At 66.9% G+C, this 230,686-nt stretch carries 195 protein-coding genes, 1 tRNA gene, 1 rRNA gene, 5 pseudogenes and 2 riboswitches (1 of these 204 cut by a window edge); of the genes and pseudogenes, 82 read left to right on the top strand and 120 right to left on the bottom strand.

What is annotated here, in order from left to right:
* The 3 genes from AC5Y4C_RS11470 to AC5Y4C_RS11460 form a co-directional block, all read left to right on the top strand.
* On the top strand, nt 1-497 hold the 3' portion of the coding sequence (locus tag AC5Y4C_RS11470) for a sterol desaturase family protein (RefSeq protein ID WP_499908300.1). The gene continues 163 nt to the left of window position 1, outside the view; 497 of the gene's 660 nt are visible here — the last part of the coding sequence; its start codon lies beyond the left edge, outside the window; it ends in the stop codon at nt 495-497.
* A gap of 136 nt (nt 498-633) precedes the next feature.
* Entirely contained in the window at nt 634-1,455 is an 822-nt protein-coding gene (locus AC5Y4C_RS11465; RefSeq protein WP_499962785.1) for an alpha/beta hydrolase, read from the top strand.
* 86 nt (nt 1,456-1,541) lie between these two features.
* Nucleotides 1,542-3,701: an acyltransferase family protein gene (locus AC5Y4C_RS11460; protein ID WP_499962992.1), complete on the top strand. Its 2,160-nt coding sequence runs from the start codon at nt 1,542-1,544 to the stop codon at nt 3,699-3,701.
* Here AC5Y4C_RS11460 and AC5Y4C_RS11455 read toward each other — a convergent pair.
* Together AC5Y4C_RS11455 and AC5Y4C_RS11450 are read right to left on the bottom strand one after the other, a co-directional pair.
* A complete protein-coding gene (locus AC5Y4C_RS11455; protein WP_499962787.1) occupies nt 3,698-4,567 on the bottom strand; it encodes an alpha/beta fold hydrolase in 870 nt (289 codons plus the stop codon). The genes AC5Y4C_RS11460 and AC5Y4C_RS11455 overlap by 4 nt on opposite strands.
* Before the next feature lie 10 nt (nt 4,568-4,577).
* Nucleotides 4,578-5,108 carry a lipoprotein LppJ family protein gene (locus AC5Y4C_RS11450; protein WP_499962789.1) on the bottom strand — a complete coding sequence of 177 codons (531 nt, stop codon included), beginning with the start codon at nt 5,106-5,108 and terminating at the stop codon, nt 4,578-4,580.
* 52 nt (nt 5,109-5,160) lie between these two features.
* On the opposite strand from AC5Y4C_RS11450, the gene AC5Y4C_RS11445 reads away from it, so the two are divergent.
* Nucleotides 5,161-5,616 carry an SRPBCC family protein gene (locus tag AC5Y4C_RS11445; RefSeq protein ID WP_499908311.1) on the top strand — a complete coding sequence of 152 codons (456 nt, stop codon included), beginning with the start codon at nt 5,161-5,163 and terminating at the stop codon, nt 5,614-5,616.
* Between the two features lie 154 nt (nt 5,617-5,770).
* Here the strand turns inward: AC5Y4C_RS11445 and AC5Y4C_RS11440 are convergent, their stop codons facing one another.
* From AC5Y4C_RS11440 to AC5Y4C_RS11425, 4 genes are all read right to left on the bottom strand, one after another.
* Nucleotides 5,771-6,007 carry a hypothetical protein gene (locus tag AC5Y4C_RS11440; protein ID WP_499908313.1) on the bottom strand — a complete coding sequence of 79 codons (237 nt, stop codon included), beginning with the start codon at nt 6,005-6,007 and terminating at the stop codon, nt 5,771-5,773.
* A 91-nt stretch (nt 6,008-6,098) separates the two neighbouring features.
* Nucleotides 6,099-6,974, bottom strand: a complete 876-nt coding sequence (locus AC5Y4C_RS11435) for a cyclopropane mycolic acid synthase family methyltransferase (RefSeq protein WP_499908315.1) — start codon at nt 6,972-6,974, stop codon at nt 6,099-6,101.
* A gap of 119 nt (nt 6,975-7,093) precedes the next feature.
* Entirely contained in the window at nt 7,094-7,558 is a 465-nt protein-coding gene (locus AC5Y4C_RS11430; RefSeq protein ID WP_499962791.1) for a hypothetical protein, read from the bottom strand.
* Nucleotides 7,559-7,639: 81 nt separating this feature from the next.
* Complete coding sequence (locus tag AC5Y4C_RS11425) at nt 7,640-8,593, bottom strand: esterase family protein (protein ID WP_499962793.1); 954 nt, start codon at nt 8,591-8,593, stop codon at nt 7,640-7,642.
* A 114-nt stretch (nt 8,594-8,707) separates the two neighbouring features.
* On the opposite strand from AC5Y4C_RS11425, the gene AC5Y4C_RS11420 reads away from it, so the two are divergent.
* Nucleotides 8,708-9,274, top strand: coding sequence for a chorismate mutase (locus AC5Y4C_RS11420; RefSeq protein WP_499962795.1), 567 nt, complete (start codon nt 8,708-8,710; stop codon nt 9,272-9,274).
* Here AC5Y4C_RS11420 and AC5Y4C_RS11415 read toward each other — a convergent pair.
* The 3 genes from AC5Y4C_RS11415 to AC5Y4C_RS11405 all read right to left on the bottom strand — a co-directional run bounded on the left by AC5Y4C_RS11415 (nt 9,271) and on the right by AC5Y4C_RS11405 (nt 10,896).
* Nucleotides 9,271-10,206, bottom strand: a complete 936-nt coding sequence (locus tag AC5Y4C_RS11415) for a lysophospholipid acyltransferase family protein (protein ID WP_499908323.1) — start codon at nt 10,204-10,206, stop codon at nt 9,271-9,273. The genes AC5Y4C_RS11420 and AC5Y4C_RS11415 overlap by 4 nt on opposite strands.
* A gap of 74 nt (nt 10,207-10,280) precedes the next feature.
* Nucleotides 10,281-10,661, bottom strand: coding sequence for a cupredoxin domain-containing protein (locus AC5Y4C_RS11410; protein WP_499962797.1), 381 nt, complete (start codon nt 10,659-10,661; stop codon nt 10,281-10,283).
* Nucleotides 10,662-10,707: 46 nt separating this feature from the next.
* Nucleotides 10,708-10,896 carry a hypothetical protein gene (locus AC5Y4C_RS11405; RefSeq protein WP_499962799.1) on the bottom strand — a complete coding sequence of 63 codons (189 nt, stop codon included), beginning with the start codon at nt 10,894-10,896 and terminating at the stop codon, nt 10,708-10,710.
* A gap of 122 nt (nt 10,897-11,018) precedes the next feature.
* On the opposite strand from AC5Y4C_RS11405, the gene AC5Y4C_RS11400 reads away from it, so the two are divergent.
* On the top strand, nt 11,019-11,198 hold the full coding sequence (locus AC5Y4C_RS11400; protein WP_499962800.1) for a DUF2795 domain-containing protein: 180 nt from the start codon (nt 11,019-11,021) through the stop codon (nt 11,196-11,198).
* A 15-nt stretch (nt 11,199-11,213) separates the two neighbouring features.
* On the opposite strand, the gene AC5Y4C_RS11395 is transcribed toward AC5Y4C_RS11400, so the two are convergent.
* The gene (locus tag AC5Y4C_RS11395) at nt 11,214-11,663 is read right to left on the bottom strand and encodes a hypothetical protein (protein ID WP_499962801.1); all 450 of its coding nucleotides are present in this window, start codon (nt 11,661-11,663) and stop codon (nt 11,214-11,216) included.
* Between the two features lie 73 nt (nt 11,664-11,736).
* Nucleotides 11,737-12,411: an HAD family hydrolase gene (locus tag AC5Y4C_RS11390; RefSeq protein WP_499908333.1), complete on the bottom strand. Its 675-nt coding sequence runs from the start codon at nt 12,409-12,411 to the stop codon at nt 11,737-11,739.
* 89 nt (nt 12,412-12,500) lie between these two features.
* Here AC5Y4C_RS11390 and AC5Y4C_RS11385 point away from each other — a divergent pair, with 89 nt between their 5' ends.
* Nucleotides 12,501-13,799, top strand: a complete 1,299-nt coding sequence (locus AC5Y4C_RS11385) for a glycosyltransferase (protein ID WP_499908335.1) — start codon at nt 12,501-12,503, stop codon at nt 13,797-13,799.
* A 16-nt stretch (nt 13,800-13,815) separates the two neighbouring features.
* Here the strand turns inward: AC5Y4C_RS11385 and AC5Y4C_RS11380 are convergent, their stop codons facing one another.
* Complete coding sequence (locus AC5Y4C_RS11380; RefSeq protein WP_499962803.1) at nt 13,816-15,198, bottom strand: alpha/beta hydrolase; 1,383 nt, start codon at nt 15,196-15,198, stop codon at nt 13,816-13,818.
* 157 nt (nt 15,199-15,355) lie between these two features.
* Between AC5Y4C_RS11380 and AC5Y4C_RS11375 the strand changes: the two genes are divergently transcribed.
* On the top strand, nt 15,356-16,681 hold the full coding sequence (locus AC5Y4C_RS11375; RefSeq protein ID WP_499962804.1) for a TIGR01777 family oxidoreductase: 1,326 nt from the start codon (nt 15,356-15,358) through the stop codon (nt 16,679-16,681).
* Here the strand turns inward: AC5Y4C_RS11375 and AC5Y4C_RS11370 are convergent.
* Both AC5Y4C_RS11370 and AC5Y4C_RS11365 read right to left on the bottom strand, forming a co-directional pair.
* Complete coding sequence (locus AC5Y4C_RS11370; protein ID WP_499962806.1) at nt 16,650-17,789, bottom strand: amidohydrolase family protein; 1,140 nt, start codon at nt 17,787-17,789, stop codon at nt 16,650-16,652. The genes AC5Y4C_RS11375 and AC5Y4C_RS11370 overlap by 32 nt on opposite strands.
* Complete coding sequence (locus AC5Y4C_RS11365) at nt 17,786-19,138, bottom strand: type I glutamate--ammonia ligase (protein WP_499962808.1); 1,353 nt, start codon at nt 19,136-19,138, stop codon at nt 17,786-17,788. Before AC5Y4C_RS11365 ends, AC5Y4C_RS11370 begins: the two co-directional genes overlap by 4 nt.
* 89 nt (nt 19,139-19,227) lie before the next feature.
* On the opposite strand from AC5Y4C_RS11365, the gene AC5Y4C_RS11360 reads away from it, so the two are divergent.
* Both AC5Y4C_RS11360 and AC5Y4C_RS11355 read left to right on the top strand, forming a co-directional pair.
* Nucleotides 19,228-19,722, top strand: a complete 495-nt coding sequence (locus AC5Y4C_RS11360; protein ID WP_499908346.1) for a flavin reductase family protein — start codon at nt 19,228-19,230, stop codon at nt 19,720-19,722.
* Between the two features lie 64 nt (nt 19,723-19,786).
* Nucleotides 19,787-20,881, top strand: coding sequence for an Rv2629 family ribosome hibernation factor (locus AC5Y4C_RS11355; protein WP_499962810.1), 1,095 nt, complete (start codon nt 19,787-19,789; stop codon nt 20,879-20,881).
* Between the two features lie 5 nt (nt 20,882-20,886).
* On the opposite strand, the gene AC5Y4C_RS11350 is transcribed toward AC5Y4C_RS11355, so the two are convergent.
* From AC5Y4C_RS11350 to AC5Y4C_RS11330, 5 genes are all read right to left on the bottom strand, one after another.
* A complete protein-coding gene (locus AC5Y4C_RS11350) occupies nt 20,887-21,780 on the bottom strand; it encodes a crotonase/enoyl-CoA hydratase family protein (RefSeq protein WP_499962811.1) in 894 nt (297 codons plus the stop codon).
* 10 nt (nt 21,781-21,790) lie between these two features.
* Nucleotides 21,791-22,273, bottom strand: a complete 483-nt coding sequence (locus AC5Y4C_RS11345) for a carboxymuconolactone decarboxylase family protein (RefSeq protein ID WP_499962813.1) — start codon at nt 22,271-22,273, stop codon at nt 21,791-21,793.
* A gap of 58 nt (nt 22,274-22,331) precedes the next feature.
* Nucleotides 22,332-22,814, bottom strand: a complete 483-nt coding sequence (locus AC5Y4C_RS11340) for a hypothetical protein (protein ID WP_499908354.1) — start codon at nt 22,812-22,814, stop codon at nt 22,332-22,334.
* Nucleotides 22,815-22,889: 75 nt separating this feature from the next.
* Complete coding sequence (locus tag AC5Y4C_RS11335; protein ID WP_499962815.1) at nt 22,890-24,002, bottom strand: fatty acid desaturase family protein; 1,113 nt, start codon at nt 24,000-24,002, stop codon at nt 22,890-22,892.
* Between the two features lie 14 nt (nt 24,003-24,016).
* The gene (locus tag AC5Y4C_RS11330; RefSeq protein WP_499962817.1) at nt 24,017-25,069 is read right to left on the bottom strand and encodes a ferredoxin reductase; all 1,053 of its coding nucleotides are present in this window, start codon (nt 25,067-25,069) and stop codon (nt 24,017-24,019) included.
* 70 nt (nt 25,070-25,139) lie between these two features.
* Between AC5Y4C_RS11330 and AC5Y4C_RS11325 the strand changes: the two genes are divergently transcribed.
* A complete protein-coding gene (locus tag AC5Y4C_RS11325; protein WP_499962819.1) occupies nt 25,140-25,820 on the top strand; it encodes a TetR family transcriptional regulator in 681 nt (226 codons plus the stop codon).
* A gap of 286 nt (nt 25,821-26,106) precedes the next feature.
* Here AC5Y4C_RS11325 and bfr read toward each other — a convergent pair whose 3' ends face one another.
* Nucleotides 26,107-26,589 (bottom strand): bacterioferritin, encoded by a 483-nt coding sequence (bfr, locus tag AC5Y4C_RS11320; protein ID WP_499908363.1) that lies wholly within the window; start codon nt 26,587-26,589, stop codon nt 26,107-26,109.
* Between the two features lie 135 nt (nt 26,590-26,724).
* On the opposite strand from bfr, the gene AC5Y4C_RS11315 reads away from it, so the two are divergent.
* Entirely contained in the window at nt 26,725-26,943 is a 219-nt protein-coding gene (locus AC5Y4C_RS11315) for a (2Fe-2S)-binding protein (RefSeq protein ID WP_499908365.1), read from the top strand.
* Between the two features lie 36 nt (nt 26,944-26,979).
* Here the strand turns inward: AC5Y4C_RS11315 and AC5Y4C_RS11310 are convergent, their stop codons facing one another.
* Nucleotides 26,980-27,609, bottom strand: coding sequence for a PaaI family thioesterase (locus tag AC5Y4C_RS11310; RefSeq protein ID WP_499962821.1), 630 nt, complete (start codon nt 27,607-27,609; stop codon nt 26,980-26,982).
* A gap of 61 nt (nt 27,610-27,670) precedes the next feature.
* On the opposite strand from AC5Y4C_RS11310, the gene AC5Y4C_RS11305 reads away from it, so the two are divergent.
* Nucleotides 27,671-28,948 (top strand): alpha-amylase family protein, encoded by a 1,278-nt coding sequence (locus tag AC5Y4C_RS11305; protein WP_499962823.1) that lies wholly within the window; start codon nt 27,671-27,673, stop codon nt 28,946-28,948.
* Here the strand turns inward: AC5Y4C_RS11305 and AC5Y4C_RS11300 are convergent.
* Together AC5Y4C_RS11300 and AC5Y4C_RS11295 are read right to left on the bottom strand one after the other, a co-directional pair.
* A complete protein-coding gene (locus AC5Y4C_RS11300; RefSeq protein ID WP_499962825.1) occupies nt 28,925-29,362 on the bottom strand; it encodes a DUF1810 domain-containing protein in 438 nt (145 codons plus the stop codon). The two genes, AC5Y4C_RS11305 and AC5Y4C_RS11300, sit on opposite strands and share 24 nt — an antisense overlap.
* 2 nt (nt 29,363-29,364) lie before the next feature.
* Nucleotides 29,365-30,945, bottom strand: a complete 1,581-nt coding sequence (locus tag AC5Y4C_RS11295) for an acetolactate synthase large subunit (protein ID WP_499962826.1) — start codon at nt 30,943-30,945, stop codon at nt 29,365-29,367.
* Between the two features lie 48 nt (nt 30,946-30,993).
* Here AC5Y4C_RS11295 and AC5Y4C_RS11290 point away from each other — a divergent pair.
* Nucleotides 30,994-32,235: pseudogene (locus AC5Y4C_RS11290) on the top strand (alpha-hydroxy acid oxidase).
* On the opposite strand, the gene AC5Y4C_RS11285 reads toward AC5Y4C_RS11290, so the two are convergent.
* On the bottom strand, nt 32,214-32,411 hold the full coding sequence (locus AC5Y4C_RS11285) for a hypothetical protein (protein WP_499908377.1): 198 nt from the start codon (nt 32,409-32,411) through the stop codon (nt 32,214-32,216). The pseudogene AC5Y4C_RS11290 and the gene AC5Y4C_RS11285 overlap by 22 nt on opposite strands.
* Before the next feature lie 236 nt (nt 32,412-32,647).
* Between AC5Y4C_RS11285 and AC5Y4C_RS11280 the strand changes: the two genes are divergently transcribed.
* The 8 genes from AC5Y4C_RS11280 (at nt 32,648) to AC5Y4C_RS11245 (ending at nt 40,902) form a co-directional block, all read left to right on the top strand.
* On the top strand, nt 32,648-34,189 hold the full coding sequence (locus AC5Y4C_RS11280; RefSeq protein ID WP_499962828.1) for an arylsulfatase: 1,542 nt from the start codon (nt 32,648-32,650) through the stop codon (nt 34,187-34,189).
* Entirely contained in the window at nt 34,189-35,064 is an 876-nt protein-coding gene (locus AC5Y4C_RS11275) for an HAD family hydrolase (RefSeq protein WP_499962830.1), read from the top strand. The genes AC5Y4C_RS11280 and AC5Y4C_RS11275 overlap by 1 nt, the downstream gene beginning before the upstream one ends.
* A gap of 135 nt (nt 35,065-35,199) precedes the next feature.
* Nucleotides 35,200-37,518: an endopeptidase La gene (gene lon, locus AC5Y4C_RS11270; RefSeq protein WP_499962832.1), complete on the top strand. Its 2,319-nt coding sequence runs from the start codon at nt 35,200-35,202 to the stop codon at nt 37,516-37,518.
* 90 nt (nt 37,519-37,608) lie between these two features.
* Nucleotides 37,609-37,989 carry a nitroreductase family deazaflavin-dependent oxidoreductase gene (locus AC5Y4C_RS11265; RefSeq protein ID WP_499962994.1) on the top strand — a complete coding sequence of 127 codons (381 nt, stop codon included), beginning with the start codon at nt 37,609-37,611 and terminating at the stop codon, nt 37,987-37,989.
* Nucleotides 37,990-37,991: 2 nt separating this feature from the next.
* Entirely contained in the window at nt 37,992-38,324 is a 333-nt protein-coding gene (locus AC5Y4C_RS11260; protein ID WP_499962834.1) for a TfoX/Sxy family protein, read from the top strand.
* Entirely contained in the window at nt 38,321-39,046 is a 726-nt protein-coding gene (locus AC5Y4C_RS11255) for a DUF72 domain-containing protein (RefSeq protein WP_499908387.1), read from the top strand. The genes AC5Y4C_RS11260 and AC5Y4C_RS11255 overlap by 4 nt, the downstream gene beginning before the upstream one ends.
* A gap of 43 nt (nt 39,047-39,089) precedes the next feature.
* The gene (locus tag AC5Y4C_RS11250; RefSeq protein ID WP_499962836.1) at nt 39,090-40,325 is read left to right on the top strand and encodes an NAD(P)/FAD-dependent oxidoreductase; all 1,236 of its coding nucleotides are present in this window, start codon (nt 39,090-39,092) and stop codon (nt 40,323-40,325) included.
* Between the two features lie 25 nt (nt 40,326-40,350).
* Nucleotides 40,351-40,902, top strand: coding sequence for a hypothetical protein (locus AC5Y4C_RS11245; RefSeq protein WP_499962838.1), 552 nt, complete (start codon nt 40,351-40,353; stop codon nt 40,900-40,902).
* Here the strand turns inward: AC5Y4C_RS11245 and AC5Y4C_RS11240 are convergent, their stop codons facing one another.
* Together AC5Y4C_RS11240 and AC5Y4C_RS11235 are read right to left on the bottom strand one after the other, a co-directional pair.
* The gene (locus AC5Y4C_RS11240; RefSeq protein ID WP_499908393.1) at nt 40,903-42,378 is read right to left on the bottom strand and encodes an acetyl-CoA acetyltransferase; all 1,476 of its coding nucleotides are present in this window, start codon (nt 42,376-42,378) and stop codon (nt 40,903-40,905) included. It abuts the gene before it with no gap.
* The gene (locus AC5Y4C_RS11235; RefSeq protein WP_499962840.1) at nt 42,378-44,708 is read right to left on the bottom strand and encodes a CaiB/BaiF CoA-transferase family protein; all 2,331 of its coding nucleotides are present in this window, start codon (nt 44,706-44,708) and stop codon (nt 42,378-42,380) included. Before AC5Y4C_RS11235 ends, AC5Y4C_RS11240 begins: the two co-directional genes overlap by 1 nt.
* An 80-nt stretch (nt 44,709-44,788) precedes the next feature.
* Between AC5Y4C_RS11235 and AC5Y4C_RS11230 the strand changes: the two genes are divergently transcribed.
* Nucleotides 44,789-47,152: a phosphoketolase family protein gene (locus AC5Y4C_RS11230; RefSeq protein WP_499962842.1), complete on the top strand. Its 2,364-nt coding sequence runs from the start codon at nt 44,789-44,791 to the stop codon at nt 47,150-47,152.
* A gap of 64 nt (nt 47,153-47,216) precedes the next feature.
* On the top strand, nt 47,217-47,975 hold the full coding sequence (locus AC5Y4C_RS11225; protein WP_499908400.1) for a CPBP family intramembrane glutamic endopeptidase: 759 nt from the start codon (nt 47,217-47,219) through the stop codon (nt 47,973-47,975).
* Between the two features lie 12 nt (nt 47,976-47,987).
* Here AC5Y4C_RS11225 and AC5Y4C_RS11220 read toward each other — a convergent pair whose 3' ends face one another.
* The 6 genes from AC5Y4C_RS11220 to AC5Y4C_RS11195 all read right to left on the bottom strand — a co-directional run bounded on the left by AC5Y4C_RS11220 (nt 47,988) and on the right by AC5Y4C_RS11195 (nt 57,076).
* Nucleotides 47,988-48,764 (bottom strand): GAF and ANTAR domain-containing protein, encoded by a 777-nt coding sequence (locus tag AC5Y4C_RS11220; protein WP_499962844.1) that lies wholly within the window; start codon nt 48,762-48,764, stop codon nt 47,988-47,990.
* 73 nt (nt 48,765-48,837) lie between these two features.
* Nucleotides 48,838-49,857, bottom strand: a complete 1,020-nt coding sequence (locus AC5Y4C_RS11215; RefSeq protein ID WP_499908404.1) for a zinc-binding alcohol dehydrogenase family protein — start codon at nt 49,855-49,857, stop codon at nt 48,838-48,840.
* Between the two features lie 35 nt (nt 49,858-49,892).
* The gene (locus AC5Y4C_RS11210; RefSeq protein WP_499962846.1) at nt 49,893-53,942 is read right to left on the bottom strand and encodes a bifunctional nitrate reductase/sulfite reductase flavoprotein subunit alpha; all 4,050 of its coding nucleotides are present in this window, start codon (nt 53,940-53,942) and stop codon (nt 49,893-49,895) included.
* A 139-nt stretch (nt 53,943-54,081) separates the two neighbouring features.
* The gene (locus tag AC5Y4C_RS11205; protein WP_499962848.1) at nt 54,082-55,146 is read right to left on the bottom strand and encodes an APA family fibronectin-binding glycoprotein; all 1,065 of its coding nucleotides are present in this window, start codon (nt 55,144-55,146) and stop codon (nt 54,082-54,084) included.
* Nucleotides 55,147-55,208: 62 nt separating this feature from the next.
* Nucleotides 55,209-56,282 (bottom strand): sulfate/molybdate ABC transporter ATP-binding protein, encoded by a 1,074-nt coding sequence (locus AC5Y4C_RS11200; protein WP_499962850.1) that lies wholly within the window; start codon nt 56,280-56,282, stop codon nt 55,209-55,211.
* Nucleotides 56,279-57,076 (bottom strand): ABC transporter permease, encoded by a 798-nt coding sequence (locus AC5Y4C_RS11195; RefSeq protein ID WP_499908412.1) that lies wholly within the window; start codon nt 57,074-57,076, stop codon nt 56,279-56,281. Before AC5Y4C_RS11195 ends, AC5Y4C_RS11200 begins: the two co-directional genes overlap by 4 nt.
* A 104-nt stretch (nt 57,077-57,180) precedes the next feature.
* On the opposite strand from AC5Y4C_RS11195, the gene AC5Y4C_RS11190 reads away from it, so the two are divergent.
* The 3 genes from AC5Y4C_RS11190 (at nt 57,181) to AC5Y4C_RS11180 (ending at nt 60,287) form a co-directional block, all read left to right on the top strand.
* Nucleotides 57,181-57,855, top strand: coding sequence for an SDR family oxidoreductase (locus tag AC5Y4C_RS11190; protein ID WP_499962852.1), 675 nt, complete (start codon nt 57,181-57,183; stop codon nt 57,853-57,855).
* Nucleotides 57,856-57,883: 28 nt separating this feature from the next.
* Nucleotides 57,884-58,798, top strand: a complete 915-nt coding sequence (locus tag AC5Y4C_RS11185) for an LLM class F420-dependent oxidoreductase (RefSeq protein ID WP_499962854.1) — start codon at nt 57,884-57,886, stop codon at nt 58,796-58,798.
* Nucleotides 58,799-58,910: 112 nt separating this feature from the next.
* Nucleotides 58,911-60,287, top strand: coding sequence for an NAD(P)/FAD-dependent oxidoreductase (locus AC5Y4C_RS11180; RefSeq protein ID WP_499908418.1), 1,377 nt, complete (start codon nt 58,911-58,913; stop codon nt 60,285-60,287).
* Here the strand turns inward: AC5Y4C_RS11180 and AC5Y4C_RS11175 are convergent.
* Nucleotides 60,284-60,694: a PaaI family thioesterase gene (locus AC5Y4C_RS11175; protein WP_499962856.1), complete on the bottom strand. Its 411-nt coding sequence runs from the start codon at nt 60,692-60,694 to the stop codon at nt 60,284-60,286. The genes AC5Y4C_RS11180 and AC5Y4C_RS11175 overlap by 4 nt on opposite strands.
* Nucleotides 60,695-60,815: 121 nt before the next feature.
* Nucleotides 60,816-61,535 (bottom strand): iron reductase, encoded by a 720-nt coding sequence (locus AC5Y4C_RS11170; RefSeq protein ID WP_499962858.1) that lies wholly within the window; start codon nt 61,533-61,535, stop codon nt 60,816-60,818.
* Nucleotides 61,536-61,694: 159 nt separating this feature from the next.
* On the opposite strand from AC5Y4C_RS11170, the gene AC5Y4C_RS11165 reads away from it, so the two are divergent.
* From AC5Y4C_RS11165 to eccE, 15 genes are all read left to right on the top strand, one after another.
* Nucleotides 61,695-62,105 carry a BlaI/MecI/CopY family transcriptional regulator gene (locus AC5Y4C_RS11165; protein ID WP_499908424.1) on the top strand — a complete coding sequence of 137 codons (411 nt, stop codon included), beginning with the start codon at nt 61,695-61,697 and terminating at the stop codon, nt 62,103-62,105.
* A 14-nt stretch (nt 62,106-62,119) separates the two neighbouring features.
* Nucleotides 62,120-63,040 carry a M48 family metalloprotease gene (locus tag AC5Y4C_RS11160; RefSeq protein ID WP_499962860.1) on the top strand — a complete coding sequence of 307 codons (921 nt, stop codon included), beginning with the start codon at nt 62,120-62,122 and terminating at the stop codon, nt 63,038-63,040.
* Nucleotides 63,041-63,082: 42 nt separating this feature from the next.
* Nucleotides 63,083-64,531: an NADP-dependent phosphogluconate dehydrogenase gene (gene gnd, locus AC5Y4C_RS11155; RefSeq protein WP_499908429.1), complete on the top strand. Its 1,449-nt coding sequence runs from the start codon at nt 63,083-63,085 to the stop codon at nt 64,529-64,531.
* A gap of 96 nt (nt 64,532-64,627) precedes the next feature.
* The gene (locus AC5Y4C_RS11150) at nt 64,628-66,064 is read left to right on the top strand and encodes a GuaB1 family IMP dehydrogenase-related protein (protein WP_499908431.1); all 1,437 of its coding nucleotides are present in this window, start codon (nt 64,628-64,630) and stop codon (nt 66,062-66,064) included.
* 139 nt (nt 66,065-66,203) lie between these two features.
* On the top strand, nt 66,204-68,027 hold the full coding sequence (gene eccA / locus AC5Y4C_RS11145) for a type VII secretion AAA-ATPase EccA (RefSeq protein ID WP_500008392.1): 1,824 nt from the start codon (nt 66,204-66,206) through the stop codon (nt 68,025-68,027).
* A complete protein-coding gene (gene eccB / locus AC5Y4C_RS11140) occupies nt 68,024-69,523 on the top strand; it encodes a type VII secretion protein EccB (RefSeq protein ID WP_499949210.1) in 1,500 nt (499 codons plus the stop codon). The genes eccA and eccB overlap by 4 nt, the downstream gene beginning before the upstream one ends.
* On the top strand, nt 69,520-73,500 hold the full coding sequence (gene eccCa, locus AC5Y4C_RS11135; protein ID WP_499962863.1) for a type VII secretion protein EccCa: 3,981 nt from the start codon (nt 69,520-69,522) through the stop codon (nt 73,498-73,500). Before eccB ends, eccCa begins: the two co-directional genes overlap by 4 nt.
* Nucleotides 73,497-73,811 carry a PE family protein gene (locus AC5Y4C_RS11130; RefSeq protein ID WP_499962865.1) on the top strand — a complete coding sequence of 105 codons (315 nt, stop codon included), beginning with the start codon at nt 73,497-73,499 and terminating at the stop codon, nt 73,809-73,811. The genes eccCa and AC5Y4C_RS11130 overlap by 4 nt, the downstream gene beginning before the upstream one ends.
* Entirely contained in the window at nt 73,808-75,376 is a 1,569-nt protein-coding gene (locus tag AC5Y4C_RS11125; protein ID WP_499962867.1) for a PPE domain-containing protein, read from the top strand. The genes AC5Y4C_RS11130 and AC5Y4C_RS11125 overlap by 4 nt, the downstream gene beginning before the upstream one ends.
* Entirely contained in the window at nt 75,373-75,666 is a 294-nt protein-coding gene (locus AC5Y4C_RS11120) for a type VII secretion protein EsxS (RefSeq protein WP_499949200.1), read from the top strand. Before AC5Y4C_RS11125 ends, AC5Y4C_RS11120 begins: the two co-directional genes overlap by 4 nt.
* Nucleotides 75,667-75,696: 30 nt before the next feature.
* Nucleotides 75,697-75,987, top strand: a complete 291-nt coding sequence (locus AC5Y4C_RS11115) for a WXG100 family type VII secretion target (RefSeq protein WP_499949198.1) — start codon at nt 75,697-75,699, stop codon at nt 75,985-75,987.
* Nucleotides 75,988-76,836, top strand: a complete 849-nt coding sequence (locus AC5Y4C_RS11110; protein ID WP_499962869.1) for an ESX secretion-associated protein EspG — start codon at nt 75,988-75,990, stop codon at nt 76,834-76,836.
* Nucleotides 76,837-76,845: 9 nt separating this feature from the next.
* The gene (gene eccD, locus AC5Y4C_RS11105; RefSeq protein ID WP_499949191.1) at nt 76,846-78,246 is read left to right on the top strand and encodes a type VII secretion integral membrane protein EccD; all 1,401 of its coding nucleotides are present in this window, start codon (nt 76,846-76,848) and stop codon (nt 78,244-78,246) included.
* Entirely contained in the window at nt 78,243-79,607 is a 1,365-nt protein-coding gene (gene mycP, locus AC5Y4C_RS11100; protein ID WP_499962871.1) for a type VII secretion-associated serine protease mycosin, read from the top strand. Before eccD ends, mycP begins: the two co-directional genes overlap by 4 nt.
* Complete coding sequence (eccE, locus tag AC5Y4C_RS11095) at nt 79,604-80,581, top strand: type VII secretion protein EccE (RefSeq protein WP_499949185.1); 978 nt, start codon at nt 79,604-79,606, stop codon at nt 80,579-80,581. The genes mycP and eccE overlap by 4 nt, the downstream gene beginning before the upstream one ends.
* A 15-nt stretch (nt 80,582-80,596) precedes the next feature.
* Here eccE and AC5Y4C_RS11090 read toward each other — a convergent pair whose 3' ends face one another.
* The 5 genes from AC5Y4C_RS11090 to AC5Y4C_RS11070 form a co-directional block, all read right to left on the bottom strand.
* Complete coding sequence (locus AC5Y4C_RS11090) at nt 80,597-82,342, bottom strand: ABC transporter ATP-binding protein (RefSeq protein ID WP_499962873.1); 1,746 nt, start codon at nt 82,340-82,342, stop codon at nt 80,597-80,599.
* Nucleotides 82,339-84,945 carry an ABC transporter ATP-binding protein/permease gene (locus tag AC5Y4C_RS11085; protein ID WP_499962875.1) on the bottom strand — a complete coding sequence of 869 codons (2,607 nt, stop codon included), beginning with the start codon at nt 84,943-84,945 and terminating at the stop codon, nt 82,339-82,341. Before AC5Y4C_RS11085 ends, AC5Y4C_RS11090 begins: the two co-directional genes overlap by 4 nt.
* Before the next feature lie 61 nt (nt 84,946-85,006).
* A complete protein-coding gene (locus AC5Y4C_RS11080; protein ID WP_499962877.1) occupies nt 85,007-88,489 on the bottom strand; it encodes a non-ribosomal peptide synthetase in 3,483 nt (1,160 codons plus the stop codon).
* Nucleotides 88,490-88,500: 11 nt separating this feature from the next.
* Nucleotides 88,501-93,024, bottom strand: a complete 4,524-nt coding sequence (locus AC5Y4C_RS11075) for an amino acid adenylation domain-containing protein (protein WP_499962996.1) — start codon at nt 93,022-93,024, stop codon at nt 88,501-88,503.
* Nucleotides 93,021-97,997 (bottom strand): amino acid adenylation domain-containing protein, encoded by a 4,977-nt coding sequence (locus AC5Y4C_RS11070; protein WP_499962879.1) that lies wholly within the window; start codon nt 97,995-97,997, stop codon nt 93,021-93,023. Before AC5Y4C_RS11070 ends, AC5Y4C_RS11075 begins: the two co-directional genes overlap by 4 nt.
* Nucleotides 97,998-98,092: 95 nt before the next feature.
* On the opposite strand from AC5Y4C_RS11070, the gene AC5Y4C_RS11065 reads away from it, so the two are divergent.
* The 4 genes from AC5Y4C_RS11065 to nbtC all read left to right on the top strand — a co-directional run bounded on the left by AC5Y4C_RS11065 (nt 98,093) and on the right by nbtC (nt 103,884).
* On the top strand, nt 98,093-98,689 hold the full coding sequence (locus AC5Y4C_RS11065) for a GNAT family N-acetyltransferase (RefSeq protein ID WP_499908468.1): 597 nt from the start codon (nt 98,093-98,095) through the stop codon (nt 98,687-98,689).
* Between the two features lie 98 nt (nt 98,690-98,787).
* Nucleotides 98,788-99,543, top strand: a complete 756-nt coding sequence (locus tag AC5Y4C_RS11060) for a thioesterase II family protein (RefSeq protein ID WP_499962880.1) — start codon at nt 98,788-98,790, stop codon at nt 99,541-99,543.
* Nucleotides 99,540-100,862 carry a beta-ketoacyl [acyl carrier protein] synthase domain-containing protein gene (locus tag AC5Y4C_RS11055; RefSeq protein WP_499962882.1) on the top strand — a complete coding sequence of 441 codons (1,323 nt, stop codon included), beginning with the start codon at nt 99,540-99,542 and terminating at the stop codon, nt 100,860-100,862. Before AC5Y4C_RS11060 ends, AC5Y4C_RS11055 begins: the two co-directional genes overlap by 4 nt.
* 7 nt (nt 100,863-100,869) lie before the next feature.
* Nucleotides 100,870-103,884 (top strand): nocobactin polyketide synthase NbtC, encoded by a 3,015-nt coding sequence (gene nbtC, locus AC5Y4C_RS11050; protein ID WP_499963000.1) that lies wholly within the window; start codon nt 100,870-100,872, stop codon nt 103,882-103,884.
* On the opposite strand, the gene mbtG is transcribed toward nbtC, so the two are convergent.
* Entirely contained in the window at nt 103,872-105,173 is a 1,302-nt protein-coding gene (gene mbtG / locus AC5Y4C_RS11045; protein WP_499962884.1) for an NADPH-dependent L-lysine N(6)-monooxygenase MbtG, read from the bottom strand. The genes nbtC and mbtG overlap by 13 nt on opposite strands.
* A complete protein-coding gene (locus AC5Y4C_RS11040) occupies nt 105,170-108,034 on the bottom strand; it encodes a non-ribosomal peptide synthetase (RefSeq protein WP_499962885.1) in 2,865 nt (954 codons plus the stop codon). Before AC5Y4C_RS11040 ends, mbtG begins: the two co-directional genes overlap by 4 nt.
* Before the next feature lie 152 nt (nt 108,035-108,186).
* Here AC5Y4C_RS11040 and AC5Y4C_RS11035 point away from each other — a divergent pair, with 152 nt between their 5' ends.
* Nucleotides 108,187-109,791 carry a (2,3-dihydroxybenzoyl)adenylate synthase gene (locus tag AC5Y4C_RS11035; RefSeq protein ID WP_499963002.1) on the top strand — a complete coding sequence of 535 codons (1,605 nt, stop codon included), beginning with the start codon at nt 108,187-108,189 and terminating at the stop codon, nt 109,789-109,791.
* Here the strand turns inward: AC5Y4C_RS11035 and AC5Y4C_RS11030 are convergent.
* Nucleotides 109,788-111,191 (bottom strand): salicylate synthase, encoded by a 1,404-nt coding sequence (locus AC5Y4C_RS11030; RefSeq protein ID WP_499962887.1) that lies wholly within the window; start codon nt 111,189-111,191, stop codon nt 109,788-109,790. The genes AC5Y4C_RS11035 and AC5Y4C_RS11030 overlap by 4 nt on opposite strands.
* Before the next feature lie 183 nt (nt 111,192-111,374).
* On the opposite strand from AC5Y4C_RS11030, the gene AC5Y4C_RS11025 reads away from it, so the two are divergent.
* The 5 genes from AC5Y4C_RS11025 to AC5Y4C_RS11005 are packed head-to-tail and all read left to right on the top strand — an operon-like array spanning nt 111,375 to nt 118,826.
* Nucleotides 111,375-112,736 (top strand): hemolysin family protein, encoded by a 1,362-nt coding sequence (locus AC5Y4C_RS11025; RefSeq protein WP_499962889.1) that lies wholly within the window; start codon nt 111,375-111,377, stop codon nt 112,734-112,736.
* Nucleotides 112,736-113,788, top strand: a complete 1,053-nt coding sequence (locus AC5Y4C_RS11020) for a hemolysin family protein (RefSeq protein ID WP_499908484.1) — start codon at nt 112,736-112,738, stop codon at nt 113,786-113,788. The genes AC5Y4C_RS11025 and AC5Y4C_RS11020 overlap by 1 nt, the downstream gene beginning before the upstream one ends.
* On the top strand, nt 113,766-114,701 hold the full coding sequence (locus AC5Y4C_RS11015) for a 3-methyladenine DNA glycosylase (protein ID WP_499962890.1): 936 nt from the start codon (nt 113,766-113,768) through the stop codon (nt 114,699-114,701). The genes AC5Y4C_RS11020 and AC5Y4C_RS11015 overlap by 23 nt, the downstream gene beginning before the upstream one ends.
* A complete protein-coding gene (locus AC5Y4C_RS11010) occupies nt 114,698-116,893 on the top strand; it encodes a malate synthase G (RefSeq protein ID WP_499908488.1) in 2,196 nt (731 codons plus the stop codon). Before AC5Y4C_RS11015 ends, AC5Y4C_RS11010 begins: the two co-directional genes overlap by 4 nt.
* Nucleotides 116,894-116,897: 4 nt before the next feature.
* The gene (locus AC5Y4C_RS11005) at nt 116,898-118,826 is read left to right on the top strand and encodes a substrate-binding domain-containing protein (protein ID WP_499962892.1); all 1,929 of its coding nucleotides are present in this window, start codon (nt 116,898-116,900) and stop codon (nt 118,824-118,826) included.
* A gap of 2 nt (nt 118,827-118,828) precedes the next feature.
* On the opposite strand, the gene ctaD is transcribed toward AC5Y4C_RS11005, so the two are convergent.
* Complete coding sequence (gene ctaD / locus AC5Y4C_RS11000; protein WP_499908493.1) at nt 118,829-120,580, bottom strand: aa3-type cytochrome oxidase subunit I; 1,752 nt, start codon at nt 120,578-120,580, stop codon at nt 118,829-118,831.
* A gap of 165 nt (nt 120,581-120,745) precedes the next feature.
* Between ctaD and AC5Y4C_RS10995 the strand changes: the two genes are divergently transcribed.
* Nucleotides 120,746-121,465, top strand: coding sequence for a polysaccharide deacetylase family protein (locus tag AC5Y4C_RS10995; RefSeq protein WP_499949159.1), 720 nt, complete (start codon nt 120,746-120,748; stop codon nt 121,463-121,465).
* A gap of 3 nt (nt 121,466-121,468) precedes the next feature.
* On the opposite strand, the gene AC5Y4C_RS10990 is transcribed toward AC5Y4C_RS10995, so the two are convergent.
* From AC5Y4C_RS10990 to AC5Y4C_RS10930, 13 genes are all read right to left on the bottom strand, one after another.
* Complete coding sequence (locus AC5Y4C_RS10990; protein ID WP_499962894.1) at nt 121,469-122,338, bottom strand: alpha/beta fold hydrolase; 870 nt, start codon at nt 122,336-122,338, stop codon at nt 121,469-121,471.
* Nucleotides 122,339-122,421: 83 nt separating this feature from the next.
* Entirely contained in the window at nt 122,422-125,253 is a 2,832-nt protein-coding gene (gcvP, locus tag AC5Y4C_RS10985; protein WP_499962896.1) for an aminomethyl-transferring glycine dehydrogenase, read from the bottom strand.
* 30 nt (nt 125,254-125,283) lie between these two features.
* A riboswitch (glycine riboswitch) is annotated at nt 125,284-125,393 on the bottom strand.
* Nucleotides 125,394-125,491: riboswitch (glycine riboswitch) on the bottom strand. It abuts the riboswitch before it with no gap.
* Between the two features lie 96 nt (nt 125,492-125,587).
* Complete coding sequence (locus AC5Y4C_RS10980) at nt 125,588-126,190, bottom strand: MerR family transcriptional regulator (protein ID WP_499908501.1); 603 nt, start codon at nt 126,188-126,190, stop codon at nt 125,588-125,590.
* A 208-nt stretch (nt 126,191-126,398) separates the two neighbouring features.
* Nucleotides 126,399-126,893, bottom strand: coding sequence for a bifunctional nuclease family protein (locus tag AC5Y4C_RS10975; RefSeq protein WP_499908503.1), 495 nt, complete (start codon nt 126,891-126,893; stop codon nt 126,399-126,401).
* A gap of 60 nt (nt 126,894-126,953) precedes the next feature.
* A complete protein-coding gene (gene ftsR, locus AC5Y4C_RS10970; protein ID WP_499908505.1) occupies nt 126,954-127,700 on the bottom strand; it encodes a transcriptional regulator FtsR in 747 nt (248 codons plus the stop codon).
* Between the two features lie 4 nt (nt 127,701-127,704).
* Nucleotides 127,705-128,187: a glycogen accumulation regulator GarA gene (gene garA / locus AC5Y4C_RS10965; RefSeq protein ID WP_499908507.1), complete on the bottom strand. Its 483-nt coding sequence runs from the start codon at nt 128,185-128,187 to the stop codon at nt 127,705-127,707.
* A 187-nt stretch (nt 128,188-128,374) separates the two neighbouring features.
* A complete protein-coding gene (gcvH, locus tag AC5Y4C_RS10960; protein ID WP_499908509.1) occupies nt 128,375-128,770 on the bottom strand; it encodes a glycine cleavage system protein GcvH in 396 nt (131 codons plus the stop codon).
* A gap of 43 nt (nt 128,771-128,813) precedes the next feature.
* On the bottom strand, nt 128,814-129,584 hold the full coding sequence (locus tag AC5Y4C_RS10955) for a DUF881 domain-containing protein (RefSeq protein WP_499908511.1): 771 nt from the start codon (nt 129,582-129,584) through the stop codon (nt 128,814-128,816).
* 3 nt (nt 129,585-129,587) lie between these two features.
* Nucleotides 129,588-129,920, bottom strand: a complete 333-nt coding sequence (locus AC5Y4C_RS10950; RefSeq protein WP_499908513.1) for a small basic family protein — start codon at nt 129,918-129,920, stop codon at nt 129,588-129,590.
* Between the two features lie 45 nt (nt 129,921-129,965).
* On the bottom strand, nt 129,966-130,871 hold the full coding sequence (locus AC5Y4C_RS10945) for a DUF881 domain-containing protein (protein WP_499908515.1): 906 nt from the start codon (nt 130,869-130,871) through the stop codon (nt 129,966-129,968).
* Nucleotides 130,864-131,544, bottom strand: a complete 681-nt coding sequence (locus AC5Y4C_RS10940) for a CDP-alcohol phosphatidyltransferase family protein (RefSeq protein ID WP_499908517.1) — start codon at nt 131,542-131,544, stop codon at nt 130,864-130,866. The genes AC5Y4C_RS10945 and AC5Y4C_RS10940 overlap by 8 nt, the downstream gene beginning before the upstream one ends.
* Nucleotides 131,545-131,554: 10 nt before the next feature.
* Entirely contained in the window at nt 131,555-133,879 is a 2,325-nt protein-coding gene (secA2, locus tag AC5Y4C_RS10935; protein ID WP_499908519.1) for an accessory Sec system translocase SecA2, read from the bottom strand.
* A 99-nt stretch (nt 133,880-133,978) separates the two neighbouring features.
* On the bottom strand, nt 133,979-135,616 hold the full coding sequence (locus AC5Y4C_RS10930; protein ID WP_499908522.1) for an acetolactate synthase: 1,638 nt from the start codon (nt 135,614-135,616) through the stop codon (nt 133,979-133,981).
* A 120-nt stretch (nt 135,617-135,736) separates the two neighbouring features.
* On the opposite strand from AC5Y4C_RS10930, the gene AC5Y4C_RS10925 reads away from it, so the two are divergent.
* Entirely contained in the window at nt 135,737-137,650 is a 1,914-nt protein-coding gene (locus tag AC5Y4C_RS10925) for an ABC transporter ATP-binding protein/permease (protein WP_499963004.1), read from the top strand.
* 27 nt (nt 137,651-137,677) lie between these two features.
* Here AC5Y4C_RS10925 and AC5Y4C_RS10920 read toward each other — a convergent pair whose 3' ends face one another.
* The 8 genes from AC5Y4C_RS10920 to AC5Y4C_RS10885 all read right to left on the bottom strand — a co-directional run bounded on the left by AC5Y4C_RS10920 (nt 137,678) and on the right by AC5Y4C_RS10885 (nt 146,149).
* Nucleotides 137,678-139,168: an FAD-binding protein gene (locus AC5Y4C_RS10920; RefSeq protein WP_499908524.1), complete on the bottom strand. Its 1,491-nt coding sequence runs from the start codon at nt 139,166-139,168 to the stop codon at nt 137,678-137,680.
* Nucleotides 139,165-139,665 (bottom strand): VOC family protein, encoded by a 501-nt coding sequence (locus AC5Y4C_RS10915; protein ID WP_499908527.1) that lies wholly within the window; start codon nt 139,663-139,665, stop codon nt 139,165-139,167. The genes AC5Y4C_RS10920 and AC5Y4C_RS10915 overlap by 4 nt, the downstream gene beginning before the upstream one ends.
* A gap of 52 nt (nt 139,666-139,717) precedes the next feature.
* Entirely contained in the window at nt 139,718-140,407 is a 690-nt protein-coding gene (locus AC5Y4C_RS10910; RefSeq protein WP_499949369.1) for an Rv1815 family serine proteinase, read from the bottom strand.
* Between the two features lie 192 nt (nt 140,408-140,599).
* On the bottom strand, nt 140,600-141,745 hold the full coding sequence (locus AC5Y4C_RS10905) for a cation:proton antiporter (RefSeq protein WP_499908530.1): 1,146 nt from the start codon (nt 141,743-141,745) through the stop codon (nt 140,600-140,602).
* 3 nt (nt 141,746-141,748) lie between these two features.
* The gene (locus AC5Y4C_RS10900; RefSeq protein ID WP_499949130.1) at nt 141,749-142,300 is read right to left on the bottom strand and encodes a cation:proton antiporter regulatory subunit; all 552 of its coding nucleotides are present in this window, start codon (nt 142,298-142,300) and stop codon (nt 141,749-141,751) included.
* Nucleotides 142,301-142,340: 40 nt separating this feature from the next.
* Nucleotides 142,341-143,237: a sterol desaturase family protein gene (locus AC5Y4C_RS10895; protein ID WP_499963006.1), complete on the bottom strand. Its 897-nt coding sequence runs from the start codon at nt 143,235-143,237 to the stop codon at nt 142,341-142,343.
* An 85-nt stretch (nt 143,238-143,322) separates the two neighbouring features.
* The gene (locus AC5Y4C_RS10890; protein WP_499962898.1) at nt 143,323-144,861 is read right to left on the bottom strand and encodes a carboxylesterase/lipase family protein; all 1,539 of its coding nucleotides are present in this window, start codon (nt 144,859-144,861) and stop codon (nt 143,323-143,325) included.
* A gap of 61 nt (nt 144,862-144,922) precedes the next feature.
* Complete coding sequence (locus AC5Y4C_RS10885) at nt 144,923-146,149, bottom strand: MFS transporter (protein WP_499962900.1); 1,227 nt, start codon at nt 146,147-146,149, stop codon at nt 144,923-144,925.
* A gap of 42 nt (nt 146,150-146,191) precedes the next feature.
* On the opposite strand from AC5Y4C_RS10885, the gene malQ reads away from it, so the two are divergent.
* The 4 genes from malQ to AC5Y4C_RS10865 are packed head-to-tail and all read left to right on the top strand — an operon-like array spanning nt 146,192 to nt 150,982.
* The gene (malQ, locus tag AC5Y4C_RS10880) at nt 146,192-148,330 is read left to right on the top strand and encodes a 4-alpha-glucanotransferase (RefSeq protein WP_499962902.1); all 2,139 of its coding nucleotides are present in this window, start codon (nt 146,192-146,194) and stop codon (nt 148,328-148,330) included.
* Nucleotides 148,327-149,208 carry an LLM class F420-dependent oxidoreductase gene (locus AC5Y4C_RS10875; protein WP_499962904.1) on the top strand — a complete coding sequence of 294 codons (882 nt, stop codon included), beginning with the start codon at nt 148,327-148,329 and terminating at the stop codon, nt 149,206-149,208. The genes malQ and AC5Y4C_RS10875 overlap by 4 nt, the downstream gene beginning before the upstream one ends.
* The gene (locus tag AC5Y4C_RS10870) at nt 149,178-149,660 is read left to right on the top strand and encodes a nuclear transport factor 2 family protein (protein WP_499962906.1); all 483 of its coding nucleotides are present in this window, start codon (nt 149,178-149,180) and stop codon (nt 149,658-149,660) included. Before AC5Y4C_RS10875 ends, AC5Y4C_RS10870 begins: the two co-directional genes overlap by 31 nt.
* Nucleotides 149,661-149,662: 2 nt before the next feature.
* Nucleotides 149,663-150,982, top strand: a complete 1,320-nt coding sequence (locus AC5Y4C_RS10865; protein WP_499963008.1) for an MFS transporter — start codon at nt 149,663-149,665, stop codon at nt 150,980-150,982.
* Here AC5Y4C_RS10865 and AC5Y4C_RS10860 read toward each other — a convergent pair.
* The 3 genes from AC5Y4C_RS10860 to AC5Y4C_RS10850 all read right to left on the bottom strand — a co-directional run bounded on the left by AC5Y4C_RS10860 (nt 150,979) and on the right by AC5Y4C_RS10850 (nt 152,776).
* Nucleotides 150,979-151,398: a ChaB family protein gene (locus AC5Y4C_RS10860; RefSeq protein ID WP_499908544.1), complete on the bottom strand. Its 420-nt coding sequence runs from the start codon at nt 151,396-151,398 to the stop codon at nt 150,979-150,981. The two genes, AC5Y4C_RS10865 and AC5Y4C_RS10860, sit on opposite strands and share 4 nt — an antisense overlap.
* Nucleotides 151,399-151,478: 80 nt before the next feature.
* A complete protein-coding gene (locus tag AC5Y4C_RS10855) occupies nt 151,479-151,913 on the bottom strand; it encodes an SRPBCC family protein (RefSeq protein ID WP_499949118.1) in 435 nt (144 codons plus the stop codon).
* A gap of 17 nt (nt 151,914-151,930) precedes the next feature.
* The gene (locus AC5Y4C_RS10850) at nt 151,931-152,776 is read right to left on the bottom strand and encodes a lysophospholipid acyltransferase family protein (RefSeq protein ID WP_499908548.1); all 846 of its coding nucleotides are present in this window, start codon (nt 152,774-152,776) and stop codon (nt 151,931-151,933) included.
* Nucleotides 152,777-152,842: 66 nt separating this feature from the next.
* Here AC5Y4C_RS10850 and AC5Y4C_RS10845 point away from each other — a divergent pair, with 66 nt between their 5' ends.
* Both AC5Y4C_RS10845 and AC5Y4C_RS10840 read left to right on the top strand, forming a co-directional pair.
* On the top strand, nt 152,843-153,742 hold the full coding sequence (locus AC5Y4C_RS10845) for a metal-dependent hydrolase (RefSeq protein WP_499908550.1): 900 nt from the start codon (nt 152,843-152,845) through the stop codon (nt 153,740-153,742).
* Nucleotides 153,742-154,851, top strand: coding sequence for a PDR/VanB family oxidoreductase (locus tag AC5Y4C_RS10840; RefSeq protein ID WP_499962908.1), 1,110 nt, complete (start codon nt 153,742-153,744; stop codon nt 154,849-154,851). Before AC5Y4C_RS10845 ends, AC5Y4C_RS10840 begins: the two co-directional genes overlap by 1 nt.
* Here the strand turns inward: AC5Y4C_RS10840 and AC5Y4C_RS10835 are convergent.
* The 3 genes from AC5Y4C_RS10835 to AC5Y4C_RS10825 form a co-directional block, all read right to left on the bottom strand.
* Nucleotides 154,835-155,557: a nuclear transport factor 2 family protein gene (locus AC5Y4C_RS10835; protein WP_499962910.1), complete on the bottom strand. Its 723-nt coding sequence runs from the start codon at nt 155,555-155,557 to the stop codon at nt 154,835-154,837. The genes AC5Y4C_RS10840 and AC5Y4C_RS10835 overlap by 17 nt on opposite strands.
* A gap of 5 nt (nt 155,558-155,562) precedes the next feature.
* A complete protein-coding gene (locus AC5Y4C_RS10830; protein ID WP_499949112.1) occupies nt 155,563-156,873 on the bottom strand; it encodes an NAD(P)/FAD-dependent oxidoreductase in 1,311 nt (436 codons plus the stop codon).
* A 79-nt stretch (nt 156,874-156,952) separates the two neighbouring features.
* Complete coding sequence (locus AC5Y4C_RS10825) at nt 156,953-158,479, bottom strand: phytoene desaturase family protein (protein ID WP_499962912.1); 1,527 nt, start codon at nt 158,477-158,479, stop codon at nt 156,953-156,955.
* A 99-nt stretch (nt 158,480-158,578) separates the two neighbouring features.
* Here AC5Y4C_RS10825 and AC5Y4C_RS10820 point away from each other — a divergent pair, with 99 nt between their 5' ends.
* The 4 genes from AC5Y4C_RS10820 to AC5Y4C_RS10805 all read left to right on the top strand — a co-directional run bounded on the left by AC5Y4C_RS10820 (nt 158,579) and on the right by AC5Y4C_RS10805 (nt 161,845).
* A complete protein-coding gene (locus AC5Y4C_RS10820; protein ID WP_499908558.1) occupies nt 158,579-158,839 on the top strand; it encodes a hypothetical protein in 261 nt (86 codons plus the stop codon).
* A gap of 144 nt (nt 158,840-158,983) precedes the next feature.
* On the top strand, nt 158,984-159,469 hold the full coding sequence (locus AC5Y4C_RS10815; RefSeq protein ID WP_499949104.1) for a TspO/MBR family protein: 486 nt from the start codon (nt 158,984-158,986) through the stop codon (nt 159,467-159,469).
* Between the two features lie 79 nt (nt 159,470-159,548).
* Nucleotides 159,549-161,381 carry an AMP-dependent synthetase/ligase gene (locus tag AC5Y4C_RS10810; RefSeq protein ID WP_499962914.1) on the top strand — a complete coding sequence of 611 codons (1,833 nt, stop codon included), beginning with the start codon at nt 159,549-159,551 and terminating at the stop codon, nt 161,379-161,381.
* 83 nt (nt 161,382-161,464) lie between these two features.
* Nucleotides 161,465-161,845 carry a hypothetical protein gene (locus AC5Y4C_RS10805; RefSeq protein ID WP_499908564.1) on the top strand — a complete coding sequence of 127 codons (381 nt, stop codon included), beginning with the start codon at nt 161,465-161,467 and terminating at the stop codon, nt 161,843-161,845.
* A gap of 51 nt (nt 161,846-161,896) precedes the next feature.
* On the opposite strand, the gene AC5Y4C_RS10800 is transcribed toward AC5Y4C_RS10805, so the two are convergent.
* Complete coding sequence (locus AC5Y4C_RS10800; protein ID WP_499908566.1) at nt 161,897-162,400, bottom strand: hypothetical protein; 504 nt, start codon at nt 162,398-162,400, stop codon at nt 161,897-161,899.
* A 150-nt stretch (nt 162,401-162,550) separates the two neighbouring features.
* Here AC5Y4C_RS10800 and AC5Y4C_RS10795 point away from each other — a divergent pair, with 150 nt between their 5' ends.
* Both AC5Y4C_RS10795 and AC5Y4C_RS10790 read left to right on the top strand, forming a co-directional pair.
* Nucleotides 162,551-163,897 carry an MFS transporter gene (locus AC5Y4C_RS10795; protein ID WP_499962916.1) on the top strand — a complete coding sequence of 449 codons (1,347 nt, stop codon included), beginning with the start codon at nt 162,551-162,553 and terminating at the stop codon, nt 163,895-163,897.
* 66 nt (nt 163,898-163,963) lie between these two features.
* On the top strand, nt 163,964-164,899 hold the full coding sequence (locus tag AC5Y4C_RS10790) for an alpha/beta fold hydrolase (protein ID WP_499949102.1): 936 nt from the start codon (nt 163,964-163,966) through the stop codon (nt 164,897-164,899).
* Nucleotides 164,900-165,246: 347 nt separating this feature from the next.
* Here AC5Y4C_RS10790 and AC5Y4C_RS10785 read toward each other — a convergent pair whose 3' ends face one another.
* The gene (locus AC5Y4C_RS10785) at nt 165,247-165,732 is read right to left on the bottom strand and encodes a hypothetical protein (protein WP_499963010.1); all 486 of its coding nucleotides are present in this window, start codon (nt 165,730-165,732) and stop codon (nt 165,247-165,249) included.
* A gap of 177 nt (nt 165,733-165,909) precedes the next feature.
* Here AC5Y4C_RS10785 and AC5Y4C_RS10780 point away from each other — a divergent pair, with 177 nt between their 5' ends.
* Complete coding sequence (locus tag AC5Y4C_RS10780; protein WP_499908572.1) at nt 165,910-166,332, top strand: nuclear transport factor 2 family protein; 423 nt, start codon at nt 165,910-165,912, stop codon at nt 166,330-166,332.
* A gap of 23 nt (nt 166,333-166,355) precedes the next feature.
* On the opposite strand, the pseudogene AC5Y4C_RS10775 reads toward AC5Y4C_RS10780, so the two are convergent.
* The 6 genes and pseudogenes from AC5Y4C_RS10775 to AC5Y4C_RS10750 form a co-directional block, all read right to left on the bottom strand.
* Nucleotides 166,356-167,849 (bottom strand): annotated as a pseudogene (locus AC5Y4C_RS10775) (flavin-containing monooxygenase); the annotation flags it as partial.
* Entirely contained in the window at nt 167,831-168,556 is a 726-nt protein-coding gene (locus AC5Y4C_RS10770; protein WP_499962919.1) for an SDR family NAD(P)-dependent oxidoreductase, read from the bottom strand. The gene AC5Y4C_RS10770 and the pseudogene AC5Y4C_RS10775, both read right to left, overlap by 19 nt.
* The gene (locus tag AC5Y4C_RS10765) at nt 168,553-169,299 is read right to left on the bottom strand and encodes an HpcH/HpaI aldolase family protein (RefSeq protein ID WP_499962921.1); all 747 of its coding nucleotides are present in this window, start codon (nt 169,297-169,299) and stop codon (nt 168,553-168,555) included. Before AC5Y4C_RS10765 ends, AC5Y4C_RS10770 begins: the two co-directional genes overlap by 4 nt.
* Nucleotides 169,296-170,264: a zinc-binding dehydrogenase gene (locus tag AC5Y4C_RS10760; protein WP_499962923.1), complete on the bottom strand. Its 969-nt coding sequence runs from the start codon at nt 170,262-170,264 to the stop codon at nt 169,296-169,298. Before AC5Y4C_RS10760 ends, AC5Y4C_RS10765 begins: the two co-directional genes overlap by 4 nt.
* Nucleotides 170,265-170,266: 2 nt before the next feature.
* Nucleotides 170,267-171,478, bottom strand: a complete 1,212-nt coding sequence (locus tag AC5Y4C_RS10755) for a cytochrome P450 (protein ID WP_499962924.1) — start codon at nt 171,476-171,478, stop codon at nt 170,267-170,269.
* 11 nt (nt 171,479-171,489) lie between these two features.
* Entirely contained in the window at nt 171,490-172,194 is a 705-nt protein-coding gene (locus tag AC5Y4C_RS10750) for an NIPSNAP family protein (RefSeq protein WP_499962926.1), read from the bottom strand.
* A 96-nt stretch (nt 172,195-172,290) separates the two neighbouring features.
* On the opposite strand from AC5Y4C_RS10750, the gene AC5Y4C_RS10745 reads away from it, so the two are divergent.
* Nucleotides 172,291-173,109, top strand: coding sequence for an SMP-30/gluconolactonase/LRE family protein (locus tag AC5Y4C_RS10745; protein ID WP_499962928.1), 819 nt, complete (start codon nt 172,291-172,293; stop codon nt 173,107-173,109).
* Nucleotides 173,106-173,921 carry a thioesterase family protein gene (locus AC5Y4C_RS10740; protein ID WP_499962930.1) on the top strand — a complete coding sequence of 272 codons (816 nt, stop codon included), beginning with the start codon at nt 173,106-173,108 and terminating at the stop codon, nt 173,919-173,921. Before AC5Y4C_RS10745 ends, AC5Y4C_RS10740 begins: the two co-directional genes overlap by 4 nt.
* A gap of 9 nt (nt 173,922-173,930) precedes the next feature.
* On the opposite strand, the gene AC5Y4C_RS10735 is transcribed toward AC5Y4C_RS10740, so the two are convergent.
* Nucleotides 173,931-175,187, bottom strand: a complete 1,257-nt coding sequence (locus AC5Y4C_RS10735; RefSeq protein WP_499962932.1) for a cytochrome P450 — start codon at nt 175,185-175,187, stop codon at nt 173,931-173,933.
* Between the two features lie 84 nt (nt 175,188-175,271).
* Between AC5Y4C_RS10735 and AC5Y4C_RS10730 the strand changes: the two genes are divergently transcribed.
* On the top strand, nt 175,272-175,805 hold the full coding sequence (locus tag AC5Y4C_RS10730) for a TetR/AcrR family transcriptional regulator (RefSeq protein WP_499908590.1): 534 nt from the start codon (nt 175,272-175,274) through the stop codon (nt 175,803-175,805).
* On the opposite strand, the gene AC5Y4C_RS10725 is transcribed toward AC5Y4C_RS10730, so the two are convergent.
* Complete coding sequence (locus AC5Y4C_RS10725; RefSeq protein ID WP_499949079.1) at nt 175,802-176,971, bottom strand: CaiB/BaiF CoA transferase family protein; 1,170 nt, start codon at nt 176,969-176,971, stop codon at nt 175,802-175,804. The genes AC5Y4C_RS10730 and AC5Y4C_RS10725 overlap by 4 nt on opposite strands.
* 76 nt (nt 176,972-177,047) lie before the next feature.
* Between AC5Y4C_RS10725 and AC5Y4C_RS10720 the strand changes: the two genes are divergently transcribed.
* Nucleotides 177,048-177,614 carry a TetR/AcrR family transcriptional regulator gene (locus AC5Y4C_RS10720; RefSeq protein ID WP_499908594.1) on the top strand — a complete coding sequence of 189 codons (567 nt, stop codon included), beginning with the start codon at nt 177,048-177,050 and terminating at the stop codon, nt 177,612-177,614.
* Here the strand turns inward: AC5Y4C_RS10720 and AC5Y4C_RS10715 are convergent.
* A complete protein-coding gene (locus tag AC5Y4C_RS10715) occupies nt 177,589-178,731 on the bottom strand; it encodes an aminoglycoside phosphotransferase family protein (RefSeq protein WP_499963012.1) in 1,143 nt (380 codons plus the stop codon). The genes AC5Y4C_RS10720 and AC5Y4C_RS10715 overlap by 26 nt on opposite strands.
* A 203-nt stretch (nt 178,732-178,934) precedes the next feature.
* Between AC5Y4C_RS10715 and AC5Y4C_RS10710 the strand changes: the two genes are divergently transcribed.
* On the top strand, nt 178,935-179,624 hold the full coding sequence (locus tag AC5Y4C_RS10710; RefSeq protein WP_499962934.1) for a DUF427 domain-containing protein: 690 nt from the start codon (nt 178,935-178,937) through the stop codon (nt 179,622-179,624).
* 4 nt (nt 179,625-179,628) lie between these two features.
* Here AC5Y4C_RS10710 and AC5Y4C_RS10705 read toward each other — a convergent pair.
* A pseudogene (locus AC5Y4C_RS10705) lies at nt 179,629-180,072 on the bottom strand (acyl-CoA dehydrogenase family protein); the annotation flags it as partial.
* Between the two features lie 57 nt (nt 180,073-180,129).
* A pseudogene (locus AC5Y4C_RS10700) lies at nt 180,130-181,875 on the bottom strand (acyl-CoA dehydrogenase family protein); the annotation flags it as partial.
* Between AC5Y4C_RS10700 and AC5Y4C_RS10695 the strand changes: the two are divergent.
* Nucleotides 181,874-182,782 (top strand): enoyl-CoA hydratase, encoded by a 909-nt coding sequence (locus tag AC5Y4C_RS10695; protein ID WP_499962936.1) that lies wholly within the window; start codon nt 181,874-181,876, stop codon nt 182,780-182,782. The pseudogene AC5Y4C_RS10700 and the gene AC5Y4C_RS10695 sit on opposite strands and share 2 nt — an antisense overlap.
* Before the next feature lie 13 nt (nt 182,783-182,795).
* Here the strand turns inward: AC5Y4C_RS10695 and AC5Y4C_RS10690 are convergent, their stop codons facing one another.
* From AC5Y4C_RS10690 to AC5Y4C_RS10635, 12 genes and pseudogenes are all read right to left on the bottom strand, one after another.
* Nucleotides 182,796-183,980, bottom strand: coding sequence for an acyl-CoA dehydrogenase family protein (locus tag AC5Y4C_RS10690; RefSeq protein WP_499962938.1), 1,185 nt, complete (start codon nt 183,978-183,980; stop codon nt 182,796-182,798).
* 104 nt (nt 183,981-184,084) lie between these two features.
* Nucleotides 184,085-184,267, bottom strand: a complete 183-nt coding sequence (locus tag AC5Y4C_RS10685) for a hypothetical protein (RefSeq protein ID WP_499962939.1) — start codon at nt 184,265-184,267, stop codon at nt 184,085-184,087.
* 71 nt (nt 184,268-184,338) lie between these two features.
* The gene (locus tag AC5Y4C_RS10680; protein WP_499949070.1) at nt 184,339-184,761 is read right to left on the bottom strand and encodes a lipoprotein LpqH; all 423 of its coding nucleotides are present in this window, start codon (nt 184,759-184,761) and stop codon (nt 184,339-184,341) included.
* 18 nt (nt 184,762-184,779) lie between these two features.
* Complete coding sequence (locus AC5Y4C_RS10675) at nt 184,780-186,309, bottom strand: adenylate/guanylate cyclase domain-containing protein (RefSeq protein WP_499908607.1); 1,530 nt, start codon at nt 186,307-186,309, stop codon at nt 184,780-184,782.
* Between the two features lie 42 nt (nt 186,310-186,351).
* Nucleotides 186,352-187,613 (bottom strand): annotated as a pseudogene (locus tag AC5Y4C_RS10670) (cytochrome P450).
* A 45-nt stretch (nt 187,614-187,658) separates the two neighbouring features.
* Complete coding sequence (locus AC5Y4C_RS10665) at nt 187,659-188,876, bottom strand: cytochrome P450 (protein WP_499962941.1); 1,218 nt, start codon at nt 188,874-188,876, stop codon at nt 187,659-187,661.
* Nucleotides 188,877-188,886: 10 nt separating this feature from the next.
* Nucleotides 188,887-190,335, bottom strand: a complete 1,449-nt coding sequence (locus tag AC5Y4C_RS10660) for an aldehyde dehydrogenase family protein (RefSeq protein ID WP_499963014.1) — start codon at nt 190,333-190,335, stop codon at nt 188,887-188,889.
* Nucleotides 190,336-190,355: 20 nt separating this feature from the next.
* Nucleotides 190,356-191,246, bottom strand: coding sequence for an SDR family oxidoreductase (locus tag AC5Y4C_RS10655; protein WP_499962943.1), 891 nt, complete (start codon nt 191,244-191,246; stop codon nt 190,356-190,358).
* Entirely contained in the window at nt 191,243-192,367 is a 1,125-nt protein-coding gene (locus AC5Y4C_RS10650) for a spirocyclase AveC family protein (RefSeq protein WP_499962945.1), read from the bottom strand. The genes AC5Y4C_RS10655 and AC5Y4C_RS10650 overlap by 4 nt, the downstream gene beginning before the upstream one ends.
* 4 nt (nt 192,368-192,371) lie before the next feature.
* Nucleotides 192,372-193,484, bottom strand: a complete 1,113-nt coding sequence (locus AC5Y4C_RS10645; protein ID WP_499962947.1) for an ABC transporter substrate-binding protein — start codon at nt 193,482-193,484, stop codon at nt 192,372-192,374.
* A gap of 189 nt (nt 193,485-193,673) precedes the next feature.
* Complete coding sequence (locus AC5Y4C_RS10640; protein ID WP_499962949.1) at nt 193,674-194,474, bottom strand: CbbQ/NirQ/NorQ/GpvN family protein; 801 nt, start codon at nt 194,472-194,474, stop codon at nt 193,674-193,676.
* On the bottom strand, nt 194,467-196,137 hold the full coding sequence (locus AC5Y4C_RS10635) for a nitric oxide reductase activation protein NorD (RefSeq protein ID WP_499963016.1): 1,671 nt from the start codon (nt 196,135-196,137) through the stop codon (nt 194,467-194,469). The genes AC5Y4C_RS10640 and AC5Y4C_RS10635 overlap by 8 nt, the downstream gene beginning before the upstream one ends.
* 127 nt (nt 196,138-196,264) lie before the next feature.
* On the opposite strand from AC5Y4C_RS10635, the gene AC5Y4C_RS10630 reads away from it, so the two are divergent.
* The 3 genes from AC5Y4C_RS10630 (at nt 196,265) to AC5Y4C_RS10620 (ending at nt 199,634) form a co-directional block, all read left to right on the top strand.
* Complete coding sequence (locus tag AC5Y4C_RS10630; RefSeq protein ID WP_499962951.1) at nt 196,265-197,194, top strand: SDR family NAD(P)-dependent oxidoreductase; 930 nt, start codon at nt 196,265-196,267, stop codon at nt 197,192-197,194.
* 147 nt (nt 197,195-197,341) lie between these two features.
* A complete protein-coding gene (locus AC5Y4C_RS10625) occupies nt 197,342-198,613 on the top strand; it encodes a TetR/AcrR family transcriptional regulator (protein WP_499962953.1) in 1,272 nt (423 codons plus the stop codon).
* Nucleotides 198,614-198,791: 178 nt separating this feature from the next.
* The gene (locus AC5Y4C_RS10620; RefSeq protein ID WP_499908623.1) at nt 198,792-199,634 is read left to right on the top strand and encodes an SDR family oxidoreductase; all 843 of its coding nucleotides are present in this window, start codon (nt 198,792-198,794) and stop codon (nt 199,632-199,634) included.
* Between the two features lie 15 nt (nt 199,635-199,649).
* Here AC5Y4C_RS10620 and AC5Y4C_RS10615 read toward each other — a convergent pair whose 3' ends face one another.
* Nucleotides 199,650-200,723: an NAD(P)H-dependent amine dehydrogenase family protein gene (locus AC5Y4C_RS10615; protein ID WP_499962955.1), complete on the bottom strand. Its 1,074-nt coding sequence runs from the start codon at nt 200,721-200,723 to the stop codon at nt 199,650-199,652.
* Between the two features lie 12 nt (nt 200,724-200,735).
* Nucleotides 200,736-201,722 (bottom strand): LLM class flavin-dependent oxidoreductase, encoded by a 987-nt coding sequence (locus AC5Y4C_RS10610; RefSeq protein WP_499962957.1) that lies wholly within the window; start codon nt 201,720-201,722, stop codon nt 200,736-200,738.
* A 117-nt stretch (nt 201,723-201,839) separates the two neighbouring features.
* Here AC5Y4C_RS10610 and AC5Y4C_RS10605 point away from each other — a divergent pair, with 117 nt between their 5' ends.
* Both AC5Y4C_RS10605 and AC5Y4C_RS10600 read left to right on the top strand, forming a co-directional pair.
* Nucleotides 201,840-202,943, top strand: coding sequence for an NAD(P)H-dependent amine dehydrogenase family protein (locus tag AC5Y4C_RS10605; RefSeq protein ID WP_499962959.1), 1,104 nt, complete (start codon nt 201,840-201,842; stop codon nt 202,941-202,943).
* A gap of 94 nt (nt 202,944-203,037) precedes the next feature.
* Nucleotides 203,038-203,400 carry a hypothetical protein gene (locus tag AC5Y4C_RS10600; RefSeq protein WP_499962961.1) on the top strand — a complete coding sequence of 121 codons (363 nt, stop codon included), beginning with the start codon at nt 203,038-203,040 and terminating at the stop codon, nt 203,398-203,400.
* A gap of 4 nt (nt 203,401-203,404) precedes the next feature.
* Here AC5Y4C_RS10600 and asnB read toward each other — a convergent pair whose 3' ends face one another.
* The gene (asnB, locus tag AC5Y4C_RS10595; protein WP_500008372.1) at nt 203,405-205,234 is read right to left on the bottom strand and encodes an asparagine synthase (glutamine-hydrolyzing); all 1,830 of its coding nucleotides are present in this window, start codon (nt 205,232-205,234) and stop codon (nt 203,405-203,407) included.
* 227 nt (nt 205,235-205,461) lie between these two features.
* On the opposite strand from asnB, the gene aceA reads away from it, so the two are divergent.
* Nucleotides 205,462-207,762 (top strand): isocitrate lyase ICL2, encoded by a 2,301-nt coding sequence (aceA, locus tag AC5Y4C_RS10590; RefSeq protein WP_499908635.1) that lies wholly within the window; start codon nt 205,462-205,464, stop codon nt 207,760-207,762.
* 33 nt (nt 207,763-207,795) lie between these two features.
* Here aceA and ripD read toward each other — a convergent pair whose 3' ends face one another.
* Nucleotides 207,796-208,287: an NlpC/P60 family peptidoglycan-binding protein RipD gene (ripD, locus tag AC5Y4C_RS10585; protein WP_499908637.1), complete on the bottom strand. Its 492-nt coding sequence runs from the start codon at nt 208,285-208,287 to the stop codon at nt 207,796-207,798.
* A gap of 234 nt (nt 208,288-208,521) precedes the next feature.
* Between ripD and AC5Y4C_RS10580 the strand changes: the two genes are divergently transcribed.
* Nucleotides 208,522-208,944 carry a DUF5313 domain-containing protein gene (locus AC5Y4C_RS10580; RefSeq protein WP_499908639.1) on the top strand — a complete coding sequence of 141 codons (423 nt, stop codon included), beginning with the start codon at nt 208,522-208,524 and terminating at the stop codon, nt 208,942-208,944.
* 56 nt (nt 208,945-209,000) lie between these two features.
* Here the strand turns inward: AC5Y4C_RS10580 and AC5Y4C_RS10575 are convergent, their stop codons facing one another.
* The gene (locus AC5Y4C_RS10575; protein WP_499962965.1) at nt 209,001-210,977 is read right to left on the bottom strand and encodes a cadherin-like domain-containing protein; all 1,977 of its coding nucleotides are present in this window, start codon (nt 210,975-210,977) and stop codon (nt 209,001-209,003) included.
* A 97-nt stretch (nt 210,978-211,074) separates the two neighbouring features.
* On the opposite strand from AC5Y4C_RS10575, the gene AC5Y4C_RS10570 reads away from it, so the two are divergent.
* On the top strand, nt 211,075-211,446 hold the full coding sequence (locus AC5Y4C_RS10570) for a hypothetical protein (protein ID WP_499962967.1): 372 nt from the start codon (nt 211,075-211,077) through the stop codon (nt 211,444-211,446).
* 477 nt (nt 211,447-211,923) lie between these two features.
* On the opposite strand, the gene AC5Y4C_RS10565 is transcribed toward AC5Y4C_RS10570, so the two are convergent.
* The 8 genes from AC5Y4C_RS10565 to AC5Y4C_RS10530 form a co-directional block, all read right to left on the bottom strand.
* Nucleotides 211,924-211,997: transfer RNA gene (locus AC5Y4C_RS10565), tRNA-Pro, on the bottom strand.
* 49 nt (nt 211,998-212,046) lie between these two features.
* A complete protein-coding gene (locus AC5Y4C_RS10560) occupies nt 212,047-212,814 on the bottom strand; it encodes a sulfite exporter TauE/SafE family protein (RefSeq protein WP_499962969.1) in 768 nt (255 codons plus the stop codon).
* A gap of 18 nt (nt 212,815-212,832) precedes the next feature.
* Complete coding sequence (der, locus tag AC5Y4C_RS10555) at nt 212,833-214,233, bottom strand: ribosome biogenesis GTPase Der (protein ID WP_499908647.1); 1,401 nt, start codon at nt 214,231-214,233, stop codon at nt 212,833-212,835.
* Nucleotides 214,230-214,916, bottom strand: coding sequence for a (d)CMP kinase (gene cmk, locus AC5Y4C_RS10550; RefSeq protein WP_499962970.1), 687 nt, complete (start codon nt 214,914-214,916; stop codon nt 214,230-214,232). The genes der and cmk overlap by 4 nt, the downstream gene beginning before the upstream one ends.
* Nucleotides 214,913-215,668, bottom strand: coding sequence for a pseudouridine synthase (locus tag AC5Y4C_RS10545; RefSeq protein WP_500008414.1), 756 nt, complete (start codon nt 215,666-215,668; stop codon nt 214,913-214,915). The genes cmk and AC5Y4C_RS10545 overlap by 4 nt, the downstream gene beginning before the upstream one ends.
* Nucleotides 215,658-216,344, bottom strand: a complete 687-nt coding sequence (scpB, locus tag AC5Y4C_RS10540) for an SMC-Scp complex subunit ScpB (protein ID WP_499962974.1) — start codon at nt 216,342-216,344, stop codon at nt 215,658-215,660. The genes AC5Y4C_RS10545 and scpB overlap by 11 nt, the downstream gene beginning before the upstream one ends.
* Nucleotides 216,337-217,164 carry a segregation/condensation protein A gene (locus tag AC5Y4C_RS10535; protein ID WP_499908655.1) on the bottom strand — a complete coding sequence of 276 codons (828 nt, stop codon included), beginning with the start codon at nt 217,162-217,164 and terminating at the stop codon, nt 216,337-216,339. The genes scpB and AC5Y4C_RS10535 overlap by 8 nt, the downstream gene beginning before the upstream one ends.
* A complete protein-coding gene (locus AC5Y4C_RS10530) occupies nt 217,161-218,024 on the bottom strand; it encodes a ParA family protein (protein ID WP_499908657.1) in 864 nt (287 codons plus the stop codon). Before AC5Y4C_RS10530 ends, AC5Y4C_RS10535 begins: the two co-directional genes overlap by 4 nt.
* Before the next feature lie 127 nt (nt 218,025-218,151).
* Between AC5Y4C_RS10530 and AC5Y4C_RS10525 the strand changes: the two genes are divergently transcribed.
* Nucleotides 218,152-218,901: an O-methyltransferase gene (locus AC5Y4C_RS10525; protein WP_499962976.1), complete on the top strand. Its 750-nt coding sequence runs from the start codon at nt 218,152-218,154 to the stop codon at nt 218,899-218,901.
* 4 nt (nt 218,902-218,905) lie between these two features.
* Here AC5Y4C_RS10525 and xerD read toward each other — a convergent pair whose 3' ends face one another.
* The 12 genes from xerD to rrf all read right to left on the bottom strand — a co-directional run bounded on the left by xerD (nt 218,906) and on the right by rrf (nt 230,640).
* Nucleotides 218,906-219,853 carry a site-specific tyrosine recombinase XerD gene (gene xerD, locus AC5Y4C_RS10520; RefSeq protein WP_499962978.1) on the bottom strand — a complete coding sequence of 316 codons (948 nt, stop codon included), beginning with the start codon at nt 219,851-219,853 and terminating at the stop codon, nt 218,906-218,908.
* Nucleotides 219,850-220,473, bottom strand: a complete 624-nt coding sequence (locus tag AC5Y4C_RS10515; RefSeq protein WP_499908663.1) for an NUDIX domain-containing protein — start codon at nt 220,471-220,473, stop codon at nt 219,850-219,852. Before AC5Y4C_RS10515 ends, xerD begins: the two co-directional genes overlap by 4 nt.
* Nucleotides 220,474-220,497: 24 nt before the next feature.
* On the bottom strand, nt 220,498-222,258 hold the full coding sequence (gene pyrG, locus AC5Y4C_RS10510; RefSeq protein WP_499908665.1) for a CTP synthase: 1,761 nt from the start codon (nt 222,256-222,258) through the stop codon (nt 220,498-220,500).
* A gap of 140 nt (nt 222,259-222,398) precedes the next feature.
* Nucleotides 222,399-223,337: a copper transporter gene (locus tag AC5Y4C_RS10505; RefSeq protein WP_499908667.1), complete on the bottom strand. Its 939-nt coding sequence runs from the start codon at nt 223,335-223,337 to the stop codon at nt 222,399-222,401.
* 10 nt (nt 223,338-223,347) lie between these two features.
* Complete coding sequence (gene steA / locus AC5Y4C_RS10500; protein ID WP_499962980.1) at nt 223,348-224,532, bottom strand: putative cytokinetic ring protein SteA; 1,185 nt, start codon at nt 224,530-224,532, stop codon at nt 223,348-223,350.
* Between the two features lie 155 nt (nt 224,533-224,687).
* A complete protein-coding gene (gene recN, locus AC5Y4C_RS10495; protein WP_499962982.1) occupies nt 224,688-226,445 on the bottom strand; it encodes a DNA repair protein RecN in 1,758 nt (585 codons plus the stop codon).
* A gap of 64 nt (nt 226,446-226,509) precedes the next feature.
* Nucleotides 226,510-227,448 carry an NAD kinase gene (locus tag AC5Y4C_RS10490; protein ID WP_499908673.1) on the bottom strand — a complete coding sequence of 313 codons (939 nt, stop codon included), beginning with the start codon at nt 227,446-227,448 and terminating at the stop codon, nt 226,510-226,512.
* Entirely contained in the window at nt 227,445-228,254 is an 810-nt protein-coding gene (locus tag AC5Y4C_RS10485) for a TlyA family RNA methyltransferase (protein ID WP_499913915.1), read from the bottom strand. Before AC5Y4C_RS10485 ends, AC5Y4C_RS10490 begins: the two co-directional genes overlap by 4 nt.
* 6 nt (nt 228,255-228,260) lie before the next feature.
* On the bottom strand, nt 228,261-228,437 hold the full coding sequence (locus tag AC5Y4C_RS10480) for a hypothetical protein (RefSeq protein WP_499908677.1): 177 nt from the start codon (nt 228,435-228,437) through the stop codon (nt 228,261-228,263).
* Entirely contained in the window at nt 228,434-229,471 is a 1,038-nt protein-coding gene (locus tag AC5Y4C_RS10475) for an HAD-IIA family hydrolase (protein WP_499962984.1), read from the bottom strand. Before AC5Y4C_RS10475 ends, AC5Y4C_RS10480 begins: the two co-directional genes overlap by 4 nt.
* 3 nt (nt 229,472-229,474) lie before the next feature.
* Nucleotides 229,475-230,335, bottom strand: a complete 861-nt coding sequence (locus AC5Y4C_RS10470) for a tetratricopeptide repeat protein (protein ID WP_499962986.1) — start codon at nt 230,333-230,335, stop codon at nt 229,475-229,477.
* A 191-nt stretch (nt 230,336-230,526) separates the two neighbouring features.
* A 5S ribosomal RNA gene (gene rrf, locus AC5Y4C_RS10465) occupies nt 230,527-230,640 on the bottom strand.
* Nucleotides 230,641-230,686: the final 46 nt, after the last annotated feature.

Here is a 230,686-nt window from a genome sequence, read left to right as displayed (position 1 = left end):
TTGCCGTCTTCCCCTTCTTCGAGTGGATCGTTCACGTGGGCATCCTGCATTGGCGGCCGCGACGCGTCGGCGCAGTCACTGTGGACCCGTTGCTGGCGCGCAAGCACCGCGAACACCACGTCGATCCCCGCGATGTGCCGCTGGTTTTCATTCCGTGGCAGTCGCTGCTGTGGGTGCTGCCGTTGGCAATCGCGATTGCGGTGCTGGCGTTCCCGCGCTTGGCATTGGGGTTGAGCTACCTTGTCTTCCTCACCGTGCTCGGGCTGGCCTACGAGTGGACGCATTTTCTGATCCACAGTGACTACAAGCCCAAAACCGGTGTGTACCGGGCTATCTGGCGTCACCACCGGTTGCACCACTTCAAGAACGAGCACTACTGGTTCACCGTCACCAGCGCGGGCACGGCCGACCGCGTGCTACGCACGTCTCCGGACCCGGCCACCGTGGCCACATCGCCCACGGCGAAGAACCTGCACGCCCACCGCTTACCCGCCTGATCTCTGCGCCCGCGCGCCGTGCCGCGCGATTGTGCGGTCCCAAACGGAGCGCTCTGGGCACCGGTGACCGTACTGTGATCGGTTCGGTGTCAGCACGTTTCATGATGCATCGCTTCACGCTGCCATGATTGCCCGCATGGCGCCGGTGACACGTCGAGCGGCCTTGCATGCCGCGGGACTGGCCGCAGGAACCTACGCGCTGGCAAACCTGTTGGGACCGGCCGTTTCTCGAGGCGAACCCGCGCCGGCGACAGCGACGGCACCCACCTTTCTCACCGGCTCCTTCCTTTCGGCGGCCCGGGGTAGCGTCGAGACGAAGTGGGTGATCGCGCGCCCACCCGGTCAAACCCGACCGCTTCGGCCGGTCATTGCGCTGCACGGCCGCGACGGCGACGCGGCCAGCGTGATGGACTTGGGCGTGGCCGACGGGCTCGCGCGAGTGGTGAGTGCCGGCCTGCCGCCGTTCGCGGTGGTGAGCGTCGACGGCGGCAACACGTACTGGCACAGGCGTGCCACCGGTGCCGACTCCGGCGCGATGGTGCTCACCGAGCTGCTGCCGATGCTGGCCACCCAAGGCCTCGACACGTCACGGGTCGGGTTTCTCGGCTGGTCGATGGGCGGCTATGGCGCGCTGCTGCTGGGCGCCCGGCTCGGCCCTGCCCGGACCGCGGGAATCTGCGCGGTGAGTCCTGCGCTGTGGACGTCCTATATGTCCACCGACGACGGGGCATTCGACAGCTACAGCGACTGGCAACGCAACACCGTCTTCGGTCAGCCTGCGCTGGCGTCGATTCCGATCCGGGTGGACTGTGGTGTGTCAGACCGGTTCTATGCCGCCGCCCGCCAGTTCGTCGCGCAGCTGCGCCGCCCGGTCGCGGGCAGCTTCTCCCCCGGTGGCCACGACGAGTCGTTCTGGCGGGGACAACTCACCGACGAATTGGCCTGGCTGGCGTCCTAGTCATTGCATTGCCTAGTCATTGCCTAGGCGACGTGCCGTTCACCTGCTGGGTGCATGCAGCCGCGCGTGGCAAGATCGGCGCTCGAGTGAACACCGTTGCGCCCACCGCTGCCCCCCGACGCGGCACCACACCCCGCGCCGGCAGACGCCGTGAGTTCCGCGCCGACATCGAAGGTCTGCGGGCGGTCGCGGTGCTGACCGTGGTGCTCTTCCACGCCGGATTTCCCGCATTCCCAGGCGGCTTCGTCGGAGTCGACGTGTTCTTCGTGATCTCGGGATTTCTGATCACCGGGCTGCTGTGGCGAGAGGTCAGGCAGCGCGGCGGCATCCGGCTGGTCAGGTTCTACGGCGCCCGGGCGCGACGACTGCTGCCGGCGGCCGCGGCGGTGCTCGTCGTAACTGGCGTCGCGGCGTGTCTGCTGTTGCCGCCGCTGCAGGCGCGCAGCGTGCTCGGCGACGTCATCGCATCGGCGCTCTACACCGGCAACTACCGGTTCGCGATCGAAGGCACCGACTACCTGAGCGCCGATGCCGCGCCGTCGCCGGTGCAGCACTACTGGTCGCTGGGCGTCGAGGAGCAGTTCTACCTCGTCTGGCCGGCGTTGATCATCGGTACCGCCTGGGTGCTCCTGCGCGCGCGCCGCCGAGCCGATGCCGGCAGCTCGGTGCTGCCGTACATTTCGGTCCTCGCGGGGTTGGCCGCCGCGTCGTTTGTCGTCTCGCTGGCGTGGACGTACACGCTGCCGTCGTGGGCGTTCTTCTCGTTACCGTCGCGTGCCTGGGAGCTGGCGGTCGGCGGCTTGGTGGCGCTGACCGCCAGCCGGTGGCGCGCGTTGAGCGACCGCGCCGCCGCGGCCGCAGGCTGGGGCGGTCTGGTGCTGATCCTCGTCACTTGTGTGGATTTGCACCGTGCGACGCCGTACCCCGGCACCGCCGCGCTGCTCCCGGTGCTGGGCACCGCACTGGTGATCGGTGCCGGCTGTGCGACAGCAGACAGCGGGGTGGGCCGAGCGCTGTCGCGGCCGCCGATGCGGATGATCGGCCGAGCGTCGTATTCGTGGTACCTGTGGCACTGGCCCGTGCTGCTGCTCGCGCCTGCGCTGCTCGGCCACCCGCTGGGTCTGGCCGGCCGCCTGGTCGCCGCCGCAGTGTCGTTCGTGCTGGCGGTGCTGACGTTGGGACTCGTCGAGAACCCGATCCGCTTCGCGGCAGCGGTTCGGCGGTCAGAGGCGCGTAGTCTGCTGCTCGGCGCAGCCGTCACCGCAGTGGCCGCGACCGCCGCCACGATGCTGCTGGCGGTGCGCCCGGCTCCCGTCGGCCACGGGGCGGCCGCGGCCGCGGTGACGTACGACCAACCCGCGCCGACGCAGCCCGCCGGTCACGACGACCCGCTCGCCCAGCTGACCGCACACGTCGCGGCCGCCGTGCAAGCCTCCACTGCGGTGCGCGCCGTACCCGCGAACCTCAAACCAGCGCTGGCCGATGCCGCCGGCGACAAACCCACGGTCTTCCTCAACGGCTGCGTGCGGTCGTGGCGGGAGGTGGGCCAGCCCGAGTGCGCATCCGGGGACACCGCATCGCCCACCACGGTGGCACTGGTCGGTGATTCCCACGCTGCCATGTGGAGCCCCGCACTGGAAACCATTGCACAGCAACGCCATTGGCGGCTGGAGACGCTGGGCAAGGTCACCTGCCCGCTGCTGCAGTTGCCCATCACCAGCCCGTATCTCGGCCGGCGCTACACCGAATGCGAGCAATGGCGAACTGACGTAATGAGCCGGCTGCAGGTCGAGCACCCGCGGCTCGTCGTCGTCGGCATGTCCCGCCGCTACGGCGCAGACTTCGGCTTCACTTCCTACGATCCCCAGTGGGTGGACAGCCTGAGCCGCTTGGTGAGCCGGTTGCGGGCGACCGGGGCCATGGTGGTGGTACTCGGCCCGATTCCCGATCCGCGCAGCACCGTGCCGACGTGCGTATCGGCTCACCTCGACGACGCGCAGGCGTGTGCGCCGCGACGCTCTGACGCGGTGCGGGACGCCGGCATCGCGGCCGAGGCGGCGGCGACGACCGCGGCGGGCGGACAGTACAACGACCTCACCGCGGTGTTCTGCACCGCCGAGCGCTGCCCGGTGATCGTCGGCGACAACCTGGTCTATCGCGACGACAACCACGTCACCATCGAGTACGCCCAAACGCTGGCGCCGGTCATCGGCGCGATCGTGGAGAGTGCCATGACAGTCCGCTAATGCGGAACGAAATCCCTTATGGCGGAGACGATTTCGTCGGCGGCGTCTTCTTGCATGTAATGGCCGGCGCCCTCGAGCAGCACGGTGCGATGCGTGGGGAACAACGCTTGCCATTGGGCCCGCTCCGGCGCGCGAAACGCCACATCCTTGGTGGGCCACAACACCAGTGCGGGCTTCTCGGACAATCGTGGCAGACCAGCGGCCACCTCCGCCAAAAAGCTCTTGCTGCCCAGTATTTCGCGCGGGAACACCGAAAGGGGCCGTCGTGACTCTGCGGTGGGAAACGGCCCGCGGTAAGCGCCCATCTCGACATCGGTGAGTCGACGGCGGCGCACCCCTGCAGGCAGGATCCGCTCCACGAAGAAGTTGCGGTGCTCGATCAAGTACCGGCCCACAGGGCTGCCGAGCGTACGCGAAAACGCCTGTGTGCCCAGATCGGTCTTCGGCCACGCCCAGGTATTGCCGATGACGAACCGGGTGAATCGGTCCGGTTGCCGAGTGGCCACGGCGAAGCCGATCGGTCCGCCCCAGTCCTGCACCATCAGGGTCACGTCGGTGAGATCCAGCTGCTGCACGGCACGCTGCACCACACCGGCATGCTCGACCGGGGTGAACCGGTAGCCCGCCGCTGCAGTCGAAAGCCCGAAACCCGGGTAATCGATTGCCACGCAGCGGTATTGACTTCGCAGGCCGATGATGATCTCGCGGTACAGAAACGACCACGTCGGATTGCCGTGCAGCAAAAGCAATGTGGGCCCGTTGCCCTCGTCCACGTAGTGCACCGTCGAGCCGTCGACGTCGAGGTAGCGATCCTGGAATGGGTACAGCCGGGTGGGTACCCAGGCCGGGCGCTCAGGCGTGATCATCGCGCACACGTTAACGGAGTTGGTCGGTGATCTCGACCCAGCCGGTGGCGTCGCGCCGGTGGTCGGTCACGTTGCGGCATTCGCCGTAGATCCGCATGACACCGACGCTGTTGCGGTCGGGGTCGCGGTACAAAACCGCGGTGACGTCGTTCTTGAAGAGCGTGGTGCCGTACAGATATTGGTTCGGCGGCAAGCCCTTCTGCCAGCCGCGCGCAGTCATTGCGTCGGCCACCTGGTCGAAGAAGCTGCTCGAGGGTAGGTCGAAGGTCAGATAGATCGCGCCCTGGTAGGGCGGGTCAGTCTGGTTCTCGCATGACATCAGCAGGTAGCCGCCGGTCGGGTTGCGCAGCCTTGCGGTGCCGACGATCTCCTTCGCAGCGGCGAGCACTTGGGCTTTGGTCTGCTCGTCGGTGAGCGCATCGACGGGATGGTCGGTCGTGCGGTCATGCATGCGGAGCACGAAAAGACCCGCCCCCACGATCCCCAATGCTGCGAGCACGGCAACGAGCAGCAGCAGGCCTCGGCTTCTCGTGCCGGTCACGATGTCGCGCACCTCGGGCCTGCCACACCACCCATTCTGGTTGAATCGCGGCATGGACGGCTCAGTGACGGTGCACATGTCCGCACCCGCGATGAAAATCTGGGAGCTCGTGGCCGACGTACGCAACATCGGCCAGTTCTCGCCGGAGACGTTCGAGGCCGAATGGCTCGACGGCGCCACCGGCCCGGCTGTGGGAGCCCGATTCCGCGGACATGTCCGCCGCAACGAGATCGGCCCCGTGTACTGGACGACGTGCCGGGTCACCGACTGCGAACCTGGCCGGGTGTTCGCATTCGACGTGTTGATCGGCGACAAGCCTGCCAACCACTGGCGCTATGAGATGGCACCCAGCGGCGACGGCACCGACGTGACCGAGTCGTTTCGGCTGCAGCCCTCGCCGCTGCTTCGGATCTACACCGCGAGCATCGGCCGGCTTCGCAGACGGCGCAATCTTCGCGACATGCGCAAGACGCTCGAGCGGATAAAGACCGTGGTGGAGGCGCGCTGAGCGCTAACGCTCAGCGCCAAAGCCGTTGAAATTGAGAGGGATTCGGGAACTGTCGGCGACGCGGGCTAGCGCACGGACGTGGCCATGATCGGCGACTCCGTTTGGCGGGTCTGCCAAATGGCTATGCGTGCGCCGAAGGGAGACCCGACATGACTCATTGCGCGCTTATCCGGCCCGCCGCTGTCGCCGCGGCCGCGACTGCCGTCCTTCTTCCGCTGCTAACCGCTTGTGGCGGAAGCAGTTCGGACAACAAGACCACAACCAGCACCACCACAAGCAGCACCACGACGTCGCCGACGAGCACCACCGTGTTGACGCCTACGCCGTGCTGTGCGCCCACGAACTCCACAGTGACCGTGTCGCCGGCACCGGGCGACACGACCGTGACCATCGTGCCGCCGGTTCCCGAGATTCCCTCGCCGCCGGCGATCCCGCCGCCACCGGCTATCCCGCAGATACCAGCGATCCCGGGTCGCTGATGCTCAGCGCTTCTCGCAGGTGAACTGACAGACGTCGGTGTAGCCCTCGCGGAACAGATCCGCGCAGCCGGTCAGGTACTTCATGTACCGGTCGTACACCTCTTGCGACTGGATCGCGATCGCCTGCTCCTTGTTGGCCTCCAGGTTGGCCGCCCAGGTGTCCAGCGTGCGTGCGTAGTGCAACCGCAGCGGCTGTACGCGCGAGACGTTGAAGCCGGCTTGGGTCGCGTGGCGTTTGACCGTCGCCGGCTGCGGCAAATCGCCGCCCGGGAAGATCTCGTCCATGATGAATTTGAAGAACCGCAGATGCCGCATGGTGACCGGCAGATTGCGGGCCGCAAACTCCTCGTCGTCGGGTTTCACGATGGTGTGCAGCAGCATCACCCCGTCGGCGGGTAGCGCCTCGTAGGCCATCTTGAAGAAGGCGTCGTAGCGGTCGCGGCCGAAGTGCTCGAAGGCGCCGATGGACACGATGCGGTCGACGGGCTCGTCGAACTGCTCCCAGCCCTGCAGCAGAACACGCTTGGACCGGGGGCTCGGCGAATTGTCGAACAACTTCTGCACGTGCGCCTGCTGGTTCTTCGACAGCGTCAGCCCGACGACGTTGACGTCGTACTTCTCGAGTGCGCGCATCATGGTGCCGCCCCAGCCGCAGCCGACGTCCAGGAGCGTCATGCCGGGCTGCAGACCCAGCTTGCCCAGCGCCAGGTCGATCTTGGCGATCTGCGCCTCTTGCAGCGTCATGTCGTCGCGCTCGAAATACGCGCAGCTGTAGGTCTGCGTGGGATCCAGGAACAGGCGATAGAAGTCGTCGGACAGGTCGTAGTGGTGCTGGACGTCCTCGAAGTGGGGCGTCAGGTCAGCTGGCGTTTCTGGCAATGTCGATCCTGTTCAGCGGCTGCTAGCCGACTCCCATGTCGGAGCCGACCCGGGAGATGTTGCGGATGGTCGTCACCGATGGTACGAGATCGGCGACCGAACGAGTTTGCGGAGGGCGGTCAGCCGTCCTGTGCCTTCTTCTCTTCTTCGGGCACCTGGGAACCGTCGCCGCCGCCCTCGTCGTCGTCGCGCTTCTGGTCGTCGTCGTGTTGGGCCTGGGCGCGCTCGTTGCGTTCGCGGTCGCGCTCAGCTGCTTCGCTGCGCTCGTCGCTGATCTCGCCGTGCACCGGGTTGCCCTCATCGTCGATCCAGTCGTTGACTGCCGTTCCCGTAACGGTCGCGTCGGATCCGGGCAGCACGGTCGTCGGGCGCTCCTCCGTATAGGACTTCGCCATCTCTTTGGCGTGTTCCTTGTGCTTGTCGGTGGGTTCCGGCTTCTCGGCGATCTGACCGGACTCGTAGCGTTCGACATCCTCGCCGTCGCCGGTGGCCTCCTGCTCGCCGCCCTGTTCGCGGTCGGTGTCTTGCTCGCGGTCGGCGTCTTGCTCGCGGTCGGTCTGCTGGGAGCTGCCTTGTTCGCTCATGATGAACTCCAATTTCGACATCGCGTCACACGGTGTTCTGCACGGACTGCCCCGAACCGGTACAGACCAAACCACCGTGTGTCAAGCGGTCGGGTTGGCGCCCAACACCCGCTGCATGTCGGGCTTCATCGCCTGCAGCTGACCACCCCAGTAGCCCCAGCTGTGCGTGCCGTTGGGCGGGAAGTTGAACACACCGTTACTGCCCCCGGCCGCGAGGTAGCGCTGCTGGAACTCCTTGTTGGTGCGGATCGTCAGTCCCTCCAAGAACTGCGCGGGGATCTGTGCGTTGCCAAGACCGGCGTCCAGGTCAGTCGGGTTGCCGTTGCCGCTGTACACCCAGATCCGCGTGTTGTTGGCGACGAGCCGGCCGATCTGGTTCATCGGGTCGTTGCGCTGCCAGGCCGCGCCACCGTAGGGACCCCACATGTCGAGCGCGTTGAAGCCACCGGCGTCGGCCATTGCGACGCCCACCAGCACCGGCCACAGACCGGCCGACAAGTTGAGGAAACCCGACAGGGAGCCGGCGTAGATGAACTGGTTCGGGTGGAACGCGGCGAGGATCAGCGCCGAGCTGCCCGACATCGACAGCCCCACCACGGCGTTGCCGCTGCTGCTGATCCCCCGGTTCGCCGCCAGCCAGGCCGGCAGCTCTGAGGTCAGAAACGTCTCCCACTTGTAGGTGTAGGTCTGGCCGTTGCCCACCGCCGGCCGGTACCAGTCGGTGTAGAAGCTCGACATTCCACCGACGGGCATGACGACCGACAGCCCCGAGCCGTTGAACCACGAGAACGCCCCGGTCTCGATGTCCCAACCGTTGCGGTCGTCGCGGGCGCGCAAGCCGTCGAGCAGGTAGACGGCCTTCGGGCCGCCGCCCTGGAACTGCACCGGAATGTCGCGTCCCATCGCGGCGGACGGCACCATCACGGTCTCAGGTGCGTCGGCTCTGGCGGTCGCTGGTTTGCCCGCGACACCGATCATCGCGATCGCGAACACCGACGCGAGGAAGGCCGCCGCCAACCGGCGCGGCCAGGGCATTGCTCGAAATGTGTGCATGATTCCCACCCCTGCAGTTGTCTTACCGAGTTATCGGCTGTCGCGAGTCCGCGGTTACACACCGCGCCAATTTGTTGCTGCTGTTAAAACTGTTCAGTGCTGCAATTACGTCTGGGACTGATCGGCGTTGTCGTCACCGCATGCGCGGTGCTGCCGGCGTCCGCTGCTGATGCGGCCAGGCTCAGCCCGTTGAGTCCGTTGGTGGAGGCCGCCGCGGCCCGGCTGCAGACCGCCGATGCGGTGGCTGCGGCGAAATGGCTGACGAAAGGAAGCGTCGAAGACTCCGCTCGGGCGGAACAGGTGCTGGCTGCGGTGGCAGCCGACGCGGCTGCGGCCGGCATCGACGCCGACTACGTGCAGCGCCTCTTCGCCGACCAGATCGCCGCCACAGAAGGCGTCGAGTACGGACGGTTCTCCCAGTGGAAGCTCGATCCCAGCGCAGCGCCAGCCTCTGCCCCCGACCTTTCGGCGACGCGATCGGCGATCGACTCGCTCAACCACACGATTGTCGGCGAGATCGCCGCACAGTGGCTGCTGCTGCAGTCGCCGGACTGCGGCGCCGCCCGCGAGCAAGCCGTCGGCGAGGTCGCCGACGCGCATCACCTCGACGCGCTGTATCGGCAGGCGCTCGGGTTCGCCACTCGCTCCTACTGCGGGGCTTAGCCGAACAGCGGCAGCGCGCGCTTGCGGGCCAGCGCGTTCATGCCGGCCTGAATGGTGTCCTGCACCTCCTGGTACTTGCGCTGCACGTACTCGTCGTCCTCTGCCAGCGACGGGTCGTGATCCACTTCGACCGGCGGCATCAGGCGTGTCCGGATCTTGGCCGGCAAGGGGAACTGCGGCAGTGCGGCCGGCGCGATACCCCACGGCAACGACACCGCGAGCGGAAAAACTTTGAGCCGCAAGATCTTGTCCAGCCGCAACGTGCGCGACAACTGGTCGCCGCGAATCAATACCGGCATGGCGTCGGCACCACCGACGGTCGCGATCGGCACAATCGGCACGCCGGCGCGGATCGCCATCTTGACGAATCCGGTGCGGCCGGCGAGGTTGGCCCGGTCCCGCTCGCGCCAGGGCCGCAGCGAGTCCACTTCTCCCCCGGGCCACAACGCGACGTCGCGTCCTTCGGCCAATGCCGTGGCGATCGAGTCGGGCGCGGCCGGCAGCACTCCCATCGCTCGGAAGTAGCGGCCGATGACCGGAATCGCCATCAGCGCGTCGTGCGCTGTGCCGTGCAGAAGCCGGTCCTGGCCGAACCGGCGCCACCACTGCACGCCGACGGTCCACGCGTCCCAGACAAACGGCGCGCCCGAGTGGATGCCGATGAGAAGCACCGGTGGCTCCGGCAGGTTCTCCCAGCCGTCCATCTCCATCCGGAACCAATAGTCCACGAGGGAATTCCACAGGTACTTCTGGCGCTGCATCGTGGCTTCATCGGGCCCGCTGAGCTCCCATTCGCCGGCACGCTGGGCCACCCAGCCGCTGACCCCGCCCTCCTGCTTCGCACGCCGGCGATCCATCTGCTCGCGTGCCTGGTCGGCGAACTGCTGGGCTTGTTCTCGAACATCCGGTGATCGGTGGTCGGTACTGGTCATGCGGGGCGCATACCCGCTGTGGCGGCGGGGTACGCCCCCCGGACATGAGCACCTGAGCCGTATGACCGGTGTGGCTACTGCACTGTGAGCACGCCGTGCATGCCCGGGTGGTAGGTGCAGTGGAACGGATAACTGCCCGGCTGTGCCGGTGCCGTGAACGTCGCCGTCGCTTCTCCACCGACTTCCACGTCGAACGCGTTGGCGGTGTCGGCGGTGACGGTGTGTTCTGCGGCGTCCTTGTTGACCACAGTCACCTGCGCGCCCGCCGGCACCGTCAAATCGGTGTACCGCATCCCTTCGATGGTGATCGCCGCCGCCGCGGCCGGCGACGATGCAGGCGCAGGCGTGGTGGTCGGTTCAGGGGCACTGTCCTGGGTGACGTTCGAGTGCCCGCAGGCGGCGACGGCGATCGCCGTCGCGCATGACAAAGCAGCCAGTCCGATTCGTGTCGTCATACAAGAGACACGACACCGCAGGCGAAAGGTTCACCGCGTCGTCGGATCAGGCGGGCGTGCCGTCGGTGTTGTCGAAGAACCGCCACCCGTCGTCGACCTTGACCTCCATGCGCCAGCCCAGTTCGTCGTTGTGCGAAGCCTTGTCCACGAACCAGGCGTGCGCGTCGTCGGCGCTCGCGATGTCGCGGGTCTCGACGACCTCGCCCTTGGGATCCAGCACTCGATACGTTGCCATAGTCGCGTCATTCCCAGGATCAGCGCATCCGAATCACATTGGCAGCCCGTGAAACGAATGCGTAATCAGAGCGCGGGGTAATCGTCGGCGAACCCACAAGAGCCTCAACGAGGAGGACCGGCATGGCCAACCCGATCGACGTGCAGAAGCATTTGGCCGGCGTGAACTATCCGGCGCGCCTCGACGACGTGATCGCCGCTGCCAAGCGCAACGGCGCAGACAAGGGTCTGCTCGACGAGCTGAACCGCTTGCCCGACAAGGAATTCAGCGGCCCCGACCAGGTTCAGAAGGCGTTGTTCTGACCGTCGGGCCACCGATCAGGTGGCCGTGCCTTGCCCTTGCTCGGCGGTCCGCTGGCCCTCGGTCCGCTGGCCCTCGGTCCGCTGGCCCTGCGCCCGCTGCTCATGGGTGGCCTGTTCTCCGCGGGCCGCGGGGTCGAGGCGGTCGGCGTGCTCGGCGCGCTTGTTCAGGTCGTCGCGCGCTGACGCGACGTCGCTCTGATGCGCGGCGGCTCGCTCTTGCAGCCGGGCTGCCTCGGCGGCCTTGGCCTCGGCTTCGGCCTGCGCGGCGCGCGCCTTGGCGGCGGTCTCTTCGGCCAGCGCTTCGCGGCGTTGCACTTTTGCGGTCTGCTCGCGGACCTCACCGCGGATGCGCTCCGCCTCCACGCGGCGCCGCTTCATGCGGTTCTGCCGCGCGATCAGCACCGCGGCGACGATCAGCACAATCGCCACGACGACAGCAATGATTATCCAGCCCACGGCATTCATGACCGCTCCTTAATTGACGTAGACGTCGGTAGGCAAGAGCGTGCCCGGGGCGCTGGGTGTTGAAACCCTGCGGTCAGCCCAGCTTGGCGATGCGGGTGTCGGCGATGTGCTCGACGAGTTCGCGGGCGTCTTCGAACACCACCTCTGCGCCGCCGGCGGTCAGCTCGTCGCGAGAGACACCGCCGCTGAGCACACCGATGCTGGGCACCCCGGCGCGCCGGCATGCTTCGACGTCCCACACCGAGTCGCCGAGGAACACCGCCTGCTCGGCGGTGACGCCGGCGCGCTCGAGCGCGACCTCGATGATGTCGGGCTTGGGCTTGGCGGTGTCGACGTCGGCCGACGACGTCATCTCAGACACCAGGTGGTCGCGGTCGAGCACCTTGCGCAGGATCGCCAGCTCGTCGTCGGGCGCCGACGTCGCCAGCACCACCTGCAGACCCATCGCCGCGACCCGCTCGAGGATCTCCTGCCCGCCCGGCAACACCCGCAGCAGCGGAGTCAGCTCTTTGTAATAGCGCGAATGCAGCTCTTTGAGCCGCTGCTTCACCTCGTCGTCGACGTCTCCGGCCAGCGTGCCGATCAAGGTCGAGCCGTCCATCCCGATCGAGCGGTGGATTCGCCACGCATCGGCTGCGATACCGACGTCGTGGAACGCACGCGTCCACGCGTGCACGTGAAGGTAATTGGAGTCGACGAGCGTGCCGTCGATGTCGAACAGCACAGCGGGCGCACGGGAAGCGGTCACCCGGCGCGGGTACCCACGGCTCACCGTTGTGTACCTTCTGGGCCCTGCGAGTTACCTAACCGCTCTTATAGGCTGACGGGTGAGCGCCGATGGCCAGATACTTGTTGGCTGCCAGCCCGATTCCCGGGCATGTCAGCCCCCTCCTGCAGATCGGCGCCGATTTGCGCCGCCGCGGTCACCGGGTCAGCATGCTCACCGCAGCGCACTACCGCGAGGCCATCGAGGCGCACGGCATGCGTGCCGTCGCCCTGCCCGCTCGCGCCCATCCCCGCCGGCACCACCGACGTACCTCTTCGCTTCCCGTCCCCCGCATCGTGGACCGCTGGAACTGCGGGCGTACGGAAATGCGCGCGATCTTCATCGACCCGCTGATCGCGCAGTACCGGGCGCTGCAGCGAGCACTCGACGACGAACGCGTCGACGCGGTGCTGTGCGACGTGGCCTTCACCGGCGCATTGCCACTGCTGGTGGACCGGCGAGCGCGTCCGCCGGTGTTGGTCGGCGGGGTCGGGCCGTTGACACTTTCCAGTGTCGACACCCCACCGTTCGGCATCGGCTGGCACCCCCGGCCGAAGACGAACTACCGGGCGATGACCTGGGTCGTACAGCACATCCTGTTCGCCGACATCCAGGCGCACCTCGACGCGGCGCTGCGCACCATCGGACTGAGTGGCTCGCCGGTGTTTCTGACCGACTGGCCCTTGCTGGCTGAGCGCGTTCTGCAATTCACCGTGCCGCGCACGGAGTATCCGCGCAGCGATCTGCCGTCGTCGGTGACGTTCACCGGCCCGGTGATCACGCCCGCCACCCGCCGACACCGCCCATGGGACCCGCCGTGGTCCAAGCTGGCGCGCAGTGGCCGCAACGTCGTCCACGTCACTCAAGGCACCTGGGACAACAGCGATTTGAGCGAACTGATACATCCCACTCTCGACGCGTTCGCCGATCGCGACGACCTCGTCGTGGTTGCGACCACAGGACGCCCAGGGTCCTCGACGGTTCGCCGACCCATCCCTCGCAACGCCTACCTCACCGACTTCGCGCCGTACCATCAGCTGCTTCCGCACGTCGATGCGATGATCACCAACGGTGGGTACGGCGGTGTGCATCATGCGCTGGTGCACGGGATCCCGTTGATCGTCGCGGGCGCCACCGCCGACAAACCCGAAGTGGCGGCGCGGGTGGCCTATACCGGGGCAGGGATCGACCTGGGCACTGCACGCCCCGAACCCGCCGCAATCGCCCACGCCGTGCATCGGCTGCTCAGCCGCGACTCGTATCGACTTGCCGCACAAGAACTCTCCCGCGAACTGCGGGCCTACAACGCCTTCGATGCGATCGCCGACGCCCTGGCGGCCGCAGTGCGCGACTGCAGCCGTGCGGTGTAGCGGGATACCCTGCCCGCTATCGGGGCGACGTTCCGCAACGCACGGAAGTGACGTTCCGGGCATCATCGCGCGGTCGGGCGGCCAGCCACGGTAACGCCGCGGCGAATGCGCGCGCGGCGAAAGGCCAGTCATGCTTGCCCGGCAATCGGGCCACCGCACACGAGATGCCGTTCGCGGCGCCTGTTGCACAGAGCGAATCAGCGGCCATTCCTGGACTCATTGCGGCGGCGCCCGCGTCGGAACCGTGTGCGACGGTGGGTCCTTCGTTGTCGGGAACGGCGAAGATTCCGGCCACCCCCCGGTACGGCCCGTGCCGGGTGATGACGGTGGTCGGATCGAAGGAGGCCCACGCGTCAGCGTCGCCGCCGAACAGCCGCTCGATGGTTTGTGCCCGGTTGCCCGCGTTGGGGGCGAGATCGCCTGCGACGTCGAGGAAAGCGGTGAAGAGATCGGGATGCATCACGGTCAGGTCCACCGCGCAGGTGCCTCCGGCGGAGAACCCGACGATGCCCCAGGCACCGGGGTCACTGCTCACGCCGAACGTCTGGATCACATGTGGCACAACGTCTTTGGTGACATGGTCGGCGGCCCTGCCGCGCGGGCCGTTGACGCATTCGGTGTCCACGGTGAACGCACCGCCGGTGTCGACGAACGCCGCCACCGGCGCAACGCCGTCGTGTGCCGCCGCGAACCTGTCGAGGGTGCTGACCGCATCTCCCGCGCGTAGCCAATCGGCCGGAGTGTGGAACTGACCGCCGACGAACACGAGCACCGGCAACTGTTGCGGATTGCCGTCGAACCAGGCCGGCGGCAGATACACCCACTCGTCGCGGTGTCGGAAGCCAGAGCCGGCAGTTCCCGTGTCGACCCTGACGACGGCGCCCGTGCGGGGCGCGGCGGCGCGCGCCCGCATCGCACGCACGGTCGTCAGGTCGGTCTGGTGCGGCAGCGGCCCACCAGTCAGCTGATTCCACGCGACGTCGACCGTCGGGAAGTAGCCGATCCAGCCGTTGACGGTCACTCCGGCACTCAGCAGGCAGAACGACACGGCGAACACCAGGACATTGCGGCGCCACCAGTCGGCGCCCGACCAGCCGAATATCGCGACGGCCATTGCCATGCCGGTCAGTGACACCCACAGCCACAGCGACCAGGGCGGCATCTCACTGGCGAGGCCCGCTGTGGCGAACCACCAGCGCGCCGCCGCCCCGGCCAGCACACCGAGCGCCACCGCCGCCGGCACACCGCGGCTGCGCCGTCGCCCCCATCCGATCGCGTGCCACAGTGCGACGACCGTTACGGCCTGCACGGCCAGGGGTATCGCTCCGCCCGTCAGCGACGCGCTTGCCGTGGCTGCCGCGAGCCCGGCGCTCTCCGACACCGCTTGCTCGCCGCTCATCGCTGCACCTTTCCGCTGGACGGGACTACCCGCACTCTGGGCGACGAAACGAGGCGACGGCGCCGACAACCCGTTGGCGGCCGGACCGATTCCGTCACCGTCCGCAGCCGCTGCGGTGTCGAATAAGAATTACAGGTTTGCCACGGAAGGGCCATCGATGAGCATCGAGCACACGAGCGTGATCGCTCACCCGCTACCGGAGGTGTTTTCGTGGCACGCCCGGCCCGGAGCAATGCCGCGGCTGATGCCGCCGTGGCAACCGTTGACTCCGCTGTCTGAGGCGGAATCACTGGCCGACGGGCGGGCGGTGCTCGGTCTTCCCGGTGGTTTGCGCTGGGTCGCTGTCCACGACCCGAAAAGCTATGTGCCGCAACGACAATTCGTCGACGCGCTGGCCATCGGCGGGTGGCGGCACACCCACCAGTTCAGCGAAACAAGCGCGGGCCACACGCTCATGCGCGACCGGGTCGACACGCCGGTCCCGGCGTGGGTGTTGCGTCCGATGTTCGTCTACCGGCACCGCCAACTTGCCGACGACCTCACCGCTCACCGCACCGCAGCCGAGCACGGCTTCACCGCACGAACCATCGCCCTCACTGGTGCCTCCGGCCTCGTCGGCTCTGCGCTGTCGGCGTTTTTGACCAGCGGCGGCCATCGCGTCATCCGGCTCGTACGACGCCCGGCCGCCGGCCGCGATGAGCGCTACTGGGACCCGGGCGATCCGGCGCCGGATCTGCTCGACGGTGTGGATGCCGTGGTCCACCTCGCGGGCGCATCGATCGCCGGTCGGTTCACCGCTGAACATCGGCGCGCGATCCGAGAGAGCCGCGTCGAGCCCACCCGGCTGCTCGCCGAAGCCGCCCAAAGAGCCGACAACGGACCGTCGGTGTTCGTCAGCGCCTCGGCCATCGGGTTCTACGGTTTCGACCGCGGCGACGAGGTGCTCACCGAACACAGCGAGCGCGGCGAGGGCTTCTTGGCCGACGTCGTGGCGGACTGGGAGGCCGCAGCCGCAGCGGCAGCACCGGCCGGCCTGCGGGTGGTGACGGTGCGCACCGGCATCGTCCAAGCCGCCCGCGGCGGAACCCTGCGGCTGCTACGGCCGGTCTTCGCCAGCGGCCTCGGTGGCCGGCTGGGCGCCGGCACGCAGTGGGTATCGTGGATCGGCATCGACGATCTGGTCGACGTCTACCACCGGGCCCTGTGGGATGGCCGGCTAGCCGGACCCGTCAATGCCGTTGCGCCACAGCCCGTTCGGAATTCCGAATACACCCGGACGCTGGGCGGCGTGATGCACCGCCCCACTCTGCTGCCGATCCCGGCGTTCGGGCCGCGATTGCTACTGGGCGCAGATGGCGCCCGCGAGCTGGCTGCAGCCAGCCAGCGCGTCGCTGCGCGCCGCCTCCTCGAGGTCGGGCACCGGTTCCGCCATCCGCGACTCGCCGATGCGCTCAGCCAGCAATTGGGCCGCCTGCGCGATTGAGCTGCAAGCCGTAGACACGGGCGGCGTTGCGGAAGCCGATCAGCTCGGCCACCCGGATCGCGTCGGCTTGACTCCACTGCCCGGCGTCGACGAAGCCCTGCAGCACATCGCGAATCGCGTTGCGCCACAGGGCTGCTCCGAGATAGTGCAGCTCGGCCGGTCCGAACCCGTCCGACGAGTACAGGATCTTACGGAACGGCGCAAGTTCGAGCAGCCGGCCGACCACTCCGCGGCAACGGGCCCCGAGGTGGTTGATCGACAGGCCGCCGTCGACGTAGACGTTGTTGAACGCCTGCGCCAGATAGCCCGCTTCCCGCTCGTACGGATAGCAATGCAACAGCATGATCGGGGTATCGCCACTGGCGCGGAGGAAGTCCAGCAGCAGCAGCGGATTCGTCTTGTGAAGGTCGCAATCGCGGTCGCCCAGACCGGCGTGAAGCTGCAACGGCTTTCGCAGCCGCAGCGCGCGGTGCAGCCCGAACCGCAGGAGCACGCGGTCGGTGAGCCGGCCGCCGCTGTCTCGCCACCGCGCGGCCGCGTCGGTGACCTCGGCGGCGGACGGCTCCGACAGGTCCCCGTCGAAACCGCCGCGATACGCCAAGATCGACTTGGTCGCGATCGCGCCGGCCGCCCGCCGATGCAGCTGCTCGTCGAACGCGTCGGCGTACCCGCCACCGGCAGCCCGAGCTTCCTCGGCGACCGTTTCGAGCCGCACCACTTCGTGAGCACGGCCGCCGGACAGCGCGGCCAGGTCGTCGAGGCCCGTCACGTCACCCGAAAGTCCGGTATCGACAAGCCAATCCGACACTCCCGCGCGGGGCAGGAAAACCCGGGCCAGGTCCGCTTCGCTGAGCTCGCTGCGGCGCTGCCAGTACTCTTCCGCAGCCACATGCGCGCTCAAGCCCAGCAGCGGCGCGCAGTGCGCGCGGACGGCGAACCCCAGCTGGGTGTCGAAGCCGGAATCGAACTCGGCGATCGGTTCGGTGTTGGCTTCGTTCAACGCGTTCTCGAAACGGGCCCGGTCACCGCTGCGAGTCCAGCAGCCGTGCACGTGGTGGTCGACCAGCGTCAGCCGGGCGACGTTTTCGGCGAGAGCCGAGGCGGTCACAGACTCCACGCCATGCGGAACGTGTCGGCCAGTTCGGCCGGTTTCAACGTGCCGTACGTGTCGTGCTCGTAGCGGCGCACCGCGACGGTGACGTCGACGGCAGCGTCACCGAGGATGGCGCGTATCCGCCGCGACCCGTCAAGCGCGTCGAGCACCGTGGCTTGATCCGTCGGCAGCGCGAATACGCCTGCGTGGCGGCGTTGTTCGTCGGGCAACGACGCGGGGTCCACCGCGACTTGCGGTGGCAGCGGCGTGCGGTTCTCGATCCCGTCGAGGGCCAAGCCCAGGATCGCGGCAGATGCGAAATACGGATTGGCCGAAGCGTCGACGACCTTGACCTCGACATTGGCGCCGTGCGGGTTGGCCGGGCCGCCGAGAAGAAACCGCACCGCCGCTTCACGGTTCTCGGTCCCCCAGCAGACGTTGGCGCCCGCCCAGGAGCCCGGCTGCATTCGCAATCCGGAGACGACGGAGCCGCTCAGCACGCCCTGCGCTTCGGGCAGGCCGGCGAGAATTCCTCCGATCGCGTGCTCGCCGTCCGGCGTCACTCCCTCCACGCCCGACCCGCCGGAGAACACCGGTTCGCCGTCCTTTGTCAGCGAAAAGTGTTGATGTGCACCGGATCCCACGCTGCCGGCGAATGGTACCGGCGAATAGGTGACGCGTGTGCCGTAGCGGCGCGCCACCCGGCCCACAATCAGCCGCATCAGCACCAGCTGATCGGCAGCGGCGACCGGCGCCAACGGTGACAAGGAAATCTCGAACTGGTTGGCGCCGTACTCGGGGTGGAACTGCTCGACGCCGATTCCGGCAGAGGCGGCCGCTGTGGTGACGTCGCGCACGAAGTGCTCGTGTTCGAGCACACCGGCGAGGCCGTATTGCGCCCATAGCGCCGAAGGCAACCGGCTGCCGTCAGGACCGACGAGCAGGAACTCGATCTCGTGGCCGAACGACGCCTCGAAGCCGGCGCGGCGAGCGCGCTCCTCGACGCGGCGCAGGGTGCCGCGGCTGCACGCCGGTATCGGGTCACCGTGCTGGTCGAAGAAGCAGCCCGGCGCCCAGGCCAGCCCGTCTCCCAACGTGCGAAGCGCGCCGAGGTCCAGCCGGATGCGCTCGTCGCCGACCACGCCGATGTCTTTGGTGAAGGCGATGCCAGTCTGGTCGATCGTGAAGACGTGCCACACCGGGCTGGCACCCAAGCCGGGATCGGCGAATGCCGACAACCGGCGCGGTGGCACCATTTTCGCGTGCGTGAGGCCGGCAGGGTTCACCACGGTGCCGATCACGGTTTCGATGCCGCCGGCGTCGAGCTGAGCGAGGGATGGTGCGGCCGGCGCTTGGTCTGTCATCTCAGACATTGTGCCGGGCGCACACCCGCGACGAGGTGTTACCGCATCACACCAATTCGGCCCAGGAATTACGTACGCTGCGAAGTGCGATGACGACAGACCACTGCGCGTTCGACGCCCTCGTCGGCCTCCTCGACTACCCCATGTTCGTGGTCACCACGCGTTCCGGTGACCAGCGAGCCGGTTGCCTCGTCGGGTTCACGAGCCAGGTCAGCATCGATCCGTCGAGATTCTTGGCCGGGCTGTCGAAGAAGAACTACACGTTTCGGGTCGCCAGCCGAGCCACCCACCTGGCGGTTCACCTGCTGCCTCACCAACGCCGTGATGTAGCTCGGCTTTTCGGCAGCGAAACCGGCGATCGCGTGGACAAGTTCTCCCGCTGCGCGTGGCAGCCGGGACCCGAGGGGCTGCCGATTCTCACCGACGCGGTCGGCTGGTTCGCCGGACGCATCTTGAACCGGTTCGACGTCGGCGACCACGTCGGATTTCTGCTGGACCCGATCGCCGGACATGCGCCCGAACGGCTGGGCGACCTCGTCACCTTCGCCGACGTACGCGACCTCGAACCAGGCCACGAGGCGTGACGCGGGTTTGCCGGACACGAGCGGGGGCACTCCTTACCGGTAACCGGCTGACACAGGAGGGCTCATGCACGCCGAACGCTTCCGACACCTGCTGAATGCGGAGGGACCGTTCGCTTCCGTCTACTTCGACGATTCCCACGACACACAGGACGCCGAGGCGCAGCTGGAGCTGAAATGGCGCGGGCTGCGCGAACAGCTCGAGCAGCAGGGCGGCGCAGCGTTGGCCGATGTGATCGAGCCGGCGGTACTCGGGGCGCGGCCGCCGGTGGGCCGCAGCGGCCGAGGCATCGTCGCGGCCGGTGACACCGTCCTTCTCAACGAGCACTTGATCCGCCCGCCCGCCGCGACCGTCGCTCGGGTATCGCCGTTGCCGTATTTGGTGCCGTTGATCGAGCACGCCGCCGAACAGCACACCTATCTCCTGGTGGCCGTGGACCACGCGGGCGCGGACATCACCGTGCACCGAAACGACCACGACCGCAGCGAAACAGTCGACGGCGGCGGGTATCCGGTGCATCACGCGCAGAGCGCTGAAACGCCGGGCCGCGGCGACCCCCAGCGCGCCGCCGAAAATGCGCAAGCCAAGAACATCCGCGCGGTCAGCGAGCGGCTGGCATCGCTGGTGGACGTCACCAAGGCCGAGGTCGTGTTCGTGCTCGGGGAAGTGCAGTCGCGGTCGGATCTGATCGCCGATCTGCCGGAGCGCGTCGCCGACAAGGTGGTCGAGCTCAAAGTCGGCGCCCGGCACAGCGGAATCGACGACGACGAGGTGCGTCACGCGATCGACTCGGAATTCCTGCTGCGCCGCGCCGCGGTGATCGACGATGCGGCGCAACGATTTCAGGCCGGCCTGTCACACGATCTGGCTGTGGAAGGTCTGGACGGCGTGTGTGCGGCGTTGCGCGACGGCGCCGTGGAGACGCTGATCATCGGCGACCTCGGCGACGTGACCGTGGTGATCGGCGACGCGGTGACCAGTGTCGCCCCCAACGAGAACGTGCTGTCTGAACTGGGCGAGGCGCCGCGGGTGGTGCGCGCCGACGAGGCCCTGCCGCTGGCGGCGGTGGCGATCGACGCGAACCTGGTACGCACGGACGAGCGGATCTCGCCAGCCGACGGCGTCGCGGCGGTGCTGCGGTACGCCCGCAGCCACCACTAGCCCATCTACGGGTGGATGACGTGGTTCGGGTCGGGTTTGCGTGACGGCAGCGCTTGGCTGTAATCGCCGAACCGGCCGTCGCGTTCGGCCACCGCTGACGAAACACCTTGCGTCGCAGCCTGTTCGATGAACGCATGTGCCTCGGGGATGTTTCGCATGATGCCATCGAGAATGGCGCCCAATGTCTGCGTGGACGCCAGCCCCATGTTGTCGTAGGCCTGGTTGACCATCAGTTTCTGGGCGGCGAGTTGGCCCATTGGCAACGAGGCCAGCTCTGAGGCCTGCGCTGCGACCACCGCTTCCAGTTCGGCGAACGGCACCGCCTGGTTGATCAGCCCTACGTCCGCTGCTTCGCGGCCTGACAGCGGCCGGCCGGTCAGCGCATGATATTTCGCGCGGGTCAGCCCGAGGCGGTAGATCCACATCCCGGACAGGTATGCGCCCCAGACCCGCGAGTACGGGGTGCCGATCTGTGCGTCCTCGCTGGCGATCACCACATCAGCGCAGAGGGCGTAGTCGCTGCCGCCGCCGATGCACCAGCCGTGCACCTGGGCGATCACCGGTTTGGGTGAGCGCCAGATGCTCATGAACTTCTGGTGCGGCGACGTCGCAGCGGCCGTGGTGTGGATCATGTCCTTGCCGGGATCCCAGCGCCCGTCGGTGCTGAAAACCTCTGCGCCGTAACGGAATCCGCCGCCGAAGTCGTAGCCCGCACAGAATGCGCGGCCTGCGCCGCGCAGCACGATCACCTTCACCGCCTGGTCGCGTACGGCGGTGTCGACGGCGTCTTCGACTTCGTCGGGCATCGGCGCGACGATGGTGTTCAGCGCCTCGGGCCGGTTCAGCGTGATCCGCGCGATCGGGCCGTCGGTGTCGTAGAGGATGGTTTGGTAACTCATCCAGGTCAGCTCACACCGTGAGCTTGCAGGCCTGGCCGATGTCGAGCGTGCGCAGCACCCGGCCCATGCCCAGCCACAGGGCACACGACAACGCCAGGTCGGCGAGGATCTCGTCGGAGAAGTGCTGCCGACAGCGCTCCCAGAAGTTCTCGTCGTCACGAAGGCCGGTGTGATCCGCCGCGAATCGCGCAGCGAACTCGGCTGCCAGCCGTTCCTGCTCGCTGTAGCCGGCCCAGGTGCGCCACTGGGGCACGTGCGCGTAGAACTCCTCGTCGACACCGGCGGCGGGACCGTCGCCGAAGCGGGTGTTCTCGCACACCGCGCACTCGTTGTCCAGTGCGATGACCATGCGCGCGATCTCGCGGAGCCGCAGCGGCAGCCGGCTGCGGTGGTAGACGGCGTCGCTGAAATTCGCCAGTGCGCCGCCCAATTCGGGTGACGCGGCGAACCAGCCGACGAGGTCGTCGTCGGCGAAATTTCCGATCCGGCTCATGGCACGCGATGCTACGCCGTGTCACCCCGTCCTGTAACACGTTCTAGTTCGACGGCGATCAGCGCTTGTCTTCGGCGCGTCCGGTGCCGCCGACGTGGGCCGGCCCGGTCATGTCCTGGCCGCGGTCAGTTTCCGGCGCCTGCGATGCCGGCTGCTCGCTGGCCGGCGAGCCGGTGGCGCCGCCGGGTGTGGATCCGGGCGCCGGCGCCTTGTAGTCCGCGTCGGCCTGCGGTCCGCTCGCTCCGCCCGTTCTGGCGTCGGCTGCCTGGTCGGCGGTGGTGCCGGTCGCGGTGCTGGTCTGCCGCCCTTCGTACGGCGGCACGGCCGGTTTCACATCCTGCGGTGGCAGCTCACCTGTGGCGTCCTTCGGCGCCGCTTTGCCGCCGCCGCCGTGAGTCGGCACTGTCTCATCGCCCTGATAGCTGTCCGACGGCCGGTCTGTCGGACCACCAGACGGCTGGTCTGATCCGGTGTCCCGCGAGCCGGGAGCGCCGCGTTCCTCTTGTGGTTCTTCACCGAGGTGTTCGCTAGGGCTGCTCATGATCTCTCCTCTATCACCGCCGCGCCGTTGCGACGGTGCCAGCGGGCTACCCCACGCCCAGCAGGTGGAAACCGGCTACGCGGCCGCCGCCGCCGGCGCTTCTTGCCGCCGCTTGAAGGCGATGAGCGGGGGCTTGGGCGGCAGCGCCAACCGCACGATCTTGCGGACGACGGTGCCGAACTGACGGTGCAGCGGCCCGGTGTGGTACGGGATCCCATAGCGCTCGCAGATCTCGCGCACCTCGACGGAGATCTCGGCGTGGCGGTGCGCCGGGATGTCGGGGAACAGATGGTGCTCGATCTGGAATGACAGGTTTCCGGTCAAGATGTGAAAGAGCTTGCCGCCACTCAAGTTCGCCGAACCCAGGAGCTGCCGGAAGTACCACTGTCCCCGCGTCTCCTCCGCCGTTTCCTCGACCGAGAACTCGGCGACGTCGTCGGGGAAATGACCGCAGAAGATGATCATGAAGGCCCAGATGTTGCGGGCCAGGTTGGCGGTCAGATTGCCCGCCGCCACGACGGGCGCGAAGGGACCGGCCAGCAGCGGAAATGCGACGTAGTCCTTGAGCAGCTGCCGGCGCGTCTTGCGCCACATTCCGGCGGCGACGTCACGCTTGTCCGACCAGCGCAGCTCACCGGACCGGATGCGTTCGGCTTCCAGTTCATGTGCGGCGACGCCATATTGGAACAGCACCATCAGCAGCAACGCGTACAGCGGATTGCCCAAGTAATACGGGTGCCAGCGTTGCTTGTCGCTCATCCGCAGGATCCCGTAACCGATGTCGCGGTCCATGCCCACGATGTTGGTGAACGTGTGGTGCATGTAGTTGTGCGAGTGCCGCCACTGGTCAGCCGGGCAGGCGGTGTCCCACTCGAACCGGCGGCTCGAGAGGGCCGGATCGCCCATCCAGTCGTACTGTCCGTGCATGACGTTGTGGCCGATCTCCATGTTGTCCAAGATCTTCGACAGCGCGAGCATGGTGGTGCCGGCCAGCCACGCCGGCGGCAGCACGCCGGCGGTCAGCAGCGCGCGGCCGCCGACCTCGAGTGCCCGCTGGGTCTTGACGACGCGACGGATATAGGTCGCGTCCCGCTCGCCGAGGTCGGCCACCACGCGCTGGCGCAGCGCGTCGAGTTCGCGGCCGAAGGCTTCTGTCTGCTCCGGGGTGAGGGTCACATGTGTGGTCATCGTGAATCTTTCTTCTACAAGGCAAGTTCGACGTCACCGACGGGCACTGACACGCAGATCTGCACGTCCTGCTCGTCGGTGGTCGAGACCGCGCCGGTGATCAGGTTGCGGACGGCGCCGCGGGTCTTGCGGCGTGTGCAGGTGTGGCAGATGCCCATGCGGCATCCGCTGGCGGGTGTCAACCCCGCGTCCTCGGCCTGCTCGAGAAGTGAACGCCCATCGCTTTGCCTGTCGATCCCGCTGTCGCTGAACAGGATTCGGCCTTCCACCCGCTCCGTCGGCACGTCGAAGACCGGGGGCACGAAGCTCTCGGCCCGGACGTTCTCGCAGTGGTCGCGGACGGCGTCGGCCAGCGACGGCGGCCCGCAGACGTACACGGCCTGCGGCGACGGCATTGCGGCGGCGAGGTGGGTGGCGTCGAAGTGGCCGCGCAGGTCGCCGTCGCCGGAGCGGGTGAAGCCATGCAGTACCCGCACGCCCGGCATGGCGTCGAGCTCGTCGCGGTAGCAGGCCTCCCGCGCCGAGCGGGCGTAGTGCACCACCGCGACGTGCCCGTCGTACTTCTCGGCCCTCAGCGTCCGAAGCATCGACATCACCGGCGTGATGCCGCTGCCCCCGGCCACGAACAGGATCCGGCGCGGCCGCGGGTTCGGCAGCACGAAGTCACCGCCCACGCCGTCGAGGCCCACCACCATGCCGGCCTGCGCATGGTGATGAAGGAACGTCGAGACCAGTCCGCTCTCATGGAGTCCGACGGTGATCTCGATCAGATCCGTGTGCTGGGCGCTGGCCGGCGAGTAGCACCGCGTGTGGCGGCGCCCGTCGATCTCGACGGTGAGGTTGACGTGCTGGCCCGCGGTGAACCCGGGGAAGGCGGCGTTGGGCGCCAGGGTGAGCGTCACGCTGCGCGGGGTCCGGTGTTCGACGGCGACCACCTTCGCCCGGGCGTCGGCCAGTGACCATGTGGGCGCCACCAGCTCGGTGTAGCGATCCACGCCGTGGGGGCCGGTGAGGAGGTCGACCAGGCCGGAACCCAGCACCCGCCTGGCGAGTGTTTGAGTGAACATATGTATACCGTTGCGGGGCGAGCGGGCCAATGTCAACGGAAAAGTGCTGGTTGTGGTAGGCTTCACATCAGTGAACAGTCGTACGCCCAGCTCACGGTCGCGGCGCTCGCGCGCTTCCGACACGCAGGAGAAGGTCTCTCGCGGCGAACGAAAAGAAGCCACCCGGCGCGCGATCGTCGCAGCCGCGCTCAAACTCCTCGACGATCGCAGCTTCAGCGCGTTGAGTTTGCGCGAGGTGACGCGGGAGGCGGGTATCGTGCCGGCCGCGTTCTATCGGCATTTCGAGTCGATGGAAGCGCTCGGGCTGGTGCTCATCGACGAGTCGTTTCGGGTGTTACGTGACATGCTGCGCTCGGCGCGGGCCGGCAAACTCGACCCGAATCGAGTGATCGAGTCGTCCGTCGAGATCGTCGTCGGAAGTGTCGCGGCTCAGCGCGAGCACTGGCGGTTCATCGGCCGGGAGCGCAACAGCGGGGTTTCGGTGCTGCGGTATGCGATTCGCACCGAGATCCGGCTCATCACGTCCGAACTGGCCACCGACCTCGCTCGCTTCCCTGCTCTCAATGGCTGGAGCACAGAGGATCTCAACATCCTTGCCAGTCTGTTCGTGAACTCGATGATCGTGATCGCCGAGGCCATCGAGGATGCACCGGACGCTGCCGCCCAGGAGGAAATCAAGCATGCCGCGATCAAGCAACTGCGCATGATCGTCGTGGGCGTGGCAGGGTGGCGCAGCAGCGAAGGGCCATGACAACGCCGATGACGAGCGCGGCGCTGGCTGAATAGCACGACCGTTCACCGGCATTCAGAGGCAGTGAGAACGGTACGACGAATCTGCCCCCATGCTGACCGACGGCCACACGAGCGCGTGCAAGGCAATCCGCGGCCACCAGGTTTGGCTTGCCGAAGCGACGGGGACTCGGCAGAGAGCGGCGGGCTGGGGCTGGTTGCGCCTGCGCTCGCTGTTAGGCGATGAAGGGGTCGCAACCCAACGTTAAGAAGCTAGCGGCTGGCCCCCATCGCCGACCGCCTCGAACTCAATTGCTGGGCGGTCGCGATACGCACTGCGCGGCATAGAGTTGCTCGCCGAGCTTGTCCATCAGCTCCAGCTGCGTCTCCAGCCAGTCGATGTGCTTCTCTTCGTCTGCCAATATCCGCTCGAACAGCGTCGCTGTGGTCGAGTCCTGCTTCTCGCGGCACAGAATGATCCCCGGGCCGAGGCGCGCCTTCACTTCGTACTCGATCGCCAGGTCGCTTTCGAACTGCTCGCGCAACGACTGCCCCACGCGCAGTGAGAACAGCCGCTGGTAGTTCGGCAGGCCATCCAGCAGCAGGATGCGGTCGGTCACCCACTCGGCGTGGTGCATCTCCTCGAACGACTCTTCGCGCGTGCGCTTCGCAAGCTCGGTGAATCCCCAGTTCTCCTGCATCTTGGAGTGCAGGAAGTACTGATTGATCGCCGTTAGCTCACTGGTCAATTGTTCGTTGAGCAGCTTGAGGACTTCGGGGTCACCTTGCATGGCTCATGAATCTAGTCCATGCCAAAAGGCCACGCCGTCATTCGGGGTGGCAGCGAGACGTGTCACTTGACAGTAGGTAAGCCTAACCTGTTGGCTAGGGAAATGCGTTCGAAGCGGGGGCGGTGACGAGTCGCCATGTACGTCTGCTTGTGTACCGGAGCGACCAGCCACGAGGTCGCCGACGCGGTCTCGCGGGGAGCGTCGACCTGCAACGAGGTCGCCAAGGCGTGTGGTGCAGGATCGGACTGTGGCCGCTGCCGGCGCACGGTGCGGGCGATCATCGCCTCCGCGGCGCCCGGCAATTGCGGCGCCTGCGAGCGCAGCGGAGCCGTCCGGTTGCTCGAAAGGGTTTGAGCGCCAAGGTCATTCGACGTCAGGATCCCGTTGGGCTCAGCGAGCCCACTTGGGGACGATGAACACACCTTCGGCCTGGACCGTGACCCCCTCGTCGTCGGCGAGATGGCCGACCGCGAACGTCTTGACACCCTCCACCCGGTCGATCGTGGCCTCGGCGTGCAGCGCGCCGAGCCGGGTCGCCCGCAGGTATCGCAGCGTGATCGTGCCCGTCAGCGCGGGCCGGGGCGGGTTGCTCGCCGCTTCGCCGAGAACATGGTCGAGCACCAGAGCGCAGACCCCGCCGTGGACATGTCCGGGCGGTCCTTCGTAGGGCGCACCCAGGTGAAAGTCCGTCCATACCTTGTCGCTGTCGCTGTCGGGGTCGCGGTGCAGCACCAGCGGCGGCGCGATCGGGTTGCGCACGCCGATCGCCGGATTGCCCCACGCCATCCCGTTTCCCTCGCCGGTGTAGCGCACCCCGAACGGACCGGGCAGCTGCTTTGTCCGCAACCTGGCCGTTGCGGCGTCGATCTGGGCTGTCACCTCGGCCACCGTCTCGGCATCCACCTCTGTCCGGATCGTGGCGTCGATCAGTTCACGCACCGACTGCGTCAGCGGCTCGTAGACCTGCCGCAGCCGCGCGATCTCCTCGGCGGTGAGGTCGTGGTGCGTGAACTCCAACATGGTCGCTGATGCTGCCACAGTGCTCGGGCGCGAACGGAAGTAGGACGTAGACTGCCCACCCGTGGCGCTCGCCTGGGTAGAACACGCGATCTGGTGGCAGCTCTATCCGCTCGGTTTCGTCGGCGCCTTTCCCGCCGACCCTCCGCCCGGCCCGGACGAGCACCGGTTGCGGCGCATCGCTGGATGGTTTGACCACACCGTCGAGCTCGGCGCCTCCGGTGTCGCGCTCGGGCCGATCTTCGCCTCGCGCACACACGGATACGACACCGTCGACCACTACCGTATCGATCCGCGCCTGGGTGACGACGCGGACTTCGACTTTCTGGTCGGCGAGGCGCACCGCAGGGGGCTGCGCGTTCTGCTCGACGGAGTGTTCAACCACGTCAGTGGCGACTTCGGCCGTCCGGATTGGTTTCGCCTGGCCCACAACGGCTTTGACACTTTCGAAGGCCACGGTGAACTGATCACGCTCGATCACTCGAATCCGGAAGTCGTCGACTACGTCGCCGCTGTGATGAGCCACTGGCTGGACCGCGGTGCCGACGGTTGGCGGCTCGACGCGGCGTACGCGATGCCGGATGAGTTCTGGGAAGCGGTCCTTGCACGCGTGCGCAAAGCCCATCCGCAGGCCTGGTTCGTCGCCGAGGTGATCCACGGCGACTACACCGCACGCGTCGAGGCAGCCGGCTTCGATTCCGTCACGCAATACGAGCTGTGGAAGGCGATCTGGAGTTCTCTGAATGACGGCAACTTCCACGAGCTCGACTGGGCGATACAGCGGCACAACGACTTTCTGACCGCGTTCGCGCCGCTGACCTTCATCGGAAACCACGACGTCACGCGGATCGCGAGCCGGCTGGACGACGCGCGGCACCTGGCACATGCTTTGGTGATTCAGATGACCGTCGGCGGGGTGCCGAGCGTCTACGCCGGCGACGAGTTCGGTTACCGCGGCATCAAGGAAGAACGCTTCGGCGGCGACGACGCGATCCGGCCTGAATTCCCCTCGGCCCCTGAGTCGCTCGCCGGCGAGGCCGAGGAGCTGTTGCGCCTGCACCAGTTCGTGATCGGGCTGCGGCGCCGCCACCCGTGGCTGTATCGCGCCACGACCACGGCCGTGCAGCTGGACAACCGCAGCTACGTCTACACCAGCCGCCACGGTGACGATGCACTACTGGTGGCGCTGAACATCGACGACACTGCCCTGCCGGTTCGCTTGCACGACATAGGAATTGGGCGCGCCCAGGTGCTGGGCGGCACCGGGGCTTCCGAGCTGGCCGTCTTCGATGAGGCTGTGGTCGCGCCGCACGGCTGGCTAGTGTTGCGGCCGCAGGCCTAGCAGCGCCAGGGTGGCGGGGTCTTCCTCGCCGCCGTAGAACTTCTCGAGAAGCTCGACGAATTCACGATTGTCGTCGGTTGCCTGCGCGAACAACGTCATCGACGAGCGCACCTTCAAATTGTCCGGCCAGCCGAAGATCTCGTCCACCAAGGCACCCTCGATGGCGTTGACGAGCGTGGTGCATTCCCGCAGCCGCGGGCCCAGGATGGGGTGCTCAAGGTACGCCCGCGCCTCGTCGAGCGACGAGATCGCGAACTTGGCCGCGGTCGGACTGCGGCCCAGCCCCGCCAGCTGCGGGAAGATGAACCAGATCCAGTGGCTGCGCTTGGCGCCGGCCCGCAGCTCGGCGACCACCCTGTCGTAAACCGGGGCCTGCGCGTCGACGAACCGCTGCAGATCGAACGGGTCGCTCATGGTCAGCCCGTCATGCTCGGGATCACGGCGTCGATCAGATGCGGGCCAGGGCTGGTGAGCGCATCGGCGAGCGCGGCGGTGAATTCTTCGGCCGTGGTGGCGCGCCGGGCCGGCACTCCCATGGCGGTGGCCAGCGCGACGAAATCCAGCCGCGGCGGGTCGAGGTCGAGCAGTGCCTGCGCGCGCGGCCCGGGCGCTCCGGCGGCTTGTGCGCCGACTCTCTGCAATTCCAGCCGCAAGATGTCGTAGGCGCCGTTGTTGTAGATCACGGTGGTGACGTCGAGTTGCTCGCGGGCCATGGTCCACAGTGCCGACGGGGTGTACATCGCCGAGCCGTCGGCCTGCAAACACAGCACGTGGCGTCCCGGCGCGGCGACCGCTGCGCCCACCGCGGCCGGCAAGCCGTACCCGATCGCGCCGCCGGTCAGCGTCAGCCAGTCGTGCCGCGGCGCGCCCGCGGTCGCGCTCGGCAGTGTGACCCCCGCGGTGTTGGACTCGTCGACCACGATCGCGTTCTCGGGCAGCAGCGCGCCGACCGCCGCGGCGACGCTCACACCGGTCAGCGCGCCGGTGGGCAGTGCCGGCCGGCTGAGCTGCGCCACCGTCGCTTGCGCGTCGCTGGCGACCTCGTCAGCCAACGCACGCAGCGCGGCCGTGGCCTGACCCGGCTCGGCGAGCACGTGGACCTCACACCCCGGCGGGGTGAGCTCACTGGGCTTGCCGGGGTAGGCGAAGAAAGACACCGGTGCCCGAGCGCCGGCCAGAATCAACCGCGCCGCGCCGTCGAGTTGGGCGGCCGCGGCTTCGGCGAAATAGCCAAGCCGTTCGACGGCCGGCAATCCCGCACCTCTGCTGAGTTTGGCCGGGAACGTCTCACACAGCAGTCGTGCCCCGGTTGCCGCCGCGATGCGCGACGCCGCCACCAATCCCTCTTCCCCGGTCGCGTCGCCGCCCAGGAACACCACCGTCGGCTCGCCGCTGCGCAGTATCTTCGCGGCGCCCTCGACCGCCTCGTCGGACCGCGATGTGATTTCGGCGCGCTCGTCGACGCTGAGCGTGGTTTTGCGCGCAGGAATCGCGGCGCCGCCGGTCCACGACACGTCGGCGGGAAGGATCAACGTCGCGATCCGGCCGGGCGCCGCGGTGGCCACGGCGATGGCTTCGGCAGCGTCGGCACCCACCTGCGCGGCGGACATCGAACGGCGCACCCAGCCCGAAACACTGTGCGCCACAGCGTCGATGTCGGACTCCAGCGGTGCGTCGAAGCACTTGTGGTACGTCGCGTGGTCACCGACCACCACGACCATGGCCACGCGGGCCCGTTTGGCGTTGTGCAGGTTGGCCAGCCCGTTGCCCAGACCCGGACCCAGATGCAGAAGCACGGCGGCGGGCCGTCCGGTGACGCGTGCGTAGCCGTCCGCCGCTCCGGTCGCCACCCCTTCGAACAGTGTCAGCACGCCACGCATCGCCGGCACGGCGTCCAGGGCGGCGACGAAATGCATCTCCGACGTGCCGGGATTGGCGAAGCAGACGTCGACGCCGCCGTCGACAAGTGTGCCGAGCAGTGCCCGCGCGCCATTCATGGTTCTGCAGGCTAGTCTGCTGGCTGACCGGCGATAAGGAGCGGCCAGATGAAGCGGCGGTTGCCCAGGCCCCGTGAGTTCGCGCCGCTCATTCGTTTCAAGAAGCCGCTGTTGAATCCCATCAGGCGGCGGTTGGCAGCCGCGCTGACCATCGAGGATCTACGGACGCTCGCGCGCCGGCGCACGCCCAGAGCGGCGTTCGACTACACCGAAGGCGCTGCGGAGGAAGAGATTTCATTGGCGCGGGCGCGCCAGGCATTTCGCGACATCGAGTTTCATCCCGAGATATTGCGAGACGTCTCGCACGTGCGTACCGGCTGGGACGTGCTCGGGGCCCCGGCTGCGCTGCCGTTGGCCGTCGCTCCCACCGGGTTCACCCGGATGATGCACACCGAGGGTGAGCTCGCCGGCGCGACCGCCGCCGGACAGGCCGGTATCCCGTTTACGCTGTCCACCCTGGGCACCAGGTCGATCGAAGAAGTCCGTGCCGCAAACCCCAACGGCCGCAACTGGTTTCAGTTGTACATGTGGCGGGATCGCAGTGCCTCGATGGCGCTGGTGGAACGCGCGGCTCGAGCCGGCTTCGACACACTACTGGTCACCGTCGATGTGCCTGTGGCAGGGGCACGCCTGCGTGACACCCGCAACGGCCTGACAATCCCGCCGCAACTGACCGCCCGCACCATTGCCGAGGCGCTGCGGCATCCCCGGTGGTGGATCGATCTGCTGACCACCGAGCCGCTGAGCTTCGCCAGCTTCGACCGGTGGCCCGGCACAGTCGCCGATCTGCTGGACACCCTGTTCGACCCGACGATCACGTTCGACGACCTGGCGTGAATCAAGGAGCAATGGCCGGGCAAGTTTGTGGTCAAAGGGGTGCAAACCGTCGAGGACGCGCGGCGCGTGGTGGAGCTCGGCGTCGACGGGATCGTGCTGTCCAACCACGGTGGCCGCCAACTCGACCGCGCACCGGTGCCGTTTCATCTGCTGCCCCGGGTTGTCGCCGAATTCGGTTCGCACGTCGAGATTTTGGTGGACACCGGGGTCTTGTCCGGGGCCGACGTCGTCGCCGCGGTGGCCCTCGGCGCGCGGTGCGTGCTGGTCGGGCGCGCCTACCTGTACGGGCTGATGGCCGGCGGACGGGCGGGCGTCGACCGGGCGATCGAGATCCTCGCAGGCCAAGTCCAGCGGACGATGAGGCTGCTCGGCGTGACCTGCCTGGAGGAGCTGGCGCCGCGGCATGTGACGCAGCTGCACCGATTGACGCCTCACGGGAGCGTCGGCAGCTGATGTAGCTCGCCGGTCGCGCTGTTGACCAGAGCGGCGCGGTCTGCTCTCGCCTGCAGTGGCAGCACGTCGAAGGCGCCGATCCCCGCGAGAAGCCACAGCCTGCCGCGGCGGAACAGTCCGACGCCGTCAAAGGCGAACTCCACCGGCGAACCGTCGGGCAGGCCGGCCAACGCCACAGGTATCAGTTTCGGCCATGCGGGTGATCGCCTTCGGTCGGCGCGCGACATGACCGAAACGACAAGGAGCTGGTTCGGGGGCTGATGCAAGTCGCCGGCACACCTACGCACGCGGCCGGCAGGCGGTTCGCGACGCGAAACGCGCCGACATGCACGACGACCTCCGCGAAAGCGTTGTGGCGGACACGGCCGACTCCTAGGTTGGACACAGCGGTCACCCCGCGGAAGGAGTCGTCATGCCCGACGGTAAGCCGAACATCCTGGTGATTTGGGGAGACGACATCGGTATCACCAACCTGTCCTGCTACAGCGATGGCTTGATGGGTTACCGCACACCCAACATCGACCGCATAGCCAACGAGGGCATGCGGTTCACCGACTCCTACGGCGAGCAAAGCTGCACCGCGGGGCGGGCGGCATTCATCAGCGGACAGAGCGTCTACCGCACCGGGATGAGCAAGGTCGGCGTGCCGGGAGCCGATATCGGTTGGGCCGCAGAAGATCCGACGATAGCCGAACTCCTGAAGCCGCTCGGATATGCGACCGGCCAGTTCGGCAAGAACCACTTCGGTGACATGAACAAGTACCTGCCAACTGTGCACGGCTTCGACGAGTTCTTCGGCAATCTGTACCACCTCAACGCCGAAGAGGAGCCAGAGAACGTCGACTACCCGCACAAGGATCAATTCCCGCGGCTGTACGAGTTCGCGCTACCCCGCGGGGTGCTGAGGTGTAAGGCCATCGACAAGGTGTCGCAGGAGCCCGACGACCCGAAGTTCGGACCGGTCGGTAAGCAGACCATCGAGGACACCGGGCCGCTGAACAAGAAGCGAATGGAAACCATCGACGACGAGATCGTGGGCGCCACCCTCGACTACATCAGACGCCAGCACGAGGCCGCCAACCCGTTTTTCGTGTGGTGCAACTTCACGCACATGCACTTGTTCACCCATACCAAGCCGGAAAGCGTCGGGCAGGCCGGGCTATGGCAATCGGCTTATCACGACACGATGATCGACCATGACCGCAACGTCGGTCAGGTGCTCGACCTGCTCGACAAGCTCGGCATCGCCGAAGACACGATCGTCATCTACTCGACAGACAATGGCCCGCACCGCAACAGCTGGCCCGACGGCGGCACCACGCCGTTCCGCAGCGAAAAGGACACCAACTGGGAAGGTGCGTTCCGGGTGCCGGAGATGATCCGCTGGCCCGGCAAGATTGCGGCAGGCGCGGTGTCCAACGACATCATTCAGCACCACGATTGGCTGCCCACTTTGGTTGCAGCTGCGGGCGATCCGGGCATCATCGACAAGCTGAAGACGGGCTCCACCGTCGGCGACAAAGAATTCAAGGTGCACATCGACGGCTTCAACCTGCTGCCGTACCTGACGGGTGAGGTCGAGCACAGCCCGCGTCGGGGATTCTTCTACTTCTCCGACGACGGCGACTTGGTTGCGATGCGGTTCGAGAACTGGAAGGCCGTGTTCATGGAGCAGCGCTGCCCGGGCACGCTGCGCATCTGGGCCGAACCGTTCACCGTCCTGCGGGTGCCCAAGCTGTTCAACCTGCGCACCGATCCGTTCGAGTATGCCGACATCACCTCGAACACCTATTACGACTGGTTCATCCGGCGGGCGTACCTGGCCTTTTACATGACCGCGATGGCAACGAAGTTCCTCGACACGTTCCGCGAATTTCCGCCCCGTCATCCACCGGCCAGCTTCAGCGTGGACCAGGCCGTCGAGAAGTTGCACCAGTTCCTCGCCAAAGATTGATGCTCGAGTCGTGGAACGACGGGCCCGCGAAGTCGGCGATCGTCGACTTCGTCGAGCAGGTGATTGCTGACGTCGAACCTGCTTCTCGGGTGGCGGTTTTCGACAACGACGGCACGCTGTGGTGCGAAAAGCCGACGTACATTCAGCTGGACTTTTTGATCCGGCGCCTTGTCGATCAGGCGGCCGCGGACCCGTCGCTGCGAGAACGACAGCCATACAAGGCGGCCGCCGACGGTGACCTGGCATGGTTCGGCGAGGCCGTCACCAAGCACTATCGGGGCGACGACAGTGACATGAAAACCCTTCACGCTGCAGTGTTTTCGGCGAATGAGGCGATAACTGTCGACGAACACGCGCAGCGGGTGCTCGACTTTTTCGCCTCGGCCAAGCATCCGACGCTGGGGCGGCCGTATCTGGCGTGCGGCTACCGGCCCATGGTCGAGCTGCTGCGTTATCTGGAAGCCAACGGGTTCGCCACCTACATCGTGTCCGGAGGCGGCCGGGATTTCATGCGGCCGATCACCTTCGGCATGTACGGCATCCCGCCCGAACGCGTCGTGGGCAGCTCCGTCGGACTGATCTACCGCGACGGCCACTTGTTCACCACCGCGCAGCCGGAATTCCTTGACGACGGGCCGATCAAGCCGGTTCGGATATGGGGGCGCACCGGCCGCCGGCCGATTCTGGCTGCCGGCAACTCCAACGGCGACATCGAGATGCTGCAGTACACCGACGGCCTGAGACTGCTGGTCCTCCACGATGACGCCGAGCGTGAGTTCGCCTACACCGAGGGTGCCGAGCGCGCGCTGGAGCTGGCCGGCGGGCCGGGCTGGATCGTCGTCAGCATCGAAAACGACTGGGTGAACGTCTTCTGACGACACGGCAGATTTGTTCGCGACACGCGAAGCGACCGTAGATGTTCGCAGTTTCGGGTCGATGGGTTGACTTGGTGCGGGAACAAATGCAGCAGCCCCAGGGTTGAGCCCGTCAGGCTTAACTTTGGAGGATGAATGCCTGAACCCATCAACGTGCCGGTGCTGTTCGTCGTCGATCAGGTGGTGCTGCCCGGGATGGTCGTGCCGATCGCGCTGGATGACGCCGCCCGCGCTGCCGTCGAGGCAGCCCGCGCAACCGAGTCCGGCAAGCTGCTGGTCGCCCCACGATTCGACGACCGCTATCCGTCGTACGGGGTGATCGCGTCGATCCTTCAGGTCGGACGTGTCGCCGGCGGCATGGCCGCGGTGGTGCGCGGCGAGCGGCGCGCGCACATCGGCGCCGGCGCATCCGGCCCGGGCTCGGCCCTATGGGTGGAGGTCACCGAAGTCGAGGAACCCGCCGCTACCGAGGAGGCCAAGCGGCTGGCCGCCGAGTACAAGAAGCTGCTGCTCGCGATGCTGCAACGGCGTGAGGCGTGGCAAATCGTCGACGTGGTCAACCAGATGACCGACCCGTCGGCGCTGGCCGACATGTCCGGGTACGCGTCGTACCTGAGCGAAGTGCAGAAGCGCCAAATGCTGGAGACCCCCGACGTGGCGGAGCGGCTGCGCGCGCTGATCGACTGGCTCACCGAGCACCTGGCCGAGGTGGAGGTCAACGACAAGATCGCCGAGGACGTGCGTTCCGGTATGGAAAAGCAACAGAAGGAGTTTCTGCTGCGCCAGCAATTGGCCGCGATCCGCAAGGAGCTCGGTGAGGACGACGACGCCGGATCCTCAGACGACTATCGCTCGCGCATCGAGGCGGCCGATCTGCCCGAGAAGGTACGCGAGGCCGCGCTGCGTGAAGTCGGCAAGCTGGAACGGACCAGCGAGCAGAGCCCGGAAGGCGGCTGGATCCGCACCTGGCTGGACACCGTGCTGGACCTGCCGTGGAACGTGCGCACGCAAGATTCGACGGACCTGGCGGCCGCGCGCGCGATCCTCGATGCCGACCATCACGGGCTCGACGACGTCAAGGACCGCATCGTCGAATACCTGGCAGTGCGGGCACGTCGCGCCTCTCGCGGCATGGCCGTGGTCGGCGGTCGTGGCTCGGGCGCCGTGATGGTGCTGGCCGGACCTCCGGGTGTGGGCAAGACGTCGCTGGGTGAGAGCGTCGCCCGCGCGCTGGGGCGCAAGTTCGTGCGGGTGGCGCTGGGCGGTGTGCGCGACGAGGCCGAGATCCGTGGTCACCGGCGCACCTACGTCGGCGCCCTGCCGGGCCGGATCGTGCGTGCGATCGGTGAGGCCGGGTCGATGAATCCCGTTGTGCTGCTGGACGAAATCGACAAGGTGGGCTCCGACTACCGGGGCGACCCGTCGGCGGCGCTGCTCGAAGTGCTGGACCCGGCGCAGAATCACACGTTCCGCGACCACTACCTCGACTTGGATCTGGACCTGTCCGACGTCGTCTTCCTGGCGACGGCCAACGTCGTCGAGAACATCCCATCGGCGCTACTGGACCGGATGGAGCTGGTGCAGATCGACGGCTACACCGAGGACGACAAGATCGCCATCGCCCGCGACTTCCTGCTGCCGCGGCAGCGCGAGAAGGCGGCGCTGAGCGAGGACGAAGTGACGGTCACCGACGCCGCGTTGCGCAAGATCGCCGCCGACTACACCCGCGAGCCGGGTGTGCGGCAGTTTGAGCGGCTGCTGGCCAAGGCCCTGCGGAAGGCGGCCACGAAACTGGCCGAGGATCCGTCGCCTCTGGTGATCGACGAACCGGATCTGGTTGCCTACCTCGGCCGCCCACGGTTCACGCCCGAATCGGCCGAACGCACCGCGGTGCCCGGGGTGGCGACCGGACTGGCGGTCACCGGCCTCGGTGGCGACGTGCTCTACATCGAGGCCAACGCCACCGACGGCGAGCCGGGCTTGCAGCTCACCGGGCAGCTGGGTGACGTGATGAAGGAGTCGGCGCAGATCGCGCTGTCCTACGTCCGCGCGCACGCCGAGCAGTTGGGTGTCGATCCCAAGGCGCTGGACCGGCGCATCCACCTGCACGTGCCGGCGGGCGCGGTTCCCAAAGACGGCCCGTCAGCGGGCGTCACGATGGTCACCGCGCTGGTGTCGATGGCCACCGGGCGGCAGGTGCGTGCTGACGTCGGCATGACCGGTGAGGTCACGCTGAACGGCCGGGTGCTGCCGGTCGGCGGTGTCAAGCAGAAACTGCTGGCCGCGCAACGGGCCGGGCTGTCGACGGTGTTCATTCCGGCGCGCAACGAGCCGGATCTGGACGACGTGCCGGCCGAGGTGCTCGACGCGCTGGAAGTCAAGCCGATGACCGACGTGGCGGAGATCGTCGCGCAAGCGCTGGAAACCGGCCAAGCGGCGACACTCGCTGCCTGATGTGCGGCGAGCGTGCGGGTCTGCGCGCCGACACGCCGCTAACAGGCGTACAAACGTGCACGGTCGCGCAAAGATGGTTGGGTGCCCGACATCAATGCGCTCAAGCGAAGTGTTGTCCACCGCATGCAACGACTGGTCGTCAACCCGATCGGGCGGCAGCTGCCGGTCACGATGATCGAAACCATCGGCCGCAAGAGCGGACAGCCGAGGCGCACCCCGGTCGGCGGCAAGGTGGTGGACAACCAGTTCTGGATGGTCTCCGAACACGGCGAGCACGCCGATTACGTACGTAACATGAAAGCCAATCCCCGCGTTCGCGTGCGGGTGGGCGGCCAATGGCGGACGGGAACTGCACATCTGCTTCCTGACGACGACCCGGTGGCACGGTTGACGCAGCCTCCGGGTCTCAACAGCGCGATCGTCCGCTTCATGGGCAGCGACCTGCTCACCATTCGGGTCGATCTGGACTGAGCGTGCCATACGACGAGGCACTCGCCGACCGCGTCCGCGAACTGATCGGCGCCCAACGCGGCGTCGAGGAGAAGCGGATGTTCGGCGGCTTGGCGTTTTTGATCCACGGCAACATGGCCGTGGCGGTCAGCGGCCAGGGCGGTCTGTTGGTGCGGGTGTCCCCCGACGAAACAGATCGGTTGCTCGCCGGCAAGCACGTGAGCCCGATGGTGATGGCCGGCCGGGAAACCCGGGGTTGGATACGGGTAAGTCCTGAGGGAGTGCGTACGAAACAGCAACTGCAAGACTGGATTTCGCGTGGCACCGACTACGCGCAAGCGCTGCCTGCCAAGTGATCCGCATCGGCACGTCCGGCTGGTCGTATGACCATTGGGCCGGCGTCCTGTATCCCGAAGGTATGCCCGTGGCGAAACGGCTGTCCCGCTACGTGCAGGAGTTCACGACGGTGGAACTCAACGCCAGCTTCTACCGCTGGCCCAAGGACTCGACGTTCGCCGGCTGGCGCGAGCGCCTACCCGAGGGGTTCACGATGTCGGTGAAGGCACACCGCGGGTTGACGCACTTCCGCCGGCTGAAGTCGCCCGAACCCTGGGTCGAGCGGTTCGAGCGGTGCTGGCGCGAACTGGGCAATCGGCGAGAGATGCTGCTGGTCCAACTGCATCCAGAGCAGCAGCGTGACGACCAGCGGCTCGACCACTTCCTGAGCTGCCTGCCCGACTGGATCCGGGTGGCTGTGGAGCTGCGCCATTCCTCGTGGGACGACCCGGCGGTGTACGCGTTGTTGGAGCGTCACCGTGCGGCATACGTCGTGATGAGCGGCGCTGGACTGAAGTGCATCCTGCGTGCGACGACAGACGTGGTGTACGTGCGCATGCACGGCCCCGACGCTCAATCGCTCTATGCCGGTTCGTATTCCGATGACGACCTGCGATGGTGGGCCGACCGCATCAGTGAGTGGCACGACCAGGGCCGCGACGTGCTCGTATACTTCAACAATGACGGCCACGGCTACGCGGTGCAGAATGCGCGGACGCTGAAGACGATGCTGGGCGTGTGAGGCGGGAGGCTCCGGCCGCCGCGGGTCGAGTAACCTCGGTCAGATGACAAAGACCTCGACCTTCGTCATCGTGGGCGGCGGTCTGGCCGGAGCCAAAGCAGTGGAAGCATTGCGCGACAACGGATTTGACGGCCAGACCGTATTGATAGCAGAGGAGCGGCACCTACCTTACGAGCGGCCGCCACTGTCCAAGGACTTCCTGGCCGGCGAAAAGGCGCTCGAGGATTTCACCGTGCACGACGCGGACTGGTACCGCGACGCAAACGTGGACCTGCGCCTTGGCACCGCCGTCACCGCGATCGACCGGTCCACGCACACCGTGGCCCTGCCCGACGGCAGCACGATCGGCTACGACAGGTTGCTGCTCGCGACGGGGTCGCGCTCGCGACGCCTCTCGATCCCCGGCGCGGATGCCTCTGGAGTTCACTATCTGCGCACCATCGACGACGCCAACGACCTCAATTCAGCTCTGCGCGAGGGCTCTTCGCTGGCGATCGTCGGCGCGGGGTGGATCGGGCTGGAAGTCGCTGCCGGTGCTCGCGCCCGCGGGGTCGACGTAACCGTCGTCGAAACTGCGCGCCTGCCCTTGCTGGGCGCCCTGGGTCCCGAAGCGGCCGAGGTGTTCGCCGATCTGCACCGGGCGCACGACGTCACCCTGATGCTCGAGTCGAGCGTCGCCGAGATCACCACCGCATCCGGGGCGGCGACGGGTCTGGCGCTCGGCGACGGGTCCACGGTCGAAGCCGACGCCGTGCTGATAGCGATCGGTGCAGCGCCCAACATCGAGTTGGCTCAGCAGGCCGGGCTCGAACTCGCCGACGGCGGTGTGGCCGTCGACGCCACTTTGCGCAGTAGCGACCCGGACATCTTCGCGGTCGGTGACATCGCCGCGGCGCAGCATCCGTTCTTCGGCACCCGCATCCGCACCGAGCACTGGGCCAACGCGCTCAAGCAGCCCGCGGTCGCGGCGGCCAACATGGCGGGCGGCGACCGCCAGTACGACGAGCTGCCCTACTTTTTCACCGACCAGTACGACGTGGGTATGGAGTATGTCGGTCACTCGGAAGGCTACGAGCGAGTGGTGTTTCGGGGCGATGTGGCGCGCCGCGAGTTCATCGCGTTCTGGCTCGACGGCCGCAACCACGTACTCGCCGGAATGAACGTCAACGTGTGGGAGGTCGTCGACGACGTCAAGGCGCTGATCCGGTCCCGCGCCGAAGTCTCCCCCGACCACCTGGCCGATGCGCAGCTGCCGCTGAGCGGCTTGGCGGCGTCATAACGTGGGCTTGCCTCGCTGGGGTCTGATGGCCATCACGGGCCTGCTGCTCGTCGGCTGCGCCGACGCCACGGTTGTAGACACGGGTGAGCCACCGCAGCGCACGCCGACCAGCACCACGCCGCCGCTGCCCCCGGGCGACCCGAATCTGGTTGACGCGTCTGACTACTACGTGTCGACAGACGGCGCCAATGGTTACTACTTCACGACTCCGAGCGGGAAGTGGACGTGCGCGATCATGCCGCATTCGCGAGCCGGTTGTCAGGCGTCCGGCGGCCAAGCTCTCGGCGTCGCCGGCGCGCCGGCCACGGTCACCACCAGCGACGGCGAAGCCATCGCGCCCAATGCAATTGCGGTCGGCGACGACGGTGAACCGGGATTCACCTGGCTCGAGCGTCCGGGGTTCGCCGTGAAATCCGGTAAGACGCCGGTGTTGGATTTCAGAAAGACGTTGGCCGCGGCCGGCTTTCGCTGCAACGTGCAGGAGGCCGGGGTGTCATGTCAGAGCGAGAGCACGAGGAAGGGTTTCACGTTCTCCTCGACTGATTACTCGCCGCACTACACCCCGGTGCCGGGCTGATCAGATCAGCGTTGCGCTGCCGTCGGTGTGAACCTGCACCTTGGCGCCCGCGATGTCCTCGCTGATCGAGGCCGCCACATCCGACGGTGAGGTCATCACCGCCAGCGTGCGCGCGTCACCGGGGGTCCGCACGGCCAGGAACGTCTTCTGCGGCTTGCCGTCACGGTCGAACGGAGCCGTCCACGACTCCACCGTGCCCACGCCGTCGTACTCCTCCAGCGCTGTGCGGGTGGGCTCCCGGTCGACCTCGGATTGCACGTCCTCCCAACGGAATTCAGTCGCAGGCGGATTGCTGCCGTAGATCCCGATGCTGTGCTTGGTCAGATAGCCGCCGTTGGCTGTGATCAACCCCAGGCTGCCGGGCGTTTCGACGAGCCGCTCGGCCATCGTGCCGATCGAGTGGGTCACGTAGTTGTTCCACGGACCCCCGGCGAAGGTGAGGCCCCCTGTGACGGTCAGCGGCCGCTGCGGGTCGGCCAGGGGCAGGCCCAACTCTGTTGCCGCGACCTGCACGGCGGACGGGAAACACGAATAGACGTCGACGAATTGGAGGTCGCCGATGCCGCATCCGGCGAGTTCCAAAACGCGACGCCCCGCGATCCTGATGGCCGGGCAGCGGTGCAGGTCGGCCCTTTCGCCGAGTGCGTAGGTGTCGTGAGAATCGGTTCCCGCGTACGGAAACACCCAGCGCTCGGACGGGATCTTGAGCCGAGACGCGGCTTCGGCGGAAGTCAGCAGGATGACCGCCGCCTGGTCGACCATGTTGTTGGAGTTCATCAGCTTCGTGTACGGCCAGCTGATCATCCGGTTGTCCGGTCCCGGCTGCCAGATCTCGTCAGCGTCGAATCTTCTGCGGTTCCAGGCGTCGGGATTGTGTTGCGCGACAGCGCTGAACTGCGCCCACAACTCGCCGATGCGGCGCCGATGTTCGTCCGACGGCTCTCCCGCGGCGATGCGCAACGCCTGCTCGAACAGCGGGTACACGTTGGCGGGCTGGACCAGCTCGATGCGGATCTCCGCCGGGCCGGCCAGTGCAACGTCGTCCTCACCGCCGGGTGCGGGCGGCACCGTCTCGTCCTGGTGCGGCCAGTCGGGCTTCTGGCCGGCGTTGCGCAGTCGGGTTCTGGTACGCCATCGTTCGGCGCCACCGATCAGGACGACATCGGCCGCTCCGCGCTGGATGTCCAGACATGCCTGGTTGACCAGTGACTGCGGCACATTGCCGCCGACGCCACTGTATTGCGATGCGAATCCGGTGGCACCGATCTGCTCGCCAAGCAACAGTGCCGGGTCGCGATAGCGCCAGGACAGCATCCTGACAAGGCGGATGGCGTCGACGGCCTCCAGCACGCGGGCGTCGGCCGCCTTGCGGGCGGCGCGCGCGATCAGGCCGACGGGGTCGGGCGCCTCGCCCTCGTCGTAGTGGTTGATCTGTCCGGACCCGATCAGCACCGGAGTTCGCGGATCGACTGGCATCAGGGCACCTTTCCATGTGGCGTGAAGAGCACACCGTCGGCAATCAGCTTGTCTATCTGGGTGGCCTCGAGGCCGAGCAACTTCTGGCACACCTCACGCGTGTGCTCGCCGGGCAACGGCGCCGGTCGCAGCTCGGCGGGCGGGATGTGCCGGTACGGCGCGGGCCACGCTTCGGCCGGCAGCGCAGCGCCGAACAGCGGATGGACCATGTCGGTCAACAATTTCCTCTGCCGGATCGCGGGGTCGGCGAGGACGTCACCGGGACGGTTCATCGGCGCGGCGGGCACGCCGGCCTGCTGCAATATCGCGGCGACTTCTATCTTGTCGAGAGTGCTTGTCCACCTGAGGATTTCACTGTCCAGGGAGGCAGAGCCGGCGCAGCCTATCGCGCTGGCGAGCTTATGTCGGTCGGCGTCGTTGCGAATCGAGATCACACACCACTCGTCGTCCCCGGCGCAGGGATACACGCCGTGCGCCGTCTGGTTGTCGCACACCGGCTGTCCGGCAGTGCGGGCCTCGTCGGCGACGTAGGTGACGTCGAGTTGGTTGACCGCAGCCTCGGCTTGCGAAATATGCACGTGCGCTGGGGCTTCAGTGCGGTCGCGGCGGATCAGCGCGGCGAGCGCGGCCACCGCAACGATTCGCGCGACCACGTGATCGGGAAACACGGTGACCGCGTCGAAGAACGATGGCACATCGCCGTGCGTGGCCCACAGCCAGCTGACTCCGGTGGCCGCCCGCACCAACGGGCCGTAACCCATGTGGGTGCTCCACGGCCCGGTGTCACCGAACGCGCTGCTCTCGGCCAGGACGATCCGCGGATTGATCTCCAGCAGCTTGTCGTACGAAAAGCCAAGAGAACCAAGAGTTCCCGGCTTGAAATTGGCGAACACCGCATCGGCGCCGGCCACCAAGCGCCCGAACAGCTCCTTACCGTCGGGGGTGCGCAGGTCCAGCCCGAGCCCATACTCGTTGCGATGCGCCCATGCGAACGCCTCGCTCATCGGCTGACCGGCTCTGGTCTGGCGCAGTCCATCCGGGTAAGCGGCGCTTTCCACCTTCAGCACCTCGGCGCCGAGGTCGGCGAACAGCCGGCCCAGTTCTCCCCCGGCGACAATGATGCCGAGATCGAGGATGCGCAATCCGTCGAATGGACGCACGCCGGGGCCGGTTGTCGCAAATGCGACACGCGGCGTGTGCCATGCGGGATCGTCCGCACCGGCCACGCGAGCGGCGTGCCGCAGCCCCGCGCGCTGGCCGTCGACGACAAACGGTCCGACCAGCGCAGCAACGCGCACACCGTCGGCGACTTCTAGTGTCGTCAGCGCGCGGACGGCTCGAAAGTGCTTAGAGCACAAGGCTTGCGCGGGTGTCAGCACTGGCGCAATCGGGACACCGAATCGCTGACCGGCTGTGACGAGATTGTCCATCGTCTGATCGGCGAACAACTGCGCGATCAGCGCGTTGATTTCGCGGGTGGCCGCGAACCGTGCCCCGAGGGTGTCGTATTTGGGGTCGGCGAACTGCGGAGGCTCACCGAGCCACGACCACATGGCGCGCCACTGGCGCGGCGACATCACGCAGATCCGGACGAACCCGTCGGCGCACGCGAAAGTGGGATACACGTCCTGGTTGCGCGGGCGGCCGCGCCAGCCAGCCGTGCGCTGCGCCAGCGCACCCTGGCCCATCGTGCCGAACGGCGGGTCAAGCGCCTGCACCACTGCCTCGAAGCGCGAGAAGTCGATGTAATCCCCTCTGCCGCAACGCAGCCTGTGATAGTAAGCAGCCAGTGCGGCCCATGCCGCCTGCGCCGCCGCGGTAGCCGACGCGATGCCGTCGGGCGGCAACACCGGCATCCCGGCCGGCGGACCTGAGCGCGACAACGCCGTGGACATCGCGTAGAGCACCGCATCGGTGGCGCGCCACGACGCATACGGCCCGGACGTGCCGAAATCGGTCACCGACAGCCCGACCAGATGCGGGAACCGCTGGGTCAGTTCTTCGCAGCCGGCACCGAATGCCGCGGACTGTCCCGGGATCCCGTCGTCGACGAGGATGTCGGCGTCCGCGACGAGCTCGGCGAACCGCCGCCGGTTCGCGACGACGGCGGGATCGAGCACCGCGCTGCGCTTGTTCGCATTGCGCATCGCAAACGGGATCGACACACCGGCCACCGTGGGCCGCGCGCGGCGCGAGGGGCTACCGCCCGGCGGTTCGATCTTGAGCACGTCGGCGCCCAAATCGGCGAACAGGCGTGTGACCGCCTCCGCGTCACCAGCCGCGACGTCGAGCACCCGAACCCCGGCGAGCGGCAGATCTGCAGCGCTCATGCCGGGTTCACGACAAGTGGTAACGCGGATCCCGGCACGGGGTCAGCGTAATGTAACCCGATTCGGGTACCTCTGAGGTCGTGACCTCACCGAGCCCGCCGCTGTCTCTCGTCGACCTCGATCTGATCAACGCCTACTGGCGCGCCGCAAACTATCTGTCGGTGGGTCAGATCTACCTGCTGGACAATCCCCTGCTGGCGGAGCCGCTGTCCGAAGCGCACGTCAAACCGCGGTTGCTGGGCCATTGGGGCACCACCCCGGGGTTGAACCTGATCTACGCGCACCTCAACCGCGTCATCAGGTCCCGCGACCTAGACGTCATTTACATCGCGGGCCCCGGGCACGGCGGACCCGGACTGGTGGCGAACGCTTACCTGGAAGGCACCTACAGCGAGGTGTACTCCGGCATCGCAGAGAACACCGACGGACTGCGAAAGCTGTTCCGGCAGTTCTCTTTTCCCGGCGGCATCCCGAGTCACGTGGCGGCCGAGACACCGGGCTCCATCCACGAGGGGGGCGAGCTCGGTTACGCGCTGGTGCATGCCTACGGTGCCGCTTTCGACAACCCGGACCTGGTGGTGGCGTGCGTCGTCGGCGACGGCGAAGCCGAAACCGGGCCGCTGGCAGCCAGCTGGCATTCGAACAAGTTCCTCAACCCGGTCACCGACGGCGCAGTACTGCCGATCCTGCATCTCAACGGATACAAGATCGCCAATCCCACACTGCTGGCCCGCATTTCAGCCGACGAGCTCGACGCGCTGATGCGCGGCTACGGCTACCGGCCGATCGTCGTCGCCGGCGACGACCCGGCGGTCGTGCACCAGCAGCTGGCGACCGCATTCGACGAGGCGTTCGACCAGATAGCGGCGATCCAGCGCGCGGCGCGGCTGGACGACGAGGCGGGCCGACCGCTCTGGCCGATGATTGTGCTGCGCACCCCCAAAGGCTGGACGGGACCGGCGGAGGTGGACGGCAAGCAGGTCGAGGGCACCTGGCGGTCGCATCAGGTCCCGCTGGCCGAGACCCATACGAATCCGAAGCACCGCAAGCAGCTTGCGGAGTGGTTGCTCAGCTATCGGCCCGAAGAGTTGTTCGACGACCACGGTGCGCTGCGCCCGCAACTGCGGGCGCTGGCGCCAGAAGGCACCCGGCGGATGAGCGCCAACCCGCATGCCAATGGTGGCCTGCTGCTACGCGACCTGGACCTGCCCGACTTCACCGACTACGCGGTGGACGTCGACAAGCCCGGTACCGCCACCCACGAGGCCACCAGGGTGCTCGGCACCTTCCTGCGCGACGTGATCGTGCGCAACCCGGACCGGTTCCGGCTGATGGGTCCCGACGAAACGGCGTCGAACCGGCTGTCGGCGGTGTTCGAGGCGACCGAGCGCGCCTGGATGGCCGACACCGAACCGGGCGACGATCACCTGTCCCCCGACGGGCGGGTGATGGAGGTGCTGTCCGAACACCTCTGCCAGGGCTGGCTGGAGGGTTACCTGCTGACGGGCCGGCACGGGCTCTTCAACTGCTACGAGGCGTTCGTGCACATCGTCGACTCGATGGTCAACCAGCACATCAAGTGGCTGACCCGCAACCGCGAACTGCCGTGGCGCCAGCCGATTGCGTCGCTGAACTACCTGCTGACGTCGCACGTGTGGCGCCAAGACCACAACGGCGCGTCGCACCAGGACCCCGGCTTCATCGACCACGTGATGAACAAGAGGCCCGAGGTGGTGCGGGTCTACTTGCCACCGGACGGCAACTGCCTGCTGTCGACGGTCGACCATTGCCTGCGCAGCCGTGACTACGTCAACGTGGTGGTCGCCGGCAAGCAGCCCGCGCTGGCCTACCTCGACATGGACTCCGCGATCGCGCACTGCGCCCGCGGCCTGGGCATCTGGGACTGGGCCAGCACCGGCGAAACCGGTGAGCCGGACGTGGTGCTGGCCTGCGCCGGTGACGTCCCGACGCTGGAGACCCTGGCCGCGGCCGACATCCTGCGCCGTGAGCTGCCCGAGCTGAAGGTGCGGGTGGTCAACGTCGTCGACATGATGCGGCTGCAACCGGAATCCGAACATCCACATGGCTTGTCCGACCGCGAGTTCGACGGTCTGTTCACCACCGACAAGCCGGTGATCTTCGCCTACCACGGCTATGCCTGGCTGATCCATCGGCTGACCTATCGCCGCAGCAACCATCGGTCGATCCATGTGCGGGGGTTCAAGGAGCGTGGCACCACTACGACGCCGTTCGACATGGTCATGCTCAACGACATCGATCGCTACCACCTCGTGATGGATGTGATCGACCGGGTCGACGGTCTCGGTAGTCGCGCTGCGTTGCTGCGGCAGACGATGGCTGACGCACGGCTGGCGGCGCGTCGCTACACCCGCGAACACGGCGAGGACCCGCCCTCGATTGCGAACTGGACGTGGGGGTCATGAGTTCGGCGCGCGCACGGCCGCTCAGCGACCTCGAGCGGGCCGAATCGCTAGACTCGACACCGCTATGTCCGTCGGCGCGCCAGCTCATCCGCACCCGATCGCCGCGCAACTGGCCGCCCTGAACCGCTTGCATGTCTACTCCGACATCGCGGTCGTCGTGGTGGTGCTGACGGCGAGCAATCTCATCGCACACTTCACGACGCCGTGGGCGAGCGTGGCGACGGTACCCGCCGCTGCGGTGGGCCTGCTTGTGCTGCTGCGGTCTCGTGGCTTGGGCTGGACTGAGCTGGGACTGGGGCGCGAGCACTGGAAGACCGGCCTGGCTTACGCAGTCGCCGCGGTGGCGCTGGTGGTCACGGTCATCGCGGTCGGTGCGATGCTGCCGTGGACCCGGCCGATGTTCATGAACGACCGCTACGCGACCGTGTCAGGAGCGCTGATCGCCTCGATGGTGGTCATCCCCCTGCAAACCGTGATCCCGGAGGAACTGGCGTTTCGGGGGGTGCTGCACGGCGCGCTGGCCCGAGCATGGGGCTTTCGCGGTGTCGCGGCGGCCGGATCGCTGCTGTTCGGGCTGTGGCACATCGCCACGTCGCTGGGACTGACCAGCGGCAATGTCGGCTTCAGCCGGCTCTTCGGCGGCGGCATCGTCGGCGAACTCGTCGGTGTGGTGCTGGCGGTGGCCGCGACCGCGGTCGCCGGGTTCCTGTTCACCTGGCTGCGCCGACGCAGCGGCAGCCTGCTGGCGCCCATCGCATTGCACTGGTCACTCAACGGACTCGGTGCACTCGCCGCGGCGCTGGTGTGGCACCTGGCGACCTGACGTACGCCCCGCCTACGTTTTGCGGCCGACCTTGGTCTCGAGCAACTCCTTGGCCACCACCACCACAGGCCTGCGCGACTCTTCCGACAACCGGGTCAGCAGAGCGAACGCCTGCACGGCGTCGATGTCGAACCGCTCCATCAACAAGCCCTTGGCCTGGCCGATGATGTCGCGGCTGCCCAGCGCCGACCGGTAGTGGCGGTCGTGGTGGACGGCGTCGAGAGTCAGCGCCACATGAGTGCCCAGGATCTGGCCGGCCTCTTCGACGTCGGCATGGAACCGGTTGGGCTCGTCGGCAAAAAGAATCAGCGCACCCCAGCTGTGGATGTGGGTGTACAGCGGCAGGCACAGAAGCGACTGCACCTCGGTCTGCGTGAGCGCTGCGCGAGTGAATTCCGGCCAACGCGGCTCGTCGGTGAGGTCGGTGACGTGGACTGGGCGTTGGGCGTTGCTGGCGTCGACGGCGGGGCCGCCGAAATCCTTGTGCAGTTGCTCTAGCACGTTCGCGGTGGTGCCCGGGGGAGAAACCGTCCGCAAGCCCGTTCTGCCGAGGGCCAGCAGTGCAGCGGCACCGGCAACGCCGTCGATGTGCAGGGGGGCCAGGGCGGCGAACTCTTCGACGACGGGCTCATAGTGCGGTCTGGTTTCCCCGTGCACGCGCCGGGCCAGTGCTGCGACCTCCCGGTGAAGGTCGGTGGACGTTGTTCGGACTGACACTAATCCGCAGTCGTAGTCGGCGAACTCCATCTCCACCCGGGCTTCTGCCGCGCGATCTTTCGTTTCGCTCATGTTCCCGCCACCTTCCCGATCAGGCACGGGTTCCCCACTTCAACGCGTACTACACGCAGATCATGGGCAAACGTCATGGCAACAACACCGCCGCACCCGCGATGCGGCCGTCGGCCAGGTCGGTGAGCGCACGGTCGGCCTGATCGAGTGGATAGGTAGGGTGGCTGACCTCGATGCGGTGCTGTTGGGCGAAGGCCAGGAACTCACGGGCGTCGGCTCGGGTGTTCGACGTCACCGAGCGCAGCTGGCGCTCCTGGAAGAGGTGGCGCTGATAGGACAGCTTCGGGATGTCGCTGAGGTGGATGCCGGCCACCGCCAGCGTGCCGCCGCGGTCCAGCGCCTCCAGCGCCGGCAGCACGAGATCGCCGACCGGCGCGAACAGGATCGCCGAGTCCAGCGCAACCGGCGGCGGGTCTGCCGCGCCCTGCACGGACGCCGCACCCAGAGCACGAGCCAACTGCTGGGCGGCGGCGCCGCGTGTCATCACGTGGACTTCGATGCCTTGAGCCAAGGCCACCTGGGCGGTGATGTGGGCGCTGCCGCCGAAGCCGTACAGTCCCAGCCGGCCGCCGGGCGGTACCTCCGCGCGCAGCAGCGAGCGGTAGCCGATGATGCCCGCGCACAACAGCGGCGCCAGCTCGGCATCGTCGTAGCCCGTCGGGAGATGGTGTGCGAAAGCCGCTGGGACAGTGGCGAATTCAGCGTATCCACCGTCGGCGTCCCAGCCGGTGTAGCGGGATTGCGGGCAGAGGTTCTCGTGTCCGCGCACGCAATAGCGGCAGACCCCGCATGTGTGTCGAAGCCAGGCAATGCCGACCCGGTCGCCGACCGCGAACTCCGACCCGGCCTGCTGTCCCACCTCGAGCACCTCGCCCACCACCTCGTGACCCGGCGTGACTCCGGGTCGATGGACCGGCAGGTCCCCTTCGGCCACGTGCAGGTCGGTGCGGCACACCCCACACGCGCGGACCGCCACCAGCAGCTCGTCGTCACCCGGACGTGGAACCTCGGTGCTGACCCGGTCCAGTGGCCGGGAGGTGATCGGGCCGGGTCGCTGCACCCGCCAAGCCGTCATCGTGCCGTTGCTCGCCATGGTCCTATCGTGGCGCGGTTCGGCGGCGTGCGCCGTCAGTACACGTCGCGCAGATAGCGCTTCGCGGCGACCAGCTCGCGTTTGTAATCGTGGGCTTGCTCGTCGGTCAGACGGCCGTGAACCTTGACGATCTTGGTGAGCGCGGCGTCGACGTCTCTGGCCATTCGGGTGGCGTCTCCGCAGACGTACACATGCGCACCGTCCTGCAGCCACGCCCACAGTTCGGCACCTTTCTCGATCATGCGGTGCTGGACGTACACCCGCTCGGCTTGGTCGCGTGAGAAAGCCAGGTCGAGCCGGCTCAGAAAGCCGTCGCTGAACATGTCGAGAAGTTCATCGCGGTAGTAGAAGTTGTGCGCGGCGTGCCGGTCACCGAAGAACAACCAGTTGCGGCCGCGATCTCCGAGCGCACGCCGCTCGTGCAGAAACGCGCGGAACGGCGCGATCCCCGTGCCGGGGCCGATCATGATGATCGGCGTGCCCGGCTCCTCGGGAGGCCGGAAGTGCGGAGAGTGCTGAAGGAAAATCGGGACCGGCGCATTCACGCGGTCCGCAAGGTACGTCGAGCACACTCCCCCGCGTTCGACGCCGTCGGGCCCGCGGTAGCGCACCACGGACACGGTGAGTTGCACCTCGTGCGGATCGACCAGCGGGCTGCTGCAGATCGAATACGACCGCGGGGTCAAGCGGACCAGCGCGCTCTGCCACTGCTCGGCGTCGGCGACTACCGGGAATTGCTCGACCAGATCGATTGCATTGCGCCCCACCAGCCAACGTTCGAACTGAGAAGGGTTAGTACGCAAGCGCTTCAGTGCCTTGGACTCAATGGAACGCTCGGCCAGGAAGGCGAGCAGACCGGGCGTGACCCGGCAGATGTCGTAGTGCGACGTCAGGGCGTCGCGCAGCGCGCATTCCGCGCCGTCGACGACGACGGGCTCATCGCCGCTGAGTCCGGTGACGGCCAGCCACCTCGTTACCGTCTGCTCGCTGTTCGACGCATATACGCCGAGCGAATCCCCCACCGCGTAGGTGACGTCATGCTCGGAGATGTCGAATCCGAGCTGGCGGACCTCCTTTCCGGCAGCCACCGAGGTCAAAGTGACGTTGCGGCTGAGGGGTGCCGCAATCGGGCTGGTCCGCGAAAACGGCCCGGCCGGGCGTCTTTCGGGGCGTGGCGGAGCGCTCGGTTCGGCTACCGGCGCCCCGAGCAGCGTGGTCACCTGCTCGGCCCACTGAGCCATCGGCTCCTCGTCGTGGGCCTCGAGCTCCGCGCGTTCGAGCACCGGGGTGGCGCCCAGGTCGGCCAGCCGCGCGTCGATGGAGCGGGCGTGGCCGCAGAAGTCCGCGTATGCGCGGTCGCCGATGCCCAGCACGGCGTACTTCAGACCCGCCAGGGACGGCGCGTCGGCGGCGCCGAGCCGGTGCCAGAAGTCAGCCCCGTTGTCGGGTGGTCCGCCATCGCCGAAAGTGCTTGTCACGACGAGTAACTCAGTTGTGTCGGCCAAATCGGAGAGATGGCAGTCGTCCATGTTCACCAGCCGGGCGGGCCGTCCCGCGCTGTCGAGTCTCCGGGCCAGTTGCGCGGCGACCTCCTCGGCGGTGCCGGTTTGCGACGCCCACAGCACCAGCGGCCCACGAGCAGTCGCATCATGCCCGCGCGTGTGGTACGCCCCGGCGAGCATGCCGTCGACACGTGCCCGCACCACCTGGCGCACCGGTGCTGACTCCGGCAGTACCGGCGCCTCGGGCAGTGAATGCGGCAGTGTGCTGAAAAAGCCTGCCAGATACTGTAATTCGAGCTCAGTAAGCGCCGGCGGGGGCTCCCGGTCGAGTCCCAGTGTGACGCCGACCGGATGCATGTCGGCGGCGGGCGCGTCCACCGGCGTCAATGCGACGGCGCATGCTTTGAATTCGGGCTGCAGCGAATCGGGGTCCACGGCGTCGTTGGTGACGGCGTTGACGGTGAGGTTCTCACCTTGCTCGTCGTTCCAGTGGAACGGTGCGAAACACGTGCCGCGCCTGACCCGGTCGGTCACGACCGCGGGCAGCACCGCCCTTCCGCGACGGGAACGAATCTGCGTCGGCGCACCGTCGACTATCCCGAGCGCCTCGGCGTCCTCGGGATGCACTTCGACGAACGGCGCGCCATTCAGCTTGTTCAGCTTCGCCACCGTGCCGGTCTTGGTCATCGTGTGCCACTGGTGTTGCACACGGCCGGTGTTGAGCACAAAAGGGAAAGAGTCGTCAGGCATTTCAGCCGGCTGCAGGTGCGGCCGCGGCAAGAACCTTGCCCGTCTGCTGGCGGTGGGGAACGCCAACCGCGGACGCCGGCCATCCTCGGTGACGTGTAGCGGTTGGCTGATGCCGTCGTTGAGGTACCGAATCGGGTGGCGCGGATTGTCGTCATCGGGCGGGCATGGCCATTGCAGCGGGCCGCTTTCGAGCCGACGGTAGCTGGCGCCGCGGAGGTCGTAACCCGTGCCGGGATTGGAAAACTGCTTGATCTCGTCGAAAATCTGCTCGCTGCTCACGTAGTCGAACGCGTGCCCGTACCCGAGCGCCTGAGCCATGAGGCAGATCAGCTGCCAGTCGGGCCGTGCATCACCGCAGGGCGGCACCGACCGGCGCAGCAGCGTCATCGTTCGTTCCGAATTCACCATCACCGCATCGGCTTCCGCCCACAGCGACGCCGGCAGCATGACGTCGGCGTAGCGGTTGGTGGCGGTGTCGCGGTAGGCGTCCTGGGTGATCACCAGTTCGGCAGCCTGCAGGCCCGCGATGACGGTGTCGCGGTTGGCGATCGACGCGACCGGATTGGTGGCGATGATCCAGCAGGCCTTGATCTGCCCTGCCGCCATCCGCGCGAACATGTCGATCGTTCCGCAACCGCTTTCGGCGCGGATCGTGTCAGCGGGCAGACCCCAGCGCTGTTCGACGAATGCGCGGTCGGCTGCGGACAACACCGAGCGCTGACCCGGTAACCCCGGGCCCATGTAGCCCATCTCGCGGCCACCCATCGCATTCGGCTGGCCGGTAAGCGAGAACGGCCCGCTGCCGGGCCGGCAGATCGCACCGGTGGCCAGATGCAAGTTGCAAATCGCATTGGTGCTCCAGGTGCCATGGGTGCTCTGGTTCAGCCCGACCGTCCAGCAGCTCATCCAGTCGCCTGCGGCGGCGATCATCTCTGCCGCGCGGCGGATATCGTCGACGGCAACGCCGGTGACGGCGGCCACCCGCTCGGGCGGATAGTCGGCGAGGAACTCCGGCATCGCGTCCCAGCCTTCGGTGTGCTCGGCGATGAAATCCGCGTCGACGGCGCAGTTTTCGACAAGAAGGTGCAGAATCCCGTTGAGCAGCGCCAGATCTGTGCCCGGCTTGATGTGAAGGAAGAGATCGGCGCGTTCGGCTGTGGCCGTGCGGCGCGGATCGACGACGATGAGTTTCGCGCCGGCGTTGAGCCGTTCGGCCATGCGCAGGAACAGAATCGGATGGCAGTCGGCCATGTTGGAGCCGATGACGAAGAACAGGTCGGCGTTGTCGAAATCGTCGTAGGAGCCGGGCGGTCCGTCGGCACCCAGGGACTGCTTGTAGCCGGTGCCAGCGCTGGCCATGCACAGCCGAGAGTTCGACTCCATGTACGCGGTCCGGATGAAGCCCTTGGCCAGCTTGGTCGCGAGATATTGCGCCTCCAGCGACATCTGACCCGAGACGTAGAACGCGACCGCGTCGGGTCCATGCTCGTCGATGATCGTGCGCAACCGCATGGCGGCGTCGGCGATCGCTTGGTCCAGCGGTATGGCAGCGGGCTCCGCGTCGCGGCGGCTGCGCGTCATCGCGGTGGTCAGCCGAGTCTCGGTGGCGCGCATCACCTCGGCATGCGTGGCACCCTTCGTACAGAGCCTGCCGAAATTCGCCGGATGCAGCTTGTCGCCGCAAACCCGAGCAATCACACGCCGATTCGAGGCCGCGTCGAGGCTGGTGTGCACCTCCATCCCACATCCGACGCCGCAATACGAACAAGCAGTACGCGTGACCGTCGGCGATGAATCGGCCTCGCCGCAGACGCGAGGAGCGGGACTGCCCATGGCCGCCATGGTGGCGAGCCACTGTTTTCCAATGTTTCCGGCGAGGTAATCGCGACGTAGCTAGCTGCTCACCGACGCCGCCCGGTCACGGTGAGACGGCGGCTATGCGCACGTCGGAATCCAGCCCGTGGACCGCGACTTAGCTCGGCGGCAGCATTCCCGGCGCCTGGTCCGGGTTCACCGGCACGGGCACCCCGACCTGCGGACCCGCCGGCGGTGCTTGGTTTCCGGCAGGGGGAGCTTGGTTTCCGGCAGGCGGGGCCGTGTTGGCGCCGGGCTGTGCGCCGTTGGGGCCGGGCGGTGTTCCCGGCGTGGCCGGAGAGCCCGGCTCAGCGGGCGCCGGCGCTGCCGGCGGCGGAGTGTACGGCCGGATCGACTCGGCGAGCGCCTTGGCGGCCGCCTTGTCGATCGGGTTGTTGGCCGAGCCGAGCCACACCACGAACCAACGGTTGTTCTGGGCTGATTGAGTGCCTTGGCGCGGCGCGGTGTTGCCGAGTGCCGCGGCCCAGATCTGGCCGTTCGGCTTGTTCGGATCGGTGAAGTCAACCTCGTAGTAGGCGGCGTAGCCGGGCACACCGGCGGCGTCGAGCGGAATCTGCTCCTGGTGGATTCGCTGGCCGGGGAACGGCATGTAGAACTCGCCCATATCGGAGGCCAACCGGATCGCGGCCTTCTGGTTGTCCTGTTCGGCGCCCGCGAAGAGCCGCAGGTCGAGCTTGCCGAGAAGGATGCTCGTGTCGGTGGGAGCGGGCTGGCCCTGCGCCGGAGTCTTCAGCAGCACGGCCTGGCCGTAGCTGATCCGCGACGCGTCTCCGGGGGTCCAGCCTGCTGGCGGCACGTAGCTGAAGCCGCCGGCCGCCACGTCGACGCGGTTGGCCTCGGGAGCCGGCGCGGGCGGCGTGTTCCCTCCCGGCGACGGAGCATTCTGGTCGCCAGGAGCCGGCGCGGGAGCGCCTGGGTTCGGTTCCGCAGGGGCCGGGGCACCCGGATTCGGCTCCGCCGGCGCGGGAGCCTGCGCGCCCGGGTCGCCCTGTGCCGGAGCGGGGGCCTGCGCGCTCGGTGACGGATTGTCAGGAGACGGTGGCGGCGGATCGGCGTAGGCCGCCGCCATCGGCAGCGTCAAGGCCATCGAACCGGCGATCGCCGTCGTGGTCAGCACCCTGCGAAGCCCCGTACGTTGAGATTTCCCCTCCGGCTTTTTCATGACGACGAAATTACCGTGTTACCGCCGTGACGCAAGTGTGTGGTGAGAGTATTAAACAGTTCTCAGGCGGGATGAATCGCCACTTCGTGAGCCTTGACCGCGAACTGGACCCGCTCACCGGCGACCAGGCGCATCTCGGCTGCGGCTTCGGCCGTCACGTCGGCCGCTAGGCCGGGTGCCCCGTCTGTCTGCTCTGCGGCGCGCACCCTGACGCCGGCGCCGATCGCCTCCAGCTGCGCAACCGTCACGGTCACCGCGTTGCGTGGGCTGCCGCGCGGGGTGTCGCGGAACACCGCGACCGACGACGGGCGAAAGACCGCCACGGCACGGGTGCCCGGAGGCAGCCGGTGGGCGGCGGCGAACCAGCGGCTGCCGTTCGCGGCCCGCAGGGCACCGTCGTCGCCTACCGTGCCGTTGACCAGGTTCACCCCGGCGATCCGCGCGGCGAAGCCGCTTCGCGGGGCGGCCAGTACGTGCGCAGTGTCGGCGGACTCCACGATGCGGCCCGCGTCCATCACCAGCACCCGGTCGGCAAGGGTCAGGATGTCGACGAGGTCGTGGGTGACCAGGATCGCGGCCCGGCCGTCGCGGGCCAGCACCGACCGCAGCACCCCCCGGACGTCGGCGGCCGCAGCCACGTCCAGGCCGGCGAGCGGCTCGTCGAGCAGCAGCACGTCGGGCTCCGCGGCCAGCGCCCGTGCCAGAGCCACTCGCTGCGCCTGCCCGCCGGACAGTTCGCGTGGCGCGCGCTCGGCAAGCGTGGCGGCGTCGACCTGAGAAAGCCATTGCCGTGCCACCCGGCGCGCCGCGGCACGTCCGCGTCGCCGCGTGCGCGGTCCGAACGCGACGTTGTCGAGGACAGACAGGTGCGGAAACAGAAGCGCATCCTGCAGCAGCATGCTGATGCGGCGGGCGTGGGCGGGCACGAACGCACGGGATGGGGTGTCGGTGAGCACGCGTCCGCCCGATCGCACATGGCCGGTGTCCGGGCGCAGCAGCCCGGCGATCACATGCAGCACGGTCGACTTGCCGGCGCCGTTCGGGCCGATCAGCGCGACCACTTCACCGGCCGCCACCTCGAACGACACATCCACGGCCCGCCGCGCGACCCGAGCGTGCACCGTTACCCCGGTCATCGGTACGGCTCCCCCGCGCGCAGCCGGCGGGCGCCGACCGCGACCACCACCACGGCCGCCACCCCGACGAGCAGCATCGACAGCGCCACAGCCGCGTCGGCGTCGGCCTCGCGTTCCAGATAGATCTCGAGCGGAAGGGTTCGCGTCACTCCAGGACGCGAACCGGCGAACGTCAGCGTCGCGCCGAACTCGCCCAGCGACCGCGCAAACGCGAGCACCGCCCCGGAAACCAGCCCGGGCGCCAGGAGCGGCAGCGTCACCCGCCACCACACCGTCGTGGGCCGCGCCCCGAGTGTCGCGGCCACGTCCTCGTACCGCCCGCCCGCGCTGCGCGCAGCACCTTCCAGCGCGATCACCAGAAACGGCAGCGACACGAACGTCTGGGCCAGCACCACCGCGGTCGTAGTGAACGCAACATGGACACCGGCCGCATCGAGATAGCGCCCGAGTAGTCCGAGCCGGCCGAACGCATACAGCAGCGCGATGCCGCCCACCACCGGCGGAAGCACCAGCGGCAACAGAACCAGCGGCCGCACCAACCGCACCAGGCGGCCTTCGCTGCGGGCCAGCACCAGCGCCATCGGCACGCCCAGCACCAGGCATAACGCCGTGCTGGCGGCGGCCGTGCGCAAGCTCAGCAGCAGCGCAGTACGCGACGGCGGGCTGCCGACCAGCCCGGCGAAGTGGGGCCAATCCACCTTGACGGCCATCGCGACCAGCGGGAGGCCGACGAATACCACGCCTGCGACTGCGGGAATGTAGAGCCATCGCGGCAGCCCGACCGGCCGGGTCACGAATCAGACCCTAGACAGTTGCAACCCGGCGCGCCTGATTACAGCCGGTAGCTACCGTCCAGTAACATCGGTCCGGACAACATTCCGCCGACAGGAGGCTTGCGATGGAGGTGCTTGTCACCGGCGGCGACACCGACCTCGGCCGCACGGTCGCCGAAGGTTTCCGCGACGCCGGGCACCGGGTGGTCATCACCGGCGCTCGCCGCGATGAGCTCGAAGTGGCCGCCAAGGAGCTCGACGTCGACGCCGTGGTGTGCGACTGCACCGACCCGGCCAGCCTCGCCGAGGCCGTGCCGCTGCTGCCCCACCATCTCGACACGATCGTCAACGTGCCCGCGCTTCCGTTCGACCCGGGTGACCCTCGCACCTACTCACTGACCGAGCGCGCAGCCGCATGGCGCCACAACCTCGACGCCACCGTCCTCGCGGCTGTGCTCATGGTCAGCGCGATCGGCGACCATCTGCGTTCGGGCGGGTCGATCGTCAACGTGGTCGCCGGCAGTCCCCGCGAGGGCACCCCAGAGGCGGCCGTCAAGGCGGCGCTGTCCGACTGGACGGCTGGCCAGGCCGAATTCTTCGGAACCCGCGGCATCACGATCAACACCGTGGCGTCCGGTCGGGGCGCCCAGGCCGGTTATGACGGTCTGTCGACCGGGGTGCCGGCCAGTGCGGACAGCGAAATCGCCCGTGTCGCTTTGTTTTTGACGACGCCTGCCGCGCGGCACATCACCGGCCAGACGCTGCACGCCAGCCACGGGGCGTTCGCGCACTGGGGCTGATCCCGCGCGCGGGGTTACTGTCGAATCCGTGACGATTCGACTCGGCTACCAGATTCCCAACTTCTCGTACGGCACACCGGTCTCGGAGTTGTTCCCGACGGTGATCCGTCAGGCGCAAGAAGCGGACCAAAGCGGTTTCGACGCGGTGATGCTCATGGACCACTTCTACCAACTGCCGATGCTCGGCAGTCCCGACCAGCCGATGCTGGAGGCGTACACCGCCCTCGGGGCCCTGGCGACTGCGACCGACAACGTCCAACTCGGCACGCTTGTCACCGGCAACACTTACCGCAACCCCGCGCTGCTCGCCAAGATCATCACCACGCTGGACGTCGTCAGCGCCGGCCGCGCCGTGCTGGGCATCGGCACCGGCTGGTTCGAGCTCGAGCACGACAGCCTGGGGTTCGAGTTCGGCACCTTCACCGATCGGTTCAACCGTCTCGAAGAGGCCCTGCAGATCATTGTGCCGATGATCAAAGGCGAGCGGTCGACGTTCGACGGCGCGTGGTATCACACCAAGGACGCCTTCGCGAATCCCCGTCTGCGCGAGCGTATTCCACTGTTGATCGGCGGGCGGGGCGAGAAGAAGACGTTCCGGTTGGCCGCGCAGCATTTCGACCACCTCAACATCATCGGTGGGTTCGACGAGCTGCCGGGCAAGCTGGCCGCGCTCGAGCAGCGCTGCGACGAAGTCGGCCGTGACCCGGCGACGCTGGAGACCAGCATGCTGGTGACCGCGCTGGTCGACGACAACGCGTCGGCCGAGCAAGTCCCACCGGAGATGAATCAGCGCATGGTGGTCGGCAGCGCCGACTCGATCGCGGAGCAGATCAAGACCAAGGTGCTCGACGCCGGTCTGACCGGCGTGATCGTCAACCTGGCGGTCTACTCCCCCGGCGTGGTCGCGAAGCTCGGGGAGGCGCTCAAGCCGCTGGTGAGCTGACGGCAGCAAAGCGCGGCGGGTGGCGAATCCCACTGGGTACACCCCGCAGCTGTGCGGTGTCGGCCGACTACCGTGGAGCTAGTCCGCAGATCCCCGCTGTCGAGGAGCCACCATGAGCGCGCAGTCCCCGGCCACGGCCGAACCGAGACGTCGGCATCAGGTCGTCGTGATCGGGTCCGGCTTCGGTGGGCTCACCGTGACCAAAGCGCTCAAGCGCGCCGACGTCGACATCAAGATGATCGCCCGCACCACCCACCACCTGTTCCAGCCGCTGCTGTATCAGGTTGCCACCGGCATCATCTCGGAAGGTGAGATCGCTCCGGCCACTCGGGTGATCCTGCGGCGGCAGAAGAATGCTCAGGTGCTTCTCGGTGATGTCACTGCGATCGACGTGGCCAACCGCAAGGTGACCTCCGAGCTGCTCGGCCACACCTACGTCACGCCGTACGACACGCTGGTGATCGCCGCCGGAGCGGGCCAATCGTATTTCGGCAACGACCATTTCGCCGAGTTCGCACCCGGTATGAAGACCATCGACGACGCGCTGGAGCTGCGAGCGCGGATCCTGTCGGCGTTCGAGCAGGCCGAGCGCTCGAGTGATCCGGCGCGGCGCGACAAGCTGCTGACGTTCACCGTCGTCGGCGCCGGCCCGACCGGTGTCGAAATGGCCGGGCAGATCGCCGAATTGGCCGACCACACGCTCAAGGGCACGTTCCGCAACATCGACTCGACGAAAGCCCGGGTCATCCTTCTCGACGCCGCGCCTGCCGTGCTGCCGCCGATGGGTGAGAAGCTGGGGCGCAAGGCCGCCGAGCGGCTGGAGAAGATGGGCGTCGAAATCCAGCTGAACGCGATGGTCACCAACGTCGACCGAAACGGCTTGACCGTCAAGGATTCCGACGGCACCACTCGTCGTATCGAGTCGGCGTGCAAGGTGTGGTCGGCCGGCGTCTCGGCCAGCCCGCTGGGAAAGCAGCTGGCGGACCAGACGCCCGTCGAACTCGACCGCGCCGGACGCGTCAAGGTGTTGCCCGACTTGACCATTCCGGGTCATCCGAACGTGTTCGTGATCGGCGACATGGCCGCCGTCGAGGGCGTCCCGGGCATGGCTCAGGGTGCGATTCAGGGCGCCAAGTACGCGGCCAACTGCATCAAGTCAGAACTCAAGGGCGCCGATCCCACGCAGCGCGAACCGTTCCAGTACTTCGACAAGGGCTCGATGGCGACGGTGTCGCGCTACAGCGCGGTAGCCAAGATCGGCCCGCTCGAGTTCGGCGGCGTCATCGCGTGGCTGGCCTGGCTGGTGTTGCACTTGGTGTATCTGGTCGGGTTCAAGACGAAGATCACCACGCTGCTGTCGTGGACCGTCACGTTCATCGGCCGCAACCGCGGCCAGCTGACCATCACCGAGCAGCAGGCGTTCGCGCGCACCCGGATCGAGCAGCTCGAGGAGATCGCCGCGACGGTGCAGAGCGAGGCGGCCAGCTAGCGCTGGACGTCGGTGAGGTTCTGCAGCCGCACCTGGCCTCGCGCCACCACGCGGTCGTTCTCGTCGGTGATCGTCACCTGCCACAGTTGCTGACGGCGGCCCCGGTGGATCGGGGTGGCCACCGCCTCCACCGAGCCGCCGCCGATCGCCCGGAGGAAGTCGGTGTTGTTGTTGACGCCGACGACCGTGCCGCCGCCGTTCTCGGACAGCCACACGTGACCACACACGCTCGACAGGCTTTCGACGACCGCACAGTAGACGCCGCCGTGAACAATGCCCCACGGCTGTAGCAGTTTGTCGGTGATGTCGAGGCGCGCGCGGCCTTCGTCGGCAGTGACGTCCAGATACGTCAAGCCGATTTCGCTGTCGAATCCCTTACCGAACTCCAGTGATTGCGTGGTGGACACACAAAAGTGTCTACACGGCCTCGGCGCTGAAGATGAGACGGGGCCCCGCGTCAAGTGACGGCGGGGCCCCGTTCAGGATGGACCGGGAGTCGCTGCAGCCCTCAGCACTCCACGCGGTCCATTAGCTGATGCGTGGTGCGTTGCGCACGGGGAGGCCGAAGCTGGTGAACGCGTCGAGCACCAACTGTGCGCGCCACATTCCGATCTCGCCGCAGGTGCCGGCCAGTTGTGGAATCTGCGCCCCTGCCGTCACCACGGCTGAACCGACCATGCCCCACATCGTGGCCACGGACAGCGCACCGCAGCTGACCGCATGCACGTGACGAAAGAGCGGCGAAAGTGCGCGGTGGCAGCGATGCGCGGTCCAGGTGGCCAGTGCCGCCTGGCTCGGCAGGCGCACCACGCCGTCTTCATCCACGGGATCGTCGGCGACGACGCGCAAGGTCGGATCGATGACACCCGCCCAGTCGATCTCGCCTTCTGAGTCGAAATGCACCCACAGGTTCTCCAGGCCCGGGTCCCACGCCCGCGCCTCCAGGATCACCAGCGCCACCACGCGACCCACCACGGTGTAGGCCAGCGCGGAGGCCAATTGCGACGCGGCGGCCCGACTGTCCATCTCGCGGGCTGCGGCGGCGAACATCGTGTACAGCCGATCGCTGCTCAACGCCGCGGCCAATGGCCACCACCGCCGCCGGCCGACATCAGCCATTGCGGCCACCCCGTACATTCGCGGGCACATCGGGTTCAGTTCGCGCAGCCGCCGGCTCGATTCGTGCAGCGGCAACGGGCGGACCGTCGTCATCGCGGCGATCAACGGATCGTCAACCAGGACCGTCATGCGTTCCTCCTTGAGTTAGGCTAGCCTAACCACATTGGACCGGTCCGCGTCAATGCAGACTGTGATCGGTCACATACGACACTCAGTAGTAAGCCAGTAGTAGGCTTGCGTTATTGCCGCAGGAGATGTGCCGTCTGCGGATGCGAGGAGCAAACAACCATGGCCAAGTTGACTCGGTTGGGTGATCTCGAACGCGCGGTCATGGATTATCTGTGGGCGTCGCCCGGACCCCAGACCGTCCGCCAAGTGCACGAGGCACTGTCCGCTGAGCGCGACCTCGCCTACACCACGATCATGACCGTGCTGCAGCGGCTGGCGAAGAAGAACCTCGTCGTCCAGCACCGCGACGACCGCGCGCACCGCTACGCCCCGACCAGGGGCCGCGACGAGTTGGTGGCCGGCCTGATGGTCGACGCGCTCGACCAGGCCGCCGACTCGGGAAGCCGCGAGGCCGCGCTGGTGCACTTCGTGGAACGCGTCGGCGCCGACGAAGCCGCCGCGCTGCGTCGAGCGCTGGCCGAACTCGAGGCCAAGCATGCGGCACCCGGTGACAGCCCGGACTCCGGCTGAGAGAGACTTAGCGGGTGTCCGCGCTGGCCTTCGTCCTTCTTGCGCTGACCCTCGCCGGCCCCCTACCGGAGATGCTGGCCAGGGCCTCCTGGCCGATGCGTGCACCACGGGCCGCGGTCGTGTTGTGGCAGTCGATCGCGGTGGCCGCGGTGCTGTCCGCGTTCAGCGCGGGCATCGCGATCGCCAGCCGGCTGTTCGTTCCCGGTATGGACGGCCGGCCCACCGCCACACTTTCCAGTGAGATCAGCGCGCTCGGCCTGCCGCTGGGCCTGACCTACCTCGCGGTGTTCGCGGTCACGCTGCTGATCGGTGCGCGGCTCGTCATCGCGGTGCTGCAGGTCGCCATCGCCACGCGGCGCAGGCGCGCGCACCACCGCATGCTGGTCGACCTGCTGGGCGCCACGCGCGCGGGTCACCTGCGCATCCTCGACGTGTCGGCGCCGATGGCCTACTGCCTGCCCGGTGTGCGCAGCCGCGTCGTGCTCAGCAAGGGTGCCTTGAACATGTTGAGCGACAAGGAGATCACCGCGATCCTGCGCCACGAGCGGGCGCATCTGCGGGCCCGCCACGACCTGGTGCTGGAGATGTTCACTGCGGTCCACGCGGCGTTTCCCCGGTTCGTTCGCAGCGCCCGGGCGCTGGACGCGGTACGGCTGCTGGTCGAGATGCTTGCCGACGACGCCGCGGTGCGCGCGGCTGGGCCCACACCGCTGGCCCGCGCGCTGGTGGCCTGCGCGGCCGGTCCGACGCCGTCGGGCGCGCTGGCCGCCGGCGGTCCGAGCACCGTCGTGCGGGTGCGCCGGCTCTGCGGCCGCGGCAACAGCGTGCTGCTGTCCGCAGCTGCCTACCTGGCCGCCGCGGCGATCCTGGTCGTGCCGACCGTCGCGCTGGCCGTGCCATGGCTGACCGAGTTGCACCGGCTCTTCGTCGCATAGCGAAACCCCTGCGCCACAACCGAACACACGAAAGGGCTACCTATGCCGCAAGCAGACCCCACCGCTCAGATCGGCGTCACCGGGCTGGCTGTCATGGGTTCCAACATCGCTCGCAACTTCGCCCGCCACGGTTACACCGTTGCGCTGCACAACCGGTCGATCGCAAAGACCGACGCGCTGCTGGCCCAGCACGGCTCGGAAGGAAGCTTCGTCCGCACCGAGACGATGGCGGAATTCGTTGCAGCCCTTGAAAAGCCGCGGCGTGTGCTGATCATGGTCAAGGCCGGCGACCCCACGGACGCGGTGATCAACGAGCTCGCCGAGGTAATGGAGGAAGGCGACATCATCATCGACGGCGGCAACGCGCTCTACACCGACACCATCCGCCGCGAGAAGGCGTTGCGGCAGCGAGGTCTGCATTTCGTCGGTGCGGGCATCTCGGGCGGCGAAGAGGGCGCGCTGAACGGACCGGCGATCATGCCGGGCGGCCCTGCCGAGTCGTACAAGTCGCTGGGCCCCCTGCTGGAGGAGATCTCCGCGCACGTCGACGGGGTGCCGTGCTGCACCCACATCGGGCCCGACGGCTCCGGTCACTTCGTGAAGATGGTGCACAACGGCATCGAATACTCCGACATGCAGCTGATCGGCGAGGCCTACCAGCTGCTGCGCGACGGACTGGGCTACTCCGCGCCGCAGATCGCCGACGTATTCGCCGAATGGAACACCGGTGACCTCGACAGCTATCTGATCGAGATCACCGCCGAGGTGCTGCGCCAGACCGACGCCAAGACCGGCGGCCCGCTGGTGGACGTCATCCGCGACGAGGCCGAGCAGAAGGGCACCGGGCGCTGGACGGTCAAGTCCGCGCTCGACCTGGGTGTGCCGGTCACCGGCATCGCCGAAGCCGTGTTTGCCCGCGCGCTGTCCGGCTCGGTTGCCCAGCGCACCGCGACGGTCGGGCTGGCCTCCGGCGAACTAGGTGAAAAGCCAAGTGACGCAAGCAAATTCACCGAAGACGTGCGCCAGGCGCTTTACGCGTCGAAGATCGTGGCCTACGCCCAGGGCTTCAACCAGATCCAGGCCGGTAGTGCGGAATACGACTGGAACATCGCCCCAGGCGATCTGGCCACCATCTGGCGCGGCGGCTGCATCATCCGCGCCAAATTCCTCAATCGGATCAAAGAGGCGTTCGACGAGGACCCCGATCTTCCCACGCTGATCGCCGCACCGTACTTCCGCAGCGCGGTCGAGGCGGGCATCGACAGCTGGCGCCGCGTCGTCGGCACCGCCACACAGTTGGGCATCCCGGTGCCGGGCTTCGCGTCGGCGCTGTCGTACTACGACGCGCTGCGCACCGAGCGCCTGCCCGCCGCGCTCACCCAAGCCCAGCGTGACTTCTTCGGCGCGCACACCTACGAGCGCATCGACGCCGAACGCGGCCGCAAGTTCCACACCCTGTGGAGCGGCGACCGCAGCGAGGTCGACGCCTGACGCCCCGCGAGCAGACGCGCAATCGCATCACCCGCGGGCTTGCCGTGCGATTCCGCGTCTGCTCGGCGAGTGACGGGGCGTCACTAGACTCGGCACATGCGCTTTGTGGAGGGCCACCCGCCCTCGTACGACCTGACCTACGACGACGTCTTCATCGTTCCTAACCGCTCGGACGTCGCGTCGAGGTTCGACGTCGACCTGTCGACGGTCGACGGGTCGGGCACCACGATCCCGGTCGTGGTGGCGAACATGACCGCGGTGGCCGGCCGCCGAATGGCCGAGACCGTGGCCCGTCGCGGCGGCATCGTGGTGCTCCCGCAGGATCTGCCGATCACCGCGGTTAGCCACACCGTCGAATTCGTCAAGAGCCGCGATCTCGTTGCCGACACCCCCGTCACCCTCGAGCCGGACGACTCGGTGTCCGACGCATGCGCGCTGATCCACAAGCGCGCGCACGGCGCGGCCGTCGTCGTATTCGAAGGCCGCCCAATAGGGTTGGTCACCGACGCCGTCTGCGCCGGGGTCGACCGGTTCACCCGGGTGCGCGACGTGCTGGTCGCCGACTTCGTCACCGCGCCCGCGCACACTGACCCGCGCCAGGTGTTCGACATGCTCGAGCACGCCCAGATCGACGTGGCGGTGCTCACTGAGCCGGACGGCACGCTCGCGGGGGTGCTCACGCGACGAGGCGCGCTGCGCGCGGGCATTTACACCCCAGCGGTCGACGCCGCCGGCCGGCTGCGGGTCGGTGCGGCGATCGGGATCAACGGTGACGTCGGCGCGAAGGCCACCGCGCTCGTGGAGGCCGGTGTGGACCTGCTCGTGATCGACACCGCTCACGGCCACCAGACCCGGATGATCGACGCGGTCAAGGCGGTGGCGTCGCTGGACCTGGGCGTGCCGGTGGCGGCCGGCAACGTCGTGTCGGCCGAGGGCACCCGCGAGCTGCTGGGCGCGGGAGCGACGATCGTCAAGGTCGGGGTGGGGCCCGGCGCGATGTGCACCACCCGCATGATGACCGGGGTGGGCCGGCCGCAGTTCTCCGCAGTGCTCGAATGTGCCACTGCCGCAACCCAAATGGGCGGGTACGTGTGGGCCGACGGCGGAGTGCGTCATCCTCGCGACGTCGCGCTGGCGCTGGCAGCGGGCGCGTCGAACGTGATGATCGGATCATGGTTCGCCGGCACCTACGAATCCCCGGGCGATCTGCTGCACGACCGCGACAACCGGCCGTACAAGGAGAGCTACGGCATGGCGTCCAAGCGTGCGGTGGCCGCCCGCACCACCGCGGACAGCGCCTACGAGCGAGCCCGCAAGGCGCTGTTCGAGGAGGGTATCTCGACGTCGAAGATGGGCCTCGATCCCGACCGCGGCGGCGTGGAGGACCTGCTCGACCACATCACCTCCGGGGTGCGTAGCACCTGTACCTACGTCGGTGCGTCGACCATCGCCGAACTGCACGAGCTGGCCGTAGTCGGCGTGCAGTCGGCGGCCGGCTTCGCCGAAGGTCACCCGCTGCCGATGGGCTGGTAGCAGCCCCCGCCGGATTCGTCGGCGCCTCGGTGCGCCTGCTCCACCCTGAGCTGAAGTCAGCCTAACCTCACGAAGCTGTCGACAGTTAGGTTTGGCAATGCTAACTTTGGGCGAAATTCGGCTCATTCGAGGAGATTCGTTGCGCGGGGACACCACTGCGTCCGACGTCGCCGTCCATCGGCTCGACGATGAGGTGGTCAGCCGATTCGCCACCTGCTGCCTGGCGCTGGGCCTGCCGGTCCGCGATCGGCGCCGGCCCGCCGACCCAGCGACAGCTCGGTCAGGATTCGCCGCGCTGGCGCGGATGGCACACGAGCAGTGCGACGCGTGGGTGGGCCTGGCCGCCGCGGGCGATACGTCCGAGCATGTGCTCGAGGCGATCTGGCGCACCAGCGACACTGCCGGTCGCCTCCAGCGCGCGGTGAACATGGCGCCCGGCACGCTCGGGTTCAACTACGACACCGGGCTCTACCTGCACCTGCGCGCCAGCACCCCCGACGACTTCACGCTCGCGTATGCCGCGGCATTGATTCAGCGTGGTGAGTTCGCCCAGGCCGCGGGTCTGATCGACGAGGTGCGGCAGCGTCGACCGCAGTCGGTCGATGCCCGGTGGATGGCGGCCACGGTGAACCATCGCGCCGCCCGCTGGTCCGACGTCGTCACGCTGCTCACCCCGGTCGTCACCGACGCCGATCTGGACCCGACGATCGCTCACGCGGTACGTGTGGCGCTGGGCACCTCGCTGGCGATGCTGGGCATGTTCGCCCCCGCGTTGTCATACCTCGAAGACCCTGCCGGACCCGTCGAGGTGGCTGCCGTGGACGGCGCGCTGGCCAAGGCGCTCGCGTTGCGCGGTCACGGCCAGGCGGAGGACGCCGACGACGTGCTGCACGAGCTCTACGCCGCGCACCCGCAGCGGCACGACGTCGAGCAGGCGCTGTCGGACCCGACCTACGGCGTGGTCACCACCACCGCCGCACGCATCGAGGCCCGCACCGATCCCTGGGATCCGGCGACCGAACCGAGCGAGGCCGACTTCATCGACCCAGGTGCGCACGACCGCAAGGCTGAACTTCTCGCCGAAGCCGAACGCGAACTCGGGGAGTTCATCGGGCTCGACGAGGTCAAGACCCAGGTGTCGCGGCTGAAAAGCTCCGTCGCGATGGGCTTGCTGCGCCAACAGCGCGGGCTGGCGGTCGCGCAGCGCACCCACCACTTGGTGTTCGCCGGGCCGCCGGGCACGGGCAAGACCACCATCGCGCGCGTGGTGGCCAAAATCTATTGCGGCCTAGGGCTTTTGAAGCGGGAGAACATCCGCGAAGTGCACCGCGCCGACCTCATCGGCCAGCACATCGGTGAAACCGAGGCCAAGACCAACGCAGTGATCGACAGCGCGCTCGACTGCGTGCTGTTCCTCGACGAGGCCTACGCACTGGTGGCCACCGGCGCCAAGAACGACTTCGGATTGGTCGCCATCGACACGCTGCTGGCCCGGATGGAAAACGACCGCGACCGGCTGGTCGTCATCGTCGCGGGGTACCGCGCCGAACTCGACCAGTTCCTCGACACCAACGAGGGTCTGCGGTCGCGCTTCACCCGCTCGATCGACTTCCCGTCCTACTCCCCCGCCGAATTGGTCGAAATCGCAACGATGATGGCGAAGAACCGCGACAGCGTCTTCGAGCCGGCCGCCGTCGACGAGATGCTGGCCGTCTTCACCACGCTGTGCAACACCGAAAGTCCCGACGCCCGCGGAGTGCCGCGGCGAAGGATCGACATCGCCGGCAACGGCCGGTTCGTCCGCAACGTCGTCGAACGCTCCGAAGAGGAGCGCGAGCACCGGCTCGACAATTCGGGCCTCGACGAGTTCACCGACGACGACCTGATGACAATCACTGCGGACGACGTGCGCACGACGATTGCGGCGTTGTTACGCGGTCTTGGCCTTGCCGAGGCGGCATGAGCGACGCGCAGCGGCGCACGTTCTCGTCGCGCACCCCGGCCAACGAGAACCCCGACCACGTCTCCTATCGCCGGGGATTCGTTACTCGCCATCAGGTTTCCGGATGGCGCTTCGTGATGCGCCGAATCGCCTCGGGGGTGGCGCTGCACGACGCGCGGATGTTGGTCGACCCGTTGCGCAGCCAGTCGCGGGCTCTCGGCGTCGGTGCGCTACTAGTGGTCACCGGGTTGATCGGCTGCCTGATCTTCTCGTGGATCCGGCCCGGCGGTGTCGCCGGCAACGACGTCGTGCTTGCCGACCGCGCGACGTCGGCGCTGTACGTGCGGGTGGGCGAAAATCTGCATCCGGTCCTCAATCTCGCCTCGGCGCGGCTGATCGCCGGAAAGCCGGTCGACCCCAAACCGGTGAAAAGCCAAGAGCTGGACCGGTTTCCGCGCGGGAACCTGGTCGGAATCCCGGGCGCGCCGGAACGCATGGTGCAGAACCGCAGCCACGACGCCGACTGGACGGTGTGCGACGGCGACGGCGTGACCGTGATCGCCGGAGCACCCCAGCCCGGTAACGGCCGCGCCGGCGACCTGCCGCCGGCGCACGGCGTTTTGGTGGGCGCCGAAAACGGCACCTGGCTGCTGTGGAACGGGCGGCGCAGCCGGGTCGACTTGACCGACACCGCGGTGACCAGCGCGCTGGGCTTCGGCGCCGGCGTGCGCCCAGCGCGGCCGATCAGCGAAGGTTTGTTCAATGCGATCCCGGAGGCACCGGCACTGACGGTGCCTCCGATCCCGGACTCAGGCCAAGCGCCGGAATTCACGATGCCGGTGCCCGCACCGATCGGTGCGGTGGTCAGCGCCTATGCGCCGGATGGCTCGGCGTTGTACTACGCCGTGTTGCCGGACGGGTTGCAACAAGTCAGCGGGGTGCTGGCTGCGATGTTGCGCAACAACGATTCTCACGGACTCGATCAGCCACCGCGACTCAATGCCGATCAAATCGCCCGGCTTCCGGTCTCGACGATGATCGACACCAAACGCTATCCGGACACTCCGATCGCTCTGGTGCAGGCCGACGATGCCGCGGTGACGTGCGTGCGATGGTCGCAGCCGGCGGGAACCCCTGCGCCAGCCGTCACGCTGCTCGCCGGATCCCGGCTGCCCTTGCCCGAATCGGTGCGCCCTGTCGAACTTGTCAGCGCCGGTGCCGGCGGAACGGCGAACAAGGTGGCGTTGCCGCGCGGCACCGGGTACTTCGTCCAGATCGCAGGAGCGGGCGCGCAGTTCTGGGTGTCCGACACCGGCGTGCGCTACGGCCTGGATACCGAAGCCGGTGCGAAAACCGTCGAAGCACTGGGGCTGACACCGCCGCCGCTGCCCATTCCGTCGGCGGTGCTGGCGCTGTTCGCCGTCGGTCCCACACTGTCCCGTGCCGACGCGCTGGTTGCCCACGACGCCTTGGCGCCCGCTGCGCAGGCCGGACGCCGGATCCAGGAGACCCGTTGAGCAGAATGATATTCGAGGCGCAGCAGCGGCTGCCGCGGCCGACCGCACGGACCGGCACCATCACCATCGAGCCGCCGCCTGAACTGCCGCGTCAGGTTCCGCCGTCGCTGCTGCGGCGGGTGCTGCCGTACCTCATCGTGCTGCTCATCGTCGGGATGATCATCGCGCTGGTGGCAACCGGCATGCGGCTGATCACGCCCCAGACGTTGTTCTTCCCGTTCGTGCTGCTGCTCGCCGCGACTGCGCTCTACCGCGGCACCGACAACAAGACCCGCACCGAAGAGATCGACGCCGAGCGGGCCGACTATTTGCGCTATCTGTCGGTAGTGCGCGACAACGTGCGCGCGCATGCCGCCCAGCAGCGGGCGGCCCTCGAGTGGTCACACCCGGATCCTGTTGCGCTGCAAGCGGTTCCAGGCACACGTCGGCAATGGGAGCGCGACCCGTACGACTCTGACTTCCTCGTGGTGCGCGCCGGGCGCCACGACGTGCCGCTGGACACCGCGCTTCGAGTCAAGGACACCGCCGACGAGGTGGACCTGGAGCCGGTTTCGCACAGCACGTTGCGTGGACTGCTCGAGATTCAACGCACGGTGCGCGACGCCCCGGTCGGCATCGACGTCCGCAAGGTCGCCCGCATCACGCTGCACGGCGGCGACGACGCTCGGGCCGCGCTGCGGGCATGGATTGCCCAGGCCGTCACCTGGCACGACCCCTCGGTGCTCGGCGTCGCGATGGCCGGCCCAGGAGTGGACGACGAAATGTGGTCGTGGCTGAAGTGGTTGCCACACACCGACATTCCCGGAGAGGTGGACGGCGCCGGACCGGCGCGCTATCTGCGCACCCGCCCGCAAGACCTCGCCGCCGCGCTGTCAGAGGCGTTGGCGGATCGCCCGCCGTTCGGCACCACCACGGGCGACGCCGCCAAGCACCTGCTGATCGTCGTCGACGATCCGAACGGAGCCGACGCGGTCGTGCCGCTCAGCGGCCTGGCCGGCGTCACCGTGGTGGAACTGGCCGACACCCCGCCGTACGAGGGCCAATACCCCGACCCTGAACGACCGGTGCTGCGCGTACGCGACGGCGCCATCGAGCGCTGGGGAAGCGACGGCTGGCAACCCTACGTCGACGCGGCCGACAGCCTGTCGGTCGACGAGGCCCGCCACCTCGCGCGCCGACTGTCACGGTGGGACTCCAATCCCGTCCACACCAGATACGCGGCGACGCGCGGCGCGACTTTCACCACGCTGCTCGGTATTCCCGACGCGTCACGCCTCGACGTCCCCGCGCTGTGGGCGCCACGCAGCCGCGACGACGAGCTGCGCGTGCCGATCGGTGTCACCGCATCCGGTGAACCGCTGTACTTCGACCTCAAGGACGAGGCCGAGGGCGGGATGGGCCCGCACGGGCTGATGATCGGCATGACCGGATCGGGCAAGTCGCAGACGTTGATGTCGATTCTGTTGTCGCTGTTGACAACCCATCCCGCAGATCGGCTGATCGTCATTTACGCCGACTTCAAGGGCGAGGCGGGCGCGGACATCTTCCGCAACTTCCCGCAGGTTGTCGCCGTGATCTCCAACATGGCCGACAAGAAGGCTCTGGCGGATCGCTTTGCCGACACGCTGCGCGGTGAAGTCGCCCGCCGGGAACAACTCTTGATGGACGCCGGGCGCCGGATTCAGGGCAGCGCATTCAGCTCGGTGACAGAGTACGAGAACGCGATCGCCGCCGGCCACGAACTGCCGCCGATCCCGACACTGTTCGTGGTGGCCGACGAGTTCAGCCTGATGCTGGCCGACCACCCCGAGTACGCCGATCTGTTCGACTTCGTCGCCCGCAAAGGCCGGTCGTTTCGCATCCACATCCTGTTCGCGTCGCAGACCTTGGACATCGGCAGGATCAAGGACATCGACAAGAACACCTCGTACCGGATCGGCCTGAAAGTGGCCAGCCCCAGCATTTCTCGGCAGATCATCGGAGTCGAGGATGCCTACCACATCGAGTCCGGCAAAGAGCACAAGGGCGTCGGCTTCCTGGTCCCCGCCCCGGGTGCGGCACCGATCAAGTTCCGCAGCACCTACGTCGACGCCATCTACGAGCCGCCGCGCGCCCAACGGTCTGTGGTCGTGCACACGGCAACCGAGCCCAAGGCGTTCACCGCCAGTCCCGTCGAGCGTGAGCCGGACACCGTGATCGTCAAGGACGATGACGTCGTCGCTGAGCCGCCACGCAAGCTGATCGCGGTTATCGGCGATCAACTTGCGCGTTACGGCCCGCACGCGCCGCAGCTGTGGTTGCCGCCGCTCGACGAGCCGATACCGCTGGACTCGGTGCTGGCACGCAGCGGCGTGCAACCGCAGCAATTGCGTTGGCCCCTGGGCGAAATCGACCGGCCCTTCCACATGCGCCGCGACCCCCTTGTGTTCGACGCCGCTTCTGCCGCCGGCAACGTGGTGATCCACGGCGGCCCGAAATCGGGTAAGTCGACCGCGTTGCTCACGTTCATTCTGTCGGCGGCCGCGCTGCATTCGCCGCGCGACGTCACGTTCTACTGCATCGACTACGGCGGCGGCCTGTTGGAGTCCGTCGAAGGCCTCGCGCACGTCGGCAGCGTCGCACCCGCCTGGGACGACGAGCGCATCCGGCGCACCTTCGGCGAGTTGGAACAGCTGCTGCGCATCCGGCAGCGCGGCCGGGCGGCGCGCGGGCGCCGCTACGACGACGGCTATGGCGAAGTGTTTCTGGTCGTCGACAACCTCTATGCGTTCAGCCGGGACAACACCGACCAGTTCAATACGCGAAACCCCTTGCTGGGCAGGCTCACTGAACTCGTGAACACCGGGCTGGCGTACGGCATTCACGTGGTGATCACCACGCCGAACTGGCTCGAGGTGCCGCTGGCCATGCGCGACGGGCTCGGCCTGCGGCTCGAGCTGCGGCTGCAGGACGTCCAGGACAGCAATGTGCGCGTCGTCGGCGCGTTGCGCCGGCCCGCTGAAAGCGTCCCGCACGACCAGCCGGGCCGCGGCTTGACCATGGCCGCAGAGCACTTCCTGTTCGCCACACCGGACCTCGACCAGATCGGCACCATCAACGCCCGCTATCCCGGCGTGTCGGCACCGCCGGTGCGGCTGCTGCCGACCAACCTGTCCCCCGCCGAGCTGATCGCACACGGCGGCACTCTGTACCCGGCCCGCGAACGCATCGTCATCGGGCAACGAGAGCAGGACTTGTCGCCGGTCGCACTCGACTTCGCCGCCAACCCGCTGTTGATGGTGTTCGGGGACAACAGGTCGGGGAAGACGACGTTGCTGCGGCACGTGATCCGCACCCTGCGCGAGCACACCGATCCCGACCAGCTGGCGTTCACGGTCGTCGACCGCAGGCTGCACCTCGTCGACGAGCCGCTGTTCCCGGACAACGAGTACACCACCAACATCGACCGGGTGCTGCCCGCCATGCTGGGTCTGTCGGCACTGATCGCCGAGCGCCGCCCTCCTGCCGGGCTGAGCCCGCGCGAACTCGCCGAGTGGTCGGCGGGAGCCCAGGCGGCGCAGAAGCATTACCTGATCATCGACGACGTCGACCAGATCCCCGACGGGCCGGCGATGGCGGGCCCGTACGTCGGGCAGCGGCCCTGGACCAGCCTGATCGGGTTGCTGGCAGAGGCCGCCGACCTCGGCCTTCGGGTTATCGTGACCGCCCGCGCGACCGGCTCGGGTCACACGCTGATGACCAACCCGCTGCTGCGGCGACTCAACGACCTGCAGGCCACCACGATCATGCTGTCCGGCAACCCCCAAGACGGGGGAAAGATCCGCGGTCACCGGTTCGCGCGGCTGCCTGCCGGACGCGCAATGTTGTTGGACTACAGCGATATTGCGACGTACGTCCAGCTGGTCAATCCGCTCGTCGCCGAACCTGCTGTCGGCAACGCTCACGGACACGCTCATGGAGAGGAGTACCCGTCATGACCTTGCGAGTCGTCCCTGAAGGGCTCGCCGCCGCCGGGGCGGCGGTCGAGGCGCTGACCGCGCGGCTGCTGACGGCGAACAACGCCGCCGCGACGGTGACCACCGCCGTCATCCCGCCGGCCGCGGACCCGGTCTCGCTGCAAGCCGCGATCGGCTTGTCGGCGCACAGCGCCCGGCACGGCGTCGTCGCCGCACAGGGCATCGAGGAACTCGGCCGGTCGGGTGTGGGCGTCGCGGACTCCGGCACGAGCTATGCCGAGGGTGACGCACACGCCGCGGGCTCATACCTGCTCTCCCGCGGCGGACGATGACCGCTCCGATCTGGATGGCGTCGCCTCCCGAGGTGCACTCGGCGCTGCTGAGCAGTGGGCCGGGTCCTGGGCCGCTGCTGGCAGCGGCAGCGGCGTGGCAAGCGTTGAGTGGCGAATACGCCGCGGCGGCAGCCGAATTGACCGCCATCCTGGCAGACGTGCAGGGCGGCGCCTGGGAGGGACCGTCCGCAGAGCAGTACGTGGCGGCGCACGCGCCATTCCTTGCATGGCTGACCGAGCAGAGCGCGGCCCACGCGGCCACCGCGGCGCAACACGAAACGGTTGCGGCCGCCTACACCACCGCCTTGGCGACCATGCCGACCCTGGCCGAGCTGGCGCTCAACCATGCCACGCATGCCGTGCTGGTAGCCACCAATTTCCTTGGCATCAACACGATTCCGATCGCGCTGAACGAGGCCGACTACGTCCGGATGTGGATTCAGGCGGCGACGTCGATGACCACCTACCAGGCGCTGGCCACCACGGCGTTGATGTCGCTGCCGGCTGAGACCCCCGCCCCGGCCGTGCTTGCGCCAGGCGTCGGCGAGGCGGGTCGCGCCGCGGCCAACGCCGGCCAGGGTGCCGCCGACGCGCGGGCAGCCGAGGCGGGCGAGTCGCTGGACAACAGCGACCTCATCACCGATTGGCTGAACCGGTATCTGAACTCGATACCCGGCTGGGACGAGATCCTGAAGTTCCTGCAGGACCCGATCGGAACGCTGCGGCGAATGCTCAGCGACTTTCTCACCAATCCCGCGGCAGCGTTCGTCAACTGGTTCCCGCTGCTGTTCGCGATCGGCTACCAAGCCTTCTTCCAACCGGTCGGGTGGACGACGTGGACGCTGATCTTGAGTTCCCCGGCCTGGCTCCCGATATTGATTGCCGTCGCCGCCATGGGCGCCAACACACTCCTGCCGCAGCAGCCGCAATCAGAACCCGCGGCCGCAGCGCCCGCCCCGCCGGTGCAAGTGTCGGCGCCGCGCGCCGACCAGCCGTCGAGCTTCGCCGCCGCCGGCCTTCCGACCAGCGTCGCGAGCCCCGGGGCAGCACCTGCGACCGCGCCTGCGCCCGGATCGGCGCCGGCCGCACCGTCGTCGCCGGCTCCGGCAGCCGCCGACGGCCTGGGCTACGCCGTCCGGGGTGACAACCCGGAAGAAGGTGTCGGACCGACACTGATCGACAGGACGGGCGCGAAGGCGCCGGCCGCAGACATTCCCGCCGCGGCGTCCGCGGCCGCTTCGGCGTCGGTGGCCGAGAAACGGCGCGCCAGACGGCGTCGCGGCGCCGCGCTGAGGGAACGCGGACACCGCGACGAATACATGGACATGGATGGCGGCAGCGACGAACCCGCGCCCCCGCAGCCGGTCGCCGCGGCGTCACAGCGCGGCGCCGGCCCCATCGGCTTCGCCGGAACCGCGGGCAAGGCCGGCGCCGCCGCAACCGGTTTGACCACGCTGGCCGGTGACATGTTCGGCAATGGTCCGACGATGCCGATGATGCCCAGCACCTGGGAGTACGACACCGAAAAACCCACCGAAGAAATCGACAGAAAGGAAACCGAATGAGCCTCTTGGATGCTCACATCCCCCAACTGGTGGCTTCCGAATCCGTGTTCGGGGCCAAGGCCGCGCTGATGCGCAGCACCATCTCGCAGGCCGAACAGGCCGCGATGTCGGCGCAGGCCTTCCACGTCGGTGAGTCGTCGGCGGCGTTTCAGGCCGCGCATGCACGATTCGTCGAAGCCGCCGCCAAGGTGAACACCCTGCTTGACATCGCCCAGGCCAATCTCGCCGACGCCAGCAGCACCTACGTCGCCGAGGACGCCGCCGCCGCCAGCCGCTACACCGGCTCCTGAGCCGACACCGATCCCGAGGAAGGAACTCTGATGTCACAAATCATGTACAACTACCCCGCGATGCTGGCCCATGCGGGCGAAATGAACGGCTACGCAGGCGCATTGGGAGCAGTCGCGGCCGACATCGCCAGCGAGCAGGCCGCGCTGGCCGGGGCCTGGCAGGGTGACACCGGCATGAGCTATCAGGCTTGGCAAACGCAGTGGAACCAGGCGGCCGAAGAGCTGGTCCGCGCCTACCACGCGATGGCCTCCACCCACGAGATGAACACGATGTCGATGAACGCCCGGGACAACGCCGAAGGCGCCAAATGGGGTGGTTAGGTGACGCCGTCGCCTAACGCTGTCGAACTCACCGTCGACCAGGCCTGGTTCATCGCTGACGTGATCGGAGCCGGGAGCTTTCCGTGGGTGCTGGGGATCACGCCGCCGTATGCCGACCGCAGCGAAGCCGCGAGCTTCGAGCAGACGCAACGCGAAGCGCTCACGAAGCTGGGTGTGATGTCAGCAGCCGGAGCGGTCAATCCTCAAGTGGCGCAATGGATCCGGACGGTCTGTTACTGCGAACAGTGGCTGGAGCTGCGCTTCGTCGGGCCCTCAACTGCCGACGTCTTGCGCGGCTTCGTCGGCCGCCGGGGCGACGACACCGTGGTCGCGCTGCGCAACGCGCAGCTGGTCACGTTCACCGCGATGGCCGTCGACCATCCGCTGGCGCTGGTGCCGATCGTGGCCGCCGGCCTGAGCGGACGACGGCCGGCTAGCTTTCCCGAGTTCGCGCTGCCGGCGCGGGTGGGCGCTCGCGCCGACGAGCAATTGAGGGCAGGCGCGAAAGTCGTTGAGTTGTTGGACTTTCTCGGCGTCCCGGCCGCAGCGCGGCCGGCGGTGGAAGCGGTGTACAGCGGACCGCGCAGCTATGTCGAGATCGTCGCCGGGGCGCGCCGTGACGGCAGGCACGCCACATCGGAGGTGGGTGTCGGAATCGTCGACAGCACCGCGGGGCGCATCCTGGTCAGCCCGGAGCGTGCGGCCGACGGCCAGTGGGTGTCGACGTTCGCGCCGGGCACCAACCTGGCCATCGCGCTTGCCATCGACCGGTTGACCGCCACCCTGCCGGAGGGCCGCTGGTTCCCCGACGTGGCGCTGACACGGCAATTCAGCACCCAGACGAGCTAAGGAAACCTGATGTCACAAACCCAAGAAGCCTTCGAGTCGCCTGCCATGTCCGTCGCCCGGGTGGCGGTGCTGGCCGACACCAGACTCGTCGACGTCGTGCTCCCCACGGATCTGCCGCTGCGCGAAGTCATCCCGGCGGTACATCGGTTGACCACGCCGGGCGCCACCACCGGTGCGGCGCAGCCCATGAGCCTCGCCCCGGTCGGCGGTGCACCGTACAGCCTCGACGCCACACTCGACACGGTCGGCGTGGCCGACGGGGATCTTCTTGTGCTGCAACCCGTTCCGTCAGGTCCTTCCGCGCCGGGCATCGTCGAAGACGTGGCCGACGCCGCCGTGATCTTCTCCGAGTCACGACGCAGGCCATGGGGACTGCCCCACATCAGGCACACGGCGCGGATCGCGGCGCTCGCAGTCGTCCTGGCCACCACCGGCTTCCTGCTCGCCTATCAGCACACGGCCAGTGGACAGATGGTCGCGGTAGCGGGACTCGGCGCCGTCGCGGCGACCGTGGTGGCCGCCGCGCTGGTGGCCGCGGCCAAGTCACCGCGGGTGGGCGCCGATCTGGCCGCGGTGGCACTGGTGCCGATCGCCGCGGCGTTCGCCGTGGCGCTGCCGGGTGACCAGTGGGCGCCGCGCGCCATGCTTGCCGCCGCGGGCGTCGCGGCTTGGTCGATGGTGTGGATGAGTCTGCGCGACAGTGCAATTGCCTTCTTCACCGGAACCGCCGTGATCGGTGTCGGCGTGCTGCTGGCCGCCGCGGCCGCGACACTGTGGCAGCTGTCGGCGGTCAGTCTCGGCTGCGGCTTGATCGTGTTCGCGTTGCTGGTGACGGTCCGGGCTGCACAGTTGTCGGCCGCCTGGGCTCGGCTGCCGCTGCCCGTCATCCCCGCGCCGGGCGACCCCACGCCGGCGCCGCCGTCGTTGCGGGTGCTGCGTGACCTGCCTCGGCGGGTACGTGTCAGCGACGCCCACCAGACTGGGTTCATCGCCGGTGCGGTGCTTCTTGCTGTCGTCGGATCGCTTGGCATTGCCGCGGATTCGCCCGGCCCGTGGGGCTGGTACGTGATCGGGGCAGCTGCCGCCGGCGCCGTGCTGCGGGCCCGAGTGTGGGATTCGGCGCCATGCAAGGCGTGGCTGCTGGCCCACCCGTTTCTGCTCACGTCCGCGTTGGCGGTCGGATTCACCCTGGCCGAGCGCTTCATGGCGGCCGGGGTTGCACTGGGGGTGCTCGCCGCGCTGGCCCTGGCTTGGATCGTCGTGGCGCTCAACCCCAGGATGGGTGAACCGGACAGCTACTCGCTGCCGATGCGGCGGGCTGTCGGGTTCCTGGCCGCGGCGATCGACGCGTCTCTGCTCCCCGTCATGGCGTACGTGGTCGGCATCTTCGACTGGGTCTTGAACCGGTGAGCTTCGCCTTCTGGCGCGCAACGCGGGCGGGCGCGGCCACCGCCTGCGCGCTGCTCGTTGCGTGTCCGTCGGCCGCAGCGATCACTCCCCCGGTTGCCGACGGCGCGGCGCTTCCGCCCAACCCGAATCCGTCGCCGTCGGGCATGGTGCAGCGCGCTGAGTGCATGGTCAGCGGAGTCATGCCGGGTACCGATCCGGCCGCTGCCACGCGCAGCCAATCGGTGCTGAATCTGTCTGCGGCATGGCAGTTTTCGCGGGGTGAGGGGCAGACGGTGGCGGTGATCGACACCGGTGTGAGACCCGGCCCGCGACTGCCGAACGTCGAGCCCGGTGGTGACTATGTCGCGGCGACCGACGGTCTGACCGACTGCGACGGCCACGGCACCGCGGTGGCCGGAATCATCGCCGGCCAGCCCGGAGTTGACGGGTTCACCGGTGTTGCGCCCGCCGCAAGGCTGCTGTCGATCCGGCAGACGTCGGCGCAGTACGCACCGCAGGCACCCGGACAGGATCCGGCGGTGGCGAGGGCGGCCGTCGACATCGACACGCTGGCGCGCGCGGTGGTGTTCGCCGCCGACCGCGGTGCCCGCGTGATCAACGTGTCGGTGGTGACATGCCTTCCGGTGAACAAGAACATCGAGCAGAGCTCACTGGGCGCGGCCCTGCGTTACGCGGCGGTCGAAAAGGATGCCGTGATCGTCGCAGCGGCGGGAAACGCGGTCGGAGTTGGGGGTTGCGAACCGAACCCGCTCACCGACGTCAGCCGCCCCGACGATCCGCGCAACTGGGCCGGCGTGACGTCGGTGTCGGTACCGTCGTGGTGGCAGCCGTACGTGCTGTCGGTGGGTTCGGTAGCGCCGTCCGGGCTTCCGTCGCGCTTCACGATGGCCGGGCCGTGGGTGAGTTTGGCCGGTCCCGGCGAGGGCATCGTGTCGGTGAGCAACGACCCGTCCGGCGGGCTGGCCAACGGATTCCCCGCCCCGAATGACCGGATGGTGCCGATCGACGGCACGAGCTATGCGGCCGCATATGTTTCGGGCGTGGCCGCTTTGGTGCGCAGCCGCCACCCGGAACTGAGCGCCGCCCAGGTGGTGGACCGCTTGGTGCGGACCGCGAACAACGCGTCGCGCTCGCCGTCGAATCTGGTGGGCGCCGGAGTGGTCGATCCGGTGGCGGCGTTGACGTGGAAGCTGCCGCCGCCGGCGCCGGCGCAGCCCCCCGTGGGGCATATCCCGCCGCCGGTCGAGCCGCAGCCGGCCGACCCGATGCCGCGCATTCTCGCGTTCTCGGGAGTCGGTGTGTTGGCGGTCGTGATGGTGGCGGCGGCGCTGGCCGCCCGACGGAAGGTGGATACGAAGTGAGATTCCGGGACCCGGCGCGGGCGGGCACATGGCGAATCGCATTATCTGCCTTGGCAATAACTCTTCTGGTCGCCGCGGTGTGGCGTTGGCAGCCGTCCGACTGGTGGTGGGTCGGTGCGTTGGCCGTGGTGCTCGTTGCGCTTCTCGGCTCGTGGCACAAGGTGCCGCTGTCCACGCTCGTACGCCGCTGGATCGCGCTGATCGGCCGCAAACTGCGCCGTACCAGGGCGTCGACGCGGGCCCACGGCGACGCTTTGGCCACCGACGTGAAGAGCACCGTGGTGCTGCAGGTCGGCTCGGGTCCGGGCGAGGTGTTTCCGCTGCAGACCCTCGCCGGCTATCTGGACCGCTATGGCATCAAGTGTGCCGCAGTGCGGGTGACAACCGTTGTCCCCGAACGTCTGTCGTGGGTCAGCCTGACCGTCGGGGCCGCGGACAACCTGACCGCATTGCTGGCCCGCGGCGCGCACCTGCCGCTGCACGAGACCGCGCACGTGGTGCAGCGTCGTCTCGCCGATCATCTCCGCGAACTCGGTTGGCAGGTGCAGGCGGTGCACGCGTCGGATATTCCGTGGCCCGCCCCGGTGAGCGAGCACTGGCGTGGCGTGCGGGTGGACCGCGGCTTTGTCGCCGCCTACGACGTGAACGTCGACACCGCGGTGGCGGACACACTGTCGGACATCTGGGCGGCGCCGGCGCTGCAGGCGTGGACCGTGGTGGAGCTGACCGGCAACCCGCGGCGACCGGCGATGTCGGTGAGCGCTGCGTTGTTGTCGGCCGACAAGCCCGCCCGAAAGGCGCCCGTCGCGGGCATCGTCCCTCGCGTCGGCGACCATCGGGCCGCGCTGGAAAGACTGCATCCCGCATCGACGGAACTCGTTGGCAGAGCGGCAGATCCGGCCGCCGGGCTGCTGCCGGACCTTCGCTTGCCGGCCGTTGCATCCTCGGCGCGCCAGCCCGCCGCATCCGGTTAGCGGCCCGGCGCTCGGCTATTGTGCGGCGATCCGCCAGCCGGCGCTGTCCTGCTGGTGGCGCCAGAACTCGGCGAACCGCCCACCGAGTGCGGTGAGTTCCTCGATGGTGCCTTGCTCGACGATCACGCCGTCGTCGACGAACAGCACGTGGTCGGCGTGCCGGATCGCGGCGAGGCGATGCGCGATCATCACCCGGGTGCGGTTCTGGGGGTCGTCTTTGATCGCGTCGACGATCAGCTTCTCGTTTTCGGTGTCCAACGCGCTGGTACCCTCGTCGACCAGCAACAAACCTGACGGTTTCACCAGTGCCCGGGCGATGCTCACGCGTTGACGTTCGCCACCGGACAGCGCTGCGCCGGCCTCGCCGACGCGGGTGTGCACGCCGTCGGGCAGCCGCTCGACGATCTGGTCGACCCGGGCCAGGGCCATCGCGGCGCGAATCTGCTCGTCGGTGGCGTCTGGATTCCCCACTTGCACGTTGTCCCAGATCGGCCCGTCGAAGAGGTACGGATGCTGAAACACCATGCTGACCAATGCCCGGCGCGACTCGGCATCCAGCTCCGTCACGTCCACCCCGTCGACCAGAATCTGCCCGGAGTCCGGGGTGAGCAGCCCGGCGATGAGGAACAGCACCGTGGTCTTTCCCGACCCGGAGGGGCCGACAATCGCGGTGGTGGTGCCGGGTTCGAGGGTGAAGTTCACCTCGCGGAGGACCTGTCCCCCGGATCCGCGGTAGCCGAAGCTGACATCCCGGAATTCGATTCGCGGAGAACGCGATTGGCCAATCCGGGGCGTAGACCCTTCTGCGGATGGCGCACGCGGCGCGGAGACGACGGCGCGCAGCCGCGCGAGGAGACCACGCGAGGATTCGATGGCGGTGGACAGCTCGGCCAGCACGGTGAACGGCTCGAGGAACCGCACCATGACGATCGCCAGCGCCACGGCCTCGGGTGCGCCAAGCTCGCCGCGCAGTGCCAGCGTCGTGATCGTGCCGGCAAGCAGGATCAGACCTACTTGGCTGGCGATGCTGAACAGCAGCTGCCCGGGGATCTGAAAAAGCAGCAGCCGCAACGTGGTTCCCTGCGCCGCAGTGATGGCTTGGCCCGTTTCGCTGCGCGCGGCGGTCACCCGCCGGCTGGCGCGCAACGCCTGCTGGGTGCGGGCGAACTCCAGAATGCGTTCGGTCAGCGCACTGTGGGCGCGCGCATCCGCGGCGTCTGCGGCACGCACGATCCGTTGACTGCCCACAAGCGCACCGAAAAGCACCGGCAGGGCGATCGCCGCCGCGACACCCAGCTGCCACGAGAACAAGAACAATCCCGCGGTGATCGCCACCGGCAGCAACAGCGCGCCGAGGAACGGGGTGAGCAGATAGGCGACCAACCCGACAAGGTCTGGACCGCTGGCGGCGATGGCCTGCCGGGTCAGCGCGGTGTTGTCGGCCGTGAACCACCACAGCGGAGTCTCGGTGAGCCGGTCCGCCATTGCATGCTGGGTGGTGTCCACCAACGCAAAGCCGATCCGGAAACCGATGCGCGCCAATACCGTATCGACGACCCATCCAGCTGCGGTGGTCGCGGTCAACGCCGCGAGCCAGGGCAGCGCGTCGGCCGGCGCCGACCCGAAAAGGCTCACCACAAGCGGCACCAGTAACAGTGCACTTGCCGCCCGCAGCACGACCGAGATCACCGACAGCACCACATAGCCGCCGAGATGGGCACGGTACTGAGGGGGAATCAACCGGATCAGGTTGGCGATCATCGGGCGGCCTCTCCGGTCAGGACGCCGGACGTTGCGGCGACGGTTTCGAGTCGGCTCTCCCAGAGACGCCGGTACCGGCCGTGCGCCTCGAGAAGTTCACGGTGGGTGCCCGTCTCGACCACCCGGCCGTGGTCGAGGACGACGATCTGGTCGGCCTGGGTGATCGTGTGCAGGCGGTGCGCGATCACCAGTACGGTCCGATTGCGGATCAGTCGGCCGAGTGCTTTCTGCACAAGATATTCCGATTGCGGGTCGGCGAACGCTGTCGCCTCGTCCAGCACCAAGATCGGGGTGTCGGCGAGCAGGGCACGCGCAATGGTCAACCGCTGGCGCTCCCCTCCCGAAAGCGCAGTGCCGGCACCCAGCACGGTGTCATATCCGTGCGGAAGACGCAGGATCCGCTCGTGGATCTGCGCCTCGACGGCAGCCGCTTCGACCTCGGCGGCACTGGCGTCCGGCACGGCCAGCGCGATGTTGTCGCGGACGGTGCCGGCCACCAGCTGCACATCCTGGAAGACGAATCCGACGAGCTTGTAGAGCTCGTCGGGGGTCAGCGACCGGATGTCGCGGCCGTCGATGCGGATCGCGCCGGCGTCGACGTCGTGGAAACGCGCGAGCAGTGACGCCAGCGTCGACTTCCCTGATCCCGACGGACCCACCAGCGCTGTCACCGTTGCAGGCCGCAGGGTCAGTGAAACGTCGTGAATTACCGGTGCGCCCGGGCGGTAGCCGAAGCTGACGGCGTCGAATTGCACACTGCCGGAGCGGGTTTCGGGTGGCGGAGCGGGTTTTGTCTCGCCGTAGGTGGTCAGTTCCGTCTCGTCGAGCGTGTTGGCGATGCGCCGGGCAGCGTCGAGCCCGTCACGCAGGCCGCCCAGCCCGTATGCGATACCCAGCAGGCGGCTGCCGAACGTGGTGCCCAGTACCAGGAACGGCAGCAGGGTCGCGGGCTGCATGACACCACCGGCGACGAACAGCGTGCCGGCGGCGGCGATCAGCCAGAGGAACGTCGCGGGGCGGGTGACGATGTCCATGAACGTCTTCTTCCCGATGAACGGGCGCTGCCAGGCGTTCAGGAAAGCGATGTACTCGTCGAGGCTTCGCCGGAACGGTGACGCTGCGGCTCCGCCGAACACCCGGATCACCGGCTGGCCCTCGAGAAACGCCGCTGCCTCGTCGTTCATCCGTTCGGCCCAGCGCGTCGCCTGCGCCATCTTCGGGCCGCTCTGGTACACCATGGTCGCGGTGGTGACGATGTACACCAAGATCGGCACCAGCAGCACGAGTGCCAGGCGCCAGTCGACAACGAACAGGTACACCAGCACGGCCACCGGTGCCACCATCGCGGCTACCGCATCCGAAACCGCATGAGTGACAAGGTAATGCAGCGCCAGGGTGTCGTCTTGGATGAGTTTCTTGACCGCACCGGAGCCGCGCTGCGTGAACCACCCCAGCGGCAGCCGGGCCAGCTTGTCCACCAGCCGCCGCCGCACCGCCGCGCTGAACCGCAGGTCGACCAGATGCAGCCACAGGATGAGTGCCGCGCCGAGCACCGCGCTCACGCCGAGCAGCACCACGAACGCCGTGACGGTGTTCCACACCCGCGCCTCGTCGGCACCGGCTAGCAGTAGCCGAGCCAGCTCGACGAGCACGACGAACGGCGCCAGTTCGAGCAGCGTGATCAATGCCTGCAGAACGCCGCTGGCGATCAACTGCGGCTTGAGCGGGGCCAGCAGTGCCTTGGCCGCTTGCGAACGCCATCGGCCCCTGCGGGCGGGCGGCCGGCTCGGCTCCCCCTTCTCCGCTGTCCCCTTCTCCGCTGTCCTGGGTGGCGTAGTCACTGCTGCGGTATCGGCCTCGCCGCGCCTGCTGCCCATCGCACGGCCGTGCGTCCAGTAGGCCTGGGCGTGCAAATCGCTCTTGGGGAAACCGAACGTGTCGCGTAGCCGCTTGCGCAGATGTTTCAGCGAGCCGGCTTCGGTTCCGGCCCATGCGTACCAGTCCGACCAATCTCGGTCTTCGATCGCGGCCGCAAGAGACGTCTCGTCGACTCGAGACACCCAGTGCAGTCGGCACCGCGGATGGTCAGCGATCGGGATGAGTTCGTCTTCGGCGCAATGTTTTTCGAGATACACCTCGACGTCGACCTCGGGCGGTAGCACGTCCAGAATCGAGTTGATCGCGGGCAGCGACGCCGCATCGCCGATCAGCAGAAAACCGGCGGGCAGTTCGTCGGGAACCTCGAACCGCGACGAGCCCAGCGACACCACCGGCACGGTCATTCCCGGCTGTGCGTTCGACGCCCATATGCAGGCCGGTCCGGCCGGCTCGTGCAGAACGACGTCCACCGCGAACCGGCCGGCGTGCGGGTCGGCCCAGACGATCGTGTAGGCGCGCTGATGCTCGGTGGTGCCACCGGCGGGATCGGGGAACCAGAACCGCAGCCACGCGGTCGGCGCCACCGTGACGTCGTCGAACAGTGTCGGCGACGACATGGTCAACCGCAGACAGTGCGGTGCGATCCGTTCGCTCTTCAGCACGGTCGCGACGTGGTCTTTCCCGCCGAAGCCGCGAACCAGCGCTCCTTGCAAGCCTCTGCTCATGTTGGTCCTCTGGTAGTCGTTAGTCGCGCCTCGCGTCGAATGGATTAGGGAACAACGGGTTTCATCGCTCGGCGAGCACCTCTTCGTCGGTCAGCGAGGCCACGTCGAGGTAGTGGCGCGCGATCGCGGCAAGGCGCTCGGGCGTGCCGCGCTGCGCTTCGCGGGCGGACAGCCGTTCCGCCAAGCCCGCGATGGTGCGGGTGGCGAACACGTCGGCGACCACAGCATGCTCAACGTCGAGCCAGTCACGCACTCGGGCGATGACGGCGGTGGCCAACACCGAGTCGCCTCCTGCGGCGAAGAAATCGGCGTGGACGCCTACGGATTCGGTGCCCAGCGCCTCGGCGACAATCGTCGCGAGCGCGGCCTCCACGTCGTTGCGCGGTCCGCTGTCTTCGGGCTCCGGGTGGCCGTTCTCCAGCAGCGCTGCCACCGCGCGGCGATCCAGTTTTCCGTTGGCAGTCAACGGCATTCGCTCGAGGAATACCGTGCGGGCCGGAATCATGTACGTCGGCAGCAGGTCGGCGACGGCCGCTGCGACGTCGCCCGCCTGGTCCGGGTCACCGGTTACCGCGGCGACGAGCTTGGGCGCAGCACGCCCGATTACTGCCGCGACGGCATGGCGCACGCCCGGCACGGTACGAAGCGCGTTCTCCACTTCGCCGAGCTCCACCCGGTACCCGCGGATCTGCACCTGGTTGTCGGAACGGCCCAAGAACTCGATGGTGCCGTCGGGCCAGTACCGGGCCATGTCACCGGTCCGGTACCACCGAACGCCGTCGTATTCCACGAAGCGAGCGGTAGTCCGTTCGGGGTCATTGCGGTACCCGGCTGCGACATTCGCGCCGCCGACCCATAGTTCGCCGGGCACCCAGTCCGGGCAGTCGCGGCCTGACGGCGACACCACCCGGCACCGCACGTTGCGCAGCGGAACACCGAACGGCACCGTGGTCCAGTGTGCGGGCGGGTTTCCCCCTACTTCACAGATGGTGTGATGGATCGCCGTCTCGGTAGCTCCGCCCAACCCGGCGAACCGGCATCCGGGCACTTGCTTGGCCAGCCGGCGGGCCAGATCGGCGCTCACCCAGTCGCCGCCGAGCGTCACCGCCCGCAGCGAATCCCCTAGGCGATCACCGCCGAGCTCCAAGATCATGTCCAGCATGCTGGGTACGCAGTTGAGGATCGAAACCTTGTGCCGCCGAAGCAGATCCACCCACGTGGTAGTGGCCGCGCGCTGGTCGGCGTCGACCGCGACCACCGAGCCGCCTACTGAGAACATGCCGAAGATGTCGTAGACCGACGCGTCGAATTCGAGAGCTGACAACGCAAGGACGCGGTCGGTGCTGCCCACCGTGAACCAGTGGTTCACGGCGTCGATGGTGTTCATCGCCGCCCGGTGTGGCACGTCGACGCCCTTGGGTAGTCCAGTCGAGCCGGACGTGAAGATCACGTACGCGATGTCGGCGGTGTCACCGAACACCGGCGTCGCCAGCGGCTGCGGATAGTCACGAGCCGTGTCGATCGACAGGCACGGCACGGAGCCGCCCAGCTGTGCGCCGTCGACGGTCACCGCGGCCACGACGTCGGCGGTCTGCAAGATCGCGGCACGCCGCCCAGCGGGTTGGTCGAAACCGATGGGCACGTAGGTGGCTCCGGCGGCGAGCACCCCGAGCACGGCCAGCATCTGCTCCTTGCCTTTGGGCAGGTACACCGCGACCGCATCGCCCGGCCGCACACCTTGGTGTCGCAGAGCCCCCGCGACCGCCAGCGCGCGCTGTGCGAGTTCGCGGTAGTTCCATCCCCCAGTCGCGTCCCCCAACCCCCAGACCACCGCCGGTGCTTCGGGTGTGGACGCAGCATGCTCGAAGAAGCCCTGATGCAGGCACCGGCCGCTGACCGGACCGTCCGTCGCGTTGACTGCGGCGCGCCTTCTGGCCTGTGCGCTGGGCAGCCGCACCGCCGCTTCGGCGTCCCATCCGGCGTCGCCCGCGCACAGCCGCTGGACGGCCTCGGTGAAGCTGGCGAACATGGTGTCGATCACGCGGGCCGGAAACGCCGACTCACGGACGTCCCAGTTGACCAGCAGCCCGCCGCGCAGTTCGGTGACCTGGGCGTCCAGCAGTACCTGCGGCCCTTGCGAGATGATCCACACGGGCTCGCCGAACGTCTCGACGACGTCGTGGGCGAAAAGCTCGCCCAAGTCCAGGGCGCTGGTGAACACCACCGGAGCCAGCACCGGCTCGCCACGGTGCCGACCCAGGTCACGCAGGACTTCGAGCCCGGAATACGCTGCGTGAGAACCGCTTTCGTACATCTGCTGCTGAATGCGGCGGGCCCGCTCGGCTACCGATACGTCGTCAGCGACGTCGATTTCGAGCATGACCGACGACGTGAAGTCGCCGATCACCCGGTCGATGTCCGGGTGCACCGATTCCCGGCCGAACAGCGGCACGTTCAGCAGGAACCTGTCCTGCGCCGACCAGCCGCCGATGGTGTCGGCGAACACCGCGGCCAAGGCCATCGCCGGGGTGATTCCACGCGCGTGGGCACCGGCCACCAGGCTGCGCTTGGCGTGCGGTGCCAGCCAGTGGTGGTGGCGGACGGTGCGATGCGGCGCCGTGCGCTGGCCGACCGGGATCGTGGGAAGCTGCGGCGCGGTGGGCATATCGGCCAGCCGCTGCTGCCACCAGCGCTTGTCGCGCTCCCGTGCAGCGCTGTCGTCCGTGCGTTCCGTGCGGTAGCGGCGATAGCTGTAGCCGGGTGCGCGCAGTGCGGTGCCGCGATACGCTGCGGCGAGGTCAGACACCAAGACGCGGTAGCTCATTGCGTCGCCCGCCAGCATGTCGACGTCGAGGTGCAGTCGGGTGCGGTCCGGGCCGTAGCGCGTCACCGTGACGTCGATGACCTGACCATGCTCGATGGCCAAGCGCTGGTGCGTTCTGGCGTCGCGCATGCGCATCAGGGTCGCGTCGACCACCTCCGCTGGCCGACCGCGCAGATCGACGACACTGAACACCGGCCGCCCCGGCGCCGGCATCGTCTGCTGGGTGCCGTCGGGCAGGAATCGGGTGCGCAGCATCGGATGTACTGCGACAAGCTCGGCCACCGCACGCTCCAGACGCGTGGGGTCCACCCCGGCACCGTCGAATTCGACGTACAGGTGGGCCGCGACGCCGCCGAGCTCCTGTTCGGCCTGGCGGCCGATCCAGTACGCGTGCTGCATGGTGGCCAACGGGAACGGCGCCTCGTCGGGGTCCGTCGTCGGTGAAGGCAAAAATCTTGTGTCGCTTGCGAGTTCGTGCCCACGCAGCATCTCGTGCCACGCTGCGATGGTGGGGTTCGCCGCAAGTTGGGCGAAGGTGACGTCGGCTCCCTGTTTGCGCCATCGGCCCGCCAGCGCCATCATCCGGATGGAGTTCAGCCCCAACTGGATCAGATCGTCGTCATCGGCGATGTCGCCGGAGAAGTCCAGATGAGCGGCCACCACAGCACGGATCTGGTCCTTGCTGACGGGGCGCCCGTCACGTTCGTCCTGCAGCGGCATTCCGCTCCTTCCTATTGCGCGACGCCGGCGGCCAGGGCGGCGACGCTGCATTGCCACAACTCGGTGAGGCGGTCGACGTCGTAGCGTGTGAACAGTGCATCGCTGTAGCGCCAGTTCGTGATCAGTTGCGGGCCTTGGGCAGTCGCACCGATGAATGCGCTGAGGTGCAGCGCGAAGCGCAGCGGCAAATCGGGCTCCGGGTCGATCGGCAGAACGTCGACGTATGGCCCGGTGACCAGCGACCAGGGCTGATCTGAGGACCCGGCGAAGTCGAGCCGTCCCAAGTAGCTGAATTGGATCTGCGGTTCCGCTGCGCCTTGCAGGTCGGGGATGCAGTCGACATAGCGAAGCAGCCCGTAGTCGAGCCCGTCGTTCGGGAGGGCGTCGAGCTGGCCGGTCACCGTGGCGAGCAGCCGACGGGCGGTGTGCGGATTCGCTTGCGCCTCCAGCGCATCCGCCGCTGCAGCACCGGCGCCCAGCCGCACAGGAAACACGGTCGTGAACCAACCGACGGTGTTGGTGGTGTCGGCGTCCACGACAGCGTCGGCGCGGCCGTGGCTTTCCAGCGCGACGAGTGCGCCCGCCGCCGGGTCCTGGCCGCGTTGGCGCCGCCAACTCGCAACCGTCATTGCCGTTGCCGTCAACAGGAATTCGCGCATGCCGTCGGCTTTGGCCGTCAGGATGCGTTCGGTCACATCTGCCGACGTGACCACCGGGGTCACGCGCAGCGTGGACCAGGTGTCGCGGGTGGGGTCGGGGTGGCGCGCGCCGAGCGCCGGATCGGGGCCGTGGACCTGCGCCGCCCAGTAGTCGCGCTGAGCGGCCACGTCAGGTTCGGTTGCGCGCTGCCACATGAGCTGCGACCACCGGCGATACGAGGTGAACTCTGGCAGCATCTTCGGCGTCTCGCCGGACACCACGGCGCGCCACGCCTGGCTCAGATCGCTCAAGATGATGTGCCATGAGACGACGTCGACCGTGAGGTGGTGTGCGGTCAGCAACAACATCGGCCCGGTGCCCTCGCCTTTGAACCACAGCGCGCGCACCATTTCTCCAGTCCGCGGGTCGATCTCGTCCATGACGTTGCGGGCGCACTGTCCGATCGCCGGAGCCAATTGGCCGATGCCGGCGCCGGTCAGCTCCACCTCGGTCAGCAGATCGGCGGCGCGAACGACGCCGGGTTCGCGCGTCACCAGGCGCGGCCCTTTTACGGTGTCGACGAGAATCGACCGCAGGGTGTCGTGTCCGTCGATGAGCGTCTGCAGTATCGACTCGATCGTGGGACGGTCGATGTCGTTCGGCAGTCGGATCAACACAGCGTGGGTGAAGCGGCGGTAATTGCCGTACTCGAAGAGCCACGACACCATCGGCAGCGGCGGCACTTCCCCGTATTCGGGGTGTGGGTCGGCGGTGGCGGCGCCGGCTCCGTCGTCGATTGCGGCAGCCAGCTGGCGAATCGTGGGATGCGTCAATACCATTCGCGGCGTGACAGCGTGGCCGTGCCGGCGGGCCTGGTTCACCAGTGAGATCGCCACGATGCTGTCGACGCCGAGCGTGAAGAAGTCGTCGTCGATGTGTGGGACCACGCCGTTGAACAGCTCGGCGAACACCTGAGCCAATGACCGCTCCGTCTCGGTGCTCGCCGACGCTGCGTTCACATCCTCATGCCGCGACAACGCCTCGTGCGCCAGCCGGTCCAGCTCGTGGCCGTCGAGTTTGCCGTTGGCGTTCACCGGCAGGCGGGGCACCGTCACGATCCGGCCGGGCACCATGTAGGAGGGCAGCCGCTGCGCGAGCGCGGTGCGCACCCGTGCCGGCTCCGCTGCTGTATTGCCTTGCCAGACAACGAAAGCGACCAGACCTGCACCGCCTGCCCGGCGCACCACGGCAACCGCAGCATCGTCGACTCCCGGCTGGCTGCGCAGCGCGGTCACGACCTCGTCGAGCTCCACCCGGTAGCCGCGGATCTTGACCTGCGTATCCCGGCGCCCGACGTAGGCGTATCCGCCGTGCGGCAGCCGACGAACCAGATCCCCCGTGCGATACATGCGGTGGCCCGGGCGCAGCGGGTCGGCGACGAAGTGTGCGGCGGTTGCCGCCGCGTTGCCGACGTAGCCGCGGGTCACCTGGGCGCCGGACAGATACAGTTCGCCGACGGCGCCATGGGGCACTGCTCGCAGCATCGAGTCCAGCACGTACGCCGCCGTTGAGGCGTTGGGCGTGCCGATGGTCGGTGCCGGGTACTGCTTGACCGCCGCGACCACCGCTTCGACGGTCACCTCGGTAGGCCCGTAGCAGTTGTAGACCGCGGTATCGGGCAGGGCGCACAACCGCTCCCACATGGCCGTGTCGATCGCTTCGCCGCCCAACGCCAGCACCGCGAGCGTCCGCCGTGTCAGGCCAGCGGCGCTGAGCTGCGCATACATCGACGGGGTGGTGTCGATCATGTCGACTGCGTGGGTGCTGATTTTCGCGACCAGCCGGTGGGCGTCGCGCATCTCGTCGGCGTCGAAGAGGACAAGTTCATGTCCGTCGAGCAGGCCCACCATCGGCTGCCAGGACGCGTCGAAGCTCAGCGACCATGCGTGCGCTATGCGCAGCGTTCGGCCCAGGCGGGCGCGCGCGGGCCGGTAGACGCGGTCGCGGTGATCGGCGAAGTAGCTCAGCAGCGCGGCGTGAGTACCGGCCACACCTTTGGGTTCACCGGTTGAGCCCGACGTGAAGATCACGTACGCGCACTGCCCGGGATGACGACGAACTTCGGGCGCTGCGGCAGCGCGCCCCGAAATACGTTCGGCCACATCGGTGTCATCCAGCACCAATGTCGGTACGAGGCCTCCCGTCAGGTCCGCGCACTGCGACTCCGTCACTGCCAGCACCGCGGCGGACTGGCGCAGAATCGTCTCGACCCGGGGAGCCGGCAGGGTCACGTCCACCGGCACATACGCCGCGCCGGCGGCGAGTACCGCAAAAATCGTGACGATCGATCGCGCGGAGCGCGGAAGGGCCACCGCCACCACGCTTTCCGAGCCGACGCCGAGCTCGGCCAACTCCGCGGCGAGCCGGCACGCGCTATCGAACAGCTGGGCATAGGTGTAGCGCTCACCGCTGGTCGTCGTCAGCGCCAGGGCGCCGGGAGTGTTGCGGACTTGCCGCTCGAACATCTCCCACACTGTGCGGTCGCGAGCGGGATGCGTTGCCGGTGGCCGTAGTTCGGCCTTCTCGGCCGCAGTGAGAACATCCAACGCGTCGGGGCTGCCGTCGCCGGAGCCGGGAAGCTGGCGCAGCACGCCGAGCAGCCGCGCACCGATGTCGGCCGCCGAAAGGTGCGGCAGCGCCTCCGGAATCGCTTCGACGAGCACCAGCAGTGCGTCACCGCTCATATGCGATACCACCGTCAACGGGTAGTGCGTGAGGCTCTCCATCTGGACCGGTCGGAATCGCACGCCGTCTGGTGTGGTCGCCGGGCGGACCGCGTCGGAGATCGGCGCGTTCTCGAAGACGAACAGCGTGTCGAACAACGCGCCCTGGCCGAACTCACGCTGGATCTCGGCGAGGCTCAGGTAGCCGATGTCCCGCATCGCCGACAGCTCGCGTTGCAATCGTGCACACTGTTGCACCACCGACCCGCTGCGGTCGACGTGGTGGACGACGGGCACGGCGTTGATGAAAAGCCCGACCATCGATTCCACCCCGGGCAGCTGCTCGGGACGGCCGGACACCACGGTGCCGAAAACGACGTCGCGGCGGTCGGCAAGCCGGCCGAGCACCACAGCCCACGCGAAAAGTACCGCGGTGTTGAGCGTGAGCCCATGACGCGTTGCCCACTCGCGCAGCAGTGCCGTGTCGTCGGGCGGCAGCACAAACTCGGTCTTCTGCGGCACGCGGCCTGCGGCGGGAACCGCACCGTCGGCGAGCATCAGTGGTGCGGACACTCCGCTCAGATAGTCGATCCACTTGCGGATCGCCGCCGACGTGTCCTGCTCGGTGAGCCAGACGATGTAGTCACGGTAGGGCCGCGGCTCCGGTAGCCCGTCTGCGGATCCGCCCGCTCGATAGACCGCGAGCAGCTCGGTGAAGAACACCGCCAGCGCCCAGCCGTCCATGAGGATGTGGTGGGCGGTGAAGATCAACCGGCGCTGCGCGCCGCCCGGGGCGCTGAGCAGGACGGCTCGCAGCGCCGGACCGCGGCTCAGGTCGAATGGGCGCCGCCGCTCGGAGCGGGCGATTGCGTCGAATTCTGTTGGCAGAGCGCTACGTTCGGTCCATGGTAGCTGCGCCCGGCTGGGGATGATCTGCACCGGTTTCGGCACATCGCGGTCCCAGAACGCGGCACGCAGATTCGGGTGACGCGCCAGCATGGCCTGGGCGCTTCGCCGAAGCAGGTCAACGTCAAGCGGCCCGTCGATGTCGATCTCGAACTGCATCGTGTAGAGGTCGAGACTGTCCTGCGCCAGGCGGTACAGCGCAAACAGCCCTTGCTGCAGAGGACTGAGCGCCAGCACGTCCTCGACCTGCGGCGACGCCACGGTCACGATTGCCGCTGCCACGCGTCGGTGAGCTCCGCCAGTGCATCGGCGCTCAACCCCGATGCGCTCATCGGAACGTAATCACGTTGTGGCGCTGCTTCTTTGGTCGCTGCCGGTGCTACCGGTATGTCGCTGGCGGCGTCCACTGCTGCGGCCAACTCGGCTACCGTCATGTGCTCGAACACCATGGCCGGAGTCATGCTCAGTCCCTCGGCGCTGGCCCGGGCCGCCCATTGGACGCAGATGACGCTGTCGCCGCCGAGCGCGAAGAAATTGTCGTCGGGGTCGACGTCGGTGATGTCGAGCAGCTCTTCCAGCAACCGGGTCAACGTTCGCTCCGTTGCGGCCGACCCCCGCGCCGGCGGTTGCAGCGGGCCGCTGACCGGCGGTGCCGGCGGCGCCAGCAGCCTTTCCATCTCCGCCGCGGGCAGTACCTCCACGGCGGATACCGGCAGATCGGGTCGTATCGCGAAGGCGTCGAGGACGGTGCGGAAGGCGTCGCCGATCAGTGCAACGGTGTGCGGTTCGTAGAGATCGGCATTGCCGACCACCCACACGTCCAGCCCGCCGTCCGCTGTCGCGTTCAGTCCCACGTTGAGGTCCAGATACGAGACGTCCAGCTGCATCGGAAGCGAGACGACGGTGGTTTCGCCGGTGCCGGTCAAGTCGCGCGGCTGCAGCGCCCAGTCGTCTCCGCGATAGTTGATCATGGTCTGGAACAAGGGGTTTCGCGATCGTGACCGGGCCGGGTTGAGTGCCTCCACCACGCGTTCGATGGGCACTTCCTGGTGGCCGAACGCATCGAGTACAGCCTCGCGGCTGCGGCCGACGAGTGCGCGAAGGGTCGGATCGCCGGACACGTCGTTGCGCAGCACCACCATGTTCGCGAAGAGGCCGACCAGGTTCGCCGTCTCTGGGTCGACCCGGGCGGCCACCGGGGTGCCGACCGGGATGTCCGGTCCGCCGCCGAGTTTGTGCAGCAGCACCGCCAGAGCCGCCTGGTGGACCATGAATTCCGTGGCGCCTTCGCGTTCGGCGAGCCCCGTGAGTGCCGCCCGGCGGCTCGCCGGCAGCGCGAAGTGGACCACCTCGCCTCGTGTGCCCAGCATTCGCGGGCGGGAACGGTCAGGCGCCACCGAGATTTCCTCGGGCAACCCGGCCAGCTGTTGACGCCAGTGCGCCAGCTGCGCCTGTCCCCACGCGCTCGGGCCATCGAACTGATCGCGCTGCCACAGGCAGTAGTCGGCGTACTGGATGGCAAGTGGTTTCCACTGCGGTGCCGTGGCATTCCGGCGCGCGCGGTACGCGACGACGAGGTCGTCGAAGACGATGCCGAGTGAGACGTGGTCGGCGACGATGTGGTGTACGAGCAGGTACAGCACATGGTCTTCGGGCGCGACCGTCAACAGTGTCGGCAGGATCAGCGGGCCGGACTCGGGCCTGAGAACCTGGCGACGAAGCTGTGCGATCGCTTGGTCGACTGTCGCCGCGCCGACGTGCCGGACCGCCAGATCCACCTCACGTGCCGGATGCACGATTTGGTAGGGAACACCGTCGTGCTCGTCGATGTTCGTGCGCAACGCCTCATGTCGCGCCACCACATCATTGAGTGCGCCGGCCAGAGCGGCGGTGTCCAGCGGCCCGTCGAAGCGAAGCGTCAACGCCATGTTGAACGCGTCGCTGGGGCCCTCCATGCGGTACTGGAACCACATCGCCAGCTGGGAGTGGGACAACGGAAGTCGCTGCGGGCGAACACGTTTCGTCATAGTGGGCCGTGCTGTCTTCTGCTCGCAGCTGCTCGACTGCCCGGCGAGCACGGCCGCCAGCCCCGCGGGTGTCGGAGTGTCGAACACGGCGCGCACCGTCAACTCCGCTTCGAACTCGGCACGGATCTGGGCGACCAGCCGCGCGGCCAGCAGGGAATGCCCTCCGAGTTCGAAGAACGAGTCGTCGGCGCCGACCCGCTCGCAGCCGAACAGCTTGGCGAAGATCGCGCACAATCGGCGCTCGGCCGCCGTCGCCGGCTCGCGATAACGGCCGCGCGCGACGGGAGTGGGTGTCGGCAGCGCCCGCTTGTCCACCTTGCCGCTCACGGTCAGCGGTACCTCCGGGATGACTGCGAAAGCGCTGGGCACCATGTAGTCCGGCAGCGACTCGGCCGCGTGGGCACGAAGCTCTTCCACATCGGGAGCAATGCCGTCGACGGGCACGACGTAGGCGACCAGCGTCGGTCCGATCTCGGTGTCCTGGGCGACGACGACGCAGCGTCTGACCGCCGGATGGGCCGCGATCGCAGATTCGGCCTCCCCCAGCTCGACGCGAAACCCGCGGATCTTGACCTGCTCGTCGGCGCGGCCGACGAACTCGAGTTCACCAGACAGGTTGCGTCGCACCAGGTCTCCGGATCGGTATAACCGCATGCCCGAGCTGAACGGGTCGGCGACGAATCGCTGTGCGGTCAACCCCGGCCGCCCGAGATAGCCGCGGGCGAGCTGGTGGCCGCCCAGATACAGTTCGCCGACCACCCCCGCCGGCACCAACGCCAAGTCCTCGTCCAGCACGTAGGCGTAGACGTTGCGGTTGGGTACACCGATGGGCACCACACGTGTTCCGTACGACGCCGTCACCGGCATGTGCGTCGAGCAGACCACGGCTTCGGTGGGGCCGTAGTGGTTACGCAACTGGGCGTCGAAGAAGTCTGGGAACTTGTCCGCGACTTCACCCGGTAAGGCCTCTCCCCCCACCGGGATCAGTCGCAGCTGTCGCCATTCGTCGGCCTGCGGCATCTCCAGCAGCGTGGCGAGCATCGACGGCACCATGTGCAGCACTGTGACGCCGCGGCGCCTGATCAGATCGGCGACATAACCGACGTCGCCGAACGCGTCGGGCTTCGGCACGATCAGCGCAGCGCCAAGCGACAACGTGACGAAGATGTCCAGCAGCGACGCGTCGAAACTCACCGACGACGACTGCAGCAACCGATCGTCGGCGGTCATGCTCCACTCCGCGATGAAGCTGTCCACGTGTTCGGCGATCGCGTCGTGTGCGACTGCGACACCCTTGGGCAGGCCGGTGGATCCGGATGTGTAGATGACGTACGCCAGGTGCTGCGGCAGCAACGGGCGAACACGCTCGGTGTCGGTCACCGCATCATCGGGCAGAAGCGTGGCGGCTGCCTCGGCGTCCCGGTACTCCGGCGGTCCCAGCACAAGCCTCGGCTGCGCGTCGGCGAGTAGGTAGGCGACGCGGTCGGGCGGGTAGGCCGGATCGATCGGCAGATACGCCGCGCCGGCCTTCACGACGGCGAGCACTGCGACGACGAACTCCACCGACGTGGTCATGCGCAAGCCGACGATGTCCTCGGCGCCGATTCCACGGCGAATCAGCCAGCGTGCCAGCCGGTTTGCGCGCCGGTGTAGCTGCCGGTATGTCAGCTCCTCGTGCTCCGACACCACGGCTGGCGCATCAGGCGTCACCGCCGCGGCCGCTTCCAGCAGGGCGACCATCGTGGTGGCGGGGGTGGCCACCAGCGCCCCGTGCGACTGCTCGAGTACGCGGGTGGACTCGTCGGCGCTCAGCATCGCCACGCTGCCGAGGCGACGTCGCGGTTCGTCGATCGCGTTGTGTAGCAGCTGGGCGTAGTGCGACAGCATCTGCTCCGCGACTGCGCCGTCCACGGCGCCGGCCTGGTAGTCGAACTCGACCGCAACGCCGTCGGCGCCTGACACAACCGCCAACTCCAGCGGCAGCTGCGCGGTTGCTGCGCCCAGCTCCAGGTGCTGGACCGCGACACCGTCGAGGTGCATGTCGTAAGCACTTGTGCGCGTGCTGAATCCGAGCCGGACGAGCTGCTCCATGCCGTCGCGGCCCGTCGTCCTGGTGGGGTTGACTTCCCGTATCACACGGTCGATGCCGACAGACTGGTGAGCGAAAGCACCGAAACAGGTGTCGCGTACGGCCTCGACCACCGAGCCGAAGGTGTCATCCGGGCGCATCGAAATCCGCAGCAGCACCGTGTTGCCGAAATATCCCAGGGCGCGCTCAGCAGCCGCCGGCCGCTCGGTGACCGGAACCGACACCAGGAACTCGAGCGCGCCGGTGTAGCGGCGGACCAACGCCGCGAAACCTGCGAGCAGCACCATGAACGGCGAGGCGTGCCGGTCACGGCCGAAGGTTTCCACGCGGCGGTACAGGCCGGCGGGCAGCGGCCGGCTTCGGCGTTCGGCGCGCTTGGTGAAAGGTGTTGCGGCACCGCCCGGAAGAATCAACGGTTCCGGCAGCGGCTGCAGCGTGCTACGCCAGTAGTCGACGTCGGCCTCGGTGGGCGGTGCGGGCGGTGCCAGCACAGCGGCCGCAATGTACTGCGGGCCATGGCCGCCCGCGTGGCTGCCGTTGTAGGCGGCGCTCAGATCACCGAAGAAGACCGCCCAGCATTCGTCGTCCCAGCAGATGTGATGCACCACGAACAACAGGACGAACTGGTCAGCGCCGGTGCGCAGCAGCGTCACCCGCAGGGGCAGCTCGTTGCTCAGGTCGAATGGTCTGCCGCACTCCTGGTGGGCCAGGACTTCGAGCGGCGCCGGCTCGGCATCGTCGGCATCGCCGACCAAATCGACTGTCTGCCATGGTATTTCGACGTCACTGCGCACCACTTGGTACGGCTCGCCGTCGGCGTCGACACCGTAGGTGCTGCGCAAAACGGTGTGGCGGGACAGCACCTCGTCGAAAGCGCGGCGCAGCCGGACTTCGTCGAGGGCGCCCGTCAGCCGGAACGCGACCCCGATGTTCAGCGTGGCGTCGGACGGGTCCATGCTCTGCAGAAACCACATCCGCCGCTGGCCGGCGGAAAGCCGGTAGGGCTGGCCCACCCGGACGTGTTGCTGCTCAGTCGATCTCGGAGCGGCTAGGCCACTTTCGGCGATGCGCCGGCGTAGTAGCTCGCGGCGGCGGTCGTGCACACTCTGGGCGTCCTCTGCCATGGCCCGTCGCTGTCTCCTGAGATTGTGTGCGTCATCCGTCACCACCTAGGTTCTTAGCATAGGCTAGGCTAACTAGCCAAGGCGAGGGAGACCTGATGACGAACGGGCCGCAGGCAAGCGCATCGGTGGGTGCAGCGGACGTGTCGAAGTGGCGCACCGTTCTCGAGCACGAAGCGTTCCCCAAAGTGTTCGCGTTGCACCCACTTGATCCACAATGCGACCTCGACCTCGTCCACGGGTGGATGAACGACCCGGACGTCGCCCGGTTCTGGAAGATGGCGTGGCCGCGCGACCGGATCGCCGATTATCTGCGCCGCCAGTGCCGCAGCAGACATTCCACCCCGTATGTCGGTGTGCTCGGTGGCGTTCCGATGAGCTACTGGGAGCTTTACCGCGCCGATCTGGACACGCTGGCCCAGCACTATGCCGCCCGTGCGCACGACGCCGGAGTGCACTTGCTGGTGGGTCCGGCGCAGTGGCGGGGCCGCGGACTGGCGGCGGCTCTGCTGCGCGCGGTCTCCGGCTGGCAGCTGCAGGCCGACCCGCACGCCACCCGCGTAGTTGCGGAGCCTGACGTCGACAACGAGCGGTCAGTGCGGGCGTTCGAGCGCGCAGGCTTTCACCGCTCAGGCGTGCTGGAGCTGCCGAACAAGCGGGCCGTGCTCATGGTTCGTGACCGCGGTCGGGGCTGACGGAGACTCCTGCTATCGCGTCCGGGTTATGTTAGCCTTCGCTAAGTTTAGGCCCTTCGCGCTGAATTCGACACGGCGATCGAGAGAGGCGGTGCTGCATGCGCGCATTGGGTTGGATTCGCCAATTCCACCGACCCCCAACACCCGAATGCCCCCCGCTGCTTGTCTTTCCACACGCCGGCGCCGGGGCATCGGCCTACCGCACGTTCTCGAAAGCACTCAGCGCGACGTTCGACGTCCTCGTTTTCCAGTACCCGGGGCGGCAGGACAGAGCAGCCGAGCCGCCGCTGGTGTCGCTGCCCGAGCTCGCTGCGGGCGCTTTCGACGAGTTCCAGACGTCGCCGCACAACCGCAACGTCCCGCTCCTTACGTTTGGCCACAGCATGGGTGCGTTGGTCGCGTTCGAGTTCGTCCGGATCGCGGAGGCACGCGGCATCGAGGTGCGCCAGCTCGTCGCGTCCGCCGCAGTCGCTCCGTGCTACGCCGCCGCAAAACCGCCTCACCCGACCGAGGACGAGGCGATCCTCAACCATCTCGGCGCGCTGGAGGGCACCGACGCAGGGGTGTTCGCCAACCGCGACGTGATGCGGCTGGCGCTGCCCGTGATCAAAGCCGATTACCAAGCGTTCGACGCGTATTCCTGCGCCGACGACGTCAAGGTCGCCGCGCCTATCCACGCACTCGGCGGTGACCAGGACCCGATCGTGACGCTCGGCGATCTCTACGGATGGGCGAAGCACACCGACAACCTGGCGGTCACCATGTTCGACGGCGGCCACTTCTATTGGAACCACCACCTCGACGCAGTCGCAGAGCTGCTGGCGACGAGAGCACGATGCGAACAGACGGCATGACCGAGTCGACCGGCGACGACGATCCGATCGTCATTTCGGGAATGGCCGTCGAGGCACCCGGCGGAATCGACACGCCGGCCGCATTGTGGACCGCGCTCAGCGAGGCGAAAGAACTGATCGGGCCCTTCCCCCGCGACCGCGGCTGGCCGATCGACGACCTGCTGTCGCTGTCGCGACGGGAAGGCTGGGGCGCGGTATGTGATGCTGGCGGATTCCTCGACCGCGCAAGCACTTTCGACCCGGCCTTCTTCGGCATCACCCATCGCGAAGCCACCGTCATGCAACCGCAGCAACGCGTCGCGATCCGGGTGGCGTGGCAGGCGCTGGAGAATGCGGGCGAGAACCCCGGTGCCCTGGAGGGTGCCGACGGCGGATGTTTCGTCGGCCTGTCCCCGATGGAATACGGTCCGCGCGCCACTACCCCAGACGACTACAGCGGACACCGGATCGCCAGTCTGGGACAGCTCGGGGCAGCGGGCCGCATCTCACACTGTCTTGGCTTGCACGGCCCTTCGATTGCGGTCGACACCGCGTGCGCGTCGTCGCTGACGGCGCTGCACCTGGCTGCCTCGGCGGTGCGGGCCGACGAATGCGAATGGGCACTTGCCGGGGGCACCTGCGTCATGGGATCGCCCGCCGCCTTCTACGAATTCGCAAGGCTCAACGCACTTTCCGACGACGGGCACTGTCGCGCGTACTCCGATGACGCCAGCGGGACGGTGTGGGGCGAAGGTGCGGGCATGGTGCTCGTCGAACGCGAATCGCGCGCGCGACAACTCGGACACCGCGTCTACGGGCGAATCCTCGCTGTGCGCACCAACCACAACGGCAAGGGCAAGCCGATCCTGGTGCCCCGGGTGGGCGCCCAGGCGCAGCTGATCCGCAAGACGATCGACGCGGCCGGCATCGATCCGTCAGACGTCGCAATGATCGAAGGGCATGGCACGGCAACGCTCGCCGGTGATCCGGTAGAGCTGATCGCGATGTTCCAGACGTACGGGACAGCGGGTTCTGAGGCGTTGGTCGGCTCGGTGAAGTCCAACGCCGGACATGCCCAGGCAGCGTCGGGAATCCTGGGACTGATCAAGCTGCTGCTGGCCGGACAGCACGGCTACATTCCACCGACTCTGTTCGCGGACAACCCGACCCGAAAGGTCGACTGGGACATGACCGGTCTGCGCCTGGCCGCCAAACTCCAGCCATGGGAACCCAAAGACGGCGTGCGCTACGGCGCGGTGTCGTCCTTCGGCGCGGGCGGTGCCAATGCCCACGCCATCATCGCGATGCCTGCCGACGCAGAAGGTGGCGTGGGTGCATAGCTACCGGCTGCCCGACGGCACCATTCCCGTCCTCGTCTCGGGCGACAGTCCCGCTCTCGTGCACGCCGATGCCGCGGGACTGCTCTCCTATGTGAGTGATCGCCCCGAAGTCGCGCCAGAAGCAATCGCCGGCATGCTGTTTCGCAGCCGAACGGCTCGGCGGTACCGGGCTCTGGCGATGGTGCGCAACCGCGGTGACATGGTCACCGCCCTGCGGGCGATCGCCGACGGCCGCAGACACAATGCGGTGCTACGCGCCGGCCGGCCGGCAGCGGCGCGCCGGTTGGCCTTCGTCTTTCCCGGACAAGGTGCGCAGCGGCCCGGAATGGGGCGGCTCTTCTACGACACCGTGCCCGCATTCCGCACGGAAGCCGACCGCTGCGCTGAAGCGTTCGACCGACAGTTCGGCGAGTCGCCGCTGGAATACCTGCTCGGAGAGCAGATATCTGCGGGCGACTCCGCCCGGACCGTCCAACCTGCGCTGTTCACCCAGATGGCTGCGCTGGCGGCCATGTGGCGCTCCTTCGGCATCACCCCGGATGTCAGCGTGGGACACAGCCAGGGAGAGATCGCGTGCGCCTATGTGGCCGGCGCGATGACGTTGGCCGACGCCGCGCTCGTCGTCGGTACGCGCGCACGTGCCGCCGACGAGTTCGTCTTTACCGAGTACGCCATGGCGGTGGTGGCCGCAGATCGCGACACATGCGAAGACGCTGTCGCCCGCGAGCCGGGCTGGGCGCAGCTGTCGGCGGTCAACTCCCCTGGCATGCACGCTATTTCAGGCGAGCGCGGCACCGTCACCGCGATCGTCGACGCCTTCGCGAAGCGTGGTACGTTCGCCCGGGTCATCCCGGTCCACTATCCAGCGCACACGGCGCTGATCCACGAGATCGGCGACAAAGTCCGCGCGGCCACCCAGAACCGCCTGCGAGATGCGGCCTTTCTTCCCACCGCGATCGAATGCCTCGGTGCCACCCTCGGCGGCCCCATCGGTGGCGGCCTGCCCGTCGAGCAGTACTGGTTTCTCAACCTCCGTAACACCGTTCGGTTCGACAAAGCAATCGCTGCCGCGCTCGCACGCGGCGTCGATACATTCGTCGAACTGGCCGAACACCCCACGCTGCAGTTGGCGATCCGCGAGAACCTCGCGGCGTCGCCCGAGGCGGACAAGTCCGTCGTGGTGGGCACGTCCGAACGCACGGCCGCCGATCTCGGTGAGTTCAGCCGCAATCTGGCCTTACTCGCGCTACATGACCTCGACTATCGATGGGAGAACCTGCGCACCGGGGACGACGACGTGCGACTACCGTTGCGGGACTTCCCCAACTCCCCGATGAACGAGACACGGCTCTGGCTTCCCTACGAGGCTGCTCCGGCTCGCCCGCCACAGCCGGCCCGAGACTCTCACGCGGTCAGTGTGCCTCCGCGGCTGCTCGTCGAGACCTGGGTGCGGCTTTCGCACCGGTCGCTGACACCCCCGCGCGCCATCGGAATCGTCGACCACACCGGGGTATCCGATGACCTTGCCGCGGCGCTCTGTACTGCCGCGGGTGACACCGGCGCCACAGCCCGCATGCTCGGCGAAAATGCCGGAGCAGCAGCCGATCTCGACACCGTGGTGGTGTTGCTGCCACCGTCCCTGCCGCTGGACGTCGATGCGGCCGCCGCCGAAGTCGCGGCCTTCTTCGCCGACCGGCCGTGGTGGCCCCGACTGACCGACAACATCACCGAATGCTGGCTGGTCACTGTCGGGGGCGAGGCCGTGGTCGACGACGACCCGCCACCCGATCTGGTGCACGCCGCGGCCAGCGCAGGTTTCCGCAGCATCGGCGCCGAACATCCCCGCGTCCGATTCCGCCACCTCGACCTTGCGGCGAAACCGGAACCTGCCCACGCCATCCTCACGGCGCTGCACACCCGCGACGAGTCGGAGCTGGCACTGCGCGGCGGCGGGCTCTACGCCAAGCGGCTGGTCGAGGGCGACACCTCATTCAGCCAGCCCTACACCCCGGAGCATGTGCTGATCCTCGGCGGCACCGGCAATCTTGGCCTGGAGTTCTGCAACCACTTTGCACACGGGGGCGCACACCGGATCACGCTGGTGAGCAGATCGGGCGGCAACGCCGAGGTCGCGGCGCGGCTGGCGCAGATCCGTTCCGCGACCACGTCGGACATCCAGGTGGTCAAGTGCGACGTCGGCGATCACACAGCAGTGGCCGAACTGTCCGACGCGTATCGCAACACACCGGCAGACCTGATAATCCATGCCGCGCTTGACTATTCGCACCTGGAACTGGCTGACGTGACCGCGGCGAATGTGGACAAGTCGATGCGCGCCAAAGTGCTCGGCATCTGGCGTGTCCTCGGAGCATTTCCCCGCACCGACGACTGCCGGATCGTGTTGTGCTCGTCGATGGCGGCGAATGTCGGCGGCCGGGGCCAGGTGGTGTACGCAGCAACCAATCGGATGCTCGATGCGCTGGCACATCGGTTACGCGCCGACGGCGCCGACTGCGTGTCGGTGGAATGGGGCCCGTGGACCGTGCATTTCGACCTCGACGCGACGAGTAAGGCGAGACTGGCGGCTACCGGCGTGCTGCCGATGGCGCCCGCCGACGCGCTGGCGCTGGGTATGTGCGGGCTGCGCGGCAACGCGCTCGTCGCGGCGTTCGACCTCGACACCGCGCGGCCGGTGCTCGACGCCTACGGCTATGGGCCGTTGCTCTCACAGCTGGCGTCGCCGGTCGTCGAGTCCGAGCCGGCGGATGCGGCAGCGGATGTTCCACACCGGTTCGTCAAGCTGCTTGCCGACGTCATCGGTGTCGAGGGCCCCGATGCGATCGACACCTCGGTACCGATGGTGGCGATCGGCCTGGACTCGTTGCAGGCGTTGGAGTTTCACCGCCGTGTCAAGAACGAGTTCGACTATGAGCTGCCGGTCGCGGATTTGCTCGGCGGGGCCTCCACCGCCGACGTGCTCGCTGCGCTGACAGCGCGTGACCTGTCGCGTCAGATGCGCTGACACTGCGCCGCGCCGGTAGGTGCTCGAGCGGTCCCACCGAGGTCGGCGCCCAGCACACGATCCGACATCCGCCCCAGACAGCTCAGGTTGGGAAACCCGGGACCCTGGTTGAGGGCGGACAGATTGGGCAGGAACAGCTTCGGCGTCACACCGGTGACGGCCAAATCGTGGCCGATGGATTCCTCCAGCCGCTCGCGGGTGACGGGGCCGCAGAGACCCAGCTCCAATAGGTCCAGGGCGTCTTGGCGCAGCAGGGGCATAAACCACAGCGGGTCGGCGCCGGACCCGTCGATCACGAGGTCGAACCCGTGCACTGTCTCCAGCCGTTCACCGACGGTGCCGCCGTGTGGGCCGTCGGTGTGCAGCGTGATCCGGATCTGACCGTCCCGCTCGACGGCGTGTGCGACACGTCCGCGCAAGTGCCGAATCCTCTCGTCGGCGAGCAGCGACTCCTGCACCCGGGCGGAGAACACTCCGCGGTCGGTGCGGGCTATGGCCTCCCGCCGCTCGGCGAGCGACAGGCTGTGCCAGTCGGTCGGATCGGAGAACAGGGAATTCTCGAAGAAGCCCTCGCCGCGGGTGAACAGCGTTGCCTGGGGCGATATCACGGTGATCGCCGAAAACCGGTGGTGGAAAAGCTCATTGAGGATCGATGCGGCGGACTCGCCGCCGCCGATCACGGCTACTCGCGTGGCGCCGATGCGTTCGGTGCCCGCGGCGCGCTGCCAGAATTGGGCTATCGACCACACTTGTGGATGGCCGGGCAGGATCGAGCGGGCGGGCTGGCCCGGGCCGGTCATCATGATCGCTTCTGCGGTAAGGCGCGAATCCCGCGTCTGTAGTACCCATTGCGACCCGTCGACCGAAACCTCAACCACCTCCCCGCCAACGACTCTCAAGCCCGCTGCCTCAGCGACCCAGCGCAGATATTTGGCCCATGTCCCGTGCGGCGGCGACGGCCGGCCGCGGTCGACCCAACCCGCGAATTCGCCTGTGGTGACGAGAAACGCCTGCCAGCTGTGCCGCAGCATCCGCGTGTCGAGTTCGGCGTTTCGGCCCGGCGCGAGCGTCGACCGGTAGGGAAAGCCGACGTCCTTCTCGGGGCTGGTACCCAATCGCTGTCGGCCGTCTGTCCAGCCGCCCACGGCCTGCCAGTTCGCCGCAACGCCCCGGCGTTCGACCGCGAACACATCGGGCGCCGGTATACCCATCTCGCGCAGCACTGCCGCCTTCGCGGCCACCGCCACCGCCTTGGCGCCGGCGCCCACGATCGCGAGTGTGCCGGTCATCGGTTGTGCGCCTGGGGTTCGGGCAGCGCACCCCGATCGATCTTGCCGTGGGTGGTGATGGGTATTTCGTCGAGCACCACGTACGCCGCCGGCGTCATGTAGTCCGGCAGTACCGCGCTGACCCGAGCCCGTACCCGGTCCACCTCGACCGCGTCGCAGCCGGCCGACGGCGTCACGTAGGCCACCAGTGCGCGCCCGGCGCCGGCCAACTCGCGGACGACGACGACGCATTGGCCGACGCTGGGATCGACGGAGATGGCGGAGGCCACCTCACCGATTTCGACGCGCAATCCGCCCACCTTGACCTGTTCGTCGGCGCGCCCGATGAACTCGAGGTCGCCGTCGCCGTTACGTCGGGCCACGTCACCTGTGCGATACAACCGGCCGCTCGTCGTATAGGGGTCGGCGACGAACCGCTCTGCGGTCAATACTGGCCGGCCGAGGTAACCCCTGGCCAAAGAGTCGCCACCGATGTAGATTTCGCCGATCGCGCCGACCGGTACGGGCTGCAGCATGTGATCGAGCAGATGCACGGTGGTGTTGATCTTCGGCCTACCGATCGGCACCACGCGAACGCCCTGCTTGCCCACCGCGTGATACGTCGTCGACGCGATCGTGGCCTCGGTCGGGCCGTAGAAGTTGTGCAGCGGCGCGTCGAACGTGGCGTGGAACTTGTCGGCAAGATCTCCCGGCAGCGGCTCGCCACCAACCGGGATACGCTGCAGCGTCCGCCACTGCGAGCTGCCGGGTAGCGACAGGAACAGCCCCAGCATCGACGGCACCAGGTGCATCGACGTGATCCGCTCGCGTTTCAGCAAGTCGGTCAGATAGCCGACGTCGCGCAACACATCCCGACGTGGAATCACCAAACGCGCACCGCGACTCAAGGTTCCGAAGATCTCCTCGATGGAAAAGTCGAAGCTGCTCGAGGTCACCTGCAGCACGGTCTCGGCGCCGTCGGCGTGACACACGGCGCCGAACCAGGCGAAGTACTGCGCCACCGAGGCGTGTGTGACGGCCACCCCTTTCGGTGCACCGGTGGAACCTGAGGTATAGACCACGTAGGCGAGGTTGTCCGGCCGCAGCGGGCTTACCCGGTCGGCATCGGTCGGATCGCTGGCCGGATACCTGTCGAGCGATCGGGCGACGTCGTGAAGAGGGTCGCGCAGCACGAGTTTGGGTGCCGCGTCGGCGAGGATGAAGTCGATCCGGTCGGCTGGATAGGCCGGGTCGACCGGCAGGTACACCGCGCCCGTTTTCGCGATTGCCAACGCGCTGGCAACGAGTTGAGGCGAGCGCTCCATGACCACTGCCACCACGTCTTCGGCGCCGATCCCCCGTGCGATCAGCCAGTGCGCCAGCCGGTTTGCCTGTTCATTGATATCGCGGTAGGTGAGGTGCCGGCCGTCGTAGGTCAGCGCGACCGCGTTCGGGGTGGCTCGGACTTGACGCTGCACGGCATCGGCGAGGGTGACAGCGGGCACGTCAGCCTTCGCGCCGCGGGACACCTCGTACAGCCAGGCGGCATCGCGGCCCAGGAAATCGAGCGCCCAGAGCGCCGTATCAGGTTGGCGCACGGCATTTTTGAGGATCTGCTCCAAATGTGTCAACAATTGGCTGACCAGGGGGCGGTCGAGCACCTCCGTCAAGTACCGGGCCTTTGCCCGCGCGCCGCCGGGTCCGCGTTCGACCGTTATCTCGAGTGGCAGTCGTCCCGGTTCACCGTGCAACGCTGTGCGCGTGCACCGCACACCGTCTGCGAAGGCACCGCTGCGCGTGCTCTGCGTGTGGTCACACCGGGCGAAGCTCAACCGCGCCACGCTGTCGGCGCCGCGGGGATTCCCGGTGATCTCACGGGTCACCCGATCCAGCGCGGCGCCCTGATGCGCATATGCCGCGCTCATGGTGCCGTGGAGATATGTCACAAGGTCCCGAAAACTACTGTCTGACTGAGTTTTTACTCGTAGCAAGACGGGGCCGGCGAAGTAGCCGATCGCCTGACGCGTTTGCTGAGTGCACTCCGGGACAGCCGAGGCCATCAGGAAATCGTGAGTGTGGGTGTATCGGGTTATGAGCGCGCAGAGCGCAGCGCACGCGACCGCGTCGGGGGTGGTGCCTGTCTTGGCCGCGAGGCGGTCGACCGCAACCATGATCTCGCCGGACAGCTGTCGCATGCAGACGCCGGAACGTCGGGTGCGCGGTACTGCCGCGCCATTCGGGCCTGGAAGTTCAAGGGGCTCAGGCAAGTTCGCTAACACATCTCGCCAGTAGGTCAGATCGGCGCCGGAATCGGCTGCGAGTTGCGGCTGCGTCAACGGCACTGCCGGAGCGTTCGAGTAGCCGCGAGGGTCGGCGTAAGCCGCGCTCAAGTCGGTCAGGAATACTGGCCACGACGCGTCGTCCCAGGCGATGCGGTGGGCGACGACCAGCAGCATGTGTTCGGCCTCATTCATGCGGATCAGTGTGAGGCGCAGCGGCGAATCGACGGTCAGGTCAAACGGCATCCCGAACTGCCGTTGCGCCAACACATTTAGCCGCAATTGCTGGCCCTGTCCGGTCAAGTGCGTCAGATCGTGTTGCGTCCACGCCGGCGACAGTGCGCCGATCGGGTGGACCACCTGGGCCAGGCCGCCTAGATCGTCGACCCGATATGTGGTGCGCAGAATTTCGTGACGCGCCGTCACCGCCGCGACTGCGTCCTTCAGCCGCGTCGCATCGAGATCGCCGGTGAGCCGGTAGGACGCGGCGACGTTCAGCGCCGCACCGCTTCCGTCGGCGAAGGAAACGAACCACATTCGCCGCTGGCCGGCGGTTGGTGCGACGTGTCGCAGCACTTCCGGCGTGACACCAGTCGTAGTCAAGTCGGGGGTCGACCTTCCGAGCAGGAGTTAGTAGAGGCTGCCCTAACTTGCCGTAGGCTACCGTACGTTCACCGAACAGGACACGCCTACCCTGGAGACTTCGAGCATCCGTGACCGCTGCCCAGCCGCCCGAAAGCGCACCACCGGAGGTCATGGACGGCTTCGTCCCGTTCCCGCCCGAGCGTGCGGCGGCTTACCGCGCAGCGGGCTACTGGACCGGCCGCCCACTCGACTCCGTGTTGCGCGTGGCCGCAACGCGGTGGCCGAACCGGACCGCTGTCGTGGATGCCGTCGAGCGCTTCACGTATGCCGAACTCGACGCACTGGCAGACCGCGCAGCCGCCGGGTTCGCGTCGCTCGGGATCGCGCCGAAGCAGCGCGTGCTGCTACAACTGCCCAATTCGTGCCGCTTCGCGGTCGCGCTGTTCGCTCTGCTGCGCACCGGCGCCATTCCGGTCATGTGCCTGCCCGGCCACCGGCTCGCCGAACTCAGCCACTTCGCCGAGGTGAGCGGCGCGGTCGCGGCAGTGATCGCCGACGAGGTGAACGGCTTCGACTACCGCTCGATGGCCGAGCAGCTGATCGCAGCACATCCTGCGATACACCATGTCGTCGTCGACGGCGAGGCTGGCTCCTTCACCCCGTGGGCCGATGTGGTGGCCCACGACTGCGAGCCTCCGGCCGTCACCATCGACCCGGAGGCGCCGGCGCTGCTGCTCGTGTCGGGTGGCACCACCGGCCCACCGAAACTCATCCCCCGCACCCACGACGATTACCTTTACAACGCCACCGCGAGCGCGGCATTGTGCCGGCTGACCCGGGATGACGTCTACCTCGTGTCGCTACCGGCGGGACACAACTTCCCGCTGGCGTGCCCCGGCATCCTCGGCGCGATAAACGCCGCCGCGACAGTGGTTTTCAGCACCGACCCGAGCCCGGAGTCGGCGTTCGCGACGATCGAACGGCACCGGGTTACCGTCACCGCGCTGGTGCCGGCGCTGGCCAAACTGTGGGCACAGGCATGCGAGTGGGAGCCCACTCGGCCGAAAAGCCTTCGGCTGCTTCAGGTTGGGGGGGCCAAGCTGGGTGCCGACGACGCCCGTGCGGTCCGGGCTGCCTTGACACCGGGACTGCAGCAGGTGTTCGGGATGGCCGAGGGCATGGTCTGCTACACGCGGCTCGACGATCCGGCCGACGTGGTGTACCACACACAAGGCTGCCCGTTGTCCCCGCACGACGAGCTGCGCGTGGTCGACGACGCCGGCAACGACGTCGGGCCCGGCGAGGAGGGTGAACTGCTGGTGCGCGGACCGTGCACGTTCAACGGCTACTTCCGTGCCCCACGCGACAACGAGCGGGCGTTCAGCCCGGACGGCTTCTACCGCACCGGCGACCGGGTGCGTCGCTTCGCCAACGGCTACGTGGAGGTGACCGGCCGGGTCAAAGACGTCATCCAGCGCGCTGGCGAAACAATCTCTGCCCTCGACCTCGAATCACATCTGCTGACGCACCCGGCTGTCTGGGCAGTGGCCGCCGTAGGGTTACCGGACGAACACCTGGGCGAAAAAATCTGTGCCGCAGTGGTTTTCGATGGAGCCCCGACGACACTGGCCGACCTCAACTCCTACCTGGACGAGCGAGGTGTAGCCACCCACGTGCGCCTGGACATGCTGGTGCCCATGGCAGCGCTGCCGACGACAGCGGTCGGCAAGGTCGACAAGCGGGCGCTCGCAGCGCAATTGGGGGCTTCGGCCTAGGATCGCGCGACCAGATACGGCGCGAGACTGGTCAACTTCTCGCAGGTTTCCTCGAACTCGCGTTCCGGCGACGACTCGGCGATGATCCCGGCACCCGCTCGCAGCCAGGTGCGGCCGTCGCGTTCGTAGGCGGCCCGCAACACCAACGCGGCGTCCAGTCCGCCGTCTGCAGAAAGCGCCACGACAGCGCCCGAGTACAGGCCTCGCGGGGACTCGTCCAAGCGCAGGATCGATTCGATGCCTTCGGCCTTCGGAATGCCTGACGCGGTCACTGCCGGGAAGAGCGCCTCGAGCGCGTCCATGCGGTCACACGACCGGTGCAGCCGCGCGCGCACCGTGGAACCCAGATGCTGGACGCTGCCGCGTTCGCGCACGGACATGAAGTCGCTCACCACCGTGCTTCCCGGCTCGGCGACCTCGGCGATCTCGCGCAGCGAACTGCGCACCGAAATAGCATGCTCCACAATCTCTTTGGTGTTGTACTCCAAGTCGTTGCGGGCGGCGATATCGTTCGCGGAGCCGCGGCCGAACGCCCGGGTGCCCGCCAGCGGTTCGGTGACCACGACGCCGTCGGGGCGCACCGCGGTGACCAATTCGGGGCTGTAACCCAGCGCACGAATACCGCCCAGCCGCAACAGGAATGACCGCGCCGGGGTGTTGTAGCGACGGCCCAGCCGGTACGTCGCCGGGAAGTCGAGAGCAAACGGCACGACGACATTGCGCGAAAGGATCACCTTGTGGTAGCGGCCGGCGCGGATCTCGTCGACGGCGGCCACCACGCGTTCGCGGTAGCGGCTGGGATCCGGGCGCAGATCGACCGCGCGCGTCGGACCGATCGGCGGCGGGCCGACGGTCTGCAGCCGCGATAGCACCGCGTCGTACTCGTCCGGCCCGTCGAGGACAGTGCCGTCAGCGGTGACGACGACGCGCGTGCGCGGTACGAACAGCCGCGCCAATGGCGTCTTCGGCGGCAAATGTCGTTGCAGCCCAAAGCGATACGCGCCGAACTCGAACGCAATCCAGCCGTACGCCGCGTCGGACTCCAGCAACAGCTGGTCGACCACTTCCCCGAGTTTCGCTGCGGGCCGCCCGGACCACGCCTGGCGGTGCACCACGCCGTCGCGCACCACCCGAAGCTCGTCGCTGTCGAGTTCGACAAGCGTCTGGGTGCCCGTCGCCAGCGTCCAGCGGCCGGCGTTCTCGTATACCAGGTAGTCGTCGCCTCGGGCTTCAGGCACTGCGTTGGCCAGCCCGGCGACGACGTCCGCCGGCGCAACCGTGGCCGCGAGGGACTCCGTCACGGGAGGTAAGATAGCAGAGGCTAACCTAACTGTCTGGGTGACTGCGATAGTCGCTCTCTCCTGGACGCGGCAATGAACGCTCCGGTCCACGTGCGCCATCGCGATACCATGGGTGCTTCTTCGCGATCCGAGGGGAAGGGGTTCCGTGCCGCAGGCACCCGTCGCGGCCCTTGGTATGGAGGGAACCTTCCGGGCTGAGCGACCGGCGACGGACCCGTCCGACGCCGAGCCGTCCTCTAGCCAGCCGGGCATGCGGTCCGGCCAGCTCATCTCAGGGTTGCGATGAACGTCGTCGTGATTCTGCTCAGTCTGCTGGGCTTTTTGGTGCTGACATTGGGCACCGCGGTATTCGTCAGCGCGGAATTCTCGTTGACGTCTCTGGAACGCAGCACAGTGGACGCGAACGCGCGCACCGGCGGTCCACGCGACCGGATGGTGCAGCGGGCTCACCGCACATTGTCATTTCAGCTCTCCGGTGCTCAGCTCGGCATCTCCATCACCACGCTGATCACCGGCTACCTGGCCGAGCCGTTGATCGCTCGGCTGCTCCAGCCGCTGCTGACCGCGGTGAAGGTGCCCGACACCTGGGCCGACGGCACCGCGCTGGCGCTGTCGCTGCTGATCGCGACCTCGGTGTCGATGGTGTTCGGCGAGTTGGTGGCGCAGTACCTCGCGGTGGCGCGGCCGCTGCCGACCGCGCGCATGGTGGCCGGACCGCAGGTGATGTTCTCGATGGTGTTCACCCCGCTGATCCACCTCACCAACGGCACCGCGAACTGGATCCTGCGCCGCATGGGTATCGAGCCCGCCGAAGAACTGCGATCCGCACGTTCTCCCCAGGAACTGGGGTCCCTGGTGCGCAACTCCGCGCGGCGTGGCTCGCTGGATCCGACGACGGCGACCCTGGTCGACCGATCCCTGCAGTTCGGTGCGCGCACCGCGGAGGAATTCATGACGCCGCGGTCCAAGATCGAGGCGCTGGAAGCCGCCGACACCATTGCCGATCTGGTGGCCAAGGCCAGCCAAACCGGCTTTTCGCGCTTCCCGGTCACCGAGGGCGACCTCGACGAAACAATCGGCCTGGTGCACGTCAAGCAGGTGTTCGAGGTCCCGCACGACCAGCACGCCCGCACCCGGCTGGCCGATGTCGCGCTTCCGGTATCGGTGGTGCCCTCGACGCTCGACGGCGATGCGCTGATGGCGCAAGTCCGGGCCAACGGGCTGCAGACGGCGCTGGTCGCCGACGAGTACGGCGGCATCGCCGGAATGGTGACCGTCGAAGACCTCATCGAAGAGATCGTCGGCGACATTCGCGACGAGCACGACGAACCGACCCTGGACGTGCAGCAGTCCGGCCGCGGCTGGCGGGTGTCGGGGCTGCTGCGCATCGACGAAGTCGCCGCGGCGACGGGCTTCCGCGGGCACGAGGGCGAATACGAGACCATCGGCGGCCTGGTGATGCACGAACTCGGCCACATCCCCGAGGTCGGCGAGTCGGTGGAGCTCGAGGCGTTCGAACCCGACGGCTCGCTGGACGACCCGATTCGCTGGCGCGCGACTGTGGCGAAGATGGACGGCCGTCGCATCGACGAGCTGGAGCTGGTGAAGCTGGGCCGGCGCAGCGACGAACGAGACGAGCGCTGATGGCCGACGTGCTCGGGGTCGTGCTGACCGTGCTGCTGCTGTTGGCCAACGCGTTCTTCGTGGGGGCCGAGTTCGCGCTGATCTCCGCGCGCCGCGACCGACTCGAGGCGCTCGCCGAGCAAGGCAAACGTACGGCGGTGACGGTCATCCAGGCCGGGCAGAACCTGTCGATGATGCTGGCCGGGGCCCAGTTGGGCATCACGGTGTGCTCGATCCTGTTGGGCCGCATCGGCGAACCGGCCGTCGCTCATCTGCTGGAGAAGCCCTTCGACTTGGTCGGCGTGCCCGACGCGGTACTGCACTCGGTGTCGTTCGTGGTCGCGATCACGATCGTCGTCGTGCTGCATGTGCTGCTCGGCGAGATGGTGCCCAAGAACATCGCAATCGCCGGTCCGGAGTCGGCTGCGATGCTGTTGGTGCCGCCGTATCTGTGGTGGGTGCAGGCCACGCGGCCGGTGATCGCGTTCTACGACTGGTGTGCGCACGTGACGCTGCGCGCGATGCGGATCGAGCCCAAGACCGAACTCGAGAACACGGTGTCTGCCGTCGAACTTTCCGAGATGATCGCGGAGTCACGGTCGGAGGGGCTGCTCGACCCCGAGGAGCACATGCGGCTGTCCCGCGCACTTCAAATCCGCAACCGGGTTGTGTCCGACATCGCGATCCCGCTCGGCGAGGTCCACACCGTCGAGATCGCCCCCGACGGCGACGGCCCGACCGTCGAAGCCATCCAGCGAGCGCTCGGCGAAACCGGATACTCGCGGTTCCCCGTCGTCGACGCCACGGGCGGGTTCGTCGGATACGTGCACATCAAGGACGTGCTGCCCGCTGTCGACGACCCGGATGCTGTGGTCGACCGTTCGACTGTGCGGCCCCTGCCCGAAGTGTCGGAGAGCATGTCGCTGCCCGACGCGCTGTCGCGGATGCGCCGCAACAACAGCCACCTGGCTTTGGTGGTCGGCGCCGACGGTTCGGTGACCGGCATGGTGGCCTTGGAGGATTTGGTCGAGGACCTCGTCGGCACTGTCCGTGACGGCACACACCGTGTCTGATGTGCTGGCCGAAGCGGACTGGACGCGGCGCCGCGACCTGCACCGGAAGCGGGTCGACGCGCTCGTCGGGCCCTACCTGCAACGGCGCGGCGACGGTGCGTCGCATCCCGTCGTCGACTTCCTGTTCACGTACTACACGCTGCGGCCCGGTCATCTCGCGCGCTGGCATCCCGGGTTCGGCGTGGGACTGGCGGGCCAGGCGGCCGAGACGTACACCAGGCTGGCCGGCTATCGCCAGACCGGTGACGTGGTCACCGTCGACCCCGCCCTTCTGCAGCGGCGTCGCGACACCGTCGAATTCGTCGTCGGACTGCTGGACGCCACAGCCGCGCGGCCCGCGCAGCTGGGCTGCTTCGGGCTGCACGAATGGGCGATGGTGTATCGCACGGAGCGGCCTCGCCACCTACTGCCGCTGCGGTTGGGGTATCGCGGCACCGATGCGGTGGTCGAGTCAATGCCGTTGCGCTGCACGCACTTTGACGCCTTCCGCTTCTTCACTGCCCCGGCGCGGGGGCGCAACAGCGCCCAGTTGACGCGGGAAATGCAGCTGCACACCGAGCAGCCGGGGTGTCTGCACGCCGCGATGGACCTCTACAAGTGGGCGGCCAAGCTGCTGCCGCTGGTCGACTCCGACATCCTCATGGATGCGTTCGAGCTGGCCTTCACGGCACGCGAGCTCGACATGCGAGCCAGCCCCTACGACCTTCGCAGCCTGGGGTACGAGCCGGTGTGCATCGAGACACCCGCCGGCCGCGCGGAGTACGTGCGTCAGCAGCTGGCGATCGCTCAGCGGGCAGCGACTGTGCGCCTCGCACTGCTGAAGCGGTGTCGCGCCTTGCTCGCCGCCGCGCCGGAAAAGCCGACGTTACCGCTGGGTAAGCTGTACCGACACAACCGACGGGAGGACGCATGACGGAGCGGGTGGCAACCGGCAACCTGCGAGTGGCCAAGGTTTTATACGACTTCATCAACAACGAGGCGTTGCCTGGCACCGACATCGATCCCGACACCTTCTGGGCCGGCGTGGACAAGGTGATCACCGATCTCGGTCCGCGCAACGCCGAACTGCTGGCCCGTCGCGACGAACTGCAGGCCCAGATCGACAAGTGGCACCGCCAGCGGGTCATCGAGCCGATCGACCAGGAGGCTTACCAGCAGTTCCTCGTCGACATCGGCTACCTGCTGCCCGAACCCGAGGACTTCACCGTCACCACCGCCAACGTCGACGCGGAGATCACCTCCACGGCCGGCCCTCAACTGGTGGTGCCCATCCTCAATGCCCGGTTCGCGCTGAACGCGGCCAACGCCCGGTGGGGGTCGCTGTACGACGCGCTCTACGGCACGGACGTCATCCCCGAGGACGACGGCGCGGAACAAGGCGACAGTTACAACCCGGTGCGCGGCGACAAGGTCATCGCGTACGCGCGCAAGTTTCTCGACGACTCGGTTCCGCTGGCCAACGGCTCGTACACCGACGCGACAGCTTTCCGCATCGAGGACGGCCGGCTGATCGTCTCGCTGGAGGGCGGCCGGGAGACCACGCTCGCCCAGCCGCAGCAGTTCGCCGGCTACACGGGCGAACTCGGCTCACCGCAGTGGTCCGTGCTGCTGAAAAACCACGGGCTGCACATCGACATCCTCATCGACCCCGACTCCCCCGTCGGCAAGACCGACAAGGCCGGCGTCAAGGACGTGATGCTCGAGTCCGCGGTCACCACGATCATGGATTTCGAAGACGCGGTGGCGGCCGTCGACGCCGACGACAAGGTGCGGGGTTACCGAAACTGGTTGGGGCTCAACAAAGGTGACCTGTCGGCCGAAGTCAGCAAGGACGGCAACACGTTCACCCGCGTACTGCACGAAGACCGCCGCTACACCGCCCCCGACGGCAGCGAGTTCACGCTGCCCGGCCGCAGCCTGATGTTCGTGCGCAACGTCGGCCATCTGATGACCAACGACGCCATCCTCGATGCAGACGGCAACGAGGTCTACGAAGGCATCCAAGACGCGTTGTTCACCAGCCTGATCGCGATTCATGGCCTGAAGTCCAGCGACGCCAACGGCCCGATGGTCAACAGCCGCGCCGGCTCGATCTACATCGTCAAGCCCAAGATGCACGGCCCCGACGAGGTGGCGTTCACGGTCGAGCTGTTCAGCCGAGTGGAGGATGTGCTCGGCCTGCCGCAGAACACGATCAAGGTCGGGATCATGGACGAGGAGCGCCGCACGAGCGTCAACCTCAAGGCGTGTATCCGCGCCGCGGCGGACCGCGTGGTGTTCATCAACACCGGCTTCCTGGACCGCACCGGCGACGAGATCCATACGTCGATGGAGGCCGGCCCGATGGTGCGCAAGGGCACCATGAAGAGCCAGCCGTGGATCCTCGCCTACGAGGACAACAACGTCGACGTCGGGCTCGAGTGCGGACTGCCCGGGCACGCGCAGATCGGCAAGGGGATGTGGACCATGACCGAGCTGATGGCCGACATGGTCGAGCAGAAGATCGGCCAACCCAAGGCCGGTGCCACCACCGCATGGGTGCCTTCGCCCACCGCGGCCACGCTGCACGCGATGCACTACCACCAGGTCGACGTTGGCGAGGTGCAAAAGGAGCTCGCCGCAAAGGGCCGGCGTACATCGCTGCAACAGCTGCTCACCATCCCGCTGGCCAAAGAGCTGGCCTGGGAGCCCGACGAGATCCGCGAAGAGGTCGACAACAACTGCCAGTCGATTCTGGGTTATGTGGTGCGCTGGATCGACCAGGGCATCGGCTCGTCCAAGGTGCCCGACATCCACAACGTCGCATTGATGGAAGACCGTGCGACGCTTCGCATTTCGAGTCAGCTGCTGGCCAACTGGCTCAGGCACGGCGTGATCACCGCCGAAGACGTGCGCGCCAGCCTCGAGCGGATGGCCGCGATCGTCGACCGGCAGAACGAGGGCGATTCGGCGTACCGGCCGATGGCGCCGAATTTCGACGACAGCATCGCGTTTCTGGCCGCCCAGGATCTGATTCTGTCCGGAACGGAGCAACCGAACGGCTATACCGAGCCGATCTTGCATCGGCGCCGTCGCGAGGCGAAAGCCAGACTGAACGGAGCCTGAGGGCATGGGCAAGCACAGCATTCCCGGCCCGGACGAGACGCCCAGAGAACCGTTCCGCGCCACGCCGCCGCCCGAGCCGTCGTCGGCGTCGCCCGCTGCCCGCGGCCCGACCGAAGACTTCGACGGCCCCGACGCGGCGGCGGACGCGGCGCCCGGTCCCTCAGATGAGACACCCAGCGGCCGCTTCGCCCGCGGCACCTGGCAGGGCGGCCACCGCAGCACCGACCGCAGACGTCGCGGTGTGAGCATCGGCGTGATCGTGGCGTTGGTTGCGGTCGTGGTGGTAGTGGGCGCGATCATCCTGTGGCGATTCTTGGGTGACACGCTCTCCGACCGCTCGAACACCGCGGCGACCAGCTGCCACGGTGCCGACGTGCCCGTCGCCGTCATCGCCGACCCGTCGATCGCCGAGCAGATCACCACGCTGGCCGACCGGTACAACAAATCCGCCGACCCGATCGGCGACCGCTGTGTGAAGCTCGGCGTGAAGGCGGCCGACTCCAGCGCCGTGGTCGACGGCTTCGCCGGCACCTGGCCCGGCGAGCTGGGACAGCGGCCGGCGCTGTGGATTCCGGCGAGCTCGATTGCGACCGCAAGACTGCAAGCAGCGGGCGGATCGAACGTCGTCACCGACAGCCGGTCACTTGTCAAGACGCCGGTGGTGCTGGCCATCAGACCGCAGCTGAAAACAGCTCTGGCCGAACAGAATTGGGGCTCGCTGCCCGGCCTGCAGACCAACCCGGTGTCGTTGGATGCGCTGAACATGCCGGGCTGGGGCTCGCTGCGGCTGGCGCTGCCCACCACGGGCAACGCCGACGCCACCTACCTGGCCGCCGAAGCGGTTGCGGCTGCATCCGCTCCGCCCAACGCCCCGGCCACCGCCGGTGTGGGCGCAATCAATGCGCTGCTTTCCGGACAGCCCAAGCTGGCCGACTCCAAGCTTTCGACAGCACTCGACGCGCTGACCGCCAAGGGCGACCCGGCCGCCGCACCGGTGCACGCGATGGTGATGACCGAACAGCAGCTGTATCAACGGTCGACGAAGATACCTGAGGCCAAGGACGTCGTCACCTCCTGGCTGCCGCCGGGACCCGCCGCGGTGGCCGACTACCCGATGGCGTCGCTGGCCGGCAACTGGCTCTCCGAGGAACAGGTCACCGCGGCCAGCGAATTCAAGAAGTTCCTCCAAAAGCCAGAGCAGCAAGCCGAATTGGCCAAAGTCGGATTCCGTGCCGGAGATCAGGCACTGCCCAAGAGCGACGTCACCAGCTTTTCGCCGCTGTCGGCAACGCTGTCGGTCGGCGATGAATCGGCGCGGGTCACATTGGCCGACGCGGTCACCACGCCCTCGTCCGGAGGCGCGGTCACGATCATGCTCGACCAGTCGATGCCCGAGCAGGAGGGTGGCCAGAGCCGACTGGCGAATGTGGTTGCGGCGCTGAAGAACAAGCTGGGGGCGCTGCCTCCCACTGCGGCGGTCGGGTTGTGGACGTTCGACGGGGTCGAGGGCCGCAGTGAAGTGCCGACCGGACCGCTGTCCGACGACCTCAACGGGCAGCCGCGCTCGGCAGCGCTGACGGCCGCGCTGGACCGGCAGTACTCGTCGAACGGCGGTGCCGTGTCGTTCACCACGCTGCGGATGATCTACGACGGCGCGCTGGCGAACTTCCGGCCCAACGCGAAGAACTCCGTGCTGGTGCTCACCGCCGGTCCGCACACCGATCAGTCTCTCGACGGCGCCGGCCTGCAGGACTACATCCGTAAGACGTTCGATCCCGCCCGACCGGTGGCCGTCAACGTCATCGATTTCGGTGCCGACTCCGACCGCAGCACATGGGAATCCGTTGCCCAGGCCACGGGCGGCAGCTACCGGAACCTGCCCACGTCAGACAGCCCGGACCTCGCGGCCGCGGTGTCGACGATGATGGGCTGAGGTCAGTCGCGGTCCGGCGCGGTGCGCAGCGGTGTCGGGGCGTCGGTCTCGAGTTTCTTCTCGCGGTGGCCGCCGATGTGAGATTCGGCGCGCATGCGCTCGACCATCCACGGGTAGTGCAGCTCGAAAGCCGGCCGCTCCGAACGGATTCGGGGCAGCTCGTAGAAGTTGTGCCGCGGCGGCGGGCAGCTGGTGGCCCACTCCAGCGAGTTGCCGTAACCCCACGGGTCGTCGACGGTCACCGGCTCGCCGTAGCGCCAGCTGCGGAACACGTTCCAGGTGAACGTGATCATCGAGACGCCGAGGATGAACGCCCCGATGGTCGACACGATGTTCAGCGCTTCGAACCCGTCGCTGGGCAGGTAGTCGGCGTAGCGCCGGGGCATGCCCTGGTTGCCGACCCAGTGCTGCACCAGGAACGTGGTGTGGAAGCCGATGAACGTGGTCCAGAAGTGCAGCTTGCCCAGCCGCTCGTCGAGCAGCCGGCCGGTCATCTTCGGGAACCAGAAGTACACCCCCGCGAACGTCGCGAACACGATGGTGCCGAACAGCACGTAGTGGAAGTGCGCGACGACGAAGTAGCTGTCGGTGACATGGAAGTCCAGCGGCGGGCTGGCCAAGAGCACCCCTGACAGCCCACCCAGCAGGAACGTCACGACGAAGCCGACGGCGAACAGCATCGGCGTCTCGAACGTCAGCTGCCCCTTCCACATCGTGCCGATCCAGTTGAAGAACTTGATGCCGGTGGGCACCGCGATCAAAAACGTCATGAACGAGAAGAACGGCAACAGCACCGCACCGGTGGCGAACATGTGGTGCGCCCACACCGCCATCGACAACGCGGCGATGCTGAACGTGGCGTACACCAAAGTGGTGTAGCCGAACAGCGGCTTGCGGCTGAACACCGGGATCACTTCGGTGATGATCCCGAAGAACGGCAACGCGATGATGTACACCTCGGGATGCCCGAAGAACCAGAACAGGTGCTGCCACAGAATCGCGCCGCCGTTGGAGGGGTCGTAGATGTGCGCGCCGAGGTGGCGGTCGGCGGCCAGACCGAACAACGCCGCCGTCAGCAGCGGGAAGACCAGCAGCACAAGGATGCTCGTCACGAGGATGTTCCAGGTGAAGATCGGCATCCGGAACATCGTCATGCCCGGGGCGCGCATGCAGACGATCGTGGTGATCATGTTGACCGCACCCAAGATGGTGCCGAGACCGCCGACGCCCAGACCAAGGATCCACAGATCACCACCGGCGCCGGGGCTGTGGATGGCGTCGGTGAGCGGGCTGTAGGCCGTCCAGCCGAAGTCCGCCGCACCACCTGGCGTGATGAAGCCGCTGAGCGCTATCAGCGCCCCGAAGACGAAGAGCCAGAACGACAATGCGTTGAGGCGCGGGAACGCGACGTCGGGCGCGCCGATCTGCAGCGGCAGCACGATGTTGGCGAACCCGAACACGATCGGGGTTGCGTAGAAGAGCAGCATTGCGGTGCCGTGCATGGTGAACAGCTGGTTGTACTGCTCGTTGGACAAGAACTGCAGCCCCGGTACGGCCAGCTCTGCCCTGATCAACAACGCCATCAGCCCGCCGACGAAGAAGAACACGAAGCAGGCGACCATGTACATGATGCCGATCAGCTTGTGATCGGTGGTGGTGATCAGCTTGTAGACCAAGTTGCCCTTGGGGCCCAGCCTGGCCGGGAAGGGTCGACGTGGCTGCAGTCGTGGCAGGGCGGTCGCTTCTGCGGTCATGGACATCCCTTGTCATCCGGTCCTGTGTGCCGATCCTATGCCTGTACCCCGTCGAGGCGAAGATTTTCCGGGCGGGCTTGGCGACCCCCGATATCGGCCGCACTCACAGTGCACTGACAGGTGAAGCGGCCCCCACGGGCGCGAACGGATCGTTACCGTGACAATGTGCCGAGCGTCGATCGACGCACATTACTGAAAGCCATTGCGGTCGGAGTGTTGGCGGCGACGACCCGGCCGGCGCCAGCGCACGCCGCACCCGCTGGGCGCATACCGCCGCCCGATGGGGTGCTCACCCGGTTGCCGGGTGACGGAAACCTCTTGGCGCTCACCATCGACGACGGCGCCAGCATCGCCGTTGTCTCGGCGTTCGCCCAGTTCTGTCGCGACAGCGGCACCCGGATGACGTTCTTCGTCAACGGCGCCAACGCCTCATGGTCGGTCAACGCTCCTCAGTTGCGGCCGATGGTCGACTCCGGCCAAATCCAGCTGGGCAACCACACCTGGTCGCACCCCTACGTCACGCGAATCAGTCCGGGGGCGCTCACCGACCAGATCCAGCGGAACAAGGACTTCCTGCAGAACACCTACGGCGTCGATGGCACCCCCTACTTCCGGCCGCCCTACGGTGTACACAACGCGGCGACCGACAAGATCGCGGCCGATCTGGGCTACCCGACGATCACGTTGTGGAGTGCGACGATCGGCGACTCCAGAGTGGTCAACGAGCAGCAGCTGATCAACTACGCCAAGCAGGCGTTCACCGGCCAGCAGATCGTGCTCGGACACGCCAACCTGCCGCCGGTCACGCACACGTATCCGCAACTGCTCGACATCATCGCCAGCCGGAACCTGCAGACGGTGACGCTCAACGACGTGTTCGGCTGAGCGTCACGCGTCGGTGAGCAGCGTGAGCGCCCCGGCTGCGAACGCATCGGGATCTTCGAGCTGCGGATAGTGGCCCAACTGCGGCAGCTCGATCACCGGGGCGGTCGGCCGCAGCTCGCAAAGCCCGTCGAGCACGTTCGTCGTGGCGACCGGGTCCCGCAATGCCCAGAGGAACCCCAGCGGTTTGGGCCAGTCGCGGACCGCGCCGTGCCAGCGCTGCGCGTAACGCACACGCTCGTCGAGGTAGGAAATCAACAGGTGGGCGATGCGGTGACCGTCGTTGTGCGACAACAGCGCCCACTGCGCCGCGGCTTCTTGCGCCGACAGCGGATGGTCGTCGCTGAACAGCCTGCCGAAGCCACGGGTGAAGCCCCGGCGGTTGACCAGTCGCGCGAACACCGGCCCCAGCTGGCTGCGCAGGATCTTCTGACTCGGCCGCAGGCTGGCCCGCGCCAGAATCACGCTGCCGTTGGAAAGCACCGCGCGTTGCAACTCAAAAGGCAAGCGGCCGTGAAGATCTCGTGCGAGCAGCTCGGTGGTCACCGAGGTACCCATGTCGTGGGCGAGCACCACGACCGGCCCGTCGGTAACCTCGTCGACAACCGCCTGCACCAGATCGGCTTGCTCGAGCAGGCTGTAGTGGTGCGGCCTGGGCTTGTCCGACAGGCCGAAGCCCAGAAAGTCCAGCGTCAGCCACGCCCGGCCGGCCAGGTGCGGAACGACTTGGCGGAAGTCATAGGAGCTGGACGGAAAGCCGTGCAACAGCAGGATGGTCGGGCCGGCGCCCTCCTTAAAGCGGACGAACACCTGGCCTGCGCTCGTTTGGATGAAGCGCCCGCCGTCGCGCCACTCGGCCACGCTTGGTGGAAGCACCTTCGGGACACTAGCCCCCGAACGTTGGCTTATTCCACGCTTTTCACCGCAGCGCGTGGATCAACTCCACACTCGGCGATGTTTCAGCCGAACGCCTCCACCGGCGGGCAGGAGCACACCAGATTGCGGTCCCCATACGCCCCGTCGATGCGGCGCACCGGCGGCCACACTTTCGGCCGGAACCCCTTGCCCAGCGGATACGCAGCCTGCTCGCGGGTGTACGGATGCTCCCACTTGTCCACCATCAAGCAGGCCGCGGTGTGCGGTGCGGCGCGCAGCGGGTTGTCCTCTGCCGGCCACTCCCCCGCGCCGACCTTGTCGATCTCTGCGCGGATCGCGATCATCGCGTCGCAGAATGCGTCGACCTCAGCCAGGCTTTCACTTTCCGTGGGCTCCACCATCAGCGTGCCGGCTACCGGGAAGCTCATGGTCGGCGCGTGAAAACCGTAGTCTGCCAACCGCTTTGCGACATCGTCCACGGTGACGCCGGTGGCCTTGGTGATGCCACGCAGATCGAGGATGCACTCGTGGGCCACCATGCCGTTCTCGCCGGTGTACAGCACCGGGTAGTACTCGTCGAGCCGGCGTGCGATGTAGTTCGCCGACGCAATCGCCGTCAGCGACGCCGCGCGCAGGCCGGGCGCGCCCATCATGCGGATGTAGGCCCACGTGATCGGCAGTATCGACGCTGAGCCGTAAGGTGCCGACGACACCGGCGGCGCGTCGGAGAGCTCGTCGGCGAGCGGGTGCCCGGGCAGATACGGCCGCAGGTGCTCGCGCACCGCGACCGGGCCCACACCGGGGCCACCGCCGCCGTGCGGGATGCAGAACGTCTTGTGCAGGTTGAGATGGCTGACGTCGCCGCCGAACCGGCCCGGGCGGGCCAGGCCCACCAGTGCGTTGAGGTTCGCACCGTCGACGTAGACCTGGCCGCCCGCGTCGTGCACCGCAGCGCAGATCTCCGCGATGTCGTGCTCGTAGACCCCGTGCGTCGATGGATAGGTGATCATCAGTGCCGCAAGGTCATTCGCGTGCTCGCCCACCTTGGCCCGCAGATCGTCGAGGTCCACATCCCCGTTCGGGCGGCACGCGACCACCGCCACCCGCATACCCGCCAGCGCGGCCGACGCGGCGTTGGTGCCGTGCGCGCTGGACGGGATCAGGCACACGTCGCGGTGCGGCTCGCCGCGCGCGGCGTGGTAGGCGTGGATGGCGAGCAGCCCGGCGTACTCGCCCTGCGAGCCCGCGTTGGGCTGCAGCGACACCGCGTCGTAGCCGGTCATCCGGGCCAGCCAGGTTTCCAGATCGGCGATTAGCCGCCGCAGGCCCGGGGTATCCGACGCCGGCGCGAACGGGTGCTGACGGGCGAACTCAGGCCACGTGATGGGTTCCATCTCGGCCGCGGCATTGAGCTTCATCGTGCACGATCCCAGCGGAATCATGCTGCGGTCCAACGCAATGTCTTTGTCCGCCAGCATCCGCAGGTAACGCATCATCTCGGTTTCGGTGCGATACCGGGTGAACGCCGGATGAGTCAGGAATTCGCTTGTGCGCGAAGTGATTTCGGGTCCGGCGAACGGCTCGTCGACCGGCTCGGCGCCGAATGCATCGAGCACCTGGTCGACGTGGCTGTCGGTGGTCGCCTCGTCGCACGACACGGAAACGTGGTCGTCGTCGACCACCCAGATGTTGATGCCCCTGGCTTTTGCCGCATCACGGATCTGGGCGGCGCGGCCGGGGACGCGGGCCAGCACGGTGTCGAAGAACGACCGGTGCACGACCTCCACGCCCGCAGCTGCGAGTCCACCGGCCAGCCGGCGCGCGTGCCCGTGGACGCGGCGGGCGATCGCCGTGAGCCCGTCGGCGCCGTGGTAACTGGCATACATCGCGGCCAGCACCGCCAGCAGCACCTGAGCCGTGCAGATGTTGCTGGTCGCCCTGTCGCGGCGGATGTGCTGTTCGCGGGTCTGCAGCGACAGGCGGTATGCAGGCGCGCCGTCGGCGTCTAACGACACCCCGACCAGCCGGCCCGGCAGCTGGCGCGCGTGCTTGCTGTGCACGGCAAGGTATCCGGCGTGCGGGCCACCGAAACCCATTGGCACGCCGAATCTTTGGGCGCTACCGAACGCGATGTCGGCGCCGATTTCCCCCGGCGGGGTGACGAGCGTCAGCGCCAGCAGGTCGGCACCGATTGCCACCATCGCGCCGCGCTCATGGGCCTGCGCCACTAGGTCACTCCAGTCGACCACCGCGCCGCTGGCGCCGGGAAGCTGCGCGATCACGCCGAAGAACTCGCCGTCGGGCAGGCCGTCCGTCAAGTCGGCCGTGACGATTTCGATGCCCAGTGGCGCTGCCCGGGTAGCTAACACAGCGGCTGTCTGGCGATAGATGTCGACGTCCACGGCCAGTCGATGCGAGCTACCGCGGGTCGCGCGGTGCATCAGCGTCATCGCCTCGGCGGCAGCCGTACCTTCGTCGAGCATCGACGCGTTGGCGATCTCCAAGCCCGTCAGGTCGGCGATCATCGTCTGGAAATTCAGCAGCGCCTCCAGCCGGCCTTGGCTGATCTCCGGCTGATACGGCGTATATGCCGTGTACCAGGCCGGGTTCTCAATGAGATTGCGGCGCAACACCGCTGGGGTCAGCGTGTCGAAATAGCCCTGCCCGATCATCGAAACCGCGACGGTGTTGGTGTCGGCGAGACGGCGCAGCTCCGTGAGCGCCTCCTCCTCGGTGGCCGGAGGCGGCAAGATCTCCAGGCCGGGCGCCGCTTCGCCGTCGAGACCATCGAAGATCGTGGTGGGAATGGCTTTTTCTGCCAGCTCCTCCAGGGAATTCACGCCGATGACGTTCAGCATTGTCGCGATGTCGTCGGGGTTCGGGCCGATGTGGCGGTCGGCGAAACTGGTGGACACGGGCGGGCTCCTGACGATAGACGACTGGTGCCCTCTCCCTCTGTCTTCGACCCAGTCACCGGGCGCCTGAGAGATTCGGCCTGCGCCTTTCCCCATCGGCGGGTGATGACGCCCGTCATCACCGCTTTCCAGAGGCATCGTGTCCCGTCGCGGTCCGGGGGCCTGAGAGGTTGACGGAGAGGTGTTGCTCCTTCGGCGTTCGTGACTGGCGGCCACGAAACTCTCCCGCTTCCGGGCGATGCGGGTGCCAGTCTACCCACCTACCGCGAGCGGGCGCGTCTGCACCTCGACACGCCGCGAAATGCGGACAACCGCGCTCGCTCGCGCGGGACTGTCAGCCGATCTTGCGGTCGCGGTGCTTGCGCCGGGTGGCCAATTCGTCTTCGGGCGCGGCGATCGACTCGCCACCGTCGGCGCGCTCGCCCGGGAAGTCGGCGATTGCGCCGGTGAGTTCACGCATCGCACCGCTGACCGCGATGCCGAACACTCCTTGGCCGCCCTGCAACAGGTCCACCACCTCTTCGGCCGACGTGCATTCGTACACCGTGGTGCCGTCGGAGAACAGCGTGATGTTGGCCAGGTCCTGCACGCCGCGCCGACGCAGATGGTCGACCGCGACGCGGATGTTCTGCAGCGAGATGCCGGTGTCCAGCAGCCGCTTGACGATCTTCAGCACGAGAATGTCTTTGAACGAGTACAGCCGCTGGCTGCCGGAACCGGCAGCACTGCGAATCGACGGCACCACCAATGAGGTCCGGGCCCAATAGTCCAGTTGGCGGTAGGTGATGCCGGCGATCTGGCATGCGCTGGGGCCGCGGTAACCGACGAGCTCGTCGGGAATCGAATCATCCGGGAACAGGCCGGGCTGCACCGGCTCGCTGGGTGCGCTGTCACTTGCTTTCAGGTCCAGCTGCTCTTGACGTGGATGGTCATCCACTGTCCTACCTCCCGCCTGTCGCGTTGGCTATCGACTGGCCATCGTTCGCGTTACGGCTCGAGTTGCTCGAGCATACGCGTCGGGCGGGCCGCTGCGCCTGCCGTTACCGCCAAAATTATGGCGGCTGAAAGGACCGGTCAATGTGACCGCCACCCGCGTGTCGGAGCGGCTCGGACAAGTTGAGACGCTTCCGTGATCAGCTCCGCGCTCAGGTCGCCTTGAAGTCGTCCGGTGAGACGCTGTCGAGGAACTCCTTGAACTTCTCGACCTCTTCTTCCCGCACGGCGCCCGTGGACTCCTCGTCGTTCTCATCGGGAATCAGCAGGCCCGCCTCCGCGAGCACCGCCTCCTCCACGTAGATGGGCACGCCCACGCGCAGCGCGATCGCCACCGAGTCTGACGGCCGCGCGGACACCTTGATGTTGCGGTCGAAGATCAGGTCGGCGTAGAAGGTGCCCTCCTGCAAGTCGACGATGCGCACCTCTTTGAGCGAATGGCCAAGCGCGGCAATGACATCTCGGATCAAGTCGTGGGTCAGCGGACGCGCCGGCTCGACGCCCTGCTGTTCGAGCGCGATCGCCGCCGCCTCGGACTGACCGATCCAAATAGGCAGGTAGCGATCGCCGTTGGCCTCCCTCAGCAACAAGACCGGCTGGTTCTGCGGCTGCTCAACGCGTATGCCGACGACCCGAACCTCACCCATATGCGCCTGCCCTCCGCATGTGACGAAGCCAGTTGAAAGACTTCGCCGCCAGTCTAATCCTCAGCGGTCGAGAACGTCGCGCACCGCCGACTTCACCAACGCCGTGTGTAACGTGATCGCCAGTGCGGCAACCTCACGAGCCAAGTCGTCGGCCCGGTCGCGCGCGCCGGTCTTGCCGCCCTTGCCCACCGGTCCGGCGATCTGCGCGATCAGGTCGGACTGCCGGTCTGCAGCCGAGCGGAACGCCCGTAAGTGCCTGGGCTCGACACCGAACTCGCTCAGCGCAGCCGCGCACCGCAGGATCACCACGTCGTCCTCGTCGAAGAATCCGGCGGGACCCGCGATCACCACCCCGGCTTTCGTCAGCGCAGTAAGCAGGGCGTCGTCGACGCCGGCCCGATCGAGGAGGTCTTCTCGGCTCAGCCGGACCTGCGCCGCTTCCACCGCGCCGTCAGCGTCGGCCACCGCGCTGTCGAGCGTGCCGGCGACCGTCGTCAATCGCGGTGCGGCGAAGGCGAACCCGGCCGACTGCGGCAACTCGCCGTCCGGCTGGGCATCCAGATGTGCCTTGATCACCTTCAGCGGAAGATAGTGGTCGCGCTGAGCGGACAAGATGTAGCGCAGCCGCGCGCAGTCGTATGCAGTGAACCTGCGGTATCCCGATGCGCTGCGCTGCGGGGTGACCAGCCCCTCCGCCTCCAGGAACCGGATCTTCGAGATCGTCACGTCAGGAAACTCCGGCCGGAGCAGGTCGAGCACCGCTCCGATGGACATGCCGGCCAGGGCGGGCGTCTCGGGGGCGCTCACGGGTTTACCCGGATCCGGTTTCGCCGTCGTCGCCCTTCGGACCCGTCAGGAACACGAGGCGGAACTTGCCGATCTGCACTTCGTCGCCGTTGGCCAGCACTGCTGAGTCCACCGGCTCGCGGTTGACGTAGGTGCCGTTGAGGCTGCCGACGTCCACGACCTGGAATTCGCCGTTCTCCAGCCGAAACTCGGCATGGCGGCGCGACACGGTCACGTCGTCGAGGAAGATGTCACTGTCTGGATGCCGGCCCGCCGACGTCACCGGCTGGTCGAGCAGAAAGCGCGACCCCGCGTTGGGTCCGCGCTTGACGACGAGCAGTGCCGACCCACTGGGCAGGCCCTCGACGCCGCCCACCGCGGTATCGGCGCCGGGGCTGGCGGGCGCGTCGAGCTCGTTGAGGAAGTCCGCGCGAAAAACGGAGGTCGTTTCCACGGTGACTTCGTCAGACGTCTGGTCTGCCCCAGAATTCGAGTCCTTGTCGGTCACCCGCTGCTCCTCCTGGCTGTTCTGGCGGCTGCTTTCGTGGCCGCGGTTTCCAGCGATTTCGTCAAGCCGACCTGCGCCCTGCTCCTCAAACCGTACCCCGAGGCCTCGGTTATTGTGCCCGCCCTGTTCGTACCAGGGCGGGGGTGTCCGCGAGGTCAATTCCGTCCGTGAACCCTAACAAGTCGCCTCATTCGGTGATCGTGTTGCGGTAGCCTTCGGCGTCCAGCAGCCCGGAGACGCCTTCGTCAAGTGCGGACGATTCGGCCTGCAACTCCACCAGCCAGCCGCCGCCGTACGGCTCGGAATTCACCAGCTGCGGATTGGCGTCCAGATCCCCGTTCACGGCAACGACTTTCGCCGAGACCGGCGCATAAAGGTCGGACACCGATTTGGTGGATTCCACTTCGCCGAAGGGCTCACCGGCCGTCACCGTGGCACCGACCTCAGGCAGCTGGACAAACACCACGTCGCCCAGCGACGACTGCGCGAAGTCGGTGATTCCCACCCGTACGGTGTCGGAGCCCGTGCGGCGCACCCACTCGTGTTCGGCGGTGTAGTGCAGGTCAGGCGGGACTTCGCTCACGGGGCTCCTCAACTCTGGTTATGTTGGCGTGACTTGGCGGCGGTCATTTGACGGGCTGAGCGTATTGGCGCGGTTTCGGTTGCCGCAAGGCGGTCACGTCGACGCGGTCGGACTGCTGCATCGTCATGGTGCCGCCCACCCGCTCCACGCTGTCGACGGCGCCACCCGGGATGTTCACCGCAGCCGCCAACGTCGGTGGATCCCCTATGGCCACAACCGAATACGGGGCTGTCAGGGTTTGTCCGTCCACCGACAACGCACCCGCGCGGCCGCCCACCCAGGTGTCGACGCCCACGCGCACCGCCGTGCCGCCTGACGCCCCGCGGATCTCGATGGCCTCCGCCCCGGCGGCCCGAAGTTCGTTGATGACGTCGATCATCGCCTCGGGAGACACGCCGCTCACCGGGTCATCGATCGTCAGCGTTACCCCTGGTCCCGTCGCCGCCACCGTTCCCACCAAGATCGACAGCGCCGCGAGCCGGTCTTGCGCGTCCGCGACGGCGGCTTGGTCGCTGTTGCCCGACGCCCTCAACGCGGTCAGCGTGCGCTGCAAGTCGGACACCTCTTTGTTCAGCGTCGCCTCTCGCTGCTGCAGCGAATCCAAGAGCACCACCAAATCCGCTGGCCGGGCGGATTCCAATGCGTCACCGGACTCCGTCTGGCGGACCTGTGTAGCGATGGCGGCGCCCAGGATCAGACACAGCAGCACAGCCAGCGTCCCGAACACCGTCAAACGCCGCCTCCGCGGCGGCTTCGCGTCGGCGGGAAGCTCATGACGCCCGTGATGAGATGGCTCGGCCTCGTGCTCGCTCATGCCTCATGCCCCGAACAGTTTGCGCCGCAGTGCCGCGGCATTGCCGAAAATGCGGATGCCCAGCACCACGATGATTGCGGTGGACAGCTGTGTGCCGACGCCCAGTTGATCGCCCAGGTACACGATCAGCGCTGCGACCAACACGTTGAACACGAACGAGACGACGAACACCTTGGAATCGAAGATGCGGTCCAGGTACGCGCGCAGGCCGCCGAAGACCGCATCGAGTGCCGCCACCACGGCGATCGGCAGATAGGGCTGCACCGCGTCAGGCACGCTGGGGTGAAACACCAGCCCCAACACGATTCCGACGGCCAATGCCGCAATACCGATCACTGCTGCCGCCTCCTTCTCGCCCAAGCTTTCATCGGGTCTTCCCGCTCATCCGATTGGCTTGGCGTACTTGACTTCTCGGCTCCCGGCCGGCGGGACAGTCAGCGACTCGACTGTGCTGATCGTGACGCCGACGCCGTAGGACACCTGCAGCAGTCGCACGCGCTGAAAGCCTGCACTGCGCTCGAATCCGTCCTGCATCGCATGCGCCGGTCCGATCGCCACGATTGTGTATGGACTGCTGATCGGCTGATTGTCGACCAGAATCGCCCCGCCCGCCTGTCGGATGGTGACGTTGGGACCGATGCGCACCCCGCCGACGGCGACCGCCTCGGCGCCGGCCGCCCACAGCGAGTTGACCACCAGCTGCAGGTCGCGGTCGAGGACCGCCTGCCGGCTGCCGGGGATGCGCTGCTTCGACACGTCGGACAAATCAGGAGTCACCCCGGGGTCGCTCATCGTCACGGTCAGGCCCGGGCCCGTTACCGCCGTCGACCCGGCCGGGACGACGAGTTCGTCGAGCCGGCGCAGCAGTTCGCGGCCTTCCGCGTCACCCTCCAGCCGGCTTCGCCGCAAGCTGTCGACCTCGCGAGACAGCTGGCCGCGTTGTGCGCTCAGCGCGTTGGCACCTGCTTCCGACGACCGCACACTCTTCACCAGCACCTGCTGGGTTTCCTTGACGCCGGGTGCCGTGGAGCGCGCTTGCGCGACGGCCGCGGCGAACACCAGCGCCACCAGCAGAGCGGCCGCGGCCTGCCATACCCATACCGTCCAGCGCTGCCGAGATGTCTCGCGCTTCTGGCGTTCGGCGGCCGCGGCAGCGTAACCCGGGTCGAGGTGCTCGGACAGCAGCGACCGCAGCAGCGACGGCACGGGGTTGAACTGGGGCTGGCCGGCTTCGTGTGCGCTGAGCCCGGCGTGCGGGTCGTAGCCGCCGAGAGCCCGGTCAGTCATGTGCCGACTGTCCTCCGGTCACTGGGCGTCGGTCCGTCGCGGTCACTTTCGGCATCCGGCGCAGCACCAGAACGAACTGCACGGCGTAGAGCACGAAGCTCCACAGATACAGCGCAAAACCCCAGATCGCGAATCCCCACCCGATGGCCAGCACGACATGGCTCCACAACCCGTCGAACTGGCCCAACAGAATCAGCGGAAAGCCGGACATGAGCGCGAACGTCGCACCCTTGCCGATGTAGGTCACCGGCAGCCCGGTCAGGCCGCGGCTGCGCAGGGCGGGCAGCGTTGCGGCCAGCAGCGCGTCGCGGGCAATCAGGGCGATGACAAACCACCATGGCGCAAAATGCCTGAGCGCGAACGCAATTGGGACCGCGAGCATGTAGATCCGGTCCACCGTCGGGTCGAGCAGCTCGCCGAGCCGAGAGGATTGGTTCGCCAGCCGCGCGATCTTGCCGTCCAGCCAATCCGATGCGCCGGAGAACATCAGGATGCCGGTGGCCCATGCGTCGGCGTGCTCGGCCAGCAGCAGCCACAAGAACACCGGCACCAGCGCCAGCCGCAGCACGCTCAGCGCGTTGGGCACCGTCAGCACCCGGCCGTGCGGCTCCCCGGTCGAATGTCGCCGGCCTTGCGGCTCCCCGGTCGAACGTCGCCGGCCTTGCGGCTCCATGCCGCGAACTTTAACGGAATATCCCAGGCAGGCTCAGCGCGGACAGAGTCTCGTCGGCCAGCGGATTGTCGTGCACCATGTACGTCCACGTCGACGTCGGTCGCGCGAGCTTCGACAAGTCCAGCCCCGGCTCGTCTTCGGTGACGTTGGCCGTCTCGAAGGTCTGCTGGGCCGCCTCGATCGCGTCGGCCGCCAGCGACGCGAATGCGTCGACGGCCATCCGGTGGAATTCGTCGAGCGGGTTCTGCCGACCCAGCGCGCGCAGGTGGATGCTTTCTCGGATGTCGGCCAGGTACGCCAGATGGTCTGCCCAGCCGCGGTCCAGGTGATACAGCATGATCAGCCGGCAGATCCGCTCCAACTGCTCATCGGAAAGCTGCTGCGAGAGTTCGCCGTAGCGCTTCGGCGAGCGCTCCTCGAGCTCCTCGCGTGCGGTCGGGGTGCGCAGCAGCGTGTTACGGCGCTCGACGATGATCGCGCGCTGCTGGGCGATCAGTTCGTTGTAGCGCCAGGTGTTGGCGTGCACGTCGAGAAGCTTGCCTTCGGCTACCCGTTGGGCGTGGTCCAGCAGCCCCGCCGCCTTGGGGCTGACGATGCGGCCGTCCTCGTCTGTCTCGGTGGGCAGCTTGGACGGATCGAGGTTCGCGGTGACGACGTCGTCCTCCCAGCTCGAGAAGAACACCGACGACCCCGGATCGCCCTGACGCCCGGCCCGCCCGCGCAATTGGTTGTCCAGCCGCTCGGTGTGGTGGCGGCCAGTGCCGATGACGTGCAGGCCACCCAGCTCGGCGACTTGATCATGGTCGGCTTCATCGGACCCGCCCAGCCGGATGTCGGTGCCCCGGCCGGCCATCTGGGTCGACACCGTCACCGCGCCGAGCTTGCCCGCCTCGGCGATGATCGCCGCCTCCTCCGCGTCGTTCTTGGCATTGAGCACCACGGCCGGCACGCCGGCCTTGACCAACTTTTCATGCAGCTCTTCTGATTCGGCGACGTCTCGGGTACCGATCAGCACTGGCTGCCCGGTCGCGTGCACCTCTTTGATGTGTTCGACGATCGCGTCGTTCTTCGCGGCGGCCGTGATGTACACCCGGTCCGCCTCGTCCTCGCGGATGTTGGGCCGGTTCGGCGGTATCGGCGACACCCCGAGCCGGTAGAACTGGCGCAGCTGTTCGCCGGCGGCCAGCGCGGTGCCGGTCATCCCGCACACGGTGGGATACCGGTTGATCAGCGCCTGCACCGTGATGGTGTCCAGCACCTCACCGGTCTCCGTGGTCTCGATGCCCTCTTTGGCCTCGACCGCCGCCTGCAGCCCGTCCGGCCAGCGTTGCAGCTGCGCGATCCGCCCCCGCGACGCATTGATCAGGTGCACCGCGTCGTCGCGCACGATGTAGTGCACATCGCGCTGCAGCAGCACATGCGCGTGCAGGGCCACGTTCACCTCGGTGAGCGTGGTGCCGACGTGCTCCTCCGAATACAGGTCGATCCCACCGAGTTTCGCCTCGACCTTCTGCGCGCCCGCCTCGGTGAGGTGCACGTTGCGGCTGTCGGCGTCGGTGTCGTAATCCTTGCCTGGGATCAGTTCGCCGACGAGCCGGATGATCTCCAGCTTCGGTGTCTCGCGGTGGGTGGTGCCGGCCAACACCAGCGGCACCAGCGCCTCGTCGACGAGCACAGAGTCGGCCTCGTCGATCAAAGCGACGTCCGGATTCGGAGACACCAAATCCTCGACGTCAGTGACCAACTGGTCGCGCAGCACGTCGAAGCCGATCTCGTTCACCGAGGCGTAGGTGACGTCGCATTTGTAGGCGGCGCGCCGTTCGGCGGGCGTCGATTCGGCGGCCACCCAGCCGACGGTCAGGCCCATCGCCTCCAGCAGCGGCCCCATCCATTCCGCATCGCGGCGGGCCAGGTAGTCGTTGATGGTGATGACGTGCACGTGGCGGCCCGCCAAGGCGTACCCCGCGGCAGCGATCGCCCCGGATAGCGTCTTGCCTTCACCGGTGGCCATCTCGATGACGTCTCCGGCCAGCATCCGCAGCGCGCCCAGAAGCTGCACGTCGAACGGTCGCAGATTGGTGGCGCGCTCAGCTGCCTCACGGGCGATCGCCAGGAACTGCGGTATGTCGCGCGACTCGGCAAGGTCTTCGAGGTCCAGCAGTCTTGCGGCCTTGCGCAGCTGATCGTCGTCGAGATCGGCTGCTTTCTTGTCGAACTCCGCCGACTGCTCGACCTGCGCTAGTGAGCGGTTCTGGTTCTTCTCGGTGCTGGCCCCCAGCAGCTTCCAGAATTTGCTGCTCAGGCGGCCCGGCTTGGTGCTGCTCGATTTCGCCACGCTCCAACCCTACGTTTCTCTGCCGAGCGTGCGTGTCTGCCCGGCGACACGCGGTACCAGCCGTACAACCACGCACCCTCGCGCCCCGTGGCGTAGCGCCTAGGCCAGAACTGAGCGCCGCGGATAGGCGACCGCAGGGTCGGTCAGCACGTTGACCACGGCCGGCAGCCCAGCTTCGAACGCCCGCTGAAGCGCCGGTCGAAGCTCCGCCGGCGTCGACACCAGCTCGCCGTGTCCGCCGAGCGCTCGCACCACCTCGTCGTAACGTGTGCCGGGCCGCAACTCGGCGACCACCGAATATCCGTAGAGCATCTCCATCGGGTGTTTCTCCAGCGCCCAGATGCCGTTGTTGCCGATCACCGACACAACCTGAATGTCGTGGCGCACCAACGTGTCCCACTCCATGCCGGAGAACCCGAACGCGCCGTCGCCCTGAACCAGCACCACTTGGCGGTCCGGCCGCGCGAGCTTGGCTGCCAGCGCGTATCCCGGGCCGGAGCCCAGGCAGCCGAAGGGTCCGCTGTCCAGCCATGCGCCGGGTACGTAGCTGTCGATCATCCGCCCGGCGTAGGAGCCGAAGTCGCCAGCGTCGATGACGACGATCGCGTCGCGGTCGAGCATCGGAATCAGTTCCGCGTAGACGCGCATCGGGTGCAGCGGCGCCCGATCGTCGGACAGTTCGGCCTGCTCAGCGGACCGGGCAGCCGTCTCAGCGGCGCGCAGGTCGGCGATCCACGCCTCGCGCCCGGGCGAACGGGCTTCGGCCAGCGCCGACAAAGCCTGGGTCAGGTCGCCGTAGAGCTCGGCCGCCGCTGCCCTCGGATGCGGTCGGCCCGGTTCGGCGCGGTCGACGACGACCAGCTGGGTGTCGGCACCGAACACCCCGCCGAAGCCAAGCCGGAAGTCCATCGGAACGCCGACGACGAGCGCGACGTCGGCCTCCTTCAACGCCCGCGAGCGTGCCCGCGAGAACGCCAACTCGTGGTCGGCGGGCACCACGCCGCGAGCCATGCCGTTCATCAGCACCGGGACGCGAGCCACCTCGGCCAGGCGCAGCAGTGCCGCCTCGGCATGTCCCCACCACACGTTGGTGCCGGCCATGATCACGGGCCGCTCGGCTGTGGCCAGCAGGTCCGCGGCCCGCTGCAGCGCGTCGCCGTCCGGTGAAGGCCCGCGCGACACGTCGGCAAGCGCGCCCCGCAGGCCCTCGTCAGGCGCCTCCGAGAACACGTGGTCCATCGGGAAATCGACGAACGCCACGCCGGACGGCGCCGTCACCGCAGCCCGCAAAGCCTCGTCGACCAGCGTCGACGCCGCCTGTGGCGACGTGGCCGTGGCCGCGAACCGGGCAAGCGGCGCGACGAACGGGACGTGGTCGATTTCCTGCAGCGAGCCCTGCCCCCACCGCAACGCGGGTGCGCGGCCGCCGAGCACCACCAGCGGCGACTGGTTCTGCTGCGCCGCCGCCATCGCACTCATGCCGTTGGTCACCCCAGGCCCGGCGGTCAACGCTGCGACGCCGGGGATGCGCGTCACCTTCGACCAGCCCTCGGCGGCGAACGCCGCAGTCTGCTCGTGGCGGGTGTCCACCAAGCGGATGCCCTCGCTGCGGCAGCCGTCGTATAACGAGAACAAGTGGCCGCCCGACAGCGTGAACACGGTGTCGATACCGCTGGCCTTCAGGCGGCGGGCAATCAAGCGGCCGGCGTGCACGGTGGCGGGAGCGTCGATGCTCATGACGGTGAGCCTAGATGCCGCTGCCGCGCTGACGAGTCGCCACTGCGGTAGCTTCGCCGCAAGGTCGCCGTCGCTGCGTCCGCAGGACACAGCCGCACAGGAGATACGCCGTTGGATGAGTTGACTCCGTTCGAAACCTCGATCAACTGGGGTCAGGAGATTTGGACTTCGTTGTGGTGGGTCAGCAAGGCGTGGGCGATCAGTGCCGTCTGCACGCTGCTGGGAGTGGTTCTGCTGCTGACGCTGACCACCTGGGGAAGACAGTTCTGGCGCGTCACCAAGGGCTACTTCACCGGCGCTCCAAGCGTGCGGGTATGGCTGTGGCTTGCTGTGTTGCTGCTGCTGGTGATCCTCGGCGTGCGGCTCAACGTGCTGTTCAGCTATCAGAGCAAGGACATGATGACCGCGATCCAGACCGCGGTCCAAGGCATCGCAGCCGACAACACGGCAGTCAAAGACTCAGGGGTACATGGCTTTTGGGTGTCACTCGGGATCTTTTGCATCATGGCGGCGCTGCATGTGGCCCGCACCATGCTCGACCTGTTCCTGATGCAGCGCTTCATCCTGGCCTGGCGGATCTGGCTGACCGAGGAGCTCACCGGCGACTGGCTGGACGGCAAGGCCTATTACCGCAGCCGGTTCATCGACGACACCATCGACAACCCGGATCAGCGCATCCAATCCGACATCGACATCTTCACCACCGGCGTCGGCCCGCTGCCCAACACCCCAACCAACTCGACCGGTAGCACGCTGTTGTTCGGCTCGGTGTCGTCGATCGCGTCGGTGGTGTCGTTCATCCCGATCCTGTGGAACCTGTCGGGCACGCTGACGCTCTTCGGTATCGGCATCCCCCGGGCGATGTTTTGGACCGTGTTCGTCTATGTGTTGTTCGCGACCGTGGTCGCGATCTGGATCGGCCGTCCCCTCATCCGATTGAGCTTTCTCAATGAGAGCTTCAATGCCGCCTTCCGATATGGGCTCGTACGGCTACGGGACGCTGCCGAGGCAGTGGCGTTCTATCGCGGCGAGCGAGCAGAGCGCGTGCAACTGAGACGCCAGTTCGACCCGATCGTCTCCAATTACAAGAAGTATGTGAACCGCAGCGTCGGGTTCAACGGGTGGAACCTGTCGCTGAGCCAGACGATCGTCCCGCTGCCCTACCTGTTGCAGGCGCCGCGTCTGTTCTCCGGTGAGATCAAGCTCGGCGACGTCACGCAGACGGCCACGGCGTTCGGCAACATCCACGACTCGCTGTCGTTCTTCCGCAACGTCTACGACTACTTCGCTGGCTACCGCGCCGCCATCCTTCGCTTGCACGGCCTCGTGGTGGCCAACGAGGAGGGGCGCGAATTGCCCAGTCTCACAACGGAAGACAGCGCTGGCTCGGTTGAATTGCGTGCTGTCGAGGTGCGCACGCCGACCGGCACTCAGCTGGTCGAGCCGCTGACACTGCGGCTGGCTCCCGGCGACGGGCTGGTGATCGTCGGCAAATCCGGCACCGGCAAGACCACGCTTCTGCGCAGCCTGGGCGAATTGTGGCCGTACACGTCCGGCGTGCTGCGCTGCCCGGGTGGCGGCACCAACGAGACGATGTTCCTGTCGCAGCTGCCGTACGTTCCCCTGGGTGACCTGCGCGCGGTGGTGTCATATCCCGCCGAGCCGGGTGAGTTCACGGACAAGCAACTGCAGGAAGTGCTCGTCAAAGTGGCCCTTCCCCACCTTGTCGGGCGGCTCGACGAATCCGACGACTGGGCCAAGGTGCTGTCGCCAGGCGAGCAGCAGCGGGTGGCCTTCGCGCGCATTCTGCTGAACAAGCCCAAGGCGGTGTTCCTCGACGAGGCGACCTCGGCGCTAGACGAGGGCCTGGAAATGACGCTGTATCAACTGCTTCGGCGCGAGTTGCCGCAGTGCATCGTGGTGAGCGTCAGCCACCGGCCTGCCGTCAACCAGTACCACGACCAGCAGTTGCACCTGCTCGGCGAAGGCGAATGGCGACTCGGCCCGGTGGAAAAGGAAAAGCAGCCGGTCTAACGCGCGGTGCGCCGTGCCGCATCGCGCCTACCGCTTGCGCTGCTGTGCAGCATGCGCACCGGCGCGGCGCCCGAAGAACGACCCCTCACCCAGCTGCGTGCCGCTGGCATAGCCCTTGCCGTCTTGTGCGATGTTCGACGCGCACGCGCCGGCCGCATACAACCCACGGATGACGCTGCCGTCGTCACGCAGCACCTCGCCGTCGATCGAAACCGCCAGCCCGCCCATGGTGAAGCCCGAATACATGGCCCGGCCGAGCGACAGGTCGAACGCTGCCCAGGGTCCTTTGTCTTGCGGCGCAACGTATTCCGGCTGTTTGTGGAAATCGGGGTCTTCGCCGCGGGCGGCGTTCTCGTTGTAGCGGTTCAGCGTGGCCACCAGATTGCCTTCCGGAATGCCCAGCGCCTTTTCCATCTCATCGACGGTCTCCCAACCGTCGATGAACCGAATCAGCGGCATGGGCGGCATCTCGGTATGGGCCTCGTCGACGATCAGGTACGCCTCGGCGTCGGGTTGCTCCATCACGAAAGCCGACGTGCGCGAATGGTATGAGTCCTCGGCGACGAACCGCTGGCCGAGCTTGTTGACGATGATCCCGGTCAGCAGGATCTCGGGTGGGTAGGCCGCCGCGGTGATGAACATCTGGTCCATGTTCTTGGCGACTCCGCCGGCCGACACGCCCAGCCGGATGCCGAGCCCGTCGTCGTTCGGGTTGCCCAGAATGTAGGGCTCGACCTCCCCGTGATGCTTGGTGCGTCGCTTCTGCCCCAGCGCGGGCGTGTACTGCGCCACCATGTCATGGTTCATCGCGAATCCGCCGGCGGCGATGATCACTGAATTCGCCTTCACCGCACCGGTTTCGCCGAAGTGCTTCCATCGCACCCCGACCACCGCACCGTCGTCGTCGACGATCAGGTTGGTCGCCCCGGTCTCGTAGCGGATCTCGACGCCCAGTTCGTCGGCGCGTTTCACCAGCAGGTCGATGACCATCGCGGCGCCGCCCAGTTCGCCGGGAACCGGCACAGAGTGCCCACGCGGAGCCGGCTTCGCTTGCTCGATGAACGGCCACACCTTTTCGTTGCCGGTGTACGACAGCCCTTCGGTGTTCGGCGGGACGATGATCTTGCCGGGATAGAAGCTGCGTTCGAACTGAAAGCCCAAGTCTTCCAGCCAGTTGAAGTGCTCGACACTGCCCTCGCAGTACGCGCGGATCTTGTCGTGCTCAGGATCTCGCGATACCGCGACCAGATACTTGTACATCTCCTCGGGTGAATCGTCGTGGCCCGTCGCTTTCTGCACGGCGGTCCCACCACCGAGATAGAAGTGGCCGCCGGCCATGGCGGACGTTCCGCCGGCTGCCGACGCCTTCTCGAGAACCAGCACCCGCGCGCCGTCGGCCGCGGCGCTCACCGCTGCGCTTCCCCCGGCGATACCGAATCCGACGACCACGACGTCGACGTCGTCGGACCACTCCGTTACGTCGGCGGCGGCAACGGTGGGCGGGATCTCTGTGGTCACTGGTGCTCCTGCTTGAGTTGGTCGAAGAACGCGCGGATTGCCGCGGGGATCAATGCGATTTCCAGATATGGCACGCCGGCCGCGACCGCCGACACGTAGGCGAAGCGCATGCCGCCGGGCATCTCGCCACGCATCACCACCGGCGCGCCGTCCCGCTCAGCGTCCTCGATCGCCGCGGCGAACGCAGCTTCGTCGGCGGCTTCGATGCAGATGTGGTGCAGGCCCGCGCCGCTGTCGCGGAGGAATTCGGTGTAGATGCTCTCGCCAGAGACCGGTGCGATGAGCTCTAGTTGGAGGTCGCCGGCGTAGCTCAACGAGATGTCGGCGACGAAATTCGCAGGTTCGCCCCGGTACGTGCCGGTGTCCGGGCCGAATCGCACTCCGGGTATCCGCGCCCATTTCTTGGTGCCCAATAGGCTGTTCAGCGCATTCTCAGTGGCGTCGAGGTCGGTGGTGACCCACGCAACCTGGACAGGTGTTCGGACAGCGAGACTCATTGTCTCGCCAGGATAGTGCTCCGCGAGACGAAGTGGAACACGTTCTAGTTCGTCAGTGCTGCAGCTGCCACGCCGTCCGCTGGACGGTTGCCGACGGCGCGTTGACGTCCTCGGCGATCTGCTGGCGGATCGAGTTCCACAACACCGCCGCTGGATAGTCGCCCCACGTGCTGTTGAACAGGCCGACCAGCACCGCGCGGCCGTCGTCGGCGAGAACGTACACAGGACCCCCGGAGTCGCCCTTCTGGCTGACGACGCCGTGGCCCATCGTGAACCAGCCGTTGTACACCCCCTCGACGCTGCCGCAGCTCTCGCCGGTGGCGACGCCGAAGTGGCAGACGGCCTGGCCGGGATGAATGGCGAAGCCGGGATCGGTGACCAGCGCGCGTCCTCCCGGCAGCACATTGTTGGGCGAGACATCGCCGGCCAGAATGATGCCTTCGTAGTCGTTGATCGAATCGTTGGTGGACACCGTCGCGCCGTTGGGCGTGTTGTCGCGGTACATCGACAAGGACCCGATCACGTTGCCGCTCTTGTCGGTGACGGTGCCGCTGCCGCGGCAGTGGCCGGCGGTCACCGCAATCCGAAGGGTCGGTTCGACATATCCGAGCGTGCACAGGTTGGTGTCCTGCCGGATCTCCATGCCCGGATACACCGGAACGGGACTCGCATGCGCCGGCGCCACGGGCGCCGCGATCGCGGCGGCCACGGTGGCGAGCACACTGAGAACACGCACGACGATCTGTTGCACCCGCCAACTCCGATCAATCGAGGCGGCCGAGCTGTCCGGCCACGTGAGGACACTACCGGCGGCTCTTGCGAACCGCCGGGCACGAGGTCGGCTACCCGCTGATTCCGGCCTGTACTCCCCGCATATCGCAGTCGGCCGCTGCATCGTTAGCCTTCTCACACTCCGTAGATGCCCGGCAGCCCGTCATGTCGCCGGCACGGTCCGCGGCCCGGCGAAGCGCGCCAGCATCGGCCCCACGATCGCCAGGACGAACACGTACGTCGTGGCCACATAAGCCACCGCTTCGATGGTCTGGCTGACCAGGCCGATGATGACCAGCGAGAACTCGCCACGGGCGATCAGGGCCGTGCCCGCCCGCAACTGGCCGCGACGCGCGACGCCCTCCCGTCGCGCCGCATAGATCCCGGTTGCCACCTTGGTGACGGCGCTCACAAGGCCGAGGGCCAGCGCCACCGGCAGCATCGGCAGCAGGTCCTGCGGATCGATCGAGATGCCGATGGCAAGAAAAAAGATCGCGGCGAACAAATCGCGAAGCGGGCTGAGTACCTCGCGGGCGCGGTCGGCCGTATGGCCCGTCAACGTCAGCCCCACCAGGAACGCACCGACCGGCGCCGACGCATGAACGAACTCCGCCAAGCCGGCGACTATCAACGTCAGGCCAAGGATTCGCAGTAGTAGCTGCTCAGAATCGGGGTGGGCCACCAGGCGACCCACATGGTGGCCCCAGAAGTACGACACCGCGAAAGCCGCGCTCACGACGGCGATGGCAATCGCCATGCCCAGCAGCGCCGCCCACCACGAGCCGCCCGCCGCCAACACCGCCAGCAGCGGCAGGTACGCGGCCATCGCGAAGTCCTCCAGGACAAGCACGGACAGCACCGCCGGCGTCTCGCGGTTACCGAGTCGGCGCAGATCGTTGAGCAGCCGCGCGATCACCCCCGACGACGAGATGTAGGTGATGCCGGCCATCGCGATGATGCCGACGCCGTTGAGCCCCAGCAGCCAGCCGGCTACCGCGCCGGGCGCCGCGTTGAGCACCACGTCGACCCACGCCGACGGCAGATGGCGGCGCAGGCTGCTGGCGAATTCGGTGATCGAGAATTCCAGCCCCAGGGTCAACAGCAGCAGCACCACACCGATCGACGCGCTGGCGGTGACGAATTCACCCGCCGCCGGGAGGGGCACGATGCCGCCGTTGCCCAGCGCGAGCCCGGCGACCAGGTAGAGCGGGATCGGCGACAGCGCGTAGCGCCGGGCGGCCGCGCCGAGAATCGTGAGCACGGCGAGGATGACGCCGAGCTCGAGCAGCAGCGTCGCCGAAACCTGCACGCGTCAGCCTTCGGCCGGCGGGCCGGCTGGGCCAAGGCCGGTCGGTGGGGCCGCAGCGTCGCCACCGGTCGCGTGACCTTGGTCGACGATGTTCTCGACGCCGGCGATGCCCTCCTCGGTGCCGATCACCACGAGCACGTCACCGCTGCGCAGCGTCTCCGCGGGTCCCGGTGAAGCCAGCACCTCGTCGTCACGCACGATGGCCACGATCGAGGCGCCTGTGCGGGTGCGGGCCTTGGTGTCGCCGAGCGGGTGGTCGACGAACGGGCTGTGGGCACTGATCTCGACCTGGCCCGCATTGAGGCCGGGCACTTCGCGGGTCAGGTCGGCGAACCGTTCGGCGATCCGAGGCGCGCCGAGGATCTGGGCCAGCGCCTCGGCTTCGTCCTCGGTGAGCCGGAACACCGGGCGGGCCTCGTCGGGGTCGTCGCGGCCGTACACCACGACCTCGAAGCCGCCGGACCGCCGGGCGATCACGCCGATGCGGTCACCGTCGCGGATGTCGAACTCGTATCGCAAGCCCACGCCGGGCAGAAGCACTTCTTTGACGTCCATGCGGTCAATCCTTGACGAGTTCGCGGTGTCGCACGGGTCTTTAGGCCGCCACGGTGGACGCGGCGACGCTGCGCGGCCGCTCGGTACGCGGCTGCCATCCGGGCGGGCCGAAGATGTAGCCGAGTCGGTCGCGCCAGCGGGCGGCCGAGCGCACGTCGCGGGCCATCGCTACGTACTCGCGCGTCTGCAGCGTCCAGATGTTGAAGGTGTTGACGGGCTTGGTCAGTCCGTAGTGAGGGCGGGACAACTCAGGCTGAAAGGAGCCGAACAGCCGATCCCACACGATCAAGATGCCGCCGTAGTTCTTGTCCAGATACTGCGGGTCCATGCCGTGGTGCACGCGGTGATGCGACGGGGTGTTGAACACGAATTCTATGGGCCGCCAGAGCTTGCCGATGCGCTCAGTGTGGATCCAGAACTGGTAGATCAGGCTCACCGAGAAACTGGCGAACACCATCCACGGCGGAATCCCCAACAGCGGCAAGGGAATCCACATCAGAATCTCGCCGCTGTTGTTCCACTTCTGCCGCAGTGCGGTGGCGAAGTTGAAGTACTCGCTGGAGTGGTGCGCCTGATGGGTGGCCCAGATCAGCCGGACCCGGTGGGCGATGCGGTGATAGGTGTAATACAGCAGGTCCACGCCCACCAGAGCGATCACCCAGGTGTACCACTGACGCGGCGAGAGATGCCACGGCGCGAGGTAGGCGTAGATCGCCGCGTAGCCCAGCAGCGCGACCGACTTCCAAGCCGCTGTGGTGGCGACGGACACCAGCCCCATCGCGATGCTGGCCCATGAGTCACGGCTGTGAAACGCACCGGCAGCCGGCCGGTCCTCGATGTGTTCGAGCTTGCGGGCCGCGGTCCATTCGAGAATCAGCAGCAACAAGAAGAACGGGATGGCGAACAGCACGGGATCGCGCATCTGAGGCGGCAGCATGTCGAGAATCGCCGCAATACGCTCCACTTCTGGCACCTCCGCAGCCAGCTTAACGGTGCACACCCGCGCCGGATGCGGGTCCGGGCTACCGGAAGTTGAGCACTCTGTCGCCCCACATCTCGCGGACGTCGCGGTCGATGTCGTGGACGACGGTGTCGACGCGGTCGATGACCAAGCAGGCGCGGTCAGGCTCCTGGTAGGGAGCCCATGCCGGGTCGCCGGGCAGTCCAACCGGCTTGCCCTGGTCGGCGAAGTTGAGCCAGCGTGTCCGCATGCGTTCTGACACCGCCTTACCGGCTTTCAGGCCGCCCAGCTTGAAGGTGGGGTCCGTCGGGCCCTGCACGAGATTGCCCCAGACATAGGGCAATTCGGTGGCGTGCGCGGCGCCCATGCGCAGCAGCCGCATCATGGGCGTGGCGAAGTCGAAGCGATACAAATAGGCCGGGGCAACAGCGCTGTGCCCTTCTGCGAACCAGACGGACGGCATCCGGAAGCCGATGTCGCTGGCGAGTCCCATCCCGCGCGCTTTCACGCGCAGTCCGGCGTAGGTTGTGCCGATCTGCTCTTCGGAGGGCAGCACCACATCCGGCTGTTCTGCGGCGATTTCGGCGAACATGGCCTTGATTGCCGGAGGGGTGATCGGCATCAACGGCGACTTCATCCACTTGAACAACGCGGCCTCATGCTTGTTGGTGCCGATGATCAGCGGTACGGGGTGGGAGCGTCCCTCGCGGGCGAGCTTCACCGGATAGTCGGGGACGACGTCGCCGTCGACGATCGGCGCGAAGGCCACCGTGCCTGGCGTCTGCGCGGGAACGGCGTCGAACACCGCTTGCGACGCTCTGACCAGAGCGCGGGCCGGAACGTCGACCAGGCGGTCGATGTCGGCGTGCGCGATGCCGAGCCGATCCAACAGCATGCCGGCTACCCGCCCAGCCCGATCAGTGTCGTAAACCGTTGTGGCAGGCGAACTTTGGGCGATCGCGCCGGCGAACAAGCCCTCCGTATGGGGACTGGTCATCAGCGTGGTCACCACTCCCCCGCCGGCAGATTCGCCGAAGAGCGTGACTCGGTTCGGGTCGCCGCCGAATGCGGCGATGTTGTCGCGCACCCATTGCAACGCGAAAATGACGTCGCGCAGACCGACATTGGTGTCGTACCGGCGGCGCGCGCTTCGGAAGGTGGACGGGTCGAGGAAACCGAACGCGCCGAGGCGATAGTTGGCGGTGACGACGATCGTGTTGCCGCTCGAGGCGAGCACGCTTCCGTCGTACATCGGCTGGCTGCTGGAGCCGAGGATGTACGCCCCGCCGTGCACCCACACCATGACCGGCTTGTCGTCACCCGGCTGGTTGGGAGCCCAGATATTCAGCGACAAACAATCTTCGCCCTCCGGTGCGCCGAGATCGAATGGCAGGATCGGCACGGGCGGCTGAGGGCATACCGGCCCGAATCGGCTGGCGTCGGCCACGTCAGTCCATTTCGCCGGCGGCTGCGGCGCCTGCCAGCGCAGATCGCCAGTTGGCGGTGCCGCGTAGCGGATGCCCTTCCAGGCTGTGACGTCGCCTAGATCGACGCCGCGCACCGGGCCATACGTCGTCTCGACGACTGTGCTGGTGGTCATGCTTGATGAGTCCTGTTCACGAGGGGTTGGCCCCCATGTTACCCGCGGGTATTAAGCAGGTCTAACTTTCCGCCCGCGGGTGCGGAGAAGCGAACGATTCCGGCCAACGCCGGCGGCCGTCGGAAAGTACCCCGGCCAGCCCGATCACGACGATGCCGGCCACGGGAACAGTCAGCAAGCCGGCGCGCAAGCTGAAGACGTCCGCAATACCGCCGACCACCATCGGGGCGCAGACAAATCCCACCCGCATCAGCCAGGTCACTGCTGTCAGGCCAGTGCCATGCCGAAGGCCGGGAAGCTCGTCGGCACGCTGCATCGCCGCAGGGATCAATGTCGCCACACCGAACCCCGCAGCGGCGAACCCCCCGATTACGGCCGGCAGGCTCGGGTATGCCAGCGCAGCCCCCATGCCCAACGCCGCGATCGCTCCGCCGGCGCGGGCGACCGTGCGCTGCCCGAACCGGTCGACCAGCCGATCACCGAGCAACCGGCCGACAAGCTGCGATCCCACCGCAGCGATGTAGCCCGACACGGCCAGCGCACCGGGCGCACCCAACTCCCGCATGAACAGCGTGGCCCACGAACTGCCGGCGTCCTCCACTGCCGCGGCCGCGATCGCGATCAGAACCAATGCCGCCAGCGCGGCGTACGTCGCCGCCCGTGTCCCCGCGCGCACTCCCGGCCCCGACCGAGGTTCGGCAGTGGCATCGTCCGGTCCCGGCAGTAGATATCGGTAGGCGATGACACAGATTCCGGAAAACACCACCGCCGATACCGCCAGATGGGTGCCGCGCGGCACGTGCAACGCGATCGCCGCCGCGCCCATCGCGCCCCCGAGGATCGCGCCGGCCGACCACACCGCGTGGAACGAATTGATGATGGAACGGCCATAACGTCGTTGCACCCGCAAACCATGCGCGTTCTGAGCGACGTCAGTCACTGCGTCGGCGCCGCCGGCGACAAACAGCGCGCCCGCGAACGTCCACACCGTGGGCGCCACTCCGGCCAGCCAGGCGAACAACGCGATCATCGCCGACCCGCACACCGCCACCCTCGCCGAGCGGAACCGCCGGATGAGCGAGGCCGCTGCTGGCCCGGTTATCAGCGCGCCAATCGAGAAGGCCGCGACCGCGACGCCGTATAGCGCGTTGGACAAACCAAGGTCAGCCTTGATCTCGGGATACCGCGGCAGCAGATTCGCGAACAGCGCGCCGTTGGTCAGAAACAGTGCAGCGACCGCGACCCGCGCGCGCCGATCCTGCGACGCTGCGAGCCGCCCGGTCCGCATCTGCGGAGACTACCCGCCAGCGCGTCGGCAAAGATGGCCACCATGACCTCGCAGCAGTCATCACTGGCCGAGCTGGCCGCACGCTACCGCGTTGCCACCGAATACGAGGACGCCAGCAGCCGCCGCGTGGTGGTGCCGGATCAGACGGTCGTGGCAGTCCTCGCCGCACTCGATGTGGTCGCCGACACCGAAGAGCAGCGCCGCGCCGCGCTTCGCGACCACGACCGCCGCTACTGGTCGCGCCCACTGCCGCCGGTGATCGTCATGCGGGCCGGAACGCCGACGCCGTTCTGGGTGCACGTCAGCCACGGAGCACCGGCCCGGCCGTGGATTCGTCTGGAGGACGGCACAGTACGTGCCGGGTTGCGCCAACTCGACAACTTCACCTCGCCGTACGACCTGGACGGCCGGCTTGTCGGCGAGGCCAGCTTCGAGCTGCCTGCTGACCTGCCGCTGGGATACCACCGGCTGCACCTCGACGACGCCGGTTCGTCCGACGGCTCCGCGGTGATCGTCACGCCGGCCAGCCTGACCGTCCCGGAACGGCTGGGTTCACGGCGCACCTGGGGGTTGGCCACGCAGCTGTACAGCGTCCGCTCCAAAAGATCCTGGGGCATAGGCGATCTGACCGATCTGACGGATCTCGCCGTGTGGGCAGCTTCGCAGCACCATGCGGGCTACGTGCTGGTCAATCCCTTGCACGCCGCCGCACCCACCGCGCCTATGGAGCCTTCACCGTATCTGCCGACGTCGCGTCGCTTCGTCAACCCCATCTACCTGCGCGTCGAAGCAATTCCGGAGTTCGCGTACATCCGCCGTCGGCGTCGGATCCGCAAGCTGCACGACGACGTCCAAAGCGGCGCCAAACGGATCGACTCGATCGATCGTGACGCGGCCTGGGCCGCGAAGCGCGCAGCGCTCGAAGAGATCTACCGAGTGCCGCGCTCCGCGGGACGCGACCTCGCCTATGCCGCGTACCGCCAACGGGAGGGTCGCGCGCTGGACGACTTCGCCACCTGGTGTGCACTTGCCGAGACGTACGGAAGTGACTGGCGACAATGGCCTCACGATCTGCAGCATCCCGGCGCGTCAGGTGTTGCGGTCTTCGCCGAGGAGCACGCCGCCGACGTCGACTTTCACCGTTGGTTGCAATGGCAACTCGACGATCAGCTGATGATCGCCCAGGCCCACACTCGCCAAGCCGGGATGGCGCTGGGCATCATGCATGACCTCGCGGTCGGCGTGCATCCGAGCGGGGCCGACTCGTGGGCGCTGCAGGATGTGCTGGCGCTCGGTGTCACCGCCGGGGCGCCGCCGGATGCGTTCAACCAGCAGGGCCAAGATTGGTCTCAGCCGCCGTGGCGACCGGACGCGTTGGCCGCGCATGAGTATCAGCCGTTCCGATCCATGGTCAATGCGGTGCTGCGGCACGCGGGCGGAGTGCGCATCGACCACATCATCGGCCTGTTCAGAATGTGGTGGATTCCCCAGGGCGCCAAGCCAACTGACGGCACATACGTCTACTACGACCACGAAGCGATGGTCGGCGTGCTGGCGCTGGAGGCGCATCGCGCCGAAGCGCTGGTGGTTGGCGAGGACCTTGGCACAGTGGAACCGTGGGTGCGCGACTACCTGCGCGAGCGGGGAATCTTCGGCACGTCGATCTTGTGGTTCGAGATGGACCATGACGGCGACGGCGGTCCGCTTCCGGCCGAGCGGTGGCGAGAATACTGCCTGTCCTCGGTCACCACCCACGACCTGCCGCCAACGGCTGGATATCTTGCCGGCGAACATGTCCGGCTGCGCGATCGGCTCGGTCTGCTCACCCGGTCGTTCGAGGAGGAGCTGCAAAGCGATCGCGCCGAACAGCAGGCCTGGTTGGAAGAGCTGCGCCGCACGGGGTTGCTCCACGACGACGCCGATGTCGACGACACCGTATTGGCCTTGCACCGCTATCTAGCTCGCACCCCGTCGAAACTGCTGGCGCTATCGCTCAGCGACGCCGTCGGGGACCGGCGCACCCAGAACCAGCCCGGCACCACAGACGAATACCCGAACTGGCGCGTGCCGCTCGCTGGCCCGAAAGGCCGAAAGATGTTGCTGGAGGATGTGTTTCGTGATCAGCGTGCCGCGACGCTGGCCGCTGCCATGCGCGTCGCGGTGGAGGCTGACGGCACATGAAATACGCCGTCATTGCTCCGGTCGACGCCGGGGTGACCGCCGACCCGGTATGGATCGCAGACTTCGCCCGTCATGTCGAAGCATGCGGTTTCGACGAGATCGTGGCCGTCGAGCACACGGTTCTCGCGACCTGCTACGACAGCCGCTACCCCTACGATCCGTCGGGAAGGGTGGCACTGGCTGCAGACTGCCCGGTCCCGGATCCCCTTGAACTCCTTGGGTTCATCGCCGGTCACACCACGACGCTGGGTTTGGCCACCGGTGTGCTGGTGCTGCCCAATCACCATCCCGTCGTGCTGGCCAAACGGGTTGCGACGGTCGATGCGCTTTCTGGCGGCCGGCTGCGGCTCTGCGTCGGGGTGGGTTGGTTGCGCGAAGAGGTCGAGGCGTGCGGTGCGCCGTTCGGTGATCGGGGCCGGCGCGCCGACGAACAGATCGAGGTGATGCGGTTGCTGTGGGCGGATCGCCCTGCGGGTGCCACGCACAGCGGCGAATTCTTCCGATTCCGCGACATTGCCTGCTACCCGAAACCGCTGCGGGGCGAACACTTTCCTATCCACGTTGGCGGTCACAGCAGCGCAGCGGCCAGGCGCGCGGGCCGGCTCGGCGACGGTTTGCAGCCGCTCGGTGTGACCGGGCCGGCGCTGCAGGAACTGATGGACGTCATGCATCAGGCGGCGGCGGATGCCGGACGCGACGGGTCAGCGCTCGAGCTGTCCCTCGGCCATCTCGTTGAGAAAATCGACCGCGAGCGAGCGGACAAGCTGGCCGAACTCGGCGCGAATCGCGTTGTGCTCGCGATGCCGCCGGTTCGCGAAGTCGACGACGCCAAGGACCGAGTGTCGGCATGCGCGCAGCGCCTCGGGCTGGCGCCGTGAACCCAGCCGACCGGCTCGCGCTCTCCCAGCTGGTGCACCGGTACGCCGCCGGCATCGACGACCGCCGGTTCGACGACGTCGCCGCACTGTTCGCTGAGGACGCAACGTTCGCAGTGCCCGATCCGCCGAACGTGCTGGAACCGGTGGTCGTCCATCGGGGCTATGCCGCGATCGACACAGCGGTCAGAGCAGTCGAGCAGGTCCAGCGGACCATGCACGCGATCGTCGGCGAAATCTACACGGCGGCAATGAACAACGCACACGGTCGCATCGTATGCATCGCACACCACTTCACCAGAGTCGGCGACGAGCTCTCAGACGCCGTGTGGTATCTGCAGTACGACGACGAGTACGTTCGAACCGACGCTGAATGGCGATTTCGCAGCCGCACGCTGACGATCGATGCAATCGAGACGCGGCCGGTCCGGCGGTTGCGGCCGAAGGGGACATGACGATGCGCGCCTGGATTGTCTGGTCTGTGGGACTACTGGGCTACATCGTCGCGGTTCTCGACCGCACCACGTTGGGAGTGTCTGGGCTGCAAGCCGCCGACCGGTTCGGCGCCACCCCGGGAGTGCTGTCGACGTTCGTGGTGCTTCAGGTGGTGGTCTATGCGACGGCGCAGGTTCCCGCCGGTGTGTTGTTGGACAAGCTCGGCTCCAAGACGCTGATCGCCACTGGCGCCGGGCTGATGGCGGCTGGACAGCTCACGCTCGCCTTCTCCACCGCGCTGCCGGCGGCGATCGCTGCGCGCGCCGTGCTCGGCCTGGGCGACGCGTTGACGTTCATCTCGGTGCTGCGACTGGTACCCCACTGGTTCGCCCCGCGGCGGGTTCCGCTCGTCACGCAATTGACCGGCATCTGCGGGCAGCTGGGACAGGTGCTGTCGGCGCTGCCGTTCCTCGCGCTGATGCTGCACTCCGGCTGGACCGCTGCATACGTTGCCGTCGCGGCGTTCGGGCTGCTGTCGCTTGCGCTGACGCTCGCGCTGGTGCGCGACACCCCCGAAGGCGCAATCGTTCGGGACGACAAGACCGACTTCCGCGCCACCCTTGCCAGCGTCAAAACGGTGTGGCTGCGGCCCGGCACTCGACTGGGCTTCTTCACCCACATGGGTACGCAGTTTTCGGTCACCGTGTTCGCGTTGATGTGGGGTGTCCCGTATTTGACCGCGGCGCAGGGCGTTTCGACGGAGACAGCGGGTGCACTGTTGTCGCTGTCGGTGGTGACCGCCATCGTCGCCGGTGTTGTGCTCGGGGTGTTGACGGCGCGCTACCCGCTGCGCAGGTCATGGATGGTGCTGACGATCATTGCCAGCAACGTGGCGATATGGACTGTGGTGCTTGCATTTCCACACCGCGCACCACTATGGCTGCTGACTTTGTTGGTAGTCGTGATCTCGGTTGGTGGCCCAGGTTCGATGGTGGGCTTCGACTTTGCGCGCACGTTCAATCCCCGGGCGACGCTGGGCACCGCTCAGGGGATGGTCAACATGGGCGGCTTCTTGGCATCGCTGGTGGTGATGCAGATCATGGGCCTCATCATCGGTGCGGCGGGTGGCTACTCGTTCGCGTCGTTCCGCCTGGCCTGGACGGTTCAGTACGGCGTGTGGACGCTGGCGGTCGTCGGCATCTTGATCACCCGGCGCAAGGCTCGTCGCGCTCTTACGCCGGACCAGTGGCGCCATCTGATCGAGGGATTCGAACCGCCGCACGCCGATCCGCCGCCGATCGGGCCGCCGCAGGGCGAACCGACAGTCGAAACCCGCGGTTAACGCTTGCGCGCCGACTCACGCCGATTGGCCTTCTTGATCGCCGCAACCAATTCTTCTTTGCTCATCGACGAACGCCCAGAGACATCCAGCCGGCGGGCGACCTCCATCAAATGCTTCTTGCTGGCATTCGCATTGACGCCTTCGGCCGTCTCGCCTTTCGCGTTCGGTCCGCCGCTCTTCGCGCGCTGATCCGACGGCCCCTTCTTGCTCTTGGGCTCCCAGTGGTCGCCGACCTTTTCGAAGCTGTGCTTGAGTGCGCTGTACGCGACGCGATGTGCCCGCTCGCCTTCCCCATATTCCTTGACCGCGGCGTCGTGCGCTTTGGCGAACGTCCGCTGTGCCTTGGCCGGCGACTTCTGCAGCGTGCTCGGCAGTTCGCTTTTCTTTGCGCTTCCGCTTTTGCTGGTCTTGGGCATCGTCAGACTCCTTCGGTGATGTACACCTCGACGTCGTTTACCCAGCCTGCAAAAGCCCTAAAACCAGCCGCTGAAACCACCTAGGACTCGACGAGCTCCTTCAGGTTCTTCAGTGTGGCCGACAGCGTCCGGCCGACTTGCCGGGTGGCGAGGTGGTCCGCGATCAGGCCGAGAAGTCCGCCGGGCGCCTGGTAGGACAGCCGGAAGATCACCTTCGTGCGGCCATCTGCGGTGTCGCGCAACCGGATTCGGCCCCGCAGGTTGATACCGGTGATGCCGATGAACGCCAGATCGCGCGACTCGTCGAACTCCACCACCTCGATCAGCCCACCGACCGGTACCGAACCGATCTTCCAATGGACGGTGTAGCGAGCGCCCACCCGCACCGGACCGTCGGTGACGGTCTCCCAGCGGGCGAGATTCGCCATGAACCTCGGATAGCAGTCCGGATCGCTGACGACCTTCCAGACGTCGTCGCGGTTCGCGTCGATGACGCAGCGGCGTTGAACCCTCATTCGTGCACTCTCACCTGTCAGCCGATCAGCGGGAAGCGTCGTTCGGCAGCCAACCGATCCACACCGGCCTGCAGGCTGCCCAGGACTTTGTCGTTGATCGTGTCGTCGTCGGCGGACTGGATGTCGGCGGCGTCGATCGGGTCCTGCACCTCGATGACGATCTTCGTCGGCAGCGGCAGCCGCGGGATCATGTCGCTGACCACCAGACCCCATGGCGGTGCCAGCAAGATCGGCACGCTTTTCAGCCGCGCCATCTTGTCGACCATCAGCAACTTGGCCAGCCACTGCCCGCGGTCGAGGAACAGCGCCGCCTCCTGACCGCCGACACTGGCGATCGGCACGATCGGGACGCCAGCCTCTCGGGCCAGGCGCACATAGCCTTTGCGGCCGCCGAAGTCGACGCGATGGCGCTCCCACGACGGTCTGAACACCTCGTAGTCACCGCCGGGATAGACCAGCAGCGCGGCGCCCGACTGCAAGGCCAGCAGCGCATTGTCGTGGTTTGCGGCGACGGTGCCGAACTTACGCAGCGCGCCCAGTCCGGGCATGGACACGACGAGGTTGTGCGCGAGCTGGTAGAACGGCCGCTCGACGCCGAAGTACGACGAAAAAGCAAGGGTGAAGACGAACGTGTCAGGTGGCAGGTTGCCGCCGCTGTGGTTGCCCACCAGCAGCACCGGCCCCTCCGCCGGGATCCGGTCCAGCCCCCGCACGTCGGCCCGGAAGTACACCGACGCCAACAACCACAAGCCAGGCAATTGGTCGCGGATGTAGTCGGGGTCGCGCTGGTCCAGATCAGCTTTCGGAACGCGTGACGCGACCTGCTGCCGCGCCCACTCCAAGACATCGCCAACTCCGGGCATGCCCGACATATTGACATCGGCCGGGCGAACGAAACATCGATGTGCGCACGGCCGTAGAATTCCGTCATGCTGCGACCGCAACGATGCGAGCGCGAGGTCGATCCGGGGCCGGTGCAGATTCAGCCCCGAAAGGTGCACTTCGACTTCTCCGACATTCCGCTGCATTGGATACCGGGACATCCGGTCGCATCGGACATGATCGGCATCCTCAACGTGGTGCTGCCGGCGGCGGAACGATGGTTCGTTGCGACGTACAACGAGGCGCTCCCGCTGGTCAAAGACCCCAAGCTCGCCGACGACATGCGCGGCTTCATCGGCCAGGAGGCCATTCACGCCGACATCCACGAGCAGGCCCTGCACGAGTTCATGGAGGCACGCGGCTTCGACCCCAAGCCAGTGCTCGATCAAGTCGAATACGCGTTCTCCAAAGTGCTCGGTGCCTCGACCGCCACCGCACCGAAGCGCCGGCACAACCAGCTGTGCGACCGGTTGTGGTTCATCGCGGCGCTCGAGCACTACACCGCGGTGCTCGGCGACTTCGCCTTGAACAACGCGTGGGAAGACTTCGGCGCGCACCCCACGTTCGTCGACTTGTTCCGCTGGCACGGCGCCGAGGAGGTGGAGCACCGCAACGTCGCCCACGACGTCGCCACCTACTTCAGCGACAGCTACCTCGACCGCGTCGGCGCGATGCTCATGGCGTCGACATTCATGTTCGTGATGTTCCAGCGGGTCTCGTGGTATCTGGTCAAGACGGACCCGCAGGTGGACTTCGGATGGCTGCGGATGCAGAAGCTGCGCTATCTCGACTCCAAACACGGCCTGCTGCCTCGCTACCGAAAGCTCTTCGGCAGCAACACTTTTGACTATCTGCGACCGGGCTTCACACCCGAGAAGATGGGGTCCACCGCGCAAGCGGTCGCCTACCTGGCGAGTTCGCCGGCCGCGCGGGCTGCCCACCTCTGATGGCGCGCTTCGGTTTTCGCGTCGCCGACGTGCCGGCAAGCGCCTCCGGCCGTACCAGACACGATCCGCTGCTCGGATTGGCCAGCGTGATCGTGTCCGGGGTGTGGGGGCTCACCGGCGCTCTGCGCCGGCCTCCGGCGCCGCCGGAGCGCGACCGTATGCGCACCCTGCGAATAGTGGACCGGCAAGTGGTAGCCCTCGACGAGAACGTGGTGGCACTGACACTGGCCGCGGCGGACGACGCGCCGCTGCCCCGGTGGTACCCGGGCGCGCACATCGACGTCCACCTGCCGAGCGGCCGGGTCCGTCAGTACTCGCTGTGCGGCGATCTAGGCGACCGTCAGACCTACCGCATCGCCGTACGTCGCATCCCTGACGGCGGCGGCGGCTCCATCGAGGTGCACGACGCACTCGTGGTCGGATCCACTGTCACCACATCCGGGCCCCGCAACGCCTTCCCGCTGGTCATTCCCGGTCGTGGCTCGCCCGCAACCCGGTTACGGTTCGTTGCCGGCGGTATCGGCATCACGCCGATCCTGTCGATGTTGCGGCAAGTGCAGCGCCTCGACGTCGAGTGGTCGATGATCTACGTGGGCCGAAGCGCTGACAGTCTGCCCTTCGTCGACGAGGTGTCGCAATACGGCGACCGGGTGCGGATCCGCACCGACGACGTCCACGGGCTGCCGGCCGCCGACGAACTCTTGGGCGAATGTCCAGACGGGACAGCGGTTTACGCGTGCGGGCCGGCCCCGTTGCTCACCGCGATTCGCAGTCGGCTGGCCGGCCGCGACGGTGTCGAACTGCATTTCGAGCGATTCGCCGCGCCTCCCGTGGCCGACGGCGAGGAATTCTCGGTGCGCGTCGCATCCACCGGCGCGGTCGTGGACGTCGGCGCGCAGGAGACGCTGTTGTCGGCGCTGCAGCGCTCCGGGGTGGCCGCGCCATACTCGTGTCAGCAGGGATTCTGCGGAACCTGTCGCACCCGGGTCCTCGCCGGTCGGGTGGATCACCGCGACACGCTGCTCACCGAACCTGAGCGGCAGGCCGGCGCGATGCTCGTCTGCGTGTCTCGCGCGCCCAAAGGAGAACTGCTCACGCTCGAGTTGTAGGGGACGTGAAGTACTCGACGGAGCCGATTGCGGCCGTGCGCGGATCAACGTCGGCGAACACGACGGCACGTCCGGCCGGGGTGTCCAGCGACGCCACTACCGTCGAACCGGAGGCAATCAGCCTGTGCACGTGGCACTTACGCAGATCCGTTCGCAGCCTGCCGTCGGTCAGCGCCTGTTCGACGAGTCGCTTGCCCTCAACGCCCACACTGCGAAGCCCCCCCGCGTAACGCGCCGTGCCAGCCACCCCTTGGTTGCGCAGCAGCGCCCCAGCGAGCCGCAGGCCGATCGGCACTGCGTTCACGCCTTGGCGCAGGAACTGGCCGATCATCGCCGACAATTCCCAGTACGCCCGCAAACTCGCAATCCGCCAGCCGGATCCCCCCGCCCGCAGGTCGTAGCGGATGACCGTGGGCACCATCAGCCGCACTCCGTGACCCATCACCACTTCGAGCGTGAGATCACGGACCACCGTGGTGCGGCAGACGATGTCGACATCAGGGTGGAAAGTGATCTGCCGTGGTCCGATGAACGTGTCGTAGAAGCGGCCAATCTGGCGGTGCCCGACGTGCGGTTGTGTTCCGACCGGGTCCTCGACGCGCCCGTCGGCGGTGAATAGCCCAACCCACTGAGCCCGATCATGTGCGCGCGCTGCCCGCGGCGATGCTTCGACGGCGGCAAGCAACTCGTCGCCGGAAGGTTCCATTCCGCTCAGTTGGCCTTGGGCAGCGGAATGCCTTGACTGGCCGAGAATTCCGCATCCGCCTCCGACGCGAGCCCGATCGAGACGATCGTCCGCGGGAACATCGCGTCGGTGAGATACGCCAGCGCCACCGCCCACCGATTGACGAACCGCGGCATGGCATACAGGTGATAGCCGCGGGTGACCAGCTTCGCCGGATATCCGGAGATGTGGACGTTGAGCGGATTGGCGACGGCGTAGCGGGGGCCCAGGTCGACGACCAGACCCATGTTGCGGTGCCGGTAATCCTTCTTCGTGCCGTAGCCGAGGCTGGCGGCGACGTTGCGCGCCAACGTCTTTCCCTGACGAATGGCGTGCTGCGCGGTGGGCGGGGTGATCTTTCCGGGTTGCGTGAGATCCGGCACCGCAGCGGCGTCGCCGCCGGCGAAGACGTCCGGATGGCCGGGGACCTGCAGGTCGGCCTGCACTTTGAGCCTGCCCTTCTCGGTGGGCAAGCCGAGCTGCTCGATCAGCGGCGCGGCCGTCACGCCGGTCAGCCAGGCCACCGTGCGGGTGCCCACTACCGAACCGTCGCTCAACACGACGTGATCGGCATGCACTTCCTTCAATGTCTTGCCCAGTTGAATGTCGATGCCGCGACTGCGCAGCACGTCCATGGCGGCTTGGCCAAGCCGTTCACCCACCTCGGGCATCACCTGCTCGGCGAGGTCGAGCAACAGGAACTTCACCGACGCGGGGTCGAATCCCATCTGCTTGGCGGCGGCGTCAGCGAGCGCCCGCAATTGCGCGACAAGTTCCGTCCCCGAATACGAGGCGCCGACCACCACGATGGTGCGGCGCGACTGAGCCAGGTCCTTGTCCTCGTCGAGGCACGCCAGCTCGAATTGCTCGAGCACATGGTCGCGCAGGTACAGGGCCTCCGCGGTGGACTTCAGGCCTCTGGCGTGGGTGGCCAGTCCGGGGATGTCGAACAGGCGAGTCACCGATCCGGGTGCCAGCACCAGGCGGTCCCACGACATGCTGCGCGACCGCTGCTCGGGATCGGTGAAAGTCAGCGTGTGGTTCTTGAGGTCCACCTCGTCGACGCGGCCACGCACAGCCCGGGCCCCTTTGAGCATGCCGGCCAGCGGGATCGTCACGAAGCGTGCGTCCACCACGCCGCCCGCCACGTCAGGCAGCAGGGGGGTGTACAGCATGTAGTCGATCGGCGAGATCAGCGTCACCGTCACGGGGGCATTTCGCCTGCGCATCTGGCGGGCGAGTCGCCGGGCACATTCGAAACCCGTGAATCCACTGCCGACGACCACGACCGACTTCATCTGCGGGACGGAATCAAGCTGCGTCGTCCCCGTGTGATTTGCCATGGGGACTCATGTACCCACCGCGCGCCGCACCAATTCATGGCGCCGTCGAACCGCTTCCGGGGTGCCGCGGTGTCGTTGGCCCGAGGTGAAGATCCCGTAGGTTCCGAATGCCGAAGTGGCGTCTCAGGACTCGACGGGCGGCGTTCATGCCGCACATCCCGTGCACTCCGGGACCTGGTGGTGTCGCCGCCGAGCACAAATAGACGTTGTCGATCGGGGTTCGGTAGGGGTCCCAACGCAACACCGGCCGGGCCACCATCCGGTACATCGAGACCTGACCGACCGCGATGTCGCCGCCGACGTAGTTTTCGTTGTGCCGCGACATGTCGCTGGCCGGGATGCAGCGCGATGCCACGACGATGTCGCGGAACCCCGGCGCGAAACGTTCGATCTGCGCGGTCACAGTCTCCGTCATGTCACGCGTCGAGCCGTTCGGCACATGCGCGTAGGTCCACAGCGGCGACTGACCGCCCTGCGCCCGCCGCGTCGGGTCGGCCACCGTCGGATGGCTCAGCAGCACCATCGGAGTTTCGCTGTGCCGGCCCGCGGCGGTATCGCACTCGGCCTGCGCCATCTGCGCGCGGCTTCCGCCGATGTGCACCGTCCCGGCCGAACCCACCCGCGGGTCAGCCCATGGAATCTCTTCCGACACAACGAAATCCACCTTCGCCACGCCGCTTCCCGGGCGGAACTTCTGCACGGCCGCCCGGTACCGCGACCCCAGGCGCTCTCCGAACACGTCGACGAGGGTCCACGGCGACGTGTCGAACAGGTACACCCTGGCGTCCGGCAGATCATCGGCGCGCCGGATACGACGACCGCAGCTGACCACACCGCCTCGCGCCGAGATGTCTGCGATCAGCGCGTCGGCGATCGATTGGCTTCCGCCTACCGGAATCGGCCAACCGTGGGTGTGGGCGAGCGCTCCCAGCAGCATCGCCGCGCCACCGCCGGCGATTGACGGGATCAACGTATTGGCGTGTGCCTCAACCCCTGTCACCAGGGCGCCGCAGAGTTCGGCGTGGGTCATCCGCTCCCACAGCGGCGTCCCGAGTTGCAGCGCCCGCGCCGCCAGCGAACCGGCCGCAAGCAATCCGCGCGGCGTCAGGGCCGCAGCCGGCACGCTTCGAAAGTCCGACAGTGCGATGTCCCGAACCGCCTGCACTGCATCGACGAGCGGTGCCATCACCCGCCTGAACAATCGGCCGTCTTCTCCGCCTAGTTCGTCGACGGTGCGATCGATGCTGCGATATGCGATCGCCGCGCGACCGCCGTCCATCGGTTGGGCATACGCCGCCTCCGGCTGGGCCAACGTGACGCCGCGGCCGGCAAGGTCGAACCGCTGGAAGAATTCCGATGCAGCGGCGAGCGGGTGCACTGCCGAGCACAGGTCGTGACGCAGCGGCACCTCGAGATCGAGCTCGACGGTCCGGCAGCCGCCACCGGGCTGCATCTGGGCCTCCAAGACCTCGACCGATAGTCCGGCTGCGGCGCAGATCGCCGCTGCGGCCAGACCATTTGGACCCGAGCCCACGACCACGACGTCGCGTCGGTTGCTCATCACGCCGTACCAAAGCGCAGTGTTGCCATCGTGGTCCATTCTCGCCGACTACTGGAAGCCGCCCGCACATAGTCCCACGAGGACTACGCTGAATCCGCTGTGTTCACACTGAGGCGCCACCTCACGACCGGAACGCTGGCCGCTGCCGCAGCGGCCGCGGTGGTGTGTGCGCCGCCGGCGGCAGCCGACTGCACCACCAGCGGCGGCGTCACGGTGTGCGCGCAGGGCACGGTCACCGGCCCGTCGGGAGCGCCGGCGCCCTCGGCAGGTCCGTATTACCCGTATCCCTGCGAAGAGGACTGGCTGTGCGATGACGGCGGGATTTCGATCGTGCTCGCCCCGCCGCGCTGGCGTAATTGACCCACGCATCGTGACGCGTTGTGCCGCTGGGCGATTCGGTGACAGACGTCGGCCGCAGCCGCACCGGGGTTAGCAACCGCGGGCGCAGGGAACTCCCGCGCAAACTAGAAAATCTGGCGGATCTGGGACTGGGAAGGTTGCACTATGCGCGCGATGACACTGGCCGCGACATCGGCGGCGGTCGCCGCGACCGCAACACTGGGCGGCTTGGCCAGCCGGCCCGCGGAGTCCTTCTGGTACCGGCGGTTGAAGAAGCCTGGCTTCCAGCCGCCGCGGCAGGTCTTCCCCGTGGTGTGGCCGGTTCTCTACGCCGACATCGCAGTGGCGTCGGCGTCGACCATCGACGGCCTGCGCGATCAGGGACGTTCCGAGGAGGCACGCGGATATGTCGCCGCGTTGGCCGCCAACCTCGTGCTGAACGGCAGCTGGAGCTGGCTTTTCTTCACCCGCCGCCAGCTCGGCGCATCGGCTGTGGCGGCCGCGGCGCTGACCGCCAGCAGCGCGGATCTGACGCGACGCACCGTCGGAACACTTGGCCCCCGTGGGCTGGCACTGGCCGCCTATCCGTTGTGGTGTGCCTTTGCGACGCTGCTGTCCACGCGGATCTGGATGCTCAACCGCCGACGCTGACCGGCGAGATACGACCACAATGATGACCGGAGAGGGTGGAGTCCGTCCCACCCTCCGTATGCAACGAGGCGAGGAAACGATGGCGACCACCACATCCCCCGTTCAGACCGCATCCAGTCTCGCGGCGCTGTTTCTTCAGCGCGTCGAACGTTCGCCCGACAAGGAGGCGTTCCGCTACCTCGAGGCCGGCAATTGGGTGTCGATCAGTTGGCGGCAGGCGGCCGACCGGGTGGAATCGCTGGCGGCGGGGCTGCTGGCACTCGGGGTGGAACCCGAGCAGCGCGTGGGCATCGCTTCCAGCACCAGATACGAATGGATACTCGCCGATCTCGCGGTCATGTGTACAGGCGCAGCCACCACGACCGTGTATGCGAACACCAACGCCGCGGACACCGCCTACATCTTGTCCGACTCCGAATCGAAGGTGGTCTTCGCAGAGAATACCGAGCAACTGGCCAAGCTGACGGAACGTCGTGCCGATCTGCCCGGCGTCACCAAGGTGGTGCTGTTCGACGCATCAGAAGCCGGGGAACAGGACCGAGGCGACGACGATTGGGTGATCACTCTCGACGAGCTGGCCGAAGTGGGCGCCAAGCATCTGGCCGAGCATCCCCAGTCAGTCCGCGACTCCGTCGACGCGATCACGCCCGACCGGCTCGCGACATTGATCTACACGTCCGGAACCACGGGCAAGCCGAAAGGTGTTCGGCTGCAACACAAAGCGTGGGTGTACCACGGGATGGCCGTCGCGGAGATGGGCCTGCTGGGCGAAGACGACATACAGCTGCTGTGGCTACCGCTGGCCCACTCGTTCGGCAAGGTGCTGGTGTCCGCGCAATTGGCGTGCGGCTTCGTCAGCGCCGTCGACGGACGCGTCGACAAGATCATGGAGAACACCGCCGCCGTCAAGCCCACCTTCATGGCTGCTGCGCCCAGGATTTTCGAGAAAGCGCACGCTCGGATCGTCACCGCCCAGCAGGACCAGGGCGGGCTGAAAGAGAAGCTGTTCAAAACGGCCTTCGCCGTCGGTGTCGAGGTCGACCGCCGGCGTCGCCAGAACACGTCCGTTCCGATGCCAATGGCTCTGCAGCACAAGCTGTTCGACCGATTGGTGTTCAGCAAGGTGCGGCAGGCATTCGGCGGCCGGATCCGGTTCTTCGTGTCCGGTTCCGCACCGCTCAACCGTGAGATCGCCGAATGGTTTCATGCCGCGGGCTTACTGATCCTCGAGGGCTACGGCCTCACCGAGACCGCCGGCGGCGGTTTCATCAACCGCCCCGACAACTACAAGCTCGGTACCGTCGGGTTGCCGTTCGACGGCACCCAGGTGCGCATCAGCGACGAGGGGGAAGTGCAGATCAACGGTCCGGAAGTGATGGCCGGCTACCACAACCTGCCCGACGCGAGCGCCGGCGCGTTCACCGAAGACGGCTGGCTACGCAGCGGAGACAAGGGTGAGCTGGACTCCGACGGGTTCCTGCGGATCACGGGTCGGATCAAGGAGATGTTCAAGACCTCCGGCGGTAAGTACATCGTGCCGCCGGCGATCGAAGCGAAGTTCATCGCGATGTGCCCCTACGCCAGCCAGTTCCTGGTCTTCGGGGAAGCCCGCAACTACTGTGTCGCGCTGATCTCCTTGGACCCGGACAGCCTCTCCGGGTGGGCGGCCGACCGCGGGATGACTGGCAAGTCGTACGCCGAACTGGTGAAGACGCCCGAAGTGCACGCGCTGGTCGACGAGTACGTGAAGAAGCTCAACGCCGAGCTCAACCGCTGGGAGACGATCAAGAAGTGGGCGCTGCTGGACCACGACCTGTCGGTGGAGCGCGGTGAACTCACCCCGTCGCTGAAGGTCAAGCGCACCGTGGTGGCCGAGCACAACCGGGAGCTGATCGACGGCCTCTACCGCTGAGCGCACATCGGTCTTGCAAGAAGCCCTTGTGGCGCCGACGCCACCGGTTAGGCTTTGCCCCGAAACGACGGGAGGGTGGGGAAATGAATCGTCAGTTACTTGCCGCCATCGCGGTCACGGCCGCCGTCATCGCCACGGCGCCCGCTGCCGCCGCCGACGACCCATCCGGACGCTATGACGGCGACGTGCCCGGCATGTCGTATGACGCCGCTCTCAATGCCCCGTGCTACAGCTGGGAGCGTTACATCTTCGGGCGGGGCCGCGGCGGCGAGGCGATGCAGTGCCACTGGATTCCCAACCAGTGGCCGCCTGTCGACACGGGCTTCTGGGTGATCTCCTACCCGCTGTACGGCGTGCACAACATCGGCGAGCCGTGCGAAAACCCGCGTGGCGCAGCGGCACAGTCACCCGACGGGATCGCGCTCGTGTGCACCGCCCAGTTCGGCTGGCAGCAATGGGTGTAGCGGCGCACTGAGCTCGAACAGCCTGCGCCGCAACGGGTTTGCTCGGCCGAGTTAGATCGGTGCGATGTAGTCCGACGTCCGGAAGTCGCCGCTCAGCTGAGTCGAGATGCCCAGCGGCCCCTCCACCGACACCCATGCGCCTGTTGCGCCGTCCATGACCGGTGCCGAGACGGTCGCGGTGCCGTTACCGGCTCCGTCGGTGTAGATGCGGCCCACGCCGACCCCGGGTTCGCCGGCACCGCAGCTGATGCCCGGACGCGGCACCTCGACCAGACGCACGCCGTACCAGATGTCAGGATTCACCGCGAGCAGGTGCACCTCAGCTGACACCGTGTTGCCGCTTCGAGACAGCAGCGCGTACGCCGAGCCCTTGCTGTCTGAGGGCACATAGGGCTCGTTGGTCCAATCACACCGCCGCAGAATCGAGCTCAACGGCATGTACCGCGTGCCGTCGTCGGCCGCTGCGCGTGGCGTACCGGATGGCAGCACCGCTGCGCAGGTCGTCACCATGATCGCCGTTGCCACGACGGCGCTGAACCGCATGAGCTGTCGCATCGGGAGAATCCTTCCTGGTCGCCACGCCCCGACCTGGCAAGTATTGACGACGACCGCGTGGATAAACGCACAAATGGTGCCGGAGTTACCGTACAACCGCTTCCGAGGCATCACACTGTGGATGAACGCGGTCGGCGGAGGGACGACACGATGGTCATCGGCGACGACGAAGTCACCAAGGCGGCGCGACTGGACGAGCAGTCCCACCGCGCGCAGGTCCGGCGGGCCGCACTGGCCAGCACGGTGGGCACCACGATCGAGTGGTACGACTTCTTCCTCTACAACACTGCGGCCGCACTTGTTTTCCCGCACTTGTTCTTCCCCGCGTCCAGCGCGTACGCCAGCGCCATGCAGTCGTTCGCGACTTACGCCGTCGGCTTCGCCGCACGCCCCGTCGGCGCGGCGATCTTCGGGCATTGGGGCGACCGGATCGGTCGCAAGGCCACATTGATCACCACGCTTCTGGTCATGGGCATTTCATCGGCGATCGTCGGCATCCTGCCCGGGACTGCGTCGGTCGGCATCGTCGCGCCGCTGCTGCTGGTGGTCATGCGGCTGGTCCAGGGCATCGCGATCGGCGGCGAGTGGAGCGGTTCGGTGTTGCTCGCGATGGAATGGGGCGCGCAGGAAAGACGCGGCCTGCTGGCGAGTTCCGCCCAGGTCGGTGTCCCGGTCGGGCTGGTGCTCGGGACCGGAGGCATGACTTTGTTGTCGGCGGCGCTGCCGCCCGACGCGTTCAATACGTGGGGGTGGCGAGTGCCGTTCTTGGCCAGCCTCGTGCTGGTGGCTATCGGGCTTGCGATCCGGCTGAAAATCCTTGAGACACCGATGTTTGCGAGAACCGTGATCGAGCGCAAGGTGGTGCAGACACCGGTCGAGCACGCGATCCGCCACCATTGGCGCGAGATTCTACTGTCGGCCGGCGCTCGGTTCAGTGAGCAGTTGCCGTTCTATCTGTTCACGGCATATGTCCTCAAGTACGTCAAAGACCGCGGCGGGTTCAGCGGGACCTTCGTGCTCAACTCGGTGCTCGTCGGCGCCGTCTGCGCGCTCGCGGCGATCCCGTTCTTCTCGCATCTGTCGGATCGTGTCGGCCGCAAACGGGTGTACCTCGCCGGCGTGATTCTGGTCGGCGCGTTCGCGTTTCCGTACTTCGCAGTGCTCACCCATGGCGGTCACGTGCTGATCTTCGTCACGATCGTGCTGTCGCTGATCCTGCATGCGATGCAGTACGGCCCGCAGGCGGCGATGATCGGCGAGAGTTTCCCGACGCATCTGCGCTACGGCGGCGCAGGTTTGGGTTACCAGCTGGCGTCCGTCTTCGCCGGTGGTCCCGCTCCCCTGCTGGCCACCTGGCTGCTGCATCAGACCGGCACACCGTATTCGATCTCGCTGTACATCCTTGTCGCAGTGATCGTTTCGGCTGGGTGCGTGGTGGCCCTGCCCGACCGGTCGCGGGCCGACATCGAAGACGACCGGACATACAGCCGCAGTTGACGCCCACCGCGCGATCCTCGAAAATCGGCCGGCGGCGCGCGATCACGACCTAAAATCACGGTGCCCATGAGACCAAAGAACCTGTGGCGTCATCCGGTGCGGGTGCCGCCCACCGAAAAGCCTCGGGCAGAAGGTCGCGTCCACCTGCCCGACGGTCGCCGGCTGGGTTTCGCGGAGTTCGGGGATCCGTCGGGTGACATCGTCCTGTGGTTCCACGGCACACCGGGCGGCCGTCGGCAGTTCCCGCTGCTGGGCCGGCGCGCTGCCGAAAAGCTCGGGCTCCGCGTAATCCTCGTAGAGCGTCCCGGCGCGGGGCTTTCGGATCCGTATCGATACGACACGGTGGCCGACTGGGCCACCGACGTGGCGCACGTTGCCGACGCAGTGGGCGCCGGCCGCCTGGCCGTCGTCGGGCTTTCCGGCGGCGGCCCTTACGCGTTGGCGTGTGCTGCGGTGGAGCCGGTCGCCAGTCGCGTTGTGGCGGTAGGGATCTTGGGCGGCGTGGTGCCCTCGGTGGGTCCGGACGCGGCTGCCACCGGGGCCATTGTGCTGGCTCGTCGCTTCGCGCTGCCGCTCTCTGTGCTGCGTCAGCCGTTGGCGCTGACCGTATCCGGACTGGTACTGCCGATCATCCCGTTCGCGCACTACGCATGTCGCGCCTATGCGAGCATCACGCCGGAGGGCGACCGCCGGGTACTGCACGATCCGGAAATGGAAGGCATGTTCGTCGACGACCTCATCTTGTCGACACGGGGACGGCTGCAGGCGATCGTCGACGATGCCCGATTATTCGGGCGCGACTGGGGATTTCGACTAGCCGATGTGAGAGCGCCGGTGCGGTGGTGGCATGGTGACGCCGACCCAATAGTGCACCTGGTGGGAGCTCAGGCGTGCATCGAACGACTGCCCAAGGCCGAGCTGATTTTGCGCGCCGAAGAAAGCCACCTCGGCGGCTTCGCCAGCGCCGACGAAGTGCTCGAATTCGTCCGCTCTCAGTTCTGAGCGTCTCCGGGGTTCTCATCTCAGTCCCTGGGTACCAGAAGCGGCGGTCACGCAGGACCGCGGGCATCGTGCTCCCACCCACGCATCGTGGACGTTGTTGAGAGACGGGCGTTTTCGATGTCGACCTCCCACTCGGGGAAGCGCTTGAGGATTTCCGCTGAACGTGACGTGATCGACGAGCGCCTTGATGACGCGGCCAACATTATTCAGCACATAACTGACGGTCGCGGTCGACACGTTGGCCGGGTGGCACCACGTCGGCCTTGGTCGGCCGCGGTGTTCCCTGCGCGCTCGATCGCCTCGGACCGGCGTAGCCGCGCGGGCTGGCGCAAGGCCGATTGCGGGTGCTACCCAACCGGCACCAGATCCGGCTCATAGGCCTGCCGACAGCGGGTGCCGCCACGGAATGATTCGGTAGCCAAGTCCGGACCGGCGGGAAGTCGTACAGCTGCGAGCGCACAAGCCTTGAAGACACACGCCGCGCTACTGAGCCGGTGCTGGACAGGTTCGGCGCGGCGATGGACTCCGGTCGGCCAGAAATCGCCCCACAAAATGACCTCGGTGAGACCTCGATCCAAGGCCGCAACCACGGCCTTGCGTATACGTGAGTCGCGGTTGAAGACGTCGGCGGCGACCGCAAGTGCTTGAGGCGCAGCCAAATCCCCGATCGCGTCGAGCGCTGCAGCCGGAGCCGTTCGAACTCCGAGAATGCGAAGCGCCCGCGCGTCAGCGGGTTCGTCGAGAAGCAGGGTGACATCCCACCCCGCCATCGCGCGATCGAATAGCCAGCCGCCGGCCGACCGCACGACGTCGTTGACGTCGACGGCGATCACATCGAGCCGGTACCGGGTCGACGTCCCTGCGGTTTCGGGGCCGCGTTGAGGCGTCCGTCGCGGGGCGGCGTAAGGGAGCTCGAACTGGATTGTCGCGTCGTCTCGGCGCACACCAACAGCGTGACAGTTTCGATGTCATCTGTAAAGCTTGGATTCAACCGTCGAAGGGGCTAACCCATGGATGTCCAGAGAATCAGCGACGAACTCGAGATCACTGCGCTACTCAACAGGTATGCCCGTGCCGTCGACACCAAGGACTGGACTCTGTACCGGTCGGTCTTCACCGCGGACGCCCGTATCGACTACTCGTCGGCGGGCGCGGTCGCCGGCGGCCGTGACGAGGTCGCCGAGTGGCTCAGCCGGGGATTCGCGTCGATTCAGATGAGCATGCACTACATCACCAACGTGGAAGCCGAGCTGGACGGCGACACGGCGACCGTGCGGGCGATGTTCTACAACCCGATGCAGTTGCCCGACATGACCGAGCTCAGCTATTGCGGTGGCTACTACCACCACCGGTTGGTGCGGACCTCCGACGGATGGCGCAGCGCCGAACTGCGCGAAGAGAACGTGTGGTTTGTCAACGCGCCGGGAGGCTGATCTGACGCACAGGCGCTTTCCTGCCTGTCGGGCGGAGGCTCGAATGCGTAATCCCCCGGCTTGAATCTGCGCGTCATCGCCCAGAACGCGCGGGCGCTTCGCGGCCACTGGGTGACCACGCGGCCGTTGGGCGCCCGAAAGTAGTTGCTGCACCTGGTGGTCCACACGGTGCCCGCCATCCAACGGTCGATTTTGGCGACGAACGCAGCCATGGTTTCCGGTCGCACGGCAACGTACGATTTGCGTTTGCGGCGAAGGTATTTCAGCGCCGCCACAACGTAGCGAGCCTGCGCTTCGAGCATGAAGATCACGCTGTTGGACCCGACGTTGGTGTTCGGGCCGTACAGCATGAAGAAATTCGGGTAACCCGGAACCGCCATGCCCAAATAGGCGTACGCGCCATCCCGCCACGTCTGACGCAACGACGTGGCGCCTTCGCCCACCACGTCGATCTTGCCCAGGTAGTCGGCCGCGGCGTAACCGGTCGCGCACACCACGACGTCCACCTCGAGTTCGGTGCCGTCCTCCGTGACCAGTGAGCGGCTGCGCAACGCCCGAGCCGGGCTCGCCACCACCTCGACGTTCGGTCGAGTCAGCGCGGGTATGAAATCGGACGAGAACACCAACCGCTTGCACCCCAGCGGATGATCCGGAGTCAGCTTGCGGCGCAGCTCCTCGTCATCCACGACTTCGTCGAGCATCTTCTCGGCGAGCGCCTTGAATTCCCGCGTCTTGTCGCTGCCGTTCTCGATCACCGAGATGTTGGCCTCGCTGCGCAGCCACAATCGCGTGCGGTACAGCCTCTTGGCGAATGGGACGTGCGCGAGGATCCATCGCTCGCGCTTGGTGTACGGGCGGTCCGGCTTCGGCAGGATCCACGTCGCCGAACGCTGCACTGAATACACCCTCTTTGCCACCTTCGCCAGTTCCGGCAGCAGTTGCGACGCCGTCGAACCGGTGCCCAGCAACGCAACTCGCGTATCTGTCAGGTCGACCGAATGGTCCCAGCGTGCCGAATGCATCACGACGCCGGTGAACGGCTCTTCCTCGACCAGCGTGGGCATCACCGGTTGAGTGAAGATCCCGACAGCCGATACCACGACGTCGAAGTCGTGCCGCTCACCGGTGGAGGTGGTCAGCCGCCAGCGGTTGGCGACGGGATCCCATTGCGCTGAAACGATTTCCGTGTTGAGCCGCAGGTGCGACTCCAGTCGGTAGCGCCGAGCACACTGCTCGAAGTACTCCAGGATTTCGGGCTGGGCCGACCACAGTCGCGACCAATGCGGGTTGAGCTGAAACGAGTACGAGTACAGGTGCGACTTCACATCGCAGGCAAGGCCCGGATACGTGTTGATCCGCCAGGTGCCGCCGACACCGTCCTCGCGGTCGAATAGCGTGAAATCGCGAAAACCGGCTTTTTGCAGGAGAATTCCGAGCGCCAGTCCACCTGGGCCGGCACCGATGATTCCCACCGACAGGGCGTGCCCGCTCGTCGTACTCATCCGATCTGCAGGCATTGGCCGCCGTCGACGACGAGTTCAGCGCCGGTGATGAACGACGCCTGCTCGGAGAGCAGGAAGGCGACCGCATCAGCGACCTCGGCGGGCCGGCCCAGTCGCCCGATGACGGCCCGCGCGCTAAGACGGGCCTGGGTGGCGTCGTCGAGCATCGGTGTCTGGATCGGTCCGGGAAACACCGCGTTCACGCGGATACCGGACGGCCCCAGTTCGGCCGCTGTGATCTGAGTGAGGCCGCGCAGCGCCCACTTGGCCGAGCCGTACGCGGCGTGATGGGGAAACGGCCGAAGCGCACCGGTGCTGCACGTGTTCACGATCGCTGCACCCTGCGCGCGGCGCAGCTGCTGCAGCGTGGCTCGGATGCCCAAGAACGGACCCAGGCAGTTGACCCGCCAGCTGCGCTCGAAACCCGCTGGCGTTTCTTCGTCCAGCGCTGCTCGGTGCAGCACGCCTGCATTGTTGACCAGTGCGGTCAGGGTTCCGAACCGCTCGACCACCGTCTTGACCGCGGCGTCCCATTGATGTTCGGCGGTCACGTCCAACTCGATCGCGATGACGTCGGGATCCTCGAGCGCGTCGACGGTGGCGGTCAGTTCGTCGACCATGAGATCGCATGCTGCGACGCCGAATCCGTTTGCACGCAACCGCCGCGTGATCGCGGCGCCCTGCCCGCGGGCGGCGCCGGTCACAATGGCCACGCCGGTCACTGGCCCGTGGCTTCCCTCAGATGCGCTGCCACTCCGCGACGCAATGCCTGCGATTCGGAGGCCAGCGTGATCATCCGGAATCCCAGCCCTGCCATGACATTGCCGGCTTTGCCGTCTCCAGCGTGCACACCTGTCACCAGGCTGACCGCCGCGGCGGTGGAATGGATCCGCCTGATGGCGTCACAGACAGCCGGCTCAGTGAATGCGTCAGAGACGCCGTGCCCCATCGACAGCGAAAGATCGACCGGACCGACATAGATCCCGGAAAGCCCTGGGACAGCGCATATCTCGGCTATAGCAGCGAGTCCGCGGGCGGTCTCCACCATCGCAAATACGCTGGCCCGCGATTCCAGCGTGGCAGTGTCGCGGCCCAGGCGCGGCGCCAAAGGGCCGAAGCTGCGCACTCCCGACGGTGGGTACCGGCTGGCGGACACCGCCGCGGCGGCCTGCTCGGCCGACTCGACCGTCGCGATGATCACCGCGTCGGCGCCCGCGTCCAGCACCCGCCCGATCGGGGCAGCATTCGCCGAAGGCAGCCGCACTGCGGTGGCGATCGGGACGTGTTCGAGCCGGCGCAGCAGTAACGCGACGTCGGCGTCGCTGAGATAACTGTGCTGAACGTCGAAACCGACGTAGTCGTATCCGGCGCGGGCGAATTCCTCGGGGCCCATGATCGTCGGGCCGACCACCCATCCGCCCCACAGCGGTGATTTCGCGTCGAGAGTTTGCTGCAGTCTGCTCACGCGACGATCGCAATCTTCACGCGTTCTGGTACGGGACGGCAGGCGAGTTCGAACGCCGGCTGGACGTCGCCGATGCCGAACACGTGCGTGACGTATTTCGGCAGGAGTTCGGGGTGTTCGCGCGCGAACGCGTCGGCACACCGCAGCATCCGGCTGCGCTCGAGTGTCACGCCGGATTGCAGCGTCAGATTGTTGCGCAGCATCGTGCGCATGCTGATCGGGTAGCAGTCGTCGTCGGCCACGCCGAAGTAGAGCACGGTGCCGCCGAAGGCGGCTGCGTCGAGGGCGTGGCCCAGCGTCGCGACTTGATGGCCGACGGCTTCGATCACTATGTCGGGCTTGTCATTCGGTGAGAGATGGCTTACCCAGCGGTCGCTGGTGGCGCGCACCGCCGTGTCGACACCGAATTCCTTGCCGACGACTTCCCGATCGACCGGGTCGACGCCGGTGACGTGTCGGGCCCCCTTCACCTTGGCCACGTACGAGAACAACAACCCGATCGAGCCCTGACCGATGACCGCGACGTGGCGTCCGTTCAGCTCGCGCAGTTGCTCGACCGCGTACAGCACGCACGCCAGTGGTTGCAGTGCGATTGCGTGCCCCGGATCGAGGCCCGGGTCGTAGCCCGCCACGCCGTTGCCGTCGGTGGCCACCCGCTCCATCAGGCCGTCGAACCCCGACGCCCAGCCCACCACGCGGTCGCCGACGCGGTGGTCGGGATGGCGCGTCGCGATCACCTCACCCACGACCTCGTGGACGGGAAAACCGTCCTTCTCGGCGGCGAACAGACCACGGTCGCCCGCGATCTTGCCTCGCACACCGCGAAACGGCGGAATGTCACTGCCGCAGATGCCGGCGGCCAGGAAGCGCAGCAACACCTGGCCGTCGACGAGATCATGAGATGTCTTGTCCGGCAGGGAGTTCCGTTCGAAGGCATAGGGCGCGACGAGCCGGTACGACCACATCCTCACACCTGCACCGGGATGCTGTTCCAGCCCCACTGAAAGCTCGACGGCGGGCGCGACGCTGCTTCACTGACGACATTGAACTCCGGTACGCGCTTGAGCCACTCGGCCACCAAGATCGCGATCTCCAGCCGCGCGAGGTGATAGCCGAGGCAGAAGTGCTGGCCGCGGCCGAAGGCCAGGGACCGCTCGATGCGCCGGTCCCAGATGAATTCGTCGGGGTCGGGATACTGGCGTTCGTCGCGGTTGGCCGAGGCGATCAGCGTGATCACGCGCTGGCCCGGCCTCATCGTGATGTCGTGGAGGGTGAACGGCTTGCGCACCGTGCGCGCAAACCATTGCGCCGGTGCGCAATAGCGGATGGTCTCGTCGCGCGCGACGGGCACGTTGGCCTCGATGTCGGAACGCACCTCCGCCATCTGCTGCGGCCGGCGTGCCAGTTCCCACAAGCCGTGCGCGACGATCTTGGGCACAGTCTCGGTGCCGCCGATGAACACGCCCAACATCTGCGTCGCGACCTCCACGTCGGATAGCGCTGATCCGTCGGGCAGCCGGTACGCCAACAGCTTGTCGACGATCGGCAACTTTTCGCCGACGCCGGCGCGACGGCGCTGCACCACCGGGATCAGATATTCGAGGTATCCGGGCCGCGCGTTGGCCACCTCCACCCCGCTGCCGGGTTGCGCGAGGCTTCCGGCATTGACGGTCGCCAGCACGTCCGGCGCCAGCTCGGCGGGCAGACCCACCAGATCGCACACCACCGTGGCGGCGACGATGCCGCCGTATTCCTGTGTCAGATCGAATTGTCCGCGCGCAGTCAACTCGTCGAGGCGCTCATTGGCCAAGCTGCGAATCCGATTGGCGAGTGCGGATACCGATCTCGGCCGGAACGGCGCCGACGTGCACTTGCGGACACCGTCGTAGATCGGTGCGTCGAAGTTGGCGTGAAACGGCATGGGGTGCAGCGGCGGATCGGGCACGGGCCCGTCGTTGTGGTGTGCCAGAACCGCTGCGGCGGGCAGGGTTCCCTCGGACGCCACGAAGGTGCCGTCCATGAGCTCGAGCATCCGCCAGATGTCGTCGAACCGCGACAGCGCGTAGGTGTCCCACTTCTCGATGTAGTACACGGGATACTTGTCCCGTAGCACGCGGTAGTACGACAGCGGATCGGCCATGACGGCAGGATCGAACGGGTCGTACGAAAACTTTTGCATCAACGCACTTTTCATTGCAGTGGTGACGGCGGTAGGGCCGCGAGGACGGAGTCCTCCCACCCGTCGCGCAGTGCGGGCGCGACGCTCATCCACGTGACGATCTCGGCGGGAGGGTCGTCCTTCCAGGACGGGTAGTGGTTGGCGAAGCAGTCCCAGTCGCCTTCTAGCGCCCAGTAATGGATGACTTCGTTGAAGCGGAAGGTGGTGGTGAACGAACCAAGCCAGCGCTTGCCTGTCCGCTCAGACCACGGGACGTAGAGGCGCTCCAGCTCGCGGATGTAGTCGTCTTGCCGGCCGGGCTTGGTCTGCATGATCTCCTGGATCACCAGTCCGGCTTTGACATCGGCTTCTTTGAGTTGAGCGAGCGTGCGGTTGCTCGGAGCGGGGTACATGATCCGCCCCTCGCCCGACGCGCCGGCTTCGGACAACAACGCCGTCCACTTGGCCGCGGCCGCCGCGTGGCTGCCCCCGCGGGCTTGTGCACGACCGATTCGCGCATAGTCGGAGAACCCGTCGATCTCCCAGATGACGGTGGCTTGTGGCCAGTGGCCGTTGTAAGGCGTCGTCTCCCAGATCGCAAACAACCGCGCGCCGAGTTCCTCCATCATCGGCTGGTACACATCGGCGAACACCTGCGTGAACCGGTCGGTTCCAGCGGAGCCCAACGCGATGGTCTCGTGCAGATAGAGCAGCGTGTGGCTGTAGTACTTGCGCATCACCGCTCACCGGAAGTTGACAGTCGCACCCAGCGAGCGTGACACTTATGCCGTGTTTTGTAAAGGCGGCACGGGACATCGAATGACCCCTGCCGGATGACGCTGTCCCCGCTGGCCAACGGTTTCTGTTTCGGCGAGGGTCCACGCTGGTTCGAGGGCCTGCTGTGGTTCTCCGACATGCTCGGCGAGGCAGTCCACACTGTCACCCTGGCCGGTGAGATGAGCACCCTGCCGCTGGCCGGCCATGCTCCGTCCGGATTGGGCTTCCGGCCCGACGGTTCACTGCTGATCGCCTCCACGCAACATCGGCAGATCCTTCGCTACGACGGCGAAAACGTAGACTGCATAGCCGATCTCAGCGCAGCGGTGCCAGCCGACCTCGGTGACATGGTGGTCGACGACACCGGCCGCGCCTACGTCGGATCACAGGCCCGACGCGGTGGCGTGATCGTCCGGATCGACAGCGACGCCAGCGCGACAATCGTCGCCGACGACCTGGACTTCCCCAACGGCATGGTGATCACACCCGACGGGGCGACACTGATCGTGGCCGAGTCGGTCGCTCGGCGGTTGAGCGCCTACACCATCGACGAAGACGGCGGGCTGTCGGATCGCCGGATCTTCGCAGACGGCCTCGACGGACCGCCCGACGGGATCACGCTGGACGCCGGTGGTGGCATCTGGACCTCGATGACGCTGGCCCACCAGTTTCAGCGAATTGTGCAGGGCGGCAAGGTCACTGACCGCCTCGACATCGGTGAGCGCACCGCGATCGCCTGCACGCTCGGCGGACCGGAGCGACGCACGCTGTTTCTGCTGTCCAGCACCGACGCATATCCCGAGCGGCTGATCGGCACCAGGTCGTCACGCCTCGACGCGGTGACCGTCGACATCCCAGGAGCAGGCCTGCCATGAGCGACGCGTATTACCAGCTTGTCGACGAATCCGCCTCGCACACGGCAAGATTCGTCGCCACCGACTTGGTGCGTAGCACCTGGACGGCCGCGATCCAGCACGCGGGACCGGTGTCGTCACTGCTGGTTCGTGCACTGGAGCGCTGTGCTCACCGCGACGACACCCGACTCAGCAGGGTTGTCGTCGACCTGTTGGGTCCCGTACCCACCGAGGGCGAATTCGAAGTGCATGCGTCGTTGGACCGGCAGGGCAAGCAGATCGAACTGGTCACCGCCGAGATGCTGGCACCCGGCCCGCAAGGAGCACTGCGACCGGTTGCAAAGGCCAGCGGTTGGCGGTTCCAGTACCTCGATACTCGCGAGACGGTGCGAACGGGTCCACCCGAGCTGCGCCCCGTCGCGCAGGGCCGCAACCGCAACCTGGCCGAGAAGTGGGACCGCAACTACCTCCACAGCCTGGAGTGGCTCTGGCTGACCAAACCGCTGAATGACGGGCCGGGTGAGTCCTGGATCAGACCGACTGTGGATCTGGTGCACGGCGAAACCATGACTCCGCTGCAGCGGCTCTTCGCGGTGGCCGACTGCGCGAACGGCATCGGCTCCAAACTCGACATCACCAAGTGGACGTTTCTGAACACGGACCTGTCCGTGCACGTGTTTCGGGTCCCTGACAGCGAGTGGACCGGCATTCGCGCGGAAACCAGTTACGGCCCCGATGGCGTCGGCACCACCATCGGGACCCTGTTCGACGAGCAGGGTGCGGTGGGCGCTATTGCACAGTCGGTGCTGGTGCGCCGGCGTCCGCAGGGCTGAGCGTCCCCGTCACTCGATGTATGCCGGAAGGCGTTTGATGCCGTGGACGAAGCTGCTCAACAGGAAGTCCGGTTCTCCGAACTCGATGCGCCGAAGCCGAGTCAGCAACTCCCGGAACAGGTTTCGCAACTCGCACTTCGCCAGCTGGTTGCCCAGGCAGAAATGCGGCCCACCGCCGCCGAAGCCCAAATGCGGGTTCGGTGAGCGCACGAGGTCGAACGTGTGCGGTGCGGTGAACACGGCTTCGTCGCGGTTGGCCGAGCAGTAGAACAGCGCCACCTTGTCGCCGGCGCTGACGGGCTGCCCGGCGATTTCGGTGTCCTGCACGGCGAATCGCGCGAATTGCAGCACCGGCGTGGCCCAGCGTACGAATTCCTCCAGCGCAACGCCGATTCGACCGTCGAAGTCGTCCGTCAACCACTCCCGCTGCGCCGGGTGGTTCGCCAGCGCCAACATCACGTGCGATGTCGTCTGTTTCGTGGTGTCGTTGCCCGCCGACGCCAGCAGGATCAGAAACGCGCCGATTTCCTCGTCGGTCAACCGGTGACCGTCGACTTCGGCGTTGACGATGCTTGTCATCAGGTCGTCGGCCGGGTTGCGGCGCCGAAATCTGGCCAGTTCGATCCCGGTGTTGCTCAACAGCATGATCTCGTTGATGGTGTTCTGCGCGCGGTCCTCGAGCGAGCTGTACTCGTCGTCGCTCATGCTGAACAGTTTCTCGGCGGCATGGGCTACGGCTTCCCGGTCCCGGGGCGGCACACCGAGCATCTCGGAGATCGTCATCATCGGCAGCCGAGCCGAGCATGCTTCGACGAAGTCGACGTCGCCGGCGCCCACCAGGTTGTCCACCACGGCGACCGCGTTGCGGTGGATCTGTTCCTCGATGCGGCGCACGTTGCGGGGAGTGAACGCCGCACTGATCAGTCGGCGATAGAGCGTGTGCTGTGGGGGGTCCATGGTCAAAAAGAACGTTGCGATGCGTTGAACCTCTGCCGGCATCGGATCCAGCGCGACGCCTTGGGCAGAGGTGAACAGCTCAGGGTGCTGGCTGGCGAACATGATGTCGGCGCGGCGGGTCAGCGCCCAAAATCCGTCCTCTTCCATGGGAAACAACGAGGACATCGGCGGGTGCCAACTGAGTCCGTCGGCAGCGCGGAGTTCGGCGAAGGTCTGGTCGCGAACCTCGAAGGGCTGCCTCCAGAAGGCGTCAGACGTGATGTCGAACGGACTGTATTCGCGCGCCGTTGGCGAACTGGCGACGGTCACTCCGGCTCCCTTCCGACGGTTCGCGACAGTTCTGGCGTCGGGGATCAGCGTGACAGTACGTCGATAATTTGTAAAGCTATCGGTGTGCAGCAATCTGCCGACCCGGACCGCGCCACCCGCCAGCGGATCCTGTCCGCCACCGCGGAGGTGCTGGGCCGTCGCGGCCTGATCAAGCTCAGCCTGTCTGAGGTCGCGCTGCAGGCCGGCGTATCCCGTCCGACGCTGTACCGCTGGTTTGCCTCCAAGGAGGAGCTGATCAGTGCGTTCACCGTCTGGGAAAGACAGATGTACGAGCGCGGCGTCGTCGACGCCATGGCTGGCCTGCCGGCGCGTGAAAGACTCGATGCTGCACTGAGGTTCATCGTCGAGTATCAGCAGTCGTATCCCGGATTGCGCATGGTCGACGTCGAGCCGGCCCTGGTGATCCGCCGGCTGTCGCAGATCATTCCGGTGATGCGCGAGCGACTCGAGCGGCTACTACCCGGCCAAGCCGGAGCCCAAGCTGCGGCGACGGCGGTGCGAGTTGCGGTGGCGCACTACCTGGTACGCAGCGACGACGCCGACCAGTTTTTGGCGCAGCTTCGGCACGCGGTCGGCCTCAAAGCTTGGGCGAGTTAGCGCTTCCGGCGCGAATCAAGTTCTGCCAGAATCTCTTTCGTGTGCTCGCCCAGTGCTGGCGCAGGCGCGCGCGGCGCCCAAGGCGTCCCGTGGAAGTCGGCCGGAGTGGCGACCATAGGCACGCTCGACTCGCCGTCAGGGACGTCGACGATCCCGCCGGCAGCGTGGAACTGTTCGTCCGCCACAACATCCTCGATCGAGTTGACCGGCGACCAGAAGAACTCCGGCTCGGACGCGAAGATCGTCGCCCATTCGTGCAGCGGCTTCGTCGCGAAGATGGCGTCCAGCTCGGCGATCAGCTCCACCGCGTTGGCCGCCCGGCTGCGCGCGTCGGCGTACCGCGGCTCGCTGAGCCAGTCTGGGCGGCCGACGACTCTGCACAGCGCGGGCCAGTGCCGGCCGGCCTCCAACCCGACGATCCAGAACCGTCGTCCGTCGGCGGCCGCGTAATTGTTCATGCATGGATTGCCCATGGTTTCGCGCTGTCCGATCGCGATGGGCTGGCCCGTTAGCAGATAAGTGTTGAGGTCGAAGCTGATTGTGTACGCGCCCTGCCGGTACAGCGACGTACTCACCAGCTGTCCGGTCCCGGTGCGGTTCCGCGACACCAGCGCCGCACACACGGCCCCGGCCAGCGTCATACCGGCCATGTGGTCGCCCATGCCGCCGCGCTGGAACGGCGGTGTGTCGCCGGGGCGGGTCAATAACGCCGCGATGCCTGCGCGCGACCAGAACGCCGCGACGTCGTAGGCGGGCCGGTCGGCGTCGGGCCCGGTTTCGCCGTAGCCGGTGATCAAGCCATAGATCAGCCGAGGATTGCGTGTGGTGAGCGTCGGGAAATCCAAGCCGAGGCGGCGCAGTCCGGCCGGACGCACATTGGTGATGAAAACGTCCGCAGCGCTGAGCATTTCGTATGCCGTCGAGCGGCCGTCATCGGTAGCCAGGTCGATGACAACGCTGCGCTTGGAGCGGTTGTCCATCTCGAACGGCGGATTGACCCCGAGGTCACATCCCAGCATCCGGCCGAACATCCTGGCCGGATCACCGCTGGGCGGTTCGATCTTGACTACGTCCGCGCCCCAGTCGGCGAGGATTCCGCCGGCGGCCGGACCGGCGACCCATACCCCGAGTTCGACGACGCGGATGCCCTCTAGCGGTCCTGGCATGCCTGATTTCTACCGCCACGCCAGTCGGACATCGAATGAGGGTGACACTGTGCCCACCCTTTGTAAAGCTATACGGATGACACCGTCAGCACCCGCCCAGCCGCACGAGGATCACGTCGTCGACGAATCCTCCACAAGTCAGCGGCTGCTGATGGCCACCGCTGAGGTCCTCGCGCGCAAAGGCATGACCAAGCTGAGCCTCTCGGAGGTCGCGCTGCAGGCCGGTGTGTCCCGGCCGACTCTCTACCGCTGGTTCGCCTCGAAGGAGGAGCTGCTCGACGCCTTCAGCGCCTGGGAGCGGCAGATGTTCGATCGCGGCATCGCGAAAGCGACCGCGGGACTGAAGGGCAAGGAGAAGCTGGACGCGGCGCTGAGGTTCATCGTGCAATACCAGCACTCCTACTCGGGGTACCGGATGGCCGACATCGAACCGGCTCACGTCATTCGGCAGCTGTCGGGCGTCATTCCAGCGATGCGGGAGCGGCTGCAACGGCTGATCACCGGGCCTAACAGCGCGGTCGCCGCGGCCACGGCGATCCGCGTCGCCGTGTCGCACTACCTGGTACCCAGCGACGACGCCGACCAGTTCCTTGCACAGCTCCGGCACGCCGTGGGCATCAAGCACTCCGCCGACGAGATGTGACACCTAAGAGTGAGCGCCGAAGAGCCGCAACGGTTTCGAGATCGTCCAGGGCCGCGACGGCACGCTTGAAGCCCTCCAGCGCGACAGCGTCAGATTGCATGCCGCCGAGGCCCGCGGTGATGAGCGGCGACACGAACGCATAGGTGACGGCCTGCCGGTAACGCATCCACAATTCGTCACGGCCGAGGCCGGGGCCGCCAGCAGCCGACACCACTCGGCGGTACACGTCGAGCAGTTGGCGCTCGTTGGCCCGGCGGTCTTCGGTGTCCATGCCCAGCACCAACATATAAGCCAGGTCCCTGGCACCATGGCCGCGGCGTACCACCTGCCAGTCCAGCAAGCCGGCGCGGCCCTCGCGGAAGAACGTGTTGCCTGGATGGGGGTCACCGTGCAGAACGGTGTGCGGCCCCTCGTCCACGACCGCCGTCGCCGCAGCGAAGTTCTCCCAGAGGAACCGCGCTGTCTCGACGGGAATCGACGTGCGCTCGGCCAGCCGTCGAGCCGAAAGTCGCATGAGATGAGGCGTCAACGGAATGGTCGGATCGCCGGACGGCGGCCACAGCCACCCGAATCGCCCTGAGCCACCATCGCTTTCGGACAGCCGTCCCCAAAACCTGCCGTGCACGTGGCCGAGGACTTCGACCAGTAGTGCCATCTTGTCGTTGTCGAGCGGATGCAGCGTGTCGGGAAACTCGCACGGGCTTGTGGCCATGTCTTCCAGGACGACGACGTAGCGTCCGGTCAGCGCGTCGAAAGCGGTTCCGTAGCACTGCGGCACGTCGTCTGCGAGTTCGACAGCCAGCTGACTGTAGAACCGCACCTCTGTTTCACCGAGCCGCGCCAGTTCCCCCAGCATCCGGATCGCGGCGCTGGCTGCGGACATCTTGACGAACACCGATGCGGGTATCTCGTCGCCAGTGAGCGCCAAGCGGGCTCTTGACGACGTGCCGGCCGCGCCGTCGATACGCGACACCGACGAGACGCGCCGCCTCATGATCGTCGACAACGACGCGGCGGTGAGGTCGCTGATCTTGCGGGGAAACCGTCGTGCGCCGGCCAGTGCCGCATCCGTGACGAGGCGCTGCACGCCGTGACCGACATGTCCGGCCAGCCGCATGAAAGGCAGGGCCCGTGCCAACTCTCTCCTATCTCTGCTCGGCCGGAACCAGCGTTACAGATAGCACTATTGATGTAAAGCGTGGCTCTCAGCGTTGCGACGGGCAGTAGCTTTGTGGGCCGCCGTACCATGACGCCCATGCTGCAGTGGCTGCATGAGCCGTCGCCGGCACGTCGCCGCGCCGGCGTGGAGGCGAACGCGACATGAGCCTCGCCGCCGGACGGGGACCGCTGAGCAGCGATCCCGCGGGGTGGTTCGCTCCCCCGATCCCTGCGGGCGTGGTGTACGTCGAGCCGCATCCCCGCCGCGTCCAGGCGAGCATCAACGGGCACAACGTTATCGACACCGAGCGTGCACTGCTGGTGCACCGTCGGGGTCACCCACTGAGCTACGCCTTCCCGCTCGATGACGTCGGCGAGCTGCCCAATCAGCCCGAACCCGAAGCACCTGGGTATGTCCAGGTTCCGTGGGACGCGGTCGACACGTGGCTCGAAGAGGGTCGCAAGCTCGTCCACTATCCGCCCAACCCGTACCACCGGGTGGACTGCCGCCCGACGCAACGCCGCTTACGCGTCGCGGTGAACGGCACGACGCTGGTGGACACCGGCGCCACGACGATCGTCTTCGAAACCGCTCTCGAGCCAAGGCTGTACGTTGATCCCGCGTTGGTGCGCACGGACTTGCTTCGGCGCACCGACACGTCGACCTACTGCAACTACAAGGGGTATGCGACCTACTACTCAGCCGTCGTAGGCGACACGATCGTCGAAGATGCGGCCTGGAGCTACGACGATCCGCCGCCGGAGACCGTGCCGATCAAGGGCTTTCTCAGCTTCGACCCTGCCCGCGTCGAGGTCGTCGCCGAGTTGCCTGCGTCCGAAATCCCTACTTGAGCAAGGGGTCTCGCGGCAGCCCGAGGATGCGTTCGGCGATCGTGTTGCGGGAGATCTCCGACGTGCCGCCCGCGATCGTGATCGCGCGACCACCCAGATACGACCGCAACAGCAGGGGCGCTTGCCCGACGACGGCCGCGGTCCCGGCCAGCTCCATGCCCAGTTCGGTGAGGCGTTGCGACTGCTCGGCCAGCACCAGCTTGGTCACGTTGCCCTCAGGCCCGGGCTCGGCGCCGGCGATGGCGCGGCTGGCCCGGCGCAGATTGAGCAGCCGGAGGGTGTGGAAGTCGGCGATCACCGAACCCGCCTGTCGCACATGGGCCGTCGCGGTGTCCCTCGGCACACTGTCGAGCAGCTTGACCAAGTCGTCGACTGTGAACGCCAGCGTGCCCGACGAGCCTCCGCCGATCGAGATGCGCTCGTTGCCCAGCGTCGCGCGTGCCACCAACCAGCCGCGATTCACGTCGCCTACCACGTCGCTGTCCGGCACGAACACCTCGTCGAAGAACACCTCGTTGAAATGCGACTCGCCGGTGATCTCACGTAGCGGCCTCACCTCGACGCCAGGCGCGGTCATGTCGATCGCCATCATGGTGACGCCGGCGTGCTTGGGCGCATCAGGGTCGGTACGCACGGTGGCCAGCCCCCACTGACATTGGCGCGCGAGGCTGGTCCACACCTTCTGGCCGGTTACTTTCCAGCCGCCCTCGACCCGCTTGGCGGACGTGCGCACGGCTGCCGCGTCCGAGCCGGCACCCGGCTCGGAGAACAGCTGGCACCACATCTCCTTGCCCCGCAGTACGGGTTCTACCCAGCGCTCGCGTTGGTCGTCGGTGCCGGCCTGTGCGATCGTCAGCGTCACCCAGCCGGTGATGCCCAGGTCAGGGATGTCGATGCCGCGGAACTCCTCCTCGATCACCAGCTGTTCCACCACGTCGGCACCTCTGCCCCACGGCTTGGGCCAGTGCGGAACCAGATAACCGGAGTCGACGAGTGCGTCGCGCTGCTGGTCAGCCGGCAGTGCGCGGATCTTCGCGGCGGCCTCGCGGGCTTGCTTGCGGTACTCCTCAGCCTCGGGCGGCAAGGTGAACGACGCACCGCGCGCCTGGCCGCTGCGCTGCGCGGCGACGATGTCGAAGAGCGGATCGGCGCCGTCGGCCATCACCGCGGCCAGCGTCCGGGCCCGGCGCAGATACAAGTGCGCGTCGTGCTCCCAAGTGAACGCGATGCCGCCGTGCAGCTGAATGTTCTTCTCCGCGTTGAAGACTTGTGCACGGATTGCCTGAGCGGCGGCCACCGCCGCGGCGAACGACAGGCTGTCGAGGTCGTCGCCGCGGGCGGCATCCCATGCGGCGGCCGTCGCCACCTCGGCGTTCACCAGCATGTCGGCCAGATGATGCTTGACGGCCTGGAAGGTGCCGATGGTTCGGCCGAACTGCTCGCGCACTTTCGCGTAATCGCGTGCCATCTCCAGCGCGGCCCAACTGACGCCGACGGCCTCGGCGGACGCCAAAAGCCGCAGCACCGTGCGCGCCCGCTGCGCCGCGCCGCGAATGATGCGGCCATCAGCCAGCGCGACGCCGTGTAATGCGACGGTGCCGATGGACCGCGTGGTGTCGAGCCCGTCGAGCGCGGTGACGGTGACACCGTCGGCGTCGGCGTCGACCACGACCACGTCGTCGCCCGCGGCGAGGACCAGCACGGCCGCGTCGGGGGCGCCGAGAACGGCCGGGCTCTCGCCACTCGCTGTCGTGTCCGAATCCAGCGTGACGTTGCCTGCCAACCCCAGCGCGGCCACCGTCTGGCCGCTGGCTAGGCCTGAAAGCAGTTGTGCGCGAAGGGAGTCCGGGCCGCACCGGTCGATGACCAGCGCTGCCGCGGCCGTGGGCAGGAACGGGCCGGGACTCAGCTCGCGGCCCTGGGCCTCGAGCACGATCGCCAGCTCCGCGAGCCCGAACCCCGATCCGCCGTATTCTTCGGGCAGCGCCAAGCCGAGCCAGCCGAGCCGGCCCGCCGCCTCCCAGATCTCGGCTGACTGCGCCGGGGCACCGTCAAGTGTCGCCCGGGCCGCCGCGCGACTGCCTGCCCTGTTCAGCTGTCCGTGGACGGAATCGGCCAGGTCGCGATGCTCATCGGTGATTGCCAGCGCTGAAGTAGTCACAGCTAGACGGTAGCGCCGCGGCGCTCGGTCGGGTGAACGGGATGCTCCTTTTTCGAGTACGTGATTCTCGCCCGCATAGGATGCGGGCATGGCAGAGGACTACCGCTTCATCACCTATGAGTTGCTCGACGACGGGCGCATCGCCCGCATCATGCTGAACCGACCGGACGCCCGCAACGCGCAGAACCGCGGAATGCTCGTCGAGTTGCACGAGGCGTTTCTGCGCGCCGAAGCCGACGACGAGGTGCGGGTCGTCATCCTCGGCGGGCACGGCCCGATGTTCTCGTCCGGTCACGACCTCGGATCGAAGGTGCTGCAGTCGGAATACACCCCCGGACCCGATCAGCATCCCAGCTACCGGGTGAACGGGGGCACCCGTAAGGCCGCCGAGATGCTGATGCTGCAGGAGTGGCACCACTTCTTCGACAACACGCGTCGTTGGCGCAACCTGCGCAAGATCACGATCGCGCAGGTGCACGGCGAAGTCTATGCCGCCGCACTGATGTTGATGTGGGCCTGCGACCTCATCGTCGCGGCGGAGGGCACCAGGTTCGCCGATGTCGTCGGGACCCGGTTGGGCATGTGCGGCGTCGAATACTTCGCGCATCCATGGGAATTCGGGCCGCGAAAGACCAAAGAACTGATGCTGACCGGCGATTCCCTGACCGTCGAGGATGCCTACCAGATGGGCATGGTGTCGAAGATCTTCCCGGCGAGCGATTTAGCCGACAAGACAGTGGAATTCGCACGGCGGATCGCCCAGGTGCCCACAATGGCGGCGCTGCTGATGAAGGAGGCGGTCAACCAGACCGTCGACAACATGGGCTTCTACAACGCTCTCAACGCCTGCTTCACGCTGCACGAGCTCAACCACGCGCACTGGGCGTGGGCCCATGAGAACAGGTTCCCGGTCGGCTTGGAGGAGGACGGACTGAACTGGCGGACCGCTCCTCCGGTACAGCCCGCGGTCAAGGACCAGGTCGGTCCGGAAGCCTAGCGCCGCAACGGCTTCAGCGCTTGGGTGCAGCGTAGGCCGGGCGGCCGAGACCGAGCGCATGCTCGGCGATCATGTTGCGGAAGACCTCCAGCGTGCCGCCGTAGATTCCGGTTGGCAACGCCAGTCGGAAAAGGTATTCCACTTCTCCGTCGTCAGGCGAGCCGTCGGCGTCGCGGGGCAAGCACGATGCGGTACCGAGGATGTCCATCAGATCCGGGCTGATGTCGCGCATGGTCTGTGCGATCGCGACGCGGCCGAACATCTCCGGTGTGCTCAACGCGGCTTCCATCCGCGCGACACTGCGGCCCAGCCGGTACGCGACGGACTGGTCGTCGAGCAGGCGGTGCCCGCCGGCATCTGGTTGCCCGGCGATCGTTGCGACGCGGTCGACGGCCTCGGCCATCAAGCAGCCGTGCTCCGACATGGCCGCGATCTTCTGTAATCCCGCATCGTCCGCGTCGACGATTCCGTGTTCGACGTTGAGTGCGGCCCGCAGCACGGTCCAGCCGCCGTTCACCTCGCCTACCCGATACTTGTCGTCGACGCGCACGTCGCTGTAGTAGGTGATGTTGGTGCGGTCGCCGTCGACGGTGCGGATGGGCTGGATCTCGATGCCTGGAGTGTCCGTCGGAACCAGAAACATCGTGAGGTTCTTGTGTTTGGGCGCCTCGGGATCAGAGTTGGTGAGCAGGAAGACGTACTGGCTGTTCTGCGCGTTGGACGTGAACATCTTCGACCCGTTGATCACCCAGCCGTCGCCGTCGCGCACCGAGCGGGTTTTGCAGGTCGCGACGTCGGAGCCGCCGTCGGGTTCCGTGAAGCCCAGGCATAAGCGGACCTCGCCGGAAAGCACCCCGGACAGGATCTCCTCCTTGATCTGCGGCGAGGCGAACGGCTCGATCGTCCGCGCGATCATCGCGGTGGTGCCGGTGTGCCACCACGGCATCCGCGCCCGGCACCGCTCGAGTTCCCAAATGCGCCGACGCACGGCGCTGAATCCGCCGTCGGAGGCCGGTTTGACCTCGCCTGCCAGGAATCCGGCCGCACCCGCGGCCACATGAACGGTTTCGTCGAAGTTCTCGCCGGTCTCGCGGTCGCGTCGGCGTACCTCGTCGGTCACATGTTTATCCAGGAAAGCTCGAACGTCGTCGAGGAAAGCCTGGTCGTCGTCGGACAACTCGACCCGGGAAAGATCCACTCGCTGCTCCGTTCCGCCGCCCGCGCACCGCTGGCTCGAGCGTGACGTTTTTCGCAACTAATGTAAAGCAGCCAGCGGTGCATGCCGGCAGCGGAGGCGCCTTTTCAGCCCGCTGTGGCGGCCGGTGCGGAATCCGACCACTCCGCGCGCCGGAACCGGCCGACGTCCAGGGTGGCTGGTGGCAGCTGGTCTTGCGCTACAGCGGGGCTGCAATAGGCGCACAGGCCGGGACCGAACTTCGGGTAGCCGCAACCGGGGCAGCTGTCGATTGCCGTCATCTCGCCCACTCACTCCTGCCTGTCAGATCTTGGACGGACTACCCCGCTTGATGCGCATTCAACCGCGTGAGCCGCGACGATCAGCACCGAACGACAATCTTGAATGGTGCGTTCACCGGCTTGGTGCTGCCGGTCCTGACGCCCGACGCTGTTCCGGTGATCGTGAAGGTCCGATTCATGTAGCTGGCGTCGGCGGTGGTGTTGCCGCCTTTCCAATACGTCCCGGTGAAACCGCCGAAGCCTTTGATGTCGACGTTCTGAACGGCCGCCCGGTCGCCCTCGATGTCGACGATCGCGCTCGCCGTGGCCGCTACCTGGCGGATGTCGATGAACCACGACGACTCGAACTGGTTGCATCTGACGTCGTCGGTTCTTCCTTGGTCGCGGCCGTCGATCGACACGGAGGCGTTCGTCTGGCTGCGTATCTCATGTTGTGCACAACCGGTGGTACCAGCGACCAGGAACGCCAAGATCGCAACAGCAGTGCGTCTTCCCTTCGCCACCTCGATCCCCCTCGCCGTTCAGGTGCGCGGCCGCACCTCATTGTGGGACACCGGGGCGAAGATGTGGGTCGGTTCGGCGCGTCCGCGCAGCACGACATTTCCCCGCGAGACCCAGTGGTGGCGCTCGTCGTCGTCGGCACCGTCGAGTGCGCGTGCCGAGCACAGGATGCGCTGATCCGATGTCTTGGCGAGATCGGCGAGCCGAGCGGCCTCGTTGACCGGGTCGCCGATCACGGTGTACTCGTAGCGGTTCTCGGCACCGATGTTGCCAGCGAAGACTTGGCCCGCCGACACGCCGATACCGAAATCCAATGGCAGATCATGTAATTCAGCCCTGAGTTCACGCGCGGTAGCCAGGGCTGCCGAGGCCGGCAGGTCCGTCTTCAGCGGTGCCCCGAACACGGCAAGTGCTGCGTCGCCTTCGAACTTGTTGATCAGCCCCTGGCGCTTGTCGACCGCGTCGACGACGATCCGGAAGAACTCGTTGAGCACGTGGGCCACCTCTTGTGGCGGGTGAGTGGCCGCCAGCCGCGTGGACCCGACGAGGTCGATGAACAGGATCGCCGCTTCCCGGACGTCTCCCGATAGGGACACGCCTTCATCCATCGCACGGCGCGCCACATTGCTCCCGACGTGCCGGCCGAACAGGTCGCGCAGCCGTTCACGTTCAGCGAGGCCGGTCACCATTCGGTTGAATCCCCTTTGCAGCTGGCCGATTTCGGAGCGCTCGTAGACCCCGACGAAGGTGTCGAGCCGGCCACGTTCGACCTCGGCCATCGCATCGACCACTTCGCGCAGCGGGTCTGAGATCGACCGCGACGTCAGAATCATCACGGGCAGGCCGATGAGCACCGCCGCAGTGGTCACCACCACCACCGGTATCTCGATGGCCGCGTTCTTCGAAATCACCCAGCCGTTGGCCCTGATCATGATGATTGCGACGATCACGCCGGACGGAAGTGCGCTGCACAACGCCCACATGCTGATCAGCCGCGCCAGTACGCCCGGTGCCGTCACACCGCCTTCGGATCCTTGGGTCGCGGCGATGAGGATCGGCTGAATGGCAGGCCGGGTGAGCAACAGACCCGTCGCTACCGCCGCAGCCGCCCCGAACAACACCCCCAAGACTGTGGGCACCATGACGGCGGCGCCGCCGTCGAGATTGACCACGAAGAAGATGGTTCCGCTGACCCCCCACGTCGCCGCGAGAATCGCCGACTGGCGGCTGATCAGCCGCACCGCCGTCCGGCGTTGTGCGGAATCGGGCGTCTGGCCCGGCACGAACCAACGCAGTGCCGGCGCGATGTTCGCCACGCCGGCCAGGCACACCACCGCCGTTCCGACAGCGACGCTCACCGCCATGGTGACCAAGTTCTTCTCGGTCCACGAGGCGACAGGTGCGCTGACGTTCAAGCCTCGCAGCGGTACCAGGATCAGGAAGGCCAACGTCGTGGAAATCAGGTACGTCAGCGCGAGACGGCCTGCGTATTGCGCCGCCAGCACCGTGCCGGTGCGGCCGAGTCCGCGGTCCCGCCTCAAACGCACCATGCAACGAAAAGGTAGTCGGAGGCGACGAGCAGTTTGGCTACTTCACAGCACAGGCGTGAACTCCAGGTGCAGTGCGGTCATACCGCGCAGGATGAAAGTCGGCTCGTATTCGTAGCGGCGGCCCTCAGCCGGACCATGCGCTGCCTCGTCGATCGTGATGTCGGCCATTCGGTCGAGGATGCGGTTCAGCGAGATGCGGCCTTCGGCACGGGCGAGCGGTGCACCTGGGCACGAGTGGCTGCCGCGACCGAACGCCACGTGCTCACGTACGTTCGGCCGGTCGATCCGAAACTCATGGGGCTCTTCGAATTTCGACGGATCACGGTTGCACGCGCCGGGCAACAGCATCATCGTGGTGCCTGCGGCGACCGGCACGTCACCGACCGTCGTGGAATGACGCGCCAGCCGGAAGTGGCTCTTGACGGGGCTTTCCAGCCGCAGCGTCTCCTCGAGGAACGTAGGAATCAGGCTTCTGTCTGTGCGGAGCAGGTCTTGGAGATCGGGCCGCTCGCCGAGTATCCGTAGTGCCGCGCTCAGCAGTTTCGTCGTGGTTTCCTGGCCGGCGGAGAAGACGAACGTGGCCAGGTGAACGACATCGATCACGTCGGGTGTCGATCCGTCGGGGTATTTGGCCAGCGCCAGAGCGGTCAGCACGTCGTCACGCGGTTCGCGCCGACGGTCGACCACCAGCTTGGTGAAGGTGTCGTCGAGCCACACCAGCGGGTTGTGCGCCGGCGAATCATCATCGAGCGCACCGACGATCTCGCCCATCATGGCTTCCCGGAATTCCTCGTGGTCCTTCTCCGGGACACCGAGCAGGTCGGCGATGACCAGGGTGGAGAACGGCCTGGCGTAGTCCTCGAGGAACTCGCATGATCCGCGATCGACGAATGTGTCGAGCTGCTGATCGGCCAGCCGCCACATGAAGTCTTGTTCTCCTTGAGCCGCTTCGGAGTCAGCAGTCGGCTCAGCAGTGCCCGAGTGCGGGTGTGTTCCGGCGGGTCTTGAGTGACGATGTGCTCGCTCATCGGGATCTTGTCGCGATACTTGGCGATCAATTCGCCGATGTCGTCGCTGTCGGATTCGAACGAGACTCCGGCGAACGGACCGGCGACCGATACGCAGGCCGAGAACGCATCCTCCTTGTACACCGTGCACGCTTCCTTGTGACCGGTGACAGCCATGACGCCGTAACGGGATTCGCGCGACACGGGGCATTTGGACCGCAGGTAGTCGAAGTACGGATACGGGTTGGGTACCAACGATTGGTCCGAGAAGAAGTCGACCGAGTCGAAATCGCTCACTTAAACTCCTTCCGCGCGGCCACGACCCGACCGTCGAACCGCAGTTCAGCCATGCGGGACGTCGAAGAGGATCGGCACAGACGTCGGCGATCGAAACGCTTGGCCACGGATATGCGGATCGTCGGCCGCAGGGTCGAGCCGCAGGTTCGGCAGGCGGTCGAGCAGCAGGTTCAACGCCACGCGCATCTCCAGGCGGGCGAGATGCATGCCGAGACAAACGTGGACGCCGTGCCCCCATCCGATGTTCGGCTTGGGTTCGCGGAAGATGTCGAAGCGGTCGGGATCCGGGAATCGCTCCTCCTGCCGATTCGCCGCGCCCAGCACGGGCATCACCGAGCAGCCGGCCGGGATCTTCACGCCACCGAGTTCAGTATCGCGACTCGCCACCCGCGTGATCATGATCAGTGGCGGCTCCCACCGCACGCCCTCCTCAATCGCCTGCGCCAACAAGGAGCGGTCGTTGCGCACCGCGTCGAGCTGGTCGGGATTGGACAACAAACCGAACAGCAGGTTTCCCAGTGCGCGATAAGTGGTTTCGACCCCGGCGGGAAGCAGCAACCGCAGGAACGAGAAGATCTCGTCGTCAGAGAGACGCTCGCCGTCGATCTCCGCTGCGGCCAACCGACTGATGAGGTCTTCGCGGGGCTTCTCGCGGCGGGCGGCCAGGATCGGCCTGAAATACTCGGCCAGCGCCTGCGAGGCTTGACGTCCACGCTCGGCGTTGACGGTGAACGCCAGCAACGAGATCGACCAGCGCTGAAACTGCGGATAGTCCTCCTGGGGAAGACCGAGTAGCGCCGCGATGATCCGCGTCGGATAGGGAAAGTTGAACTCCTTCACCAGGTCTGCGCTGCCCCGGCCGACGAATCGGTCGATCAACTCGTTGGCGACCTTGGCGATCAATTCGTCTTCCCAGTGCGCCAATGCCTTCTGCGAGAACGCCTTTGCGACGAGCGCACGGTGCCGACCGTGCTCCGGTTCGTCCATGCCGAGCATGACGTGCTTGCCGAACACGTCGCCGAAGGCTTGGATGATGATCGACGACGAGAACGTCTCGTTGTCGCGCAACATCTGCTGGGCGTCTTCGTAGCGATACACCATGAAGATCGGCTTGCCTTCTTGGCCTGGCATTCCCGGGATCTCGATGCGCTGCACCGGTTCTTCGCGACGCAACCGCGCGAGCTCGGTGTACGGGTCACGAACCGCGCCCGACACGAAGTCGTCGAATGATCCAAAATCCTCGAGATCATCGAAAAGCTGCATGGTGACTCCCTTAGCTGGCCGGGTAGGCGACCGTCTTGATTTCGGTGTACTGGTCGAACCCGGCGACGCCGTTCTGGCGGCCGACGCCGCTTTCCTTGTAGCCGCCGAATGGTGAGTCGGCGCCATAGGCCGCCGTGCCGTTCAAGCCGATGAAGCCCGCGCGGATCCGCCGTGCGACCGCGATCGAGTGCTCGACCGAGCCGGACATGACGTTGCCGGCCAACCCGTACATGCTGTCGTTGGCGATGCGGACCGCATCGTCCTCGTCGTCGAACGGGATCACACAGAGCACCGGCCCGAAGATCTCCTCCTGGGCGATGGTCATCTTGTTGTCGACGTCGGTGAAAAGCGTTGGTCTGACGAAGAATCCCTTGTCGAAGCCGGTGGGCGCATCGGGTCCGCCCACCAGGCACGTCGCGCCTTCCTCGATGCCCTTCTGGATGTAGCCGAGCACGCGCTGGCGCTGCTTGTCCGAGATGACCGGCCCGCACAACGTGCCGGGGTCCTGCGGATCGCCGGGCATCACGCCCTCGTACATCGCCTTGAGCATCGCCACCCCCTCGTCGTAGCGGGAGCGCGGCAGGAGCAGTCGGGTCGGATTGGCGCAGCCCTGGCCGGCGTGCATACACGGAGCGATGCCGATTGCGCACGCCATGCCGAGGTCGGCATCTTCCAGCACGATGGTCGCCGACTTGCCGCCGAGCTCCAAGAACAGCCGCTTCATGGTGGCGGCGCCCTTTTCCATGATGCGCTTCCCGACGACCGTGGAGCCGGTAAACGAAATCAGGTCCACTTTGGGCGAGAGTGTCAGCTCCTCCCCCACGAAGTGATCCGAGGCGGTGACGACGTTGACGACTCCTGCTGGGATGTCGGTGAATTCGGCGATCAGCCGGCCGATTCGTGTCGCGTTGAACGGCGTATTCGGTGCGGGTTTGAGCACCACCGTGTTGCCGGTGGCCAGCGCCTGAGCCAGCTTGTGAATAGTGACTTCGAACGGGAAGTTCCACGGCACGATCGCGCCGACCACGCCCACCGGCTCCCGCCACACCTTGCGCCGGGTGTTTTGCCCGGTGAGGGACACGAACCTGTCACCGAGGTCGGTCTCCCAGTGGTATTCGTCGATCAGCTGGGCGGGATATTTGAGGGCGTCTTCCAGCGGAGCGTCGAGCTGAGGACCGAACGTGATCGCGCGTGGGCATCCGACCTCTTGGATCAGCTCCTCGCGCAGCTCTTCTTTTTCCTTCTCCAGCGCGTCGTGCAGTTGCAGCAGGCAGCGCTTACGCAGTTCGCGGTTCGTCGACCAGTCGGTCTCGTCGAAAGCGCGCCGTGCGGCATCGATGGCGCGATGCATGTCGGCTTTCGACGCGTCTGCGACCTCTCCGATGACTTCTTCGGTGGCCGGGTTGATGTTGGGGAACGCGCCCGCTTGTCCGTCGACGAGCTTGCCGTCGATCATCATCCGCGATTCGAAGCGCACCGTCATCTCAGCTCACTTTCGTCGGTTCTCAATCCGCCGGTTCTCGGAAGGCCCATCATCAGCCGAATCATGTGATGCAGCGCCGCCGCAGGCAGTAAACGATTGGCAGCCAACAACATCCGGGCATCCGGTCCCACCGGCCGTCGGACGAATGGCGCGGTGGCGTCCAAGGCCTTCTCCAGTCCGGCGGCGAAACGCTCGGGCGAGCGCGCGGTGATCCTCATCGCGAATCGTCCGCGGCGATCCATGGTGGCGTGATGACGCGCATACGGTCCGTCGAAGTCGCGGCAATCAGACGTGCCCGCATCGGTGATGATGTCGGTGTCGTAGGTGCCGGTCACCAGAACGGTCACGCCGAGGCCGAATGGTGCTATCTCAGCGGCCAGCGACTCACCCCACCGTTCCAGTGCGCCTTTGGCCGCCGAATACGGCGCGATCGCCGGCATGCCGCGGACACCACCTTGGCTGGAAACCAGCACGATCCGGCCCCGGCCTGCTTTGCGCATGGCAGGCAGCAATGCGGTTGTGAGCGCCACGGGGCCGAAAATGGTGGTTTGAAACATCTTTTCCCACAGGCTGATCGGAGTCTCCTCCACCATGCCGGCGGCCGAGATGCCGGCATTGTGCACGAGCGCGTACGGCGCACCGACCGCCTCTTCGATCATTTTGGCCGCTGCGGTCACTGACGTGGGGTCGGTCAGGTCGAGCGGTACGCAGATCAACCGTGGATCGTCAGAGGCGGCACCCGTGGCGTCCCGAAGCCGCTGCCAGCCGGCCTCGGCCGAGCGCATCGCCGCCACCACTTGCCATCCGCTCTTGTACAGGCGGGTTGCCGACGCGAGCCCGAGTCCTCGTGAGGCACCGGTGATGACGACGCTGCGCGGTTGGGTCATGGTGTGGGCGCACACCTATTGCTCTTGGCGCCCAGCTCCACGTCCGGCCGCCCGTTGGGCTGCGCGCTCATCCAGGTGGACCAGATGCCCACCGAATAGGGGCCCGGTTGACCGTTCTCCTCGTAAAAGCCTTGAGGGTCATAGACTTTGGCTTCCGGATACGGCCATGGGCAGGCAACGGACGTCGCGGTCCGGGTCCACTTGATGATTGCGAAACCGGTTCCATACGCGAAGTAGGCGATGTTGACGATCACGAACATGACCGCGAACATCCCGAGCGTCGGGCGATTCGGGAATATGCGGGCCCGCCGGGCAAGCTTCTCCGCCACGGTACGGCCGGTGTCGTCGCGGTACAGCAGCACGCCGGCCGGGATCATCACGAACGTCACCATCACGGTTTCCCAGATGAACGGGAATTGGTATGTCTCTCCGGCGAAAACGGAGCCGAACGGAATGACTTGCGAGTAGATGTAGAAGCCGGTGCGTACTAGCGTGATCTCGAGCATGGCGTCGATCAGGATGCCGATCGGCAAGATGATCAATGCCAGGCTGATCAGCGGATGGCGCCACACGAACGAGTCGACGGGCCGGCGCGCCTGGATCTTGCGCAGAATCCAGATCGCGGGGAAGTACGGACCCAGATAGAACATGATGTAGCCGATCACCAGGAACGGTTCCACCGTCGGCGACAAAGACACCAGCGGCCAATCTTCGGGCCAGTGCCACAGTTCCGGGTTGTACACCGCGTACGGTGACCAGTTCATGATCGGGTCTTGCCAGACGATCAACGTGGTCACGATGCCCATCAGCAGCACCGGGTGAGCTCCGTGTCGGCGCCAGGCCACTACGTACACGATCACGATGATCGACATCGAGACGATCGTGAAGATCTGGAAGAGATCCAGCCAATGGTGGAAGCCGAACAGCGGTTCCACCGGGCGCGGAGCGCCCGCTACCTCCGGGTTGCGAATCCGCGGTGATACGGCGCCTTTTCGTGCGTTGACGGCAATGAGCGCGAGCAGGATCAGGGCAACGGCGATCCACACGGCGCCGATCCATGATGTCTTCTTCGATTCGGCCGGCGGAGTTTCGGGCGGTGGTGTGGCTTGCGTCGTCGTCATCTGCTTATTCCTCACCGAATCGGTCGACCAGATGTGAGTTCACGCCGTCGGCGTCGAGCTTGCGTGCGACGAGGTAGCCCGCTCCCATCCATGCCCTGCGGATCCAATTTCCGAACGTGACTCGGGTTCCTGGCGCACCGGATGCGGCCGGCATCATCTTCACCCTTTCGAGGGCTTCCTTCACGCCGCGCGGGCTCAACGGATGTGCGTCACTGAGCGCCCGAAGCAGCGTCATCGCGACGTCACGGTTCACCACCGTCACACACCACTCGGGGCGCCGGCCGTATGCCTCGTTGTAGTCGTCGAGGAACTTCTGCCCTACTTGGTTGCCTTCGTCGTACTGGTCGACGCCGACCCACCCCATGAACGCATTCCACATGATCGGGTTCAGCCAGGCGTTCTGGAAGGCGGTGCCGCAGAACCGCGGCGGATCCCAGTCGAGCGCTTCGAGTGCAGGGTTGACGAAGACGATTCCGAACCCGAAGCCGCAGTGCACGATCGCGGGCGCCTTGGCTTCGTAGAGCGCGCGGACCGCATCGGTGACGTCTTGACCTGTCTGCGCAATCGACGCTTCGGCGACGATGCGAATGCCTTTGTGCTTACAGGCTTTCCGGAAGTAGCCCAGATAAGTCTCGCCGACCAAGGATCGCTCGTAGAGCACGCCGACTTCCCTGTGGCCGCCTTTGGCCAGCAGGTCTGTCCAGAAAATCGGTTCGTCAGTCATCGATCCTTGCGGGAACGAGAAGAACCACTCGCCCAGCGCCTCGTCGGACCCCGTGACGCTGATGCACGGCACTTTGAAACGTTCGTTGATTGCTTCGACCGTGGGGACGCAGTTGTCGGTGATGTGCGGACCGAAGATGGCCAGGCAGCCCTCGTCGCACAGTTCGCCGTAGGCGTCGATCACGGCCTTGACCGAACCCTTCGGCAGTCCCTCGACCTCCCGGTAGATGATCTCGATCGGCCGGTCGATCAGTCCTTGCTCGACGCCCTGCTTGAACACCAGATCGAACGGTTGAGTCAGGTCTTGGAAGTAGGTCTCTGGAAAGCCTTCTGGCAGTTTGAAGTCCATGAGATAGCCGATCTTGACCGGCAAGGCGGTGCTCTCGTAGGACATGGGACCTCCGTGTATGCGACGCACGAGCGCCGATCGGCGATGAAAACCTAATATTTGTTCAGACCCTAGCGGCAGCGATCGGCACCGTCAATCGTCGGCACGCGTCAGATGCGTCGCCCAGAGCGACGTTTTGCAGGTCCCCACTCGAACTTTCCCTGTGAAACGTTGCTTTCGCGGGCGCCACGGTCATCACGCCGGCTCGTCGGAAAGGTATGCGTCGATCATCTCCACTAGTCCGCGGGTCACCAGCGAGTCGTCCGTCAACGGGCCGATGATCGCCGCCCGGGCGGCTTCTCGAGGGCTCACCCCTTCGGCAATGAGCCGACCCGCCGCGATCAAGACTCTGGTAGAGGCCACTTCCCGCAGTCCGGCAGTGTCGAGCCGACGAATTGCATGCCCGAATCGCACGAGTTGTGCCGCCTTGTCGTGGTCGACGCCGGCCTCACACGCGACGATCTTCTCCTCGATGTCCGATGCCGGGAATCCCAATTCGATGGCGACCATCCGTTGCCGGGTCGAGTCCTTGAGATCCTTCAGAACACTCTGATAGCCAGGGTTGTACGACACCACCAAGCAGAATTCCGGCGCAGCGTCCAGCGTGACGCCCAGGCGCTCGATCGGCAGCTGGCGGCGATGGTCGGCCAGGGGATGAAGCACCACCGTGGTGTCCTGCCGTGCCTCGACCACCTCGTCGAGATAGCAGATCGCACCTTCTCTGACGGCTCGCGCCAACGGGCCGTCCACCCAATCGGTCTCACCGCCGCGCAACAGAAACCTGCCGACCAGATCGGCCGTGGTGAGATCGTCGTGGCAGGCAACGGTGATCAGCGGACGCCCGAGGTCGTGCGCCATCGCCTCGACGAAACGCGTCTTACCGCATCCCGTCGGCCCTTTCAGCAGAATCGACAGTCCTTGCCGATAGGCCGCCTTGAAGACAGGCTCCTCGTTGCCTACCGGCACGTAGTAGGGGCGAACGGCATTGTCAGGCATCATTTCCCTTCTGCTGCTTGGAGACTCGTCGTCGGATGTCGGCGGATTGCAATGCCATCCGGAACAGCGGCCCGACCATTCGGTTGAGCTGGTCGAGCCGATGGATGGTCGCGTGGGCGGCGCTGCCGAAAACGCGCTTGAGTTCCTCTGCATCTGTGCCGGCTCCGATGGTCAAGCAGACACAACCCGTGCCGTTGTGGCGGGCTTCGGCAAGGGCGCGGCGCGCATCAGCCGCGCCGTATGTGCGCTCGTAGCCATGGTCGTATGCCAGCCCGTCCGACAGCACGACCAGTAACCGCCGCGCTGTGCCGCCCTGTTGCTCGAGCACGGCCGTGCCATGCCGGATCGCCGCGCCGAGCCGTGAGTACGCGCCGGGTGTCAAGGCACGCAGGCGCCGCATCATCAGCGTGTCGACATCGTCATCGAAGCGTTTGACCGGCATGACTTGGACGGCGGAGCGGCCCTGCGAGTGAAAGGCGTAGAGCGCCACGCGGTCTCCGAGGTCGTGGAGTGCGACGGTCAGCGCGGCGGCCGCGGATCGTTGTTGTTCGTGGACGGTCTGACCGACGGCGCCGGGCTCGGCGACCGAACCGGAGATGTCGAGCAGAATCATCACGGAAAGCTCTCGCCGAAGCCGAAGGCTGTCGAGGTAGGCGGCTTCGTCGGGTGCCGACCCGGCCATTACCTCGACGCGTGCTTCCACCGCCGCGTCGATGTCGATGTCGTCGCCCTGAGGCTGCCGGTGACAGTGATCCAGGCCCATGCCCAGGCGCGCGAGCGGCCGGCGTAATCCGTACGCCTCCGCTGATCCCAGCGACGTGTCGTCGGCCTTCGGGTGGGGCTCGACCTCCTCGACCGTGCACCACCTCGGGCGGTAACGCCGTCGATGTACGTCCCATTCGTGATACTTCGTGCCTTCGTGATCGTCGTTCCCGTCGTCGGCGACATCTGTTTGACCGGTCGAGAGCACCGCGGTGACGTTGCCTGGCGTGCCGGAGCGGGTGCGGTGAGTCGGCGCATCGGCGCCGGGTGAACCGCCCTCGCCGAGTTGGCGGACCACGCCGAGCATCTTCTGCAGCAGCCGGCCGATCGCGCCGCCACCGCCGACCGGACTCGAGAAGAGGTCGATGGTGTCTTTGCCGTGGCGGTCGTCGTCCTCTTCGTCGAGTTCGGGTAGCGGATTCTCGCGCTGGCGGTGCGGGGAATACTCGCCGCCTGGCTGCAGATTCTCAGTATTTCCCTCGCTGGCCAACAGCTTTCGTGTCTGGATCGCGCCGAAGATCTCGGGCGGGTCGGCGATCGGTTCTCGGCTTTGCGCCACGGCGAGCGACCCCGCAGGTGAATCGCTGCGGGCCGCTGCGTCCCGAGCAACCAGCGAGCGGGCAAAAGGGGGCAAGAGATCGTCGTTGGCCGCCAGCGCCCGATGGCCTTCCACGGCCAGATACCGTCGTGCCAGACCTGGCCGCCGCTTGAACCTTCGGACGATGTCCGGTTCGAGGCTGCCCGCCGCGAGCAACGAGGCCTGCACGGCGAGCGCATTGCGCTGATCGCGCGGCGCAATTCCCGGGTCGATGAACACTGTGGTGCCGTCCGTCCACGACAATTCGCCGTGCTCGGCGGAGGCAACCTGCAGCGGACGGCCGGACAGCGCGGACGCCAGCATGTTCAACCGCGCGTAGCCGTCGTCGCCGGCGTCGTTGCTCGTCAAGACATTCCTCGCGTTGACCAAATATCTGTTCCACCGTAGGGTCCGATGACGGCACAGTCAATCGCAGTGATTCGAGGGACACATGATCGACTTCACCGGACAGGTTGCGATCGTCACCGGCGCGGGACGCGGCCTCGGGCGACTGTATGCCCTCGAGTTCGCGCGGCGCGGGGCTTGCGTTGTAGTCAACGACCTCGGTGCAACCATGCACGGCGAAGGGTCAGACCCCAGTGTCGCCGAGCAGGTCGTCGACGAGATCGCACGTGCGGGTGGCGTCGCGGTTGCATCGCACGACTCGGTGGACGGCCCCGCCGGCGCAGAAGCGATCGTCGACACCGCCGTAGACCGCTTCGGGCGGTTAGACGCAGTGGTGAGCAACGCAGGGATTTTCAACTGCGTTGCATTCGAGGATCTTTCGCACAATGACTGGCGGCGCATGTTGGGCGTTCATCTCGACGGCGCGTTCTACCTGAGCCAGCCTGCGTACCGGGTGATGAAGTCGCAGGGCTACGGCCGCTTCGTCTTCATTTCGTCGTCGGCCGGAATGTTCGGTCAGCACTTGGAGGCTCACTACGCCGCCGCCAAGGCAGGTCTCGTGGGGCTGGCCAACGTCATCGCCCTCGAGGGCGCACCACACGGGATTCTCGCCAACACGGTGCTACCGTTCGGCTTCTCCAGAATGGTGACGGAAACGCTCGGCGATCCGAAAGCCCTTGAGGAGTCGGGATTCCTGAAGGCAATCAATCCCGAGCTCGTCACGCCGATCGTCGTCTATCTCGCTAGTCGAGCCTGTGAATGCAGTCATCGTAATTATTCTGCTTTCGGCGGCCGCTTTGCCCGCGTATTCGTCGGCCTCGCCGAGGGATGGCTCAGCGAACCCGGCAGCGATCCGACAGCTGACGACATCGAAGCACATCTGGCGGAAGTTTCGGCGACGGAGCCGTTCACGGTCCCCGAGTCGATCTACGAAGAGGTGTTCGCGGTGTCCGAGCGGCTGGGCATCGCCACGTAGCCCGAGACACCGCCGCAAACGTGCGGCGTATCTATCGCAGTCCACAGCCCTGGTCGTGCCCGCGCCGAAAGGACCATCCACCTGGTAATCTGTACCAAACTCTTGGTTCCTCGCGGGAATGGAGCCAACGAAGTCCCGGGAGGTGTTGTGGCGCTTGAACATCCGTCTGGCGCTGACGACGCCCAGGGTAGCCGGCGCACCGAGGTGCTCGAAACGGCGGCGTCGCTGATCGCGTCCTCCGGTCTGCGCACCTCCCTCCAGGAAATCGCTGACGCCGCGGGAATCCTGCCCGGCAGTTTGTACCACCACTTCGAATCCAAGGAAGCCATCCTCGTCGAGCTCATTCGGCGGTACCACGCCGACTTGGATCGCATCGGCAGACAAGCCCTCGACAAACTGGACGAACCGGACTCGCGCTCCGCGTCGGAAAAGATCGTGGAATTGGGCTCGGCGATCGCACGTTGCGCGGTCAAGCACCGGGCAGCGCTGCAGATGTCGTTTTATGAGGCTCCCAGCTCCAACCAGGAGCTCGTCAAACTGCTTGACGAGCCACCCACTGCTGTGCAGCAGGCGATGCTGCAGACGCTGCGAGCCGGCAGGTGGAGCGGCTACATCCGACCCGAGATCGACCTTCCCACGCTTGCCGATCGCATTTGTCAGAACACCATGCACGCCGGCCTCGACGTCATTCGCCACAACTTCTCACCCGACCGGGTTGCTACCGTTCTGTGCCGAATAATGTTGCAGGGTCTGGCAGCTCGCCCGCCCAGCGATGCCGAACTGGACCGCTCCAACGCCTTCACCGCTGCCGAGGAGGCCATCAAGACCTGGATCGAGGAGACGGCTGCCGAGGCTGACGACAAAGGCGCCCACGTGCGTGCGGTGGCGCGCGCAGAGTTCGGCCGCAAGGGTTACGAGGTGACGACGATCCGCGACATCGCTTCGGCGGCGGGACTGGGCACCGGCACGGTCTATCGGTTGATCGGCTCCAAAGACCAGCTTCTGGCCAGCATCATGTTGTCGTTCGGCACCAAAGTCGGCGGCGGATTTGCGGCTGTGCTGGGTTCGGATTCGTCTCCGATCGAGAAGCTCGACGCGCTGAGCTGGGTCTTCATCAACGCGCTGGACCAATTTCCCGACGAGTGGAAGATCCAACTGGCGTGGATGCGCCAGTCGCCGCCCGACACTCCTAATCCGGGGCTGTTGTTCACCGAGCGGATGCGTCAACTGAAATCGCTTCTATCCCAAGGGATCAAGTCCAAGGAGATACGGGTCGACTGCCCATCCATAGAGCTGCTGTCGCGTTGCGTGATGGACGTCTTGTGGATGCCCGAGAACATCGTGCGTGGTCTGGGAACGCGGGCGGCGCTCATCCTGGCGCGCGACACCGTCGTGCGCGGGGTTGCCGAGCGCAGTTAGGACAGTTTGACGGGCAGCCGGGCCCACCCTCGGACGCTTGCGGTGTGCGCTTTCGCCGCGTTGCCGGCTGGAACCTGCCACACTGAATCCTCGGGTCGACCACATCTGGAACCAAAGATATGTTCCTCGTATGGTAACGATGTTTCCCCTGCAGCGGCGGGCTCTTGGAGAGGATGACATGACTGGAATCGAGCAATTCCGCTACGACAACAAGCGGGCACTCGTGGTGGGTGGTGCCACCGGTATGGGAGCCGCGGCCGCCAAGCAGGCCAAGGAGCTCGGCGCAGAAGTGGTCGTGATGGATTACGCCCCAATCAGCTATCCGGTCGACAAGGCGATTTCCGTCGACCTCCGCGACCCGGCATCGATCGACGCCGCGCTCAGGGAAGTGGGTGGCCCGGTGCATGCGGTCTTCTCTGCCGCCGGTGTGGCCGACGGACCGGACCTCATGCGCATCAACTTCATCGGCCATCGCCACCTGATCGACCAGCTCTTCGCCAATGACCAACTCCCCCGCGGCTCGGCCATCTGTTTCATCTCGTCGCTGGCGGGGCTGGGCTGGGAGAACGACCTTCCGCGCATCCAGGAGTTCTTGGCGACACCCGATTACGAGGCGGCGCAGCAGTGGGTAGCCGCGCACGAATCCGAAGGTTTCCTTCACTACGGCTTTTCCAAGCAGGTGATCAACGCGTACGTGGCGATTCAGTCCTACCCGTTCATCAAGCGGGGCGTTCGGATCAACGCGATCTGCCCGGGTCCCACCGATACTCCGCTGGCGCAGGCCAACGCAGATCTGTGGCTTTCGTTCGCTCAGGATTACCGTGACGCCACCGGATGCAAGGTGCACACCCCCGACGAGATGGCCAGCGCGATGATCTTCCTCAACAGCGACGCGGCCAGGGCCGTCAGCGGCATCAATCTTCTCGTGGACAACGGGCACGCGATGGCGTCGATCACCGGCTCCTACGCCCCCGGCAAGCCGATCCTCGACTTGATCATGGGCAAGGTCTCGCTCGGCTGACCGCGGCGGGCTAATTCATCCGAAAGCGTGCCGGGGCAGCGTCATCGGCAGGTCAAGTGAACTCAGAAGTCCCGCAGGCGCTTTCACGACATAAGGGATGGCGTTGACGACGCGCATGGCGGTGCCGGTCATTGCGGCCCGGCCCGCAGCGCGGCCCTCCGCGGCGCCCATGGTCATCGAACAGTGGATGTCGGGATCGCCCTCGATGTCCACGCGATAGGTCGCGTCGTATTCCGAATCGGGCCAGTCCGGGGCGACATCGCGGGCCATCCGGATGATGTGCTCGACGACGATCGCGTCCTTTCCGTCGACGACTCCGGCGACTCGCGTGCGTACTGCTCCGCATGTGCCGGCTTTGATCGTGCCGAATGCGACTTCGATGTCTCTGTCTGTGACCCGACGGTCCAGCGAGCCCGTGACCTCGCAAATGTCGACGCCGAGACCGTCCGCAATAAGGTAAATTGGTGCGCCCCAAGCCATTTGCATGAATCCGGGTGTCTTGAGCATCGGCTCGAAATTCAGCGGCCGGCCGAACCCCATCCCGTCCATCATCACCTCGGCGACGGGATAGTGGTCGTTGAGCGCGACTTCGGTGACGGTCAATGTCCGGATGGTCTTGGACTGTGTCGACAGCAGCAGCGCGAGGTGATCTGACGCAAAGCCCGGAAAGATGCCTGAGACGTAGAACGAGACGTTGGCAGACTTCGATGCGGCCTCGAGTTGATCGTGCCATTCCTTCGCGAAGTAGGCGGGCGGGTAGACCAGGCTGGTGGACGTCGTCGACACCACGTTGATGCCGGCCTCGAGCAACCGCAGATAGTCGGGAACCGCGGCGGCGTCACGCTCCGGGCCGCTCGCGGCATACACGACGCAGTCGGGCTGCAGCGCGATCAGCGCCTCGGCGTCGTTGCTCGCCGCGATCCCGACGGGTTCCCCACCCGCGAGCTCGCCGGCATCGCGGCCGACCTTGTCCGGTGAATGCACCCACACGCCCACCAATTCGAGGTCCGGCCGGTGCCGGACCGCATCGACAGCGATAGAACCCACACCACCGGTCGACCAGACGACGACGCGAATTGGCTTGGTCACGAACAGTTCTCCTCAGCCGGTTCTGGATACCTGAGCCCGCTCGAGGGCGCTCGCTGCACGTTCGAGGTAGGGCCATGCCAGCTGTGGCGGTAGTCCGCCGCACAGTGGCAGCAGCTGCAACCCCCGCCCACCGGCGACGTAAGCGCTCGCTTCGTCGACCGTGAAAATGCGGTACGGACTCGGGCCCGCCCGAAGTTCGTCGACGCTTCGGGCACGCGAAATGCTGGCCACTGTCTCGTCGCCGTGCCGGTACGCGGCGGCGGTCACCGCATCGTGGAGCAGATATTGGCCGAGTTCGTCCCACGCGCGATCGACGTCGTCGGCGACGAACACCGCCGTGGGGGCATTGCTATCGGGGAACTGGACCATACCCGGATGGCGGCCGTTTGCGCGGCACTGCGCTTCGTAAAAGTCCTTGAGCGCAGGCGAATTTACTTGGGAGATGAACCCAAGCCCATAGCGGGCCGCCCGTTTCGCAGCCGCAGCACTGCCGCCTGCGATCATGATCAGCGGACCACCGGGGGTCACGCACGGCGGGGTTACGTGGATGCGGCGGCCATCGTGGTCGACCGGCTGACCTTTGAGCAGCGCCAGCAGCAGTCCCAATTTCTCGTCGGCGAGCATGCCGCGTCGGGGGATGTCGACGCCGAAGTGTTCATACTCCTGCGCGCGGTGCCCGATGCCAAACGCGTAGAGGACCCGCCCCTTGCTGATGTTGTCCAGCACACTGATCTCTTCGGCGAGGCGCACTGGGTCCCAGAATGGAATCACCACGGCGGCGAGCAGAATCGCCAACCGTTCGGTGCGCGCGGCGATCGCGGATGCCAGGATCGTCGGCGCGGGTAGATGGCCGTCCTCGGCGCCATGGTGCTCGGACAGCACCGCCACGACTGCGCCCCTCGTCTCCGCCCACGCGCACATCTCGATGGCGGCGCTATAGAGCTCGGGGGCCGAGGCGCCGATGGCCGGGGCGCGCATGTCGAACCGCAGCGTGATCATCCGGGCCGCGACTCTACGCCGGAACAGATGTTTGGTCTAGTGTGAGCCCAGAGTGACCGGCTCCGCTGCACCAGTCGGCGAGTCCGGACCGGTCTAGTGATCAATCGAAGGAGAGCTATGGCGTCAGCCGCGAAGCGAGTAGTCGTGTGGTCCACGGGCGGCATCGGGTCCATCGCGATCCGCGCCATTTCGCGCCGACCTGATCTCGAGCTGATCGGGGTCTGGGTGCACTCGGACGAGAAGGTCGGCAAGGACGCCGGGGAACTGGCCGGCGGTGAATCTATCGGGGTGGCCGTGACCAACGACGCCGATGCGTTGATTGCGCTCAAGCCCGACTGCGTCGTGTATGCCGCAAGCGGACCGGAGCGCGACGCCATCGCAATCCCGGACTATGTACGGCTCCTCGAATCAGGCATCAACGTCGTCACGACGAGCACGACGCGCTTGGTCAATCCGTCGGCATACGAGCCGGCGGAATGGCGAGACCAGATGGCGGCCGCCGCGAAGACGGGCCAGGCGTCCCTCTACGCCTCGGGAATCGAACCGGGGTTCGCCGCCGACTATCTGCCGCTGGTACTGATGACCCAGTCGGCCTCGATCGAAAAGGTTCACGCATACGAGATCGGAATGTACGACGACTACGGGGTCGCAGACATCATGATCAACGGCATGGGCTTCGGACAGCCACTCGAATACACGCCGTGGGTCAGCCTCCCCGGTGCCATCGCCGGAGAGTGGCAGGGCCAGATCCGGCTCGTCGCCGAGGCATTGGGTGTCGAGGTCGAGGAAATCCGCGAGAACTTCGACCGTAGGACGACAGATCGGACTTTCGACGTAGCGTTCGGCACCGTGGAAGCCGGAACCTGCGCCGCGCTGCGCATGCAGGCGATCGGCGTCGTCGACGGGCGCGAAGCGATCGTGATCGAACACGTGACTCGGCTGGCGCACGATGTCGCACCGGAATGGCCGCAGGGCATCGGCGACATGTCCTACCGAGTGGTGATCCAGGGCCAGCCGGACATCGACTGCACGATGGCAGTGAGCCTCCGGGATCGTGAACGCGCCGGTATTTCGGGCATGGCCGCCGGCGCGGGGGCAATGGTCGCCACCGCGATGCGCGTCGTGAATGCAATTCCACACGTGGTCGAGGCGCCCCCGGGATTGCTCAGCTCGCTCGATCTGCCGCTGACACTTCCGCGCAACGCCTTCGCTTCTGCATGAAAGCGCACGCTTCGTCTCGACCAGTTTTCCGCCGCGGCACACCGGTCAGACGGATACGCTCGGTTCGACGCGGCGAAATGTTGGAGGGCAAGTCATGCGCAAGCTCGCGCTGATGGCGGCCGGCGTGGCGCTGCTGTGTGCCGCAGCAGCACCGGCGTCAGCTGACCCGGTCATCTATCCCCCGCGCTACGGCAGCAGCGGAATCTACGCTGTCGGCGGGCGGACGGTCGAGGGCCTCACCGCGTCGATCCCGCCCGGGCATTACCGCGTCGACCCGGCGCCGGGAATCTTCAAAGCTCCAGGCTTTTGGCTGCGATGCAGCGGAGTGCCGTGCTCGCCGACCAATCCCGAGCACATCATCGCCACCGGCGACTATCCCGACAGCACGCTGATGGAGATCCTGCCCAGCGACACCGCGGTCTACCTGTTCAACGTGACGCTTAACTTCCTCGGCTGACGCATCAGAACACGATCTCCGGGCGGTACAGGTCCAGCCACACCGCCAGGTCCAGGACCCGTTCGATGCGTGTCCGGTCCACCGGCTGCAGCGTCGCGGCATCCAACCGGGTGATGTTCTCCAGTGCCTCGCGGTCGACCAGGTTGAACAGCCCGTCGTCCCCGGAACCCAGAAGGTCCTTGGCGTGTGCCTGAATGGCGGCGCCATATTGCGGATCGGAGGTCGACGGGTACGGGCTCTTCACGCGGTTCACCACCGACTCGGGCAGCACGTCGCGCGTTGCGCCCCGCAGCAGGCTCTTCTCCCGGCCGTCATAGGTCTTCAACGACCATGGTGTGTTGTACACGTATTCGACGAGGCGGTGGTCGCAGAACGGCACCCGCACCTCCAGCCCGACGGCCATGCTCATCCGGTCCTTGCGGTCCAACAGGATTCGCACGAACCGGGTGAGGTGCAGGTAGCTCATCACCCGCATCCGGTGCGTGAAATCGTCCTCCTCGTCGAGGCGCTGGACTTCGCCGACAGCTTGGGTGTAGCGGTCGCGCATGAACGTGTCGAGATCGACGGCGGATCGCACTGCCGGCGTGAGGATCTCGCCGCTGGTGTCGATCGGGCCGTCGCCGATCGCGATCCACGGGAAAGCATCCGTCTGCTGGACCTGCGGATCGTGGAACTGCCGGTAGCCGCCGAAGATCTCGTCTGCCGACTCCCCCGACAGCGCCACCGTCGACTTCTGACGAATCGCCTTGAACAGCAAGTAAAGTGACGCGTCCATGTCGCCGAGTCCGAGCGGCATGTCCCGAGCGCCGACAACTTTGCGGCGGAGATCCATGTCGGCGAGCTGGTTGTGATCGAGGACGATGTCGGTGTGGTCAGAGCCGACATGCTTGGCCACGTCGTGCACGTACGGCGTATCCATGGTCTGGCGCATCGCGGTGGGCGTGAAGTTCTCGGCCTGGTTGACGAAGTCGACGGCGAAGGTACGCACCGGCTCGCTGAGCTCGCGTGCCGACAGTGCCGTGATGGCGCTGGAATCCAAGCCGCCGGACAGCAGGACGCATTCCGGAACGTCGGCGACGAGCTGGCGACGGACGATGTCGTCGAGCAGCTCGCGCACCTTACCAACGGTGGTGTCGCGGTCGTCGGTGTGAACCTTGGATTCGAGGCGCCAGTAGGTGCGTTCGCGCACGCCGCGCTCGTCCACAGTGACGATGCTGCCGGGCTCGACCTCCTGCATCCCTTTCCACACTGCGTGTTTGGGGGTCTTGACCGGGACGAGGATCTCACGCAGACCGTCGATGTCGACGACCCGTTTGGCAAGGGGGTTCGCCAAGATCGCCTTCGGCTCGCTGCCGAACAGCACGCCGTGCGGCGTGGGATAGAAGTAGAACGGCTTGATGCCCATCCGGTCGCGGATCATCACGAGCTTGCGGTCGCGGGAGTCCCAGATCGCGAACGCGTACATGCCGTTGAGTCGGTCGGCCACGGCTTCGCCCCACTGAAGGTAGCCGCGCAGCACAACCTCGGTATCACTGGAGGTGTGGAACGTCTCCCCCTTGGCGATCAGCTCGTCGCGCAGTTCGGTGAAGTTGTAGGCCTCCCCTGAATAGACCATGACGACGTCACCCTGCGGGGTGGTCACCGACATGGGTTGCGCGCCACCAGGGATGTCGATCACGGCAAGGCGCCGGTGCCCGAGGGCGGCGTTGTGGTCCGACCACACGCCGGAGGCGTCCGGCCCGCGGCAGGCCATGGTCTGCGTCATCGCGTCGATGGTCGCGCGCTCGCGCGAGAGGTCTCGGGAAAAGTCCACCCACCCGGTGATGCCGCACATGCCGTTACCTCCGTTTGTTTCGGGGACGTAACTACATTGGTATCCTATATAAATCCCAGGCGCACCGTGACCGTGGTCACACGGGCGTCCCGAGCGCGGCGTAGCGTTGGCGCCGAAAGGGTCCAAACCGGGGCCCAGCCGGCCGTTTGCTCGCGATAATCATGGGGCCGCCGCGCTGCATGGCGTCGTCGGGGGAAGTCCGGGCTCAACGAGGAGTGTGTAGAACTATGGCGATCATCGAGGCCGATCTGTCGGCCCCCACACCGTTCGAGCAGGACGTCGCCGCCACGCAGCGGTACTTCGAGAGCCCTCGCTTCGACGGCATCACCCGGCTTTACACCGCGCGCCAAGTGGTCGAGCAGCGGGGCACGATTCCCGTCGACTACACCGTGGCCCGCGAGGCGGCGGCTGCCTTCTATGACCGGCTCCGCGAACTGTTCGCCGAGCGCAAATGCATCACCACTTTCGGCCCCTACTCGCCGGGGCAGGCCGTGACCATGAAACGCATGGGCATCGAGGGCATTTACCTCGGCGGCTGGGCGACATCCGCCAAGGGTTCCACCACCGAAGATCCCGGACCAGACCTCGCGAGCTACCCGCTGAGTCAGGTGCCCGACGAGGCCGCGGGACTGGTGCGTGCGCTTCTGACCGCCGATCGCAACCAGGAGTACCTCAGGCTGCGCATGAGCGAGGAGCAACGTGCAGCGGCAACGACGTACGACTATCGCCCGTTCATCATCGCCGACGCTGACACCGGTCACGGCGGAGATCCCCACGTGCGCAACCTGATTCGCCGCTTCGTGGAAGCCGGGGTGCCCGGGTACCACATCGAAGACCAGCGTCCCGGCACGAAGAAGTGTGGCCATCAGGGCGGCAAGGTGCTGGTTCCCTCCGACGAGCAGATCAAGCGGCTCAACGCCGCCCGCTTCCAGCTTGACATCATGCGCGTGCCGGGCATCATCGTCGCGCGAACCGACGCCGAGGCGGCCAACCTGATCGACAGCCGCGCCGACGAGCGTGACCAGCCGTTCATTCTCGGGGCCACCAACCTCCGAATCCCTTCGTACAAGTCGTGTTTCCTCGCGATGATGCGGCATTTCTACGAGTTGGGAGTCAGGGAGCTCAACGGGCACCTGTTGTACTGGCTTCCCGAAGGCGAGTACGCCGCGGCGCAGGCTTGGCTTGACAGCCATGGCATCTCGGATGTCATCGCCGAGGCGGCCGCTGCGTGGCGGCATGACGGCGATCCCTCCAATGACGCGCTTTACGACAAGGTCGAGTCGGAGTTCGTCGCGACGTGGGAGGACGACGCGGGCCTGAAGACCTACAGCGAGGCGGTCGAAGACCTCATCGCATTCGGCGAGAACGACGGTGAACCGCTGAGCATGAGCGCTGCCGAGTGGCGGGAATTCGCCAAGCGGGCCTCGCTGTATACCGCGAGCCAGAAGGCAAAGGAACTGGGCATCAGCGTGGCCTGGGACTGCGAACTGGCCAAGACCCCGGAAGGTTATTACCAACTGCGGGGCGGCATTCCGTATGCGATTGCCAAGCAATTGGCAGCTGCTCCGTTCGCCGATCTGTTGTGGATGGAGACCAAGACCGCCGATCTGGCCGATGCGCGGCAGTTCGCCGAGGCGATTCACGAGCAGTATCCGGACAAGATGCTCGCTTACAACCTGTCGCCGTCGTTCAACTGGGACACCACGGGCATGACCGATGACGAGATGCGGGCGTTCCCTGAGGAACTCGGCAAGATGGGCTTCGTCTTCAACTTCATCACCTACGGCGGCCATCAGATCGACGGCGTGGCGGCTGAGGAATTCGCCACCGCCTTGCGCCAGGACGGCATGCTGGCGCTGGCCCGGGTGCAGCGGAAGCTGCGGTTGATCGAATCCCCGTATCGCACACCGCAAACGCTCGTCGGCGGCCCGCGCAGTGATGCGGCGCTGCTGGCGTCGTCGGGTCGCACCGCGACCACCAAAGCGATGGGTAAGGGCTCGACGCAGCACCAGCACCTGGTCCAGACGGAGGTGCCGAAGAAGCTGCTGGAGGAATGGCTCGCGATCTGGGGCGAGCATTATCAGCTCGGCGAGAAGTTCCGGGTGCAGCTGCGGCCTCTTCGTGCAGGCGGAGAACTGTTGGAATTGGGCATCTTTGGCGAGCGCGAGGGCGGCGAGGAAGAAAAGCTGGCCAACGTGATCGTCGACCCGATCAAGGACCGCTACGGCCGCAGCATCCTGACGGTGCGCGACCAGAACACGTTCGCGGAGAAGCTACGCCAGAAGCGGTTGATGACATTGGTTCACCTGTGGCTGGTGCACCGCTTCAAGGCTGAGGCGGTGTACTACGTGACGCCTACGGAGGACAACAAGTATCAGACGCAGAAGATGAAGTCGCACGGCATCTTCCGCGACGTCCATCAGGATGTGGGCGAGATCATCGTGGCCGAGGTGAACAAACCTCGCATTGAAGAACTGCTGGCTTCCGATCGGAAGGCGCTGCAGCGGTTGATCCGCAAGGAGGACTGAAGCGCTGTTGGCGGGGGTGACTCGCGCCTACAGTCACCACTCGATCACGCGGACGAGGTATGGCGTCATGCCTGCCGTACGTACCGGAGACACCGTGACGACGGGATCGGTGGCCTCGATCATCTGGCCGTTGCCGATGAACAGCGCCACACTCTGGGTGCCTTCCGGACCGTAGAAGAGGAGGTCGCCGGGCAGTGCCTGAGTGGGCAGGATCTTACGGCCGACCAGGTACTGCTGACCGGACGACCGCGGCATCTTCAGGCCCGCGCCGGCGAAGGCATACTGGATCAGGCCGGAGGCGTCGAATCCGACTGTCGGGACGGCCGGGTCGGTACCGCGGCTAGGACCGGAGACATTGCCGCCGCCGTAGACGAAGGGCACGCCGCGCTGTGAGAGGGCGCGCGCGATGACATTGTTGATCAGTTGTTGGTGAGTTACGGGTCCGGCCAACGTATCGGCGGTCGCGGTACCGGGCAGCGCCAGCAGCATGGCCAGGCTGGCCGCAACGGCCCAGATGCGCCTCATGGGAACTACACCCTTTCTGATCGAGCGCTGCATGCATTTGCGCAGCAGTCACTGCAGCCACTTCTTTAACGCAATAGTGCCAGCAGCCTTCTGGCCGAACGGCTTTCGGACGAAGATCGTCTCCGGACCGTGACCGAACGGTGACGTGTCGACGTCCCTCCCATTTCGGTGACAATGGGGTAGGCGGCCGCCGCGGCGGGTATTCGTCAAGAAACGACACATCAACGGAGCGCTATGGCAACCGCACGACCTAATGTTCTGCAGTACATCGCGTACTCGTATGGGCTGATGCGCTTGCCCGAGTCGATGCGGGAGTGGGTCGCGCGTGATCTCGCCGGCAAGGGAGCCGTGCGCCGGTTCATGATTCTGGCGGCGATACCGCCGTTCGTCGTTCTCGCGCCGTTCTGGTTGTTGCCTGCCTCGCTGTACGTGCACATCGAGATGACGCTGCCGATCTACATCTGGGCGCTTTTGATTTCACTTGCCCTGAACAAAGTGTGGAGACGGCACCGGCTGGCCCAGCACGGGTTGGATCCGAATTTGGTCGACGTGCTCAAGCGTGAACGGGAAGCACAAAAACACGAGGACTACATCCGGCGCTTTGGACCGCGCCCGGAAGACGCGAAGTGGCAGGCCAACAGCAATCCGTTCTTCTGACCGTCGAGCCGGATCGCACTGCTGACTTCTGCGCTTCCACGCTGCGCGCGGCGACCTCAGGGCTGAGGAAGGATGTCCACTTCCACCGATTGTGTTGTGGTGGCACCGTACTTGTCGGTGACCGTGATGTCGAAGGTGTCCGTCGTGGGTCCACCCGAGGCCGCGGCGCGGCGCGCGGCAGAAGTCGGGGTGTACGTGAACGTGCCCTTGCTCGACGACAAGGACACGGTGCCGGACGTCGGCTTCTTCGACACGGAGAATGAGTAAGGGTCCTGGTCCGGATCAGAGGCGGGCAACGAGCCCTTGATGGCCCCATTCGCCGCGGGGTCACCTTTGATGGCTGTCCCTGCGATCGGCGCCTGATCAGACGGTGCAATCGTGGCTGTCACGCTCACTGTCTTCACTCCGCCGTGCCCGTCGTCGACGGTGACGGTGAATTTGTCGGTGTCCGTGTTCCACGTGTCGCGGGCCTTTTGGCGCGCTTCGTCCGTCGGGGTGTAGGTGAATGTTCCGTCCGAATTCAGCGTCACCGACCCGGAGGCGGGATCTGTCTTGCTGTAAGTGACCCCGTCGTTGTCGGCGTCGGCGACCGCGACTGAGCCGGTGACCGTTCCGGCAACGGGGTCCGGCTTTTTCACCGCTGCCTTGGCCGAGGGCGCGGCGTTCTTCGGTACGACGTCGACGGTTGTCTCCCGCGTGTCTGTGCCCTCGAAGCCGTCGTCGACCGCGATCGTGAAGGTGTCTTTCCTCTCCGCCTCGGTCGCGGTGGTCGCGGCGGCGGCGTGGCGGGCGGCCGCGGTCGGCGTGTACGTGTACGAACCCGTCGGCGTCACCGTGACGGTGCCCTTGTCTGAGTACGTGGCGGAGTAGGTGAGCTTGTCGCCCTCGGCGTCGGACGCCGTCACCTTGCCCGTGACCTTGCCGGTCGTCGTGCTCGGCTTGCTCTGGCTGACGTTGGTGATTTTGGGCGCCGTGTCGGGCATCCCCGGTTTCAGCCGGAGGACGACGGCCTGACCGTTGTGATCGCCGGTGCCACCGTTGGCCAGATCAACGTCGTCGAGCCGCTCGGCGACGCGGTTCTCGACGAGCTGCTGTGCCAGGTCATTACGCGCCGTGTTGAAGGAGACGTATTGGTGCACGGATCCTTCGGTGCTGAACGCGCCGGTCCACACATAACCTTGGCCTTCCACGAACGCGGGCCCGAACATCCGGCCGTGATCGCTCCCGTCGGCGAAGGCCTGCAATAAGCCGGTGGGCTGTTGACTGTAGGTGCTGCCGTTGATTTCGGCCTGATAGCCGGTGCTGTGCAAGCCCTGAGCCGGGAAGCCGGCCACTTTCATGGCCCGGTTCAGTTTCGCGGCGGATTCCGCTTCGCTGGTCGACGTCGGGTCGACGATGACGACGTTGATCGGCTCTGCAGGGACCTGCCCGCCCCAATTCGACACCTGCCCATCGGATTTCAGCATCCATTTACCGAGGCTTCCGAATGGAGTTGAGGCCACATCGCCGGGTTGTGGGTTCGCCGTTTCCGCGGCGGCGGCGACAAGACTGCGCGGCGCCACGGTGCTCGGCGCCGCAGTCGAAGCTTGAGTGAGGGAGATCTGTTCGATCTCACGGCGAATCAGCTGCAGCGCGCCCAGAACAACGGGCGCAGGGGCGACCGGAACATCGCCGGTGCCCACGCCCGACGACGTGATGCCGACCGCGGCGAGCAGACTCGAGACCACCTTGGCGATCGGGTTCGCAGGCGGCACCGCGGTCACGGTCAGCGGCTTGCGCACCAGAGCTTCGCCGGGCTGGCGCAAGGCCGCGGCGGCGTCGTCAACCCAAGAGCGCATCGGCGACGTCGCTGCGAAGGTGATCTGGCGCTCCGCGGACGCAAGGGTGCCCGCGCTGGCGACTGCGTCATTTCGGGCGGCGATGCGGGCGGTATCGGCCGAGAGGGAGGTCGGCTTGTCGGTTCCCGCGGTCGCCAGCGTGCGGGCCGGACCCGTCGGCTCGAAGTTGTTGTTGCGGTGCGGTCGCGTCGTCACTGCCGGCTTCTGGTCCCAGCTGGCAGACGTACTGGAGTCAGCGGGCTCGGAGGCTCGGCCGGCCGATTCGTCGGGGGTTGGGGCACGAGGGCGGCCGATGGCAGACAGTCGGTCGGCGATGTCGCTGAGGCTCGGCACGCGGGCGGGAGCAGGGTTGCGCATTCCGCCGGGGCTGCGCACGACCACGGACGGGCCGGTGCTGTTGGAACCCGAGACGGAGTCCGAGGTCTTTGATTGTCCCGAGTCGCTGCCCGACACCGACGGGCCGCCGGTGGTGCCCGATGTCGACGGCGGTGTGGCTGTGCCGCGTTGGCTTGACGAGTCGGGTTGGCCATTGGACGAGGTCTTGTCGGAACCCGAGGTGGAAGAGTCGGTGTCGGTGGGCTTGGCCCAAGCGATGCCCGGTGGGCACGCGATGGCCGCGCCGATTCCCAGGGCAGCGGCCAGCAAGCCAATGCGGGCGATGTAGCGGGCGTATTGCAGCGGCGGACGGTGTGCCGACTCAGCGGGACGCGTTTGAGTGCGCGCGGTGGTCGAGACGCGAGCCGCCCCGCCGTCGTCGCGACGTTGCGGGTGCGCCGGAGCCCACAAGGTCAACGTGTACTCGAACCGCTCCGCCGGAGACTTCTGATACAGATTTGCTGTCGAGTCCATGACCGGCTCCTCCCCGATGACTGGTGTGATTGGCCGACATGGCTTCGCTCCACTCTGACATGCCACCTCGCCAGAGTGAAGGGACGAAATACTCCATTCATCGCCGGTCTTCGCGCGCCGACGCCGGCGTTGCTCAGTAGCGCAGGAAACGATCGATCGAGGGGGACTTCTGGCACTCGTATAAGCAATCAGTGGCGATCGTATTGCTATCGATGGTCGCGTTTGCCGCGCACGGATTCCATGGCTTAGGCCGGTGAGACGAAAACAGGTTCTTGACCTGCAAGAAAAAGAGTCGGGCTGACAGGATTTGAACCTGCGACCACTTGACCCCCAGTCAAGTGCGCTACCAAACTGCGCCACAGCCCGTCGCCGTCGAGCAACCCGACAGCCGGACGAAAGCCTACCAATCACCCCGTCACAGGGTCACCAGCCGGTACAGCCCGATCAGGCCCACGACCACGATCGCCGCACGCAGCGCATTCGGCGGCAGCCGGCGCCCGAAGTGCGCGCCGACGAAACCGCCCACCAGTGAGCCGACCGCGATCAGCGCTGCCGCCAGCCAGTTGATCCGGTCGAACGCGACCACCGTATAAGCAAGGGCGGCAACAACATTGACCACCAACGCCAGCAGGTTCTTGGCGGCATTCATCCGCTGCACGTCCTCGGGCAGGAGCGCGCCCATCACCCCCATCAGCAGGATCCCCTGCGCGGCGGTGAAGTAGCCGCCGTACACGCCGACGGCGAACGTGAGAGTCACCAACGCTGCAAGGCGTCCCGTCGGCAGTTGGTCCGGCGCCCGGCCCGCCTCCTCCGCTCGCCGGCGTGCCCAGGTTTGTATTCGCGGCCCCACCACAACGAGCACCAGTGCGGCCACCAACAGCACCGGCACCACCTGCTCGAACACCTTCGCAGGCAGATGCAGCAACAGCCACGACCCCAGTGCGGCCCCCGTCAGGGACGCGAGCAGCTGCCACCGGAGTCGCAGCCACTGACCATGCAGCTCGCGTCGGTAGCCCCAGGTCCCCGACACGCTGCCGGCGACCAATCCGACGGCGTTGGACATCGTCGACGTCACCGGCGGGATTCCGAGCGTGACGAGCGTGGGGAATGTGACCAACGTGCCCGACCCCACAATTGCGTTGATCGCGCCCGCCGCGACACCCGCGAGCGCGATCAGGCTCATGTGAAAAACGGACACCGCTTACCGCGACCGCGCCTTGCGTTTCTCGCGCACGCGCACGTTGATCCGGATCGGGCTGCCCTCGAAGCCGAACGTCTCACGCAACCGCCGCTCCAGGAAACGCCGGTATCCGGCTTCGAGGAAACCCGTGGTGAACAACACGAACGTCGGCGGCCGAGCCGTGGCCTGAGTAGCGAACAGAATTCTCGGCTGTTTACCGCCGCGCACCGGCGGCGGCGTCGCCGCCACCACCTCCTTGAGCCACGTGTTCAGCCGTCCGGTCGAAATGCGCGTATCCCAGGACGCCAGCGCGGTCTCCAGAGCGGGCACCAGCCTCTGCACCGCGCGGCCCGTCCTCGCCGAAATGTTCACCCGCGGAGCCCACTGCACCTGCACGAGTTCGCGGTCGATTTCGCGCTCCAACACCTCGCGGCGGTCTTCGTCCACCAGATCCCACTTGTTGAACGCCAGCACCAACGCACGCCCAGCCTCGATCACCATCGACAGCACACGTTGGTCTTGTTCGGTCAGCGGCTGTGACGCGTCGATGAGCACGATCACCACCTCTGCGGCGTCGATCGCGCCGTGGGTGCGTACCGACGCATAGAACTCGTGACCTCTGGCCTGGCCGACCTTGCGCCGCAAGCCCGCCGTGTCGACGAACCGCCACACCTTTCCGCCGAGCTCGATCAGCGAATCCACTGGGTCGACGGTGGTGCCGGCCACCTCATGCACCACCGAGCGCTGGTCCCCCGACAGCTTGTTCAGCAGCGAACTCTTTCCCACATTCGGCTTACCCACCAGCGCCACGCGGCGCGGACCTCCCACTGCCGCAACGGTTTCCGAGACTTCAGGCAGCGCGCCCACCACGTCGTCGAGCAGATCCGCCACGCCTCGCCCGTGCATCGCGCTGATTGGATACGGCCGGCCGAGCCCTAGTGACCACAGCTGGGCGGTGTCGGCCTCGCCGCGTTCGGTGTCGACTTTGTTGGCCGCCAGAAAGACTGGCTTCCCGGATCGTCGCAGCGTTTTGGCGGCTGCTTCGTCACCCGCGGTGGCGCCGACGACGGCGTCGACCACCAGAATGACGGCATCCGCGGTCCGCATGGCCACCGATGCCTGTTCGGCGACCAACTGCTGCAATCCTTTTGCGTCCGGCTCCCAGCCGCCAGTGTCTTGAACGACGAACCGGCGGCCGGTCCACAGCGCGTCATAGGACACCCGATCGCGGGTCACGCCCGGCACGTCCTGCACCACCGCCTCGCGACGACCCAGGATCCTGTTGACCAACGTCGACTTTCCGACATTCGGCCGGCCGACCACCGCCACGACCGGCGGCGAAACCGACTGCACCGAGGCCTCCTCGGCACCGGCTTCGCCTATGTTCCAGTCACTTTCGTCGACCCAGGTACCGTCGCTCATCGCCGCGCCCGCGCCCGTTGCTCGACGACGTCGACCAGATGCGCAACCACCTCGGCCTCGGTCATGTTGCTTGTGTCGACGACGATCGCGTCGTCGGCCGGCCGCAGCGGCGACACCGCCCGCGTCGAATCCAGATGATCGCGGCGGCGCACGTCCGCGAGGACGCTGTCATAGTCATCCCCCAGCCCGTTGGCGATGTTCTGATCGTTGCGCCGACGCGCCCGCGTCTCTGGCGATGCCGTCAGGAAGAACTTGACGTCGGCGTCGGGAAGCACCACTGTGCCGATGTCGCGGCCCTCCACCACCACGCTGCCCTCTCCAGTCGCAAGCTCGCGCTGTAGTCGCACCAACTGTTGCCGCACGGCGGGCACCGCCGAGACTGCCGACACCGCACGTGTCACCTCGTCCGTGCGGATCATCCGCGAGACATTCTCGCCCGCAAGAAAACACCGCTCCTCGTCTGGGTCATATCCCACCGACAGGGGCACGTCGGCCGCCGCTGCGCCGACGGCGTCGGGGTCAGTCACGTCGACGCCGGAGCGGAGCATGTGCAGTGTCATGATTCGGTACATAGCGCCCGTATCGAGATACCGAGCGCCGAGAGCACGGGCCAATCCCTTTGATACAGAGGACTTTCCGGTACCAGCGGGACCGTCGATCGCTATTGCGAGCGACCCGCTCACAACCCCACCGCCTTGTACAGTAGCCCGATCTCGTCCCGTCTGAGTGGTCGCAAACTCCCCGGCCGCTGATTGCCCAGCGACACCGCGCCGATGTCGGTGCGCACAAGTGACTGCACCGGATAGCCGACCGCCGCCAGCAACCGGCGGACAATCCGTTTGCGGCCCTCGTGCAGCGTCACCCGCACCATCGTCTTGCCCGGAACTGAATCCACCACAGCGAAGTCGTCGACAGCCACCGGACCGTCCTCCAGTTCCACACCGTCGCGCAGTGTCTTGCCGAGGCCGCGAGGCACCGTCCCGTTCACCGTGGCCACATAGGTTTTCGGCACTTCATACGACGGGTGCATCAGCCGGTGCGCCAATTCGCCGTCGTTGGTCAACAGGATCAGGCCTTCGGTGTCCGCGTCCAGGCGCCCGACGTGAAATAGCTTCTTGTTGCCCCGAACCCGGTGCTCGATCAAGTCGCCGATACACGGGCGCCCACGCTCGTCGGACATCGTCGAATGCACTCCGCGCGGCTTGTTCAAGGCCAGGTGCACCAATGTGTCGTCCAGCATCACCCGTGCACCGTCCACTCGAATCACCGACACACTCGGGTCCACCCTGGTGCCCAACTCGGTGACCACGTGTCCGTCGATCTCGACACGGCCGTCGAGGATCATCCGCTCCGCGACCCGCCTAGACGCAAAACCGGCCTGTGACAACACTTTTTGCAGCCGGACACCTTCAGAAGACGACACGTCAGTCCTGATCCACGTTGATCTCCGGCACCGGATCGTCAGCGGAAACGCGATTCAAACGGGCGAATCGCGGCTCGCTGTCGAGGGTTTCGGTGATGTCGTCGATGACGTCGATGTCCGGTAGCAGCGGTGCAATGTCGGGCAGGTCCGCCAGCGACGAAAGCCCGAGCCGCTCCAGGAACAATTCCGTGGTCGCGAATGTCACGGCGCCGGTGTCGGGATCTGTGCCGGCCTCAGTGATCAGCCCCCGGGCCAGTAGCGTTCGCATCACGGCGTCGACGTTCACGCCACGCACCGCGCTCACCCGCGCCCGGGTGACCGGCTGGCGGTATGCCACGACCGCGAGCGTCTCCAGCGCGGCGCGGGTCAGCTTCGAGCGGGCTCCGTCGAGCAGCAGCTTCTCCACATACGGCGCGAACCGCGCCCGCGTGTACATCCGCCACCCGCCGCCGGCTTCTCGCAGGTCGATCCCGCTGCCGCGGTCGGCCAGCTCGGCGGCCATCCGCTCCAACGCGCCCGCCACCCGATCGGTGGTCTGCTGCGTCACCGTCGCCAACGTCTCCACCGGCACGGGAGTGTCGACTACCAACAGCAGTGCCTCCAGCACGGCCGTCAGCTCGGCGTCGTCGAGCTCGCTTCGAGGCTGCAGCTCGACCCCCAGATCGAGGTCTGGGACCTGTTCACTCATCAGAGGCCGTTTCGCTCCTCGCGTCCGCAGTGGCTTTCACCAAGTCGTCGTCGGTCGGCCGGTCTCCGGTCCATGAAACCTGCAGCACACCAAGTGGTTCTGACTGGTCGAATGCTACCGCTCGCAGCCGGTACAGCTCGAGCAGCGCCAGGAACCGCCCCACGATCTCGATCGCTTCGCCGCAGTCCGCCACCAGCTCGGTGAACGTCGTCCACCGCCCCACCCCGCGACGCGCCAGCTCGTCGAGGACGCGGCCGGCCTGCTCGGGTATCGACACGATCGTCTGGTGCAGATGCTCGGTGGCCACCGTAGGCACCGGCCGCGGCGTCAACGCGGTCGCGGCGATTTGGGCGAACGCGGTTGCGTCGACGCCCAGCATCACTTCGGGCAGGAGGTCGGCGAAGCGATCCTCCAGCGATACCGATCGCGGGTAGCTGCGCAACGCTGCGGCCTCCAGCTCGGCGAACATCTCGGCGACGTGCTTGAACGCCCGATACTGCAGCAGCCGCGCGAACAGCAGGTCGCGCACTTCCAGCAGCGCGAGATCCTCCGCGTCTTCCACCTCGCCGGCCGGCAACAACCGAGCTGCCTTCAGGTCCAGCAGTGTCGCAGCCACCACCAGAAACGCCGTCGTCTCCTCCAATTCGAGTTGCGCGCCAATGGCTTTCGTGTAGGCGATGAATTCGTCGGTGACTTGGTGCAGCGCTACCTCGGTGACGTCGAGGCGATGCGCGAAGATCAGTTGCAGGAGAAGGTCGAACGGCCCCTCGAAATTGCTGAGCCGAACGTGAAAGGCCGGCGCGGACTCCGTCGACGTCACGCGCCGCCGAACCGGTCGATCACCTCTCGGGCCAGTGACCGATATGCTTCTGCGCCAGCAGATTTCGGTGCCCACGTGGTTATCGGCTCACCGGCCACGCTGGTCTCCGGGAATCGAACCGTGCGAGTGATCACGGTGTCGAACACCAGGTCGCCGAACCGCTCGACCACCCGCGCCATGACTTCGCGGGCGTTGATGGTGCGGGTGTCGAACCGTGTGATCAGAATTCCGGTGATGTGCAGCTTCGGATTCAACCGGTCGTGCACCTTGTCCACGGTGTCGGTCAACAACGCGAGCCCGCGCAGCGAGAAGTATTCGCATTCGGTGGGAATCACCACACCGTCGGCGCATGCCAGCGCATTCACTGTCAGCAGTCCCAGCGACGGCTGACAGTCGACGAGCACATAGTCGTAGCGGTCGAGCACCGGGTACAGGGCGCGGCCTAGCGTCTGCTCGCGGCCGACTTCGTTGACGAGCTGGATCTCGGCGGCCGACAGGTCGATGTTGCTGGGCACCAGATCCAGATGCTTGACCTTGGTGTGCACCATCACGTCGTCGATCGATACCCGCGACTCGATCAGCACGTTGTGAATCGTCGCGTCCAGCTCGTAGTGCGGCACGCCCAGTCCGGCGGATAACGCCCCCTGCGGGTCGAGGTCGACCAGCAGCACCCGCCGGCCGTACTCGGCCAGCGCTGCACCGAGGTTGATGGTCGACGTGGTCTTGCCGACGCCGCCCTTCTGGTTGCACATCGCGATGACCTTCGCCGGACCGTGAGCGGTCTTGGGCTGGGGCTCTGGGATGGCCCGCGGCGGACGGCCGGTGAGGCCGACGCCGGAGCCTTCCGGCTCGTCGGTCACGCCGGGCCGTTCACTGTAGGGGTGGCGGACATCCGGGCAAGTTTAGCGACGTGGCGACCCCGAAACGGGCAGACCCGCGGTCTGCGTAGGCCCCCGCTGCGGCAACACGCTCCATAGGCTGTGAAGCATGAGTGTGAAGCGACGGCTGGGAATGTTGCGGTGGTCGGTGATCCGCATGGGACTCGGTGCCCGCCATTTCTCGCGGACTGGGCAGTGGGGTGACGGACGTGAATCGGCCGTCGCCGACTACGTCGAAAGCCACGCCCGACGAGGCGACATCGACGACGTCCTGAACACCATCGACAGGTTCGCCTACGACCAGTCATTCCTCATCAACATCGGCGACGAGAAAGGACTGCTGCTCGACGCGGCTGTGACGCGGGCGCAGCCCCGTCTGTGCCTGGAGCTCGGCACCTACGTCGGATACGGCTCGTTGCGAATCGCCCGGGCGGCGCCGCAGGCGAAGGTCTATTCGGTCGAGGCATCGGCGGCAAACGCTGCGATCGCGCGGCGAGTCTGGGCGCATGCGGGCGTCGCCGACCGCATCACCTGCGTCGTCGGCATGATCGGTGACGGCGGCCGCACCCTCGATGCGCTTGCCGCCTACGGATTTGACGCCGGCAACCTGGATTTCCTGTTCATCGACCACGAAAAAAGCGTGTACCTCGACGACTTGCAGAGCATCCTGGCCCGCGGCTGGTTGCATCCCGGGTCGATCGTGGTGGCCGACAACGTGCTGGTCCCCGGTGCGCCCAAATACCGCAAGTACATGGCTGAGCAACAGGGCAAGCGGTTCGCCACGGTCGAGCACAAGACGCACGCTGAATACCAGAGCCTGGTCCCGGACCTCGTGCTGGAATCCGAATACGTCGGATAGCGGGCTAGTGCGCCCGCGGGTGTGCTCCTGCCCAGACCTCGCGCAGCGCGTTCATCGTCACCAGCGTGTAGATCTGCGTGGTGGTCACCGACGCGTGCCCCAGCAGCTCCTGCACGACACGCACGTCGGCGCCGCCGTCGAGCAAATGGGTGGCGAATGAGTGCCGCAGCGTGTGCGGCGACACCCCGGAACTGATCCCGGCGCGCTCGGCCGCGTCCTGCAGCACCTGCCATGCGCTCTGCCGCGAGAGCCGGCCGCCGCGCGCGTTGAGAAAGATCGCCGGGGTGCCGCGTCCGCGCCTTGCCAGATCCGGCCGGCCCCGCACGAAGTAGGTGTCGAGCGCTTCGATCGCCGGTCGGCCTACCGGCACGAGCCGATGCTTGCCGCCCTTGCCCCGCAGCAGCACCGAGCGGGCGTGGGTGTCGACGTCGTCGACGTCGAGCCCGACTGCCTCGGAAATCCGCGCGCCGGTCGAATACAGCAGTTCCAGCAGCGCTCGGTTGCGCAAGGCCAGCGGGCCATCGGACGGGCTGTCGCCCCCGGCGCCCGTGAGTAGCGCCAATACCTCGTCGACTGTAAGACTCTTCGGCAATCGCCGAGTCGGCGTCGGCGGCTTGACCGCCCTCGCGACGTCGATGTCGGTCAGCCCTTCCGCGGTGGCGAATCGGTGCCAACCGCGCACTGCGATCAACGCCCGCGCGGCCGATACGGCCGACAATGCGGGGACGCCGGTGTCCGGGTCACCTCGGCGCAACGCCACCAAGAATTCGCTGACGTCGTTCTCGGTGACGTCAGCGAGGTCGTGCACGCCGCGCAGCACCAAGTGGTCCAGGTAGCGGCGCAGGTCCCGCCGATAGGAGCTCAACGTGTTGGCCGCGACGCCGCGTTCGATGGTCAGGTGATCGAGGTAATCCTGCAGCTGGCCAGTGAGCGCGGGCGCGACCGCGGTCATTCGCGACCCAGCCGGCGGGCGAACGCGGTGGGCCGGTCGGGCCACGGGGCGTCGACCGGACGGCTCGGCTTACCGTCGACCACGACCGCGTAAGCGGCCAATACCCCCGCGGCCGCGGATGCGTTGACGATCTCGCCGGCGAGCACCATGTCGGCCGCGGTCTCCAGCGGAAACCAGTGCACGCTCAGGTCCGCCTCCTCGTCCTCTGCCTTCGGCCGCCCCACGTGGGAAAGACCAGTGGCCAGGTACGTGCGTACCGATTCGTCGGAGAACCCGGGCGAGGATGCGGTGTCCAGCAGCACCCGCCACTGGTCGGCGGCGAGCCCGGCTTCTTCCTGCAGTTCGCGTTTGGCGGTCGCGAGTGGTTCTTCATGGGCGGTGTCCAGTAGACCCGCGGGCAGTTCCCACAGCCGGCGCCCCAGCGGGTGCCGATACTGGTAGACCATTGCGATTTGTCGACGGTCGTCCACCGCGGCGATCGCCACCGCACCGTAGTGCTCGACCACCTCGCGCTTCGCGGTGCCACCGCCGGGCATGCTGACCTGATCGACGCGCAGCGCCACAATGCTGCCCTGGTAGACCGTTTCCGACGAGACGGTCTCGAAGACGTGCTCAGCCATGTCGGGTGCTCTTCGCGCAAGCCGTCATGGACGCGCCACTGGCTGGTGCAGCAGCCCCGTCACTCCTGTCGGGTGTTCGCTGCCGTTCGGCGGCGCTTCCGGGATCTCCACCGGAAGCCGTTCTGCCGCTTTGTATTCCAGTGCCGCGCCGACGAACGAGACGAACAGCGGGTGCGGTCGGGTGGGCCGGCTCTTCAACTCCGGATGCGCTTGGGTGCCGACGATGAACGGGTGCACGTCCCGCGGATACTCGACGAACTCGACCAGCCGGCCGTCGGGCGATGTCCCGGAGAACCGCAGACCGCTGGCCGCGATGCGATCGCGGTACTCGTTGTTCACCTCGTAGCGGTGCCGGTGCCGCTCCGACACCTCGGTGGCCTCATAAGCCTCTGCCACAATGGATCCCGGCTCCAGCACGGCGGGGTACGCGCCCAGCCGCATCGTGCCGCCCATGTCCGCTTGCCCGGCGACCACATGCTGTTGATCGGCCATCGTGGATATCACCGGGTCGGGGGTATCCGGATCGAACTCGGCCGAATTGGCTTGGGTCAGTCCGACGGAGCGCGCTGCCTCTATCACGATGCACTGCAACCCCAAGCACAACCCCAGCACCGGTAATCCATGGGTGCGCGCGTAACGTATCGCGCCGATCTTGCCCTCGATGCCGCGGATGCCGAAGCCACCCGGGATCAGCACCCCGTGCACGTCGCCAAGCGCAGCGGCCGCCCCGCTCGTCGTCTGACAGTCATCGGAAGCGACCCAACGCATTTCGACCCGGGCGCGATGCTTGAATCCCCCCGCCCGCAGTGCCTCGGCCACCGACAGATACGCGTCGGACAGGTCAACGTACTTGCCTACCAGCGCAATCCGCACGGTTTCGCGCGGTTCATGTACCCGCCGCAGCAAGTCGTCCCATTCGGTCCAGTCGACGTCGCGGAACGGCAGGTTCAGCCGGCGGACCACGAACGCGTCGAGTTCTTCGCGGTGCAGCACCTTGGGGATGTCGTAGATCGACGGCGCATCGGGTGTGGAGATCACGCCGTCGATGTCCACGTCGCACATCAGCGCGATTTTGTTCTTGAGCGGCTCGGGGACATCGCGGTCACAGCGCAGGATCAATGCGTCCGGCTGAATACCGATGCTGCGCAACGCGGCCACCGAATGCTGGGTGGGCTTGGTTTTCAGCTCGCCTGACGGCGCCAGGTATGGCACCAGCGACACGTGCAGGAAGAACACGTTTTCCCGCCCGACGTCGTGACGGACCTGCCGGGCCGCCTCGAGGAAGGGCTGCGATTCGATGTCGCCGACGGTACCGCCGATCTCTGTGATCACCACGTCTGGCCGGTTGCCGTCGGCATCCGGTTCGGCCATCGCGAGGATGCGGCTCTTGATCTCGTCGGTGATGTGCGGAATCACCTGCACGGTGTCACCCAGGTATTCGCCGCGGCGCTCTTTGGCGATGACCGACGAATACACTTGGCCGGTGGTCACATTCGCTTGCGCCGACAAGTTGCGGTCCAGGAACCGCTCGTAGTGGCCGACGTCGAGGTCGGTTTCGGCGCCGTCCTCGGTGACGAACACCTCCCCGTGCTGAAACGGGTTCATGGTGCCCGGATCCACGTTGAGATACGGGTCCAGCTTTTGCATGGTCACCTGCAACCCGCGCGCGGTGAGGAGCTGACCCAGGCTCGAAGCGGTCAAGCCCTTGCCGAGCGACGACGCCACCCCGCCGCTGACGAACAGATGCTTGGTAGCGGTTTGCGGGTGCTTGCGTAACGCTGGCAAGAGCGACTCCCGTGACGACGGCGCAGGGCTTTGTCTTTTCCAGGCAGTTTCACCTAGCTGGGGCCTGCCGACCCACGGAATTTCACCTTAACACCGCCGCCGACAACGCGGCGCTAACACGCCCGGCCCGCAGGAAGCGTCTACTGCGGCACGGTGAGTGCTTGGGCCCCTTCGCCGCTGCCGTATTGCGTGGCGCGGGCTCCGCTGAGCAGGTCATGCAAGGCCAAGATGGTCGTGATACGACCCGATTCCATGTCGACGTTGTCGACGGTGGTGACGGCACCCGCCATGCCCGAATCGGCCCGCACCACAGCCACCGCGGCCGTCCCCGACGCCGAACCGTCAGCTCCTGCCAGCACGGTCCCCGCGCCGTGCGGCGCCAGCGCCGCGGCAAACCGTGCAACGGTGGGGCCGCTGTTGCCGGCGTCCTCTTTGAGCGCGCCGCCGGTTACCACGATCGCGGTATTGGCCGCACCGACTTTGCCCTGATAGGTGATGAAGCCGGTCTGGCGCAAGGCCGCCAGGACGGTTTCGCGCTGGGTGTCGTCGACGGGCGGCGTGGCTGGGTTCTTGTTGAGTTGAAGCACAATGCCCAGCAGGTCTCCGGCTTGGGCACCCTGGTCCACCGATGCGGTGTTCAACTGTGACCCCGCCGGCAATATCGACGAGTTCACCACCGAGAGCAGTTTGTCCGCGGCGTTGCCGCCGACGAATTGTTGGGTGAGCGTGACGGTCCCGCTCAGCGTGCCGCCCGCATCCCCCACGAGTCTGGACAGCGAGGTGACGGTGTCGTCGGAGGCGTCCGGGGTGCGGAAGATGACCACCGACTTGCCGCCCAACGCACCGTTGACCATCCGCCCGGCCATCGCTGCATCGAATTCGCCTGCCGCATTCAGCTTTTCGTTGAGCGCATTGTTGTGTCGTTCGAGCTCGCTGATCTTGTCCTGCAGCTGCTTCTTGTCGTCACGCAATCCCGACACCAGCGTGTCCGACAACAGCCCGGAACCCAACACCACGCCGACAGCCAGTGCAAGGAACACGGCGGCAAGCGAAATCGCGTGCTGACGAAGCGAAATCACGGGCAGCGTCCTAGGCGACCAGTCCCTGGACCCACAACGAGAATCGGTTCCAGTACACGAGAACCCAATCCAGCACCGCATGCTCGCTGCGCGACACCCACAACGCCACAATGATCGCGATGAGCATCGCCAACACCAGCATGGCGATCGCGCCGCCGGAAATCCGGTTGCGGTACAGGGTGGCGACGGCCTTGGCGTCGACCAGCTTCTGCCCGACTTTCAGCCGCGTGAGGAACGTCGACGGATTGCTTTGAGCGCGACTGCGATCGAAGAACTCCTCGATGGTCGCGCTGTGGCCGGCGGTGACGATCAGCGCCGCGCCGTGGTGGTCGGTCAGCAGCAGCGCAAGGTCCATCGCCGAGCCGGCCGCCGGGAACGTCATGGCGCCCACGCCAAGATCCTGGATTCGGTCCAGGCCGGGCGCGTGGCCGTCGGCATCGGCCGGCAGGACCACCTGCGCACCGCAGCGCAACACGTCGGCGGTCATCTTCTCCGGGTCGCCGACGATCAGCTGCGGCCGATAACCGGCCTTGCGTAGCACATCCGCACCGGCTCCGACACCGACGAGCACCGGCTGGTACTCCTTGATGAACGGCTTGAGACTCTTCAGATCGTCTGCGGCAGAGTCTTCTTCGCCGACGACCACGACGTGGCGACGGTTGAGGTCCACGTCGATGTCCGGGATACCGATTCCGTCGATGAGCAACGGGCTTTCGCTGCGGATGAATTCAATCGTGTTGCCGGCGAACGCCTCCAGGTGTGCGACGAGCCCACTCTTGGCTTCGTGCATCAGGTCGGCGATTTCTTCGTCGCTGCGTTGCGATCCGACGACCAGTCGGCGGTCGCCGGAGTACACCGCGCCGTTGTGCACGCGCACCCGGGCGCCGTCTTTCACCTTCTTGAAGACGTCCGGGCCAGTGTCGTCGATCAGCGTCACGCCGTTGGCCACCAGCACCTCGGGGCCAAGATTGGGATAGCGGCCGGTGATCGACGGCGACGCGTTGATCACCGCTGCGACCCCGGAGTCCACCAGCGCGTCGGCGGTCACGCGGTCCAAGTCTCGGGCGTCGAGCACGACGATGTCTCCGGGCCCGACGCGCCGCAACAGCCGGTCGATGTCTTTGTCCACCACAGCGGTGCCGACGATTCCGGGGCGCGAGGACGTATTTCGGGACAGCAGCGAAGACATCTTCATGCGGCGATTCTGGCCACGGATGCCGCCGAGGCCCGGGAGGCGCGCCGTAACAACAGCCACACAAGTTAACTTTCGTCACACCCGGGTTGCCCCGCGAGCGAGCGTGTGTGTACACGACACGCCGCATGTTGGCGTACGGCAGCGCACGCTCACGGTTAGATGGACGCGCGCTCAGCGGCGGCCGTTTCCAGCAGCTCGCGGGCGTGCGCCCTGGCGGTATCGGACTCGCCCAGACCCGCCAGCATGCGGGCCAGCTCGGCGACGCGACCGTCGTCGTCGAGGCGACGTACCACGCTGGTGCCGTTGCGGCCCCCCGCGTCGACCACCAGATGCACATCCGCATACGCCGCGACCTGAGGCAGGTGCGTCACGACGATCACCTGATGAGTCCGCGCCAGCCGTGCCAGCCGTCGCCCGATCTGAACCGCGGCCCGCCCGCCGACGCCGGCGTCGACCTCGTCGAACACCATCGTCGTGCCCTCGGCCGATGCCGCAAGCACAACCTCGAGGGCGAGCATCAGCCGGGACAGCTCACCTCCCGACGCGCTCTTGTGGACCGGCAGCACTGCGCCGCCCTTGTGCGCGCTGAAGCCGAACTCGACGAGGTCGGTGCCCGACGATCCCGCGTGCACGGTGGTCCCCGGTGGCACGATCAGCGGCGCGGAGTCGTCGGGACGGGCCGGCAACGGCTGCACCTCGACCGTGAACTCCGCGGCGCCCATCGCAAGTCCCGACAACTCCGCGGTGACGGCCTTGGCCAGACCCTTCGCCGCCTTGGTCCGCGCCTTCGTCAGGTCGGCGGCCGCGGTGGCCACCTGGCCCGCGAGGTCCTCAACGGTACGGGACAGCGCCGTCAGCGCCTCCTCCGAAACGTCGATCTGAGCCAGCCGCTCTCGCGCCTGCCCCGCCCAGGCCAGCACGCCGTCGATGTCTGCCGCGTACTTTCTGGTCAACGTGCGAAGCTGGGCCTGGCGTGCCAGCTTGGTTTCCAAAGCGCTTGCGTCCGTTGGTAATTCGTCGAGATAAGCCGCCAATTCACTGGCCACGTCGGTGACCAGTGTCAGCGCCTCCCCTAGCTGAGTGGACAGTGCTGCCAACGCGCTGTCGCCGGTTTCCAACGCTGACATGGCTCGACCGATGAGGTCGGTCGCCGAACCGTCGTTATCACCGATTTCGTCGCGGGTGCCCGCCAACGCGGCGCGGGCGGTCTGCGCGGCTTCTCGCAGCGCATCGAGTTCGGACAGACGGCGGATGTCGGCGACAATCGACTCGTCTTCCCCGGGCAACGGGTCGATCGAGTTGATCTCGTCGATCGCGAACTTGAGCCGATCGGCCTCCTGCACCAATTCACGCGCATGCTCGGTCCGCTCGGCGAGATCGCGGCGCGCTTGCAGCCAGTCATTGCGCAGCTTGCGGTAGCGGTCGAGCTTCGGCCCCACTCCGGCGTACCGGTCGAGGGCGGCGCGTTGCTCGTCAGGCCGCATCAGCCGCAGTTGGTCGTTTTGGCCGTGCAACGTCAGCAATTCGGTGGTGAAGGCGCTCAGCGACTTCGCCGGCACGCTGCGACCGCCCAGATAGGCGCGGGACCGGCCGTCGCTGGTGACCGACCGACTGGCGATGACGCTGCCGTCGTCGTCACGCTCGGCGCCGCAGGAGTCGAGTATCCCGACGATGTCAGTCGCCGCGGTTTCGTCGAGATCGCTTGTGATGAAACGGCCTTCGACCACAGCGCGTTCGGCTCCGGAGCGGACGCGGGTAGCGTCGGCGCGGGCGCCACCGAGCAAATGCAGGCCGGTCACCACCATCGTCTTGCCGGCGCCGGTCTCGCCGGTGAGCACCGTGAACCCGCGGTCGAACTCGGCCACCGCCGAGCCGATCGCGCCCAGCGATTCGATCCGGATTTCGCAGAGCACTCAGTTCCTTCTGTTCTTCGCGCAAGCGCTCATCAGTTCATTCTCTTCTTCGCGCAAGCGCTCATCAGTGCCCCGCCGTCGTCGGGCCGCGCCACCCGGTGACCGGCAACCGGAACTTGCGCACCAGCCGGTCGGTGAACGGCGCGCTGTCGAGGCGCACCCAGCGCACGGGCGTGGCGCACCTGGTCACTTCCAGTCGTGCGCCGGCGGGCACCAGCATTTGACGGCGGCCGTCGCACACCACGACGGCGTCATTGCCGTCGTTCTCCACTTCGATCGCGATGCACGCCGCCGGGCTGGTGACCATGGGACGCGCGAACAACGCATGGGCGTTGTTGGGCACCACGAGAATGGCCTCGAGGTCCGGCCACAAGATCGGGCCGCCGGCCGAAAACGCGTACGCCGTGGAGCCGGTCGGCGTGGAGACCAGCACGCCGTCGCAGCCGAACGACGACACCGGCCGTCCGTCGACTTCCAGCACCACGCCCAGCACGCCCAGGTGCGTGCCTTTCTCCAGGCTGGCCTCGTTGATCGCCCAACCCTGGCCGACGACTTCGCCGTCGGCACGCACCGAAACATCGAGCGTCATGCGATCCTCGACGCGGTAGTCCCGGTCGATGATGTGGTGCAGCACGCGGTCGATCGCCTCTGCCTCGGCTTCGGCCAGGAACCCGATGCGGCCGAGGTTCACGCCGAGCACCGGTACGGCCGCGTTTCGGGCCAGCTCAGCGGCACGCAGGAAGGTGCCGTCGCCGCCCAGCACGAGGACGAGCTCGCAGCCGACGGCCGCGTCGTGCGTCGGCTCGACGACCTCGATGTCGACGCCCAGCGCACGTATGTCGTCCGGTGACAGGTGCAGCCTGCCGCGGTCGACGGCCTCGGCGGACAAGACGCGCAGACTGATTCCGTTGTCGCCCAACACTTTATGGACACGGCGGGCGGTGTCGGTGGCTTCGTCACGGCCGGTGTGAACCACCAGAAGTACCGCGCGTTCGCTGGTCACTGCGGACCCTCCGCGACCGCGCGCGCCACCGCTTGCGCCAACTCGTCACCTGTAAGGCCATGGTCGGTGCGGGACCGCAGATGCAAGAAGTACTCGACGTTGCCCGACGGTCCCGGCAGCGGGCTTGCGACGACGTCGACGGGCTTCCAGCCGAGTTCCGCTGCGCGGCGCGCGACGGCCAGCACGGCGCGGCTGCGCAGAGCCGGGTCGCTGACCACGCCGCCCCGGCTTACATGGTCCTTCCCCACCTCGAACTGAGGCTTCACCATCGGAACGATATCCGCCTCCGCGGTCGCACATGACGTCAGCGATGCGAGCACCGTGGTCAGCGAAATGAACGACAGATCGGCGACCACCAGATCCGCTGGGCCGCCGATGTCTTGCACGGAAAGCTCGCGCACATTCGTGCGGTCCAGCACCCGCACTCGAGGATCCGACCGCAGCGACCAGGCCAACTGCCCATACCCCACGTCGACGGCAATCACCTCGCGTGCCCTGCGGTCGAGCAACACTTCGGTGAACCCACCTGTGGAGGCGCCGGCATCGAGGCAGCGCCGATCCGTTACCGATATCGAGAACGCATCGAGGGCGCCGATCAGCTTGTGCGCACCGCGTGACACCCAACTTCGGGCGCCGTCGTCTGCGACAGCCAGGCGAGCAGTGGTGGCGACGGCGGTAGCCGGCTTGGCGGCCGGCATTCCGTCGATGGTGACTCGGCCGGCGCCGATGAGTTCGGCCGCCTGCTGCCGCGAGCGCGCCAGCCCGCGCCTCACCAGTTCGACGTCAACGCGTGCACGCCGGGCCACCGGTGGTCAACCCTTTTCCACCGATTCCAAGGCGCGGACCAGCACGTCGTGCGCCTGTTCGAGCCGTGCCGCGATGCCCTCGATATCCAAAGCACTCAGGTCGGCGCTTTCGGCCGCAACGTCGGGCAGGTCGGCCAGTAGCGCAGCGATGTCCGCGCGGATTCGGTCTGGGTCTGCAGTCATGACGCCTTCACGCTATCCGATGCCAGGACCCCGGCGGCGACGGCGCGGCGCAGCGCCTGATGCGCTCGTTGGTCCCCGGCGACGATCGGCCGCGCGCGGGGGTAGTCGGCTTCCCGCCACACCGCATCGGCGACCGCACGAATGACCGAGAGTCCGTCGTCGTCGGCCGGGTCGTCCCGGGCGGTGACCGTGATGTTGTCAGGACCGCTTTCGACGTGCCACGCCGGTTGGGTGACGACGCGAAGCCGCTCGGCTGAATCCGTCAGTCCGCGAAGATCGTTGGCGATGTACGTCGGGCGCTCATGCTCCGCGGCAAACACTGCCTGCTCGGCCGTGCTCACCCCTGTGAGCACCATCATGCTGGGTAACTGGGCTGCGTTGGCGCCTGCGATGTCGGTGTCCAGCCTGTCGCCGACCACGAGGGGACTACGAAAACTACCGCGGCTCAAGGCATCTCGGAACAGGGTCGGCTGGGGTTTGCCCGCAACTCTGGGCTCCTGCTCGGTGGCAGCGCGAAGTGCGGCGACCATTGCGCCGTTGCCGGGCAGCAGTCCGCGTTCAGTCGGAAGCGTGAGATCGACGTTCGCCGCGAGCCATAGTGCGCCACCGCGGATCGCCAGCGCCGCTTCGGCGAGGTTGGGCCAGCAGGTGTGCGGCGAGTGTCCCTGCACAACCGCGACCGGTGCGTCGGCCCACTGCCGGACCGGCCGCAGACCGACCGCAGCGACCTCTGCGGCGAGCGCCTCGGTGCCGACGATCAGCACCGCCGCGTCGGCCGCCAGTTCTGCGGCGAGCAGTCGCGCGGCTGTCTGAGCGCTGGTGACGACGTCGTCGGGTTTTGCGGTGAACCCGATGTCGCGGAGATGGTCGGCGACTTCGGCCGCTGACCGCGAAGCGTTGTTCGTGACGAACAAGACCCGCGCATCGACGGCTGCGAGAGTTGCGACGGCGCCGACGGTGGGTGACGCTCCCCGAAACAGAGTGCCGTCGAGGTCGAGAAGCAGGCAATCATGTTGCCGCGCAGGGGATGTCATGTATCAGGCCAGCTCCGCAACGCGATCCTCGGCGTCGGTGACACCGTCGACGTCGGCGGCCGCCGCATGCAGAAACCACTGCAATGCCTCTTCCCCGCGGCCGAGTGCGAGGAGCGTGTCCGCGTAGGCGTAGCAGAGTCGGGCGGCGGTCTGCCCCTGGCGGGCCGGGTCGATCGGCGGTGACGACAGCGTGGCCAGCGCCTGCTCGAGTTGACCCAGATCAGCGCGGGCGCCGGCGGCGACGATCCGCATCTCGTCGGCGTCGTCACCGGTGAGTTGGGCAGCCTCCGGGCTGCGGGCCAGCTCGATCGCGCGCTCGGGACGGCCGACACCGCGCTCGCAGTCGGCGATCAACGGCAGCAGCGTCGACTTGCTGCCAAGGCGTCGGGCCGCACGCAGTTCCGCGAGCGCCTGAGCCCAGTCACCGCAGCGGTAGGCCGCGAGACCGACCGCTTCGCGGACCGCAGCGATCCGTCCCGAACGCGCCCGGGCGGCGCGGGCGTGGGCCAGCGCCGCTTCGGGATCGTCGTCGAGAAGCTGCCCCGCGGCGACGAGGTGCTTGGCCACCATGTCCGCGTTGACGCGGTCCAAAGTGGTTAATTCGCGCCGGATTTCGGGCGACAGCTGCCTGGCGTCGACGTCGGCGGGCAGTGGTGGTGCCGCCGACCGCGCGTCCTGAGGGCTGCCGGCGTCGTCCGGTTGCGGCTGCGCCCGGCGGGCTCGATTCGGCCCCGAGCGCATCGGCGGTTGCGAACGCTTGTCCCGCCGCTGCGTGCTCCGCGGACCGCCTCCGCCGGTGCCGTTGACGTCGGGACCGTTGCCGGGGATGTGACGACGTTCGCCGCCTGCTCTGTTGTCGACCACTGAAACCTTTCGCAGTAACCCGTGTCAGGATACGGTCCGGCGCGAGCAGTGACGGGAGTACGTTACAGCCACTCAACCGGGTGGGCGTTTTTGCACAACGGCAGTGCCAATGAGCCTATTAATAGTTGGAATGAAACGGTTCGGATAGAGAAATGCCCCCCGAATGTATCGGGGGGCATTTCTTAATGGGTGTTCGGCGGTGTCCTACTTTTCCACCCGGGGTGGGTAGTATCATCGGCGCTGGCAGGCTTAGCTTCCGGGTTCGGGATGGGTCCGGGCGTTTCCCTGCCGCTGTGGCCGCCGTAACTTTATTGGGTTGTGTTTTGGTGGTGGGGTGTTCCACGGCCTTTG

The sequence above is a fragment of the Mycobacterium sp. NGS35 genome (assembly GCF_059812855.1).
This window is presented reverse-complemented; position numbering and strand designations above follow the sequence as displayed.

Coding starts and splice junctions, on each gene's coding strand:
- AC5Y4C_RS10760 (WP_499962923.1), bottom strand. CDS start 170,264: ATGTGGTCGTACCGGCTCGTCGCGCCCTATGCCTTCGAACGGAACTCC.
- AC5Y4C_RS10580 (WP_499908639.1), top strand. CDS start 208,522: ATGGCAACCGCACGACCTAATGTTCTGCAGTACATCGCGTACTCGTAT.
- AC5Y4C_RS10750 (WP_499962926.1), bottom strand. CDS start 172,194: ATGCGCAAGTACTACAGCCACACGCTGCTCTATCTGCACGAGACCATC.
- AC5Y4C_RS10885 (WP_499962900.1), bottom strand. CDS start 146,149: ATGCGGACCGGGCGGCTCGCAGCGTCGCAGGATCGGCGCGCGCGGGTC.
- AC5Y4C_RS10830 (WP_499949112.1), bottom strand. CDS start 156,873: ATGAAGTCGGTCGTGGTCGTCGGCAGTGGATTCACGGGTTTCGAATGT.
- AC5Y4C_RS10635 (WP_499963016.1), bottom strand. CDS start 196,137: ATGCTGGCGTCCGCGCTGTCCGGCCGTCCGCTGCAGGTTGCCTCCGCC.
- asnB (WP_500008372.1), bottom strand. CDS start 205,234: ATGTGCGGCATCACCGGGTGGGTGGACTTTTCCCGAGACCTCTCGCGC.
- AC5Y4C_RS10955 (WP_499908511.1), bottom strand. CDS start 129,584: ATGAGCGAGCACGAGGCCGAGCCATCTCATCACGGGCGTCATGAGCTT.
- AC5Y4C_RS11035 (WP_499963002.1), top strand. CDS start 108,187: ATGGACGGCTTCGTCCCGTTCCCGCCCGAGCGTGCGGCGGCTTACCGC.
- AC5Y4C_RS11205 (WP_499962848.1), bottom strand. CDS start 55,146: ATGAAAAAGCCGGAGGGGAAATCTCAACGTACGGGGCTTCGCAGGGTG.
- lon (WP_499962832.1), top strand. CDS start 35,200: ATGCCTGAACCCATCAACGTGCCGGTGCTGTTCGTCGTCGATCAGGTG.
- AC5Y4C_RS11445 (WP_499908311.1), top strand. CDS start 5,161: ATGGACGGCTCAGTGACGGTGCACATGTCCGCACCCGCGATGAAAATC.
- AC5Y4C_RS10610 (WP_499962957.1), bottom strand. CDS start 201,722: ATGATCACGCTGCGGTTCGACATGCGCGCCCCGGCCATCGGCGCCTCG.
- AC5Y4C_RS11090 (WP_499962873.1), bottom strand. CDS start 82,342: ATGATCGCCAACCTGATCCGGTTGATTCCCCCTCAGTACCGTGCCCAT.
- AC5Y4C_RS11240 (WP_499908393.1), bottom strand. CDS start 42,378: ATGCCAGTCGATCCGCGAACTCCGGTGCTGATCGGGTCCGGACAGATC.
- AC5Y4C_RS10915 (WP_499908527.1), bottom strand. CDS start 139,665: ATGAGTCTCGCTGTCCGAACACCTGTCCAGGTTGCGTGGGTCACCACC.
- AC5Y4C_RS10620 (WP_499908623.1), top strand. CDS start 198,792: ATGACTGGAATCGAGCAATTCCGCTACGACAACAAGCGGGCACTCGTG.
- AC5Y4C_RS11455 (WP_499962787.1), bottom strand. CDS start 4,567: ATGATCACGCCTGAGCGCCCGGCCTGGGTACCCACCCGGCTGTACCCA.
- AC5Y4C_RS10475 (WP_499962984.1), bottom strand. CDS start 229,471: ATGACATCCCCTGCGCGGCAACATGATTGCCTGCTTCTCGACCTCGAC.
- AC5Y4C_RS10630 (WP_499962951.1), top strand. CDS start 196,265: ATGATCGACTTCACCGGACAGGTTGCGATCGTCACCGGCGCGGGACGC.
- AC5Y4C_RS11060 (WP_499962880.1), top strand. CDS start 98,788: ATGCGCGCATTGGGTTGGATTCGCCAATTCCACCGACCCCCAACACCC.
- AC5Y4C_RS10755 (WP_499962924.1), bottom strand. CDS start 171,478: ATGCAAAAGTTTTCGTACGACCCGTTCGATCCTGCCGTCATGGCCGAT.
- AC5Y4C_RS11400 (WP_499962800.1), top strand. CDS start 11,019: ATGGCCAACCCGATCGACGTGCAGAAGCATTTGGCCGGCGTGAACTAT.
- AC5Y4C_RS11005 (WP_499962892.1), top strand. CDS start 116,898: ATGGGCAAGCACAGCATTCCCGGCCCGGACGAGACGCCCAGAGAACCG.
- AC5Y4C_RS10810 (WP_499962914.1), top strand. CDS start 159,549: ATGGCGACCACCACATCCCCCGTTCAGACCGCATCCAGTCTCGCGGCG.
- AC5Y4C_RS10835 (WP_499962910.1), bottom strand. CDS start 155,557: ATGGAACCTTCCGGCGACGAGTTGCTTGCCGCCGTCGAAGCATCGCCG.
- AC5Y4C_RS11245 (WP_499962838.1), top strand. CDS start 40,351: ATGGCCATCACGGGCCTGCTGCTCGTCGGCTGCGCCGACGCCACGGTT.
- AC5Y4C_RS10805 (WP_499908564.1), top strand. CDS start 161,465: ATGAATCGTCAGTTACTTGCCGCCATCGCGGTCACGGCCGCCGTCATC.
- der (WP_499908647.1), bottom strand. CDS start 214,233: ATGAGCGACGGTACCTGGGTCGACGAAAGTGACTGGAACATAGGCGAA.
- AC5Y4C_RS10855 (WP_499949118.1), bottom strand. CDS start 151,913: ATGAGGGTTCAACGCCGCTGCGTCATCGACGCGAACCGCGACGACGTC.
- AC5Y4C_RS11055 (WP_499962882.1), top strand. CDS start 99,540: ATGACCGAGTCGACCGGCGACGACGATCCGATCGTCATTTCGGGAATG.
- AC5Y4C_RS10895 (WP_499963006.1), bottom strand. CDS start 143,237: ATGCTGCCGCCTCAGATGCGCGATCCCGTGCTGTTCGCCATCCCGTTC.
- AC5Y4C_RS10720 (WP_499908594.1), top strand. CDS start 177,048: ATGACACCGTCAGCACCCGCCCAGCCGCACGAGGATCACGTCGTCGAC.
- AC5Y4C_RS10740 (WP_499962930.1), top strand. CDS start 173,106: ATGAGCGACGCGTATTACCAGCTTGTCGACGAATCCGCCTCGCACACG.
- AC5Y4C_RS10655 (WP_499962943.1), bottom strand. CDS start 191,246: ATGACCCAACCGCGCAGCGTCGTCATCACCGGTGCCTCACGAGGACTC.
- ripD (WP_499908637.1), bottom strand. CDS start 208,287: ATGAGGCGCATCTGGGCCGTTGCGGCCAGCCTGGCCATGCTGCTGGCG.
- AC5Y4C_RS11065 (WP_499908468.1), top strand. CDS start 98,093: ATGACGAACGGGCCGCAGGCAAGCGCATCGGTGGGTGCAGCGGACGTG.
- scpB (WP_499962974.1), bottom strand. CDS start 216,344: ATGAGTGAACAGGTCCCAGACCTCGATCTGGGGGTCGAGCTGCAGCCT.
- AC5Y4C_RS11020 (WP_499908484.1), top strand. CDS start 112,736: ATGGCCGACGTGCTCGGGGTCGTGCTGACCGTGCTGCTGCTGTTGGCC.
- AC5Y4C_RS10795 (WP_499962916.1), top strand. CDS start 162,551: ATGGTCATCGGCGACGACGAAGTCACCAAGGCGGCGCGACTGGACGAG.
- AC5Y4C_RS11385 (WP_499908335.1), top strand. CDS start 12,501: ATGGCCAGATACTTGTTGGCTGCCAGCCCGATTCCCGGGCATGTCAGC.
- AC5Y4C_RS10645 (WP_499962947.1), bottom strand. CDS start 193,484: ATGTCCTACGAGAGCACCGCCTTGCCGGTCAAGATCGGCTATCTCATG.
- AC5Y4C_RS10650 (WP_499962945.1), bottom strand. CDS start 192,367: ATGACGACGACGCAAGCCACACCACCGCCCGAAACTCCGCCGGCCGAA.
- aceA (WP_499908635.1), top strand. CDS start 205,462: ATGGCGATCATCGAGGCCGATCTGTCGGCCCCCACACCGTTCGAGCAG.
- AC5Y4C_RS10600 (WP_499962961.1), top strand. CDS start 203,038: ATGCGCAAGCTCGCGCTGATGGCGGCCGGCGTGGCGCTGCTGTGTGCC.
- AC5Y4C_RS11215 (WP_499908404.1), bottom strand. CDS start 49,857: ATGGCGAGCAACGGCACGATGACGGCTTGGCGGGTGCAGCGACCCGGC.
- AC5Y4C_RS11200 (WP_499962850.1), bottom strand. CDS start 56,282: ATGACCGGGGTAACGGTGCACGCTCGGGTCGCGCGGCGGGCCGTGGAT.
- eccB (WP_499949210.1), top strand. CDS start 68,024: ATGAGCGACGCGCAGCGGCGCACGTTCTCGTCGCGCACCCCGGCCAAC.
- AC5Y4C_RS11010 (WP_499908488.1), top strand. CDS start 114,698: ATGACGGAGCGGGTGGCAACCGGCAACCTGCGAGTGGCCAAGGTTTTA.
- AC5Y4C_RS11225 (WP_499908400.1), top strand. CDS start 47,217: ATGTCCGTCGGCGCGCCAGCTCATCCGCACCCGATCGCCGCGCAACTG.
- AC5Y4C_RS11295 (WP_499962826.1), bottom strand. CDS start 30,945: ATGAATGGCGCGCGGGCACTGCTCGGCACACTTGTCGACGGCGGCGTC.
- AC5Y4C_RS10930 (WP_499908522.1), bottom strand. CDS start 135,616: ATGAGCATCGACGCTCCCGCCACCGTGCACGCCGGCCGCTTGATTGCC.
- AC5Y4C_RS10940 (WP_499908517.1), bottom strand. CDS start 131,544: ATGGAGCCGCAAGGCCGGCGACGTTCGACCGGGGAGCCGCAAGGCCGG.
- AC5Y4C_RS11190 (WP_499962852.1), top strand. CDS start 57,181: ATGGAGGTGCTTGTCACCGGCGGCGACACCGACCTCGGCCGCACGGTC.
- AC5Y4C_RS11395 (WP_499962801.1), bottom strand. CDS start 11,663: ATGAATGCCGTGGGCTGGATAATCATTGCTGTCGTCGTGGCGATTGTG.
- AC5Y4C_RS10890 (WP_499962898.1), bottom strand. CDS start 144,861: ATGACCACCAGCACAGTCGTCGAGACGACGTATGGCCCGGTGCGCGGC.
- AC5Y4C_RS10790 (WP_499949102.1), top strand. CDS start 163,964: ATGAGACCAAAGAACCTGTGGCGTCATCCGGTGCGGGTGCCGCCCACC.
- AC5Y4C_RS10675 (WP_499908607.1), bottom strand. CDS start 186,309: ATGGTGCGTTTGAGGCGGGACCGCGGACTCGGCCGCACCGGCACGGTG.
- AC5Y4C_RS10665 (WP_499962941.1), bottom strand. CDS start 188,876: ATGCAGCTTTTCGATGATCTCGAGGATTTTGGATCATTCGACGACTTC.
- AC5Y4C_RS11425 (WP_499962793.1), bottom strand. CDS start 8,593: ATGCCCTGGCCGCGCCGGTTGGCGGCGGCCTTCCTCGCGTCGGTGTTC.
- AC5Y4C_RS11430 (WP_499962791.1), bottom strand. CDS start 7,558: ATGAGCGAACAAGGCAGCTCCCAGCAGACCGACCGCGAGCAAGACGCC.
- AC5Y4C_RS11250 (WP_499962836.1), top strand. CDS start 39,090: ATGACAAAGACCTCGACCTTCGTCATCGTGGGCGGCGGTCTGGCCGGA.
- xerD (WP_499962978.1), bottom strand. CDS start 219,853: ATGACCGCGGTCGCGCCCGCGCTCACTGGCCAGCTGCAGGATTACCTC.
- AC5Y4C_RS11085 (WP_499962875.1), bottom strand. CDS start 84,945: ATGAGCAGAGGCTTGCAAGGAGCGCTGGTTCGCGGCTTCGGCGGGAAA.
- AC5Y4C_RS11360 (WP_499908346.1), top strand. CDS start 19,228: ATGACGACAGACCACTGCGCGTTCGACGCCCTCGTCGGCCTCCTCGAC.
- AC5Y4C_RS11220 (WP_499962844.1), bottom strand. CDS start 48,764: ATGAGCGAAACGAAAGATCGCGCGGCAGAAGCCCGGGTGGAGATGGAG.
- AC5Y4C_RS11300 (WP_499962825.1), bottom strand. CDS start 29,362: ATGAGCGACCCGTTCGATCTGCAGCGGTTCGTCGACGCGCAGGCCCCG.
- AC5Y4C_RS10605 (WP_499962959.1), top strand. CDS start 201,840: ATGGCGTCAGCCGCGAAGCGAGTAGTCGTGTGGTCCACGGGCGGCATC.
- AC5Y4C_RS11210 (WP_499962846.1), bottom strand. CDS start 53,942: ATGGGCAGTCCCGCTCCTCGCGTCTGCGGCGAGGCCGATTCATCGCCG.
- AC5Y4C_RS10660 (WP_499963014.1), bottom strand. CDS start 190,335: ATGATGATCGACGGCAAGCTCGTCGACGGACAAGCGGGCGCGTTCCCC.
- AC5Y4C_RS11405 (WP_499962799.1), bottom strand. CDS start 10,896: ATGGCAACGTATCGAGTGCTGGATCCCAAGGGCGAGGTCGTCGAGACC.
- AC5Y4C_RS10640 (WP_499962949.1), bottom strand. CDS start 194,474: ATGCCTGACAATGCCGTTCGCCCCTACTACGTGCCGGTAGGCAACGAG.
- AC5Y4C_RS11170 (WP_499962858.1), bottom strand. CDS start 61,535: ATGACGGTCCTGGTTGACGATCCGTTGATCGCCGCGATGACGACGGTC.
- AC5Y4C_RS10975 (WP_499908503.1), bottom strand. CDS start 126,893: ATGGGTGAGGTTCGGGTCGTCGGCATACGCGTTGAGCAGCCGCAGAAC.
- AC5Y4C_RS11440 (WP_499908313.1), bottom strand. CDS start 6,007: ATGGTCACGGTCGTGTCGCCCGGTGCCGGCGACACGGTCACTGTGGAG.
- AC5Y4C_RS11380 (WP_499962803.1), bottom strand. CDS start 15,198: ATGAGCGGCGAGCAAGCGGTGTCGGAGAGCGCCGGGCTCGCGGCAGCC.
- AC5Y4C_RS11350 (WP_499962811.1), bottom strand. CDS start 21,780: ATGAGTTACCAAACCATCCTCTACGACACCGACGGCCCGATCGCGCGG.
- AC5Y4C_RS10725 (WP_499949079.1), bottom strand. CDS start 176,971: ATGCCAGGACCGCTAGAGGGCATCCGCGTCGTCGAACTCGGGGTATGG.
- AC5Y4C_RS11080 (WP_499962877.1), bottom strand. CDS start 88,489: ATGCCGCTGCAGGACGAACGTGACGGGCGCCCCGTCAGCAAGGACCAG.
- AC5Y4C_RS11180 (WP_499908418.1), top strand. CDS start 58,911: ATGAGCGCGCAGTCCCCGGCCACGGCCGAACCGAGACGTCGGCATCAG.
- AC5Y4C_RS11310 (WP_499962821.1), bottom strand. CDS start 27,609: ATGTTGGAGTTCACGCACCACGACCTCACCGCCGAGGAGATCGCGCGG.
- AC5Y4C_RS11120 (WP_499949200.1), top strand. CDS start 75,373: ATGAGCCTCTTGGATGCTCACATCCCCCAACTGGTGGCTTCCGAATCC.
- AC5Y4C_RS11030 (WP_499962887.1), bottom strand. CDS start 111,191: ATGGCGCACGTGGACCGGAGCGTTCATTGCCGCGTCCAGGAGAGAGCG.
- AC5Y4C_RS11355 (WP_499962810.1), top strand. CDS start 19,787: ATGCACGCCGAACGCTTCCGACACCTGCTGAATGCGGAGGGACCGTTC.
- AC5Y4C_RS10695 (WP_499962936.1), top strand. CDS start 181,874: ATGGCAGAGGACTACCGCTTCATCACCTATGAGTTGCTCGACGACGGG.
- AC5Y4C_RS10560 (WP_499962969.1), bottom strand. CDS start 212,814: ATGAGCCTGATCGCGCTCGCGGGTGTCGCGGCGGGCGCGATCAACGCA.
- AC5Y4C_RS10815 (WP_499949104.1), top strand. CDS start 158,984: ATGCGCGCGATGACACTGGCCGCGACATCGGCGGCGGTCGCCGCGACC.
- AC5Y4C_RS10780 (WP_499908572.1), top strand. CDS start 165,910: ATGGATGTCCAGAGAATCAGCGACGAACTCGAGATCACTGCGCTACTC.
- AC5Y4C_RS10900 (WP_499949130.1), bottom strand. CDS start 142,300: ATGGACGTCAAAGAAGTGCTTCTGCCCGGCGTGGGCTTGCGATACGAG.
- bfr (WP_499908363.1), bottom strand. CDS start 26,589: ATGCAAGGTGACCCCGAAGTCCTCAAGCTGCTCAACGAACAATTGACC.
- ctaD (WP_499908493.1), bottom strand. CDS start 120,580: ATGACCGCAGAAGCGACCGCCCTGCCACGACTGCAGCCACGTCGACCC.
- AC5Y4C_RS10860 (WP_499908544.1), bottom strand. CDS start 151,398: ATGCCCAAGACCAGCAAAAGCGGAAGCGCAAAGAAAAGCGAACTGCCG.
- steA (WP_499962980.1), bottom strand. CDS start 224,532: ATGAAGATGTCTTCGCTGCTGTCCCGAAATACGTCCTCGCGCCCCGGA.
- AC5Y4C_RS10870 (WP_499962906.1), top strand. CDS start 149,178: ATGCGCGCAGCGCCTCGGGCTGGCGCCGTGAACCCAGCCGACCGGCTC.
- AC5Y4C_RS11340 (WP_499908354.1), bottom strand. CDS start 22,814: ATGAGCAGCCCTAGCGAACACCTCGGTGAAGAACCACAAGAGGAACGC.
- AC5Y4C_RS10945 (WP_499908515.1), bottom strand. CDS start 130,871: ATGACTGACCGGGCTCTCGGCGGCTACGACCCGCACGCCGGGCTCAGC.
- gnd (WP_499908429.1), top strand. CDS start 63,083: ATGCCGCAAGCAGACCCCACCGCTCAGATCGGCGTCACCGGGCTGGCT.
- AC5Y4C_RS11125 (WP_499962867.1), top strand. CDS start 73,808: ATGACCGCTCCGATCTGGATGGCGTCGCCTCCCGAGGTGCACTCGGCG.
- AC5Y4C_RS11415 (WP_499908323.1), bottom strand. CDS start 10,206: ATGACCAGTACCGACCACCGATCACCGGATGTTCGAGAACAAGCCCAG.
- AC5Y4C_RS10865 (WP_499963008.1), top strand. CDS start 149,663: ATGCGCGCCTGGATTGTCTGGTCTGTGGGACTACTGGGCTACATCGTC.
- AC5Y4C_RS11375 (WP_499962804.1), top strand. CDS start 15,356: ATGAGCATCGAGCACACGAGCGTGATCGCTCACCCGCTACCGGAGGTG.
- AC5Y4C_RS11280 (WP_499962828.1), top strand. CDS start 32,648: ATGCCCGACGGTAAGCCGAACATCCTGGTGATTTGGGGAGACGACATC.
- AC5Y4C_RS11130 (WP_499962865.1), top strand. CDS start 73,497: ATGACCTTGCGAGTCGTCCCTGAAGGGCTCGCCGCCGCCGGGGCGGCG.
- AC5Y4C_RS11365 (WP_499962808.1), bottom strand. CDS start 19,138: ATGACAGACCAAGCGCCGGCCGCACCATCCCTCGCTCAGCTCGACGCC.
- AC5Y4C_RS10515 (WP_499908663.1), bottom strand. CDS start 220,473: ATGGCTGAGCACGTCTTCGAGACCGTCTCGTCGGAAACGGTCTACCAG.
- AC5Y4C_RS10850 (WP_499908548.1), bottom strand. CDS start 152,776: ATGCCCGGAGTTGGCGATGTCTTGGAGTGGGCGCGGCAGCAGGTCGCG.
- AC5Y4C_RS10845 (WP_499908550.1), top strand. CDS start 152,843: ATGCTGCGACCGCAACGATGCGAGCGCGAGGTCGATCCGGGGCCGGTG.
- AC5Y4C_RS11315 (WP_499908365.1), top strand. CDS start 26,725: ATGTACGTCTGCTTGTGTACCGGAGCGACCAGCCACGAGGTCGCCGAC.
- AC5Y4C_RS11115 (WP_499949198.1), top strand. CDS start 75,697: ATGTCACAAATCATGTACAACTACCCCGCGATGCTGGCCCATGCGGGC.
- AC5Y4C_RS10875 (WP_499962904.1), top strand. CDS start 148,327: ATGAAATACGCCGTCATTGCTCCGGTCGACGCCGGGGTGACCGCCGAC.
- AC5Y4C_RS11025 (WP_499962889.1), top strand. CDS start 111,375: ATGAACGTCGTCGTGATTCTGCTCAGTCTGCTGGGCTTTTTGGTGCTG.
- AC5Y4C_RS10525 (WP_499962976.1), top strand. CDS start 218,152: ATGAGTGTGAAGCGACGGCTGGGAATGTTGCGGTGGTCGGTGATCCGC.
- AC5Y4C_RS11345 (WP_499962813.1), bottom strand. CDS start 22,273: ATGAGCCGGATCGGAAATTTCGCCGACGACGACCTCGTCGGCTGGTTC.
- AC5Y4C_RS11235 (WP_499962840.1), bottom strand. CDS start 44,708: ATGAGCGCTGCAGATCTGCCGCTCGCCGGGGTTCGGGTGCTCGACGTC.
- AC5Y4C_RS10710 (WP_499962934.1), top strand. CDS start 178,935: ATGAGCCTCGCCGCCGGACGGGGACCGCTGAGCAGCGATCCCGCGGGG.
- AC5Y4C_RS10480 (WP_499908677.1), bottom strand. CDS start 228,437: ATGACTGCAGACCCAGACCGAATCCGCGCGGACATCGCTGCGCTACTG.
- AC5Y4C_RS11335 (WP_499962815.1), bottom strand. CDS start 24,002: ATGACCACACATGTGACCCTCACCCCGGAGCAGACAGAAGCCTTCGGC.
- AC5Y4C_RS11410 (WP_499962797.1), bottom strand. CDS start 10,661: ATGACGACACGAATCGGACTGGCTGCTTTGTCATGCGCGACGGCGATC.
- malQ (WP_499962902.1), top strand. CDS start 146,192: ATGACCTCGCAGCAGTCATCACTGGCCGAGCTGGCCGCACGCTACCGC.
- AC5Y4C_RS10715 (WP_499963012.1), bottom strand. CDS start 178,731: ATGCGGCTGGCCGGACATGTCGGTCACGGCGTGCAGCGCCTCGTCACG.
- AC5Y4C_RS10570 (WP_499962967.1), top strand. CDS start 211,075: ATGGCAGACAGTCGGTCGGCGATGTCGCTGAGGCTCGGCACGCGGGCG.
- AC5Y4C_RS10825 (WP_499962912.1), bottom strand. CDS start 158,479: ATGAGCAACCGACGCGACGTCGTGGTCGTGGGCTCGGGTCCAAATGGT.
- eccD (WP_499949191.1), top strand. CDS start 76,846: ATGTCACAAACCCAAGAAGCCTTCGAGTCGCCTGCCATGTCCGTCGCC.
- AC5Y4C_RS11150 (WP_499908431.1), top strand. CDS start 64,628: ATGCGCTTTGTGGAGGGCCACCCGCCCTCGTACGACCTGACCTACGAC.
- AC5Y4C_RS10800 (WP_499908566.1), bottom strand. CDS start 162,400: ATGCGACAGCTCATGCGGTTCAGCGCCGTCGTGGCAACGGCGATCATG.
- AC5Y4C_RS11275 (WP_499962830.1), top strand. CDS start 34,189: ATGCTCGAGTCGTGGAACGACGGGCCCGCGAAGTCGGCGATCGTCGAC.
- AC5Y4C_RS10840 (WP_499962908.1), top strand. CDS start 153,742: ATGGCGCGCTTCGGTTTTCGCGTCGCCGACGTGCCGGCAAGCGCCTCC.
- AC5Y4C_RS11330 (WP_499962817.1), bottom strand. CDS start 25,069: ATGTTCACTCAAACACTCGCCAGGCGGGTGCTGGGTTCCGGCCTGGTC.
- AC5Y4C_RS11165 (WP_499908424.1), top strand. CDS start 61,695: ATGGCCAAGTTGACTCGGTTGGGTGATCTCGAACGCGCGGTCATGGAT.
- AC5Y4C_RS11465 (WP_499962785.1), top strand. CDS start 634: ATGGCGCCGGTGACACGTCGAGCGGCCTTGCATGCCGCGGGACTGGCC.
- AC5Y4C_RS11070 (WP_499962879.1), bottom strand. CDS start 97,997: ATGGCAGAGGACGCCCAGAGTGTGCACGACCGCCGCCGCGAGCTACTA.
- AC5Y4C_RS10745 (WP_499962928.1), top strand. CDS start 172,291: ATGACGCTGTCCCCGCTGGCCAACGGTTTCTGTTTCGGCGAGGGTCCA.
- mbtG (WP_499962884.1), bottom strand. CDS start 105,173: ATGACCGGCACACTCGCGATCGTGGGCGCCGGCGCCAAGGCGGTGGCG.